Source organism: Rhizomicrobium sp. (assembly GCA_037200985.1).
GTDB lineage: Bacteria > Pseudomonadota > Alphaproteobacteria > Micropepsales > Micropepsaceae > Rhizomicrobium.
On sequence record JBBCGJ010000001.1, the window covers coordinates 4,094,545 to 4,325,230 of the forward strand.

194 protein-coding genes, 3 tRNA genes, 3 rRNA genes and 1 pseudogene (2 of these 201 running past the window's edge) are annotated in these 230,686 nt (G+C 65.2%); 120 read left to right on the forward strand and 81 right to left on the reverse strand.

What is annotated here, in order from left to right:
• From WDN01_20320 to WDN01_20340, 5 genes are all read left to right on the forward strand, one after another.
• On the forward strand, positions 1 to 5,584 hold the 3' portion of the coding sequence (locus WDN01_20320) for a hypothetical protein (GenBank protein MEJ0028379.1). 3,065 nt of this gene lie to the left of the window's left edge; the window shows 5,584 of its 8,649 coding nt (coding positions 3,066-8,649); the start codon falls outside the window, past its left edge; the stop codon is at positions 5,582 to 5,584.
• Positions 5,585 to 6,091: 507 nt separating this feature from the next.
• Positions 6,092 to 6,604 (forward strand): spore coat protein U domain-containing protein, encoded by a 513-nt coding sequence (locus WDN01_20325; GenBank protein ID MEJ0028380.1) that lies wholly within the window; start codon positions 6,092 to 6,094, stop codon positions 6,602 to 6,604.
• A gap of 3 nt (positions 6,605 to 6,607) precedes the next feature.
• Positions 6,608 to 7,426 carry a fimbria/pilus periplasmic chaperone gene (locus WDN01_20330; protein MEJ0028381.1) on the forward strand — a complete coding sequence of 273 codons (819 nt, stop codon included), beginning with the start codon at positions 6,608 to 6,610 and terminating at the stop codon, positions 7,424 to 7,426.
• Between the two features lie 72 nt (positions 7,427 to 7,498).
• On the forward strand, positions 7,499 to 10,003 hold the full coding sequence (locus WDN01_20335) for a hypothetical protein (protein MEJ0028382.1): 2,505 nt from the start codon (positions 7,499 to 7,501) through the stop codon (positions 10,001 to 10,003).
• Positions 10,004 to 10,113: 110 nt separating this feature from the next.
• On the forward strand, positions 10,114 to 10,992 hold the full coding sequence (locus WDN01_20340; protein MEJ0028383.1) for a spore coat protein U domain-containing protein: 879 nt from the start codon (positions 10,114 to 10,116) through the stop codon (positions 10,990 to 10,992).
• Between the two features lie 15 nt (positions 10,993 to 11,007).
• Here the strand turns inward: WDN01_20340 and WDN01_20345 are convergent, their stop codons facing one another.
• The 11 genes from WDN01_20345 to WDN01_20395 form a co-directional block, all read right to left on the reverse strand.
• Positions 11,008 to 11,727, reverse strand: coding sequence for a dienelactone hydrolase family protein (locus WDN01_20345; protein MEJ0028384.1), 720 nt, complete (start codon positions 11,725 to 11,727; stop codon positions 11,008 to 11,010).
• A gap of 21 nt (positions 11,728 to 11,748) precedes the next feature.
• The gene (locus WDN01_20350; protein MEJ0028385.1) at positions 11,749 to 13,173 is read right to left on the reverse strand and encodes a DUF6130 family protein; all 1,425 of its coding nucleotides are present in this window, start codon (positions 13,171 to 13,173) and stop codon (positions 11,749 to 11,751) included.
• Positions 13,174 to 13,186: 13 nt separating this feature from the next.
• Complete coding sequence (locus WDN01_20355; protein ID MEJ0028386.1) at positions 13,187 to 14,008, reverse strand: alpha/beta hydrolase; 822 nt, start codon at positions 14,006 to 14,008, stop codon at positions 13,187 to 13,189.
• 24 nt (positions 14,009 to 14,032) lie between these two features.
• Entirely contained in the window at positions 14,033 to 15,013 is a 981-nt protein-coding gene (locus tag WDN01_20360; protein MEJ0028387.1) for an alpha/beta hydrolase, read from the reverse strand.
• Positions 15,014 to 15,108: 95 nt separating this feature from the next.
• Positions 15,109 to 15,531, reverse strand: coding sequence for an AraC family transcriptional regulator (locus tag WDN01_20365; protein MEJ0028388.1), 423 nt, complete (start codon positions 15,529 to 15,531; stop codon positions 15,109 to 15,111).
• A gap of 98 nt (positions 15,532 to 15,629) precedes the next feature.
• Entirely contained in the window at positions 15,630 to 16,544 is a 915-nt protein-coding gene (locus WDN01_20370) for a LysR family transcriptional regulator (GenBank protein ID MEJ0028389.1), read from the reverse strand.
• 35 nt (positions 16,545 to 16,579) lie between these two features.
• The gene (locus tag WDN01_20375; GenBank protein ID MEJ0028390.1) at positions 16,580 to 17,215 is read right to left on the reverse strand and encodes an AraC family transcriptional regulator; all 636 of its coding nucleotides are present in this window, start codon (positions 17,213 to 17,215) and stop codon (positions 16,580 to 16,582) included.
• A 61-nt stretch (positions 17,216 to 17,276) separates the two neighbouring features.
• A complete protein-coding gene (locus WDN01_20380) occupies positions 17,277 to 17,489 on the reverse strand; it encodes a DUF1427 family protein (GenBank protein ID MEJ0028391.1) in 213 nt (70 codons plus the stop codon).
• Positions 17,486 to 17,677 (reverse strand): XapX domain-containing protein, encoded by a 192-nt coding sequence (locus WDN01_20385; GenBank protein ID MEJ0028392.1) that lies wholly within the window; start codon positions 17,675 to 17,677, stop codon positions 17,486 to 17,488. The genes WDN01_20380 and WDN01_20385 overlap by 4 nt, the downstream gene beginning before the upstream one ends.
• A gap of 25 nt (positions 17,678 to 17,702) precedes the next feature.
• The gene (locus tag WDN01_20390) at positions 17,703 to 18,611 is read right to left on the reverse strand and encodes an alpha/beta hydrolase (protein ID MEJ0028393.1); all 909 of its coding nucleotides are present in this window, start codon (positions 18,609 to 18,611) and stop codon (positions 17,703 to 17,705) included.
• Between the two features lie 134 nt (positions 18,612 to 18,745).
• Positions 18,746 to 19,393 (reverse strand): histidine kinase dimerization/phosphoacceptor domain -containing protein, encoded by a 648-nt coding sequence (locus WDN01_20395; protein MEJ0028394.1) that lies wholly within the window; start codon positions 19,391 to 19,393, stop codon positions 18,746 to 18,748.
• Between the two features lie 445 nt (positions 19,394 to 19,838).
• On the opposite strand from WDN01_20395, the gene WDN01_20400 reads away from it, so the two are divergent.
• From WDN01_20400 to oxc, 12 genes are all read left to right on the forward strand, one after another.
• Positions 19,839 to 22,688, forward strand: a complete 2,850-nt coding sequence (locus WDN01_20400; GenBank protein ID MEJ0028395.1) for a winged helix-turn-helix domain-containing protein — start codon at positions 19,839 to 19,841, stop codon at positions 22,686 to 22,688.
• Between the two features lie 68 nt (positions 22,689 to 22,756).
• Complete coding sequence (locus tag WDN01_20405; protein ID MEJ0028396.1) at positions 22,757 to 25,021, forward strand: TonB-dependent receptor; 2,265 nt, start codon at positions 22,757 to 22,759, stop codon at positions 25,019 to 25,021.
• Between the two features lie 155 nt (positions 25,022 to 25,176).
• On the forward strand, positions 25,177 to 25,830 hold the full coding sequence (locus tag WDN01_20410) for an AraC family transcriptional regulator (protein MEJ0028397.1): 654 nt from the start codon (positions 25,177 to 25,179) through the stop codon (positions 25,828 to 25,830).
• A 109-nt stretch (positions 25,831 to 25,939) separates the two neighbouring features.
• Positions 25,940 to 28,240, forward strand: coding sequence for an FdhF/YdeP family oxidoreductase (locus WDN01_20415; GenBank protein ID MEJ0028398.1), 2,301 nt, complete (start codon positions 25,940 to 25,942; stop codon positions 28,238 to 28,240).
• A 152-nt stretch (positions 28,241 to 28,392) separates the two neighbouring features.
• The gene (locus tag WDN01_20420) at positions 28,393 to 29,151 is read left to right on the forward strand and encodes an AraC family transcriptional regulator (protein MEJ0028399.1); all 759 of its coding nucleotides are present in this window, start codon (positions 28,393 to 28,395) and stop codon (positions 29,149 to 29,151) included.
• Between the two features lie 4 nt (positions 29,152 to 29,155).
• Positions 29,156 to 30,022 (forward strand): ubiquinol oxidase subunit II, encoded by an 867-nt coding sequence (gene cyoA / locus WDN01_20425; GenBank protein MEJ0028400.1) that lies wholly within the window; start codon positions 29,156 to 29,158, stop codon positions 30,020 to 30,022.
• Between the two features lies 1 nt (position 30,023).
• Entirely contained in the window at positions 30,024 to 31,991 is a 1,968-nt protein-coding gene (cyoB, locus tag WDN01_20430; protein ID MEJ0028401.1) for a cytochrome o ubiquinol oxidase subunit I, read from the forward strand.
• Positions 31,988 to 32,602, forward strand: a complete 615-nt coding sequence (locus tag WDN01_20435; GenBank protein MEJ0028402.1) for a cytochrome (ubi)quinol oxidase subunit III — start codon at positions 31,988 to 31,990, stop codon at positions 32,600 to 32,602. Before cyoB ends, WDN01_20435 begins: the two co-directional genes overlap by 4 nt.
• Positions 32,599 to 32,982 (forward strand): cytochrome o ubiquinol oxidase subunit IV, encoded by a 384-nt coding sequence (gene cyoD, locus WDN01_20440; GenBank protein MEJ0028403.1) that lies wholly within the window; start codon positions 32,599 to 32,601, stop codon positions 32,980 to 32,982. The genes WDN01_20435 and cyoD overlap by 4 nt, the downstream gene beginning before the upstream one ends.
• A gap of 77 nt (positions 32,983 to 33,059) precedes the next feature.
• Positions 33,060 to 34,202 (forward strand): CoA:oxalate CoA-transferase, encoded by a 1,143-nt coding sequence (gene yfdE, locus WDN01_20445; GenBank protein MEJ0028404.1) that lies wholly within the window; start codon positions 33,060 to 33,062, stop codon positions 34,200 to 34,202.
• Positions 34,203 to 34,439: 237 nt separating this feature from the next.
• Complete coding sequence (frc, locus tag WDN01_20450; protein ID MEJ0028405.1) at positions 34,440 to 35,690, forward strand: formyl-CoA transferase; 1,251 nt, start codon at positions 34,440 to 34,442, stop codon at positions 35,688 to 35,690.
• A 38-nt stretch (positions 35,691 to 35,728) separates the two neighbouring features.
• The gene (oxc, locus tag WDN01_20455; protein ID MEJ0028406.1) at positions 35,729 to 37,447 is read left to right on the forward strand and encodes an oxalyl-CoA decarboxylase; all 1,719 of its coding nucleotides are present in this window, start codon (positions 35,729 to 35,731) and stop codon (positions 37,445 to 37,447) included.
• Between the two features lie 198 nt (positions 37,448 to 37,645).
• On the opposite strand, the gene WDN01_20460 is transcribed toward oxc, so the two are convergent.
• The 6 genes from WDN01_20460 to WDN01_20485 form a co-directional block, all read right to left on the reverse strand.
• Positions 37,646 to 38,533, reverse strand: a complete 888-nt coding sequence (locus tag WDN01_20460; protein ID MEJ0028407.1) for an AraC family transcriptional regulator — start codon at positions 38,531 to 38,533, stop codon at positions 37,646 to 37,648.
• A 217-nt stretch (positions 38,534 to 38,750) separates the two neighbouring features.
• Positions 38,751 to 39,419 (reverse strand): YoaK family protein, encoded by a 669-nt coding sequence (locus WDN01_20465; GenBank protein ID MEJ0028408.1) that lies wholly within the window; start codon positions 39,417 to 39,419, stop codon positions 38,751 to 38,753.
• 88 nt (positions 39,420 to 39,507) lie between these two features.
• Entirely contained in the window at positions 39,508 to 40,665 is a 1,158-nt protein-coding gene (pseC, locus tag WDN01_20470; GenBank protein MEJ0028409.1) for a UDP-4-amino-4,6-dideoxy-N-acetyl-beta-L-altrosamine transaminase, read from the reverse strand.
• A gap of 73 nt (positions 40,666 to 40,738) precedes the next feature.
• On the reverse strand, positions 40,739 to 49,270 hold the full coding sequence (locus tag WDN01_20475) for a glucoamylase family protein (GenBank protein MEJ0028410.1): 8,532 nt from the start codon (positions 49,268 to 49,270) through the stop codon (positions 40,739 to 40,741).
• A gap of 148 nt (positions 49,271 to 49,418) precedes the next feature.
• Complete coding sequence (locus WDN01_20480) at positions 49,419 to 50,390, reverse strand: NAD-dependent epimerase/dehydratase family protein (GenBank protein MEJ0028411.1); 972 nt, start codon at positions 50,388 to 50,390, stop codon at positions 49,419 to 49,421.
• A 33-nt stretch (positions 50,391 to 50,423) separates the two neighbouring features.
• On the reverse strand, positions 50,424 to 51,920 hold the full coding sequence (locus WDN01_20485; protein MEJ0028412.1) for an NAD(P)/FAD-dependent oxidoreductase: 1,497 nt from the start codon (positions 51,918 to 51,920) through the stop codon (positions 50,424 to 50,426).
• A gap of 174 nt (positions 51,921 to 52,094) precedes the next feature.
• On the opposite strand from WDN01_20485, the gene WDN01_20490 reads away from it, so the two are divergent.
• The 3 genes from WDN01_20490 (at position 52,095) to WDN01_20500 (ending at position 54,705) form a co-directional block, all read left to right on the forward strand.
• The gene (locus WDN01_20490; protein MEJ0028413.1) at positions 52,095 to 53,330 is read left to right on the forward strand and encodes an acyl-CoA dehydrogenase family protein; all 1,236 of its coding nucleotides are present in this window, start codon (positions 52,095 to 52,097) and stop codon (positions 53,328 to 53,330) included.
• 70 nt (positions 53,331 to 53,400) lie between these two features.
• Complete coding sequence (locus tag WDN01_20495; GenBank protein MEJ0028414.1) at positions 53,401 to 54,153, forward strand: YdcF family protein; 753 nt, start codon at positions 53,401 to 53,403, stop codon at positions 54,151 to 54,153.
• A 60-nt stretch (positions 54,154 to 54,213) separates the two neighbouring features.
• Complete coding sequence (locus WDN01_20500; GenBank protein ID MEJ0028415.1) at positions 54,214 to 54,705, forward strand: FKBP-type peptidyl-prolyl cis-trans isomerase; 492 nt, start codon at positions 54,214 to 54,216, stop codon at positions 54,703 to 54,705.
• 51 nt (positions 54,706 to 54,756) lie between these two features.
• On the opposite strand, the gene WDN01_20505 is transcribed toward WDN01_20500, so the two are convergent.
• Both WDN01_20505 and WDN01_20510 read right to left on the reverse strand, forming a co-directional pair.
• The gene (locus WDN01_20505) at positions 54,757 to 55,287 is read right to left on the reverse strand and encodes a DUF4199 domain-containing protein (protein ID MEJ0028416.1); all 531 of its coding nucleotides are present in this window, start codon (positions 55,285 to 55,287) and stop codon (positions 54,757 to 54,759) included.
• 163 nt (positions 55,288 to 55,450) lie between these two features.
• Complete coding sequence (locus WDN01_20510) at positions 55,451 to 55,864, reverse strand: response regulator transcription factor (protein ID MEJ0028417.1); 414 nt, start codon at positions 55,862 to 55,864, stop codon at positions 55,451 to 55,453.
• 64 nt (positions 55,865 to 55,928) lie between these two features.
• Between WDN01_20510 and dusB the strand changes: the two genes are divergently transcribed.
• On the forward strand, positions 55,929 to 56,936 hold the full coding sequence (gene dusB / locus WDN01_20515; protein ID MEJ0028418.1) for a tRNA dihydrouridine synthase DusB: 1,008 nt from the start codon (positions 55,929 to 55,931) through the stop codon (positions 56,934 to 56,936).
• A 119-nt stretch (positions 56,937 to 57,055) separates the two neighbouring features.
• Positions 57,056 to 57,298 carry a GIY-YIG nuclease family protein gene (locus tag WDN01_20520; protein ID MEJ0028419.1) on the forward strand — a complete coding sequence of 81 codons (243 nt, stop codon included), beginning with the start codon at positions 57,056 to 57,058 and terminating at the stop codon, positions 57,296 to 57,298.
• A 32-nt stretch (positions 57,299 to 57,330) separates the two neighbouring features.
• Here the strand turns inward: WDN01_20520 and WDN01_20525 are convergent, their stop codons facing one another.
• Entirely contained in the window at positions 57,331 to 58,074 is a 744-nt protein-coding gene (locus WDN01_20525) for an SDR family oxidoreductase (protein ID MEJ0028420.1), read from the reverse strand.
• A gap of 82 nt (positions 58,075 to 58,156) precedes the next feature.
• Here WDN01_20525 and WDN01_20530 point away from each other — a divergent pair, with 82 nt between their 5' ends.
• A complete protein-coding gene (locus tag WDN01_20530) occupies positions 58,157 to 58,828 on the forward strand; it encodes a hypothetical protein (GenBank protein MEJ0028421.1) in 672 nt (223 codons plus the stop codon).
• A gap of 142 nt (positions 58,829 to 58,970) precedes the next feature.
• Here the strand turns inward: WDN01_20530 and WDN01_20535 are convergent, their stop codons facing one another.
• Together WDN01_20535 and WDN01_20540 are read right to left on the reverse strand one after the other, a co-directional pair.
• Positions 58,971 to 60,389 (reverse strand): MFS transporter, encoded by a 1,419-nt coding sequence (locus tag WDN01_20535; GenBank protein ID MEJ0028422.1) that lies wholly within the window; start codon positions 60,387 to 60,389, stop codon positions 58,971 to 58,973.
• Positions 60,386 to 61,795, reverse strand: a complete 1,410-nt coding sequence (locus WDN01_20540) for a Mur ligase family protein (protein ID MEJ0028423.1) — start codon at positions 61,793 to 61,795, stop codon at positions 60,386 to 60,388. The genes WDN01_20535 and WDN01_20540 overlap by 4 nt, the downstream gene beginning before the upstream one ends.
• Positions 61,796 to 61,843: 48 nt before the next feature.
• Between WDN01_20540 and WDN01_20545 the strand changes: the two genes are divergently transcribed.
• Positions 61,844 to 62,659 carry an LD-carboxypeptidase gene (locus tag WDN01_20545; protein ID MEJ0028424.1) on the forward strand — a complete coding sequence of 272 codons (816 nt, stop codon included), beginning with the start codon at positions 61,844 to 61,846 and terminating at the stop codon, positions 62,657 to 62,659.
• 117 nt (positions 62,660 to 62,776) lie between these two features.
• On the opposite strand, the gene WDN01_20550 is transcribed toward WDN01_20545, so the two are convergent.
• Entirely contained in the window at positions 62,777 to 63,814 is a 1,038-nt protein-coding gene (locus tag WDN01_20550) for a zinc-dependent alcohol dehydrogenase family protein (GenBank protein MEJ0028425.1), read from the reverse strand.
• Between the two features lie 17 nt (positions 63,815 to 63,831).
• Positions 63,832 to 64,695, reverse strand: a complete 864-nt coding sequence (locus WDN01_20555; protein ID MEJ0028426.1) for a universal stress protein — start codon at positions 64,693 to 64,695, stop codon at positions 63,832 to 63,834.
• A 499-nt stretch (positions 64,696 to 65,194) separates the two neighbouring features.
• Between WDN01_20555 and WDN01_20560 the strand changes: the two genes are divergently transcribed.
• Positions 65,195 to 65,626 (forward strand): CBS domain-containing protein, encoded by a 432-nt coding sequence (locus WDN01_20560; GenBank protein MEJ0028427.1) that lies wholly within the window; start codon positions 65,195 to 65,197, stop codon positions 65,624 to 65,626.
• Here WDN01_20560 and WDN01_20565 read toward each other — a convergent pair.
• Positions 65,613 to 66,356: a helix-turn-helix transcriptional regulator gene (locus WDN01_20565; GenBank protein ID MEJ0028428.1), complete on the reverse strand. Its 744-nt coding sequence runs from the start codon at positions 66,354 to 66,356 to the stop codon at positions 65,613 to 65,615. The genes WDN01_20560 and WDN01_20565 overlap by 14 nt on opposite strands.
• 225 nt (positions 66,357 to 66,581) lie before the next feature.
• On the opposite strand from WDN01_20565, the gene WDN01_20570 reads away from it, so the two are divergent.
• From WDN01_20570 to WDN01_20590, 5 genes are all read left to right on the forward strand, one after another.
• Positions 66,582 to 66,968, forward strand: coding sequence for a VOC family protein (locus tag WDN01_20570; GenBank protein MEJ0028429.1), 387 nt, complete (start codon positions 66,582 to 66,584; stop codon positions 66,966 to 66,968).
• Positions 66,965 to 67,666, forward strand: coding sequence for a class I SAM-dependent methyltransferase (locus WDN01_20575; protein MEJ0028430.1), 702 nt, complete (start codon positions 66,965 to 66,967; stop codon positions 67,664 to 67,666). Before WDN01_20570 ends, WDN01_20575 begins: the two co-directional genes overlap by 4 nt.
• A 99-nt stretch (positions 67,667 to 67,765) precedes the next feature.
• A complete protein-coding gene (locus WDN01_20580; protein MEJ0028431.1) occupies positions 67,766 to 68,080 on the forward strand; it encodes a hypothetical protein in 315 nt (104 codons plus the stop codon).
• A gap of 78 nt (positions 68,081 to 68,158) precedes the next feature.
• Positions 68,159 to 68,866, forward strand: coding sequence for a PRC-barrel domain-containing protein (locus WDN01_20585; GenBank protein MEJ0028432.1), 708 nt, complete (start codon positions 68,159 to 68,161; stop codon positions 68,864 to 68,866).
• A gap of 125 nt (positions 68,867 to 68,991) precedes the next feature.
• On the forward strand, positions 68,992 to 69,375 hold the full coding sequence (locus WDN01_20590) for a hypothetical protein (protein ID MEJ0028433.1): 384 nt from the start codon (positions 68,992 to 68,994) through the stop codon (positions 69,373 to 69,375).
• Between the two features lie 25 nt (positions 69,376 to 69,400).
• Here the strand turns inward: WDN01_20590 and WDN01_20595 are convergent, their stop codons facing one another.
• Entirely contained in the window at positions 69,401 to 70,594 is a 1,194-nt protein-coding gene (locus WDN01_20595) for a serine hydrolase domain-containing protein (GenBank protein MEJ0028434.1), read from the reverse strand.
• A 180-nt stretch (positions 70,595 to 70,774) separates the two neighbouring features.
• Here WDN01_20595 and WDN01_20600 point away from each other — a divergent pair, with 180 nt between their 5' ends.
• On the forward strand, positions 70,775 to 71,869 hold the full coding sequence (locus tag WDN01_20600) for an ISAs1 family transposase (GenBank protein MEJ0028435.1): 1,095 nt from the start codon (positions 70,775 to 70,777) through the stop codon (positions 71,867 to 71,869).
• Between the two features lie 179 nt (positions 71,870 to 72,048).
• Here WDN01_20600 and WDN01_20605 read toward each other — a convergent pair whose 3' ends face one another.
• A complete protein-coding gene (locus WDN01_20605) occupies positions 72,049 to 72,327 on the reverse strand; it encodes a hypothetical protein (protein ID MEJ0028436.1) in 279 nt (92 codons plus the stop codon).
• 581 nt (positions 72,328 to 72,908) lie between these two features.
• On the opposite strand from WDN01_20605, the gene WDN01_20610 reads away from it, so the two are divergent.
• From WDN01_20610 to rrf, 5 genes are all read left to right on the forward strand, one after another.
• Positions 72,909 to 74,392 (forward strand): 16S ribosomal RNA (locus WDN01_20610).
• A 196-nt stretch (positions 74,393 to 74,588) separates the two neighbouring features.
• Positions 74,589 to 74,665 (forward strand) — tRNA-Ile (locus WDN01_20615).
• Between the two features lie 73 nt (positions 74,666 to 74,738).
• A tRNA-Ala gene (locus tag WDN01_20620) sits at positions 74,739 to 74,814 on the forward strand.
• Between the two features lie 266 nt (positions 74,815 to 75,080).
• A 23S ribosomal RNA gene (locus WDN01_20625) occupies positions 75,081 to 78,441 on the forward strand.
• Positions 78,442 to 78,658: 217 nt separating this feature from the next.
• Positions 78,659 to 78,773 (forward strand): 5S ribosomal RNA (gene rrf / locus WDN01_20630).
• The 16S, 23S and 5S rRNA genes sit together here with 2 tRNA genes alongside, the layout of an rRNA operon.
• A gap of 415 nt (positions 78,774 to 79,188) precedes the next feature.
• On the opposite strand, the gene WDN01_20635 is transcribed toward rrf, so the two are convergent.
• From WDN01_20635 to WDN01_20645, 3 genes are all read right to left on the reverse strand, one after another.
• Entirely contained in the window at positions 79,189 to 80,739 is a 1,551-nt protein-coding gene (locus tag WDN01_20635) for an IS66 family transposase (GenBank protein MEJ0028437.1), read from the reverse strand.
• Between the two features lie 87 nt (positions 80,740 to 80,826).
• Positions 80,827 to 81,174 carry an IS66 family insertion sequence element accessory protein TnpB gene (tnpB, locus tag WDN01_20640; GenBank protein MEJ0028438.1) on the reverse strand — a complete coding sequence of 116 codons (348 nt, stop codon included), beginning with the start codon at positions 81,172 to 81,174 and terminating at the stop codon, positions 80,827 to 80,829.
• Positions 81,171 to 81,527 carry a transposase gene (locus WDN01_20645; protein MEJ0028439.1) on the reverse strand — a complete coding sequence of 119 codons (357 nt, stop codon included), beginning with the start codon at positions 81,525 to 81,527 and terminating at the stop codon, positions 81,171 to 81,173. Before WDN01_20645 ends, tnpB begins: the two co-directional genes overlap by 4 nt.
• Positions 81,528 to 81,745: 218 nt before the next feature.
• Here WDN01_20645 and WDN01_20650 point away from each other — a divergent pair, with 218 nt between their 5' ends.
• The 4 genes from WDN01_20650 (at position 81,746) to WDN01_20665 (ending at position 84,155) form a co-directional block, all read left to right on the forward strand.
• Complete coding sequence (locus WDN01_20650) at positions 81,746 to 82,069, forward strand: HigA family addiction module antitoxin (protein ID MEJ0028440.1); 324 nt, start codon at positions 81,746 to 81,748, stop codon at positions 82,067 to 82,069.
• An 87-nt stretch (positions 82,070 to 82,156) separates the two neighbouring features.
• A complete protein-coding gene (locus WDN01_20655; protein MEJ0028441.1) occupies positions 82,157 to 82,954 on the forward strand; it encodes an arginine deiminase family protein in 798 nt (265 codons plus the stop codon).
• The gene (locus WDN01_20660; GenBank protein MEJ0028442.1) at positions 82,951 to 83,634 is read left to right on the forward strand and encodes a UPF0149 family protein; all 684 of its coding nucleotides are present in this window, start codon (positions 82,951 to 82,953) and stop codon (positions 83,632 to 83,634) included. The genes WDN01_20655 and WDN01_20660 overlap by 4 nt, the downstream gene beginning before the upstream one ends.
• 137 nt (positions 83,635 to 83,771) lie before the next feature.
• Positions 83,772 to 84,155 (forward strand): response regulator, encoded by a 384-nt coding sequence (locus tag WDN01_20665; protein ID MEJ0028443.1) that lies wholly within the window; start codon positions 83,772 to 83,774, stop codon positions 84,153 to 84,155.
• Between the two features lie 24 nt (positions 84,156 to 84,179).
• Here WDN01_20665 and WDN01_20670 read toward each other — a convergent pair whose 3' ends face one another.
• Entirely contained in the window at positions 84,180 to 84,404 is a 225-nt protein-coding gene (locus WDN01_20670) for a dodecin family protein (protein MEJ0028444.1), read from the reverse strand.
• Positions 84,405 to 84,582: 178 nt separating this feature from the next.
• Between WDN01_20670 and WDN01_20675 the strand changes: the two genes are divergently transcribed.
• The 3 genes from WDN01_20675 (at position 84,583) to WDN01_20685 (ending at position 87,982) form a co-directional block, all read left to right on the forward strand.
• Positions 84,583 to 86,763 carry a prolyl oligopeptidase family serine peptidase gene (locus WDN01_20675; protein ID MEJ0028445.1) on the forward strand — a complete coding sequence of 727 codons (2,181 nt, stop codon included), beginning with the start codon at positions 84,583 to 84,585 and terminating at the stop codon, positions 86,761 to 86,763.
• Between the two features lie 63 nt (positions 86,764 to 86,826).
• The gene (locus tag WDN01_20680; protein ID MEJ0028446.1) at positions 86,827 to 86,979 is read left to right on the forward strand and encodes a hypothetical protein; all 153 of its coding nucleotides are present in this window, start codon (positions 86,827 to 86,829) and stop codon (positions 86,977 to 86,979) included.
• A 172-nt stretch (positions 86,980 to 87,151) separates the two neighbouring features.
• Entirely contained in the window at positions 87,152 to 87,982 is an 831-nt protein-coding gene (locus WDN01_20685; GenBank protein ID MEJ0028447.1) for a CmcJ/NvfI family oxidoreductase, read from the forward strand.
• Positions 87,983 to 88,039: 57 nt separating this feature from the next.
• On the opposite strand, the gene WDN01_20690 is transcribed toward WDN01_20685, so the two are convergent.
• Together WDN01_20690 and WDN01_20695 are read right to left on the reverse strand one after the other, a co-directional pair.
• Positions 88,040 to 88,576, reverse strand: coding sequence for a tetratricopeptide repeat protein (locus WDN01_20690; GenBank protein MEJ0028448.1), 537 nt, complete (start codon positions 88,574 to 88,576; stop codon positions 88,040 to 88,042).
• Between the two features lie 6 nt (positions 88,577 to 88,582).
• On the reverse strand, positions 88,583 to 89,119 hold the full coding sequence (locus tag WDN01_20695; GenBank protein MEJ0028449.1) for a peroxiredoxin: 537 nt from the start codon (positions 89,117 to 89,119) through the stop codon (positions 88,583 to 88,585).
• Between the two features lie 163 nt (positions 89,120 to 89,282).
• On the opposite strand from WDN01_20695, the gene WDN01_20700 reads away from it, so the two are divergent.
• A complete protein-coding gene (locus tag WDN01_20700) occupies positions 89,283 to 89,660 on the forward strand; it encodes a hypothetical protein (GenBank protein MEJ0028450.1) in 378 nt (125 codons plus the stop codon).
• Between the two features lie 128 nt (positions 89,661 to 89,788).
• Here the strand turns inward: WDN01_20700 and WDN01_20705 are convergent, their stop codons facing one another.
• Positions 89,789 to 90,223: a hypothetical protein gene (locus tag WDN01_20705; protein MEJ0028451.1), complete on the reverse strand. Its 435-nt coding sequence runs from the start codon at positions 90,221 to 90,223 to the stop codon at positions 89,789 to 89,791.
• Positions 90,224 to 90,550: 327 nt separating this feature from the next.
• Here WDN01_20705 and WDN01_20710 point away from each other — a divergent pair, with 327 nt between their 5' ends.
• Positions 90,551 to 91,978: an aldehyde dehydrogenase family protein gene (locus WDN01_20710; protein MEJ0028452.1), complete on the forward strand. Its 1,428-nt coding sequence runs from the start codon at positions 90,551 to 90,553 to the stop codon at positions 91,976 to 91,978.
• A 131-nt stretch (positions 91,979 to 92,109) separates the two neighbouring features.
• On the opposite strand, the gene efp is transcribed toward WDN01_20710, so the two are convergent.
• Together efp and WDN01_20720 are read right to left on the reverse strand one after the other, a co-directional pair.
• The gene (efp, locus tag WDN01_20715; GenBank protein ID MEJ0028453.1) at positions 92,110 to 92,679 is read right to left on the reverse strand and encodes an elongation factor P; all 570 of its coding nucleotides are present in this window, start codon (positions 92,677 to 92,679) and stop codon (positions 92,110 to 92,112) included.
• Positions 92,680 to 92,743: 64 nt separating this feature from the next.
• A complete protein-coding gene (locus WDN01_20720) occupies positions 92,744 to 93,457 on the reverse strand; it encodes an alpha/beta fold hydrolase (GenBank protein MEJ0028454.1) in 714 nt (237 codons plus the stop codon).
• A 46-nt stretch (positions 93,458 to 93,503) separates the two neighbouring features.
• Between WDN01_20720 and epmA the strand changes: the two genes are divergently transcribed.
• Entirely contained in the window at positions 93,504 to 94,541 is a 1,038-nt protein-coding gene (gene epmA / locus WDN01_20725; protein MEJ0028455.1) for an EF-P lysine aminoacylase EpmA, read from the forward strand.
• A 79-nt stretch (positions 94,542 to 94,620) separates the two neighbouring features.
• Here the strand turns inward: epmA and WDN01_20730 are convergent, their stop codons facing one another.
• The 5 genes from WDN01_20730 to WDN01_20750 are packed head-to-tail and all read right to left on the reverse strand — an operon-like array spanning position 94,621 to position 100,598.
• On the reverse strand, positions 94,621 to 95,331 hold the full coding sequence (locus tag WDN01_20730) for a 2OG-Fe(II) oxygenase (GenBank protein ID MEJ0028456.1): 711 nt from the start codon (positions 95,329 to 95,331) through the stop codon (positions 94,621 to 94,623).
• Positions 95,328 to 95,861 (reverse strand): hypothetical protein, encoded by a 534-nt coding sequence (locus WDN01_20735; GenBank protein MEJ0028457.1) that lies wholly within the window; start codon positions 95,859 to 95,861, stop codon positions 95,328 to 95,330. Before WDN01_20735 ends, WDN01_20730 begins: the two co-directional genes overlap by 4 nt.
• Before the next feature lie 5 nt (positions 95,862 to 95,866).
• Entirely contained in the window at positions 95,867 to 96,919 is a 1,053-nt protein-coding gene (locus WDN01_20740) for a 2-oxoacid:ferredoxin oxidoreductase subunit beta (GenBank protein MEJ0028458.1), read from the reverse strand.
• Entirely contained in the window at positions 96,916 to 98,748 is a 1,833-nt protein-coding gene (locus WDN01_20745; GenBank protein MEJ0028459.1) for a 2-oxoacid:acceptor oxidoreductase subunit alpha, read from the reverse strand. Before WDN01_20745 ends, WDN01_20740 begins: the two co-directional genes overlap by 4 nt.
• 14 nt (positions 98,749 to 98,762) lie before the next feature.
• The gene (locus WDN01_20750) at positions 98,763 to 100,598 is read right to left on the reverse strand and encodes an FAD-dependent oxidoreductase (protein MEJ0028460.1); all 1,836 of its coding nucleotides are present in this window, start codon (positions 100,596 to 100,598) and stop codon (positions 98,763 to 98,765) included.
• 237 nt (positions 100,599 to 100,835) lie between these two features.
• On the opposite strand from WDN01_20750, the gene WDN01_20755 reads away from it, so the two are divergent.
• The 7 genes from WDN01_20755 (at position 100,836) to WDN01_20785 (ending at position 105,589) form a co-directional block, all read left to right on the forward strand.
• Positions 100,836 to 102,002 (forward strand): acyl-CoA dehydrogenase family protein, encoded by a 1,167-nt coding sequence (locus WDN01_20755; GenBank protein MEJ0028461.1) that lies wholly within the window; start codon positions 100,836 to 100,838, stop codon positions 102,000 to 102,002.
• Positions 102,003 to 102,309: 307 nt separating this feature from the next.
• Positions 102,310 to 102,993 (forward strand): carbonic anhydrase, encoded by a 684-nt coding sequence (locus WDN01_20760; protein MEJ0028462.1) that lies wholly within the window; start codon positions 102,310 to 102,312, stop codon positions 102,991 to 102,993.
• 30 nt (positions 102,994 to 103,023) lie between these two features.
• A complete protein-coding gene (locus tag WDN01_20765) occupies positions 103,024 to 103,638 on the forward strand; it encodes a carbonic anhydrase (protein ID MEJ0028463.1) in 615 nt (204 codons plus the stop codon).
• A 17-nt stretch (positions 103,639 to 103,655) separates the two neighbouring features.
• Positions 103,656 to 104,108, forward strand: coding sequence for a MaoC family dehydratase (locus tag WDN01_20770; GenBank protein ID MEJ0028464.1), 453 nt, complete (start codon positions 103,656 to 103,658; stop codon positions 104,106 to 104,108).
• A 54-nt stretch (positions 104,109 to 104,162) separates the two neighbouring features.
• Entirely contained in the window at positions 104,163 to 104,360 is a 198-nt protein-coding gene (locus tag WDN01_20775; protein MEJ0028465.1) for a type II toxin-antitoxin system VapB family antitoxin, read from the forward strand.
• Complete coding sequence (locus WDN01_20780; protein MEJ0028466.1) at positions 104,357 to 104,725, forward strand: PIN domain-containing protein; 369 nt, start codon at positions 104,357 to 104,359, stop codon at positions 104,723 to 104,725. The genes WDN01_20775 and WDN01_20780 overlap by 4 nt, the downstream gene beginning before the upstream one ends.
• Complete coding sequence (locus tag WDN01_20785) at positions 104,726 to 105,589, forward strand: CoA ester lyase (GenBank protein ID MEJ0028467.1); 864 nt, start codon at positions 104,726 to 104,728, stop codon at positions 105,587 to 105,589.
• A gap of 107 nt (positions 105,590 to 105,696) precedes the next feature.
• Here the strand turns inward: WDN01_20785 and WDN01_20790 are convergent, their stop codons facing one another.
• Genes WDN01_20790 through hfaA form a run of 3 tightly spaced genes read right to left on the reverse strand, consistent with a single transcriptional unit; the run spans position 105,697 to position 107,811 of the window.
• Positions 105,697 to 106,341 carry a hypothetical protein gene (locus WDN01_20790; protein ID MEJ0028468.1) on the reverse strand — a complete coding sequence of 215 codons (645 nt, stop codon included), beginning with the start codon at positions 106,339 to 106,341 and terminating at the stop codon, positions 105,697 to 105,699.
• Positions 106,319 to 107,347: a holdfast anchoring protein HfaB gene (gene hfaB, locus WDN01_20795; GenBank protein ID MEJ0028469.1), complete on the reverse strand. Its 1,029-nt coding sequence runs from the start codon at positions 107,345 to 107,347 to the stop codon at positions 106,319 to 106,321. Before hfaB ends, WDN01_20790 begins: the two co-directional genes overlap by 23 nt.
• Before the next feature lie 29 nt (positions 107,348 to 107,376).
• A complete protein-coding gene (hfaA, locus tag WDN01_20800) occupies positions 107,377 to 107,811 on the reverse strand; it encodes a holdfast anchoring protein HfaA (GenBank protein MEJ0028470.1) in 435 nt (144 codons plus the stop codon).
• Between the two features lie 249 nt (positions 107,812 to 108,060).
• Between hfaA and WDN01_20805 the strand changes: the two genes are divergently transcribed.
• The 5 genes from WDN01_20805 (at position 108,061) to WDN01_20825 (ending at position 114,498) form a co-directional block, all read left to right on the forward strand.
• Positions 108,061 to 108,663, forward strand: a complete 603-nt coding sequence (locus tag WDN01_20805) for a 2-hydroxychromene-2-carboxylate isomerase (GenBank protein MEJ0028471.1) — start codon at positions 108,061 to 108,063, stop codon at positions 108,661 to 108,663.
• A 13-nt stretch (positions 108,664 to 108,676) separates the two neighbouring features.
• Positions 108,677 to 109,408: a rhomboid family intramembrane serine protease gene (locus WDN01_20810; protein MEJ0028472.1), complete on the forward strand. Its 732-nt coding sequence runs from the start codon at positions 108,677 to 108,679 to the stop codon at positions 109,406 to 109,408.
• Positions 109,409 to 109,489: 81 nt separating this feature from the next.
• A complete protein-coding gene (locus tag WDN01_20815) occupies positions 109,490 to 109,804 on the forward strand; it encodes a DUF4389 domain-containing protein (protein MEJ0028473.1) in 315 nt (104 codons plus the stop codon).
• 354 nt (positions 109,805 to 110,158) lie between these two features.
• On the forward strand, positions 110,159 to 113,401 hold the full coding sequence (locus WDN01_20820; GenBank protein MEJ0028474.1) for a TonB-dependent receptor: 3,243 nt from the start codon (positions 110,159 to 110,161) through the stop codon (positions 113,399 to 113,401).
• Between the two features lie 155 nt (positions 113,402 to 113,556).
• Positions 113,557 to 114,498 (forward strand): aldo/keto reductase, encoded by a 942-nt coding sequence (locus tag WDN01_20825; protein ID MEJ0028475.1) that lies wholly within the window; start codon positions 113,557 to 113,559, stop codon positions 114,496 to 114,498.
• A 3-nt stretch (positions 114,499 to 114,501) separates the two neighbouring features.
• On the opposite strand, the gene WDN01_20830 is transcribed toward WDN01_20825, so the two are convergent.
• Both WDN01_20830 and WDN01_20835 read right to left on the reverse strand, forming a co-directional pair.
• Positions 114,502 to 117,657, reverse strand: coding sequence for an efflux RND transporter permease subunit (locus WDN01_20830; protein ID MEJ0028476.1), 3,156 nt, complete (start codon positions 117,655 to 117,657; stop codon positions 114,502 to 114,504).
• 7 nt (positions 117,658 to 117,664) lie between these two features.
• A complete protein-coding gene (locus WDN01_20835) occupies positions 117,665 to 118,870 on the reverse strand; it encodes an efflux RND transporter periplasmic adaptor subunit (GenBank protein ID MEJ0028477.1) in 1,206 nt (401 codons plus the stop codon).
• Positions 118,871 to 119,171: 301 nt separating this feature from the next.
• Between WDN01_20835 and typA the strand changes: the two genes are divergently transcribed.
• A complete protein-coding gene (gene typA, locus WDN01_20840) occupies positions 119,172 to 120,998 on the forward strand; it encodes a translational GTPase TypA (protein MEJ0028478.1) in 1,827 nt (608 codons plus the stop codon).
• On the opposite strand, the gene WDN01_20845 is transcribed toward typA, so the two are convergent.
• From WDN01_20845 to WDN01_20855, 3 genes are all read right to left on the reverse strand, one after another.
• The gene (locus WDN01_20845) at positions 120,995 to 121,240 is read right to left on the reverse strand and encodes a BrnA antitoxin family protein (GenBank protein ID MEJ0028479.1); all 246 of its coding nucleotides are present in this window, start codon (positions 121,238 to 121,240) and stop codon (positions 120,995 to 120,997) included. The genes typA and WDN01_20845 overlap by 4 nt on opposite strands.
• A 31-nt stretch (positions 121,241 to 121,271) precedes the next feature.
• Positions 121,272 to 121,574: a BrnT family toxin gene (locus tag WDN01_20850; protein MEJ0028480.1), complete on the reverse strand. Its 303-nt coding sequence runs from the start codon at positions 121,572 to 121,574 to the stop codon at positions 121,272 to 121,274.
• Between the two features lie 103 nt (positions 121,575 to 121,677).
• Complete coding sequence (locus WDN01_20855; protein MEJ0028481.1) at positions 121,678 to 122,529, reverse strand: SDR family oxidoreductase; 852 nt, start codon at positions 122,527 to 122,529, stop codon at positions 121,678 to 121,680.
• A 53-nt stretch (positions 122,530 to 122,582) separates the two neighbouring features.
• Here WDN01_20855 and hisN point away from each other — a divergent pair, with 53 nt between their 5' ends.
• Positions 122,583 to 123,383: a histidinol-phosphatase gene (gene hisN, locus WDN01_20860; GenBank protein ID MEJ0028482.1), complete on the forward strand. Its 801-nt coding sequence runs from the start codon at positions 122,583 to 122,585 to the stop codon at positions 123,381 to 123,383.
• Between the two features lie 30 nt (positions 123,384 to 123,413).
• Here the strand turns inward: hisN and WDN01_20865 are convergent, their stop codons facing one another.
• Complete coding sequence (locus WDN01_20865) at positions 123,414 to 124,337, reverse strand: alpha/beta hydrolase (GenBank protein ID MEJ0028483.1); 924 nt, start codon at positions 124,335 to 124,337, stop codon at positions 123,414 to 123,416.
• Between the two features lie 41 nt (positions 124,338 to 124,378).
• Positions 124,379 to 124,702 carry an SCP2 sterol-binding domain-containing protein gene (locus tag WDN01_20870; GenBank protein MEJ0028484.1) on the reverse strand — a complete coding sequence of 108 codons (324 nt, stop codon included), beginning with the start codon at positions 124,700 to 124,702 and terminating at the stop codon, positions 124,379 to 124,381.
• A 245-nt stretch (positions 124,703 to 124,947) separates the two neighbouring features.
• On the opposite strand from WDN01_20870, the gene WDN01_20875 reads away from it, so the two are divergent.
• The 3 genes from WDN01_20875 (at position 124,948) to WDN01_20885 (ending at position 126,569) form a co-directional block, all read left to right on the forward strand.
• Positions 124,948 to 125,376: a hypothetical protein gene (locus tag WDN01_20875; protein MEJ0028485.1), complete on the forward strand. Its 429-nt coding sequence runs from the start codon at positions 124,948 to 124,950 to the stop codon at positions 125,374 to 125,376.
• A 72-nt stretch (positions 125,377 to 125,448) separates the two neighbouring features.
• Entirely contained in the window at positions 125,449 to 126,000 is a 552-nt protein-coding gene (locus WDN01_20880) for a hypothetical protein (GenBank protein ID MEJ0028486.1), read from the forward strand.
• 125 nt (positions 126,001 to 126,125) lie between these two features.
• The gene (locus WDN01_20885; protein MEJ0028487.1) at positions 126,126 to 126,569 is read left to right on the forward strand and encodes an Hsp20 family protein; all 444 of its coding nucleotides are present in this window, start codon (positions 126,126 to 126,128) and stop codon (positions 126,567 to 126,569) included.
• A gap of 69 nt (positions 126,570 to 126,638) precedes the next feature.
• Here WDN01_20885 and WDN01_20890 read toward each other — a convergent pair whose 3' ends face one another.
• On the reverse strand, positions 126,639 to 126,863 hold the full coding sequence (locus WDN01_20890; GenBank protein ID MEJ0028488.1) for a helix-turn-helix domain-containing protein: 225 nt from the start codon (positions 126,861 to 126,863) through the stop codon (positions 126,639 to 126,641).
• The gene (locus WDN01_20895) at positions 126,853 to 127,566 is read right to left on the reverse strand and encodes a hypothetical protein (protein MEJ0028489.1); all 714 of its coding nucleotides are present in this window, start codon (positions 127,564 to 127,566) and stop codon (positions 126,853 to 126,855) included. The genes WDN01_20890 and WDN01_20895 overlap by 11 nt, the downstream gene beginning before the upstream one ends.
• A gap of 156 nt (positions 127,567 to 127,722) precedes the next feature.
• Between WDN01_20895 and WDN01_20900 the strand changes: the two genes are divergently transcribed.
• On the forward strand, positions 127,723 to 128,643 hold the full coding sequence (locus WDN01_20900) for an alpha/beta hydrolase (GenBank protein MEJ0028490.1): 921 nt from the start codon (positions 127,723 to 127,725) through the stop codon (positions 128,641 to 128,643).
• Positions 128,644 to 128,783: 140 nt separating this feature from the next.
• On the opposite strand, the gene WDN01_20905 is transcribed toward WDN01_20900, so the two are convergent.
• Entirely contained in the window at positions 128,784 to 130,070 is a 1,287-nt protein-coding gene (locus tag WDN01_20905; GenBank protein ID MEJ0028491.1) for a pentapeptide repeat-containing protein, read from the reverse strand.
• A gap of 259 nt (positions 130,071 to 130,329) precedes the next feature.
• On the opposite strand from WDN01_20905, the gene WDN01_20910 reads away from it, so the two are divergent.
• A complete protein-coding gene (locus tag WDN01_20910; protein MEJ0028492.1) occupies positions 130,330 to 133,818 on the forward strand; it encodes an autotransporter domain-containing protein in 3,489 nt (1,162 codons plus the stop codon).
• A gap of 14 nt (positions 133,819 to 133,832) precedes the next feature.
• Here WDN01_20910 and WDN01_20915 read toward each other — a convergent pair whose 3' ends face one another.
• Positions 133,833 to 134,873 (reverse strand): low specificity L-threonine aldolase, encoded by a 1,041-nt coding sequence (locus tag WDN01_20915; protein MEJ0028493.1) that lies wholly within the window; start codon positions 134,871 to 134,873, stop codon positions 133,833 to 133,835.
• 3 nt (positions 134,874 to 134,876) lie between these two features.
• A complete protein-coding gene (locus WDN01_20920) occupies positions 134,877 to 135,317 on the reverse strand; it encodes a VOC family protein (protein ID MEJ0028494.1) in 441 nt (146 codons plus the stop codon).
• Between the two features lie 571 nt (positions 135,318 to 135,888).
• Here WDN01_20920 and WDN01_20925 point away from each other — a divergent pair.
• From WDN01_20925 to WDN01_20945, 5 genes are all read left to right on the forward strand, one after another.
• Positions 135,889 to 136,533, forward strand: coding sequence for an energy transducer TonB (locus tag WDN01_20925; protein MEJ0028495.1), 645 nt, complete (start codon positions 135,889 to 135,891; stop codon positions 136,531 to 136,533).
• A gap of 43 nt (positions 136,534 to 136,576) precedes the next feature.
• Positions 136,577 to 137,401, forward strand: a complete 825-nt coding sequence (locus WDN01_20930; GenBank protein ID MEJ0028496.1) for a MotA/TolQ/ExbB proton channel family protein — start codon at positions 136,577 to 136,579, stop codon at positions 137,399 to 137,401.
• A 35-nt stretch (positions 137,402 to 137,436) separates the two neighbouring features.
• Positions 137,437 to 137,883 carry a biopolymer transporter ExbD gene (locus tag WDN01_20935; GenBank protein MEJ0028497.1) on the forward strand — a complete coding sequence of 149 codons (447 nt, stop codon included), beginning with the start codon at positions 137,437 to 137,439 and terminating at the stop codon, positions 137,881 to 137,883.
• 46 nt (positions 137,884 to 137,929) lie between these two features.
• Positions 137,930 to 138,349: a biopolymer transporter ExbD gene (locus WDN01_20940; protein MEJ0028498.1), complete on the forward strand. Its 420-nt coding sequence runs from the start codon at positions 137,930 to 137,932 to the stop codon at positions 138,347 to 138,349.
• A 77-nt stretch (positions 138,350 to 138,426) separates the two neighbouring features.
• Positions 138,427 to 139,527: a hypothetical protein gene (locus WDN01_20945; protein MEJ0028499.1), complete on the forward strand. Its 1,101-nt coding sequence runs from the start codon at positions 138,427 to 138,429 to the stop codon at positions 139,525 to 139,527.
• 33 nt (positions 139,528 to 139,560) lie between these two features.
• On the opposite strand, the gene WDN01_20950 is transcribed toward WDN01_20945, so the two are convergent.
• The gene (locus tag WDN01_20950; GenBank protein MEJ0028500.1) at positions 139,561 to 141,234 is read right to left on the reverse strand and encodes a hypothetical protein; all 1,674 of its coding nucleotides are present in this window, start codon (positions 141,232 to 141,234) and stop codon (positions 139,561 to 139,563) included.
• A 107-nt stretch (positions 141,235 to 141,341) separates the two neighbouring features.
• Here WDN01_20950 and modB point away from each other — a divergent pair, with 107 nt between their 5' ends.
• Positions 141,342 to 142,034 carry a molybdate ABC transporter permease subunit gene (gene modB, locus WDN01_20955; protein ID MEJ0028501.1) on the forward strand — a complete coding sequence of 231 codons (693 nt, stop codon included), beginning with the start codon at positions 141,342 to 141,344 and terminating at the stop codon, positions 142,032 to 142,034.
• Positions 142,031 to 143,134 (forward strand): molybdenum ABC transporter ATP-binding protein, encoded by a 1,104-nt coding sequence (modC, locus tag WDN01_20960; protein ID MEJ0028502.1) that lies wholly within the window; start codon positions 142,031 to 142,033, stop codon positions 143,132 to 143,134. The genes modB and modC overlap by 4 nt, the downstream gene beginning before the upstream one ends.
• A gap of 123 nt (positions 143,135 to 143,257) precedes the next feature.
• Here the strand turns inward: modC and WDN01_20965 are convergent, their stop codons facing one another.
• The 6 genes from WDN01_20965 to WDN01_20990 all read right to left on the reverse strand — a co-directional run bounded on the left by WDN01_20965 (position 143,258) and on the right by WDN01_20990 (position 149,599).
• Positions 143,258 to 143,689: a GtrA family protein gene (locus WDN01_20965; protein ID MEJ0028503.1), complete on the reverse strand. Its 432-nt coding sequence runs from the start codon at positions 143,687 to 143,689 to the stop codon at positions 143,258 to 143,260.
• On the reverse strand, positions 143,686 to 144,639 hold the full coding sequence (locus WDN01_20970) for a glycosyltransferase family 2 protein (GenBank protein ID MEJ0028504.1): 954 nt from the start codon (positions 144,637 to 144,639) through the stop codon (positions 143,686 to 143,688). The genes WDN01_20965 and WDN01_20970 overlap by 4 nt, the downstream gene beginning before the upstream one ends.
• Entirely contained in the window at positions 144,636 to 146,240 is a 1,605-nt protein-coding gene (locus WDN01_20975) for a hypothetical protein (protein ID MEJ0028505.1), read from the reverse strand. The genes WDN01_20970 and WDN01_20975 overlap by 4 nt, the downstream gene beginning before the upstream one ends.
• Before the next feature lie 70 nt (positions 146,241 to 146,310).
• Positions 146,311 to 147,375 (reverse strand): glycosyltransferase family 1 protein, encoded by a 1,065-nt coding sequence (locus WDN01_20980; GenBank protein ID MEJ0028506.1) that lies wholly within the window; start codon positions 147,373 to 147,375, stop codon positions 146,311 to 146,313.
• Positions 147,376 to 147,400: 25 nt separating this feature from the next.
• The gene (locus tag WDN01_20985) at positions 147,401 to 148,273 is read right to left on the reverse strand and encodes a UDP-2,3-diacylglucosamine diphosphatase (GenBank protein ID MEJ0028507.1); all 873 of its coding nucleotides are present in this window, start codon (positions 148,271 to 148,273) and stop codon (positions 147,401 to 147,403) included.
• A gap of 417 nt (positions 148,274 to 148,690) precedes the next feature.
• On the reverse strand, positions 148,691 to 149,599 hold the full coding sequence (locus tag WDN01_20990) for an N-formylglutamate amidohydrolase (protein MEJ0028508.1): 909 nt from the start codon (positions 149,597 to 149,599) through the stop codon (positions 148,691 to 148,693).
• Between the two features lie 144 nt (positions 149,600 to 149,743).
• Between WDN01_20990 and WDN01_20995 the strand changes: the two genes are divergently transcribed.
• The 3 genes from WDN01_20995 (at position 149,744) to WDN01_21005 (ending at position 151,307) form a co-directional block, all read left to right on the forward strand.
• Positions 149,744 to 150,103, forward strand: coding sequence for a response regulator (locus WDN01_20995; GenBank protein ID MEJ0028509.1), 360 nt, complete (start codon positions 149,744 to 149,746; stop codon positions 150,101 to 150,103).
• Positions 150,104 to 150,288: 185 nt separating this feature from the next.
• The gene (locus WDN01_21000) at positions 150,289 to 150,927 is read left to right on the forward strand and encodes a TonB family protein (protein MEJ0028510.1); all 639 of its coding nucleotides are present in this window, start codon (positions 150,289 to 150,291) and stop codon (positions 150,925 to 150,927) included.
• Positions 150,928 to 151,232: 305 nt separating this feature from the next.
• Positions 151,233 to 151,307 (forward strand) — tRNA-Val (locus WDN01_21005).
• A gap of 378 nt (positions 151,308 to 151,685) precedes the next feature.
• Here WDN01_21005 and WDN01_21010 read toward each other — a convergent pair.
• The gene (locus tag WDN01_21010) at positions 151,686 to 152,567 is read right to left on the reverse strand and encodes a MaoC/PaaZ C-terminal domain-containing protein (GenBank protein ID MEJ0028511.1); all 882 of its coding nucleotides are present in this window, start codon (positions 152,565 to 152,567) and stop codon (positions 151,686 to 151,688) included.
• A gap of 124 nt (positions 152,568 to 152,691) precedes the next feature.
• Between WDN01_21010 and WDN01_21015 the strand changes: the two genes are divergently transcribed.
• A complete protein-coding gene (locus WDN01_21015) occupies positions 152,692 to 153,822 on the forward strand; it encodes a P1 family peptidase (protein ID MEJ0028512.1) in 1,131 nt (376 codons plus the stop codon).
• Positions 153,823 to 153,874: 52 nt separating this feature from the next.
• Here WDN01_21015 and WDN01_21020 read toward each other — a convergent pair whose 3' ends face one another.
• Positions 153,875 to 155,314 carry a serine hydrolase domain-containing protein gene (locus tag WDN01_21020; protein ID MEJ0028513.1) on the reverse strand — a complete coding sequence of 480 codons (1,440 nt, stop codon included), beginning with the start codon at positions 155,312 to 155,314 and terminating at the stop codon, positions 153,875 to 153,877.
• Between the two features lie 190 nt (positions 155,315 to 155,504).
• Between WDN01_21020 and WDN01_21025 the strand changes: the two genes are divergently transcribed.
• From WDN01_21025 to WDN01_21055, 7 genes are all read left to right on the forward strand, one after another.
• A complete protein-coding gene (locus tag WDN01_21025; GenBank protein ID MEJ0028514.1) occupies positions 155,505 to 157,088 on the forward strand; it encodes an AMP-binding protein in 1,584 nt (527 codons plus the stop codon).
• Positions 157,089 to 157,103: 15 nt separating this feature from the next.
• On the forward strand, positions 157,104 to 158,465 hold the full coding sequence (locus tag WDN01_21030; protein ID MEJ0028515.1) for an aspartate aminotransferase family protein: 1,362 nt from the start codon (positions 157,104 to 157,106) through the stop codon (positions 158,463 to 158,465).
• Between the two features lie 395 nt (positions 158,466 to 158,860).
• Positions 158,861 to 161,470 (forward strand): aminopeptidase N, encoded by a 2,610-nt coding sequence (gene pepN, locus WDN01_21035; GenBank protein MEJ0028516.1) that lies wholly within the window; start codon positions 158,861 to 158,863, stop codon positions 161,468 to 161,470.
• A gap of 11 nt (positions 161,471 to 161,481) precedes the next feature.
• Complete coding sequence (locus WDN01_21040; GenBank protein MEJ0028517.1) at positions 161,482 to 162,873, forward strand: amidase; 1,392 nt, start codon at positions 161,482 to 161,484, stop codon at positions 162,871 to 162,873.
• A complete protein-coding gene (locus WDN01_21045; protein MEJ0028518.1) occupies positions 162,761 to 164,251 on the forward strand; it encodes an aspartate aminotransferase family protein in 1,491 nt (496 codons plus the stop codon). The genes WDN01_21040 and WDN01_21045 overlap by 113 nt, the downstream gene beginning before the upstream one ends.
• Before the next feature lie 47 nt (positions 164,252 to 164,298).
• Entirely contained in the window at positions 164,299 to 164,727 is a 429-nt protein-coding gene (locus WDN01_21050; GenBank protein MEJ0028519.1) for a VOC family protein, read from the forward strand.
• Positions 164,728 to 164,883: 156 nt separating this feature from the next.
• Positions 164,884 to 165,552 carry a TetR/AcrR family transcriptional regulator gene (locus tag WDN01_21055; protein MEJ0028520.1) on the forward strand — a complete coding sequence of 223 codons (669 nt, stop codon included), beginning with the start codon at positions 164,884 to 164,886 and terminating at the stop codon, positions 165,550 to 165,552.
• Between the two features lie 77 nt (positions 165,553 to 165,629).
• Here the strand turns inward: WDN01_21055 and WDN01_21060 are convergent, their stop codons facing one another.
• Entirely contained in the window at positions 165,630 to 167,771 is a 2,142-nt protein-coding gene (locus WDN01_21060; GenBank protein ID MEJ0028521.1) for a TonB-dependent siderophore receptor, read from the reverse strand.
• Positions 167,772 to 168,239: 468 nt separating this feature from the next.
• Between WDN01_21060 and WDN01_21065 the strand changes: the two genes are divergently transcribed.
• Positions 168,240 to 169,013 carry an SDR family oxidoreductase gene (locus WDN01_21065; GenBank protein MEJ0028522.1) on the forward strand — a complete coding sequence of 258 codons (774 nt, stop codon included), beginning with the start codon at positions 168,240 to 168,242 and terminating at the stop codon, positions 169,011 to 169,013.
• A gap of 66 nt (positions 169,014 to 169,079) precedes the next feature.
• On the opposite strand, the gene WDN01_21070 is transcribed toward WDN01_21065, so the two are convergent.
• Positions 169,080 to 170,357 (reverse strand): hypothetical protein, encoded by a 1,278-nt coding sequence (locus WDN01_21070; protein MEJ0028523.1) that lies wholly within the window; start codon positions 170,355 to 170,357, stop codon positions 169,080 to 169,082.
• Between the two features lie 636 nt (positions 170,358 to 170,993).
• Here WDN01_21070 and WDN01_21075 point away from each other — a divergent pair.
• The 6 genes from WDN01_21075 (at position 170,994) to ald (ending at position 177,941) form a co-directional block, all read left to right on the forward strand.
• Positions 170,994 to 171,695, forward strand: a complete 702-nt coding sequence (locus tag WDN01_21075) for a glutamine amidotransferase (GenBank protein ID MEJ0028524.1) — start codon at positions 170,994 to 170,996, stop codon at positions 171,693 to 171,695.
• 34 nt (positions 171,696 to 171,729) lie between these two features.
• A complete protein-coding gene (locus tag WDN01_21080) occupies positions 171,730 to 173,556 on the forward strand; it encodes a S9 family peptidase (protein MEJ0028525.1) in 1,827 nt (608 codons plus the stop codon).
• Between the two features lie 134 nt (positions 173,557 to 173,690).
• Entirely contained in the window at positions 173,691 to 174,275 is a 585-nt protein-coding gene (locus WDN01_21085) for a DUF3892 domain-containing protein (protein ID MEJ0028526.1), read from the forward strand.
• 75 nt (positions 174,276 to 174,350) lie between these two features.
• Complete coding sequence (gene dgcA, locus WDN01_21090; protein MEJ0028527.1) at positions 174,351 to 175,331, forward strand: N-acetyl-D-Glu racemase DgcA; 981 nt, start codon at positions 174,351 to 174,353, stop codon at positions 175,329 to 175,331.
• Positions 175,322 to 176,779 carry a serine hydrolase gene (locus tag WDN01_21095; GenBank protein ID MEJ0028528.1) on the forward strand — a complete coding sequence of 486 codons (1,458 nt, stop codon included), beginning with the start codon at positions 175,322 to 175,324 and terminating at the stop codon, positions 176,777 to 176,779. The genes dgcA and WDN01_21095 overlap by 10 nt, the downstream gene beginning before the upstream one ends.
• Positions 176,780 to 176,846: 67 nt before the next feature.
• A complete protein-coding gene (gene ald, locus WDN01_21100; protein ID MEJ0028529.1) occupies positions 176,847 to 177,941 on the forward strand; it encodes an alanine dehydrogenase in 1,095 nt (364 codons plus the stop codon).
• 565 nt (positions 177,942 to 178,506) lie between these two features.
• Here the strand turns inward: ald and WDN01_21105 are convergent.
• Positions 178,507 to 179,481, reverse strand: a complete 975-nt coding sequence (locus WDN01_21105) for a helix-turn-helix domain-containing protein (protein MEJ0028530.1) — start codon at positions 179,479 to 179,481, stop codon at positions 178,507 to 178,509.
• 175 nt (positions 179,482 to 179,656) lie between these two features.
• Between WDN01_21105 and WDN01_21110 the strand changes: the two genes are divergently transcribed.
• Positions 179,657 to 180,415 (forward strand): FadR/GntR family transcriptional regulator, encoded by a 759-nt coding sequence (locus WDN01_21110; GenBank protein ID MEJ0028531.1) that lies wholly within the window; start codon positions 179,657 to 179,659, stop codon positions 180,413 to 180,415.
• Positions 180,416 to 180,442: 27 nt separating this feature from the next.
• Here the strand turns inward: WDN01_21110 and WDN01_21115 are convergent, their stop codons facing one another.
• The 3 genes from WDN01_21115 to WDN01_21125 form a co-directional block, all read right to left on the reverse strand.
• Positions 180,443 to 181,432 (reverse strand): MDR family oxidoreductase, encoded by a 990-nt coding sequence (locus tag WDN01_21115; protein MEJ0028532.1) that lies wholly within the window; start codon positions 181,430 to 181,432, stop codon positions 180,443 to 180,445.
• Between the two features lie 48 nt (positions 181,433 to 181,480).
• Positions 181,481 to 183,334 (reverse strand): acetate--CoA ligase, encoded by a 1,854-nt coding sequence (locus tag WDN01_21120; protein MEJ0028533.1) that lies wholly within the window; start codon positions 183,332 to 183,334, stop codon positions 181,481 to 181,483.
• Between the two features lie 167 nt (positions 183,335 to 183,501).
• Positions 183,502 to 183,891 (reverse strand): DUF6165 family protein, encoded by a 390-nt coding sequence (locus WDN01_21125; GenBank protein MEJ0028534.1) that lies wholly within the window; start codon positions 183,889 to 183,891, stop codon positions 183,502 to 183,504.
• Positions 183,892 to 184,316: 425 nt separating this feature from the next.
• Here WDN01_21125 and trxB point away from each other — a divergent pair, with 425 nt between their 5' ends.
• The gene (trxB, locus tag WDN01_21130) at positions 184,317 to 185,252 is read left to right on the forward strand and encodes a thioredoxin-disulfide reductase (GenBank protein MEJ0028535.1); all 936 of its coding nucleotides are present in this window, start codon (positions 184,317 to 184,319) and stop codon (positions 185,250 to 185,252) included.
• Positions 185,253 to 185,260: 8 nt separating this feature from the next.
• Here trxB and WDN01_21135 read toward each other — a convergent pair whose 3' ends face one another.
• Entirely contained in the window at positions 185,261 to 186,547 is a 1,287-nt protein-coding gene (locus WDN01_21135) for an MFS transporter (GenBank protein ID MEJ0028536.1), read from the reverse strand.
• 370 nt (positions 186,548 to 186,917) lie between these two features.
• Between WDN01_21135 and WDN01_21140 the strand changes: the two genes are divergently transcribed.
• From WDN01_21140 to WDN01_21150, 3 genes are read left to right on the forward strand one after another with little or no spacing between them, the layout of a single operon-like run.
• Positions 186,918 to 187,673, forward strand: coding sequence for a gluconate 2-dehydrogenase subunit 3 family protein (locus WDN01_21140; protein MEJ0028537.1), 756 nt, complete (start codon positions 186,918 to 186,920; stop codon positions 187,671 to 187,673).
• A 54-nt stretch (positions 187,674 to 187,727) separates the two neighbouring features.
• Positions 187,728 to 189,494 carry a GMC family oxidoreductase gene (locus WDN01_21145; protein ID MEJ0028538.1) on the forward strand — a complete coding sequence of 589 codons (1,767 nt, stop codon included), beginning with the start codon at positions 187,728 to 187,730 and terminating at the stop codon, positions 189,492 to 189,494.
• Between the two features lie 14 nt (positions 189,495 to 189,508).
• The gene (locus WDN01_21150) at positions 189,509 to 190,501 is read left to right on the forward strand and encodes an amidohydrolase family protein (GenBank protein MEJ0028539.1); all 993 of its coding nucleotides are present in this window, start codon (positions 189,509 to 189,511) and stop codon (positions 190,499 to 190,501) included.
• Between the two features lie 29 nt (positions 190,502 to 190,530).
• Here WDN01_21150 and WDN01_21155 read toward each other — a convergent pair whose 3' ends face one another.
• Complete coding sequence (locus WDN01_21155; protein MEJ0028540.1) at positions 190,531 to 192,114, reverse strand: tetratricopeptide repeat-containing glycosyltransferase family protein; 1,584 nt, start codon at positions 192,112 to 192,114, stop codon at positions 190,531 to 190,533.
• Positions 192,115 to 192,332: 218 nt separating this feature from the next.
• On the reverse strand, positions 192,333 to 193,352 hold the full coding sequence (locus tag WDN01_21160; GenBank protein MEJ0028541.1) for a hypothetical protein: 1,020 nt from the start codon (positions 193,350 to 193,352) through the stop codon (positions 192,333 to 192,335).
• A gap of 361 nt (positions 193,353 to 193,713) precedes the next feature.
• Between WDN01_21160 and WDN01_21165 the strand changes: the two genes are divergently transcribed.
• From WDN01_21165 to WDN01_21245, 17 genes are all read left to right on the forward strand, one after another.
• Positions 193,714 to 194,355: a gluconate 2-dehydrogenase subunit 3 family protein gene (locus WDN01_21165; protein ID MEJ0028542.1), complete on the forward strand. Its 642-nt coding sequence runs from the start codon at positions 193,714 to 193,716 to the stop codon at positions 194,353 to 194,355.
• Entirely contained in the window at positions 194,355 to 196,049 is a 1,695-nt protein-coding gene (locus tag WDN01_21170; protein MEJ0028543.1) for a GMC family oxidoreductase, read from the forward strand. Before WDN01_21165 ends, WDN01_21170 begins: the two co-directional genes overlap by 1 nt.
• 12 nt (positions 196,050 to 196,061) lie before the next feature.
• Positions 196,062 to 196,457 (forward strand): cytochrome c, encoded by a 396-nt coding sequence (locus tag WDN01_21175; protein ID MEJ0028544.1) that lies wholly within the window; start codon positions 196,062 to 196,064, stop codon positions 196,455 to 196,457.
• 391 nt (positions 196,458 to 196,848) lie between these two features.
• Positions 196,849 to 199,791, forward strand: coding sequence for a TonB-dependent receptor (locus tag WDN01_21180; GenBank protein MEJ0028545.1), 2,943 nt, complete (start codon positions 196,849 to 196,851; stop codon positions 199,789 to 199,791).
• A 97-nt stretch (positions 199,792 to 199,888) separates the two neighbouring features.
• Positions 199,889 to 200,515, forward strand: a complete 627-nt coding sequence (locus tag WDN01_21185; GenBank protein MEJ0028546.1) for a redoxin domain-containing protein — start codon at positions 199,889 to 199,891, stop codon at positions 200,513 to 200,515.
• 81 nt (positions 200,516 to 200,596) lie between these two features.
• Complete coding sequence (locus tag WDN01_21190; GenBank protein ID MEJ0028547.1) at positions 200,597 to 201,613, forward strand: nuclear transport factor 2 family protein; 1,017 nt, start codon at positions 200,597 to 200,599, stop codon at positions 201,611 to 201,613.
• A gap of 25 nt (positions 201,614 to 201,638) precedes the next feature.
• Complete coding sequence (locus WDN01_21195; GenBank protein MEJ0028548.1) at positions 201,639 to 203,798, forward strand: thioredoxin family protein; 2,160 nt, start codon at positions 201,639 to 201,641, stop codon at positions 203,796 to 203,798.
• Between the two features lie 162 nt (positions 203,799 to 203,960).
• A complete protein-coding gene (locus WDN01_21200; protein ID MEJ0028549.1) occupies positions 203,961 to 204,545 on the forward strand; it encodes a sigma-70 family RNA polymerase sigma factor in 585 nt (194 codons plus the stop codon).
• The gene (locus WDN01_21205; GenBank protein MEJ0028550.1) at positions 204,511 to 205,476 is read left to right on the forward strand and encodes a FecR domain-containing protein; all 966 of its coding nucleotides are present in this window, start codon (positions 204,511 to 204,513) and stop codon (positions 205,474 to 205,476) included. The genes WDN01_21200 and WDN01_21205 overlap by 35 nt, the downstream gene beginning before the upstream one ends.
• A gap of 558 nt (positions 205,477 to 206,034) precedes the next feature.
• The gene (locus tag WDN01_21210; protein ID MEJ0028551.1) at positions 206,035 to 208,914 is read left to right on the forward strand and encodes a TonB-dependent receptor; all 2,880 of its coding nucleotides are present in this window, start codon (positions 206,035 to 206,037) and stop codon (positions 208,912 to 208,914) included.
• Positions 208,915 to 209,017: 103 nt separating this feature from the next.
• Entirely contained in the window at positions 209,018 to 209,548 is a 531-nt protein-coding gene (locus WDN01_21215) for a heme-binding protein (protein MEJ0028552.1), read from the forward strand.
• A 212-nt stretch (positions 209,549 to 209,760) separates the two neighbouring features.
• Positions 209,761 to 210,192 (forward strand): heme-binding protein, encoded by a 432-nt coding sequence (locus WDN01_21220; GenBank protein ID MEJ0028553.1) that lies wholly within the window; start codon positions 209,761 to 209,763, stop codon positions 210,190 to 210,192.
• A gap of 45 nt (positions 210,193 to 210,237) precedes the next feature.
• Positions 210,238 to 211,200, forward strand: coding sequence for a D-2-hydroxyacid dehydrogenase family protein (locus tag WDN01_21225; GenBank protein MEJ0028554.1), 963 nt, complete (start codon positions 210,238 to 210,240; stop codon positions 211,198 to 211,200).
• Positions 211,201 to 211,350: 150 nt separating this feature from the next.
• Positions 211,351 to 212,325, forward strand: a complete 975-nt coding sequence (locus WDN01_21230) for a D-2-hydroxyacid dehydrogenase family protein (protein ID MEJ0028555.1) — start codon at positions 211,351 to 211,353, stop codon at positions 212,323 to 212,325.
• A gap of 243 nt (positions 212,326 to 212,568) precedes the next feature.
• Positions 212,569 to 212,805 (forward strand): hypothetical protein, encoded by a 237-nt coding sequence (locus WDN01_21235; GenBank protein MEJ0028556.1) that lies wholly within the window; start codon positions 212,569 to 212,571, stop codon positions 212,803 to 212,805.
• A gap of 28 nt (positions 212,806 to 212,833) precedes the next feature.
• Entirely contained in the window at positions 212,834 to 215,083 is a 2,250-nt protein-coding gene (locus WDN01_21240) for a TonB-dependent receptor (protein MEJ0028557.1), read from the forward strand.
• 7 nt (positions 215,084 to 215,090) lie between these two features.
• The gene (locus WDN01_21245; GenBank protein ID MEJ0028558.1) at positions 215,091 to 216,053 is read left to right on the forward strand and encodes an alpha/beta hydrolase; all 963 of its coding nucleotides are present in this window, start codon (positions 215,091 to 215,093) and stop codon (positions 216,051 to 216,053) included.
• Here WDN01_21245 and WDN01_21250 read toward each other — a convergent pair whose 3' ends face one another.
• A complete protein-coding gene (locus WDN01_21250) occupies positions 216,054 to 216,410 on the reverse strand; it encodes an SDR family oxidoreductase (protein MEJ0028559.1) in 357 nt (118 codons plus the stop codon).
• A gap of 68 nt (positions 216,411 to 216,478) precedes the next feature.
• Positions 216,479 to 216,781 (reverse strand): annotated as a pseudogene (locus WDN01_21255) (SDR family NAD(P)-dependent oxidoreductase).
• Between the two features lie 194 nt (positions 216,782 to 216,975).
• On the opposite strand from WDN01_21255, the gene WDN01_21260 reads away from it, so the two are divergent.
• Genes WDN01_21260 through WDN01_21280 form a run of 5 tightly spaced genes read left to right on the forward strand, consistent with a single transcriptional unit; the run spans position 216,976 to position 221,309 of the window.
• Positions 216,976 to 217,671 (forward strand): peroxiredoxin-like family protein, encoded by a 696-nt coding sequence (locus WDN01_21260; GenBank protein MEJ0028560.1) that lies wholly within the window; start codon positions 216,976 to 216,978, stop codon positions 217,669 to 217,671.
• Positions 217,672 to 217,683: 12 nt separating this feature from the next.
• Positions 217,684 to 219,264, forward strand: coding sequence for an FAD-binding protein (locus WDN01_21265; protein MEJ0028561.1), 1,581 nt, complete (start codon positions 217,684 to 217,686; stop codon positions 219,262 to 219,264).
• Between the two features lies 1 nt (position 219,265).
• Entirely contained in the window at positions 219,266 to 219,628 is a 363-nt protein-coding gene (locus WDN01_21270) for a ferredoxin family protein (GenBank protein ID MEJ0028562.1), read from the forward strand.
• Positions 219,629 to 219,681: 53 nt separating this feature from the next.
• A complete protein-coding gene (locus tag WDN01_21275; GenBank protein MEJ0028563.1) occupies positions 219,682 to 220,488 on the forward strand; it encodes an ABC transporter permease subunit in 807 nt (268 codons plus the stop codon).
• Between the two features lie 2 nt (positions 220,489 to 220,490).
• Positions 220,491 to 221,309 carry an ABC transporter ATP-binding protein gene (locus WDN01_21280; protein ID MEJ0028564.1) on the forward strand — a complete coding sequence of 273 codons (819 nt, stop codon included), beginning with the start codon at positions 220,491 to 220,493 and terminating at the stop codon, positions 221,307 to 221,309.
• A 10-nt stretch (positions 221,310 to 221,319) separates the two neighbouring features.
• Here the strand turns inward: WDN01_21280 and WDN01_21285 are convergent, their stop codons facing one another.
• Positions 221,320 to 222,270 carry an ABC transporter substrate-binding protein gene (locus WDN01_21285; protein MEJ0028565.1) on the reverse strand — a complete coding sequence of 317 codons (951 nt, stop codon included), beginning with the start codon at positions 222,268 to 222,270 and terminating at the stop codon, positions 221,320 to 221,322.
• Positions 222,271 to 222,343: 73 nt separating this feature from the next.
• On the opposite strand from WDN01_21285, the gene WDN01_21290 reads away from it, so the two are divergent.
• A complete protein-coding gene (locus WDN01_21290; GenBank protein ID MEJ0028566.1) occupies positions 222,344 to 223,192 on the forward strand; it encodes a LysR substrate-binding domain-containing protein in 849 nt (282 codons plus the stop codon).
• Here WDN01_21290 and WDN01_21295 read toward each other — a convergent pair.
• The 4 genes from WDN01_21295 to WDN01_21310 form a co-directional block, all read right to left on the reverse strand.
• A complete protein-coding gene (locus WDN01_21295) occupies positions 223,189 to 224,277 on the reverse strand; it encodes an LLM class flavin-dependent oxidoreductase (protein ID MEJ0028567.1) in 1,089 nt (362 codons plus the stop codon). The genes WDN01_21290 and WDN01_21295 overlap by 4 nt on opposite strands.
• Before the next feature lie 90 nt (positions 224,278 to 224,367).
• Positions 224,368 to 225,939 (reverse strand): rhodanese-like domain-containing protein, encoded by a 1,572-nt coding sequence (locus WDN01_21300; GenBank protein ID MEJ0028568.1) that lies wholly within the window; start codon positions 225,937 to 225,939, stop codon positions 224,368 to 224,370.
• The gene (locus WDN01_21305) at positions 225,936 to 226,562 is read right to left on the reverse strand and encodes a hypothetical protein (protein ID MEJ0028569.1); all 627 of its coding nucleotides are present in this window, start codon (positions 226,560 to 226,562) and stop codon (positions 225,936 to 225,938) included. Before WDN01_21305 ends, WDN01_21300 begins: the two co-directional genes overlap by 4 nt.
• Positions 226,562 to 229,096, reverse strand: a complete 2,535-nt coding sequence (locus tag WDN01_21310) for a TonB-dependent receptor (GenBank protein ID MEJ0028570.1) — start codon at positions 229,094 to 229,096, stop codon at positions 226,562 to 226,564. The genes WDN01_21305 and WDN01_21310 overlap by 1 nt, the downstream gene beginning before the upstream one ends.
• Positions 229,097 to 229,350: 254 nt before the next feature.
• Between WDN01_21310 and WDN01_21315 the strand changes: the two genes are divergently transcribed.
• Both WDN01_21315 and WDN01_21320 read left to right on the forward strand, forming a co-directional pair.
• Positions 229,351 to 230,202, forward strand: a complete 852-nt coding sequence (locus WDN01_21315) for a TauD/TfdA family dioxygenase (protein ID MEJ0028571.1) — start codon at positions 229,351 to 229,353, stop codon at positions 230,200 to 230,202.
• Between the two features lie 260 nt (positions 230,203 to 230,462).
• Positions 230,463 to 230,686, forward strand: partial view of an FAD/NAD(P)-binding protein gene (locus WDN01_21320; protein MEJ0028572.1) — the 5' portion only. It continues 1,204 nt past the right edge of the window; 224 of the gene's 1,428 nt are visible here — the first part of the coding sequence; the start codon lies at positions 230,463 to 230,465; its stop codon lies beyond the right edge, outside the window.

The window sequence follows — 230,686 nt, forward strand, 5'->3', positions numbered from 1 at the left end:
TGCCACCGGCACCTCCGCGAGCGCCTTTGGTGCTTCGGCCACGGCCAGCGGTGATTACAGCTCCGCCTTCGGCCTCGGTGCCACGGCCTCGAGCGATCGTACCGTCGCCCTCGGCAGCAGCGCGACGGCCAGCGGCAGCCACAGCTTCGCCGGCGCCTACGATTCCACCGCCTCCGGGATCAGCAGCATCGCGCTGGGCGACAATGCGGCGACGTACGGCGACTACAGCATCGCCGGCGGCTATTTCGCCGACGCCCATGGCAGCAACAGCGTGGCGTTGGGCCCGAACACGTCGGCCGCCGGCGGCAGCGCCGTGGCGCTCGGCTCGGACGCCAATGCGGCCAATCTGGATTCCGTGGCGCTCGGCGCGGAATCGCATGTCACCGCGGACAATGCCGTGGCGCTCGGCGCCGGCTCGCTGGCCGATCAGGTGAACACGGTGTCGGTCGGCACCAGCGGCAATGAGCGCAAGATCGTCAATCTGGCGGCCGGCGACGTCGCGTCGGGCAGCACCGATGCGGTGAACGGCGGTCAGCTCTACACGCTGCAGCAGGACGTCTCGTCCCTGAGCTCGAGCTCGGCGGTGACCTATTTCACCACGGCGTCCACCGGTGCGTCCCCCACCGCGACCGGCACCGACGCCATGGCGTTGGGCTCCGGCGCAAGCGCGAGCGGGACGAACGCCATCGCCATCGGCGCCAATACCGTTTCCGCCGCCGACTCCATCGTCACCGGCAACAGCGCCACCGACAACGGCGCCACCGGCGTGTCGATCTACGGCACCGGCGCGAACACCGCCAGCGGCGCCAACAACGCGACGGTGATCGGCTACAACGCCAACGCCGCCGGCCTCGGCGACATCGCCATCGGCGGCGACGCCAGCTCGGCCTTCGCCGCGTCCACCTCCGGCACCTATTCCATCGCCATCGGCAACCGCTCGGCCGCGACCGCCAGCGAAGCCACCGCGCTCGGCTACAACGCGGCGGCGTCGGGCGAGAACAGCTTCGCCGGCGGCTCCTATTCCGTTGCGGAGGGCGATTCGGCCGTCGCCATCGGCGGCAATTCGGACTTCTCCTCCGTTGCCCATGAGGACAATTCCGTCGCCATCGGCCCGGGCGCCACGGCGGGCGCGAGCGGCGGCACCGACGGCAACCAGATCGCGCTGGGCAACCAGAGCGCGGCGACCGGCGCCTCGGCCATCGCCCTCGGCGATACCGCGATCGGCGACGGGACCAACGCGATGGCGTTCGGCACGGCGGCCAGCGCCAGCGGCGACAACGCGATAGCGTTCGGCGCCAACGCGGTCTCGGCGGCCAACTCGCTCGTCTTCGGCGCCAATGCCACAGACAACAACGCGACCGGCGTTTCGCTCTTCGGCACCGGCGCGAGCGCGGATGCGACGGCGATCGACTCCGTCGTGGTCGGCCAGAACGGCTCGACCTTCGGCGCCAACGGCATCGCCATCGGCGGCGGCGACGCGGTCGGCACCGGCGCGGGCACCGATGCCGCGGTCTCCTACGGCCCCGGCGACATCGCCATCGGCACGAACAGCACCGCCGGCGTCACCGGCGAGAGCACGCTCGATCCCGACACCGCACTCGGCTATGACAGCCACGCGACCGGCGGGCGCAGCTCGGCCTTCGGCGTCGGCGCCACCGCCGACGATTTCGGCGCCACCGCCGTGGGCGTCGGAAGCTGGGCCCACAATCTCGGCGCGTCGGCCTTCGGACCGGGGGCCTTCGCGCTCGGCGAAAGCAGCGTCGCCCTCGGCGACACGGCGGCGGCCGCTGGGGCATCCAGCTTCGCTGGGGGCTTCCAATCGGTTGCCATCGGCGACAGCAGCGTGGCGATCGGCGATCATGCCGCGTCACTGGCCGACGACGCGACCTCCGTCGGCGCGCTGGCCACGGCCAGCGGCACCGGCAGCACCGCGCTCGGCTCGACCGATGACAGCTTTACGACCGCCGCCGGTCTCGACAGCCTCGCGATCCAGGGCGGCGACGCCGAAGGCGATTACAGCATTGCCACCGGCGACGCCTCGCGCGCAAACGGCACGGGATCGGTGGCGATCGGCGGCGGCGACGTGAACAATGGCGGATCGACCGCCGGCGCCACGACCTATAATGACGGCGACGTCGCGCTGGGTGCCGGCAGCGTCGCGGGCGTCAGCGCCGGCAGCGGCGCCTTCGATACCGCGCTCGGCTATGGCAGCTCCGCCTTGGGCGGGCAGAGCTTCGCCGGCGGCTATCAATCGGCTGCCAACGGCGTCGGCGATGTGGCTATCGGAACGCAGAGCATTGCCGGCAGCGGCGCCGCCGGCGACGACGGCAATGTCGCGCTGGGCCCGAACGCCTCCGCCCAGGGCGGCGGCGCCTTCGCCGCCGGGACGGACGCCAGCGCCAGCGGCAGCGGGGCCATCGCCCTCGGTGCCCATACGATCTCGGCGGCGAACTCGACCGTGATCGGCAGCGGCGCGACGGACAATGCATTCATCGATGCCTCCGTATTTGGCGCCAATGCCCAGGTGGGCGCGGACGGCAACACCGCGATCGGGTTCAATTCCAGCGCATCCGCCGCCAACGCGACCGCGATCGGCAATGGCGCGAGCGCCACCGGCGCGAACGCCGTCGCCGTCGGCCATGGCTCGACGGCGACCGCCGCGAACACCTTCTCGGTCGGCGCGCCGGGCGCCGAACGCACCGTCGTCAATGTCGCCCCGGGGCTTCTGTCCGCGACCAGCACCGAGGCGGTGAACGGCAGCCAGCTCTACGCGACCAACCAGCAGGTATCGACCAACACGACCAACATCGCGACCAACACGTCGAACATCTCGACGTTGCAGACCAACGTGGCGACGAACACCTCGAACATCGCCGCGAACACGTCCAACATCACGACGCTTCAGACCAGCGTCGCGACGAATACGATCGATATCGCCACCAACACGTCGAACATCTCGACGCTGCAGACCAACGTGGCGACGAACACCTCGAACATCGCCGCGAACACGTCCAACATCACGACGCTTCAGACCAGCGTCGCGACGAATACGATCGATATCGCCGCCAACACGTCGAACATCTCGACGCTGCACACCAACGTGGCGACGAACACGACGGATATCGGCAACCTTCAGACATCGCTCACCGACATCGACAACACCGGCACCAAATACTTCAAGGCCAACTCCGCCGGTCCCGCCGCGTCCGCGGCTGGAACGGACAGCCTCGCCGTCGGTCCGGCTTCGCAGGCCTTGGGAAGCGACTCGATGGCGTTCGGAACGTCGAGCTCCGCCAGCGGCAGCGGCGCCATCGCCATCGGTTGGAACGCCGTATCGGCGGCCGATTCCGCGGTGGTCGGCACGAATGCGACCGACAACGGGTTCGTCGACGCTTCGGTCTTCGGTGCGAACGCCCAGGTGGGCGCCGACGGCAACACCGCGATCGGCTATGGGGCCGTCGCAAACGGTGCGAACGCGACGGCGCTGGGCAACGGCGCGACGGCTTCGGCCGGCAATTCGGTGGCGGTCGGCTACGGCTCGATTGCGGCGACCGCGAATACGTTCTCGGTCGGCGCGCCCGGCCTCGAACGCACCGTCGTCAATGTCGCGCCGGGCCTGCTCTCCGCCACCAGCACGGACGCCGTCAACGGCAGCCAGCTCTACGCCACCAATCAGCAGGTCGCGACGAACACGACCGACATCGCCGATTTGCAGACCAATTATTCGAGCGTGGCCGGCAATTCGAAATACTTCAGGGCGAATTCGACCGGACCGGCGGCATCCGCGGGAGGCACGGACGCCATCGCCATCGGCTCGAGCGCCTCGGCCGCCGGCACCGACTCGGTGGCGATGGGCCTTGCCAGCGTCGCCGGCGGCACCGGCTCCATCGCGATCGGCGAGAACGCGCTGGCGGGCGCCGACGGCGACATCGCGATCGGCCATGGCGCCAATGCGAGCGGCTCGAACGCGACCGTACTCGGCAACGGCGCCTCCGCCTCCGGCGCCAATTCGGTCGCCGTCGGCTACGGCTCGGTCGCCGCGACCGCGAACACCTTCTCGGTCGGCGCGCCGGGCCTCGAGCGCACCGTCGTCAACGTCGCGCCGGCTCTCCTGTCCGCCGCCAGCACCGAGGCGGTGAACGGCAGCCAGCTCTACGCCACGAACCAGCAGGTTGCGACGAACACCGCCAGCATCGCGAGCAACACATCGAACATCGCGACGCTCCAGACCGACGTCGCCACCAGCACGACCGACATTGCGACGAATACGTCGAACATCGCGACGAATACCTCCAATATCACGACGCTGCAGACTGACGTGGCGACGAATACGACCGACATTGCGACCAACACCACGAACATCGCCACCAACACGAGCAACATCGCCACGCTCGCCTCGAACGTGAATACGATCGACACCGTCGGGACGAAGTATTTCCGCGCCAATTCGACCGGAGCGGACGCCGACGCCTCCGGCGCCGACGCCATTTCGGCCGGCGTCTCGAGCACATCCGCCGGAACGGACGGCGTGGCGATGGGCGCCTTCGCGTCGGCCCTGGGAGACCGGTCGATCGCCATCGGCGGCGGCGATGGTGCGGGGTTGGGCGCGCGTGCCGAGGGCCTGTACGACATCGCGATCGGGTCTTCGAGCCTGGTGATGGCCGATTCCAGCGTCGCGCTCGGCGCCAACGCCACGGTGCTTTCGGGGGCGGCGAACAGCGTCGCGCTTGGCGCCAATTCCATCGCCGGCGTTTCGAACACGGTGTCGGTCGGTTCCGTGGGCAATGAGCGCCGCATCGTCAACGTCGCCCCCGGCCTCGTCAGCGCCACCAGCACCGATGCGGTGAACGGCAGCCAGCTCTCGGCGGTGAGCGATCAGGTCAACGTCAATACCGTCAATATCGCGCTCAACAGCGCACGGATCGACGATATCCAGCTCGACGTCAACACCATCAAAACCAAGGTCAACTCGACCTACGACCTGTCCAAATACTTCAGCACCAACTCGACGGAAGCGGCCTCTTCGGCCAGCGGCGCGAACGCGACGGCCGCCGGCGCGCGCAGCCAGGCGTCCGGCGACGAATCGGTCGCCATCGGCGATCGCGCCGCGGCCACGGCGAACAACAGCGCCGCCGTCGGCGCCGGCTCTGTCGCGGACCAGGCCAACACGCTTTCCGTCGGTTCGAAGGGCCATGAGCGCCGCGTGACGAATGTCGCGTCGGGCACGCAAGGCACCGACGCCGTCAATGTCGACCAGCTCAACGCCTCGGCCGCCGCGACGCTGTCGAGCGCCAACGCCTACACCGACAACCAGATCGCCGATGTACGCAAGGACCTCGGCAAGCTCAGCAGCCGCGCCGACAGCGGCGTCGCCGCGGCGCTCGCCGTCAACGGCATTCCCCAGGCGGTGACGCCGGGCAAGACGCTCGTGGGCCTCGGCGTGGGAAGCTGGAACGGCGCGTCGGGCGTTGCCTTCGGCGCGTCACGCGTCTCCGGCGACGGGACCTTCGTGTTCAAGGGCGGCGTGACCGTCAACAGCCAGGGTTCCGGCGGCTTCAACGCCGGTGTCGGCGTGCAGTTCTAGAGCCGCACCGCCGTCGTGTTGTTCACGATCCCGATGGCCGGCGCGAACGCCTGGACCTTTGGGATCTCAATCGACTGACTGCATAGCTCAGCGGCAAGAACCGCGGCTTCTCAAGCCATAAGGGGCAGGAGCGGACGCCGAGTTCGTTTCAGTTTCCTCTCCACCGCGATTTGCGATCCGATGCGATCGCGCTCCGACCGGTCTCATCGCATCGAGGATGTCGTTGTCGGTTTTTCTTTCCGACTGAGTCGTGCGAGCGCACAATTCCGGTTGCAGAGCGTGCATATATTATACAACCTTAAGTAAAAACGGGAACTTTATTGGTTGGTGGGCGACGAAAACAATAATTGATAGCGGGAACTCCGGGCAAACGGCATTTCTATATTATGATGTTAGCCGCAAATATTGTAGTTCTTCGGGTACCGTTCGAATTGTCGGAAGTTTTCTTCCACGCCATTAATGCGCCACGCCCTAACTGCGCCGGTGAACAATTCAGGAGCAAATTTCATGAACAATAAAAACCTCGGTCTTCTCGGCGCCGTTTCCGTGTCCGCTCTTCTTCTCGTGGGCGGCGCGGCGAATGCCGCCAATACCATCACCCTCACGGGCACGGTTCCTCAGATGTGCAGCCTTGCCGTCAATGCCGTGGCCGGCGGGACGGGCATAGCGCTGGAAACGAGCGCGACGGCCCTCGCCGTTGGTTCGGTCGACGAGACCTGCAACGACGACGCGGGATACACCGTCGCCATGGTGACGACGAACGGAACGACGTCCGGCCTGCTTAAGTCCACCGCCGGTACCGACGATGCTGCGCACGCGCTCAGCTACACCGTGAAATACGACGGCGTCGCCGCAATTCCGGTCGCCGGGACCGTGGACGTCACCGACGTTTCCGCTCCCGTGTCGGGCTCGGGCACGGTCACCAAGCCGATCACGATCGGCTATACCGGCGCCACTGCGGCGAATTCCGCGGCCGGCGACTATACCGACACGCTGACCTTCGCGATGACGGCGAAGTAGGACGTGACGGCCCGGATTCGCATCGTCTCCGGACAATGGAGATCACGCCGGTGGACCGGAATCGCCCGATGGGCGATCCCGCGTCTGATCGGCGTGATCGTCGTTGGCGCGCTCCTCGGCGCGCCGGCCTCGGCCTTCAAGATTTCTCCCTTCACCGCGGAAATGGCGCCCGCCGGCGCGCGCGCGACGCTCGACTACGTCGTCGAAAACGATTCCTCGGATTCCACCGCCGTCCAGATCGGCGTCGTCAAGCGCGAACAGGCGGAAGACGGTACCGAAACCCTTTCGCCGGCCGAAGACCAGTTCCTGGTCTTTCCCGCCCAGCTCGTCCTTTTGCCGCGCGAGAAGAGAACCGTGCGCGTGCAATGGCTCGGCCCGGTGAAGCCGGACAAGGAGCTGGCCTATCGCCTCATCGCCGAACAATTGCCGGTCGATCTCGGGCGCCCGGGCACGGCCCGGAACAGTCTCAAGCTTCTGGTCAAGTATCAGACCGCGGTCTACATCCTGCCGCCAGACGTCCATGCCGATCCGGCGCACGATCTCGTGGTCCAGCGCGCCGAGCCCGGCCGCGATACGCGCGGCCGGCCGACGCTCGATCTCTCCGTCGCCAATCGCGGGCTCGCGCATATCAATCTTCGCGGCGTCCGCGTGACGGCCAGGTCGGGCGACGGCAAGAGCGTGATCCTGTCGCCCGCGCAGGTCGGGACGATGATGGGCGAAAACGTCCTGTCCGGCTCGGTTCGCCGCTTCGCCGTCGCATGGCCGCCCGAACTGGCGGTCGGCCCGGTGAGCGCGACGCTCGAGGTACAAGGTGCGCCCTGAGAGCGTGCTTCGCGGCGCCGTCGCGTCGCCCGATTGACGGCGCGCCCCGCCTGCCTTCGTCTGTCCGTCCTGATGTTCGCCGCATGGTTCGCGGCCGGACCGGCGCGAGCGGCGGACCCTGCGCCGGCGAATCCGCCGTCCTCCGAAGACGAGCGGCTCAAGCTCTTTCAGTCGGTCTTCGGCGGCAAGCCGCCGGACGCCGCGCCGCGCCGGACCCTGTCCGTGCCGCTGTTCCTCGACGGGGTGGCGATCGCGCAGATCCAGGCCAAGGGCCTCTCGGACGGATCGGCATTCCGGATCGAAAGCCATAGTCTGGTCGCCGCTCTGACGCCGCTGCTCGAAGCGGACCAGCTGGCGCGGCTGGCGGCGCACGCCGATACGGACGGCTTTCTCGGCCTGGACGATCTCAAGACCGAAGGCCTTGCCGCGCGCTTCGATCCCGGCGATCTCGTCCTCATCCTCGACCTGCCCGTCAAATTGCGCCGGGTGCAGGCCGTCAATATCGGGCCGGGACCGCCCGTGATCGGCAGCAACGGCCTCGCTCCGGCGGCGGATGTCAGCTCCTATCTGAACATGCGCGGCAGCCTCGACTACGTGTCCGCGGACAGCCATGCGACGTCGGGGCTGCAGGCGACGGTCGCGCTCGACGGCGCGGTGAATGTCCTGGGATCGGTCCTGGAGGGTTCGCTTCTCTATTCCGGCTCCGCGCCGCAGCCCTTTCAGCGCGGCGATCTGCGCCTGGTGCACGACGACCCGGATCGCGCGCTGCGCTATTCGGCCGGCGATCTCACCTATGGCGTCGCCGGCTTCCAGTCCTTCGTGCCGATGGCCGGTTTCTCGCTGGCGCGGAATTTCTCGTTGCAACCCTATTTCATCACCCAACCGACCGGGTCGCAGGACTTCGTCCTCGACCAGGCCTCCCAGGTCCAGGTCTTCATCAACGGCATCCAGAGCCGCGTCCTCACGCTGCCGGCCGGCCGCTACAATCTCAACAATTTCGCCTTCGCGGAGGGTCCGAACGACGTCGTGCTGCGCGCCACCGACGGCGTCGGCCGCGTGAGCACGTTCAGCTCGCCCTTCTTCTTCAGCAGCAACCTCCTGGGCGCGGGCGTGCAGGAATTCTCCTACAATGTCGGCCTGCCGTCGGCGATCGGCACCGCCGGATACATCTATGACGCGGGGCTGCCTTCGGTCTCGGGATTCCACCGCATCGGCCTCAGCGACACGCTGACGGTGGGCGGCAATTTCCAGGGCTCCGTCCTGCAGCAACAGCTCGGCGGCGAGATCGGCTATGCCTCGGACTACGGCACCGTCCATATGGATGCGGCCGCGAGCCATCTGCGCGGCGCCGGCTTCGACGGCGCGCTGCGTCTCTCCTACAGCCTGCTGGACTCGCGGCCGGAAGGCTTCGGCGGCAGCCTGTTGGCGCAGGCGACCTATACCGGGGCCAATTTCTCGCGGCTCGGCACCGTCACGCCCTTCAATCTCGCGGCGCTCGATCTCGGGCTGCGCTACACCCAGCCGATCCTGGGCGACGTCTATGCCTCCTTCGGCGCGTCCTATCGCGTCGGGCGGAACGGCGCGGGCAACGGACACGACCTCAGCCTGTCGTTCCAGCATTCGTTTCTGCGCGGCCTGATCGCCAATCTGCGCCTCGAGCAATCGGTCGATCGCGGCAGCCGCTCAAGCTCCGGTGCGCTGCTCGCCGTGACCTGGCAGATCGGCGACGGGCACAGCACCCTGCAATCGACCTACGACACGGCGCGCGACACGCTGCAGGCCTCGTATCAGTATTCGCCGAGCAATTTCGTCGGCGAGCCCGGCGGCGCGCTCAACGTCGTCAAGGCCGGCAACCAGGAGCAGGTCACCGGTTCGGTGTACTACAACGCCAACCGCTTCGAGACGAGCCTGTCCCACGACGTGCTCTTCCCCTCGCCGGATTCGGATCAGGGCACGGTGCAGCGGACCAGCTTTCGCTTCGGAAGTTCGCTCGTCTTTGCCGATGGACATTTCGGTGTCGGCCGGCCGGTCGACGACAGTTTCGCCATCGTCGCGCCGACCCCGAGCTATGCCGACCAGAAGATCATCCTGGATTCGTCCGGAATCAACGGCCGCTACGACGCGCGGACCGATTGGCTCGGCCCGGCCGTGCTGCCCAATTTGACCGCGTATCAGATCCGTCCGCTGGCCGTGACCGTCCCCGATCTGCCCGTCGGATACCAGCTCGGCCAGGACACATATCAGCTCAATCCCAATTATCGCAGCGGCACCGTCGTCGTCGTCGGCAACGACGCCACCGTCGTGCTGGACGGCGTTTTGACGGATGCGTCCGGCGCGCCGCTCGCGCTGCTGGCCGGCGAGATCGTGCCGCTCGACAAGACGGGCGCCGCCGCCGGCGAATTCTTCACCAACCGGCAGGGGCGGTTCCGCATCGAGGGGATCGGGCCGGGCTCGTTCGAATTGCGCCTGGTGCGAAGTCCGCACGTCGTCGCGCGCATCACCATACCGCCCGGAACCACGGGCGTTTACGTCGTGGGCGATGTCACGCTCGCGGTGCAAATCGAGGCTGCAAGATGAGACTCCCGTTCCGCCTCCCGGCCCCGCTTCGCTACGCCACGATGGCGGCAGGTCTTTTTTGTCTCTCCGCGATGCCGGCGCGCGCCGATGCCTGCGGGGCGGGCGTTTCGATGTCCGCGACGGCCGTCACCTTTCGGCCGGACTACGATTTCACCGACGGCGCCCAGCACACCACCGTCGTCACCAGCCTCAGGGTCGCGGGCGTCGTCGCCGGCTGCACCTATCTTGTCGGCGCCGAAGGCGGCAATGGCGTGCGAAAGATGTCGGACGGCGCCGCCCATACGGCGAACTATCAGCTCTACACCAACAGCCAGCTCACGAACGTCTTTCTCGATCCCCTGAACGGCGCCAGCGGCACGGACGTGAATATGCTTAGTTTCATCGGCGGCAGCGCGCCGACGGTCACGCTGATGTATTATTTCACGATGCCGCCGGGCCAATATGTGCCGTCGGGCCTTTATCAGGACGACGTGCTGCTCTCCTTATACAGCGGCACGTTCCTGGAGCCTTCGCCGCCCATCGATTCGGTGTCGGCGATCCACGAGACCGCCGTGACCGGCATATTCCTGCTGTCGCTGGTCCCGACCGGAAACGCGTTCGACATCAATCAGACCTCGATCGTCACGGATTTCGGCACCCTGTCGCCCGGCCAGTCGCGCAGCGTCCAGGCGCTGTTCAAGAGCAACGACAGCACCGGCTACAAGGTCTATATGCGATCCGACAATGGAAGCCGGCTGAAGCCCGCCGCCGGCACGGCGTCGATTCCCTACAGCGTGACGCTGTCGCCCAGCAACTCGCCGAATCTCGCCGCCGTGTCGGGCAGTCCGGCACTGACGCCGACGGATGTGCAGGTCGCTTCCGGCGCCGGCGCGGCGCCGTCGACGGCGGACCGCCTGAACGTCACCGCGACCATCGGCAGCTTCAGCGTTCCAGCCCTGGCGCCCGGCGCCTATTCGGACGTCATCACCGTCACGATCGTGGGAAATTAGGGCGGCGACCTTCGCTCAGGCGAAGGCCTCGGCGAACAGGTCCTGCATCGCTTTCCAGGACCGCCGGTCGGTGTCGGCGTTGTAGCGCACCGCATCGGGCCGTTTGGCGTTCGCGGCCGTCGGGTTGGTGAAACTGTGCACGGTGTTGCCGTACACGTTCATCTGCCAGTCGACCCCGCCGTCGCGCATTTCCGATTCGAACGTCGCGCGCTGCTCGGGCGGGATGAACGGATCGTCGCCGCCGATGCAGACCAGGATGCGCGCCTTGATCGCCTTGGCGTCGGTCTTCGGCGCCACGGTGGCGAGGCCGCTGTGGAATCCCACCACCGCCTTGATGGCGGCGCCCGACCGGGCTAGCTCCAGCCCCATCGTTCCGCCGAAGCAGAAGCCGATCGCGCCGATCCGCGCCGCGTCGACCTCCGGGCGCGCCGCCAGCGCGCGAAGCCCGCCGCCCGCCCGCGCGCGGGTCTTGGACGGATCGGCGTACAGCGCGTCGAGCATGCCGATGGATACGCCGAGATCCTCGACCACCAGCGCGTCGCCGTGCAGGTCGCAGGCGAGCGCCGCATAGCCGAGCGTCGCCAGGCGCTCGGCGCGTTCGAGGGCGTGTCTGTTGAGGCCATAGGCTTCGGGAAATACGAGCACGCCGGGGCGCGGCGCGCCGCCCGGCTCGAAGAACAGCTCGCTTCGCATCGTCAGCCCGTCGGCTTGGTAGGTAAGCGTTTCGCGCGTCATGTCTTTGTCTCCTGGCCGCGTTCAGTAGGTGGGTTTGGCCCCTTGTGGGATCACGAAGCTGACGACCTGCTTGTCGAGCACCTGATGGTTTGCCGTGACGAGCTCGATGAGGACCTTGTGCGGGCCAGGGGCAAGACCGGTGATCGTCACCGGCTCGCCGCTACCGTCCAGCCAGTGCCAGGGCGCGTCGTCGACCGTCACATGGATATGTCCGATGCGCGGCGTGACGTCCAGCGCGTTGGGCCCGAACACCTGCACGATGTGCAGGTTCTCGGCGCGGTACTGGATGATGACGCGGTCCTGGGCGAGCGAGTCGGGAAGCGGCGGATCGACGAAGAGCTTCGCCGGCGGCTCGCTGGCGAGCGGCACGACGGGCGCGGCGCCGCGAATGTCCCGCGCGCTCGGCGCGGTGGCTGCGCAAGGCACGGACGGTGTTGCGGTCGAGGGTTCGTTGGAGGCGTGTCTCACGATGGTTCTCCTTAAGGATTTGGGCGGCAGGCCGCGATAGACGAGCCGCGCGAAGAAATCAGGGTCGATGACGAACTGGCCCCATTTCGCATCGAACGCCGCCGTCGGCTTCGCCGCGATCACCTGATCGCGGGTCAGGCCGCGCCTCTTCAGCGCCGCGACCTTGCCGCGGATGGCGACGAGCATGTCGCGGAAGGCGACGAGATCGGCCCTGGTGCCGACCGGGCCGTGTCCGGGCACGACGATGGTGTGCTCGCCCGCCATCGCGATATTGGCGTCGGCCGCGCGGATCATGCCGTCGATGCCGCCGCCGGTCGAATAGTCGATGAAGGGATAGACCCCGTTCCAGAACGTGTCGCCGGTCGCCAGCACGTCCGCCTTTTTGAAATAGACCGACAGGTCGCCGTCCGTGTGCGAGATGACATAGGGCTTGATCGCGATAGTCTCGCCGTCGAACCGCATCGTCTTTGTGGATTTGACGAAGACGGTCGGAAGGCCGTCCGCCGGCACGGGCGGGAAGGTGTAGTCCCAGTCGTCGACCCGGGTGGTCGCCGCGATCCGCCGGCGCGTCGCCGGCAGCGCGATGATCGTCGCGCCGTCCTCATGCGCCCAGGCATTGCCGTCGGTGTGGTCCCAGTGCCAGTGCGTGTTGACGAGATATTTGAGGGGCGCCGAACTGATTTCGGTCAATTGGGCCTCGATCTTCTGGCGCGAAACCGCGATGCCGGCGTCCACCATGAACTTGCCGTCGGCGCCGGTGAGCACCGTGATGTTTCCGCCGGAGCCCATGAGGACGCTGATATTGCCGCGCAGCGATTGCCGCGTGACCGGCGAGGCGGCGGCCGCGGCGTTGATCTTGATCACCGGGCTTTCGGCGCGCGCCGGCGCCGCGGCGAAGCCGCAGAGCACCGCCGAAAGACAGGCGGCGATCCATGGCCGCGAACGCCCATTGAGGAACGGCAAGGTCGTTGTCATCATGATCGTCCTCCCGTCAGGCCGCGATGAAGGCGAGAAGCTCCGCGTTCACGCGGTCCTTCAGCGTCGTGCACATGCCGTGCGGCGCGCCCGGATAGATCACCAGCTTGGCGTCCTTGACGATCTTGGAGGAGAGCAGGGCGGAATCCGCGTAAGGCACGATCTGGTCGTCGTCGCCATGAAGCACCAGCGTCGGCACGTCGATGCGCTTGAGGTCCTTCGTGAGATCGGTCTCGGAAAACGCCTTGATGCAGAAATAGGACGCGGGAAAGCCCGCCATCATGCTCTGCCACCAGAACGAGTCGCGCACGCCTTCGGACACTTTGGCGCCCGGCCGGTTATAGCCATAGAAGGGCAGGCTGAGATCCTTCCAGAACTGGGACCGGTCGGCGGCCACGCTGGCGCGGAGCTGGTCGAACACCTCGATCGGCAATCCGCCTGGATTGCTGGCCGATTTGAGCATGACCGGCGGGATCGCGCCGATCAGCGCGGCCTTGGCGACGCGCGCCGTGCCGTGGCGGCCGATATAGCGGGTGACCTCGCCGCCGCCGGTCGAGTGCCCGACATGGATCGCGTGTTTCAAATCCAGATGCGCCACGAGCTCGGCGAGATCGTCGGCATAATGGTCCAGGTCGTTGCCGTCCCAGGGCTGGCTCGATCTTCCATGGCCGCGGCGGTCGGCGGCGATGCAGCGATAGCCGCGCTGCGCGAGGAAGAACATCTGGTCCTCAAACGCATCGGCGCTCAGCGGCCAGCCATGGCTGAACACGATCGGCTGACCCGTGCCCCAGTCCTTGTAGTAGATCTCGGTGCCGTCTTTGGTCTTGAACGTCGCCATGGGCATGTCTCCTGGTTGGATGGATTACGACTGGATGAAGCCGAGCAGTTCGGCGTTCACGCGATCCTTCAGTGTGGTGCACAGCCCGTGGGGCGCGCCGTCATAGACCACCAGCTTCGCGTTCTTGATGATCTTCGAGGACAGCAGCGAGGACGCCGCGATGGGAACGTTCTGATCGTCGCTGCCGTGCAGGACCAGGGTCGGCACGTCGAAGCGCTTGAGGTCGTCGGTGAAGTCGGTTTCCGAAAACGCCTTGACGGAGAAGTAGGAGGCGGGAAAACCGCACATCACGCTCTGCCACCAGAACGAGTCGCGCACGCCCTGCGATATTTTCGCGCCCGGCCGGTTGTAGCCGTAGAAGGGCAGGCTGAGATCCATCCAGAACTGCGACCGGTCGGCCAGCACGTTGGCGCGGATCTGGTCGAACACCGTCGGTGGCGTGCCGGCCGGATTGGCGTCGGACTTGATCATGACCGGCGGGATCGAGCTGATCAGAACCGCCTTGGCGACGCGCCCCGTGCCATGGCGCCCGACATAGCGCGTGACTTCGCCGCCGCCGGTCGAATGCCCGACATGGATCGCGCCCCGCAGATCGAGCAGCGCGGTCAGCTCCGCAAGGTCGTCGGCATAGGTGTCGAAATCGTTGCCGTTCCAGGGCTGGCTCGAACGGCCGTGGCCGCGGCGGTCGGCGGCGATGCAGCGATAGCCGCGCTCAGCCAGGAAGAACATCTGGTCCTCGAACGCGTCGGCGCTCAGCGGCCAGCCATGGCTGAACACGATCGGCTGGCCCGCGCCCCAGTCCTTGAAATAAATCTCCGTTCCGTCCTTGGTCTTGAACGACGACATATGCCGGGCTCCTTGGCTGGCGTGATGCCGGCCGGGACCGGCCGGCGTCTTCTTCTTCTTGCCCGCGGCCATGGCCGCGGCGGGCAGCCCCGCCATCGCGGCGAGCGCGCCGCCCTCGATCAGGACGCTGCGGCGCGATGTGAAAAACCTGTCCGTCATTTGCGTTCCCCTCGGCATTCGCGCCGGCCCCGTTATCGCGTCCGCGCGGCCTTATCGTCTTTCGGGATCGCCGCACCGGTGCCGCAAACGCACGTTCAGAGTCCCTCGCGCTCGCTGCCGGGATCGTGTCGCCGGCGGCGTCGCCACGCGCCGGGACTGACCTTGACGTGCCGCGTGAACACGCGCGTCAGATGGCTCTGGTCCGCGAAGCCGACATCGATCGCGATCTCGCGCAGCGTGCGGCCGGAGGTCAGGAGCAGATGCTTGGCGCGCTCGACTCTCTGCAGCAGGAGCCAGCGGTGCGGCGGACAGCCGAAGGTCTCGCGAAACGCGGCGCTGAAATGGCTTCGGGACAGGCCGCAGGCCTCCGCGAGCTCCGCCAGCGCGAGCGGCCGCGAAAGATTCTCCGCGATGAACCGCCTGGCGCGCCGCGCCTGCCATGGCGGGAGGCCTCCGCGCCGGCTTGGCGGCGGCTGCACGCGCGCCGTCTGTGTCGGAAACGATTGCGGCGCGCTCACTTTGCCCCCGTCGGTCGGACGACGGGCTCGTCATAGGCCAAGGCGCGCGGCGCAACATCCGCCGGCGGCGGGAAGGACCTCCTCGCGCGATGGAAAGGTCAGCCCAGGCGGGACGCGACGTCCGACAGCCGCGCTTTCAGCCGCGGCGTGGCGAAGTCGAGGAAGGCGCGCAGTTTCAGCGGCAGGGCGCCTTGCCCGGGATAGACCAGATTGACCGGCCACGGTTCGGGCTCGAATTTTTCCAGGAGCAGTTCGAGCGTGCCGGCCTGCTTCGCCTCGACGACTTTATAGGAGTGCATGCGCAGAAGGCCGATCCCGGCGACCGCCGCGCCGATCGCCGCCTCGGCGCTGTCGGCCGTCAGGCGCGAGCGCACCGGCACGAGCGTCTCGCCCTCGGCGTTGACGAACTTCCACGCCGACGGCGACGCCAGGCTGTCGAACGTCACGCAGTCATGTTCGCTGAGATCCTCCGGCCGGCTCGGCCGGCCGCGCGCCGCGAGATAGCGCGGGCTGCCGCAGATCACGATGCGGATCGCGCCGATCCTGGTGGCGATCAGGCTGCTGTCGCTCAGATGTCCGATGCGGATGGCGAGGTCGACATTCTCCGCGAGGAGGTCGACCTTGCGGTCGCTCAGGATGAAACGCAGGTTGATGTCGGGATAGGCCGCCATGAATTCGAGCGCGACCGGCAGCAGGTGCAGGCGGCCGAACACTTCCGGCGAGGTGACGGCGAGGTCGCCCTTGGGTTCGGCATATTCTCCGGCCGCGGCGCGTTCGGCTTCCTCGACCTTCTCCAGGATCAGCTTGCAGGCTTCCACATAGGAGCGGCCGGCATCCGTCAGGCTCATCTGGCGGCTGGAGCGGATGAGAACCCGGGTCTTCAGGTGTTCCTCGAGCTCGGAGATGTTGCGGCTGACCGTTGCGACCGGAACGCCGAGCTTGCGCGACGCGGCGGAAAAGCTGCCGGTCTTCACCACGGTCAGGAGCACCGACATGGCGTCGAGGCGATCCAAGGATGACAACTCTCCGAACTGCCGGTCGATCAGTATCAAAGACTTGGCCGATCAGATAGCCGACACGGCCCGGGCGGGCTGCCCATTTCGGGGGTGTCCGGCGACAGCGCCGCGAGCGCGCGCCACCGGTTCGGCGTCAGGCCCTTGGCCCGCTTGAAGACCGTCGTGAAATGGGATTGCGTCTGGAATCCGACGCTTAGCGCGATCTCGGCGATGCCAAGGCCGGTCTCTGCCAGCATCTTCTCCGCCGCGGCAAGCCGGCGCTGCACGACATAGTTGTGCGGGCTCGTATTCGTCGCCGCGCGGAACTGCGCCGCGAAATACATCCGGCTGACCCCGGCGGCCTCGGCCAGCATCTTCAGCGAGATCCGGTTCTCCAGGTTTGCGTCGACGAATTCGCACACCCGCTTCAGGCGCCATCTGGGCAGCGGCTTCACCTTGCCCCGCTCGGTCGGGGCGCCGCGCAGCGCCGCCAGCCGCGCGAGCAGGGTGCGGTGCAGCGCGTCCGTATAGAAGCCCTGCAGCACCTGCTGCGCATCGTCCTCCGACAGGGAGGCGCGGACGAAGAGTTCCAGCGCGCGGTCGTGGGCCGGGACGGAGAATGGACCGACAACGGTCCGGCAATTCAAGTGCAGACGCTCGCTGCCGAACGCAACCGATTGCAACGTCATCGTCGATCTCCCCAAGGCTGTCAGGTCCGACGCGGCGGAAGCCAGCGTCGCAAGCCTGCGCTCAGGAGGGGGTGCGGTCTTTCTCAACCATCCGCTTTTTGTCTATTCGTCCGGGCGTCCGCGCGATCCAGGCGTCGGCGCCGCGATATCCGCAGGTCATGGCCACGGCGAGAAACGCGCCCAGGATGAGGGTCGGCGCCGGCGACGGAATCGCGAACCGCCGGCAGGCGAAGCCGATCGCGAAGGCGAGCACCAGGCCGATCGCCGCCTTCACCGGCCGTCGAGATGCGCCGGCGTCTCTCCCTTCGCAAACATACGATCCGCCGCGACGAAGCCAAGCGTCATCGCGAGCAGGACGAGCGCGCCGATAAGCCGCTCGGGCGCGGGCAGCGGGACGCCGAACAGGCGACACCCCGCGCCGATCGCGAGACCGAGAACAAGGCCGATGGCGGCGGCAATCATCGCCGGTCCTTGAAAAGCCGCGCCATCAGCCGAGCGTGCGCTCGAGAAAGTCGCGGATCAGCGGCACCATCTCGTCCGCCTTGTCCTCCAGGGCGAAATGGCCGGTGTCGATAAGGTGGAACTCCACGTCCGGCAGGTCGCGCTTATAGGGATGGGCGCCGTCGGCCGGGAAGATGTAGTCGTTCTTGCCCCACACGATCAGCGTCGGCGGCTGCTGCGCGCGCAGCCATTCCTGCACGGCGGGATAGAGCGGCAGGTTCGTGCGGTAGTCGTAGAACAGGTCGAGCTGGATGTCCTCGTTGCCCGGCCGGTCGAGCAGCGCCTGGTCGTAGACCCAGTTGTCCGGCGCGATCCGGCTCACATCGGCGACGCCGTCCGTGTACTGAAACTTCGTGGTTTCGAGGGTCATCAGCTTCTTGAGCGCGGCGCGGCTGGCGTCCGATCCGTCCGCCCAATAGGTCTTGATCGGGTCCCAGAATTCCTTCAGGCCCTCGTCATAGGCGTTGCCGTTCTGCACGATGAGGCCGCTGACGCGCTCGGGATGCTTGAGGGCCAGTCGCCAGCCGACCGGCGCGCCATAGTCCATCACATACATCGCGAAACGCGTCACGCCGAGCTGGTCCAGGAGTGCGTCGATCAGTTCGGCGAAACGATCGAAGGTGTATGCGAACCCTGGCCGGTCGGGCGCGTCGCTCTGGCCATAGCCCGGATAGTCCGGCGCAATCACATGATAGCGGTCGGCCAGCGCCGGGATGAGGTTGCGGAACATGTGCGACGACGTCGGAAAGCCGTGCAGCAGCAGGACGACAGGCGCCTCCGCCGGGCCCGCCTCCCGATAGAAGATGTTCACGCCCTGCACCTTGGCGGTGCGGTGATGGGTGACCGGCGGCGCGCCGGGCACGCTTGTCTGATGTTCGGTTGCCGAAATCCGCATGGCTCTCTCCACGATCTGGGAACGGGTTGGATGCCGGCATCTCTCGCATCCTGGCCGCCGCCGGTCTTCCCGAAGCGCGCGCGCGCTGTCCGGATGGCACGCAATGGCGATGCGGCCGTTCTCGCGCGCTCTCGCTATTGGGGAAAGGTTACCGCGACCACGGTGCCCGCCGCGCCGGTGCGGATTTCGACCCGGCCGTTCAGGGCGCGGACGAGCATGTCGAGAATCCGCGATCCGGCCCCGGCCGCGCCGCCGCGAATGCCGCCGCCGTCGTCCGACACGACGCAATTCCACACGTCCATGCGCTCGAAGAGATCGACGCGCACATTGCCGGCGGCGCCGGCGGGGAAGGCGTGCTTCGCGGCGTTGGTGACCAGCTCGGCGATGATCAGGCCGACCGACTCGCATTTGTCGCCGGGCAGGGTGCCTTCGCCGACGAAGGCTTCGCAGCGGATGCCGAGCGGCGCGAGGATGGCGCCGACCAGCCGCTCGCAGAGCGGGCGGACATACTCCTCGACCGCGACCGGCCCGCGGACCGGGCCGCGCGAGAAATGCCGGTGCAGGTCGCCGAAATCGACGATGCGCCGCTCATGGCCGTGAAGGATCGCCCGCACGCTCGGGTCGGCGATGCCCGACAGGTCGCGCCGCAGCGCGCCCGCGAGAAGCGTGAGCGTATTGGCCATCCGGTGATGGGCCTCGCGCAGTGCGAACGACGAATCGGAATCGTCGTTGGCGGCGTGGAACGCCGCATTTACCGCATTGTCCGAAACGACTTCCGCCACAGCATCGGCCTCCGACGCGACATGCGCGGACCCGTTCGCGAGGGGGAGATCGAACGAGTCCGCGCTTTCAGGGCAAGTCCCGCTGCCCGATCGTGACATTAGCGCCGGGGCGGCGGTCGTTCTTGGACGTTCGTCTCGCAATTGGATCAATCCCGTGATTGCGCGCCGACGCTCGGCACGCGCGCGGGAATCCGCATGCGAAGCGCGCAAGATGTCCGGTCACGACTGCGTCGTCCGCCGGCCCGTCGCGCCGCCCGCTTTGTATGATGTTCGTGCTATCGCCGTCGCCGGCAAAGCCCGATGCTCGCATCGATTTCTCGGCCGGAATGTGCGCCGAAATCAGGGCAATCTTTAGCAGAATCAATGCGATCTGCGCATGGGAGATCGGATTGAAAACGTCTGAAAATTCCTGAAGATGAACGCAGCTTTGGTATATAAATTTTCGATGGAGCGTGGGGCGTCACCGACTTTCGAGTTCGGCCGGTTCAAGGTCTTGCCGCATCGCCGCGAACTCCTCGCCGATGGCAAACCGATCGAGCTCGGCGGGCGCGCCTTCGATGTCCTGATGGTGCTCCTCGAGGCGTCGGGCGCCGTGGTCGGCAAGGACGCGATCATGGACCGCGTCTGGCCGAACCGTGTCGTGGAAGAGAACAGCCTGCAGGCGCAGGTATCGCTGCTGCGAAAAGCGCTCGCGGCGGACCAGGGCCTGATCCGCACGGTCGCCGGACGCGGCTACCAGTTCACCGGCGTGCTGCGCAGCTCCGACACGCCGCCGGTCGTTCCGTTCCCCGCGCCGTCGCGCGGCCCGTCCAACCTGCCCTTGCCGGTCTCCGAACTGATCGGCCGCGACGCCGAGCTGGACGAGATCGCCGATCTGGCCGCCGCCCATCGCCTCGTCACGCTGTGCGGCACCGGCGGCATCGGCAAGACCCGACTCGCCATCGAGGCCGCGCGGCGCCTGCTGCCGGGATTTTCCGACGGCGTCTGGCTGGTCGAGCTGGCGCCGCTGACCGATCCCGCGCTGGTCCCCGTCGCGGTCGCGGTGGCGCTCGGCATCGAGGTCGCGGGGCGCAACATGTCGACGGAGCATTTCGCCGCCATGCTGGGCCGAAAGCAGCTCCTGCTCGTGCTCGACAATTGCGAGCAGGTGGTCGATGCCGCTGCGAAGATGGCGGAGACGCTGCTGCGCGTGAACCCGGCGGTGCGGATCATCGCCACCAGCCGCGATCCCCTGCGCGCGGAAGGGGAGCGGATTTTCCTGGTGCCGCCGCTGGAGGCGCCGTCGGAAGGCGGCTATGGCGGCGAGGATCCGCTGCAATACGGCGCGGTCCGGCTGTTCGTCGAGCGCGCCGGGAGTGCGGAGGTGCGCCTGCCGCTGGAAAAGCGCGCCATGGCCACGGTGGCCACCATCTGCCGGCGTCTCGACGGCATTCCGCTGGCGATCGAGCTCGCGGCGGCGCGCGCCAACGCGCTCGGCATCGAGGGATTGGCGTCCCGGCTCGACGACCGCTTCGACCTGTTGACCGGCGGAAGGCGCACGGCCCTCCCGCGCCAGCAGACATTGCGGGCGACGCTCGACTGGAGCTACGACCTGCTTACCGAGGTCGAGCGCGTGGTCTTTCGCCGGCTGTCGGTTTTCGCCGGAAGCTTCACGGCGGAGGCGGCCGGCGTGGTGGCGCTGTCGCCGGACCTGACGCAATCGCTCGTCATCGGCTGCGTCGCGAACCTGGTCGAGAAATCGCTCGTCGTCGCGGATGTCGGTGGCCCGCAGGCGCGCCACCGGCTGCTCGAAACGACGCGGGCCTATGCGCTGGAGAAATTTTCCGAATGCGGCGAGCGCGGCGACATCGCGCGCCGGCATGCCGTGTACTATCGCGACCTGTTCCAGCGGGCCGCGGCCGAGTCCGAAACGCGGACGACCACCGAATGGCTGGCGGCCTATGAACCCGAGATCGACAATGTGCGGGCGGCGCTGGACTGGGCCTTTTCGCCCGGCGGCGATCTTCCGCTCGGCGTCGCGCTCACCGTCGTCTCGATACCGCACTGGTCGCAGTTCACCCCGATGGAGGAGCACCGCAGGCGCACGGAACGGGCGCTTGACGGCATGCGGCGCGGACCGGAGCGGGACGCCCGTCTCGAAATGCAGCTCCTTGCGGCCCATGCCAGGTCGCTGCGCTATCTGAAGGACCAGCCGCGCCAGGCCACCGGAGAATGGGAGACCGTGCTCGGTCTCGCGGAGGGTCTCGGCGACACGGACTATCAACTGCGCGCCCTCTGGGGCCTGTGGGCGCTCGCCCTGCGCGACAACGACGTCACGACGTCTTATGCGCGCGCGGAGCAGTTTCTCGGCGTGGCGCAGAACGCCGCCAACCCGGCGGACCGGCTGGTGGGCGAGGAGATCATGGGCGTGTCGCAGCACTATCTCGGCGACCAGGCCGCGGCGCGCCGCCATTTCGAGCGCGTGCTCGAGGGCTATCCCAACCCGGCTCCGGCGTCGCACACGATCCGCTTCTTCTATGCGCAGCGGCAGATCGCGCAGGCCTTTCTGGCGCGTGTCATGTGGGTCCAGGGATTCTCGGACCAGGCCATGCAGATGGCGCGCGCCGCCGCCCAGAGCGCCCTGTCGCTCAACCACACGCCCACGACGTGCCAGGTTCTGACCGCGTCCGCCTGTCCGATCGCGCTGCTGGCCGGCGATCTGGCCGCGGCGGACTACTTTCTGGCGACGCTGTACGACAGTTCGGCGCGGCATGCGCTCGAATTCTGGCCGGCCTGGGCCTGGTGCTTCGAAGGCATGCTGGCGATGGTGCAGAACGACTTCGCCAACGGATTGGAGAAACTGCAGAGGGGAGTCGACGCCTTGTGCGAGGCCGAATTGTCGCCGCAATTCTCCATCGTCTTCGGCGGGCTGGCATATGCCTTGGCGCTCGCCGGCCGGACCGACGAGGCGCTCGAGATCCTCGACGGCCAGATCGCGCAAGCCATGCGCACCGAAGAGCGCTGGGGCCTCGCCGAACTCCTGCGCCTCAAGGGCGGCGTGATCTTCCGCGTCCAGGCGCCGGGCGCCGCGGCGCAGGCCGAGGATTGTTTTCGCCAGGGTCTCGACATGGCGCGGGGGCAGGGCGCGCTGTCCTGGGAATTGCGCTGCGCCACCAGCCTGGCCCGGCTCTGGCGCGGGCGGGACCGCAGCGCCGAGGCGCGCGCCCTTCTGGCGCCGGTATACGATCGCTTTACCGAGGGTTTCATGACCGCCGATCTCAGGGCGGCAAAGCAATTGATCGACGAATTGTCGTAAGTCCCGTCGATCCGACGACAGCACGGCATGGGAGCAGGCGAGCCAACGAATTTTGCGAGCAGGCTGCAATGTGTAAGGCGTTCCCAACGGCTCGACTCGCGTCCCTCCTCCTTCTGACCGCGGGCGCCTTTGGGGCCGAGCCCCAGGGTCCGTCCGCGGCGGCGCTCGCGGCCTCGTCCGACCGGATCGAGGAGGTCGTCGTCACCGTCGAGAAGCGCGCCGCGAATCTGCAGGCGGTCCCGATCTCCGTCGCCGCGATCACGCCCAAGATGGCCGCCGATTTCGGCGCCCTGCAGTCCGACCAGCTCACGGCGCTCGTGCCCGGGATGCAGATCCAGCACATGATCAACGCGACCACGGCCTTCATCCGCGGCATCGGCCCGAACTCCAACAGCATCGGCGGCGAAAGCTCGGTCGCGGTCTATCTCGACGATCTCTATATCCCGCAGGGAAACGCCTCGATCTTCAGCCTGAACGCCATTTCCGGCATCCAGGTGCTCAAAGGTCCCCAGGGTACGCTGTTCGGCCGCAACGCGACCGGCGGCGTCATCCAGGTGGCGACGCTCGATCCCGCCTTCGCGCCGTCGCTGGACGCGCATCTCGGCTACGGCAATTACGACACCGTATCGGGCGACGTCTACGCGACGGGCACGCTCGTCCCGGACGTCCTGGCCGCCAATGTCGCGTTCTCGGTGAACGACGAGTCGGCGGGCTGGGGCCGCGACGTCGTCACCGGCGAGCGCGCCTTCACCGCCGCCGCCTGGGCGGCCCGGGTGAAATTCCTCTTCCGGCCGGACGACGCGACCCGCGTGCTGCTGTCGCTCGACCACTTCTATACGCGCAGCGAAGTGGGCATGGGGTTCAACCAGGTGCCAGAATATATCGCGGCGGGCGCGCCGCTCTTGACGACGGGCGCCGCCTTCGTCGGCTGGTACAACACGCAGGATTTCGTCAACGATGTCGGCGTCATCAAGCACGACCTCGTCGAATTGCGGCTGGACCGCGAGACCGGCTTCGCCGACATCGTGGACATCGTCGGCTGGCAGCGGATGAACGGCTTCGCGCAATTCGCCCAGGACGCCTCGCCCCAGGCCCTGGTCGGGACGCGGCTCAACCAGGGCGGCGCGGATTGGAGCAACGAGTTCGAGATTCTCAGTCCCGCCGCCGCGCCCTATGCCGCGTGGCTGACCTGGATCGCCGGCACCTATTATCTGCACGACAGATCGGGCTATCCGGGCGCGGAACTGCGCGGCGCCGCCCTCGGTTTTCCGATATCGGCGCCGGGCAAGGACGGTCTCGTCCTCGACGATGCGGTGAGCACCGATTCGATCGCCGGCTTCGCGCAGGCGACGATCCGCTTCGCGCCCCGGCTCGAGCTCACCTTAGGCGTGCGCTACACGCACGACGAGCGCCGTTTCGCCGGCGGGGTCTATTTCTCGCCCAGCCTCGGCGGATTGCCGGCCTGCACCGCCGCGCCGATTCCCTGCCCGGTGACGGCGCACAGCCCCGGCGCCACGCGAAGCTGGGACATGACGACCTGGCGCGCGGCGCTCGATCACAATTTCACCGACGACCTCATGGCCTATGTTTCGGTCAACCGGGGCGCCAAGAGCGGCCAGTTCGACGCCTTCGGCGCCGCGTTCTCCGGCCTTGCCGCCAATCCGCCGGTCGCGCCGGAATTCCTGCAGGCCTATGAGATCGGCCTGAAGAGCGAATGGGACGATCGCAGGATCCGTCTCAACCTCGCGGCGTTTCACTACGACGCATCGAACCTGCAATTCATCGCCATCGTCGCCGGCGGCACAAAGCTTCTCAACGCGGCGGGCGCCGAGGTCTATGGCGCGGAACTTGACGCGATCGTCATGGTCCTGCCGAGCTTGACGGCCTCGCTGGGCCTGTCGCTCCAGCATGGCCGCTATACCAGCTTTCCCAACGCGCCGGCCGATTTCAGCCCGCCGGATTTCGTGACCGACGCCGCGGGCAATCCGACCGTTCACACGCCTTCATTCACCGGCTCGCTGAATCTGGACTACGGCATTGCCGGTTCGCTCGGCAGCTTCGACGTCAACGTCAACTACATCCGCACGGCGAGCTTCGAATGGGCCCCCGACAGGAGCCTGCGCCAGCCCGCGACCGACATCTTCAACGCCTCGCTGCTCTGGACCGATCCGTCCGGGCGGCACGATGTGCGCCTGTGGGCCGCGAATATCACGGGCGAGCGATACTATTCTTACGGCTCCGAGACATTGGGCTTCGGCAAGCAATTCTCGCCGGCGGCGCCGGCGACCTTCGGCATCACCCTCGGGATGCATGTCGGACAGTCCGCGGATTAGCCGCGCTCACACGCCTTTTCACAGGCCCGTTATCTCTTTTCAGATGTATTCACGCACCGCTCAGGACTTATCAGTCGCCCCTTCCTACCTTCACAACGCGCGAGACGCTTTGCGCAGAAACCGCCGAGCGGCAAGAAAAGAATAAGGAGCAGACCATGTTGAATGCAGTGTCATCGCCATCCGAAGCCCAGGCTTCTTCCATACCTTTCGGGGATTTGGCGCAGGGGCTGGCCATCCTGCTGAAGACCGCGGCGACCGAATTGGAGGGCGACCGCGCGGTCGCGAAAGCCTCCCTGGCGCGGGCCAGGTCGCTGGTCCAGATCGCCATCGACCGGCATGGCGACGGCTCTCACAGGGGCACCTGCGCCGGCGGGCTGACCGGCTGGCAAGCGGCGCGGTTGCGGGCCTTTATCGAAGAGCGTCTCGACCGCACCATTACCATCAAGGATTTGAGCGGCGTCGTGCGGCGCAGCCCGGCGCATTTCTCCCGCTCGTTCCGGCGGAGCTTCGGCCAGTCGCCGCACGCCTATCTGGTGGAGCGCCGGGTGCGGCGCGCCGGCGATCTCATGATCGCGGGCGACGCGCCCTTGCGCGAGATCGCGCTGAGCTGCGGCTTCACCGACCAGGCGCATCTGTGCCGGCTGTTCCGCCAGATCGTGGGACAGAGCCCGGCCGCCTGGCGGCGCGAACGCCGCGAAAGCGCGGCCGGCCGCGGCCGGACGGCCGAGCCGCACGGAAAGCCCGCCGTCGAAGATGGCCCGATCGGCCCGCGGGCACCGCAACCCGAACCCCTTCGGTCGGTTCAGTGAGTGCAAACCGGGCTAGTCGCGTACAAGCCCGGCGCCATCGCTTGGGGTAGACGGCAAGGGCCATGGCGGCCGAGGCGGGAACGGCGCAGGGTCTGAAGGAGCAGGGTGAATGGCCGACCGGCCCAAGGTCCCGGGAATCCGCAAATACGACCACCCGGCCGGCGGATGGGATGCGCTGATCGCCGTCGGCCTCGCCCTGAAAGGCCAGAACGTCGTCGTCAGCGGCGCGACCACCCTGCTGAGCAGCAACCAGCCGCATGGCTTCGATTGCCCCGGCTGCGCCTGGCCCGATCCCAAGCACACCTCCTCCTTCGAGTATTGCGAGAACGGCGCCAAGGCCGTCGCCTGGGAATCGACCGCCAAGCGCACCACCGTGGAATTCTTCGCGTCGCACAAGGTCTCAGACCTCTGGAATTGGTCGGACTACGATCTGGAGAACGAGGGGCGGCTGACCCACCCCATGGTCTACGATTCCGCGACCGACACCTTCATGCCGATCGAATGGGACCACGCCTTCGCCCGCATCGGCGCGGCGCTGCGCGCGCTGCCCGATCCGAACATGGCGGAGTTCTACACTTCGGGCCGTGCCTCGAACGAGGCGGCCTTCATGTTCCAGCTCTGCGCCCGCGCCTATGGCACCAACAATTTCCCCGACTGCTCGAACATGTGCCATGAGGCGACCAGCGTCGGCCTCCCCGAATCGATCGGCGTCGGCAAGGGCACGGTCACGCTCGAGGATTTCGATTCCTGCGACGCGATCTTCAGCTTCGGCCACAATCCCGGCACCAACCATCCGCGCATGATGACGACGCTGCGCAACGCCTCGCGGCGCGGCGTGCCGATCGTCGTCTTCAATCCCATGAAGGAACGGGCGCTGGAGCGTTTCATGGCGCCGCAAAGCCCGGTCGAGATGCTGACCTTCGGCTCCACGCCCATCGCCTCGGCGCTGCACCAGGTGCGCGCCGGCGGCGACGTCGCGGTGCTGAAGGGCATGATGAAGCGCATCCTGGAGCGCGACGCGAACGATCTCGCCGCCGGCGGGCCCGGCGCGCTCGATCGCGATTTCATCGCCGAGCACACCGTCGGCTTCGAGGCGCTGAAGGCCGATCTCGATGCGACCGAGTGGCCCGACATCGAGGCCAAGGCGGGGCTGACGCGCGCGGCGATCGAAGGCGCGGCCGACGTCTATGTCGCGTCGGAGCGCGTCATCCTGTGCTACGGCATGGGCATCACCCAGCACAGCAACGGCACGGCCAATGTGCAGCAGATGGCCAATTTCCTCATGCTGCGCGGCAATCTGGGGCGCGAGGGCGCCGGGATCGCGCCCTTGCGCGGCCATTCCAACGTGCAGGGCGACCGCACCGTCGGCATCACCGAGATTCCGAACAAGGCTCTGCTCGACGGCATGGAGAAGGCGTTCGGCTTCCGCCCGCCCTCGGCCTTCGGCCACAACGCGGTCGAGGCGGCCGAGGCGATGCTTGCCGGCCGCTCCAAGGCATTCATCGCGCTCGGCGGCAATTTCGCCGTCGCGATGTCGGATCCGCAAGGCATGCAGGCCGGCATGCGCCAGCTCGACCTCGCCGTCCACATGGCGACCAAGCTCAACCGCACCCATCTGATGACGGCGAAACAGACCTTCCTGCTGCCGGTGCTCGGGCGCACCGAGCGCGATATGCAGGCAGACGGCCCGCAATCGGTGACCGTCGAGGATTCGATGTCCATGGTGCACGCCTCGCACGGACGCCTGCACCCGGTGTCGGAGCATGTGCGGTCGGAGCCTTGGATCATCGCGGGCATCGGCAAGGCCACGCTGGGCGACCGCCACCGGATCGATTGGGACGGCCTCGTCGCCAACTACGACGCCATCCGCGACAAGATCGAGATCGTCTTCCCCGACTTCAAGGATTTCAACACACGCGTCCGCGTACCCGGCGGCTTCCGCCTGACGGTGGCGGCGGCGCAGCGCGTGTGGAACACGGCGACGAAGAAAGCGAATTTTCTCCTGGCGGCCGGGCTGGACGAGGATCCGCGCCTCAACGAGCCCGACGTCATCACGCTGACCACGGTGCGCAGCCACGACCAGTACAACACCACGATCTACGGCTTCAACGACCGTTATCGCGGCGTGTTCGGCCGCCGCGACGTGCTGTTCATGAACAAGGACGATCTGGCGGCGCGCGGCCTGGTGCACGGCGATCTGGTGGAGCTGGAGGCGGTGCCCTATCCCAACGACGCGCCCGAGGCCCGGCGCACGCTGCGCCTCACCGCGGTCGAGTACAGCATCCCGCGCAGCAGCGCCGCCGCCTATTATCCCGAGGCGAATATCCTGGTGCCGCTGGCCCATCACGACCGCAAATCCGGCACCCCGTCCTACAAATCCATCCCGATCCGTGTCCGCCGCGCCGCGTAAGACCTGTCGCGCCCGCGGCCGGCACCGCCGTTCCATACCTACGAAGGTCTGACGGTACCTACCAAGGTCTGATGGCGGGTCCGGAGGTTCCGCCCCACACTGCCGGCATGGGCTCGCGAAGAGAGGACATCGGACTCGATCGGGGAGCGGCCATGGCGTCGGATTTCGGGCCGGTCGGCGGCGGCGGTGTTCTCGCGATTCCGGCGATCGGCGATCTTTCCAGCAGCCTTTTCGACCTGCTGCGTCAGGCGCGCGAGCATGTCGAGACCGACGCCAAGCGCGCCGGCGTGCTGATCGCGCGGGCCTCGGCGCTCCTGCAGGTCGAGATGGACCGGCGCAAATCGGTTTCGGCGCGCGAGCCCCATGCGGGCAAGGTCTCCACCTGGCAGCGCAATCGCATCGCGTCCTATCTGGAGCGCCACCTGCAGGACACCGTCCATGTCGAGGATCTCGGCAATGCCGTGAACCTCAGCAGCGCCTATTTCGCCCGCGCCTTCAAGCGCACCTTCGGCGTGTCGCCGCACGCCTATATCGTCCGCTGCCGGCTGGAGCGCGCCTGCCGCCTCATGCTCACGACCGACGATCCCTTGAGCGACGTCGCGCTGGCCTGCGGCTTCACCGACCAGGCGCATCTGAGCAAGCTGTTCCGCCAGAGCACGGGTGAAAGCCCCGCGGCCTGGCGGCGCGAACGGCGCGAGCCTCTCCGGAGCGGCGGCGCCGGAAGACCTTCCGCGAACCGGACTGGCTCGATTCCTCCAAGCCGTCGGACGAACCTACAAGACCGCGCCGAAGAAACGCCCGAGGCTCCTGCCGCGGCCGCCTCTTTCGGGGGGCATTGCGCCGGCGGAAAGAAGGGGGCGCTTGCCACGGATCTCGCACGGTTCGAATCCTCCCTCACCCGTCTGAGGTAGAGCGATGGTCGGCGCCGCAGTCCTGCTCATGCCCTGGCAGTCGGGGGTGCTCGATCCGAAAGGCCCGGTCGGGGCCGCGGAGCGGCTGATCCTGTTCAACGCCACGGGCATCATGCTCGCCGTCATCGTACCGGTCATCGTGATGACCCTGATCTTCGCCTGGTGGTTCCGGGCCGGCAATCCGCGCGCCCAACGCCTGCCGAACTGGTCCTATTCCGGCCGCCTGGAGTTCATCGTCTGGTCGATCCCGGCCATGGTCGTCCTCTTCCTGGGCGGCATCGGCTGGATCGGCGCCCACGAATTGGATCCGCCGCGCCCGCTCGCTTCCACCGCCAAGCCCGTCGAAGTCGACGTCGTCTCGCTCGATTGGAAATGGCTGTTCATCTATCCCGAGCAGGGCGTCGCGAGCGTCAACCGCCTGGTCGTGCCGGTGGGCCGGCCCATCGCCTTCCGCCTGACCTCGGCCACGGTGATGAATTCGTTCTTCGTGCCCGAGCTCGGCAGCCAGATCTATCTGATGTCGGGCATGACCACGCGCCTGCACCTGCAGGCGGACAGGCCGGGCGTCTATCCCGGCCTGTCGGCGCAGTTCAGCGGCGACGGCTTCTCCGACATGCGGTTCGACGTGCTTGCCGAGAGCGAAGACGGTTTCGCCGCCTTCGTCGCCCGCGCCAAGGCGCAGGGCGGCCTGCTGGACGCCGCCGGCTATGCGCGCCTCGCTCTGCCGAGCCAGGCGGTCGCGCCCGCGACCTATGGCGCCGTCGCGCCCGGCCTGTTCGACGTCATCGCCGCCGGTCCGATGTCCGCCCCAACGCCGGCAATGGCGATGCCGGCGTCCTACCCCGACACCGCAACCGATCCGGGGAAGTAGCATGCTCGGAAAATTGTCATGGGCGGCGCTTCCGCTGGATCAGCCCATCCCGCTGATCACCTCGATCGTGGTCATCGTCGTCATCGCCGGCGTCCTGGCACTCGTCGCCCTCAAGGGCTGGCTGCCCTATCTGTGGAAGGAATGGATCACCAGCGTCGATCACAAGCGCATCGGCGTGATGTATGTCGTTCTGGCCCTCGTCATGCTGCTGCGCGGCTTTTCCGACGCGATCCTGATGCGCTCGCAGCTCGCGCTCGCCGCCGGCGCGGATCGCGGCTACCTGCCGCCGGATCATTACGACCAGATCTTCTCGGCCCACGGCACCATCATGATCTTCTTCGTCGCGATGACCTTCGTCATCGGGCTGATGAACTTCGTCCTGCCGCTGCAGCTCGGCGTGCGCGACGTCGCTTTCCCGGTGCTCAATTCGGTCGCCTTCTGGCTGACCGCCAGCGGCGTGCTTCTGGTCAACGTGTCGCTGTTCGTCGGCGTCTTCGCCCGCACCGGCTGGCTCGCCTATCCGCCGCTGTCGGAGCTGCAATTCTCTCCCGATGTCGGGGTCGATTATTACCTGTGGTCGCTGCAGATTTCCGGCGTCGGCACGCTGCTCGCCGGCATCAATCTGTGCACCACCATCCTGAAACTGCGCGCGCCGGGCATGACCTATATGCGCATGCCGGTTTTCGCCTGGACGGCGCTGGCGTCCAACCTGCTGATCGTCGCCGCCTTCCCGATCCTTACCGCGACTTTCGCCATGCTGCTGCTGGATCGCTATCTGGGCTTCCACTTCTTCACCAACGACCTCGGCGGCAACGCCATGATGTACGTCAACCTGATCTGGGCCTGGGGCCATCCGGAGGTCTACATCCTCATCCTGCCGGCCTTCGGCATCTTCTCCGAGGTGATCGCGACCTTCTCGGGCAAGCCCCTGTTCGGCTACCGCTCCATGGTGCTGGCGACCATGGCGATCTGCATCCTGTCCTTCCTGGTCTGGCTGCATCATTTCTTCACCATGGGCGCGGGCGCCGACGTCAACGCCTTCTTCGGGGTGATGACCATGATCATCGCCGTGCCGACCGGGGTGAAGGTCTTCAACTGGCTGTTCACCCTCTATGGCGGCCGCGTGCGGTTCAACGCGCCGATCTTCTGGTCGCTCGGCTTCATGGTGACTTTCGTGATCGGCGGCATGACCGGCGTGCTGATGGCGATACCGCCGGTCGACTTCGTGCTGCACAACAGCCTCTTCCTGGTGGCGCATTTCCACAACGTGATCATCGGCGGCGTCCTGTTCGGCGTGATGGCCGGCTACACCTACTGGTTCCCCAAGGCCTTCGGCTTCACGCTGCATGAGGGGCTGGGCAAGGCCAGCTTCTGGTGCTGGTTCATCGGCTTCTATCTCGCCTTCATGCCGCTCTATGCGGTCGGCTTCATGGGCATGACGCGGCGCATGAGCCACTACGACAATCCCGCCTGGCAGCCCTGGCTGGTCGTCGCCGAGATCGGCGCCTTCGTGATCCTGCTCGGCATCCTCTTCACCGTCGCGCAGCTCGTGGTCAGCATCCGCACCCGCGCGCAGCGCCGCGACCTCACCGGCGATCCCTGGGGCGGGCGGACGCTGGAATGGTCCACGACCTCGCCGCCGCCCGTCTACAATTTCGCCGTCCTGCCCGTCGTCACCGGCCTCGACGCCTTCTGGACCGCCAAGACCCGGGGCCCGCGCGCCGCCGCCGCGCCGGCCTATGAGGCGATCGAAATCCCGCGCAACACGCCGATCGGATTCTTCATCGCCTTCTTCGCCGTCGTGATGGGCTTCGCGCTCATCTGGCACATCTGGTGGATGGCGGTGCTGGGCCTCGTGGGCGTCTTCGCCGTCGTGCTCGCCCACGCCTGGACGCTCCGCACCGAAGACGAATTGTCGCCGCGCGACATCGCCCGGATCGAAGGCGCCCCGGCGGGAGAGATGGCATGAGCCTCGCCGAAGCCTCCGCCTCGATCCCGCTGTCGGCCCGGGGCCCCGCGAGCAAACGGGTCACGGTCGGCTTCGGCTTCTGGCTGTTCCTGCTCAGCGACATCATCATGTTCTCCGCCTTCTTCGCGACCCATGCCGTGCTCGGCCGCGCGACGGCGGGCGGGCCGACGGGACCGCAGCTGTTCGATCGCGGCCATGCCTTCCTCGAAACCGCCTGCCTGCTGGCGTCGAGCTTCACCTGCGGGCTGGGCGCGATCTCGACCGAAGGGCGGCGGCTCGGCGGCCTCTATCTGTGGGGCGCCGTCACCTTCGTGCTGGGCGCGGCGTTTCTCTATCTCGAAGTGACGGAATTCGCCGCCATGGTCGCGCGCGGCGCCGGCCCCGACCGCAGCGCCTTCCTCTCGGCTTTCTTCGCCCTGGTCGGCGCCCACGGCCTGCACGTCACCCTCGGCCTTGTCTGGCTGGTGGTCATGCTCGTCCAGGCGGGGACCATCGGCTTCCGTCCCTTCGTGGTGCGGCGGCTGCTGTGCTTCAGCCTGTTCTGGCATGCGCTGGACATCGTGTGGATCGCGCTCTTCACCACCGTCTATCTGATCGGAGGCCTGTCGTGACCGACGCATCGTTCGAACGCCCCGACCGCGCGCCCGGCGCGACGGAAGGCGAGGAGCCGCGCGCCGCCCTGAGCGGCTATGTGACGGGCCTCGCCTTCGCGCTGCTGCTCACCCTCGCCTCGTTCTGGGCGGCGGGAACGCATCTGATCTACGGCCCGGGCGTGCCCGTTCTGCTCGCCGTACTCGCCATCGCGCAGATGGGCGTGCATCTGGTCTTCTTCCTGCACATCTCCAGCGCGCCGGACCACACCAACAACATCCTGGCGCTGGCCTTCGGCATCCTGATCGTGGCGCTGGTGGTGATCGGCTCCCTGTGGATCATGGCGAACCTGAACGCGAACATGCTCCCGATGGATAAGCTGATGCAGATGCAGCGCTAGCGCCGTTCGCGCAATTTCGAACGAAGCGCGCCGCAAAGCGTCTATCGTACCCGGCGTCTCCTCCGCACGGTGCCGCGATGGCTGGTCCCTTCTCCGGAATTCTCGTCGTCGATCTCACGCATGTGCTGAACGGGCCGTTCGGCACGTCGATGCTGTGCGATCTGGGCGCGCGCGTCATCAAGATCGAGCCGCCGGAGCATGGCGACGACACCCGCGCCTACGGCCCGTTCGTCGACGGCAAGTCGCTCTACTTCAATTTCGTGAACCGCGGCAAGGAAAGCATCGTCCTGAACCTGAAGCACGACGCCGACAAGGCGGTGCTGCTTCGCATGGTGCGCAAGGCCGACGTGCTGGCCGAGAATTTCCGCCCCGGCACGATGCAGCGCCTCGGCCTCTCCTATGAGACGCTCAAGGCGATCAATCCGCGCCTGATCTATGCCTCGTCCTCCGGCTTCGGCCAGACCGGGCCTTACGCCGCCTATCCGGCCTATGACACGATCGTGCAGGCGATGAGCGGTCTGATGAGCATGACCGGCTTTCCCGACGGCCCGCCCACCCGCGTCGGCACCTCGATCTCCGATATCGCTGGCGGCGTCTTCCTGTTCGCAGGCATCGCCAGCGCGCTCTACGCCCGCGAGAAGACCGGCCGGGGCGCGCATGTCGATGTCGCGATGTTCGACAGCACGCTCGCCTTTCTCGAACACGGCCTGATGGAATATTCGGCGACCGGCAAGCCGCTCGGCCGCATCGGCAATCGCCATCCCTTCATCGCGCCGTTCGACACCTTTGCCGCGCAGGACACGCAATTCGTGATCTGCTGCGGCAACGACCTCCTGTTCGAGCGGCTGTGCGCCGCGCTCGGCCATCCCGAACTGTCGAGCGACAGCCGGTTCGGATCGAACGCTGATCGCATCGCCAACAACGACGCGCTCAAGGCCGCGCTGGAAGCGGCGCTGGCGCGCCGGCCCGCCGCCTATTGGCTGAAGCTGCTCCACGAAGCGGGCATTCCGGTCGCGCCGATCCTGAACGTGACGGAGGCCGCCGAGCACCCGCAGACCAAGGCGCGCAACATGCTGATCGAGGCGGGCGGGATGCGCATGACCGGCAATCCGCTGAAGATCGGCGGCTACGACGATCCGTCCCTACGCGACGGTGCGCCGTCGCTGGACCAGAACGGCGCTGCGCTGCGCCGCGAATTCGCGCCGCCGTCGAACGACTAGAGCCGCCTCAATCTCTCGAAGACCGTCATTGCCCGGCTCGTCTGGGCAATCCGTTTGGTCGCCGGAAACGTCTGCGAAAACCGCTATTTCATTGATCCAAATCAACCGCGCGCGAAAAGGGTTTCCGCGCGCCGCCCGGTTGGCAGCACGCGCGTATCAATCGCCGCAAATCGGTGCAAGCGCCTTCGCCCTCGCCCCCGCATGATCCGCGCACAACGGCACTCGGAGACCCCGCCCATGAGCCTGCCCCTCGAAGGAATCAAGATCATCGACTTCACCGGCGTCCAGGCCGGTCCCGCCTGCACGCAATTGCTCGCCTGGTTCGGCGCCGACGTGCTGAAGGTCGAGCGGCCCGGCACCGGCGACGTCACGCGTCGCCAGCTGCGCGACCTTCCCGGTCTCGATGCGCTCTACTTCACCATGCTCAACAGCAACAAGCGCTCGCTGGAGCTCGACACCAAGACGCCGGAAGGCAAGAAGATCATGGAGGAGCTGATCCGCGGCGCCGACGTGCTGGTGGAGAATTTCGCGCCCGGCGCGCTCGACCGCATGGGTTTCACCTGGGAGCACATCCAGGAGCTCAATCCGAAGATCATCTTCGGCTCGGTCAAGGGCTTCAACGAGGAATCGCCCTACAAGGACATCAAGGTCTACGAGAACGTCGCGCAATGCGCCGGCGGCGCGGCTTCGACGACGGGATTCTGGGACGGCCCGCCCACCATCAGCGCCGCGGCGCTCGGCGATTCCAACACCGGCATGCATCTGGCCATCGGCATCCTCACCGCCCTGATCGGCCGCGAGAAGGCCGGCAGGGGCCAGAAGGTTTCGGTGTCGATGCAGGACGCAGTGCTCAATCTCTGCCGCGTCAAGCTGCGCGACCAGGAGCGTCTCGAGCATGTCGGCTATCTCGAGGAATATCCGCAATACCCGAACGGCAAGTTCGGCGACGCGGTGCCGCGCGGCGGCAATGCGGGCGGCGGCGGCCAGCCGGGCTGGGTGCTCAAATGCAAGGGCTGGCAGACCGATCCCAACGCCTACATCTATTTCACCATCCAGGAGCAGAACTGGCCGAAGACCTGCGAAGCCATCGGCAAGCCGCAATGGACCGACGATCCCGCCTATGCGACGGCCAAGGCCCGCCAGCCGCACATCTTCGACATCTTCGCCGAGATCGAGAAATTCCTCGCCGACAAGACCAAGTTCGAAGCCGTGGAGTATTTGAGCAAGTTCGAAATCCCCTGCGCGCCCGTCCTGTCGATGAAGGAGATCGCCTACGATCCGGCGCTGCGCGCCAGCGGCACGATCGTCGAGGTCGAGCAGGAAAAGCGCGGCAAGTACCTAACCGTCGGCAGCCCGATCAAATTCTCCGACTTCGCGCCCAAGATCACCGGCGCTCCGCTGCTCGGCGAGCACACCGATGCGGTGCTGCAGAGTCTCGGCTACGACGCCGCCAAGATCGCCAAGCTGCGCGCCGACAAGGTCGTCTGACCGGGCTTCGCACATTTCAAGATGAAGGGATTTGCGCCATGACCGAGACGGCGGACGTTCAAACGCTGACCGACGGCTTCCACCTCATCGTGGATGCCCTCAAGCTCAACGGCCTCGACACGATCTACGGGGTCCCCGGCATCCCGGTGACCGACCTCGCGCGCCTGGCGCAGGCGGAAGGGATCCGCGTCATCAGCTTCCGGCACGAGCAATCGGCCGGCAACGCCGCCGCGATCGCCGGCTATCTCACGCAGAAGCCGGGCATCTGCCTCACCGTCTCCGCGCCGGGCTTCCTCAACGGCCTGGTCTCGCTCGCCGCCGCGACGACCAACGGCTTTCCGATGATCCAGATCAGCGGCTCCAGCGACCGCGCGATCATCGACCTGCAGCAGGGCGATTACGAAGAGCTCGACCAGATGAACGCCGCCAAGCCCTTCGCCAAGGCGTCGTACCGGATCAACCGCCCGGAGGATATCGGCATCGGCCTGGCGCGCGCGATCCGCGCCGCGGTGTCGGGCCGGCCGGGCGGCGTCTATCTCGATCTTCCGGCCAATGTGCTCGCCGCCACGATGGACGCCGAAGCGGGCGCGAAGTCGTTGGTGAAGGTCGTCGACGCCGCGCCGCGCCAGATCCCCGATACGGAATCGGTTACACGCGCCCTGAGCCTGCTCGCCGGCGCGCAGCGCCCGCTCACCATCCTGGGCAAGGGCGCCGCCTATTCGCGCGCGGAAGACGACATCCGCGCCTTCATCGAAAAGACCGGCATCCCGTTCCTGCCCATGTCGATGGCAAAGGGCCTTCTGCCCGACGATCATCCGCTCTGCGCCGCCGCCGCCCGCTCCCTCGCGCTCAAGGAGGCCGATGTGGTGATGCTGGTCGGCGCGCGGCTCAACTGGCTGCTCGGCCACGGCAAGAGCCCGCAATGGTCGCCGGCCGCGCAATTCGTGCAGCTCGATATCCTGCCGACCGAGATCGACAGCAACCGCGCCGTCGCGGCGCCGGTGGTCGGCGACATCGGCTCGTCGATCGCGGCGCTGCTGGCGGGCCTCGCGCAGACGCCGATGCCGCGCCGCCCCGCCTGGCTCGACGCGCTCGGCGGCCAGAAGGACAAGAACGCCAAGCACATGGCGGCGCGCTTGGCCGCGAAGCCGAGCCCGATGGATTTCTACAGCGCGCTCGGCGCCGTCCGCGGCGTGCTCGCGGCGCGGACCGACGTCTATCTCGTCAACGAAGGCGCCAACACGCTCGACATCACCCGCAACGTCATCGACATGTCGGTGCCGCGCATGCGGCTGGACACCGGCACCTGGGGCGTCATGGGCGTCGGCATGGGCTACGCCGTCGGCGCAGCCGTCACCGGCGGCCGCCAAGTCGTCGCCATCGAGGGCGACAGCGCCTTCGGCTTCAGCGGCATGGAGATCGAAACCATCTGCCGCTACAAGCTTCCGGTCGTCGTCGTGATCTTCAACAATGGCGGCATCTATCGCGGCGACGGCGTCAACCCGACCGGCGGCAGCGATCCGTCCCCGACCGTGCTGATGCGCAAGGCGCGCTACGAGCTGCTCTGCGAGGCCTTCGGCGGCGCCGGCTATCACGCCGCCGATCCCGAAAGCCTGATCAAGGCGCTGACCGAGGCGCTGGCCTCGAACGCGCCGGCGCTGATCAATGTCGAGATCGACCCCAAGGCCGGGACCGAGAGCGGCCATATCGGCAACCTCAACCCCCACAGCGCCGTCTCGCCCAAGCCGGCCGAGTGACGGCGGGCGGAAGAGGGCATCTGACTGCGGTTGGGTCGCCCGGATCTGAGTATAAGAAAAGGTCGTCATTGCCCGGCTTGTCCGGGCAACCCATTTTTCTTGCGGCCAAATTGGGTCGCCCGCATGAAGCGGGCGATGACGACGTCTTTTCTTGATCCGGCAAAATTTCGAGATCGACAAGATCGACGGGACAGCCCGTCAAGCCGCGTTCCGGAATTGCCGTGGCGTCGTTCCGACGATGCGGCGGAAATGCTTGGTCAGATGGCTCTGGTCGCCGAAGCCGACGCTCGGCGCGATCTCCGCGATCGGAAGCTTGCTTTTGGCCAGCAGCTCCTTGGCCATGTCGACGCGCCGCCGCACGATGTACTGGTGCGAGGCCATGCCCACCGAGGTGTGGAACGCCCGGCAGAAATGCGCGTAGCTGACGCCGGCGACCGCCGCCAGGTCGGAGAGCGTGATCTCGTTCACCAGGTTCGACTCGATATAGTCCTTGACCATGCGCAGCCGCTTGGGCGTCAGCCCGCCGCGCCGCACCGCCGAAGGCGCGCTCGCCTGCGCCCGCGCCGCGCGGATCGCGATCTCGCAGCACAGGCTCTCGACATAGAGCTTTCCCATGAGGCCCGGATTGTCGAGCTCGTTCTGCAGCTCGCGCATGCGCCCGGCGATCGCGCCGTCGCCGATGTCGTGGCGGTAGGAGAATTCGAGCGTCCCCGGCAATTTCTCGTCGTCGATCATCTCGTCGATCATGCCGGTGTCGAGCAGCACAACCACATGGCGGAAATTCTGCGGGAAGTCCGACCAGCCTTCGATGCTGTGATGGGCGGGCACCAGCATCACCTGGCCGAGCGAGCCGCCGCTCATCTGCTGCGTCCCGCCATTGCGCCGGACCGACATTCTGGTGTTGGCCCCGGCCGCGTGCAGCGCGATGGCATGGCGGTTCAGCCGATGGCGGAAATCCGTCTGCTCGCCGCGTCCGCGCCGGTCGAACACCATCGCCTCGCCGCTGGTCCAGCCGACGGATTGCTGCTTGAGCAATTCCGCGTCGAACGAATAGGCTTCGCCGGTATCGACAGCGCCATCGAACATCGTCGTTTCTCCTATCAATCGGGTGCCGCGCGCCGTGCAACCGTCGCCCGTCCGGCACCGACCGGAGGCGTCAAACACGCGGGCTCGCGGCTAAATCGTCCTGTATCGGGTTCGTCGGTCCCGTCGTATGTCTCGGGACTGAAAATATGTGAAACGGCTTGGGCTGTCCCTCATGCTTAGGTATACGCATGCGAGACGTTCGTCCGCCGGCGGGCCTTCAGTCCAGCGCGGAAAGGACCAGAAGCGCGCCGATCGGCACCAGCAGGGCCCAGGGGCCGGCGTGCGCCGTCACGGCGCCGGACAGCGCCGCGCCCAGGAAGAATCCCGCCCAGATCCCGGCCAGCCAGAGCGCCCGCCGCAGATGGGTGTCCCACGCCCCCTCACTGTCGGAGAGCGGCGCCCGCCGCGCCGCCTGGGCCAGATGCGTCCCGAGCCGGTTCAGCGTGCCCGTCACGAAGGTGAGATTGACCTGCTGCTTGCCGACGCTCGGCAGCGACGTATTCATTGCGCCCATCGCGACGCTGAGCAGCGCCACCGCCAGGATCGTCGGCGAGAGGCCGGCGAGCGCGAGGCCGAAGACGAAGGCGAGCGCGGCCGCGATCGCGACGAGCGTCACCCGCCGCGTGAGCGGGCCGAACGGCGGACGATAGAAATTGCCGATGAAGGAGCCGAACAGGAACCCCGCGATGCCGGTCAGCAGCAGCGGCACGACGGCGAAATCGCCGAGGCCGGAGTGATAGCCGGCCTGCGTCGTGTTTCCGCTCATGAACGAAAGATAGGTGCCGTAGCGCACGATGCCGTAGGCGTCGACGAAGCCGGCGATGGCGGCCAGCGCGACGGCGATGTGTTCCTGGCGGCCCGCGGCCTGCTGTGCCCGATTGTCCATGCTTCCGTCTTCGCAGAAGCCGCGTCCGGCGCCTTGTGCGCCCTTGCGAGGACCGTCCGCTTTTTTGCACGAAGGCGCGGCGGGACGTTCAGCCCAGAAAGTCGCGGATCGTTCCGGCGACGATGTCGAACTGCGCCTCGGTCAGTCCGGCATGGATCGGCAGCGAGACCGCGCGCTCGTAATAGCGCTCGGCGGCGGGAAACTGGCCGCGCGCGAAGCCCAGGCGCTGGAAATCCGGCTGCCACGGAATCGGGATGTAGTGGACGTTGACGCCGATGCCCTTGGCCCGCATCGCGTCGAAGAATTCGCGCCGCGTCGGCTTCGCGCCCGCGGCGAGCTGCACGACATAGAGATGCCAGGCGGACATCCGCGCCGGCGCGACCCTCGGCAGGATCAGCGGCAGCCCCGCCAGGGCCCCGTCATAGGCGCGCGCGATGGCGTTGCGCCGCGCGATCCATTCGCCCAGATGGGAAAGCTGCGACAGGCCGAGCGCCGCCTGCATCTCGGTCATGCGATAGTTGAAGCCGAGCCCCTGCTGCTCGTAATACCAGGCGCCTTCGCCGGCATCGGCCAGCCGCGCCGGATCGCGCGTGATGCCGTGGCTGCGCAGGTCGGCCATGCGCTCCGCCAGCGCGCCGTCGTTCGTCATCGCCATGCCGCCTTCGCCGGTGGTGATGATCTTGACGGGATGAAAGCTGAAGACCGCGATGTCGGCATATTCGCAGCCGCCGACGCGCCCGTTGCGATAGCTGCCGCCCACCGCATGCGACGCGTCCTCGATCACCTTGGCGCCGTATTCGTGCGCGATGGCGCGGATCTCCGCCATGTCGCAGCTCTGCCCGGCGAAATGCACAGGGATGACCACCTTGGGCAGCCGGCCGGTCTTCTTCGCGGCGGCGAATTTCTCCGCCAGCAGCGTCACGCTCATGTTGAAGCTGACCGGATCGATGTCGACGAAATCGACCTCGGCGCCGCAATAGCGCGCGCAATTGGCCGAGGCGACGAAGGAATTGGGGCTGGTCCACACCAGATCGCCGGGGCCGACGCCCAGCGCCAGGCAGGCGATATGCAGCGCGCAGGTCGCGTTCTGCACCGCCACGCCGTGACGCGCGCCGACGGCTTCGGCCAGCGCCCGCTCGAAGGCGGGAACGACGGCGCCTTGCGTCAGGAAATCGGATTTGAGGACGCGCACGACCGCTGCGATATCGGCCTCGTCGATCGACTGGCGTCCATAGGGAATGTGCATGCGCGGCGCTCGGTGCGACGCCTTATGCTCTCAGGCCGGCGTTAAGGAGTCGTAAAGCATAAAGCTCGCGCCGCTATCCCAATACGAGCTGCACTGCATGCGCCTTGCCGTCGTCGGCCAGCGGAATGCGGTTGCCGGTGACGGTCTCCCCGTCGACCTTCAGCGAAAGCATGCCGCGGCAGACGCCCAGCGGGTTCTCCACCGAGATCGTGTAGGTCGCCGTGCCGTGGCGGTAGACGATTTCGAAGCTCGGCCAGCCGCGCGGGATGCACGGATCGAGCACCAGGCTCGCCCCCTCCTTGCGGAAACCAAGCAGCCGCTCGAGCGCGGTGCGGTAGAACCACGCCGCCGAGCCGGTGTACCAGGTCCACCCGCCGCGCCCGACATGCGGCGGCATCGAATAGACGTCGGCCGCCACGACATAGGGCTCGACCTGATAGCGGTGCATCGCCGCCGGATTGTCCGAATGGTTGATCGGGTTGAGCATGGCGAGAAGCTCATGCGCCCGGTCGCCATTGCCCAGCATCGCATAGGCCTGCGCCGCCCACACCGCGCCATGGGTGTACTGCCCGCCATTCTCGCGGATGCCCGGCGGATAGCCCTTGATGTAGCCCGGATCGTGCGCCGGCTTGTCGAAGGGCGGCGTGAACAGCAGCGACAGCTTCTGGTCGCGCTGCACGAGATATTTGTCGACCGCCGCCATCGCCCGCGCCGCGCGCGTCGGCTCGGCGGCGCCGCAGATCACCGCCCAGGACTGTGCGATGGTGTCGATCCGGCAATCGGCGCTCGCCACCGAGCCCAAAGGTGTGCCGTCGTCGAAATAGGCGCGGCGGTACCAGTCGCCGTCCCAGGCCTGCGCCTCCAGCGCGTCCTTGAGCTGCGCGGCATGCGCGCGCCAGCGCCGCGCCGCTTCCGCGGCTTCCGCCGAATCGCGCCGCTCCGCGAGCGCCGCGAAGTCGTTCAGCGTGGCGTAGAGGAACCAGCCGAGCCACACGCTCTCGCCCTTGCCGCCCGCGCCGACATTGTCCATGCCGTCGTTCCAGTCGCCGGTGCCCATCAGCGGCAGGCCGTGCACGCCGGTCGCCAGCGCGCCGTCGAGCGCCAGCACGACATGCTCGAACAGGCTGGCGGTGCGCTCGCTGACGGTGGGCTGCGAGAAGCTGTCGTGATCCTGCGGCCGCAGTAGCGGCGCCTCCAGGAACGGCACGAGCTCGTCGAGCACGCTCATATCGCCGGTCGTGGTGACGTAATGCGCCGCGACATGGGCGAGCCAGACGCGGTCGTCGGAGATGCGCGTGCGGATGCCGCGGCCGGTCTCGGCCAGCCACCAATGCTGCACGTCGCCCTCGGGGAATTGCCGCGCCGCGGCGCGCAGCAGATGCTCGCGCGCGATGTCGGGCCGCGTCACGCACAGCGCCATCGAATCCTGCAGCTGGTCGCGGAAGCCATAGGCGCCGCTCGCCTGGTAGAATCCGGTGCGCGCCCACATGCGGCAGCCCAGCGTCTGATAGAGCAGCCAGCGATTCATCAGGATGTCGAGCGAGCGGTCCGGCGTCTTGACCTGGACGGTGCCGAGGATGGCGTCCCATTGCCCGGTCGCGGCGCCGAACGCCGCGTCGAGGTCGGCGGTGCGGTATTTGTCGATCAGGGCCTGCGCCTCGGCGCGCGTCGCCGTCTCGCCCAGGAACACCACGACCTCGGTCGTGCCGATGGGACTGAGCTTCACGCGCGTCTGCATCGCGCCGCAGGGATCGAAGCCCGCGCCGCAGCGGTTGGACAGCTTGGTGCCGTGCACCAGGCCGAGCGGCCGGTCGCGCCCGCCGTCGCGCCCGATGAATTCGGTGCGGTCGCCGGTCCAGGCGCTCTGCCTGCCGGCGAGGTCGAGGAAGGCGACGCGCTCGCCCAGGTCGTTGTTCCAGCGGTTCTGCGCCAGCATCGCCCCGGTCGCGGGGTCGATCTCGGTGACGATGAGGGTGCGGCCCTGGCGCTGCGCCGAGCCCAGCACCCATTCGACGAAGGCGGTGACCGACAGCCGGCGCTCGCGCCCCGAAAGATTGGTCAGCTTCAGCCGCGCGATCTTGATCGGATCGTCCGGCGGAACGAACAAGGTCAGCTCCGCGCCGATGCCGTGCATGTTGTGCTCGAAGCGGCTGTAGCCCTGGCCGTGGCGCGCCGTATAGCGGCCGCTGCGCTCGCGGATCGGGGTGGAGACCGGCGTCCAGAGCTGTCCGGTGTCGTCGTCGCGGATGTACAGGATCTCGCCCGGCGCGTCGCCGACCGGATCGTTCGACCACGGCGTGATCTGGTTCTGCTGGCTGTTGACGCTCCAGGTGAAGCCGCCGCCGCTGGCCGAGGCGAGGAAGCCGAAATCGCGGTTGGCGACGACGTTGCTCCACGGCATCGGCGTGCGCTCGCCGCCCTCCATGATGGTGACGAAGTCGCGGCCGCGCTCGGCGAAGCCGCCCAGCCCGTTGAAGAACTCCATCGGCGGCGGCGGCAGAGGCGCCTCCGGCGTGCCGGCGGGCAGGAGCCGGCGCGGCGGCGGGCCGCCGACCGAGCGGCGCTCGCGCGCGGCGTTGACCTGGTCGGCGAGCGAGCCGTGCTGTCCGCGCAAGACCGCGCGCGCCGCCGCCTGGAGCAGTTCCGCCGTCTCGCCGGAGATCAGGTCGGTGCGCAGCGTGATCACGCTGCCCTTCACGTCGGGGCGCGAGATGTGCGGCATGGTCTTGTTCATGCGCACCAGGGCGTCGATCGCGCCCTGGAAGTCCTGGACATAGGACGAGGCGCGCTCGTTCAGGATCACGAGGTCGACGGCGAGCTGCTTGGCGCGCCAATATTCGTGCGCCCGCAGGAGCTGGCGCACCAGGTTGAGGTCGTCGTCCTCCGACACCCGTGCCAGCACGATCGGCAGGTCGCCGGACACGCCGGCGGCCCACAGCGTCGAGGCCTTGCGCACCGCGCGCTTGATGAACTCCGGCGGCGGCTTGAGCGTCGAATCGGCGTAGAGCACGTGGTTGGCGAGCCGCTGATAGATGTGGGCCTCGGCGGCGCGGATGCCCAGGTGCTGCACCTGCACCTGCGCCTGGGTCCAGGCCAGGGTGCGGGCGCGGTCGAAGGCGCCCTCGTCGGCGTATTTCTCGGCGAGCTCCAGCACCTCCTCGCGGGTCGGCGCGACCATGGTCCAGAACGCGACGCGCACCGTGCCGCCGCGCGGCACGGTCACCCGCCGGCGCAGCGAGAAGATCGGATCGAGCACCGGCCCCGCGGTGTTCGACAGCGGCCAGCCCTCGGCGATGGCGACCGGATTGCGGATCGTCTGGCCGCGGCCGAGGAAGCGGACGCGGTCGGTCTCGAACTGCACCTCGCCCGAATGGGCGCCTTCGACGACGGCCAGATGCGCCGCCCAGATTTGCGGATCGGCGTCGGAGCGGCGGCGCCGCGTCGCCAGGATCGCGCCCGGATGGGCCACGAACTCGGTCTGCACGAACAGCTTGGCGAAGGCGGGATGGGCCATGTCGTCGGCGGGCCGCGCCAGCGCCAGCTCGAGATAGGAGGTCAGCTCGATCTCGCGGGCATGCGGTCCCTGGTTGGTGATGCCGATGCGGCGCACCTCGGCGTCGTCCTCGGGCGAGACGATCAGCTCGAGCTGGGTGGTGATCGTGCCGTCGCGCCGCACGATCTCGGCGCGGTCCTCGGTGAAGGTCGCGGTGTATTGCGCCGGATCGGCGACCGTCGGCTGATAGGCGGCCGACCACACCTCGCCGCTCTCGATGTCGCGCAGGAAGCAATAGCTGCCCCAGTCGTCGCAGGTGGGGTCCTCGCGCCAGCGCGTCACCGCCACGTCGCGCCAGCGCGTATAGCCGGAGCCGGCGACCGACAGCATGGTGGTGAAATCGCCGTTGGACAGAAGATGCGTGCGCGGCAGCCGGCTGTAGGGCGAGGTGTAGCGGCGGCGCACGTCGGGCACGACGGTGCCGATCTGGATCGTCTCGGCGACCTGGGCCGGCGGCGGCCGCGCCACCACGACGTCGCGCGGCATGCGCTCCTGCAGCAGAAGCTCGGCCGCCTGCACGATGGGCTCGGCGTGGAAGCGCCCGCGCATCCGCCCGTCATGCAGCGCGTTGGCGATGGCGATCAGGCTCATGGCCTGGTGATGCGCCATGTAGCAGCGCACGATCGCGACCTTGGCGCCCTCGGGCAGGCGCGACGGCGTATAGTCCAGCGCCTCGTACCAGCCATGGATGCCGCGCCCGCCCTCGTCGGCCAGCCGCTCCAGGTTGCGCGCCGCATGGCCGGGATCGACCATCGCCGCCAGCGCCGTGGCATAGGGCGCGATGACGATGTTCTCCGCCAGGCCGCGCTTGTAGCCGAGGTCGGGCACGCCGAAGCTCGAATACTGATAGGTGCGCTCGATGTCGCGCGCGCTGAACGCCGATTCCGAGATGCCCCAGGGCACGCCCAGCCCGTCGCCATAGGCGCGCTGGCGGCGCACGACCAAGCGGTTGGTCTCCGCCAGCAGGCTCCCCGCCGGCGCCCGCATCACGAGCGCGGGCATCAGATATTCGAACATCGATCCCGACCAGGAGATCAGCGCCGAGCCGCCGGGGAGCGGCGTCAGCGTGCGCCCCATGCGGAACCAGTGCCGCGCCGGGATGTCGCCCTTGGCGATGGCGATGAAGCTGGCGAGACGCGCCTCCGATGCCAGAAGATCGTAATAGTTCGGGTCGAGCGCAGCGTCGCTCACGCGATAGCCGATCGACAGCAAAAGCCGGTTGGGATCGAGCAGGAAGCCGAATTCCATCGCCTCGAACATCGCCATCGCCCGCTCGGCCAGCCGCTCCAGGCGGTGGCCCAGCCGCGCCGCGGCCATCGCGGCCGGATCGTCCTCGTCCGCATCGACCAGGAGCTGCGCGTCGCGCTTGTGCGAATGGACGGTCGCGAGCAGGGCGCCGGCCCAATAGGCCACCTCGGTGCCGCAGTCGGCGCCGAGCGCGCCGATCCTTTCCGCCTTGATTTCCAGCGTGGTGAGCAGGCCCGCGGCGTCGCCGGGCGGGCCCTTCAGCGCCGCGGCGAAATCGTCGAGCAGGGCGGTCAGTTGCGCCGGCGCCGGCGTGCGGCCGTCGCCGCCGGCGATCTCGCGCACCAGTCCGGCGGCGTCCGCGATGCCGTCGCGCCAGGCGGGCGCGAGCGGCGCGGCGGCGAATTCGCGCAAGGCATGGGCGAGCGCGATCAGATGGCCCGCGAGATTGCCGCTGTCGACCGACGAGATATAGCGCGGCTCGAGCGGCCGCAGATCCTGCGTGTCGTACCAGTTGAAGAAATGTCCGCGCTGGCGCTCCATCCGGTCGAGCGTCGCGAAGCTCGCCTCCAGCCGCTCCACCGCGTCGCTGGTGCCGATCCATCCGAAGTCGCGCGCCGCGATCGTCGAAAGAAGATAGAGCCCGATATTGGTCGGCGAGGTGCGGTGGGCGACCACCGGCTCGGGATCTTCCTGGAAATTGTCGGGCGGCAGGAAATTGTCCGCCTGGGTCACATAGGTCTCGAAGAAGCGCCAGGTGCGCCGCCCGGCGCGGCGCAGGCTGTGCCGGTCCTCTTCGGTGACTTTGAGGTCGCTGTCGGCCGGCGGCGGGCTGCTGGCCCAGCGCGCGATCAGCGGCGAGAACAGCCAGAGCGCACCGAACGGCGCCGCGATCGGCCAGGTGTCGTCGCCGGCGAACACGATCGCCGCGCCCGCGATCGCGAGGGAGACGGCGCTCGCGCCCATCTGGATCGCCAGCGTGCGGCTGTCGAAGCCGTTCTCGCCGTTGGCCTGCGCCGTCGTCACCCATTCGAGCAGCCGCTTGCGCCGCACGAAGAGCCGCCACACCGTGCGGCCGATGGCGTCGACCATCAGCCAGGCCTGATGCGCCAGGAAGGTGAGCAGGAACGCGCTCTGGATGATTCCCATTTCGACGTCGCGCCCCACGCCGCGCCAATGGCTGCGCAGCGAGACGCCGACGCGGCGCGGCAAAAGCCCCGACAGCGCCGGGATGAAGGTCGGCAGCGCGATCAGCGCCAGCACGAAGACGGTCCAGGCGAGCGCCACCGGCGCGGTCAGCATCCAGCCGATCAAAAGGGTCAGCAGCGTCGCCGGCGCCGAGAGCGAGCGGCGCAGATTGTCGATCAGCTTCCAGCGCCCGGTCGCCGGAATCGCCGTGCGGCGCTTGGAGCGGCGCGGCCCGCGGCCGAAGATCCACGGCAGAAGCTGCCAGTCGCCGCGCACCCAGCGGTGCTGGCGCGACGCGGCGACGTCGTAGCGGGAGGGGAATTCCTCGACCACCTCGATATCGCTCGCGAGACCGGCGCGCGCGAAAATGCCTTCGAGCAGGTCGTGGCTGAGCACCGCCGAGACCGGGAAGCGCTGCTCCAGCGCCGCCTCGAACGCGTCGACGTCATAGATGCCCTTGCCGAAATAGGAGCCCTCTTCATAGAGGTCCTGGTACACGTCGGACACGACGATGGCGTAAGGGTCGAGGCCGTTGGGGCCCGAGAACACCCGCTGGAACAGCGAACCGCCGTCGCTCAGCGGCAGCGACGGCGTCACCCGCGGCTGCAGGATGCCGTGGCCGCGCACCACGCGCCCGGCCTGCGGATCGAAGCGCGGGCGGATCAGGGGATGGGCGATCTTGCCGACGAGGCGGCGCGCCGCGCCGATCGGAAGCCGCGTGTCGGCGTCGAGCGTGATGACATAGCGGATGCCGGCGGGAACGGAAGGTGGCCGGCCTTCGACCGCGACGAAGGTCGTGTCGTTCGCGTCGCGCAGCAACCGGTTCAATTCGTGCAGCTTGCCGCGCTTGCGCTCCCAGCCGAGCCATTTGCCCTCGCCCTCGGTCCATACCCGCCGGCGGTGCAGGAGCAGGAAGCGCGCCCCGTCCGCGGCGCGCGGATGGCGCGCGTTCAGCGCCGCGATGGCTGCGGCGCCCTTGGCGAGCAATGCTTCGTCGCCGTCCATGTGCTCGCCCGGCGCGTCCCGGAAGTCCGACAGGAGCGCGAAGGTGAAATTCGCATCGGGGTTGGACAGGTAATGCACTTCCAGCCGGTCGACCTGCTCGGCGATGTCGGCCTCCGAGGTCAGGAGCGTCGGCACCGCGATCAGGGTCTTCATGTCGTCGGGCACGCCGTCGCGCAACTCGAGGCCCGGAAGCCGCATCGCGCCGATCTGGTGGGTGATGACGCGGTTGACGATGGCGATGGCGAGGTCGGAAGCCGGCACCAGCGCGGTGAACGCCAGCGCCGCGATCGCCAGCGGGTCCAGGCCGAAATCGATCGCCGCGACCAGGCCGACGGCCACGATCAGCAGGGTGAACACGCCGATCGCCGCGACATAGCTGGCGACGCCGATCTCCGAGACGCGGCGGTACAGGCCGGTCCTGGGATGGACGCGGCAGCCCAGTTCGCGCTCGAAGGCGCGGCGGCCCTCGGCGATCAGGTAGAATCCGGCGTCGCATTCGCGCCGCGTCGCCCGCTCGGCCGCCGTCAGTCCCTTGCCCGCGCGCGCCGCCGCGTCGGCGGCGCGCTCCGCCACCTCCGCCTCGTCGCGCCCCGATTCATGGGCCAGCGTCTCGATGGCGCGGCGGTAGAGGTCGCGGGTGGGAAAATCCATCGCCGCGAAATTCGTCTTCTCGCGCAGCGCCGCGTCGACCAGGCTGACGCTCTCGAAGAACTCCGGCCAGTTGACCGCCGAGACCAGCCGCATCGAGGTGATGACGTTGCGCACCGTGACGTTCATCGCGCTCTGGCGCTGCACCTCCTGCCGCACGATGTCGTCGGCATTGGTGCCGTCCTGCGCCAGCCGCTCGTTCAGCCAGCGCAGCGCCGGCGTCACGTCGGGATCGCGGTCGCGCAGGCGCTGCGCCAGTTCGACCGCGAAGGGGATCGACCACTTCTTGCGCGCCAGCTCGGCGAGGAGATCGCCGATCGGCTCGCTCGCCTCCTCGCCCAGGATGCGCTCGGCCAGGGCGTCGGCCTCGGCGCTGGCGTTCAGGCGGATGATGATGCCTTCCGCGATGCGGCGCAGATTCTCCACCAGCGTGATGCGCAGCGTGATCGCGATGGCCCACAGCTCGCCGATGGTGAGCGGCTGCACCCGCTGATAGGACTCGACGAAGCGCGTCAGCTTGGCGACGTCGACCGCGCTGTCGGTGTGCGCGATCACCGCCCAGGCGATGCCGAAGACGCGCGGATAGCCCTGCAGATGGCCTTCGATCAGCTTGGGCAGCTTGCGGTAATAGCCCGGCGGCAGGTCGTCCTTGATCTCGCGGATCTGCTCGTCGACGATGTGGTAATTGTCGAGCAGCCATTCGGCGGCCGGCGGCACCGAGCGGTGCGCCCGCGTCGCGACGACGATGGCGCGATAGGCATCCGCGATCAGCCGCGCATTCTCCTCGAGCCTGGCGGCGAGGGGGCGGCCGCGCTCGATATCCGGCGAGACGCGCTGCGCGATGGCGAGGCTGGTGGCGTGCTGCTCCAGCCGCTCGATGCTAAAGAGCTCGGCTCGGATCGGACCTTCGGTCGGCTCCAGCGCCTGGCGCCAGGACGCGCGGCTGCCGATCTCCGAATAGTTCATGGCGTGTCGCCCTTACCCACGCACAGCGATGCCCGCCGGCGGCAAAGGCCCAACGTACGGTCGAATGCGGTGCTGTCGGGGAAGAAACGCGCCACGCGCGCGGAAGTTCCCGGAACGCAACGCTACTGCCGGTTACATGCTGAACGCATCAGACTCGGTAATAGTCGCGATACCATTGTACGAATTTCGGGATGCCGACGCTGATCGGCGTCGTCGGTTCATAGCCCAGGTCGCGCCGCGTCGCGTCGATATCGGCATAGGTTCTGGCAACGTCGCCGGCCTGCATCGGCTCCAGCCGCTTGTCCGCCTTGCGCCCGATCGCGTCTTCCAGCGTCGCGATGTAGTCGAGCAGCTTCTCCGAGCGGTGATTGCCGAGATTGTAGACCGCGTGCGGCGGCTCGCCCGCCGCCGGGCGGTCGAGCGCCCGCAGCACGCCGTCCACGATGTCGTCGATATAGGTGAAGTCGCGCCACATCTCGCCCTCGTTGAAGACGCGGATCTTCTCGCCCGCCAGGATGGCGCGCGCGAACAGCATGGGCGACATGTCCGGCCGGCCCCAGGGCCCGTATACGGTGAAGAAGCGCAGGCCCGTCGAAGGCAGGCGGTAGAGATGGGCATAGGTGTGCGCGATCAGCTCGTCGGCGCGCTTGGTCGCGGCATAGAGCGAGTTGGGCCGGTCGACGCGCTGCGCCACCGAGAACGGCATGTCGGTGTTGGCGCCATAGACCGAGGACGAACTGGCATAGACGAAGTGGCACAGCGATGGCAGGCGCCGCGCCATCTCCAGCATCACGACCTGGCCCATGACGTTGGACTGGATGTAGGTGTAGGGGTCGACCAGCGAATAGCGCACGCCGGCCTGGGCCGCGAGATGGACGATGCGGTCGATCTCGCCATGGCGCTCGCCGAGCGCGAGGATGGCGTCGCGGTCGGAGATGTCGAGCTTCTCGAAGCTGAACCCGGCGTGGGGGCTCAGCCGCGCCAGCCGCGCCTCCTTCAGCGACACCTCGTAATAGTCGTTGAGATTGTCGATGCCGACAACGCGCTCGCCCCGCGCCAAGAGGGCGGTCGCGACATGATAGCCGATGAACCCGGCGGCGCCGGTGACGAGGACGGTCATGCGTCCTTCCTAGCGCGCTTCGGCCGCGTTCCGCTACTCCGCCGCCATCCGCTCCGGCGCGGGCCGCGCCACCGGATGCGCCTTTTCGAACCGCATCGTGCCGTCGTCCACCTTGCCGAAGCGCAGCGTCAGCATATCGAGCGCATAGTTCTGGTACAGCCGCCACGGCTTCGTGGCGCCTTGGCTGGGCAGCACGTCGCGCGCCCGCTGCACATAGCCCGACGAGAAATCGAGCCACGGCATCTCCGCGACCGTCGGATCGCTCTTGGGCGTCGCGATCTCGAAGCCCTTGCGGTCCATGTAGTTGATCATGCGGCAGACATATTCGCAGGTCAGGTCGCATTTCAGCGTCCAGGACGCATTGGTGTAGCCGAAGGACGAGGCGAGATTGGGCACGTCGGAATACATCATGCCCTTGTAGCTCATCGTCTTGGACATGGCCTTCGCCACGCCGTCGATCGTCACCTGAAGCCCGCTCAGGAGCTGCATCTTCAATCCGGTCGCGGTGACGATGACGTCGGCTTCGATCTCCTTGCCGGACTTGAGAAGAATTCCGCGCTGCGTGAAGCGCTCGATATGGTCGGTGACGACCTCGGCCTTGCCGCTCCTGATCGAACGGAACAGGTCGCTGTCGGGCACCAGGCACAGCCGCTGGTCCCACGGATTGTAGCTGGGCGTGAAATGCGTGCCGACGTCGTAGTCCGGGCCGAGCTCCTTCTTCACCATCTCGATCAGCCCGGCCTTGGTCTTCTCCGGCTTCTTGCGCGCCAGGTTGAAGAAGAACATGCCGAACAGCACGTTGCGCCAGCGCGTGATATTGTAGGCGAGCATCGGCGGCAGCTTGGCGCGCAGCCAGTTCGCGGTCGCGTCCTCCGCCGGGCGCGAGACCACATAGGTCGGCGAGCGCTGCAGCATGACGACATGCGCGGCCTCCTTCGCCATCTCCGGCACCAGCGTGACCGCGGTGGCGCCGCTGCCGATCACCACGACCTTCTTGCCGCGATAGTCGAGGTCTTGCGGCCAGAACTGCGGATGCACGATCCTGCCGGCGAAGTCGGCGCGGCCGGCGAAGTCCGGATCGTGGCCGGAGGCGTAGTCGTAATAGCCGCTGCACATGAAGAGGAAATTGCAGGTGAAGCGCACGATCTGCTTCTGCGCGCCCGTCTCGGCCTCGACCGTCCAGCGCGCCTCGGCGCTCGACCAGTCGGCGCGCTTCACCTGTGTGTTGAAGCGGATGTGCTTGTCGATGCCGTTCTCGGCCGCCGTCTCGCGCACATAGGTGCGGATCGCGGGCCCGTCGGCGATCGCCTTGGCCTGCGTCCAGGGTTTGAAGGCATAGCCCAGCGTGTACATGTCGGAATCCGAGCGGATGCCCGGGTAGCGGAACAGGTCCCAGGTGCCGCCGATGGCGTCGCGGCCTTCCAGGATGGCGTAGCTCTTGCCCGGGCAATTCGTCTGGAGGTGATAGCCGGCGCCGATGCCGGAAAGCCCCGCCCCCACGATGATGACGTCGAAATGCTCGAGAGCCATGCGCTTTTCCACCCTGCTTTGGCCTCTCATGACACACAGACTAAGAAATGACAAGTTGTCAGTTGTGCGACCCGCCGCGGAAAACCGCCCGAAGCTCCCTCAGGGTCACGATGGCCGGTGGGGCGGACTTCGCCGTACAGTCCGCCCATCCGACATCCCAGGAGAGGAACAGACATGGCCATCGACTTCGAGATTCCCGCGGAAGCCAAGGCGATCCGCGAAAAGGTCCGCCAATGGGTGCATGACGAATGCATCCCGGCGCAGGAAAAGCTGCTCGCCGGCGCCGACTACAAGACCACGCTCGGCGCCCTGCGCAAGAAGGCGCGCGAGCAGGGCCTGTGGTGCCCCTTCATCCCCAAGGAATATGGCGGCATGGGCCTCGGCCCGCTCGCCAATGCGCTGGTGCAGATGGAATTGGGCGAGAGCTATCTCGGCGCCCTGTCGATGAACACGCAAGGTCCCGACGACGCGACCATGCTGACGCTCCTGCAGAACGGCACCGAATTCCAGAAGGAGAAATTCCTTAAACCCCTGCTCAACGGCGAAAAGCGCATCTGCTATTCGATGACCGAGAAGGCGGCCGGCGCCGACGCCACCGGCATGCAGACCAAGGCGGAGAAGAAGGGCAATTCCGCCTATGTGCTGAACGGCGAGAAATGGTTTTCCTCCGCCGCCTCCGTCGCCGACATCGCGCTGGTGATGGCCAAGACCAATCCCGACGCGCCGCGCCACCAGCAATTCTCGACCTTCCTCGTCGAGCTCCCCAACCCCGGCTACAGGATCAAGCGCGACATCAAGACGATGGCGGCGGAGGGCCCGCTCTCCCACATCCTCGGCGGCGGCCATTCGGAGATCGAGATCAAGGATCTCGAAGTGCCGGCGGAAAATCTGCTCGGCGGCGAAGGCAACGGCTTCAACATGGGCCAGCATCGCCTGGCTTACGGCCGGCTGCGGCACGGCATGCACAATGTCTCGATGGCGCAGCGCGCCCTCGACCTCGCGGTCAAGCACGTCACCAGCCGCACGACCTTCGGCAAGAAGCTCGACGAGCGCCAGGCGGTGCAGTTCATGCTGGCCGAGTGCGCCAGCCAGATCTACATCGCGCGGCTGATGATCCTGCACATCGCCTACAAGGCCGAGAAGGGTCTCGACCTCAGGAACGAGAACGGCATCGCCAAGGTCTATCTCGCCAACATGGTGCACAAGGTGGTGGACACCGCGATCCAGCTCCACGGCGCGCTGGGCTATTCGATGGATACGCCCCTGGCCGGCTGGTACACCCATATCCGCTCGCAGCGCCTGGTCGACGGCCCGGACGAGGTCCACAAATGGACCACGGGCCGCAACGTCATCAAGGCCTATAAGCAGTTCGGCACCACCGCCTCGGCGACCGGCGGCGACCTGCTCTGATCCGCCGCGCGAGCGGAACGGCAAACGGCGCGCTATGCTCGGCGCGCCGTTTTCGTTCCGGGGGACCGTCATGCTGCATTCCTTGACGTTTTATCTCTTCGATCCCGTGGTCCTGATATTCCTGCTGCTCGCGGCGGCCCTGGTCGCCGGCCGCTTTGGCCGCGTCTGGCAGCAGCGCCTGCTGGCCGCCGCGGTCGCGCTTCTGTTCTGCCTCGCCTTCCTCCCGGTCGACCGCTGGCTGGCGCGGCCGCTGGAAAACCAATATCCCCGCCCGCCGCTGCCGGCGCGGGTCGACGGCATCCTCGTCCTCGACGGCGGGTCGGAATGGCGCGTGTTCGCCAGCCGCGGCGTGCAGGGTCACAATGCCAGCGTCTTCCGGATTCTCGCCGGCGCGGAGCTCGCCAAGCGGTTTCCCGCCGCGACGCTCGTCTATACCGGTGCCTCCAGCGACAACCCGCGGATCGAAGCGGCGGAGCGTGCCACGGTCGGCGACGTCGCCGCGACGGCGGGCGTCGCGCCGGGACGCCTGCGCTTCGAGCAGGCCTCGCGCGACACCGGCCAGAACGTCGTCGATTCGATGAAGCTGGTGCACCCCAGGCCGGGCGAGACCTGGATGCTGGTGACCTCCGCCATCCACATGCCCCGCGCGATGGCGATCGCGAAGCGGCTCGGCTGGAAGATGGTGCCCTGGCCGTCCGACTACATCTCGGGGGACAATGCCGGCCTTCGCTTCCGTCTTCCGTCGCGGGAGATGGTGAATATCGGCACGGCGCTCCACGAATGGATCGGCCTGGCGGTCTACGGCCTGACCGGCCGCGCCTAGGGGCTGGCGCGCCCGGGATTTCTGATATGGTCCCGCCGCTTCACGAAGGACCGCTCTGCCATGCGTCTTGCCACGATCTGCGCGCCGTTCGTGCTCGGCTTCATCCTGCTCGCCGGCTGCGGCGACAAGGCGGGGGCGCCGCAATACGATCTGACGCCGGAATCGAACGCCAAATTCCTCGCCGACAACGGTGCGCGCAAGGACGTCAAGACTCTGCCCGACGGGCTGCAATACCGCGTCATCACCGCCGGCCACGGCAAACAGGTGACGAGCCCGACCGATGTCGTGACCGTGACCTATAAGGGCTGGACGATCGACGGCCATGTCTTCGACCGCACCCAGCACGGCCAGACCGCCAGCTTCCCGGCGGGCCAGCTCATCCCCGGCTGGGTGGAGGCGCTCAAGCTGATGCATGTCGGCGACGAATGGCAGATCGTGATCCCCGCCGATCTCGGCTATGGCGCGGAGGGCGCCGGCGCCGACATCGGACCGAACCAGACCCTTGTCTTCAACATGCAGCTCATCGCCGTGCAGCCCGCCCCGCGGGAATAACCCGCCTCGCCGGCTTTCGTTTTCGTCATGCCGTCCCGCGACCGCCCGGCCTCACGCCCGGGCCGGCAGCACCCGCGGATTGCGCAGCACGACGGCGGAGATCAGCGCGATGATCAGCCCGACCGGGAAGATCTCCAGGAAGGTCATCGGCAGGCGGTACAGCGGATTGGCGTATTGCGCCTTCATCGCGTCCAGCTCGGCGACCTGCGCCGCCAGGGCCGCGCCGCTCACGCCATGGGCCTTCTTGGAGGCGATGATGCCGGCGACATAGGCATCCATGAAATGATAGCCGGTGGCGGCGAGATAGACCTCCCACGCCGCGACATAGACGACGCCCGCGACCACCGCGATCCCCAGTCCGAGGGCGAAGGCCGGCAGGAATTTGATGACCCCGCCCAGCGCCTCGTCGCGATGCCGCTTGATGCCTAGGAAGATCATCGACAGCGCGACGATCATGGTGAGATAGCCGAACCATTCCGTGGTCAGGAAATGTTGACCGCGCAGGACGGTCAGTCCGGCGATCAGGACGCCGATGACGATGAAGCCGGCAATCGCGCCGAAAATAAGCGAAATCCTGAGCATGACGATCCCCTATGTGCCCGAACGACGATCCGACCCTAGCCGCGCCCCGCGCCCTCCCGGTATCGCCTAAAAGGGTGAAATGGCGGAAATCGGCCGATTTTATACAAGCTGTCATCCCGGCCAAGCGAGCGGAGCGAGCGCGAGCCGGGATGAAGATGGGAAGCTACCGCACCAGCCGCAGCTCCCGCGCCTTGCGCACCGCCTGGGTCCGGCGCTGGACCTCCAGCTTCTCGAACAGGTGCAGGATGTGCGACTTCACCGTATTGGGCGACACGCCCAGGCTGCGCGCGATCTCCTTGTTCGACTGCCCGGCGGCCAGCAGGTCGAGCACCGCGACCTCGCGTTCCGTGACCCCGAGCGACCGGAGCGCCGCCGCGTTGCGCTCGAACGCCTCCGCCGCCCCGCGCGGCGTCAGCCGGTATCCGGCCCACACGCCCAGCCCCGCGAAGCCGAGCGCGATCAGCCCGATATAGATCTCGGTGGCGAACATCCGCGTCACATATTCGTATTGCAGCCATTGCAGCGCGAACGCGCCGCCGGCCAGGAGGCCTGCATAGAGAAGAACGCCCTTCCACATGGCCGAAGCTTGCCAACAACGCCCGGCCTTCGCCAGACCGCCCGCGCTCTGTTAGAACCGCGTCATGACCGGCTTCACCATCGGCGGCATCCCCATCGGCGGCCGCGTCCTGACCGCGCCGATGACCGGGGTGTCGGACCTGCCGTTCCGCCGCGCCGCCTCGGCGCTGGGTGCCGCTTACGTCGCGACCGAGATGGTGGCCTGCGAGCTGTTCGCCGCCGGCCGCCCCGACGTGGTGCGCCGCGCCGCGGTCGGCGACGGCTTGCCGCTGACCGTGATCCAGCTCGTCGGCCGCCGCGCCGAATGGATGGCGCGGGGCGCCCGGATGGCCGAGGCCGCCGGCGCCGACCTCATCGACATCAACATGGGCTGCCCGGCCAAGGAAGTGACCGGCGGCCTCTCCGGCTCGGCGCTGATGCGCGATCTGGGTCTCGCCGAGCGCCTGATCGCCGCGACGGTGGACGCGACGTCGCGCCCCGTGACGCTGAAGATGCGGCTCGGCTGGGACGACGCCTCGAAGAACGCGCCCGAGCTTGCCGCCCGGGCGCAGGCGCTCGGCATCCGCGCCGTCACCGTGCACGGCCGCACGCGGCAGCAATTCTACGGCGGCACGGCCGACTGGCGTGCGGTCGCCGCGGTGAAGGCGGCCGTGAACATCCCCGTCATCGTCAATGGCGACATCGTCGATGCACCGAGCGCCCGCGAAGCCCTGGCGCAATCGGGTGCCGATGCGGTGATGATCGGCCGCGGCGCCTATGGCCGCCCGTGGATCGCGTCCGCGATCGACCGCGCCCTGCGGAACGGCGGCGACGCGATCGAGCCGGCGCAGGACGAACGCCTCGCCATCGTGCTCGGGCACTTCCGTGAATCGCTGCGCTTCTACGGCGACCGGCTGGGCCTGAAGATCTTCCGCAAGCATCTCGCCTGGTACATCGAAACCGCCGGCGTGCCCGCATCGCCCGAGTCCCGCCGCGAAACCAAATCGCGCCTCTGCCGCCTGACCGATCCGCGCGCGGTGGAAGAAGCGCTGGCCGCACTCTGGCATCCGGCCCGCTTGGCGCTCGCCGCTTGACAAAGTTGTCATGCCCGCGCAGGCGGGCATCCAGCGCCGCAAGTGCGCCGCCGCCTGCTCTGGATTCCCGCCTGCGCGGGAATGACACTCTGGAAGCGATTCCCGCGAAGCAGCCCCGCATGCCCGCCTTCGTCTACGTCCTCATCAGCCGCTCGCGCCCCAGGCGGACCTATGTCGGCTGGACGCTCGACCTCGACCGGCGTCTGGAGCAGCACAATGGCGGCAGCGGCGCGAAATTCACGCGCGGCGGCAAATGGACGCTGATTTATGCCGAGCGCCACCGCACGCGGAACGGCGCCATGCGCCGCGAAGTCTTCCTGAAACGCGACCGCCAATTCCGCGCGCTGCTGCGCCAGCGATAGCTACCCTCCCTCAAGGGGAGGGTAGGGCATCGCTACCCCCGTCCCACGAACGGCATCTTCGTCGCCATCACGGTCATGCTCAGCACATTGGCGTCCAGCGGCAGGCTCGCCATGTAGAGCACCGCCTTCGCCACCGCCTCGACGTCCATCGTCGCCTCGGCCTTCACCGTTCCATCCGGCTGCACCACACCTTTGCGCATCCGCGCCGTCATCGGCGTCTCGGCATTGCCGATATCGATCTGGCCGCAGGCGATGTCGAACGCCCGCCCGTCCAGCGCCACAGCCTTGGTCAATCCCGTGATCGCGTGCTTGGTCGCGGTATAGGGCGCCGAGTTCGGCCTGGGCGCGTGCGCCGAGATCGAGCCGTTGTTGATGATCCGCCCGCCGCGCGGCACCTGTTCCTTCATCAGCCGCATCGCGGCCTGGGTGCACAGGAACGGCCCGGTCAGATTGACGTCCACGACCGCCTGCCACTCAGCCAGCGTCAGGTCCTCCATCGGCACGGGCGGCGCGCCGGTGCCGGCATTGTTGAACAGAAGGTCGAGCCGCCCGAAACGGCCCTTCACCAGCGCGAACAGCGCCGCCACCTCGCCCGGCTTCGCGACATCGGTCGGCACCGGCACCATCGTCGTGCCGGAACCCAGCGCGGCGGTTCCGGCCAAAGCCTCCTCCCGCCGCCCCGCCAGCACCACGGCATAGCCGTCTTTGGCGAGCGCGACCGCCACGGCGCGGCCGATGCCGCTCCCCGCGCCGGTAACCAAGGCGATCTTCTCCATGGAACTCCCCTGTGCCGAACCGGGATTTTGACACAAACTTCGCTAGAGTGGGGCGTCGCTTCGTGGGAGAGCAGCCTTGGGAATGTTGTGGTGGTTGGCGCCGGTGGCCGTGGCCGCGTTCGGCGTGCTCTTCGTGGTCAGCGGCATCGGGAACATCTTCCAGGGCGAGCACGGCCGCGCCGGGCGGCGCATGGTCGGCGGCACGACCGCGGCGGCCATCGGCCTGGCGCTCAGCCTGGTCGGCCTCAACATGCAGCTCTTCACGCGTCTGACGCATGAGGGGCCGGTGGCCGAGGTGCGCGTCAAGGCGCTCGATCCGTCGCACGATCTCTACCTTGTCACGGTGCACCGTCTCGACGGCGCGATCCCCGACCAGCCCTGCAAGCTGCAGGGCGACGAATGGCTGATCGGCGGGCGGGTGCAGAAATGGAAGGCGTGGGCGAACGTGCTCGGCCTCGACGCGACCTATACGCTCGACCAGGTCTCGAACAAGTATTTCACGGCGGAGCGCGGCAACGGCAAGCCGATCACCTCCTGCGACCTGCGCGGCAAGCCGGTGGTGAATTCCTACGTGCCGGACGCGTGGCGCAACTGGCTGCTGACGCAGTTCTATACGGAGGACCGCAAATTCGGCGACGCGAACTACATGCCGCTGGCCGACGGCGCGGTGTACAGGATCGTGATCACGCAATCGGGCTTCAACGCCGAGCCGGAGAACGACGCCGCGAAAGCGGCGAACGACGCGCGGCCTTAGAAGTAGAAAAGCATTGTCATGCCCGCGGTCCGTAGCGACAGCGTACGGACGGGCATCCAGGAGACTGGGCAATCCGCCAAGACTGGATTCCCGCCTGCGCGGGAATGAAAGACTGGAATTATCGCAAGGGTCGCGTCGTTTCTCAGTTCGCCTGTTCTGTCTCCGCCACCAGCACCAGAGGCGGCGGTGCCGCGCTCGCCTGCGCCGCTTCCGCCAGCAGCGCCGCGTCCCGCGCATCGAGCTGCGCCCGGATATCCGCGTGCTTCGCCGCATCCAGCCGCCAGCCCCACACGCACACCCCGCCCAGCATCACGAACAGGATCGGCCCCGTGATGAACAGCCATTGCAGCGCCAGGATCGACGACGGCGTGTTGTGCGCGCCCTCCCTGGCGACATAGCCGAAATATTCCAGAAGCGGCAGGCTGAGCCCGATGGCGAAGGCGGCGGTGAGCTTGCCGGCGATGCTGAGCACCGAATAGAGCAGGCCCATGCGCTCGCGGCCTTGGCTCAGCCTGATCTCGTCGCCGACATCGGCCATCATCGCGTTGATGGTGAGGCCGAATCCCGCCGCCATGAAGCCGCACCACGCCATCACCGGCACGCCGCCCAGCACGCTGCCATAGGGCACCAGGGGAACGGTCAGCAGCGCGAGCGAGAACGCCGCCGTGGTCGCGATCAGGGTGCGATGCTTGCCGATCCGCGCCGAGAGCCGCGCGGTCAGGGGCGCGCCGACGATGCCGATCAGGATGTAGACGAGCAGCAGGATCGTCGCCTGCTGCTGGCTGAAGCCCTTCACGTCGTGGAAATAGAACAGATACATCGCGCTCATCCAGCCGGGCCCGAGCGTCAGCGCGACCTGGGAGAAGAAGAGGCGGATCACTTCCGGCTTGGAGACGATCTCCCAATAGTCCCGGGCCGCGAAGTGCTCCGCCGCGCTTTTGTTGATGCGCTCCGGCGTGCGCCATACCGCCAGGCCGACGCCGACCGGCGTCATGACGACGATCGCCCAGCCCATCGCCTGCACGCCCTCGACGCTCGACATCCCGGCGAGCGGCGCGAACACCGGGATGAGCAGGGAGGCGACGACCGCCACCACGCCGACCGCCGCGCCGACGCCGAACACGCGCGAGCGCTCGTCATACTGCGTGGCCAGGGTTGCGCTCCACGCCCATAGGGCGAGGTAGAGGACCGAATTGGCGAAATAGAACGCGAACAGCCAGAAGAAGAGGTACGTGCCGCCGATGCCGGGCGGCGCCAGGAACAGCTTGTAGGTCGCCAGCATGAACAGCGGCACGCCGGCGGCCATCCACACCCGGTAGCGGCCCAAGCGCGTGACGGTGCGGTCCATGAAATAGGCGAGCACCGGATCGATGAAGAGATCGACGGCGCGCACCGTGAACCACACGCCGCCGATCAGGGCGAGCGAAAGGCCGAGATGGCCCGACAGATAAGGCGGCAGATAGACGAACGGCACCACGCCCATGGCGGCGATCGGCAGGTTGGACAGCGAAAAGACGATGATGCGCCGGAGCGAAAGCCTTTGATCCGACGCTCCGCTCATGATCCCGCCCGCCTCGCCTCGATCAGTGTGGCCGCGAATTGCGACAGCGTGTCGTCGCGCGCCCCCATCACCACGATGCGGTCGCCTTCGCGCGCCAGCTCCAGGAGCTTGGCGCCGCACGCCTCGCGGTCGGGGAAGACATAGGCGGCGCGCCCGCCCGCTTCAACGCCGCGCACGATGTCGACGGACGACACGCTGCGGTCGACCGTGCCGCCGAAATAGACCGGCTCGGGCATGACGAGCGCGTCCGCTGCCGCCAGATTGCGCGCGAAACAATCGATGAACTGGTCCTTCATCAGCTTCAAGGGCCCGAAGCCATGCGGCTGGAACAGCACCAGCAGGCGTCCCGGGAAGTCGTGCAGCGTCGCCAGCGTCGCGGCGATCTTGTCCGGGTTGTGCGCGAAATCGTCGTACACGGTGACGCCGCCGGCCTCGCCCACGATCTCCAGCCGCCGCCGGATGCCCCTGAAGCGCTCCAGCGCCTTGGCCGCCTCTTCCAGCGCCACGCCCGCCGCCCGCGCCGCGCCGATCGCCGCCAGGGCGTTCGACACATTGTGCCGCCCCGGCACGGCAAGGCGCAGCGTCACCGGCGCGTCGCCGTTGCGCTCGCTCACCCGGAAGGCGATCCCGTCCCGCAAGGGCTCGATGTCCTCGGCCAAAAGATCGGCCTTGGGATTGGAGAGGCTGTAGGTCAGCCGCTTGCCCTTCGGCACCTCGTAAGCCAGCGTCGCGGTCTCGTCATTGTCCAGGTTCATCACCGCGAGGTCGGCCTTGGCGACGAAGGCGCGGAACAGGGCGCGCAATTCGTCCATCGATTTGTGGTCGAGCGCGACATTGTTCAGCACCGCGACGCGCGGACTGTAGCGCGCGATGGAGCCGTCGCTTTCGTCGACCTCGCTGACGAAGAGATCGCTGTTGCCGACCAGCGCGCTCGCGAAGGGCGCGTCCTCGCTGGCGAAATTGAGCATCACCGCGCCGTTCATCACCGTCGGATCGAGGCCGCAAGCGGACAGGATCCAGCCGATCATCCCCGTGGTGGTCGATTTGCCGCTGGTGCCCGCGACGCCGATGGCGTTGGGCGCTTCGTTGAAAAGCTGCGACAGAAGCTCGGCCCGCAGCATCAGCGTCGCGCCGATGCGCCGCGCCGCCTGCACGTCCGGAATATTGCCTTCGACTGCCGCCGAGGTCACGACGATGGCCTCCGGGCTCGTCACGCCGCTGCCGTCCTGCGGGAAAAGTTCGATGCCGGCGCGGCGCAGATAGTCGAACTTTTCCGCCAGCCGTCCCTGGTCGAGGGCGCGGTCCGAGCCCGCGACGGCGTGGCCATGCGCTTTCACGATCAGCGCCAGCGGAAGCATCCCGCTGCCGCCGATGCCGCAGAAGAAGTAAGGTCTGGAGGGTGCCATCGCCGGACGCTATAAGCCGGACACCGGCGTGACAAGCGAGGGACAAGGATGAAGATCGGCATCGTCGCGCCGGCGTCGCGGCTGCATCCCGAGACCGCCGAGCGCGTGACGGCGTTGGCCGCCGCGACCTTTGGCCCGCGCGTCGAACTCGCCTTCCATCCGCAGTGTTTCTTGACGGAGGGTCACTTCGCCGGCAGCGACGCGGCGCGCGCCCGGGCCTTCCTCGATGTCGCGAACGACGAAAGCGTCGCCGCCGTCTGGTTCGCGCGCGGCGGCTACGGCTCGGGCCGCATCGCCGATGCGGTGCTGGAAGGCCTGAGGCCCGCGGCCCGCGACAAGACCTATCTCGGCTATAGCGACGGCGGCTTCCTGCTGGGCGGGCTTTACCGCGCCGGCTACCGCGTGGCGCACGGCCCGATCCCGCACGACATCCGCCGCGCCGGCGGCGAGGCGGCGGTTCTGCGCGCGCTCGGCTATCTCGCGGACGGCGACAAAGCGGGACTCGAACCCAGCCTCGACGGCAAGGCACCGGCGGTTGCGTTCAACCTCACCATCCTCGCCATGCTGATCGGCACGCCCCTGATACCGGACCTGACGGGCCATGTCGTGATGCTGGAGGAGGTGTCGGAGCACCTCTATGCCATCGACCGCCTGATGTTCCATGTGACGGCGAACGACGGTATCCGCAAATGCGCCGGCATCAGGCTTGGCCGCGTCAGCGATATTCCCGACAACGACCCGCCCTTCGGCCGGACGCCGGACGAGATCGCGCGCCACTGGTGCGCGATTTCGGGCATTCCCTATCTCGGAGAAGCCGACATCGGCCACGACGCCGCGAACAAGGTCGTCCCGTTCGGGGTGTGAGGGAGCGCAAACGAAAACTGTCATGCCCGCGAAGGCGGGCATCCAGCGACGGGGCGGCAAGCCTGGATTCCCGCCTTCGCGGGAATGACAACGCGGATTGATTCCGCGAGATGCTGCTTACGTCGCGATCACGACCTTCAGCGCCTGGGTCTCCGCCGCGCGGCTGAACGTGTCATAGGCTTTCAGGATATCCGCGAACGCGAAGCGGTGCGTGATGAGCTTGGTCGCGTCGATCTTGCCGCCCTGCACCGTCTTCAGCAGCATCGGCGTCGACACCGTGTCGACCAGCCGCGTGGTGATCGCGATGTTCTGCGACCACAGCGTCTCCAGGTGCAGGTCCACCTTCTTTCCATGCACGCCGATATTGGCGATGGTGCCGCCCGGCCCGACGATCTGGGCGCACAGCTCGAACGTCGCCGGCACGCCGACCGCCTCGATGGCGACGTCGACGCCGCGTCCGTCGGTCAGCTTCATCACCGCCGCCGTCGCCTCCTCCGCCGCCGCCTTGACCGTCCTGGTCGCGCCGAAGCGCCTGGCGACCGCCAGCCGGTTCTCGTCCAGGTCGATCAGGATGATCTCGGCCGGCGAATAGAACTGCGCCGTCAGAAGCGTCGCGAGCCCGATCGGGCCGGCGCCCACGATGGCGACGGTGTCGCCCGGCTTGACCTTGCCGTTCAAGACGCCGCATTCGAACCCGGTCGGCAGGATGTCGCTCAGCATGACGAGGGCCTCCTCGTCGGCGCCCGGCGGGATGCGGTAGAGGCTGGTGTCGGCATGCGGCGTGCGGACATATTCCGCCTGCGTTCCGTCGATCGTGTTGCCCAGGATCCAGCCGCCGGTCGTGCAATGCGAATACATGCCGCGCCGGCAATACTCGCACTTGCCGCAGGCCGAGATGCAGGAGATCAGCACATGATCGCCCTTCTTGAACGCGGTGACGGCGCCGCCCACGCTCTCGACGATCCCGACGCCCTCATGGCCCAGGATGCGTCCCGGCGCGCAGGTCGCGACGTCGCCTTTAAGGATATGCAGGTCGGTGCCGCAGATCGTGGTTTTCGTGACCTTCACGATGGCGTCGCTCGGCGCCGCGATGCGCGGCGTGGGCCGCTCCTCCACCGACTTTTGTCCGGGACCGCCATAGACCAAGGCTTTCATCGTTCGACTCCGCGTGTTCAGTGGCTCAGGAATATCGGCAGCGGCGCGTCGTGCAGCACCCGGCGCGTGACGCCGCCGAAAACGAATTCGCGCGCCCGGCTATGTCCATAGCCGCCCATCACCAGAACGCCGGCCTTCAGCGTCCGATCCGCCGTGTCGAGCAGGACCTCCGCGGCATTTCGGTCGCCGGCGCGGACATGACCGGCCTCGGACCTGATCCCATGCCTGCGCAGATGCGCCGCCAGCTTCTCGACCGAGGCAAGCACGTCCTCCTCATCCGGACGGTCCTCGACGATGCCGAGGATATGGACCTTCTCCGCCTTTGCGAGCAGCGGCATCGCCGCGGCCACCGCCCGCGCCGACGGCGCGCTTGGCTTCCACGCGATCGCCACCGTCGTGAGCGGATTTGCGCAAGGCGCGGACGGCGCCAGCAGCAGCGGCCGTCCGCTATCGAGCAGCACGTCCGACGTGCCGTCCGTCGTCAGGTCGTCGGGCCCGGCCGGGCGTCCCATCACGACCAGGTCGTGATAGCGCGCCTCGTCGACCGTGACGTCGCGATTGTTGCCGTCGCGTTCGAGGAACACGGCCGAGGCGGTGCCGAGCTGTCCGCCGGCGCAGAACGCATCGAAGATGCGGCGCGAGCGCGCGGCGCAGCTCTTGTCGCCCTGGGTCATCGCCTCCCAGATCTGGTTGCTGAACATCGCGGATTCGAGATCGAGCGAAGACGTATAGCGCGCCAGTTCCCGCGCATCGGGATGGACATGGAGGAACGCGACCTGTCCCGGCCCCGCCACCCGGCAGGCCAGTTCCATCGCCGCTTCGTTGCAAACCGAGGTCAGGCTCGGCGCCAGCACGCTCGCGAACATCGTCGATGCTCCCATGAGTTCGAACGATCTTCGCGCACCGCGCCGACCGACATCTTGATCGGTATCAGCAACATCCCTCTCCCCCGCAGGGGAAGAGGCAGGGTGAGGGTGATGCTGCGCCGCCGTCATCGCGTTTTCTCTGCCGCCCGTCGCAGGTCTGTCATGCCCGCGCAGGCGGGCATCCAGCGAAGGCTGCCTTCGCAGCGTTCTCCAACGACTCCGGTGCACAGAAAACTCGCTCGGAGATAGGGGGAGGACTCCGCGGTCTCCGCGGCTCCGCGTGAAATTCCGTCTTTGCTGCAACCGCTCGGTTCGAATCTTGCGAATTTACCGTGAACGGATTGTTTCCCTTGTAAGGCGAAGTAATCGGGCGCAGCATTCATCCACAGCGGGGGCTGATCCATCGGGCTGCAAGCCCGCCGGACGTCCGTCCAAGGAGCCTCGCGGCTCCGCGGATAAAAGAGATGAGGCGGATCCTCGATCGGTCGGCAACACCGCAAGGAGGAGCACGCGAATGCTGGTCAAACACATCCTCGGCGACAAGGGCCGCGAGGTCGTCGCCATTTCCGCCGATGCCACATTGTCCGAAGCCGCGCGGCTTCTGGCGCGCAAGCGCATCGGCGCGGTCGTCGTGCGCGATGGGAGCGGCTCGCTCGCCGGCATCCTGTCGGAGCGCGACGTGGTGCGCGCCGTCGCCGACGGCAGCGTCGCCGCGCTCGCCCGCCCCGTCAGCATGTACATGACGCGCGCCGTGGCCACCTGCACCGAGACCGACACGGTCCAGGACATCATGGAGATGATGACGATCGGCCGTTTCCGCCACGTGCCCGTGCTGGACAACGGCATGGTCGCCGGCATCGTCTCGATCGGCGACGTGGTGAAGACCCGGATCGAGGAAACGGTCCAGGAAGCGACCTCGCTGCGCGAATACATCACCGCGGCCTGAGGCGCGCATAGCGCGACGGCGTCTCGCCCATCTGCTGGCGGAAGGCGGCGATGAAGGCGCTGGTGCTGGCATAGCCCGCCGCCGCGCCGGCCTCCGTCACGTTGGCCCCGCCCGACAGCGCTGTGATCGCGTGGATCAGGCGCAGCCGCTGGCGCCATTCGACGAAGCGCATCGCCGTCTCGTCCTGGAAGATCCGCTGCACCGTGCGGGCGCTGAGGCGCACCCGCCGCGCCAGCGCGGGCAGCGTGCGCCCGTCCGCCGGATCGGCCCACAGCGCCTCGGCGAGAGACCGCGCGCGGGCGTCGCGCGGCATCGGCAGATGCAGCACCAGGCTCTGCGCCTGCTTGAGCCGGTCGAGGAACACGCCGGCCAGCCGCTCGTCCGCATCCGCGCCTTCGATCAGCATGCCGTTCCCCACGATGTGCAGGATCAGCGCGCGCAGCAGCGCGTCGATCTCCAGCGCCGCGCATTGCGGCGGCAGCGCCCCGGCGCGCTCCGGCGGCACATAGATCGTGCGCATCGCCACCGTGCCGCGCATTTCGATCGCATGCACCACGTCGGGCGGCGCCCACAGCGCGCGGCCCGGCGGCACCAGCCACAGCGCGGCGTCGGCATCGACCCGCATCGTGCCGCTGCTGGCGAAGATCACCTGGCCCCAGCCATGGGAATGCGGCTCGAGCACATGCCCGTCGCCATAGGTCAGCCCGACGCTGCGCAGCGCGTATCGCATGCCGCCAATGTCGCATTTCCGACACTTCCTGTCAGGAGTGCTGTAGCGCGCCTCTGCGAATTTGGGGAAAGGTCTGCACAGTCGCTTTCCTCCCCCGCGTTTGCGAGGTGCTGAGTGAGCGCAGCGAACGAAGCGGAGGGGGCCCGCCCCGTCCTGCCCCCTCCGCCTCGCTTCGCTCGGCACCTCCCCCGCAACAGCGGGGGAGGAAGGAAAAGGAGGTCTCCGATGCCCAACCACGTGAAATTCTTCTCCATCATGGTCGACGACGACGTCCGCGCCCGCGCCTTCTACGAAGCCGTGTTCGGCTGGACGTTCGAGGATTGGGGCCCGCCCGGCTTCTTCCTGATCCGCGGCGCCGGCCTCGAAGGTTCGCTGCACACGCGGCAGGAGAAGCTCACCGGCACCGGCTACCGCGCCTTCGAGATCACGGTCGGCGTCGACGACGTCGACGACATCGCCCGCAAGGTGACCGCCGCCGGCGGCACGATCACCATGCCCAGGATGCGCATCGAGACGGTGGGCGAGCTGATCTATTTCGACGACACCGAAGGCAACCGCGTGGGCGCGATGAAATACGACGCCGCCTATGAGGCGCGGCGGAGCCCGGCATGAGCGTGCTGAACGATCCCGGGCTGGAGGCACTGCTCGCCGCCCTGCACGAAGAGAGCGACGGCCAGTCCGGCGCCATGCGCGCCTATTTCGAGCGCCGCGCCAAGGACGGCACGCTGAGCTGGGACCGCTTCGACGCCGAGACCGACCGCTTCTTCGCCGACAAGATGGTGGCGCTGGAGAAGGACAAGGCCGAGTTCTGCTACGCGCTGTGCCGCGCGCTGCGCGCCCGCCGCGTGGTGGAGGCGGGCACCTCCTACGGCGTCTCGACGCTCTATCTCGCCGCGGCCGTTCGGGACACCGCCGGCCTCATGCCGCGAAGCGATGGGCCATCGAATAACGCCGGCGGCACGGTGATCGCCACCGAATACGAACCGGCGAAAGCCAAGGCCGCGCGCGCCAATTTCGCCGCCGCGGGCCTCTCGGCATTCGTCGACCTGCGCGAAGGCGATTTGCGCGAGACGCTGAAAGACCTCGAAGGTCCGATCGATTTCCTGCTCTGCGACATCTGGACGGAACTGGCCGCGCCCGCGCTCGCCTTGATCGCGCCGCATATGCGGCCCGGCGCCATCGCGGTCGCCGACAACACCGATACCTATCGCCGCCAATATGCCGATTATTTCGCAGGTCTCGCGGCCAACGGCTTCACCACGCTCACGCTTCCCTTCGACGGCGGCCTCGAAATGAGCGTGAAGGGATAACCGGCGCGCGGCGACGCTTTGCGACATCGCGGGCGCGCCGGCATCGGAACACCCGCTCGCCCAAGGGCGTTCTGTCTCCACGGGGGCTGGAGACGAACCATGAAGATCATCCTCGCCGCTGCCATGTTCGCCTTCGCGGTGTCCGCCGCCTCGCCCCAGACGATGCCGAACGCCAACCGGACGCCGGAACAGTCGAATCAGGGCACGATTCCCAACGCCAACCGTACGCCCGAAGGCTCGAACACGCTGCCGAACGCCGCCGGCGCGGTCGCGCCGTCCGCCGCTGTCCCGCCCGCCGGTACGGCGGCGCCGGGTCCGCAGCCGCAGCCTTCCGCCTGTCCGCAGCAGCCCCTGCCGCCGCCGGCCGGCTCGCCGCAGACCCTCCCGTCGCCGCAATGTCCTCCGGTTCCTTGACCGGCGGCGGCATGTTCCCGGAACGGGGTGCTCTACGGGGACGTTGTATCCTCGATTGAACGAAATCGAGGAGCGCCCATGACTCGCCTGCTAGGAACTGCCGCCGTTGCCGCCCTGCTGTTTGCCGCCGCGCCCGCCGTCGCGCAGCAAAGCACCGACAATCCGAATGCGACGCCGCAAGGGCGGACGCACGTCAACCGCTCCAACAGCGATCCCGCCGCGGCGGGACCGACGACGCAGCCGGGGCCGACCGACGCCGCGGGACGCAGCATCTACAACACCAATCCGACGCCGCAGGAGCGGGAGCAGACCAACCAGCTCAACACCGATGCCGCGGCGGACGCACGGACGCCGCCGACGCCGCCCGCGGCCGACGCCGCGGACTACGCGAACAAGAAGGCCGAATACGACCGTCAGATGCGCAATTACGACGCCCAGCGCGCCGCCTATGACCGCGACCGCGCCCGCTATCGTGCCGACCGCGGCGATTTCGGCCATCGCTGGGACGCGTTCTACGGCTTCCGTGGCTTCCGCAATGTCGACCGCATGCGCGCCGGCGAGCTCCGGGGCGTGCGGGTCAGCGCCCGCGGCGGCGACCGTATCGGCCGCGTCCGCGACGTCGACGCCGACCGCTTCGGCCGCATCGAGCGCGTCGCGGTCTCGACGGGCAGGGGCGCCGTCTGGATCGATGCCGACGACCTGCGCTTCGATCCGGTGGCCCGCGTGGTCTACACCGATCTGAGCCGTCGCGAGGTCGACCGCATGGGTCATGTGCCGCGCTTCTAGGCAGCGCGCCGTTGCGCAAACGCCACAAAGGGCCCGATTTCTGCCGGCGCCGTTAATGCCGCGCAACGATCGGGCCTTCGTGGACGTTCTGTCTACGTAGGTCTTTCTTGCTCAGGGCGCGTGTCATGGCCGTTTCGAAATTCGCCGTCGCCTGCATCGCCGCCGTCCTCGCGGGCGGCGCCACCGCCGGTCTTGCGAGCAACGACGCGCACTCGATCCCGGCCCAGGTCGCCGAGGAAACTCCGGTCACGCCGATTTCCGCGATCGGCGATCCGGCGCGCCTGCTCAACGGCGTATCGGCCCGCTTCGTTTCGGGACAGTCCTTCGGCCGCGTCGTCGCGGTGTCGACCGATGCGGCCGGCCACGCCACCCGCGTCCGCGTCGCGCTGGACGGCATGCCGTCGACGCATCTTTGGATCGACCAGAGTGACCTGGTCTACAGCCGGGCCCGCGACTCCATCGTCGCGCACGACGTCCACGCCCCCGCCATGACCGTCGCTTCGCGCTGATGTCCTCTCCCGCGGGCGGGGGCTCTCACATCCCCACCGCTTCCCGGAGCGCCGCCGTCCACGGCACCCAGCGGTCGTCCGGCCCGCGCAATCCGTCCCACAGCATGTTGTTGCAGACATAGCCCACCGCGATGCCCGACTCGGGATGCGCGAAGCCGATCCGCCCGCCGGCGCCGTCATGGCCGAACGAGCCCTCGCCCAGCATCGGCGCCGCCGAGCGCGTCAGCTGATAGCCCAGGCCGTAGCGCAGCGGAGAAGGGTTCGGCAGCTTCGCGAAATCGCCCGGCGCCGTCAGGCCCTCGGTCTGCGGCGCCATCGCGCGCGCCACCGTCTGCGGCTGCAGCAGCCGCACGCCGTCGACTTCGCCGATCGTTGCCGCATACATCCGCGCCAGCGAGGCAGCATTGCCGATCATGTTCGCCGCCGGGATCTCCGCCGCATGGCCCTCGCGCGAATTGATCAGCGCGATGGCTTCGCCGGTGCCGATCACCGCATGCAGCATGGCTTGCGCCAGGCGGCTTTGCGCATCGATGCCGAAGCCCTGGAGCAGCATCGTCCACTGCTCCAGCGTCAGCCCCGGCCGGCGCGAGAAATAGGGCGCCACGCGGTTTTCCTCGCGCTCCGGCAGCCCGATCCACAGATCCAGTCCGAGCGGCGCCGCGATCTCCTCCGCCAGGAAGCGTCCCGGCGTCTTGCCCGACACGCGCCGGATCACCTCGCCGACCAGATAGCCATAGGTCACCGCGTGGTACATATAGGCCGTGCCCGGCGGCCACAGCGGCGCCATCGCCGCCAGCGCCGCGGTGCACTTCTCCCAATCGGGCAATTCGCGCGGCCCCACGCCGCTCGCCGGCTCGAAGCTCGTCAGCCCGACGCGATGGGTGAGGAGGTCCGCCACCGTCGCGGCCTCCTTGCCGTTCTGCCCGAATTCCGGCCAATAGCGCGTCACCGGCGCGTCCGGATCGAGCAGCCCGCGCTCGCTCAGCATATGCGCCATGGTCGCCACCGCGCCCTTGCTCACCGACATCGTCACGGCGACGGTCCGATCCGTATACGGACGGTCCTTGACCGTATCGCGTCCGGTCCACAGGTCGACGACCTTCCGGCCGTGGCGATAGACGCAGAGCTGCGCCCCGCCTTCATCCGCCGCCTGGCCTTCCGCGAAGGCCTCGCGGATTTTCTCGAAGCCTTTTTCGACCGTTCCGCCGATGCCCGACATGCGATTCCCTTCGTTGTTCCTTGAAAAAGTGTGGGGAGAATCGCCGAACGAATCCAGTCACGCACCGCCTCTTTCCTCCCCCGCCGTCGCGGGCAGGGGAATCGCATATGGGATTTTGGCGGTTGCGGGCTTGGTCTTTGTGGCTTCTGAAGGTGTCTTCTGATTCTTCAGGAGACGGGAATGGACAGCTTCCACGAGGTATTTGGGGACTTGCCCGATCCGCGCGCGGACAATGCGCGCCACGATCTTGTGGAAGTCCTTTTCATCGCCCTGGTTGGGACGCTGTGCGGGGCCACGTCGTGCAGCGACATGGAAGAGTTCGGACTGTCGAAGGAACCGCTTCTTCGGCAAATCCTGGTGCTGGAGCATGGCATTCCGAGCCACGACACCTTCAGCCGGGTGTTCCGGATGCTCGATCCGCAGGCGTTCGAGGCGGCCTTCCGGACGTTCATGGCGGCCTTTGGGGCGGCGGCGAAGCTGGGCAAGACCAAGGGCGTCGTGGCGGTGGACGGCAAGTCGCTGCGCCGCGCCTACGAGGCGGGCCAAAGCCACATGCCGCGGCTGATGGTGACGGCATGGGGCGCCCAGACCCGCATGGCCCTGGCCAACATGCTGGCGCCGGACAACGACGAGGCCGGCACGGCGCTGAAGCTGCTCGAACTGGTGGCGCTGAAGGGCTGCATCGTCACCGCCGACGCGCTGCACTGCCATCGCAAGATGGCCCGGACGATCGTGAACCGCGGCGGCGACTATGTGCTGGCGGTCAAGGACAACCAGCCGGGATTGTTGGCCGATGCCAAGGCAGCCCTGGCGGTGCTGCCCAAGGACACCGAACCGGCCAGGAGCCGGGACGGCCATCACGGCCGCACCGAAAGCCGCGCCGCCCTGGTCACCTCGGCCCCAGGCATGGCCGACAAGCACGCCTTCCCGGGCTTGAAGGCGGTGGCCAGGATCGTCTGCCGCCGCGGCACGGACAAGCCCGTCGAGCGCTACTTCCTGCTGTCGCGCTCCTGCACCGGTGCCGAACTGCTGCGCATCGTGCGGGCCCATTGGGGTATCGAAAACCAGCTCCACTGGGCCCTCGACGTCGTCCTCGACGAGGATCTGGCGCGCAGCCGAAAAGACAACGCGCCGCAAAACCTCGCCGTCCTCAGACGAACCGCACTCAACATCGCAAGAGCACATCCCAATACAAAGACTTCCCTGCGCCGCAAAATCCTCCGCGCAGGATGGGACGACAACTTCCTCTTCGACCTCATCAGACATATGCGATAGCCCTGCCGTCGCGGGGGAGGTGGCACGCCGCAGCGCAGCGAAGGCGTGACGGAGGGGGGCCGCCCCGCGCAGGCCCCCTCGCGCGCACGCTGTCGCTACGCGCCGCTGCGCTCGGCACCTGCCCCGCAACAGCGGGGGAGGAAACGATCGGATAACTCCGTATGCGGATTGGCGGCCGCTCACGCCCGTGCCAGCACGATCCCGCGCGCGCCCTTGGGCAGCGGCAGGCTCTTGAATTTGGTACGCGGCATCGCCCTGGCCACCGCCATCAGCACCGCGCGCCGGATCTGCAGTTCCATCGCGTCGGCGATCTCGTCGGTCAGCGAAACGCCGCCGAGATCGACGATCACCCGCGTGCCGCCCGCCGCCGCGTTCGCCGCCGATGCGCCGCCGGCCAGGCCCGCCGCCAGCGCCATCAGCGCGCGCCGGTCCACGGATTCGCCCCTTCTCCCAGCCATGTCCTCGTCCTTCGCCGGAACCGCGGCGCAGATATAGCACCCGGCCTCGCGCCGGACCGCGTGGTAAATTTCGACATAAAGTTACGCCGAACCCTGCGACCCCTATATGATGTGGCGGCGCGCGCGCCGCCGCTCGCACGATTCCGCGCTGCACAAAAGCGCCGGCGGAGCTATCCACAGGCGCCCAAAAAAATCGTTTCTTTTCGGCGTTTTACTGTTTGACAGGGCAAAGCCCCCCGCCTATACACCGCGCCCACGCCGAACGCAGGCGATGAGCTCTGCGGTCGGCGGACTTCTGCCGGAAGACACTGATTTGTCGAAAGACAGTCAAATGCCGTTCGGCGGCGCTGTTTGACATTGTGATTTAAGGAAGGGGAACGTGGGCGGCGGCTCGGCCAGCCACGCTTCGAGATCTTGTATCTCGAAGCTAACTAATCGAGCTCTCGATGCTCGCGTTCTTCAGCAAGACAAAGTTGAATATGTTCGGTTGTCTCGGACCTGTGACGGGACCGAGGCGACCAAACCCTAGTCAATCAGTTTTGCGAATGACGCAACAATGAGTCAGCGAGAGTTCAGGATCATAACTTGAGAGTTTGATCCTGGCTCAGAACGAACGCTGGCGGCAGGCCTCAAACATGCAAGTCTAGGGGTGTAGCAATACACACCGGCGGACGGGTGCGTAACACGTGGGAATATACCTTTCGGTACGGAACAACTGCGGGAAACTGCAGCTAATACCGTATACGTCCTTGCGGAGAAAGATTTATCGCCGAAGGATTAGCCCGCGTTCGATTAGCTAGTTGGTGGGGTAACGGCTCACCAAGGCGACGATCGATAGCTGTTCTGAGAGGAAGATCAGCCACACTGGGACTGAGACACGGCCCAGACTCCTACGGGAGGCAGCAGTTGGGAATCTTGGACAATGGGGGAAACCCTGATCCAGCCATGCCGCGTGAGTGATGAAGGCCTTCGGGTTGTAAAGCTCTTTTACCCGGGAAGATAATGACTGTACCGGGAGAATAAGCTCCGGCTAACTTCGTGCCAGCAGCCGCGGTAATACGAAGGGGGCTAGCGTTGTTCGGAATTACTGGGCGTAAAGCGTGCGCAGGCGGTTTCTCAAGTCAGTGGTGAAAGCCCGGAGCTCAACTCCGGAACTGCCATTGAAACTGTGAAGCTCGAGGACGAGAGAGGTGAGTGGAATTCCCAGTGTAGAGGTGAAATTCGTAGATATTGGGAAGAACACCGGTGGCGAAGGCGGCTCACTGGCTCGTTTCTGACGCTCATGCACGACAGCGTGGGGATCAAACAGGATTAGATACCCTGGTAGTCCACGCCGTAAACGATGATTGCTAGCCGTTGGGCAGCTTGCTGTTCAGTGGCGCAGCTAACGCATTAAGCAATCCGCCTGGGGAGTACGGCCGCAAGGTTGAAACTCAAAGGAATTGACGGGGGCCCGCACAAGCGGTGGAGCATGTGGTTTAATTCGACGCAACGCGCAGAACCTTACCAGGGTTTGACATCCTGAGACCGCCTCTTAACAGGGGTTTTCCCGCAAGGGACTCAGAGACAGGTGCTGCATGGCTGTCGTCAGCTCGTGTCGTGAGATGTTGGGTTAAGTCCCGCAACGAGCGCAACCCTCGCCTTTAGTTGCCATCATTAAGTTGGGCACTCTAGAGGGACCGCCGGCGACAAGCCGGAGGAAGGTGGGGATGACGTCAAGTCCTCATGGCCCTTACACCCTGGGCTACACACGTGCTACAATGGCGGTGACAGTGGGCAGCTACTTCGCGAGGAGCGGCTAATCCCAAAAAACCGTCCCAGTTCAGATTGTACTCTGCAACTCGAGTACATGAAGGTGGAATCGCTAGTAATCGCAGAACAGCAGGCTGCGGTGAATACGTTCCCGGGCCTTGTACACACCGCCCGTCACGGCATGGGAGTTGGTTTTACCCGAAGACGGTGCGCTAACCCGCAAGGGAGGCAGCCGGCCACGGTAGGATCAGCGACTGGGCCGAAGTCGTAACAAGGTAGCCGTAGGGGAACCTGCGGCTGGATCACCTCCTTTCTAAGGATCGAAGTCTTCGGATGAATGAGCCTCAGGCTCGACTCTCACGAGGAATCCCAGACATCGGTACTAAGACAACAATGGCGTGCCTTGCCGCCGCCTTCGTTTCCCTTCCTTTCCGTCGCGCGTGCGAGTTGGACCTCGCGCGCGAACAGATGTCCGCGCGATCGCGCGCGGATATTGCTGACCCTCTATCGGGCTCGTAGCTCAGGTGGTTAGAGCGCACGCCTGATAAGCGTGAGGTCGGACGTTCAACTCGTCCCGGGCCCACCATTCTGAGAACGGAGAACGGAATGCGGGCATCGGAGTTTTCCGATCCCTGCTCTCCGTCTTCCGCCTTCTGCCAGGGGCCATAGCTCAGTTGGGAGAGCGCGTGCTTTGCAAGCATGAGGTCGTCGGTTCGATCCCGTCTGGCTCCACCACGCCTGAGGCTCGACCGCAGCATCCGAACGACGGAAAAGACAATCAGCTTCGAGAGAGTGAGGCGCGCAAGCGCCACGCAAGCTCGCGAGAAGCTCCGAGAGGAGCGTTGACATTGTGAAGGCGGGATTGAGCCGGTTTGCACAACCGGTAAGATCTTAATACGACACTTAAAACTGATCGCATGAAAACCATTTCCAGGTTGAACGCGGTGCATGGAGTCGTCCATGCGCTGGCTTTCTTTCTGGGCATGGAACGAATGCTGAGCGATCAAGCGTTAAAGCAAGGGCGTCTGGGGGATGCCTTGGCACACACAGGCGATGAAGGACGTAGCACGCTGCGATAAGCTGCGGTGAGGGGCGAGCACCCTTTGACCCGCAGATCTCCGAATCGGGAAACCGAGACCGCAAGGTCTATCTGTCCCTGAATACATAGGGGAGAGAGGCAAACGCGGGGAACTGAAACATCTCAGTACCCGTAGGAAAGGACATCAATTGAGACTCCGTTAGTAGTGGCGAGCGAACGCGGACCAGGCCAGTACGTCTTCTCTAAAAACCGGAACGACTTGGAAAAGTCGGCCATAGCGGGTGATAGCCCCGTACGGGTAAAAAGGAGAAGGCGTCTCGAGTAAGGCGGGACACGTGAAATCCTGTCTGAAGATGGGGGGACCACCCTCCAAGCCTAAGTACTCGTGTGTGACCGATAGCGAACTAGTACCGTGAGGGAAAGGTGAAAAGCACCCCGGCGAGGGGAGTGAAAGAGACCTGAAACCGGACGCCTACAAACAGAAGGAGCAGGCTCACCAAAGGTGAGCGGTTCTCTTCAACCTTGCTTCAAACGCAGATGTCGAAAACACGAAAGCCCGCAAGGCGATCGTGCGATTTCCCATGCCTCGTGCAAGCGACAGCATGGGGGTCCGCATCTGAACGAAGTGAGGAATAAGCTGAAGAAGAAACGGTTCGCTTTTGGCGAGCCTGTGACTTCGTACCTTTTGTATAATGGGTCAGCGAGTTCGTCTGTCTAGCAAGCCTAAGCCGTCAGGTGGAGGCGCAGCGAAAGCGAGTCTGAATAGGGCGACTGAGTTAGACGGATGAGACCCGAAAGCAAGTGATCTAGCCATGACCAGGTTGAAGGTGCGGTAACACGCACTGGAGGACCGAACCCACGCCTGTTGAAAAAGTCGGGGATGAGTTGTGGCTAGGGGTGAAAGGCCAATCAAACTTGCAGATAGCTGGTTCTCTGCGAAAGCTATTTAGGTAGCGCGTCACATATCACCACCGGGGGTAGAGCACTGGATGGGCTAGGGGGCTTCACCGCTTACCAAACCTAACCAAACTCCGAATACCGGTGAGTGCTGAGTGTGGCAGACACACGGCGGGTGCTAACGTCCGTCGTGAAGAGGGATGAAAACCCTGACCTACAGCTAAGGTCCCCAAGTCATGGCTAAGTGGTTAAGGATGTGAGGTTCCCAAAACAATCAGGATGTTGGCTTAGAAGCAGCCATCATTTAAAGAAAGCGTAACAGCTCACTGATCTAAACAAGGAACTTTGCGCCGAAAATGTATCGGGGCTAAAGCCATGCACCGAAGCTTAGGATTCGGAATTCAGAATACAGAGATCAGGGATCAGAATGAGGATGTCGGGCGGTCCGGTTCAATCGTTTGAAGATTTGGAAGTCTTCAAGCGGGCGTATCGGATATCGCTCGAAGTGCACAAAGCGTCGCTGACGTTTCCCGCAGTTGAACAGCGGGCACTCGGCGACCAGATGCGGCGAGCATCGAAATCGATCTGCGCTAATCTGGCGGAAGGTTTCGGCAAGCAGCGCAATTCGAAAGTTGAGTTCAGACGGTTTCTGCGGATCTCGATTGGATCGGCGGATGAGATGCGTGTTTGGTCACGCTACTGTCTGGACCTTGGCTATATCGACGAAGCGTGCTGGTCGCGTTGGCGGGACGAATATCAAACCGTCGCGCGAATGCTGCAAAGCCTGCACAGCAAGTCAGGCACATCCTCGGACTGATCTGATCCCCGATCCCTGTATTCTGTTTTCTGAATGGTAGCAGAGTGTTCCGTATGCCTGCGAAGGGAAAGCGTGAGCGATCCTGGAGGTATCGGAAGTAAGAATGCTGACATGAGTAGCGATAAAGAGGGTGAGAGACCCTCTCGCCGGAAGTCCAAGGGTTCCTGCGTCAAGTTAATCTGCGCAGGGTTAGCCGGACCCTAAGGCCAGGCCGAAAGGCGTAGCCGATGGGAACCACGTAAATATTCGTGGGCCTGTGGGAAGTGACGGATCTCGTATGTTGTTCGCCCTTACTGGATTGGGCGGGCCGCGAAGAGGTCCCAGGAAATAGCTCCCACGTTCAGTCCGTACCCCAAACCGACACAGGTGGACTGGCAGAGTATGCTAAGGCGCTTGAGAGAACTGTGTTGAAGGAACTAGGCAAATTGCCCTCGTAACTTCGGAAGAAGAGGGCCCGGTTGCCACGCAAGTGGTGGCCGGGGGCACATAGCAGGGGGTGGCGACTGTTTACTAAAAACACAGGGCGCTGCGAAATCCAAAGATGACGTATAGCGTCTGACGCCTGCCCGGTGCCGGAAGGTTAAGAGGAGATGTGAAAGCGTTGAATCGAAGCCCCGGTAAACGGCGGCCGTAACTATAACGGTCCTAAGGTAGCGAAATTCCTTGTCGGGTAAGTTCCGACCTGCACGAAAGGCGTAACGACTTCCCCACTGTCTCCAACACAGGCTCAGCGAAATTGAATTCCCCGTGAAGATGCGGGGTTCCCGCGGTCAGACGGAAAGACCCCGTGCACCTTTACTGCAACTTTACGCTGGCATTAGGACTGCGATGTGTAGAATAGGTGGTAGGCTTTGAAGCTTGGGCGCCAGCCCGAGTGGAGCCGAAATGTGAAATACCACCCTTTGTGATCCTGATGTCTAACCGCGACCCCGAAACGGGGTCCGAGACCGCGTATGGTGGGCAGTTTGACTGGGGCGGTCGCCTCCCAAAGAGTAACGGAGGCGCGCGATGGTAGGCTCAGACCGGTCGGAAATCGGTTGTTGAGTGCAATGGCAAAAGCCTGCCTGACTGCAAGAGCGACGGCTCAAGCAGAGACGAAAGTCGGTCATAGTGATCCGGTGATCCCGTGTGGAAGGGTCATCGCTCAACGGATAAAAGGTACGCCGGGGATAACAGGCTGATCGCACCCAAGCGTCCATAGCGACGGTGCGGTTTGGCACCTCGATGTCGGCTCATCACATCCTGGGGCTGTAGCCGGTCCCAAGGGTATGGCTGTTCGCCATTTAAAGTGGTACGTGAGCTGGGTTTAGAACGTCGTGAGACAGTTCGGTCCCTATCTGCCGTGGGTGTTCGAAACTTGAGAAGACTTCTTCCTAGTACGAGAGGACCGGAAGGAACGTACCTCTGGTGGACCGGTTGTGGCGCCAGCCGCATTGCCGGGTAGCTATGTACGGACGAGATAAACGCTGAAAGCATCTAAGCGTGAAACTCACTTCAAAACTAGGTTTCGCTTGAGAGCCGGGGAAGACTACCCCGTCGATAGGCCAGGTGTGTAAGCGCGGCGACGCGTTGAGCTTACTGGTCCTAATCGCTCGATTGGCTTGATCGCAAGCAGCACCGTTCCATGTCTGGAAACAAAGCCAGGCATCACGCACTTCGCAAAATCCGTTTTCATCGAGCGGATTTTCGAAGGTCGTGCGACGCGCGCAAGCGCGAAGCATGAAAACAATTGTCGTCGACCCGACGACAGCTCAGCTAACTTCGTTTGCGCGAGAGCGCGCGAAGGTTAAGTGTCGTATTCAATCCCAATCGCTGTTCTTTGCCGGACTGGTGGTCCTTGCGGGGGAATTCCACCCGATCCCATTCCGAACTCGGCCGTTAAAGCCCCCAGCGCCCATGGTACTGCGGCTCAAGCCGCGGGAGAGTAGGTCGCTGCCAGTCCTGCCAAGAACAGCTAGGGCGTACGCGAAAGCGTGAGCCCGAAAAATTGCGATCCGCCTTCACACATCCGAAAAGCCCCCGCCGTCGCAAGACGGCGGGGCTTTTTGTTTGTTTGCCGCCTTGTAGCGCATTGCGCTACGGAGGCTTGCGATTTGTAGCCTGATGCGCTACAAGGCGCCGGGGGCGCGATGATCCGAAGCTGGAAAGGCAAGCTTGCCGAAGCGGTGTTCCAGGGGCGGACGCCGAAAGGGTTCCCGGCGGATCTCTATGGCGCGACAAGGCGCAAGCTCGCTCGGATCGATGCGGCGGCGGTGCTCGAGGATTTGCGGTCGCCGCCCGGCAACCGCCTGCATGCCCTGACGGACGATCGGAAAGGACAATGGTCCATCGGCGTCAACGGTAAGCGTCCGGTGATCTACGCGGCTTTGGCGAGCGGAATGGCGGCCCAGTTCCAGGGGAGGATTTCGGTGATGCGGTTGATGGGATGGTCGGCGATTCGGGCGGTCACGTCGCGCAGCCAGGCTTCGGGATCGAGGCCGTTGAGCTTGGCGGTCTCGATGAGGGAGTAGATGGCGGCGGCACGTTCGCCGCCAGCGTCGGAACCGGCGAAGAGGTAGTTCTTGCGGCCGAGGGCGAGCGGGCGGATGGATCGCTCGGCGGCATTGTTGTCGATCTCCAGCCGGCCGTCGTCGAGGTATCGCGCGAGCGCCGTCCATCGCCCGAGCGCATAGCGGATTGCCGCGGCAAGATCGGTCTTTGGCGACAGCTTTTGCTTCGTCGCGGCAAGCCAGGCATGGAGCGCGTCGAGCAACGGCTTGGCCTTTTCCCGCCGCACTCTTTGCCGTTCGTCGGGCGGTCTGCCGCGGGCTTCTTCTTCGACGCGATAGAGCGCGCCGATGCGGCCAAGCGCTTCCTTGGCGATGGGCGAGCCATTCGCGGCATGCACGTCGAAGAACTTGCGCCGGACATGCGCCCAGCAGGCGGCTTCGGCGATTTGGCCCTTCTCGAAGATGGCATTGAAGCCGGCATAGCCGTCGGCATGCAGCACCCCCTTAAAAGCCTTTAGATGCAAGGCCGGATGCTCACCCTTGCGGTCGGGCGAGTAGAAGTAGACGGCTGCCGGTGCGAGCTTGCCGTTATGAGGCCGCTCATCACGCACATAGGTCCACAGCCGCCCGGTTTTGGCCTTTCCGGTTCCCGGCGCCAGCACCGGCACCGGCGTGTCGTCACCGAAGAGAACATCGGATGCCATCACGTCTTTGCGCAGGGCATCGACCAAAGGCGCAAGCAGCGCGCTCGCACGTCCCACCCAGTCCGCCAAGGTCGAGCGTTCCAGATCGATGCCGCGGCGTTCGTAAATCCCGCTCTGGCGATAGAGCGGCAAGTGATCGGCGTATTTGGCAACCAGCACATGGGCGAGCAGGCCAGGCCCTGGGCGGCCGCGTTCGATCGGCAGCGACGGCAACGGCGCCTGGGTGATCGCCTCGCACCTGCGGCACGAGAACTTCGGCCGCACATGCCGGATGACCTTGAACGACGACGGCACATACTCCAGCAGCTCGGTGACGTCTTCGCCCAGACGGCGCAAGTCGCCGCCGCAACGGGGACAGGCGCATTGCGTAGCATGCAGGATCGTCTCGCGGGGCAGATGATCCGGCAACGGCCGCCGCACGGGCTTTTGCAGCGTGTCCGGCGAGGCTGGCGAAGGCGCGGCCGGGGCGGCGGCACTGCTTTCCTGCAGATCGTCCAGCAGCAACTCGAGCTGCTCGATCTGCTGGTCGAGCTTTTCCGACGAACGGCCGAACTGCATGCGCTTGAGCCGATGCAGTTGCGCCAAAACCTGTTCGATGCGCAAATCCTTCGCGCGCAACTCGGCGTCCTTGGCTTCGATCAGCGCCGCCTGCTCGCGCACCAGCGCCTTCAGGGCCTGGGGATCGTCGGGCAGCGAATCGGGAGCAACCGTCATGGCGCAATGCCACCACAGCAAGCTTCCCAAGGCGATTGCTGCGCACTTCCCACGAGTCAGCGTGCCGCACGGGAGCCGTGGATATCTCTATCCGGCAAGTTCCGGACGATACGTCCGCTGCGGCGCACGCCAGTCGATGCCTTCGAGCAGATAGCCAAGTTGTGCCGACGAGATGGTTACCGCCTCGCCGGCCGTTGCCGGCCAAATGAAGCGACCGCGCTCCAGCCGTTTGGCGAACAGGCACAGGCCCTGGCCGTCATGCCACAGCAGCTTGATGAGGTCGCCCCGCTTGCCGCGGAACACGAACAGGTGCCCGCCATGCGGATCGTGCTTGAGGACTTCCTGCACCCGCAGCGCCAGACCGTTGAAGCCCTTGCGCATGTCGGTGTGGCCCGCGCAAAGCCATACCTGCGTGCCGGCCGGAACCGGGATCAAGACTCAAGCGCCTCGATCACCCGCCGCAGCGCGACCGCATCGACATCTCCGTTCACCACCACGCGGCGGCCCGAGCCCAGCACGATCTCGATGCTGCCAGGGCTGGATTTTACCGGCGCCACAGCGGGCGCCGCCAGCCCAACGCGGACAAAGCCCTCACCGCTCGGCGGTTGCACAGGCGGGCGTCCGGACCAGATACCTTGCTGCTTGCGCCAGCGGAACAGCAGGCTCGTCGCCACCCCGTGCTTCTTCGCCACCCGCGCCACCGGGCTCGTCTTGCTCTCCTCGATAATCGCCTGCTTCTCTTCATCGCCCCAACGCCGACGCGCATCCGCAACGAACACCCTGGTCATCTGTCCAGACATAGGGACGGTCCCGGTGACTTGAGCCGCTCAATCAGCGACGCTCCAATGACCTATCCTCAAGTCACCGCAACAACGCGCAAGGCGTGCCAGGCCGGACGCTTACCGTCAACGATCAGTTCCGCATTTGCTTCGTCTGGGGACCGAACGGTCCGGAAAATGTCGAGTTCGTCGATTATCACTGATCGCCGTCGTCCAAGGAGGGACACATGGCCGCTCGCAACTATTCCGACTTCAAGTCGCCGCTGCCCCATCCGGGCGAACATCTGCGCGAGGAGTATCTCCCGGGTTACGGCCTTTCGGCCGGCGCCTTGGCGAAGGCGATGGGCCTGAAGGATCGCACGCGAATCGAGCGGCTGGTCCGCGAGACGCAGCCCGTGACGCCCGACACGGCGCTGCGCCTCGCCAAGGTCTTCGGTACGACGGCCGATTTCTGGATGAATCTCCAGGCCCAGCACGACCTGTCGGCCGCCGCCATTGCGGCGCGCGACTCGTTGAAGGGCATTCGCCCGCTGAAGCCCGCGGCGGCGTAGGCGGCTCACGCCGCAGGCGCGTGCCGCCGCACGATTGCTATTCTCCGCCGCGCCGTCAACTCGCGGCTGCTCGTTCGAAGGCTCCCCATGCGCATTTTCGATTTCGACTCCGCCATCGTCCGCACGCCGGGCCGCAGCGTCGTGGACGGCATCCGCAGCGATCCCCGCGCTGTGCCCGATTACGACGCGATCCTCAAGGAACACCCCGCCTATGTCGCCGCGCTCGCCGCCGCCGGCGTGGCGGTCGACACACTCCCGCCGCTCGAGGCCTTTCCCGACTCCGTTTTCGTCGAGGACCCCGCTTTGGTGTTCGGCGCCGGCGCGATCCTGCTGCGGCCCGGCGCGCCCTCCCGCCGCGGCGAGCGCGACGCGATACGCGCGGCGCTCACCCGCCATTTCCCGCGCGTGCTCGAACTCGAAGAGGGCGCCCATGCCGACGGCGGCGACGTCCTCGTCACGCCCGATGTCGTGTTCGTCGGCCTGTCGCAGCGCACCGATGCCGCCGGCGCCGCGGCGCTTCTCCGCCATCTCGAAACCCTCGGCCGCAAGGGCCGCATCGTCCCGACGCCGCGCGGCGTCCTGCATTTCAAGTCGGCCGTATCGCTCCTGGCCGAGGGCACGCTGCTCGCGACGCCGGCGATGGCGTCCGGCGGACCGTTCGCCGGCTTCGAGGTCCTCCTGACGCCCGACGGCGAGGAGGACGCTGCCAACGCGCTGCGCGTCAACGACACGGTCTTCGTCGGCGCCCATTTCCCGCGCACCCGCGATCTGCTGGCGAAGGCGGGCTATGCCGTCACGCCCTTGCCGGTGCGCGAGATCGGCAAGCTCGACGCCGGCTTGTCCTGCATGTCCCTGCGCTGGCATACCCTGTCCCAAAGCCCATGACCGACACCGACCCCACCCCGCGCGACGCCGACCTCGATCTGCTGTCGGCCTATCTGCAATCGCCCGCTCTGCCCGACACGGTCATGACCATGGCCGAGCTCGACGGTTTCCTCGCCGCCGTCGCCATCGGTCCCGAGCCGATCGATCCGGCAGAATGGATGCCGGTCGTCTGGAGCGGCGCCGAGCCGCGCTTCGAAAACAGCGCCCAGGCGCTGGGCGTTCGTCGCGCCATTTATGCCCGCTATGACGCCGTCGTCGACGAGGTCGAGGCCGGCACCTATGCACCCATTCTCGATGTCGACGACGACGACGAACCCTTGCCGCAAAGCTGGGCCGTCGGTTTCATGACCGGCGCCGCCCTGCGTCTCGAGGCCTGGTCGGTGCTGTTCCAGTCCGAACAGGACGACACCATCGCCTATCCGATCCTCGCCCTGTGCGAGGACGAGGCCGGCCAGCCCCTGCTCGAGCTTTCGAAGAAGGACCGCGCCTTCCTCCTCGCCCAATCGCCCGACCTGATCGCCCAGGCCGTGATCGACATCGCGGATTACTGGCAGCAGAAGAACCGGCCGCCGCCGGCCGGCGCGATCCCCGTCCGCACCGCGCCCAAGATCGGCCGCAACGATCCGTGTCCCTGCGGTTCGGGCCGCAAATACAAGAAGTGCTGCGGCCAGGCGGCCTGAGCGGGGGGGTCCACGCCGGCGCGATTTGGTCCTTGCCGTCGGGCCGAACCCCACAGGTAGAACTCCTTAACGCGCCGGCTTGGAACAATCCGGATCGTTCGGGCGCCGCAGGGCGTTCTCTCCTTGCTATGACAACATTGCTGCAAACAGACCCCATCCGCCACATCCTCGTCGTCGAGGACGAGCCGCTGATCCGCCTGTGCGCCGCCGAGATCATCGAGGACGCGGGCTATGCCACCGTCGAGGCGGAGAACGCCGATGCCGCATTGCGCATCCTGGAACAGCGCAGCGACATCGACTGTATCTTCACCGACGTCGACATGCCCGGCTCGATGGACGGCTTGGCCCTGGCGTGCGCCGCGCATGACCGCTGGGCGTCCATCGGCATCATCGTGACCTCGGGCAAGCGCCTGCCTTCGCGCGAACAGCTGCCGCGCGGCGGCCGCTTTCTCGCCAAGCCCTATCTCACCTCGGACGTCGTCGACATGCTCGCCACGCTGGTGCCTTGCGGCACGGCGTGATGCGCTCCGAAGACGGCGGCGCGGCTATCCCTCGTATTTGAACGACAGCGAGACCCGCGCGCGATAGCTCGCGACCTTGCCGTTCTCCACCGTCATGTCGAGCTTCTGGACCTCCGCGACCCGAAGGTCGCGCAGCGTCTTGGCGGCGGTCTCCACGGCGCGCTTGGCCGCGTCTTCCCACGATGTCGGACTGGTGCCGATGATCTCGGTCACGCGATACACGCCGCTGCTGGATGCTGTCTTGGCCATGGCGTTTTCTCCTGATTGCGGGCGGCATTCCGCGCTGTCCGCTGGGCGCATCCTACGCCCGCCGGTCGCGCCGTGCCATGTTGACACCCCTCCGCGGTCCACGATCACGTCGCCGTGCGGCCCTTCGCGTGACGCATCTTCTCGGCTTAAACTCACGCCGCCAACCGGGGTCCCCACCATGAAGCTCTCGTCCGTCTGCGCCGCCGCCGCGCTTGTGCTCGCCACCGCGACCGCTGCCCTGGCCCTCGATCCGCTCGCGCCCGCGGGCGCGCCGCCGCAGCCGGCCGACATCGCGCCCTCCCCGGTCACCGAGACCCTTTGGGGCAAGTCGGTCACCGACGAATGGCGCGGCATGGAGAAGCTCGATCCCGCCACCATCGACTGGATGAAGGCCCAGGGCGCCTACACCGCCGCGCTGATGGACGCGATCCCCGGCCGCGCCGATCTGGGCAAGCGGGTCAGCGCCTTCACCGGCAGCTTCGGCTTCATCGCGAGCTACGCGACCTATGGCGGCCGCGAATTCTACCAGGAGCGCGCGCCCGGCGCCGACAATTACGACCTCGTGGTGCGCGACGCCAAGGGCACGCGCAAGATCGTCGACATCTCCAAGGTGATGGCCGCTCATGGCGGCAAGCCCTATGCGATCAACTATATCCTGCCCTCGCCGGACGGCACCAAGGTCGCGGCCGGCATCTCCGAAGGCGGCTCGGAAGACGCGGCGCTGAGCGTTTACGACGCCGCAACCGGCCAGCCGATCGCCGGCCCGATCGACCGCGCGGAATACGGCACCACCTCGTGGAGCGCCGATTCCAAGACGCTTTATTTCATCCGCATGAAAGAGCTCAAGCCCACCGATCCGGGCACCGAGAAATACCGCGACGCAACGCTCGAATCCTGGAACCTCAAGTCGGACCCCGTGCCGCTCTACGGCTCGCTCACCGGCCACGGCCCCGCCATCACGGCCGACGAGACACCGGCTCTGGCCTTTTCGCCCGCTTCGCCGGTCGCCGTGCTCCTCTCCATCAACGGCGTGCAGCCCGAATACAAGGCGTGGACCGCGCCGGCCGCGAAGGCGGCCGATCCCGCCGCCTGGACCATGCTGACCGACCGCGCGGACGGCGTCACCTCGCTCGACGTCCACGGCTCGACCGTCTTCCTGCTCAGCCACAAGGACGCGCCGACCTTCCAGGTGCTCAGCGTCCAGGCCGGCAAGCCGCTGGCGCATGCCAAGGTGCTGGTGCCCGCCACGCCGGACCGGGTGATCGAAAGCATCCACGCCGCCGCCGACGGCCTCTATGTGCTCACCACGCGCGGCGTCTATTCCGAACTCCTGCGCGTCGACTACAAGACCGGCAAGGCCGAGCCGATCGCGCTCCCCATGAAGGGCCATATCGGCGAAACGTTCACCGACCAGCGCCGTCCCGGCATCGTCTTCGACTTCTCATCCTGGGTCCTTCCGCCCACGGAATACCGCTACGATCCCAAGACCGGGAAATTCGCCGATCTCAAGATCGGCACGCAGGGCGACATCGATCCCGCCGACTATGTCGTCAGCGACCTGAAGGCGCCGGCGCGGGACGGCGTCGAGGTGCCGCTCTCGCTGGTGCGGCCGAAGACCGCGACCGGCCCCGGCATCGTGGTGGTGGAGGCCTATGGCTCCTACGGCATCTCCAACCTGGCCAATTTCTCCCCGCGCCGCGCCGTGTTCCTGAAGGAAGGCATCTCCTATGCCGTGTGCCATGTGCGCGGCGGCGGCGAGCTGGGCGATGCCTGGCGCCTCGCCGGCAAGGACGCCAACAAGCACAACACCTGGCAGGACGAGATCGCCTGCGGCCAGTATCTCGTGGACCAGGGCATCACGACCAAGGCCCAGCTCGCCATCATGGGCGGCTCGGCCGGCGGCATCACCATGGGCCGCGCCATGGAGGAGCGTCCCGATCTCTTCGCCGCGGTGCTCGACGCGGTGCCGTCCGCCAACCCGCTCCGCATGGAGTTCACGCCCAACGGCCCGGACAACATCCCCGAATTCGGCACCGTCACCAAGGAAGACGGCTTCAAGAACCTGTGGGAGATGGACAGCGTCCAGCATGTCGAGAAGGGCGTCGCCTATCCGGCGGTGATGATCTCGACCGGCCTGAACGATCCGCGCGTCGCGCCCTGGGTGCCGGCCAAGTTCGAGGCCGCGCTGCTCAGCGTGAGCCCGCCCAATCCGGTGCTCCTGCGCATCGACGCCCAGGCCGGCCACGGCATCGGCTCGACCCGCAGCCAGACCGACACGTTGGCGGCCGACTGGATCGCCTTCGTGAAATGGCGCGCCGGCGACCCCGCCTGGAAGCCGGTGTTTCCCGCGAAGCCCTGAGGCTTTTCGTTCGCGCGGCCAGGCCTTATTTTGCGTGACCGATTCGTAGCGAAGGAGTCTCCCATGGCCAATCGCGAACAGCGCGGCAACAAGGAAAAGAAGAAGCCCAAGGCCGACAAGAAGGCGGCCGCCGTTCCGGCGACGGGCGGCAAGCCGCCCGCCTATGTCGAGCCCCAGCTCGTCCGCAAACCCCACAAGGGCAAGGACTGGACCTAGTTGCGCCACAGGCGCGGTGAATTGGGCTCCCGCGGAGAACGCGGAGGAATTCCGCGGCCCCGCGCCTCCGCGTGAAACTTTCTGCCCCGCCATGCCCTCTCTGCATCCCCCGTCCCCTCTGGTGTAGGCTCCGTTCCGTCCTACCTTCGGACGGCCGCACCGGAGCCTCGCCATGAGCCAGCCAGCCCTCAAACCCGACGATGGCATCGTCCACGCCGCCTTCAACTACGCCGTCGACACCGGGGTGAAGCCGGTCGCGCAGACCGGCGGCAAGGACGGCCTGGAGCGCAACTCGACCACCGTGATCGCCCGGCACGTCGTGCCCGTGGCCGACGCGCGGCCGCTGCGCGCGAGCCTTTCGCTCGACACCTCCGGCTTCGAGCTCGCCGACCAGCCGACGCGGGTGAAGGACTTCCTCGATCCCGACGAACTCACTGCGGTCTACTATCCCGAGATGGAGGCGCTGATCGCCGCCCGTTCCGGCGCCGCCCGCGTCCACATCTTCGACCACACGGTGCGCCATGGCGACGCCGACACCCGTGCGACGAAGAAACTCCGCGAGCCGGTCAAAGCGGTGCACAACGACTACACCGACTGGTCGGGACCGCAGCGCGTGCGCGATTTCTTTCCCGGCAAGGCGGCCGATCTTCTCTCCCGCCGCGTCGCCATCGTCCAGGTGTGGCGCGCGATCGCCGCGCCGATCGACCGCGACCCGCTCGGCATCGCCGATGCGCGCTCGATTGCGCCGCGGGATCTTATCCCGACAGAAAGGCGCTTCCCCGACCGCGTCGGCGAGATCTATCAGTTCACCTACAATCCGGCGCATCGCTGGTTCTGGTTCCCGCGCATGCATCGCGACGAGGCGCTGGTGTTCAAGGTCTATGACTCGATGACCGACGGCCGCGCCCGCTGGGGCGCGCATGCCGCCTTCGACAACCCGCTCGCCCCACCCGACGCGCCCCCGCGCGAAAGCATCGAGATCAGGGCGTTCGCGTTTTATTGAGCCGCCGCTCGCGCGTTGCGTTTCCTTCCCCGCAACAGCGGGGGAGGAATTCATGGCCTACAGCCGCGCCAACGCCTCCAGAGCCTGTTCCGTCGATCGAATGAACCGCGCATTGCCGATAGCCCGGCGCAACACCAGCGCCTTCTCGAACGCCGCGCGCGCCTCGCCGATCCGCCCCAGTTCCACCAGGCAGCGCCCCAGGTGATGCAGCAGGAAATTCTCCTGCCCGTCGATCCCGGTCTCGGCGCAGAGCCTGAGGCCCTCGTCGAACAGCGCCACCGCCGCCTCGCGCTCACCCAGATATTGCCGCGCCGTCCCCAGTCCGAGCAGCCCGTCGATTTCCGTCGCGCGGTCGCCCCGCGCGCGCGACAGCGCCAGCGCTTCTTCCAGGAGGACCGCCGCTTCCGCCTCGCTGCCCTCCTGCATGAAGAGGGCCGAGCCCAGCGAACCCGCCGTCTCGATCAGCGCCGCGTCATCGGAGCCGGCGCGCGCCGCCGCCAGCGCGGCGCGTTGCGTCTCGATGTACCCAAGAAAAGCTTCGCGGTCGGGCGGCACGGCCCGTCTGAAAAACGGGCCGTCGGGATTGTCCGCCATGGCCCCTCAGTGCTGTCCGGCTTTCCAGCTCTGCAGCGCCGCCAGCATCGTGTCGACATGCTTGGAATAGTCGAGGTCGGCATGCACCGCGAGGACATGCCCGTCCGGCGCGATCAGATAGGAGATGCGGTCCGCCAGGTCGGGCGCCTTGGCGAACACCGAGTCATATGCCTTCATGATGTGCTGGTCGCCGTCCGACGCCACCGGGAATTTGCTCGCGCAATCCTGCGTCGAGAATTTCTCCAGCGTCCCGATGTCGTCATGGCTGACGCCGATCACGCTGGCGCCCAGCGCGGCGAATTGCGGCATCGCCTCGGCGAAGGCATGCGCCTCCAGCGAACAGCCCGTGGTGAACGCCTTGGGATAGAAATAGACCACCACCGGTCCCTTCTTCAGCGCGTCGGCGAGGGCGAAGCTGAATTCCTTGCCGGCCAGCGCCGCCGGCGCCGTGAAGTCCGGCGCGGCGTCGCCGGGCTTGAGCGCGCCGAGCGCGGGGACGGCCAGCAGGGCGGAGACCAGAAGAGCGGCGGCAAGTCGTTTCATGTCGGGCGTCCCGGAAATGGCCGTGGATAATGTGCCCGCAACGGGCCGCCAAGTCACGCGCAAGTCCTTCCAAAACCTGGCTGCCGAAGATTTACAGCGCATAGTTGTCCAACACCCCCGGCGCCGGGCGGATACTGCACCGCGACACGGCAAGGAGTGAACCATGCAAGAAGATTGGCGTGAAAAGGCCGAGCGCGAAGAAGCCGAATATCGGGCCAACCGGGCCGCCTATCGCAAACGGCGCGCGGAGCTTCAGGAGAAATTGTTCGGATCGCCGGAGCTCTATGACTGGCAGGTGCCGGCCCCGGTGGAGGATTTCGATGCCCTTCTCGCCGAGCACGCCGCGCAATTGCGCAACGCCGTGCGCCAGGCGATGGGCTTCGTCGTATCGGACGACCTCGGCGCAAAGGCCAGTGCCGTGGCGGCGGCGGCCGTCGCGCGGCTGATCCAGACCAACATCGCCATCGCCAAAGTGCTGGGATCGCGCACGCGCTCGAAAACAGTACATAGCGGCGCCCAGCCGACGGAGCCACAAGATTGAGTGGCCGCGGCGCTCCCCTCGGCAATCGGCGCGCCTTCAAGCACGGCGCCCACACCGCCGGGATGCGCGCCTTCCGCCGCCATGTGCACGAACTTGTCAGCGCGGCCCGCGCCACGCTCCGGGCCCGGTCAAACGCCGTAGTTCTGGTACGGGTAGCAGCGCTCGCGCGTCAGCGAGAGGCCGAAATGCCGGCCCAGGGCGGCGATCGCCTCCGCCTGGCCGGCGAAGGGATCGGTATTGGCGGGGCCCACGAGGATCACGCGGAAGCTGTCGTCGTCTTTTCCGCCCGGCGGCAGCATCGCGGTGGCGAGCGGCGTGCCGTCATGCTCGCGCAGCGTGAGGAACAAGGGCATGGTGCGCTGGATATGGGCGGCAAGCCCGATGTCGCGCTCGATATAGCTCATCGACGGCGAAGGCCGGTATTTGCGCACCGCCGCGTCGCGTTCGCGGCGGAAATATTTCTCGACGGCATGGCGCATCGCTTCGGATTCGGCCGTGGCTTCCGCTTCCGACTCGATGCGGAACCATGCCTTGCGCTCGGGCGCGTCGCAGATGAACTGCATGGGCCAAGACTCAAAGTCTCGAACGATGCTAGCGCGATTTTGCGGCGGCCATCACCACAACTTGGTCGTGGAATACCGGTTTCGAGGCGCTGTCGCTTTCGCGCCGCGTCGGCTTGCACCGCCCACAGCCTTTGCCGGAAAGGGCGCGGTTGCCGGGCCGCCGTCCCACGATGGGCCGCGCCGGATTTCCTTCCGGATTTCGCGGGTTTTCGTGCCGTAACGGGCGCTTTGCCGCCGGCCCGGGGATGTGATTTTATGCCCCCCGCTATTCGCGGAAAACCCGAAACGGGTTCCGCCGTCCGCTCAACAACCACGGGAGTAACGGGAATGCAGGATCATCTTCAGTTCTATATCGACGGCAAATGGGTCGACCCGGTCGTGCCGAAGACGATCGAGGTCGAAAATCCCGCGACGGAAGAGCCCTTCGCGCGCATTTCCCTGGGCTCCAAGGCCGATGTCGACAAGGCGGTCGCCGCCGCCAAGAAGGCCTTCGTGTCGTTCTCGCAGACCACCAAGGCGCAGCGCATCGAGCTGCTGCAGGCCATCATCGCCGCCTACCAGAAGCATATCGGGGAGGTCGCCGAGGCGATCCATGCCGAGATGGGCGCGCCGATGTGGCTCGCCAAGGCGGCGCAGGCCCCTGCCGCGCTCGGCCATATCGGCACCACGCTGAAGGCGCTCACCGAGTTCGAATTCGAAGTGCCGCGCGGCAAGAACCGCATCCGCTACGAGCCGGTCGGGGTGTGCGGGCTGATCACGCCGTGGAACTGGCCGATCAACCAGATCGCCGCCAAGGTCGCCCCCGCCATCGCCGCGGGCTGCACCATGGTGCTCAAGCCGTCGGAGATCGCGCCGCTCGACGCCATCCTGTTCGCCAAGGTCATGCATGAGGCGGGCGTGCCCGCCGGCGTGTTCAACCTCGTCAACGGCGACGGGCCGGGCGTCGGCGAGGCGCTGTCGCATCATCCCGACATCGACATGATGTCCTTCACCGGCTCGACGCGCGCCGGCATCCAGGTCTCCAAGGCGGCGGCCGAGACGGTCAAGCGCGTGGCGCTGGAGCTGGGCGGCAAGTCGGCCAACATCGTCCTGGAGGATGCCGATTTCGGCAAGGCGGTGCAGGCGCAGATGGGCGGCCTGATGGTCAATTCGGGCCAGTCCTGCAACGCGCCGACGCGCATGTTCGTGCCGCGCAGGAAGCAGGACGAGATCGCCGGCCTGGTGAAGACCGCGATGGAGAACGTCAAGATCGGCGACGGCACGCCGGGCTCGATCGGCCCCGTCGTGAGCGAGGCGCAGTACAACAAGATCCAGGGCCTGATCCAGAAGGGCATCGAGGAAGGCGCCAAGCTGGTCACCGGCGGCCTCGGCCGTCCCGAAGGCGTCAACCGCGGCTATTATGTGCGCCCGACGCTGTTCTCCGACGTCAGCAACGACATGACCATCGCGCGCGAGGAGATCTTCGGACCCGTGCTGGCCATGATCCCCTACGACTCCGAAGCGCAGGCGGTCGAGATGGCCAATGACTCGCTTTACGGCCTGTCCGGCTATGTGCAGTCGGGCAGCATCGACCACGCCCGCAAGGTCGCGGCGCAGCTGCGCACCGGCAATGTGCATCTGAACGGCGCACCGGTCGACGTGACCGCGCCGTTCGGCGGCTACAAGCAGTCGGGCAACGGCCGCGAATGGGGCGGCGAGTTCGGCATCGAGGAATTCCTCGAGACCAAGGCCGTCATCGGCTACGAAGCGGCGTAGGCATCGCCTCACGAAATGCGAAAGGCCGCCATGGCGACATGGCGGCCTTTTCGTTTTGGCGATAGGGCGGTTGCCGATGCGCACGGCGAACGCAACCTGCGTCCGGACATTTTCGACCGGTTTGGACGGCCCTAATCCTTGGCCCGCTCGACATAGGACCCGTCCTCGGTCATCACCACGACGCGCGTGCCCACGGTGATATGCGTCGGCACCATCGTCTTGACGCCGTTCGACAGCAGCGCCGGCTTGAACGAGCCCGACGCCGTCTGGCCCTTCACCACCGGCTCGGTCTCCACGATCTCGAAGGTCGCGCGCTGCGGGATTTCCAGGCTGATCGGATTGCCCTCGAAGCTCTGCAGCGTGACTTCCATGTTCTCCATCAGATAGGGCGCCATGTCGCCGACCACGTCCTTGCCGACATGGACCTGGTCGAAGGTCTCCGGCTGCATGAAGACGTAGTGGTCGCCGTCCTGGTAGAGATAATTGTACTTGGCCTGGTCGATGAAGGCCTTCTCGATGGAATCGGTGGTGCGCAGGCGCTCCACGGTCTTCACCCCGTCGGAGATGCGGCGCATCTCCAGATGCGTCACCGGCGTGCCCTTGCCGGGATGGATGTTCTCCGCGGTTATCACGACATAGAGCTTGCCCTCCTTCTCGATGACGTTGCCTTTGCGGATGGAGCTTGCGATGACCGAAACCACGGACGACCTCTGGTGGGGGACCGGGGCTCATAGCAGGGCAGGACGCCCCGGCCAAGAGGCGCCCCTAATGGCGGCCCAGCGCCTCGGCCAGGGCGTCGGGCGCGGAGAAAAAGGGCGAATGGTCGGTATCCAGGCGGAACACCCGCTGGCAGGGCAGCGCCGCGTGCAGCCGCCGCTGCATGGCGATGGATATCGCCTTGTCCTTCAGGCATTCGATATAGGTCCGCGGCAGCCGCCCGAAACGGGCCGGCGTCGTGCGGATCGGCGTGCGCAGCCCCGCCACCGCCTCCGGCCGGAGCCGCGCCGCCGCGAACGCCGCGTCGTCGTCGGAACAATCGCCATAGAAGCCGCCGCGGACCGCCTCGGGCCTGACATGCGCCGTCACCTCGTCCGCCGACAGATAGATGCCGCCGTTCAGCCGGCTGTCGCCGTCCGCCCGCGCCAGTTCCTCGACGGTCTGCCCGTTGTCCGGCAGGAAGGCGGTCAGGTAGACGAGGCTCTTGATCTTGTCGGCGTGCCGCTCGGCCGTCTGGGTGATCATCGCCCCGCCATAGGAATGGCCGACCAGGACGACCTTCTCGTCCTGCGCGTCGATGGTCTCGCCGATCCGGTCGACGATATCGTCCAGCGTCACGTCCTCGATCGGAGTGGCGTCGTCGCCATGGCCGGGCATGTCGGGCGCCACCGCGCGGTGGCCCATCGCCTGGAGCCGGTCCACGATCCTGTGCCAGCACCAGCCGCCATGCCACGCGCCATGCACCAGGACGAAGCTGCTCATCTATACTCTCCCGCTCAGTTGTAATGGAAAGGCCGCGACGACCGACATGACAGGCTCACCGTGGTGGTCCCCGAACAGGCACGCCGACCGCCGGCCGCTCCTAGGCCAGCGCAATCGCATCAAGAAAGCAATCCGTACCCATTTCGAGGGCGAGGATTTCACGGAGGTCGAATGCGGCGCGCTCGTGATGTCCCCGGGCAATGAGGCGCATCTTCACGCTTTTGCGACAACCGCTCTGACGACGGCGGGGGAGGGCCGCACGCTCTACCTCCATACCTCGCCCGAATTCGCGGCCAAGAAGCTGCTCGCCGCGGGGGAGACCCGCATCTTCGATTTCGCCCGCGTTTTCCGCAACCGCGAACGCGGCGCCCTGCACGCCCCGGAATTCACCATGCTCGAATGGTACCGCGCCGGCGAGCCCTATGCCGCCGTGCAGCAGGACTGTCTCGACCTCCTGCGCCTCGCCGCCGACACGACCGGCGTCGCGGAATTCCGTTTCCGCGACCGCGCCTGCGATCCGCGGGCGGAGCCGCAGCGCCTGACCGTGGCCGACGCCTTCACCTTTCACGCCGGCCTCGACCTGCTCTCGACCCTGTCGCCGTCGGGCGAGGGCGACCGCGATGCGCTCGCCACCAAGGCCCGCCGCGCCGGTTTCGCCGTCACCGAAGCCGACAACTGGTCCGACATCTTCAGCAAGGTCCTGGTCGCTGCGGTCGAGCCGAGGCTCGGCAACGGCGTCCCGACGCTGCTCTACGAATATCCGCGCTGCGAAGCCGCGCTGGCCCGCGCCGCGCCGCGCGACGCCCGCGTCGCCGAGCGCTTCGAGCTCTATGCCTGCGGCGTCGAGCTTGCCAACGGTTTCGGCGAGCTCACCGATCCGGTGGAGCAGCGCCGGCGCTTCGAGGCCGAGATGGCGGAGAAGCAGCGCATCTACGGCGAGCGCTATCCGATCGACGAGGATTTCCTGGCCGCGCTGGAGCATATGCCGCCCGCGAGCGGCGTGGCGATGGGCTTCGACCGTCTCGTCCTCCTGGCCACCGGCGCCCCGCGCATCGACGACGTGTTGTGGACGCCCGCGCCTTAGCTGACCTCTCCCGCTTGCGGGAGAGGACGCGAAAACTTGCACTTGGCGGAGCGAAGCGCAGCCAAGTGCTTAGTTTTCGCTAGGTGAGGGGAAGCGGCACGCGAGATGTTCCCTCACCCGGCTCGCTGCGCTCGCCGACCTCTCCCGCGAGCGGGAGAGGTGACCGCCCCAGCCCCTTCACGAACGCGCTCACCTTGTGGCGCGTCTGCTCCCACCATACCACGCGCCCGTTCGTCACCCAGTTGAGCTGGATCACCCGGCGCGGGCCGGCAAAGGCCTCGAAGCCGTGCCAGGCGTTCGGCCTGTTCTCGAACACCAGGAGCGTGCCTTCGTCCGGCGGCACTTCGGCGATCACGTCGTTGAGGTCGTCGGCCGAACGCAGCAGGCGCAGGCGCCCGCCCGGCGCCTCCCATTTGCCGTTCATGTAGATCAGCACGGTGACGAGCTTGGTCGTGCTGTCGGTGTGGATCTGACCGTCGCGCTCCGCCGAGATGCCGCGCACCGTCACCATGGTCGGGCGCCGCGCCAGGTCGATCCCGAGCTTGGCGGCCACCGCGCGCGCGAAATCCGGCCCGCGGATCGCGTCCATGAAACGCTCGAAGGCCGGGCCATAGGTCAGGGTCGGGAGCGGAAAGCTTCCCGCATGCGCCACGGCCGGGAAATCCGCGTTGATCGCGTCCAGCGCCTCGGCCTTCACGAAGCCCGGCACCATGAACCAGGGGAACGGCTCGCGCGCCACCGGCGCCGCCGCGATGGCATCGAGGTCGATCGGAGCGGAAACCATGGTCATGCGGAACTCGCCAAATCGCAGAAGCCGTCACCATACTTCGGCTGGATGCGCTTGAGGATGGTAATGTAAGCGGAAAATTCCGGGTGGGGATTTTCCAGCCGGACGATCGGCACAGCGACATCGTAATAGATGTTGAGGCCGGGAAAGGTGATCAGGATCTTCGCGGTCCGCCGCGAGATCAGGCCCGCGATCAGGAGCCGCGCGACGCTGTTGAAATGCGTCACCAGCATCCGGCACTGCCGTCGCACCGCCGCCGCGCCCTCGGGATTGTGCTCCCGGAACGCGACGAACGCCTCGCCTGCGGAAGGATAGTCCTGATTCCGGTCGCCCCAGAACTTCGCCAGCGCATCGAGCGCGGCGTCCATCTCGGGCGAGCGGTACTCGCGGAACAGTTCGAGATAGATCGTCGAATCGCTGGCGCGCGCCACGCGCCTGGTCTCGACCAGGCTGGCCACCGCCGCGATGGCCGAAAAGAACGCACTCACCGCCGCGAACGCCACGCTCGCAAGCGAAATATCGTCTGCCGTCATCGCCGTCAGCGGTACTCGTCGTTGAGGGCGGCGAGCTTCGCGGAACCGGGGCAGAGCTCGCGCTCGGTCAGCTTGTTCAGCGGCGTCGCCGTCGTGTTGAGCCCCGCATGAAGATCGTCCGCCTGCTCCTCGAGATAGAGCAGCCCCGTGACCACTTCTCCCGCCGCATGGCGCGCCTGCAGATAGGCCATCGCCCCCGCGCGGTCGGTCGGATCGTAATCGGCGTGCAGCTTGGACAGTTTCAGGAACGAGCCGTCATGCTGCTGCACCACCTGCACCGTGCCCGGTTCGTAGTCCGCCGTGATGGGGCTGCGGCCCTCGATGAAGTCGAGCCGGTTCACCGCCTCATTGTGCTCGCGCACGAAATCGTAGGATTTGGTCGATTGCGGATTGTTGTTGAACTGCACGCAGGGGCTGATCACGTCGAGCACCGCCGAGCCCTGATGCGCGATCGCCGCCTTCAGCAGCGGCACGAGCTGCTTCTTGTCGCCGGAGAACGAGCGCGCCACGAAGGTCGCGCCCAGCACCAGCGCCAGGCTCACCAGGTCGATCGGATTGTCGCTGTTGACCGCCGTCTTGCTGCGCGAGCCCTTGTCGGCGGTGGCCGAGAACTGGCCCTTGGTCAGGCCATAGACGCCGTTGTTCTCGCAGATATAGACCATGTTCACGCCGCGCCGCACGCAATGGGCGAACTGGCCGAGCCCGATGGAGGCGGAATCGCCGTCGCCCGATACGCCGAGATAGATCAGGTCGCGATTGGCGAGATTGGCGCCCGTCAGCACGCTCGGCATGCGGCCGTGCACGCTGTTGAAGCCATGCGCATTGCCAAGGAAATAATCCGGCGTCTTGGACGAGCAGCCGATGCCCGACATCTTGGCCACGCGATAGGGTTCGAGGTCCAGCTCATAGGCCGCCTGGATCAGCGCCGCCGAGATCGAATCGTGGCCGCAGCCGGCGCACAGCGTCGAGATCGAGCCTTCATAGTCGCGATGGGTGAATCCCAGCTTGTTGGGCTTCAGTCCCGGATGATGCAGCTTCGGCTTGGCGATATAGGTCATTCCGCCGCTTCCTTATGTGTCACCTTCATCCGCTCGGCGATCGCCTGGGTGATGAACCGTGCCGTGATCGGCGTGCCGTCATAGTGCAGGATGGAGATGAACCGCGCCGGGTCGAGGGCGCATTCGTTGACCATCAGCTTCTGCATTTGCGCGTCGCGGTTCTGCTCGACCACGAACACTTGGTCATGCGCCTGCACGAAATCAACCACCTCCTCGCCGAATGGGAAGGCGCGCAGGCGCAGCGTGTTCAGGTGGATGCCATGCTTTTCCAGCACGGCCAGGGCTTCGTCCATCGCCGGCGTGGTCGAGCCGAAATAGATCGCGCCATAGCGGGTCTTTTCCTTGGCGTCGCGGCGCACCGGCGCCGGCACCAGCCCCTTGGCGGTCTCGAGTTTCCGCAAGAGCCGCTGCATGTTGTAGACGTAGTCGGCGCCTTCCTCGGAATATTTCGCCATCGCGTTGCGCGAGGAGCCGCGGGTGAAATAGGCGCCCTTGCTCGGATGCGTCGCCGGAAGCGTGCGATAGGGAATCGCGTCGCCGTCGACATCGGTGTAGCGGCCGAAGAATTTGCCGGCCTCCAGTTCCTCCGCCGTGACGATCTTGCCGCGGTCGTATTTGCGGCTGTCGTCCCAGGTCAGCGGCTTGCACAGCCAGTCGTTCATCCCGATGTCGAGGTCCATCATCACGAAGACCGGCGTCTGCAGCCGCTCGGCGAGGTCGAACGCCTCGGCGGCGAATTCGAACGCCTCGCGCGGATCTTCCGGGAACAGCAGCACATGCTTGGTGTCGCCATGGCTCGCATAGGCCGCGAGCAGGATGTCCGATTGCTGGGTGCGCGTCGGCATGCCGGTGGAAGGCCCGCCGCGCTGGATGTCGAACACCACCGCCGGCACTTCGGCGAAATAGGCGAGCCCGAAGAATTCCTGCATCAGGCTGATGCCGGGGCCGGAGGTCGCGGTGAAGCCCCGCGCGCCGTTCCAGTTCGCGCCGATCACCATGCCGATGGCGGCGATCTCGTCCTCCGCCTGGACGATGGCGAAATTGTTCTTCTTGGTCACCGGATCGACGCGGAAGGTCTTGCAATGCGCCGTGAACGCTTCCGCCAGCGAGGTCGAGGGCGTGATCGGATACCAGGCGCACACCGTCGCCCCGCCATAGACCGCGCCCAGCCCCGCCGCGTCATTGCCCTGGATGAAGATGCGGTCGCCGACCTTGTCGGCCTTCTCGACCTTCAGCCTGCACTTGCCCGCCAGATTCGCCGCCGCATAGTCGTAGCCGAGCTGCATCGCGCGATAGTTCAGCTTGATGAGCTTGTCCTTGCCCTTGAACTGGTCGGCGATCAGCGCCTCGATGATTTCCAGATGCATCGACAGCAACTGCGCCGCTGCACCCAGAGTGATCACGTTCTTGAGCAGCTGCCGCTCGCGCGGGATCGTGCCCTCGATCTGGTTCGACAGGCTGGTCAGCGGCACGCCGAGCAAATTCACGTCGGGGCGCAGCTTCTGCGTCGTCAGCGGCTTGGTCGAATCGTAAAGCAGGTAGCCGCCGGCTTCGATGCTGTCGACATCCTTGTTCCAGGTCTGCGGATTCATCGCGACCACCAAGTCGGCGGTCTCGCCGCGCCGCCCCAGCCAGCCCTCGCCCGAGACGCGCACTTCGTACCAGGTCGGCAGGCCCTGGATGTTGGAGGGAAAGATGTTGCGCGAGCATACCGGCACGCCCATGCGCAGGATCGCGCGCGCGAACAACTCGTTGGCCGACGCCGAGCCCGAGCCGTTGACGTTGGCGAACTTGACGACGAAATCGTTGACGGCGGAAATTGGCTGCACGACAGGCTGCTTCATCACTTGTGACATGCGCCGGCCTTTGCGGTTTCCAGATAGAATTTCTTCATGTCCCAGGCGCCGGTGGGGCAGCGCTCGGCGCACAGTCCGCAATGCAGGCAGACATCCTCGTCCTTCGCCATGATGCGCCCGGTCTTCAGCACGTCCGAGATATAGAGCTCCTGGGTCAGATTCAGCGCCGGCGCCGTCAGTTCATGGCGCAGCACCGGTTCCGGATCGTTGAGCGTGAAGGTGATGCAGTCCACCGGGCAGATGTCGACGCAGGCATCGCACTCGATGCACAGGCTCTCGGCGAACACCGTCTCGACGTCGCAATTGAGGCAGCGCTGCGCCTCCTTGAAGCCGAGATCGCGGGTGAAGCCCAGCTCCACCTCCATGTTCACGTCGCGAAGGGTCTTCTCCTTCGGCGCATGCGGCACCTTGAACCGCAGATCCATCGATACGTCGTTGTCATAGGCCCATTCGTGGATGCCCATCTTCTGGCTGACAAGGTTCACCAGCGGCGACGGCCGCACCTTCACGTCCTCGCCGTTGCAGAACAGATCGATGGAGACCGCGGCCTCATGGCCATGCGCCACCGCCCAGATGATGTTCTTGGGCCCGAAGGCCGCGTCGCCGCCGAAGAACACTTTCGGATTGGTCGACTGGTAGGTCACGGCGTCGACCACCGGCATGTCCCATGTGTCGAAGTCGAGGCCGAGGTCGCGCTCGATCCAGGGGAAGGCGTTCTCCTGGCCGACGGCCACCAGCACGTCGTCGCATTCCATCAGCACGTCGGGCTCGCCGGTCGGCACGAGATTGCGCCGCCCCTTGGCGTCGCGCTCGGCCTTCACCTTCTCGAACACCACGCCGGTCAGCTTGCCGCCCGCGTGCTGGAATTCCTTCGGCACCATGAAATTGTGGATCGGGATGTCCTCGTGAATCGCGTCTTCCTTCTCCCAGGGAGACGCCTTCATCTCGTCGAAGCCGGAACGCACCACGACAGCCACCTTCTCGCCGCCGAGCCTCCGCGAGGTGCGGCAGCAATCCATCGCCGTGTTGCCGCCGCCCAGAACGATGACGCGCTTGCCGATGCTGGTCGTGTGTCCGAACGACACGGAGGACAGCCAGTCGATGCCGATATGGATATTCGCCGCCGCGTCCATGCGGCCCGGCAATTCGAGATCGCGCCCGCGCGGCGCGCCGCAGCCGACGAACACCGCGTCGTAATCCTCGGCCAGCACGCTCTTCAAACTGTCGATCCGCTGGCCGAACTTCGTCTCCGGCTGAAGATCGAGGATGTAATTGCACTCCTCGTCCAGCACATGCTCCGGCAGGCGGAATTTCGGAATCTGCGTCCGCATCATGCCGCCGGCATTGGCGTCGGCATCGTAGATCGTCACATGATAGCCGAGCGGCAGAAGATCGCGCGCCACGGTCAGCGAGGCCGGCCCCGCGCCGATCAGCGCGATGCGCTTGCCGTTCCGGGTCGAGGCCGGCTTGGGCATCCGCCCCTTCACATCGTCCTTGTTGTCGGCGGCGACGCGCTTGAGGCGGCAGATCGCCACCGGGTCTTCCTCGACGCGCCCGCGCCGGCAGGCCGGCTCGCAGGGGCGGTCGCAGGTGCGGCCGAGCACGCCCGGAAACACGTTCGACTGCCAGTTGATCATATAGGCGTTGGAGTATTTCCCCTCCGCGATCAGCCTGATGTATTCGGGCACCGGCGTGTGCGCCGGACAAGCCCACTGACAGTCCACCACTTTGTGGAAGTAGTTTGGATCGGAGACATTGGTCGGCGCCATCCCGGGGCGGCGCGCAGGCGCGGGCGCTGGACGCCCATCGGCGGTGACACTCATCTTATGACTTTGAACTCCGTGATCGTGCCCGCGGATGAGTTCGTGCCCCTTCAGGCGGCGCACTTATAGACTCGTCAGCCCGGTATTTCCCCTGAATTTTGAGTTTAGTCCGGGAGATAGCGGGCGCAACCGTCTTCGCATCCGAATTGCGACCTGTGTTAATACACCCAAAGGGTTGATCCGCCTTGCAAATCCCACCTGTTCCCACCGGCTTTAACCCCTGACAGGATAGGGGACATGGACATCACGCTCTCCGCCGACCACCGCGCCATCGCCGAAAACGCCGGCCGCGTCGTCGCCCGCTTCGGCGACGACTACTGGACCGAGATCGATTCGACGCCGCGCTTCCCGGTCGAATTTCACAAGGCGATGGCCGACGCCGGCTGGCTCGGCATCGCCATGCCGGTGGAATATGGCGGCGCCGGCCTCGGCGTGACGGAGGCGGCGATCCTGATGCACACGGTGGCGAAGGGCGGCGGCGGTTACGCGGCGGCCTCGTCGATCCATCTCAACATCTTCGGTCCCCACGCCATCGTCGTGCACGGCAGCGACGAACAGAAGCGCCGCATCCTGCCGCCGCTGATCAAGGGCGGGAAGAAGGCCTGCTTCGCCGTCACCGAACCCAATGCCGGCCTCGACACCACCAGCATCGAGACCTTCGCGCGGCGCACCAAGGGCGGCTACATCCTGAAGGGCCGCAAGATCTGGACGACCACGGCGCAGGAAGCCGACAAGATGCTGATCCTCGCCCGCACCGCGAAGAAGGAAGACGGCAGGAAGCCGACCGACGGCATGACGCTGTTCTACACCGATCTCGACCGCACCAAGGTCGAGGTGCGCCGCATCCCGAAAATGGGCCGTGCCGGCGTGGATTCGAACACCGTCTTCATCGACGATCTTTTCGTGGCCGAGGACGACCGCATCGGCGAGGAGGGCAAGGGCTTCCGCTATCTGCTCGACAGCCTCAATCCCGAACGCATCCTGATCGCCGCCGAGGCCATCGGCCTCGGCCGCGATGCCTTGGACCGCGCCGCGCGCTATGCCCGCGACCGCGTCGTGTTCGGCCGTCCCATCGGCCAGAACCAGGGCATCCAGCATCCGCTCGCCGAATGCTGGACCTATCTCGAAAGCGCCTGGTGGCTCACCCTGCGCGCCGCCGCGCTCTACGATTCCGGCGCGCCCTGCGGCGCCGAAGCCAATGCCGCGAAATTCTTAGGCGCCCGCGCCGCCTTCGACACCTGCACCAAGGCGATGATGACCCATGGCGGCATGGGCTATGCGAAGGAATACCAGATCGAGAGATTGCTTCGCGAAAGCATGATCCCGCGCCTCGCACCGGTGAGCGAACAGCTCATCTTGAGCTTCATCGGCGAGAACGTGCTGGGCCTGCCGAAGTCGTATTGAGGCGCGCTCGTACCCTCCCGTTCACGGGAGGGTCGAAATTTGCTCCGCGCAGCGGAGCGAATTTCGGGGAGGGGACACCCTCTCCGATTGAGCGCAAGTGCTCCTGGGTGGGACGTGATTGCCCATTGGGCCATGCTGTCAGTGGCCGGATGACCGCAATCAAATCGTCATGCACATTTTTTACGCCAAATCTTCACCAAATAAATCCGCGGCGGGCCTTGTCAAAATCCGAAGTTCCGTAGCATCGTGAACGCTTCGAAAGCGAGCCCGTGAAACGGGCCATGACACGAAGTTTGTGGGGTGTGCCATGGATCGTCTCATTCGCGGCTATCGCGAATTCCGCAAGACCCGTTGGCCGGAAGAACGCACCAACTACGCGCGCATGGCCAAGCGCGGCCAGCGGCCCGAATATCTGCTGATCGCCTGTTCCGACTCCCGCTCCGATCCCGCGACGGTGTTCAGCGCCAATCCGGGCGAGCTCTTCGTGGTGCGCAACGTCGCCGCTGTGGTGCCGCCCTATGGCGACGACACCGGCTTTTTCGGCACGCGCGCCGCGATCGCCTATGCCGTGCTGGCGCTCAATGTGCGCAACGTCGTGGTGATGGGCCATGCCAAATGCGGCGGCGTCGCCGCGGCGATGGACCCGAGCTCGGCCGACAAGATCCCGTTCCTCAAGCAATGGGTCCAGCTCCTCAAGCCCGCGGTCGAGAGCAAGATCCCCAAGGGCCACAACCACGGCAACACCGAGGCCGAGCGTGCCGCGATCAAGCTCTCGATCGAGCGCCTGCGCGGCTATCCCTTCATCGCCGAGCGCGAGAAGACCGGCGCGATCCATGTCGACGGCCTGCGCTTCGACATCGCCAACGGCATTCTCGAAGTGCTCGATCACGACACCGGCGAGTTCGAGCCGGTTGAGCGCCCCGGCCTGTTCTCCCGCTGGTTCGGTTCCGGCCGCAGCGCCGCAACGCCCGCCAACATCCCGGCGGGGTGATTTTGCGCGCGGCCGCGCTATAACCGGCGCATGGACCGTCTGATCGAAGGATACCGCGCCTTCAAGGCCCGCCGCTGGCCGGAAGAACGCGCGCAATACGCGGAGCTGGCCGCCAAGGGCCAGAAGCCGGACTATCTCGTCATCGCCTGCTCCGACAGCCGCGCCGACCCGGCCACCATCTTCGACGCCGCGCCGGGCGAGCTTTTCGTCGTGCGGAACGTCGCCGGCATCGTGCCGCCCTACGAGACCGACAGCGGCTATCACGGCACCAGCGCCGCGCTCGCCTTCGCGGTGGTGACGCTCGGCGTGAAACACATCCTGGTCCTCGGCCACGCCCAGTGCGGCGGCATCGCGGCGGCGCTCGACGGCAGCCTGGCGGACGGCGTCCCCTTCCTCGGCAACTGGATCGCGCTGCTCGATCCCGTGCGCGTGCATTCCGCCCATATCCGCGACGCCGCGGCGCGCCATGTCGCGATGGAGCGCGATTGCGTCGCCCTCTCGCTCGCCAATCTCCTGACCTTCCCCTTCGTGGCGGAACGGGCGAAGGACGGCCGCCTCGCGCTCCACGGCGCGCGCTTCGGCATCGCCGACGGGCGTCTGGAAATCCTGGACCGCGCCACCGGCGCCTTCGTCGCGGTGGAATGAGATAGAGGAGATCCCGCATGCCCGGCCTTTATTTCGAGCAGTTCTCGGTCGGCCAGACCTTCGATCACGCCATCCGCCGCACGGTGACGGAGGCCGACAACGTCCTTTTCACCGCGATGACGCACAATCCCGCCGCGCTGCATCTGGACGAGGAATACGGCAAGGCCACCGAATTCGGCGCCCGCATCGTCAATTCGCTGTTCACGCTGGGTCTCATGATCGGCATCTCGGTGCACGAGACCACGCTCGGCACCACGGTCGCCAATCTCGGCATGACCGACGTGATCTTCCCCAAGCCCGTCTTCCACGGCGACACGCTGCATGTCGCGACCGAGGTGCTGGAGCTGCGCGACAGCAAGTCCCGCCCGACGCAGGGCATCGTGGTGTTCCAGCACAAGGCGATCAACCAGCGCGGCGAAACCGTCGCTCAATGCAAACGCAGCGCCCTGATGCACAGGAAGCCGGTTTGAGCCTGCATTGAATTTGGCGCGAATTGATGCTATTTTTGGTGCTTGGAGATTGTCATGCGCACGACCGTAACGCTCGACGACGAATTGCTCGCGGATGCGGAGAAATATACCGGAATCACGGAGAGAACCGCGCTCCTGAACGCCGGACTCAAAGCCCTTATCGAGCGGGCCGCTGCGAGGCGGCTTGCCGCTCTTGGCGGATCGCAGCCCAGGCTGAAGGCGCCCCCTCGCCGCCGTTTCGGCAAGTCGTGATTCTCGCGGATACGTCCGTCTGGATCGATCATTTGCGCGCGCGCGATCCTTCGATGGATCGACTGTTGCTTGCAGATGAAGTGGCAATGCATCCCTTTGTGTTGGGCGAGCTTGCGTTGGGCCATCTCCGTCCCCGCAAGGGGATTCTGGATACGCTGCGCCATCTGCCGCCTGCCGAACGGGCAGAGGATGAAGAAGTGGTCGAATTCGTCGACCGTTATCAGCTCTTTGGTACCGGCCTTGGTTACGTCGACGTCCATCTATTGACCGGCGCCGCATTGTCGTTTTGTGGTATCTGGACCCGCGATAAGCGTCTTCGTGCCTTTGCCGAGAAGCTCGGCATCGCGGCCAAGGGCTTGAACTGAATGATCCTCCGCTCCCTCCTCTTCGTCCCCGCCGATTCCGAGAAGAAGCTCGCCAGGGCGGCATCCTCGCCGGCCGATGCGCTGATCCTCGACCTCGAGGATTCCGTCGCGCCCGGCAACCGCGCCAAAGCCCGCGGCCTCGCCCGCGAATTCCTGAAGGGGGGCCACCGCCCCGCGATCTGGGTGCGCATCAATCCGGTCGGCTCGCCCGATTTCGTCGCCGACATGGCGGCCGTCGTGGCGTCCGCGCCCACCGGCCTCGTGGTCCCGAAGCCCGACGGGCCGCAGGACCTGCTCATCCTCGACGCGCATCTGATCACGCTGGAGACCGAGGCCGGCCTCGCCCAGCGCTCGATCAAGCTGCTCCCCGTCGCCACCGAAACCCCGACCGCCGTGCTGTCGCTCGGGGACTATCGCTCGCCGCCGCCGCGCCTCGCCGCGATGAGCTGGGGCGCCGAGGATCTCGCCGCCGCGCTCGGCGCCGCGATCAACCGCGACGACGACGGCGAATTCCTCTTCGTGCACCAGATGGTGCGCGCGATGGTCCTGATCGCCGCCAAGGCCGCTCGCGTCGACGCCATCGAGACCCTGCACGCCGATTTCCGCGACGGCGCCGGCCTGGACCGCGCCGCCCGCCGTGCCCAGCGCGAGGGCTTCTCCGGCATGCTCGCGATCCATCCCGACCAGGTCGGGCCGATCAACGCCGCCTTCACGCCGTCGCCCGCCGATGTCGCGCACGCGACCAAGGTCGTCGCCGCCTTCGCCTCGGGCGCCGGCGTCGCGTCGCTCGACGGCAAGATGCTCGACCAGCCGCATCTCAAACAGGCGCGCCATGTGCTGGCGCTCGCCGCCGCGCTCCAATAGCGACGCGGCAGGGCGCACTTTCCCGACAAAAAAAGAAGGAGGGCTTTCGCCCTCCTTCTCTCCGGACGCCGCCGTTTGCCCCCGGCGGCGTCCACGCGGACCGTCGATCAGGGCGTAGTCGAATAGTGCACGACCTGCACGTTGTTGCCGACCGCCGAGGATGTGACGCCGACGCTGCCGCCGACATTATGGACCGCCACATTCGCCGTCGAGAACACGTTGGAGGTGTTGGTCTGCGCCAGGTTGGTTGGGGCGCTCAGCGCGTTGGTGTCTTCGGTGTAGGTGTTGCCGTAGGCCGTCGACTGGACCGCGACATCGCCCGCCACATTGTTGATCTTGCCGTTGATCTCCGAGCCCGGGTCCTGCGCGCCGCAATATTGCTTGCTGGTCACGGCGGTGACGTTCGGATCGGTCGAGACGTCGGTCGAGTTGCAGACCGCCAGGCCCGAGATGCTCACGCTGCCGCCCACGCCGTTGACATTGGCGTTGATGGTCGAGCCGATATTGGTGCTCTCGTCGTCCTGGCTCGAATTGACATGGGTGTCGTCGAAGGTGACGGCTTCGAACACATTGCCGGCCGCCTGGCCCTGGATCACCACGTCGCCGCCGACATTCTTGGCGGTCGTGTCGATCGTCGACCACTGCGCGCCGAAGCTCACCTGGCCGTTCAGGATCGTGCTGCCCGACGTCGAAATCGCCGGCGGGGACGGAAGATGGCCGCCTTCGCCGTTACTCTGACCCGCGCAGGCCATTCCCGGCAGGATCGCTAGAACCGTAGAAGCGATAAGGATCTTGGCGAGACGCGTCATTGGTGTGTTCCTCGTTGCGGGCGGTGACGGGGTTGTTGTTGGCGTGATAGGGCAGCGGCGCGGGATGGTCGTTGCCGTCGGCGAGCGGGTCGGTCGAGGCGGCGCAGGAGCCGTTGGTGCGGTAGAGCCGCGCCGTCATCTCCAGCACGGCGCGCTCGATCACCGAGCGGACCGCGAGCTGGATCGGCTCCAGGGCGCTTTCGCCGACCGAGGCGTCGAAGAAGTTCGCGCCCAGGAAGTCGAACACGCCGGCCGAGATCTGATGGCCGATGATCTGCTTCTGGTAGGAGATCACGTCGACCACCTGCAGCGTCTTGGTGTCGACCAGGCGAAGGTCGAGGCCGACATTCATGACGTACATGTTGCCGCCGACCGTGCCCTTGAGCCCGTTGGTGGCCGTGCCGCCGCCGTCACCGCTGGCGCCTTCCGAGCGGATGTTGAAGTTGAGCTCGGTGATGCCGCCGACCAGGTAGTAGTCGGAGCCCGGGATCGAGCCGGCGATGATCTGGCGGTAGTCGGGGCCGCCGGCCTGGCCGCCGGCCGGATCCGCGCCGATCAGCTTGTTGTTGGCGTATTTCAGCTCCATCTCGGCGACCGAGGTGTCGAAGCGCTCGACGAGGTGCACGCCGGCCTTCGAGAGCGCGCTCATCGCCATCAGGGCGGCGCCCTGGGTGATCTTGCGTCCCGAATTGTCGCTTTCGCTCTTTCCGGTGTAGTCGGCGATCTGGCCGACCGCGATCTTCAGCGGACGCTGGCCGGTGTATCCGGACATGCAGCGCAGCGCGGCGGAATAGGGCGTCTCGTTGGAGATCACCGGCGAGCCGCCGATCGGCGCCGTGTAGCGGCCGGTGATGCTGTCGGCCTGCGGGCTGATGCAGCCGGCGAGCGACAGGCCGGCGATCACGAGGACCAGCGGCTGTAGGAGATATTTTTTTCCGCGAAGAGTCATGGGAGGGGCTTCCCTTTGTCTTTCTGCTGTTAGTGGCCGTTGACGGTATTGGTGGCTGTCTGATTTCCGTTGTTGGTCTGCACCGCGTTGACGACGACGGTGTTGTTGTTTCCGAGAGTCACGACGTTGAGCTGGTTTCCGATGGCCGTTGCCGCGCCCACGGTGCTCGATGCACCGCTCATGCCAGCGCCGGCGTAGGAGCTTCCGGCGCCCGAGCCCGACGCGCTGGCGCCGGCCGAGGTGCCGAAATTGGCGCTGGTGAACTGTCCGTTCACCACGGTGAGATTGCCGTTGGCGTCGCGCAGCGAAGCGTTGGGCGGCGCGTTCTCCTGGCCGGCCTGCATGCCGAACGGCGCGTTGTAGGCGCTGGCATTGCTGTAGTCGCCGGCGTGTGCGGCCGTGGCGACGGCGCCGGCGGCGATCAGCGCGGCGGCGGCAATGCGAAACGGGAGGAGCTTGGCCATGTCTGTTCTCTGCTGTGATCCTGCGACCCAGGTGAGCAACCCCCGTGCCAGCCATATTCCCGTCATGGCCGGGCTTGACCCGGCCACCCATCGCGCCCGCGTCTGCGGGCGCAAAAGAAGGCTTTTTCCGGCGCGCCGGCGCGCGCCGGATGGATGGGCGGCTCAAGGCCGCCCATGACGAGGATCGTTCGTGTTTCAAAGCGGCACGCGCCTGCGCTAGTTTGGGGCACACGCCGCACGGAGGCCCGGTTGGCCACGCTGGAATTCTTCTTCGACTGTTCCTCGCCCTGGACCTATCTCGCCTTCACGCGGGTCCAGCCGATCGCGGCGCGCACCGGTGCCGACATCGTGTGGAAGCCGATCCTGGTCGGCGGAGTGTTCAACGCGGTCAACCGCGAGGTCTATGAGCGCAGAGCCAGCCCCGATCCGCGCAAGGCGGCGTATGGCGCCAAGGACCTGCAGGACTGGGCGCGGCTTCTGGGCCTGAAGATCGTCATGCCGCCGCCGGTCTTTCCGGTGAAGGCGACGGCCGCCATGCGCTGCGCCCTCGCCGCGCAGGACGAGGGCAAGCTGGTGCCGTTCGCCGGCGCCTGCTTCGAGGCCTATTGGTCGCACGGCCGGGACATCAGCCTGCCGCATGTCCTGGTCGCGGTCTGCGAGGCGGCGGACCTGAACGGCGACCATATCCTGGCGCGCAGCCAGGAGGCCGACATCAAGGACCGCCTCCGGGCCAACACCGACGAGCTGATCGCCCGTGGCGGCTTCGGCTCGCCCACCATATATGTCGAGCGGACCGACATGTATTTCGGCAACGACCGGATGGAACTGGTGGAAGCGGCGCTCCGCCGCTGAAGGATTTGGCAGTATGGCGTTCTTCCAGGAAACCAGGCCCACGCGCGAGCCTTTCCTCCGCGTGCCGGCCTCCGTCGTGGTGCTGATCGGCGTGCTCGTCGTCGCGCATGTGGCGCGCGTGCTCGTGCCGGCCGCCGCCTCGGATGCCGTGCTGAACCTGTTCGCGCTCGATCCGGTGATCTATTCGGCGGCGGCGCTGAAGGCGCTCGGCGCCGGCATGCCGAGCCTGCTGGAACTCGTCGTCCCGCCTCTCGGCCACGTCTTCCTGCATGCGAACTACACCCATCTCGCCTTCAATTGCCTGTGGCTCCTGGTGTTCGGGCCGGTGGTCGCGCGGCGCTACGGCACGGCGCTGTTCTACGTCTTCTTCCTGCTCTGCGGCCTCGCGGGCGCCGCCGCCTTCGTCGGGCTGGAATGGGGCCGGAATGTCGGCGACATCGGCGCCTCGGGCGCCATCTCGGGGCTGATGGGGGCGAGCATCCGCATGCTCAGGGTGCGCGAGCCCTGGCTGCTGGGCGCCACCCTGCCGCTGATGCCGCTCCGGTCGAGCCAGGTCCTGGTGTTCAGCGCGGTGTGGCTCGTGGTCAATCTCGTCACCGGGATCGCCGGAATAACCCCCACCGGAACCCTCCAGGCGATCGCCTGGCAGGATCATCTCGGCGGCTATCTGGCCGGGCTGCTGCTGGCCGGCCCGTTCGATCTTTATTTCGGACCGATGCGGCGTCTTCGCGCCCGCGGTGCTTGAAGCTGGCGCGCGCCGCCATAGATAAAGCAAGGAGAGGTTCGACCGCGCTGGTCAGGCAAGGCGGGCCTTCAGGAGGCCGCCATGTCCGATGCACCGAACAGCACTGGCAATCCGTCGCCCGGGTCGGCGCCGCTGGCGCCGCCGCACCCGCCGTTTCCCGTCGTGCGGTTGCTCTACGCGTTCGGCTATGGGCTGATCGCGTGGTTCGTGCTGCACGTCATCTTCCTCCTCGCCGTCATTCAGTTCGTGATGATCGCGATCAACGGCCGCGTCCACGACGAGATCAAATCCTTCTGCGCGACGCTCATTCAATATGAGTGGGAGCTGCTCGCCTTCATCACCTTCGTCCGCGATGAGCAGCCCTTTCCGATCGGTCCGTTTCCGAAGCACGTTTGAAATTCATTTCGCATCGCAGCATTTAACTCATCGATGAATGAGTGAATATGTGCTTATGCGAACGCGCCGATCATTCGCTGCGACGCCTAAATCCTGTGACATTATGAGCACGAAGCACGTGTGATTTCGTGCGCGTATTCTTGCCTTGTCGATAATGTTCTTGCTCGCCGCTTGAGCTTGCTCATATCGTTCCAATGCCAATTTGCGTCGGTCTGGGTCCACTTGGAGAGCGAGTGGGGCGCAATGGGCAACAAGGCGACGAGTCATGCGTCGCCACAACGGGGAGCTCATAACATGCCTGCAATGCGTTCGGTCGCGACCGTGCGGTCCGCCACCCTTATCAGTGCCTTGTTGATGTCGACCGCCATTACGGCGCCGGCTTTCGCGCAGATCGAAACCGTGGTCGTCACCGCCGAGCGTAAGGCGGAAGACATCCAGACCGTTCCGATCGCCGTCACCGCGCTCACCAGCGCCGATCTGAAGTCGAAGCAGGTCAACAGCTTCCGCGATCTTCAGTTCCATGTGCCGAGCGTGACCTTCACGAAGTCCAACTTCGGCGGTGCGCAGTTCCAGATTCGCGGCATCACCACCCAGTTCGGCCTCGGCGCCGCCATCGCGCAGAACATCAACGACGTCTATCAAGAGGCGCCCGCGCTGGTGAACGGCCAGTATTTCGACGTGGATCGCGTCGAAGTCGCGCGCGGCCCGCAGTCGACCTCCTACGGCCGTGCGGCGACCGGCGGCGCGGTGAACATCATCACCTCCAAGCCGAACCTGACCGAGTTTCAGGCACGTGCCTCGTTCGACTACGGCACCTACAACACGATGAAGCCGGAGTTCATGGTCAACGTGCCGTTGATCGACAACGAGCTCGGCGTGCGCATCGCCGGCCTCGGCGTCTTCCATGACGGCTATGAGAAGAACAACTATACCGGCCCGCAGATCTATCCCGGCGGCCCGGTCGACAAGCGGATCAACGGCCAGGGCACCGCGTCGGGCCGCGTCTCGATCCGCTGGGAGCCGAGCGACGATACGACGATCGACCTGGTCGGCGAGGTCGGTTACGAGAACGACAACCGCGTCCGCGGCGACAAGCAGCTTTGCCATCGCGATCCGTCGGGCGTGATCGGCTGTCTGCCCGATCGCCTCGGCTTCGAGCCGATCAATGTGCTTTCGACCCTCGGCGCCACGCTCGGTTCCAAGCAGGGCATCACGGCGCTGTTGAACGGCACGTTCGGCGTGCCCTTCGCGACGGCGCAGGCGCTCGGCAACACGCTGGGTCTGTTCCAGCTCGCGGGCAATGGCGGCCCGGGCGATCCGGCCGGTCCGGTGGTCGGCCGCGCATTCCTCGGCACCGCCCTGTTCCCCAATCCCTATTCGTCGGCCGCGCCGCTGCCCTCGCCCCCGTTCCCGCCGGGCACCTTCACGATGAACCCGCAGGTCGTGAACGGCATCGGCTCCGGCGCCGGCGGCACGGTCACGCCCGACATCCTGACCTCCAACACCGCCTTCAACCCGAAATTCAAGGGCTCGGGCAACGATTTCCAGCTCAACTGGTCGCAGACCATCACGAACTGGCTGAAGGCGACGGTCGATGCCGGCTATTCGTCCGGCTATCAGTTCTCGCAGCAGAACTACAACGACGCGACGCCCGAGAACATCAGCAGCCTGATCGGCCCGGCCGTCACCGGCTTCAAGGTCCTGTTCGGCGACAACGTTCCGGTGCCCCATGCCGGCGCCGTCAGCGGCACCAACCAGACGGGCGCCTACGACCCCTATTTCTCGGTGCCCGGTGCGCTGCCGATCTCGAACACCTTCTACAACGGCAAGTTCGGCTCCTATGCCGGCAGCATCGACCAGGCGCACGGCATCCTGACCCGCTCGCCCTATTTCTCGGCCTATGACGAGGACTCCTTCTCGTCGCGCGAGTGGACCGGCGAGCTTCGCCTGCAGACCGCGTTCGAAGGACCGCTGAACTTCACGGCCGGCGTGTTCTTCATGTCGTTCGACAGCCGCAACCAGTATTGGGTCGCCTCGAACGGCCTCGACTGGGAATCGATGGTCGTCGGCGCCTTCGCCGGCGGCAGCGCCGGCAATCTGCCGCTGATGCTGGCCTCGACCGACTATGACGGCGAGTATCGCCGCGGCGCGGTGCAGTCGCGCTCGGCCTTCCTCGAAGCGACCTACGACTTCACCGACGAGCTCAAGGTCATCGCCGGCGCGCGCTACAATGACGACCGGTCCAGCGCCATCGTCACCACCCCGGCGGTCGGCGGCCTCCTCCTGGCCAACGGCCCGGCCCAGATCTCGCCGCTCCTGCCCGCCTTCGTGCCGGTCGGAACGCCGAGCTGCCCCAATAGCGGCCTGGCGCTCGGCGCCTGCGTCGGCTTTCCCGGCACGTTCCGCCTGCCGACGAGCATCACCGGCAAGCAGAACAACACCACCGACAAATGGACCGGCCGCGCGACCATCCAGTGGTCGCCGCATACCTCATGGACCGACCAGACCCAGGTCTATTTGAACCTGTCGCGCGGCGAGCTCGCCGGCGGCGTCAACAAGGCCCAGGGCACCGCGGCTCTCGTGGTTCCCACGACCTACCAGCCGGCCACGGTCGATGCCATCGAACTCGGCACCAAGAACACCCTGCTCGACGGTACGCTGCAGGCCAATCTCGATGTCTGGTACTACAACTACGAGAACTACCAGGTCGGCATCATCTCCAACCGCGCCGCCCTCACCTTCAACATTCCGGCCCATCTCTACGGCATGGAAGGCGAACTCGTGTGGCAGCCCGAGGAAGACCTCGCCTTCAACCTCTCGCTCAGCCTGACGCGTTCGGCCGCCGGCAACGCCTTCGTCACCGACCAGCGCAACCCGACGAACAACACGCCGAACTCCATCCTGGTCAAGGACATGACCAACGGTTCGCTGTGCGTCGTCGTCCCGACCTCGCCGGCCACCATGGGTCATACGCCCGGCGATTCGAGCCTGCTGCCGGCCAACACGATCGGCGCGCATGTCGACAATTTCTACCTGCCCAATGGCGGCAACGCCGCCATCGACGCGCCCTTCGGCGTTCCGCTGGTCAATTACGGCATCTGCTCGGCGGCGATCCAGCCGGCGTTGCAGGCGGCGGGCTACTCGCTGGCCCCGGCCATCAACGGCGCGGGCCAGCCGGTGTTCGATCCCGTCACGCACGCCCAGATATTCGACGGCACGGGCATCCCGCGCAACGTCAAGGGCAACCGCTTGCCGGACGTCCCGAACGGTCAGGTCGGCATCGGCGGTCAGTACACCTTCCACCTCGACGACTACACGCTCGTTCCGCGCCTCGACTACTACTGGCAGTCCAGCATGCAGTCGCGCGTGATGAACGATCCGAACTCGGACTACATCAACGCCTGGGACACGATGAACGCCCAGATCCAGTTGAACGCGCCCGACAGCGCCTGGTACGCGCGCGTCTTCGCGACCAACATCTTCGACAAGCACAACCCGACCGGCGTCTATCTGACGGACCCGACATCGGCCCTGTTCACCAACGTCTTCGCCGAGGACCCGCGTGTCGTGGGCGTCTCGGTCGGCGCAAGCTGGTAAGAAACCGGCCCGGGAAGGGACAAGGGGCGCCGGCATCCGGCGCCCCTTTTTCTTTGCGCCATCCGTCGGGTTTGTCGCTGGCGGGCGGCGGCCATTCCGTCGGCCGGTCCGCTGCGGTAGCGTCCGCGGCCTGAAACGCCGGAGACCGAATTTCCATGGAAACCCGCAAGCTCGGACAGTCCGGCATCGCCGTCTCGACCGTCGGCCTGGGCTGCAACAATTTCGGCGTGCTGCCGCTCGACGCCTCGCGCCGCGTCGTCGACCGCGCCCTGGACCTCGGGATCACCCTGCTCGACACCGCCGACGTCTACGGCAATCGCGGCGGCTCGGAAGAACAATTGGGCGAGATCCTCGGGTCCCGGCGCAAGGACATCGTGCTCGCGACCAAGTTCGGCATGCCGATGGACGACGAAGGCGCCAAGTCCGGCTCCTCCGCCGCCTATATCCGCGCCGCCTGCGAGGCCAGCCTCAAGCGCCTGAAGACCGATTGGATCGACCTCTATCAGCAGCACCGCCCCGATCCGAACACCCCCATCGAGGAGACGCTGCGGGTGCTGGACGATCTGGTGAAGGCGGGCAAGGTGCGCGCCATCGGCTCCTCCAACATGCCGGCCGACCAGCTTGGCCTGGCGCACGGGACCTCGGCGAAGAACGGCCTTGCCGCCTTCGTCACCGCCCAGGACGAGTACAGCCTGTTGGTGCGCGACGTGGAGCGCGCCCTGGTGCCCACGCTGACGAAGGAAGGCATGGGCCTCCTGCCCTATTTCCCGCTCGCCAGCGGCCTGCTCAGCGGCAAATACAGGAAGGACGCCGAAATCCCCGCCGACACGCGCTACGCCCGCATGGGCCGTTTCGGCGACCGCTACATGACGGAGGAGAACTGGCGCATCGTCGGCGACCTCGCCGCCTTCGCCGAGGCGCGCGGCCGCACCATCCTGGACCTCGCCTTCGCCTGGCTGCTCGCCCATCCCTGGCTCCCCAGCGTGATCGCCGGCGCCACGCGTCCCGAACAGGTCGAGCAGAACGTCAAGGCCGCGTCCTGGAAACTGACCGCGGACGAGGTCGCGGCGGTGAACCGGATTTCGGCGAAGGGCTGACGGCTATTCCGCCGGCTGCGCGCTGCGGCGGTCGCCGCCGCCGAACAGGTCGCGCCAGCGGAAATGGCCGGCGCGCTCGCCCAACCGGTCGAGATAGGTGTAGATCACCGGCGTGATGTAAAGCGTCAGGAGCTGCGAGACGAGCAGCCCGCCGACCACCGCGAGGCCGAGCGGGCGGCGCGCTTCCGATCCGGCGCCGAAGCCGATCGCCACCGGCAAAGTGCCCATCAGCGCCGCCATGGTCGTCATCATGATCGGGCGGAAACGCACGATGGCGGCTTCCACGATCGCCTTTTCCGGCGCGACATGCTCGGTCCTTTGCCGGTGCAGCGCGAAGTCGATCATCATGATGGCGTTCTTCTTCACGATGCCGATCAGCATGATCATGCCGACGAAGGCGTAGATGCTGAGCGGCGTGTCCGATCCCGTCCAGCCCAGAAGGAAGATCTGGTGGAACAGCCACAGCGTGATCAGCGCGCCCACCGCCGCCGAGGGCAGGCCCGACAGGATGGTCAGCGGGTGGATGAAGCTCTCATAGAGAATCCCTAAGATGATGTAGACGGTGATGAGCGCGATCGCGAGCAGAAGGCCCATATTGCTCAGCGAGCTCTGGAAGGCCTGCGCCGTGCCCTGGGCCGAGCCGGTGATCGTGTCGGGAATGTCCAGCTTCTTCTGCACGCGCTCGATGTCGGTCAGCGCGTCGCCCAGCGAGTAGCCCTTGCCCAGGTTGAACGAGATCGTCACCGCCGGAAGCTGGCCCTGATGGTTGACGGTCAGCGGCATCGTGCCGGGCGTCAGCTTGACCACCGAGCTCAGTGGCACCAGCGTCGTGCCGTCCGGTCCGGTGAGATAGAGCCGCCGCAGATCGGCCAGCGCGTACTGGTATTGCGGCATCAGCTCCATGATCACGAAATACTGGTCGGCCGAGCCGTAGATCGTCGAGACCTGTTCGGTGCCGAAGGCGGCGCCCAGCGCGGTCTCGATCTTGGCCGGCGTGATGCCCAGCGACGCCGCCTTGTCGCGGTCGATCGTGACGTTCACCGACGGCGCCGAAAGGTCGAGATCGGTGGTCACGTCCTGGAAGCCCGGCGTCGCGGCCAGCGCGTTCATCAGCTTCAGCGACGCCTGCTGCAGCGCGTCCTGGTCCAGCCCCTGCAGCGTGTACTGGTAGAGCGATTTGGACTGGCGGCCGCCGATCTGGATCGCCGGCGGGTTCTGCATATAGGTGTTGATGCCGGGCACGGCGGCGAGCTTGGGCCTGAGCTCGCGGATGATCTCGTCCGCCGGCGGCCGGTCGCCCGGGCTCAGCGTCAAAAGGACCGTGCCGGTGTTGGTGCCGCTGCGCGATCCGCCGCCGCCCACGAACGACATCACGGACTTCACGCCCTTCTGCTTCGCCGCGATCGCCGCGACCTTCTGCTGGTAGATCGACATCGCCGCGAAGGAGGTGCGGTCGGAGCCCTCGGTCTGCGCCCGGATCATCCCCTGGTCCTCGGTCGGGATGAAATCCAGCGGCACCGCGTAGAACAGGCCCACGGTCGCGAACAGGCTCACGAAGAACAGGATCAGGATGAAGCCGCGATGCGCCATGCTCCAGCCCAGGCTGCTTTCATAGCCGCCCTGGACGCGGTTGAAGAACCGCTCGCTGCGCTCGTAAAAGCCGCCGGGCTTGTGCGCCTTGGCGGGTTTGAGGAAGCGGCTGGCCAGCATCGGCGTCAGCGTCACCGACACGATGCCCGACACCACGATGGCGAGCACGATGGTCACCGCGAATTCGTGCAGCAGGCGCCCGACGATCCCGCCCATGAAGACGAGCGGGATGAACACCGCCGCCAGCGACACCGTCATCGACAGGATGGTGAAGCCGATTTCCTTGGAGCCCTTGATCGCGGCGTCGAGCGGCTTCTCGCCCTCCTCGATGTGGCGCACGATGTTCTCGAGCATCACGATGGCGTCGTCGACGACGAATCCCACCGACAGCGTCAGCGCCATCAGCGACAGGTTGTCGAGGTTGTAGCCGAACAGCGACATGCCGGCGAAGGTGCCGATCACCGCGATGGGCAGCGCCAGCGACGGGATCACCGTCGCCGACAGGTTGCGCAGGAAGATGAAGATCACCAGCACGACCAGCACCGCGGCGATCAGGAGCGTGCTCTGCACGTCGGCGACGGAGCTGCGGATGAGCTGGCTGCGGTCGTAGATGATGTCGAGCGTGAGCGACGCCGGAAGCTGCTTGGAGAAGGTCGGCAGGATCGCCTTGATCTCGTCCACCACCTCGATGGTGTTGGAGCCGGGCTGGCGCTGCACCGCGAGCACCACGGCGCGCTGGCCGTTGAACCAGCTCGCGACCAGGTTGTTCTGCACGCTGTCGATGGCGCGCCCGACGTCCTTGACCCTGACCGGCGCGCCGTTCTGATAGGCGATCACCTGGTTGTTGAAGGCGGCGCCGGTCATCAACTGGCCGTTGGCGTGGATCAGCGTCGACTGGGTGGGCCCGTTGAGCTGGCCCGTCGCCTGGTTGACGTTGGCGTTGGCGAGCGCGCCGGCCACCGCGTCGATGCCGATGCCGCGCGCCGCGAGCTGCGCCGGATCGATCTGCACCCGCACCGCGTATTTCTGCGAGCCGTAGACGTTGACCTGGGCCACGCCGTTCAGGGTCGAGACCTGCCGCGCCAAAAGCGTCTCGGCGTATTTGTCGACCTCCGACATCGGCAGGGCCGGCGAATGCAGCGCGATGAAGATCACCGGCTGGTCCGACGGATTGACCTTCCGCAGCGTCGGCGGCGTCGGCATGTTGGTCGGAAGCTGCCGGCTGGCGGCGGAGATCGCCGACTGCACGTCCTGCGCCGCCGCGTCGATGTTGCGGTCGAGGTCGAATTGCAGCGTGATCGAGGTCGAGCCCGCCGCGCTCGACGAGGTCATCGAGGAGATGCCGGCGATGGTGGAGAACTGGTTCTCCAGCGGCGTGGCGACGGCGGACGCCATCGTGTCCGGATCGGCGCCGGGCAGGCTCGCCGACACCGTGATGGTCGGGAAATCGACGTTCGGCAATTCGCTGACCGGCAGGCTCGAATAGCCGAACAGGCCGAAGATCACGAGCGCCGCCATGAGCAGCGTCGTCATCACCGGCTTTTCGATGAACTGCGCCGAGATGTTCATGGCCGGGCTACTTCTTCTGCGGCGCGGCCCGCGCGATCGTCACGGGCTTGCCGGGAACGACCTTCAATTGCCCGTCGCTGATGACGGTGTCGCCGGGCTTGACGGCGCCCTCGATCGCCGCGGTCGTGCCGTTGTCGCTCACCACCTTCACGGTCACCATCTGCGCGACGCCGGCCTTCACGACATAGACGAAGCTGGTGGCCGGTCCGAGGTTGATCGCGTCGTGCGGCACCGTGATGGCGCCCTTGATCGTGTCCAGCACGACGCCGACATCGACGAGCTGGCCCGGCACCAGCGTGCCGTTCTCGTTGCCGAAGGTGGCGCGCAATTCGATCGTGCCGGTCTGGTCGTTCACCTGGTTGCCGACGAAGTCGACCGTCGCGGTCAGCGGCGCGCCGCCGCCCTGTTCGGTCAGCGTCACCGCCATGCCCTGCTGGGCCATGCGCTTCTGGATCCGCGGCAGGTCGGCCTGCGGCAGGGCGAAGGAGATCTTGATCGGCTGGATCTGCGTGATCACGACCAGCGTCGAGGCCGAAGGGCTCGTCACGCCGACCTGGGTCATGCCGCTGCCGCTGGGCGTGATCTGGTTGCCCGGCTGGATCATGATCGGGCCAGTCTTGCCGTCGATCGGCGAGCGGATCCGGGTGTATTCCAGGTTCAGCCGCGCCGCGTCGACATTGGCCTTGGCCACCAGATAGGCGGCCTTGGCGTCGTCGGCATCCTGCGGCGCGACCGCCTTCTGGTCCATCAGCCGTCCATAGCGCGCCGCCTTGGCCTGCGCGGTGCCCAGCGTCGCCAGGGCGTTGTCCAGCGCCGCCTGGAAGGGGCGCGGATCGATCTGGAAGAGCAGGTCGCCGCGATGGACGAGCTGGCCCTCGACGAAGAACGCCTTTTGGAGTTCGCCCTGCACGCGGGAGGTCAGTTGCACCATGGCCGGCGACACGACGGTTCCGATCGTGTGCTCGACCACCGTCAGGTCCTGGCGGGCGGCGTGCTGCACGACGACCGCCGGCGGCGGCGGCGTGCGGGTCTTGCCGCCGCCCAGCACGGACACCAGCACGACGGCCAGGGCGATCAGCAAGGCCAGGCCCAGAAGGCCGAGGATCAGCTTCAGGCGGGAACCGGTCTGCGCATAGGTCCGCCGGACCCTGTCCGGGATCCCCTGCGTGGCGTCGGGCATCGATTCAAAGGAACTGGGAATGCGGATGTTCATTCGTCCGTCGGTCCGTCGGCCTCAAATCGTGACATGGGCTTGGGCCAATTACCCACCTCCCCGGCAAAAGGTTGCCGGGTCACATTCCCCGCGCTGTCCTAGCACGGCCTTGGCCAATTTCCAGACTGGCAATGTCGTAAACTGTCGTCCGGGCCGAATAGACCCTTAAGTCCGTCACGCAATTGTCTTTTTTCGTAAAATTAACCGCTCAAACCGGCGTGAGGGCCTTTGCCGGCCGCAAGCTCGGTTGCTCCGGCGAAGGGGCACCTATATAAGCCCGCCCTTCTCGAACGAGCGCCCCATGGACATCCGCAACATCGCCATCATCGCCCATGTCGACCATGGCAAGACCACGCTCGTCGACCAGCTCCTCAAGCAATCCGGCTCGGTGCGCGAAAACCAGCACATGGACGAACGCGCCATGGACTCCAACGACCTGGAGCGCGAGCGCGGCATCACCATCCTGGCCAAATGCACCTCGGTGGAGTGGCACACCACGCGGATCAACATCGTCGACACCCCCGGCCACGCCGATTTCGGCGGCGAGGTGGAGCGCATCCTCTCCATGGTCGACGGCGTGGTGCTCCTGGTGGACGCCGCCGAATCCGTCATGCCGCAGACCAAATTCGTGCTCTCCAAGGCCCTGAAACTGGGCCTGAAACCCATCGTGGTGATCAACAAGATCGACCGCTCCGACGCCCAGCCCAAGGAGACGCTGGAATCGATCTTCGACCTGTTCCTCGCGCTGGAAGCCAATGACGACCAGCTCAACTTCCACTATCTCTACGCCTCGGGCCGCAATGGCTGGGCGGTGAACGAGCTCACCGACGAGCGGCGCAATCTCGATCCCCTGTTCAAGCGCATCGTCGAAGACGTGCCGCTGCCCAAGCCGCTGGCGCTGGCCGGCGACGATCACCCGTTCAAGATGCTGGTGACGACGCTGGAGGCCGACAATTTCCTCGGCCGCATCCTCACCGGCCGCATCGAATCGGGCGCCATCACCGTCAACCGCCAGATCAAGGCGCTGAACCGCGAGGGCGGCGTGGTCGAGCGCGCCCGCGCCACAAAGCTCCTGGCCTTCCGCGGCCTCGCCCGCGTGCCGGTGGAACGGGCCGAGGCGGGCGATCTGATCGCCATCGCCGGCCTGCAAAACGCCACCGTCGCCGATACGCTTTGCGACATCTCGGTCGAGGAACCCATCCAGGCCCAGCCGATCGATCCGCCGACTTTGGCGATGACGGTCTCGGTCAACGATTCCCCGCTGGCCGGCCGCGAAGGCGACAAGGTGCAGTCCCGCGTCATCCGCGACCGCCTCCTGCGCGAGGCCGAGGGCAATGTCGCGATCAAGGTCAAGGAGACCGGCGAAGGTTCCTTCGAAGTCGCCGGCCGCGGCGAGCTCCAGCTCGGCGTCCTGATCGAAACCATGCGCCGCGAGGGCTTCGAGGTTTCCATCAGCCGGCCGCGCGTCCTGTTCCAGCAGGGCGAGAAGGGCGAGCGCCTCGAGCCGATCGAGGAAGTCACCGTCGACGTCGACGATCCCTATACCGGCGTGGTGATCGACAAGATTTCCCAGCGCAAGGGCGAGATGCAGGACATGCGCCCGACCGGCGCCGGCAAGACCCGCATCGTCTTCAACGCGCCGTCGCGCGGCCTGATCGGCTATCACGGCGAGTTCCTCACCGACACGCGCGGCACCGGCGTGATGAACCGCATGTTCAAGGAATACGCGCCGCACAAGGGCCCGGTGCAGGGCCGCATCAACGGCGTCCTGATCTCGACCGGCGACGGCGAGGCGGTGGCCTATGCGCTCTGGTACCTGGAGGAGCGCGGCAAGCTCTTCGTGGTGCCGGGCACCAAGGTCTATCAGGGCATGATCATCGGCCAGAACGCCAAGGACAACGATCTGGAAGTGAACCCGCTGAAGGCCAAGCAGCTCACCAACATCCGCACGACCTCGAAGGACGAGGCGGTGCGCCTGACCCCCATCGTGCCGATGACGCTGGAGCAGGCGATCGCCTATATCGAGGACGACGAGCTGGTCGAGGTGACGCCGCAGTCGATCCGCATCCGCAAGAAGCAGCTCTCCCCCCACGACCGCAAACGCGCCTCGCGGACGGAGCCGGTCTAGGGCCGCCCGACCTTCACGCCGGTCTTGCGGTGGCTGGCGTAATAGAGGCGCAGTACCCAGTTCATCCTGGTCTGCCAGCCCTTGCCCTGGCCCTTGAACCATTTCACCATGTCCTCATCGAGGCGGATAGTGACGCTCTTTTTGCCGGGTCGATAGAAAAGACCTACATAAGTAGGCCCCGGCCGCGACTGTTCATCAGTCAATTTTGGGATATCACTAAAATCGATTTCCGAGTCCGGCATCTTTTCCAGCGCATCCAACTCGGCCTGAAGCTTAGCGCTTAGCTTTTTTGTCTTCGAACTTCCGGCGTTCCCTCGGTTCCGCTTTGCGAACCGAGATGATCCGGATGATTTCAACGTCGTCTTCTTCCCGCGACGTGTGGATGACGATGAGGATCGTACTGCCAACGGCTCCGACAGTTCTCCAGCGCTCTTCTCCATGTTCGTGGCCTTCCAACTCGGTCTGCGCAAAAGGGTCGTCAAATGCCAGCTCGCCAAGATCGAAGCTGACCTTATGCTTCTTGATGTTTGCTTCCGCTTTCGGTCGATGCCACTCAAAACGGCGCTTCTTGCTCATGCCAGATTGCTCCTGTCCGAGGCTAAATTGTTTTCTTCTTTCCTTTCAGCCAGCGGACAGGCGCCAACCCGGCATCTGTACATACACTCTGTACGTACACTTCTCAAGACGCCCGCTTCAGCCCCAGCCGTCCCGCCACCAGATTGTCGAGCAGGCGCTTGGGCAGCACGTTCACCAGGAAATTCTGGACAGGCTCGGGCGTCACCGTATAGCGCACTTTCGGCTTGGGCGTGGTCAGCGCGATCCACACCGCTTCGCCCAGCTGCTCCGGCGGCAGGCCCTGCTTGCCCAGCTTGAGCATGTAGTCCTTCACCGCCGTCAGCGACGCCAGATAGGGCGTGTTGGCGTAGATGCCCGGATCGATCTGGTCGGCCTTGTCCCAGATCGGCGTCGCCACCGCGCCCGGCGCCACCACGATCACGTCGATGCCGAAGATCATCAGCTCGCGGCGCAGCGCCTCGCTCAGGCCTTCGAGGCCGAATTTCGATGCGCTATAGGGCCCCATGAACGGGTTGGCGTTCTTGCCGCCGACGGATGAGATCATCACGATCCGCCCCGGCGCGCCCTTGTAGCTGCGGTCGGCGCCCAGCAGCGGCGCGAAGGCCTGGGTCACGGTCAGCTGCCCCGTCAGGTTGACCGCGATCTGGTGCTTGAACTCGTCGAGCTTGAGATAGAGCAGGGGGCCCGCCACCGCGATGCCCGCATTGTTCACGAGTCCCGCCAGGGTCTCGCCGCCCAGCGCGGCGGCGACCTGCTCGGCGCCCCTGGCCACCGCCGCCTCGTCGGTGACGTCGAAAATGACGGGCACGAAATTCGCCCCGAACTCGGCCTTCAGCCGCGCGCCGTCGGCCTCCTTGCGCACGCTGCCGAACACGCGGAAGCCCTTGGCGATCAGCACCTTTGCGATGCCCCATCCGATGCCGGTGGATGACCCGGTAACGACGATGCTTTTCATGGCGGTGCCCTCTTTTGCCTGACATGCAATATAGTGCGGTTCTGGAGATTCCGATGACCGTTCCCGCGCAAACCATCGCCTTCGCTCACCGCCTTGCCGACGCCGCAGGCGAGGTGATCCGCCCCTATTTCCGCCAGCGCCTGGACATCGCCGACAAGCGCCCGGTGATCCAGGGCCAGGAGGTGTTCGATCCCGTCACCGAGGCCGACAAGAACGCCGAAAAGGCCATCCGCGCCATCATCGACCGGGAGCGGCCCGAGGACGGCATCCTGGGCGAGGAATTCGGCGAGAAGCCCGGCACCACCGGCCTGCGCTGGGTGCTCGATCCGGTGGACGGGACACGCGCCTTCATCAACGGCCGCCACGAATGGGGCTCGCTGATCGCGCTGGAAGACGATCTGAAGCCCGTCCTCGGCGTGCTCGACCAGCCCTGGATCGGCGAGCGCTTCGTCGGCGCCAACGGTCAGGCCGAGCTGCATTTCAGGGGCGCGATCACCCCGCTCCAGACCCGCAAGGGCGTCGCGCTCAAGGATGCCATCCTCTGCGCCACCCATCCCGACGCCTTCTACCAGGAAGGCGAATGGGCCGCGTTCCGCCGCGTGCAGAAGAAGGCCCGCCTCACCCGCTGGGGCGGCGACTGCTACATCTTCGGCACCATGGCGCTCGGCTTCTGCGACGTGATCGTGGAATCGACCTTCCGCCGCTGGGACGTTGCTGCCCTGATCCCGCTGATCGAAGGCGCCGGCGGCGTCATCACCAACTGGCAGGGCGGAAGCTGCGCCGAAGGCGGCCAGGTGCTGGCGGCGGGCGATGCGCGGCTGCATGACGAGGTGATGGGTCTGTTGAACGAATAATTTCCTCCCCCGCTGTTGCGGGGAGGAAACTTAAATATTATTCGCCGCGGCGAAATCGTCGAAGCATTTCCAGAACCGCGCCCGGATGGAATCGTTTTCCATCAGGATCTCGTGCTCGGAATCCTCGAACTCGACATAGGTGCCGCGCGGCAGGCGGTGCGCGAAATCGCGGATCGCCGGCGTCAGGACGATGCGGTCCTTGCCCGCGCCGCACACCAGCACCGGCACGTCGATCGCCTCGGCATAGCCCGGCGCCATCTCCTTCGCCATCGAAGCGGCCGCTGCTTTCAGCCAGCCCCAGGTCGGTCCCGCCAGCCGCAGCTCGGGATTCTTGAGGATCACGCTCTGCGCCCGCGCCCAGCGGATGCGGTCCGAGGTCACCAGATTGTCCTCGAAGGTCAGCTTGGCCGGATCGCGCCCTTCCATGCCGAGCACCCAGTCCTGCGCGCGGCCGAACCGGTTCATCGCCCCGGTCAAGAGGTTCGCCGCCCAGACCGGCGTGCCGCGGGTCGAGACCCCCTGCATCGGTGCGCTGAGCACGGCGCCCGAAAAGGCGCGCGGCCGGTCGTGCAGCGTGCGCAAAAGGATATGCGCCCCCATCGAGTGGGCGAGCGCGAAGGGCGCGCCGGCATCGAGCGGGCGCACCACCTGGTCGAGGAAGGTCGCGAGATCCTCGTCGAACTCCGCGAAGTCGCGCACATGCGCCTTGCGCGCATCGGTAACCGCGCGGCTCGATCCGCCCTGGCCGCGCCAGTCGAACGTCGCCACGATGAAGCCGCGCGCCTGGAGCTCGCCGATCACCTCGCCGTATTTCTCGATGAACTCGGTCTGGCCGTGCAGCAGCACCAGCACGCCGCGTTCGGCCGCGCCCGGCGTCGGCGGGAACAGCGCGGTGCGCAGCCGCGCCGCCGATCGCGTGACGATGAAATGGGGCGAGAAGACCGGTGGGCTCATGCTGGACGGCGAATGGCCCCCCTATTCGCCGTTCGCATCGCTCAGCCGCCGGCCTTCTGCAAAACGGGCCCGAGCTTCATGGCAAGGCCCATGTCGCCGGCGACGCGCAGCTTTCCCTGCATGAAGGCCGAGGTCGGGTCGAGCTCGCGGCGGACCATCTTGCCGAAATCGTCGAGCGACAGGGTCAGCGTCGTGTCGGCCGATTTGCCGGCGCCGTCGCTCACCGAATTGGGCGTCGACTTGCCGTCGATCAGCACGCTGCCGTCGGTGCCGAAATCGAATTTCAGCGTGCCGCCGAGTCCGGAATTGGCGCCGATCGCGCCGGCCATCTGCTCGATGATCTGCTGGACCGCTGGCGAGCTCATGACGAAATCCTTTTCGAAAGCGCGCCTGCCGGATAGGCAGGAATGGCCGGGATTATTAGCACTTGCGCCCCCTGAGACAACTGGGCGCCGCCCAGATTGCATTGCATGCGCAAAGGGCAGAACCTGCCGGAGGGAAGGATGGGGCGCGACATGTCCGCGATGGATCGCCCGATGACGGCAATACGATTCGCCCAGGAAGGCACGCCAGGCGATCGCGGTTGGCCGGCGCGCCGCGCGCGCATCCCATGAGCGCCGCGGACAAGGACGACGATGAGGGCCCCGCCGCCGCCGGCGCATTGCCCTCTCGCGCCGCCGAAGCGCGCGACGGCCTCGGCAATTTCTGCTTCTATCTGCACTTCGCCGTGATGATCTATATCGTGCTGGGCTGGGCCGTGCCGCTGCACGCCGCGCTCGTGTTCTATGTCTTTTTCCTGCCGCTCGTCGCCATCCAGTGGCAGTTCAACAAGAACTCCTGCGTGCTGAACAACATCGAATCGCTGATCCGCTCGGGCCGGTGGCGCGACCCGCACAACGCCGAAGAAGGCGCCTGGCTGCTGACGCTGGCGACCGACCTGTTCGGCTATCCCTTCAAGGCCTGGCACATCGACGTCCTGACCTATCTCATCCTGGTCGTGCTCTGGAGCGCGGGCTTGAGTCACCTCATCTGGCGGTGAATTTCGCACTATTCGTTTTCCGCGCCGTTTCGCCTTTGATAGTCTCGCAAATGCTCCGTGGAGGGATGGACGTTGCGTTTCGACAAGGCTGCGGTCGCACGGGCGCTTGGCGAATATTCCTTCTCGCCGGACAGTCAGCGGTTCCTGCGCTGGTGGCTGTCGCTCTGGACGGATGACGGTGTCGCCCTCGCCGCCGTCCCCGAGGACGCCGAAGCCGCGCGCAACTGCGTCACCCTCACCGTCGAAGCCGGTGGCGGCGTCCGCGTCTTGCGCGTGGGCGAGGCGATCGCCTTCGCCCTGGGGGGCGCCTCCCTGGACGTGGACTTTCTGGGCATGGCACGGCCGGATCACCGCGAGGTGCGCCTGGACCGGTTCAGGCGGACGGCGGCCGGAACGCTCTTCCGCTACCGGCGGCGCGCCGTCCGCCCCGATGGACGGGCCGTGCTCCTCGAAGAGATCGCGGCCCCGCTGGGAAGCCCGGCCGCGGACGGCACGCGCCGGACCGTGACCCATATCGATGTCTCGCCGCTGCGCCCCTCCGGGCGGGTCCGGGTCACGCCGGAACTGTTCGACACGGTGGAACTCGCCGAACCGCTCCTGGACCTGCGCGAATTCCCCTCTTGAACGTTCTGGCACGCCTCCCCACCTAGTGCTTGTCGGACGGCCCCGTTGGGCGTCCGAGGCTTGAAAACGGCTCCGGTCCATGGTGGACGGGGCCAAAACCGCAACGCTTTCAGGAGGTTGTACCCATGCGCGATTTTACCCCCTATTTCCGTTCGACCGTCGGCTTCGACCATCTGTTCAACATGCTTGACCAGGCCGTCGACGCGGGCAACGGCTACCCGCCCTACAACATCGAGCGCACGGACGAGACGCACTATCGCATCTCGGTCGCCGTCGCCGGCTTCGCCGAGAAGGACCTGGCCGTGGAGGTGCGCGATGGCGTGCTGACGCTGGTCGGCAAGCGCGAAGAGGGCGCCAAGTCCAGCTATCTGCATCAGGGCATCGCCGGCCGCGCCTTCGAGCGCCGCTTCCAGCTTGCCGAGCATGTGGAAGTCCGCGCCGCGAAGCTCGAGAACGGCCTGCTCCATATCGACCTGGAGCGCGTCGTCCCCGAAGAGAAGAAGCCGCGCAAGATCGCGATCAACGCGCCGGAGCTGAAGGCCATCGAGGGCCAGGCCAAGGCCGCCTGATCGCGGCGGACATACGCCAAATGGGAAAGGCCGGGCGGCATCGCCCGGCCTTTTCGTTTGGCGCGCCGCTCATGTCCTCTCCTCGTCGATAAGGAAGAACAATTGCTCGACCGTGGCGTCCAGCGTCCTGGCGAGCGTCAGGGCCAGCAGCGTCGACGGCACGAAGATCGAATTCTCGACCGTGTTGATCGTCTTGCGCGAAACGCCGGCGAGGGCTGCCAGATCGGTCTGGGTCAGTCCTCGTGCCGTGCGGAATTCCTTGAGGCGGTTGCCGAGGTGCCGCTCAGCCGTCATAGCGGCTCGCCCGCCAATCGGCGACGACATAATAGAGCGCGGGGATGGCGAAGCCGGCATTGAGCGCCAAAGTCAGACTCGGCAGCGCGAAATCGGGGCGCCAGAGCGTGGCGATCAGCGCGGCCGCCACGGCCGCGATCGCGGCGCGGTAGCCGAGCCGCATCGCGCGCCCGCGCAGGGCGCGCATATATTCGTCGTCGAGGATGTCGCGCAGCCCGCGATTGAACCAGCCGGGACCGATCATCAGCGGCGCCAGGAACAAGGCGGTGGTGAGGATCATCATCCCTCCGGCGCCGAGCGCCAGGAAGCGGGCGACGTGTTCGAGCCGATTGAAGCTGACGCCATAGCTCAAGGCGTTCGAAAAGGATGCAAGGATGCCGATCCATAAAAACAGCCGCAAAGCGCGGTGATGGGTGTCGATCCGCCTGCGGACGATGCGCGGGTCGGAAATATCGACATAGACGCCGGGGCGAAACTGCCGTCTTTTAAGTAGCGCGAAGAGTATGATACAACCTACGAACAGGATGCCGATCTGTACGCCTTGGCTCTGCAACACTTCGGTTCGACCCGTCGCGAACAGCACGGCGAAGGCTGCGACCAGCAACACGGTCGGCGCGATCAGGACCCAAAACATGCGCCGCGTCGCGCGATCCCTGGCTTCGATTCTGGCGACGATGTCGCCGTCGAGAGGTTTTTCGAACATTGTCAGCTTCCGATGTAACCCATGGGTTACTGTAACCTAAGGGTTACGCGGCGGTCAATCGGTTTGGCGAATGGCGGCCGTTTGGCCGTGATTTTCTAATCGGATGACAGGAAGCGGTATCGGCGATAGTGATAGCCGACCTATTTTGAGTGGCCCATGCCCTCCTGGCAGAGTTCGTTCGTCGACCGTTTCCGCCGCATGGGACGCCCCAAGGGCGCCAGCGCCGAAACCGACATCGCCGAGCTCCGCCGCCAATACACCTACATTTCCGACCATTTCGGCGCCCCGCCGCGCGAGGCGGTGTTCGAGCCGGCTCAGGTCGGCCCCCTCAAGGGCGAGTGGGTGCGCATGCCCAATTCCTCGCCGGACCGGCTGATCCTCTATTTCCATGGCGGTGGCTATATCGCCGGCTCGCCCGAGACCCACCGCGCCCTGATCGCCCGGCTGGCCCAGGCCGGGGAGGCGACGGCCTTCGCGCTCGCCTATCGCCTGGCGCCGGAATTCGCCTTCCCCGCCGCGGTGCGCGACGGGATCGACGCCTACCGCCATCTGATCGCCAAGAACGTCTCGCCGAGCCAGGTGATCCTGGCGGGAGACGGCTCGGGCGGCGGCCTCGCCTTCGCGGTGCTGCACGCCGCGCGCAACGCCAACCTGCCGATGCCGGCCGGCTGCGTGGCGATGTCGCCCTGGGCCGATCTTTCGCTCTCCGGCTGGTCGGTGCTGCAGAACGCCAAGTCCGACAACGTGCTGAACTGGGAGCTGCTGTTCGTCAGCGCCCGCCATTATCTGAAGAAGACCAATCCGTCCGATCCCTACGCCTCGCCGGCTTTCGCGAACTTCAAGGATTTCCCGCCGGTGATGGTCCATTCCGGCAGCCTGGAGATGCTGCGCGACGACGCCTCGCGCATCGGTGACCGCGCCGCCGATGCCGGCGTGCCGGTGAGCGTGGAGATCTATGACGGGATGCAGCACTTGTTCCAGGCGAGCCGCCATGTGCCGGAAGCGAAGGTGAGCCTGCAGCGCCTCGGCCAGTTCATCCGCAGCCGCACATCCGTCCAGGCGAACGCCGCGCAGTAGTCGCGCAGCAGCAAAGCGTCGCTTCTGTTGGATACTTCCAGACTGTCATGCCCGCGCAGGCGGGCATCCAGAGTCGCTTGCGGCCAAGCCGGATTCCCGCCTGCGCGGAAATGGCAATCGCGATATCGCGATTTGCGCGCCTACTGCGCCGCCGTCAGCTTGTCGCTTTCCGCGAACACCATCGGCATCTTCGTTCCCTGCGTGTCGGCGTCGGTCAGGTCGGCGTCGCGCAGGTCGGCGTCCGTCATGTTCGCATAGGCGAGGTCGGCGGCCGTGAAGCGCACGCGCCTCAAATCCGCGCCGCGGAAATCGGCATAGCGCGCCACCGCGCGGTCCATGCGCGCCGGCAGCAGCCGCGCATCGGAGATCATCAAAGGCCCGATCCGCGCGTCGCGGAAATCGGCATGGGCGAGCCGGGCGCCGACGAAATTCACCCCGCGCAGATCGGCGCCGCCGAACTTGCAGGAGCGCAGATCGGCGCCGGCGAGATTGCTGCCCTGCAGCGAGGCGCCTTCGAGGTTGATCCCGTAGAGCAGGGCGCCCGGCGCGATCAGCGCGGTCAGCGGCCGTTGCCCCAGCGAGGTCACCGCGCGCAGATCCATGTTGGAAAGATCCGCCGGCTTGCCTTCGCGGCCGTCGCTCTCGACCCAGCGCGCATGGCTGTCCAGCAGGTCCTCGATCGGTACCGTCAGCTCGTCGGGCAGCTTTCCCATCGCCTGCTCGGTCAGCGTCTCGCTGAAATCGGCGCCCTGCGTCACCGCGAAGTCGAGGCGGCAGCCGACCAGGATCGCGCCGTTCAGGTCCGCGCCCGTCAGGTTGCAGCCCGACAGGTCGGCGTTCTCGAGATTGGCGCCGGTCAGCCGCGCCTGGCGCAGATTGGCGCGCACCAGCCGGCAGCCCTTCATGATCGCGTCGGTGAAGTCCGCCTGCACCGCGATGGCGCCCGACATCTTGGCGCGCTCCAGATTGGCCGAATGCATCAGCGCGGTCGGCATCTCCGACGGCCCGATGTCGTGCTGCAGCACGCGCAGGTTTCCGTACTTGTCCTTCTCCGCGATGGTGCCCTCGCGCAGATCGGCCTCGAACAGATCGGCGCTGATCATGTTGGCGCCGCGCAGGCAGGCGCCGCGCAGGTCGGCGCGCCGGACGCTGGCATGGGAGAGATTGGCGCGGCGCAGATCGGCGCCGAAGAAGCTCGACGAATCGAGCCGCGCGCCGGTGAAATTCGTCTCCTCCAGGATCGCGCCGGTGAAATCGGCGTCCGCGAGATTGCGGCCGGACAGATCCAGACCCGACAGATCGGTGAAGGCGAAGACGGCGCGCGCCCCGCCCATCCGCCCCGAATACAGCATCTCGTGACGCGCGGCGGCCGCCGACGCCTCTTTCTGGCTGAGCTTGGCGAAGCTGGTGCGGCTGCGGGTTGTCATCGGGTTCGCGCTTCTGCGGCATTAACTGTGGGACAGGTCCAGTGTGGCGTCTTGCGGGCTAATACCTGATTAAGAAGCGGAAATTTGCCTTCTGGGCGGCCAGCGGCTAGGTGACTTTCCGGAAAATCGGTTATGGTGCGCCCGCTGCGGCCTATCCCGGGGGCGATGCCGGCGGCGCTGAGCGAGGGCGAGACGAAGCGCGGGGTCCGGGCTAACCCCCTTCGGTTTCCAATTTGGCCACGGTTACAAGAGGTTCGACTTGAACAAGCGTGCTCTTATGCTTTCGGCCGCCGCGGCCGCGCTGCTGTCCACCCCGGCCCTGGCCGTCGGCCCGACGGAACTCAAGACCGTGGTCACCACCGCGCAGAAGACCAGCGCGACGGGCGATCTCACGATCGATTCGGGCGCCGGCATCAATTTCAAGTCGGCCACCGCGGCGCTCCTGACCATCGATTCGAGCAATACGGTCAACAATGGCGGCGCGCTGACCGGGGCCGACCAGGATTCGCAGACCGCCGTCGCGATCAATGCGAGCGGCCTGACCGGCTCCTTCCTCAGCAACGGAACGATCGCGCTGGGCGGCAGCGGCACCACCAAGAAGGCCGTCTATCTGACCGGCACCAGCTTCTTCAACGGCAACATCACGCTCGATACCGGCTCCGCGGTCACCATCGTCGGCGATTCGTCGATCGGCGTGGCCAGCGACTCCACCGCCACCCTCAACGGCGACTGGACCCTCGGCGGCACGATGAGCATGGCGCCATCGACCGCGAATTCCAGCACCGTGTCGGGAACCATGCTCGCCAGCCTGCTCGGCACGACCAACGGCAACGTCATCATTTCCAGCGGCGCGTCCTGGAGCGCCACCGGAAACGGCGCGCAGGGCATCGTCATCGGCGGCGCGATCAACGCCTGCAACAAGGCCGTGACGCCGAATTGCACCGAGATCGGCACGTTCGCCAATTCCGGCACGCTGGCCGTCGCCGGCGTCGGCATCCGCAATCCGAACAAGCCCAATGTCGAAGGCGGCAGCGTCCTGATCATCCAGAACAGCATTGCCGGCGGCATCCTGAACAATGGCCCGGCCAGCAGCTCCGACGGCACCGTCTCGGCGACGATCTCCGGCAATGGCACGCAGCAGGCGCCGACCATCGTGATCACGCCCAGCCCGCTCATCGCCGCCGGCCAGACCATGACCATCGGCGTGGACAGCGCCGACACCGCGAACCCGACCTACAGCTTCATCAATCGCGGCAGCATCCTCGCCTCGCCCGAGGATCCCAATGTCAGCGCCGAAGCCATCCAGATCAGCGGCACAATGTCCGTCCCGATCGTGTTCGGCGGCAACGGCTTGCTGACGTCCGGTACCATCACCGCCGGCGCCACGAGTTCGACGCCGGGCAATGTCGTCAGCGCGACGGCGCTGGAGATCGGAAGCAACGTCACGCTGCCCTCGATCCGCGTCTCGTCGCAGACCTCGACGGACGGCTCGAGCGGTGGCTCGATTTCGGCGATCGTCAGCGGGCCGCAGGGCGGCGTCGCGACCGCGATCTCCATCGACGGCACGCCGAGCACCACGGCGATCGTCACCAGCGTGCCCAGGATCGACGTCGAGCGCGGCGCGAGCATCATCGCGAGCGCGTCGGCCAGCGTCCCGACCGGAACGACGATCGGCACGCTGTCGGCGATCGGCATCCGCGACATTTCCAACTCGCTGACGACGATCAACAACGCCGGATCGATCCGGGCCGTAGCGACGCTGAGCGATGCGACCACCGGCGCGTCGCTGACGCTCACCGGCGGCGTCGTGCCCGTAACCCATGCGGTCGACGCGTCGCTGAACACGGTGGGCTTGAACTTCACCAACAGCGGCCTCGTGCAGGGCGACGTGCTGTTCGGTTCGGGCAGCGACACCTATTTCGTCCAGGGCAACGGCCCCTCCGGCGTCGCGGTCCAGAGCGGCGCGGTCAATTTCGGCTTTTCGAGTTCGGGCGAGAGCACGAATGTGGCCTTGGGAGCCGTTGGAAGCCGGGGCGCGGGCGACTTCCTCCATGTCGGCCAGTTCGCCAATGTCGCCGGCGCGATCACCGCGCAGGGCACGCTCGACGTGCAGATCGACGGGACCGGCACGCTGTCGGTCCAGAATGTCGGCACCACGCTCGCGACCCGCAATTTCACCGTCGCCGGCGGCTCGACCTCGAACGGCATCACCAATGCCGGCACGCTGAACATCTCCGTGACCCAGGGCGTCACGACGGCGCCCGTCATCTCGGCGTCCAACATGGTCACGATCGGCGGCGGCGCCCAGCTCAACGTGACCTATGGCAGCTTCATCACCGAGACCGGCTCCTTCGTCCTGATCCAGACGCCGACCGGCATGCTCAATGTCAGCGACGCCGATGTGCAGCGCTACAGCTCCCAGGTCGACGGCAGCAATGGCGGCACGCTGCCCTTCCTGTTCAGCAGCGCGTCGATCAGCAAGGCCAACGACACCGCGGGCCATACCAATCTTTTGCTGCAGATCACCGCCAAGTCGGTCGATCAGCTCGGTCTGACCGGCTATGCACGCGCCATCCAGCCGCTCGCCAACATCGCCATCGCCAAGGACACCGCGCTCGGCGCCGCGATGATCGCCGGCATCAACTCCAAGGCCGACGCCCAAGCCGCCTATGACGCCTTTGCGCCCGACGTCTCGGGCGGCATCCGCGCCGTCGCGATCTCGCTCACCGACCAGGCGACCGGCCAGGTCGGCGCGCGCCTGCGCGACCTGCGCCTCTTCGCCAAGGAAGAGGGCGAGCTCACCCTCTGGGGCAACCAGTTCGGCGAGTACATGGCGACGCACGGCCAGAACGTGAAGGGCGTGCCGGGCGTCAACGAGCCCGCCACCTGCACCGCCGCGACCTGCGGCGAGGTGAACCTCAGCGGCTTCAAGGACCACGGCTTCGGCTTCTCGATGGGCCTCGACGAGGGCTCGCCGTCCACCGGCTGGTACGGCGCCGCCTTCACCTTCTACACCGGCGACGTGGCCGAGACCGGCGACCGCAACTCCAAGACCCAGACGCTCTGGTACATGCTGACCGGCTACAGCACCTGGCGCGGCCGCGGCCTCTTCGTCGACAGCCAGGTCAATGTCGGCTACGGCGATTTCAAGGGCAAGCGCATGCTGATCCTCGACATCCCGGCCTCGCCGACGGTGCCGGCCGACACCACCTTCACCCGCGAAGCCGACAGCAAGCGCGCCGGCCTCCTGGCCTCGCTCGGCCTGACCATCGGCGCCCAGATGAAATATGGCGGCCTGATCAACATCCCGCAGATCTCCCTCGACGGCATGACGCTGCGCGAGGAGGGCTTCACCGAGGCCAATGGCGGCGTCGGCATGGACCTGACCGTCAAGCCCTATTACGCCAATTCGCTGCGCGTGTTCCTGGGCGACGAGATTCGCACCAGCATCAGCCTTGGCGACTTCTTCCTGCAGCCTTCGGCGCGGCTCGGCTACCGCTTCGACTTCCTGGACGATCCGGTGAAGCTGCGCGCCCAGTTCGCCGACAATCCGGGCACGCTGGCCAAGGACCCCGGCGCGCTGTTCACGATCCAAGGCCCCGATCCGTCGCGCGGCAATGTCGTCGCGGGCGCGGCGCTCAACGCCACGACCGAGAACTGGACCATCGGCCTGAACTACGACTTCGTGCGCGGCTCCAACAGCGCCACCGAGCAGGTCGGCACGCTCTCGCTGCTGGGCCGCATCTAAGAATCGACCCTCCCTCAAGGAGAGGGTGACATCGCCGCCTCGATCAGCTTCGCCACGTCCGCGTCGGGCGTGGCGAAGGAGAGCATCAGCCGCGCCAGCACGAGCCCGTCTTGCGGCACGCCCCAGTCGTAGAACACCGCCCCCGCCGCGCGCAGCCTCTTGGCGAGCGCCACGGGCATGCGCGCGAACACCGCATTGGCCTCGACCGGATGGGCGACCGTGACGTCCTCCGCCCGCGCCAGGCCCTGGGCGAGGCGCTGCGCCAGCCCGTTGGCGTGCCTGGCATTGGCCAGCCAGTGATCGCCGTCGAGATAGGCTTCCAGTTGCGCCGAGACGAACCGCATCTTCGACAGCAGGTGGCCGGATTTCTTGCGCCGGTATTCGAAATCGGCCGCGTCCTTGGGATCGAAGAAGATCACCGCCTCCGCGGCCAGCGCGCCGTTCTTCGTCGCGCCGAAGGAGAGCACGTCCACCCCGCTCTGCCACGACAGCGCCGCCGCCGTGCAGCCGAGCCCGACTAGCGCATTGGCGAACCGCGCCCCGTCGACATGCAGCTTCAGCCGATGATCGCGCGCCACCGCCGAGATCGCCTTCAATTCGTCCGGCGTATAGACCGTGCCGAGTTCGGTCGCTTGCGTCAGGCTGATCGCCGCCGGCTGGGCGTGATGCACGAAGCCCTTCTGGAAATGCTTGAGTGCCCGTTCGATCGCATCCGGCGTCAGCTTGGCGTCGCCGCCCTCGATCGGCACGAGCTTGGCGCCATGGGTGAAGAATTCCGGCGCGCCGCATTCGTCGACCGCGATATGCGCCTCGGCGTGGCACAGGATCGCGCCATGCGGCGGCACCAGCGTCGCGAGCGACAGCGCATTGGCGGTCGTGCCGTTGATCACCGGATAGGCCGCGACCTCGCGCGCGAAAATCTCGTCCAGGCGCGCGGTCACGCGCTGGGTGACGGGATCGCCGCCATAGGCCGGCGCTGGCGCCTGCCCGATGGCCGCCACCGCCGCGAGGATCTTCGCCGAGGCGCCGTAATGGTTGTCGCTCGCGAAATTCATGCCCTACCAGCTTCCGACATTGGGCATCGAGGCCCAGGGCTCCTGCGGCGGCAGCGGGCCGCCGTCCTGCAACAGCTCGATGGAGATGCCGTCGGGCGAGCGCACGAAGGCCATGTTGCCGTCGCGCGGCGGACGGTTGATCGTGACGCCGCCGTCCATCAATCGTCGGCATACTGCGTAAATGTCGCCGACCCGGTAGGCGAGATGGCCGAAATTCCGTCCGCCGGAATAATCTTTCTCGTCCCAATTGTATGTGAGCTCAACCATCGGGATACCGTCGCCGCTGCCGGTCGCGGCATCCTCGGGCGTGGCCAGGAAGACCAGCGTGAAGCGGCCCATCTTGTTCTCGATGCGGCGAAGTTCCGTCAGCCCGAGCTTCGCGCAATAAAAATCCAACGCGGCATCGAGATCGCCGACGCGGACCATGGTGTGGAGATAGCGCATTCCGTCATTCCTTCGAAGGCGCGGGTTTCGCGCGCATGTTAGCAACGAATTCGGCGGCGAGGAGTGTTGTCCTTGCGCGGCCGCGGTCGACTCGCCGCGCATCCGCGATCCATGTTGCAGCGCGAGAGGCGTAATTTCGCCACCATGCGATGCGAATTTTCCAGGCGTGGACGTTCGGTGGAACGATTAGCCGCATCCGGGAATGCTCTCCAAACGGGCCTGGGAGAAACATTCCGACGCTAAGATCGCCTCTCGAAAGCGTCCGCGGAATTCGGCCGGTTTTGCGGCGTCATGCGGCTGTCGTGTGAATTGATCATGACGGCAGGCGTGCCTTCCTAGCGGGCATCTGCCGCGCCGCCGTGCATGCCGGATTAACTAGCCTGTTCACGAAGTTGCGTTTACCAAATCGAAAGACTAGACCCCCCTTGCGAACCGTGATTACGTTGGCTTTAAGAAAAAGGGAGCATCGGACGCTAACCGGTGCCGGGAGGGGGACGCGTACTTTGGCCCAAATCCGCCAATCCCGGTGCCATCGCGCCGGGATTAGTTTTGTGTAGGCGACGAAAGACCCATGGAACAACCAACACACGATCTGAGAGCTCACATCCCCAGCACCGTTGAAGGAACGAGCACGCGCTCGGTGAGCCTTCTGGTGGTCGTCGGGATTCATATCGGTCTTGCCTTCGCATTGATCGCCGGCCTCAAGGCGGGCCTGATCGAAAAGCTGCCCGAGGAATTGAAAGCCGAAGTCGTGCAGCCGAAGGACGATGTGAAGCCGCCGCCGCCGCCGCCGCCGGATCTGGCGAAGCCGCCGCCGCCCTTCGTGCCGCCGCCGGAAATCAACATCGCGACGGACGCGCCGGTGACCAATGCGATCACCGCGGTGCAGGCCGTCGCGCCGACGCCGCCGGCGCCGGTGCAGGCCCCGGTCGTCACGCCGTCCAAGGCGGTCGGCCGTACGCATGACTGCCAGTCCTACTATCCCCCGCTCGCCGCCAAGCTGAACGAGACCGGCAATGTGCTCATTCACTACGACGTCGGGGCCGACGGTTCGATCTCCAATGTCGGTATCGTCAAATCGAGCGGTTCCGACCGTTTGGATCAAGCGGCCGTGAACTGCGTTTCCTCCAAGTGGCGCAATACCCCTGCGATGCAGGGGGATACGCCGGTTGCGACGCCCGGTCACCAGGCCATCATTCAGTTCAAACTCAACTAGCACCCCAGCTTTGTCTCTTCTGGACTCACGGAGTAGTAGGAAAATGACCTTGAAGACCCTGACGATCGCAGCCGCCTTCGTCCTGATTTCGGGCCTCGGCGCCAGCCAGGCTCTCGCCCAGACCACCCCTCCGCCGGAGCCCACCATGGCCGCTCCGACCGCTGCACCGGCGCCCGCGCCGTCCACGCCTGCGATCACCGCACCGGCGCCGACCCCGGCCTCGACGGACAATCCCTACGGTCTGGAAGACATCGTGAAGAAGGGCAATCCGGTCTCGCTGACCGTTCTGGCCCTGCTCGCCGTCATGTCGGCCGGCACCTGGTACATCTTCTTCATGAAGTTCTTCGAGCAGTCGCGGATTCTGACCCAGGCCCGCACGGTCGAGAAGCGCTTCTGGACCTCCGGCACGCTGGCCGAAGGCGTCGACAAGCTGCCCAAGAACTCCATGTTCCGCAGCGTCGCCGATGCCGGCATCCGCGCCAGCCAGGGCGGCACCAGCCTCGTCGGCCTCAACGACTGGATCGCGATGTCGCTGACCCGCCAGCTCGAGGACGCCAATTCGCGCCTTCAGGGCTCGATCGCCTTCCTCGCGTCGGTCGGCTCGACCGCGCCCTTCGTCGGTCTGTTCGGCACGGTGTGGGGCATTCTGCAGGCGCTCATCGCGATCGGCGTCGCCGGTCAGGCCTCGATCGACAAGGTCGCGGGTCCCGTCGGTGAGGCGCTGATCATGACCGCCATCGGTCTGATGGTCGCGGTGCCCGCGGTGTTGATCTACAACTACCTCGTTCGCCGCAACAAGGTCATCCAGGAAAAGCTGCGCGGCTTCGCGGGCGACCTGCAGACCTACCTGATCACCAAGAGCAAGTAGCCAGGGAACGCGGCAAGCGCGCGGAGTAATCATCCATGGCTATGAATGTTCAGTCCGCCGATCACGGCGACGATCCGGATCTGAACACGACCATCAACACCACCCCGCTGGTGGACGTGATGCTCGTGCTTCTCATCATCTTCCTGGTCACCATTCCGGTGATCGTGAAGACGGTGCAGGTCCAGCTTCCGAATTATCGCAACATCGCGACGATCACGAAGCCCGAAAATATCGTCATCGCCGTCGATAAGGACGAAAACATCTACTACAACAACGCCCCCATCGACTCGAGCGAACTCAAGGACAGGCTGGAGGATGCGCTTCGCCGCGCCGTCGCCGCCGGCAAGCCGCTTCCCGAAGTGCACATCCGTGCCGATCGGGGCGTTCGTTTCCAGGCGGTGGGCCGCGTCGTGTTCGCCTGTCAGATCGCCGGCATCCAGAAGGTCGGCTTCCTGACAGAGCCGCGCAACGACGCACCCTGATGACCGGCGGATATGTGATCGACGGACGGAACAAAGGTAACGCCCCATGGCAATGAATATCGGCAACGAGTCCGGCGAAGGCGAGGTGATGGTGGAGATGAACACCACCCCGCTGATCGACGTCATGCTCGTGCTGCTTACGCTTCTCATCATCACCCTGCCGATCCAGACCCACGCGGTGAAGCTCGACATGCCGCGTCCCAACACCAAGCCGCCGCCGACGCCGCCGGTGGTGGTGACGCTGGTGGTGGATTTCGACGGCCAGATCTACTGGAACAACGCGCCGATCGATCGCGCGACGCTGGACAGCTACCTGTCCTCCGCGGCGAGCGACGATCCGCAGCCTGAAATCCATCTCCAGCCGAACCGGCTGGCGAAGTACGACTCCGTGGCGATGGTGCTGGCCGATGCGCAGCGTATCGGCGTGACCCATATCGGGTTCACCGGCATCGAAACCATGCAGTAAAGTGAGGGGCGACCGCCGAAGACGGCATGCGGTCGCATGCGTCCGAGGCCGCGCTTTGAAGGTTAGAGGTCTCCAGAATGTTGTCCAAGTCCCTGCGTACCGCTGTAGCGGCTCTCCTGCTTTCCACCGCGACGGTGGGCGTGACCACCCTGGCGTTGACGGTTCCGGCCGAGGCCGCGGCGCGCGCCTCCGTCGCCAAATTCCTCAATGAGGCCATCCGCCAGGCCGGTGCCGGCAATCTCAGCGCGGCGCGCGCCAGCGTCGGCCAGGCGGAAGGCGTCGGCGGCCTGACCGCCGGCGACCGCGACGCGATCGACAAGGTCAAAACCTACATCGCGCAGAAGTCCAATGCGACGACCGGCGTCGCCGGCCTCTACACCGCGGGCAAGTACAGCGAAGTCATCGCCGCCGGCCGCGGCAAGGGCGACGCGCAGACCATGCAGCTCGTGGCCCAGTCCTACTATCTGACGCGCCAGTTCGCGGAGTGCTCGCGCTACATCCGCAACAATTTCGGCAACGGCGCCGGCGAGCAGATCCTGACCCTCCAGATGCGCTGCGCCTACGAGACCCAGGACAATGAATCGATGCGCATGGCGCTCGAACAGCTCGTCCAGCGCACCAACAAGCCGGAATACTGGTCCCAGCTCCTGTCGACGGCGGAGGGCACCAAGGGGCTCACGGACCATCAGACGCTCGACATCTACCGTCTCAAGCTGATGACTGGCTCGCTGAAGACCGCCGACCAGTACATGCTGCTGGCCCAGCTCGCGCTCCAGCTCGGCTTCGCGTCCGAATCGCAGAGCGTGATCCAGAAGGGCATCCAGGCGAAGCTGCTCGCCGGCGACCGCGTCAACCGCCTGCTCGCCATGGCCGGCGGCCAGGCCGGTCAGAACGCCGCCAAGGCCGGCGGTGTCGCCGCCACCGGAAACGGCGACGCACTGGTCAAGCTCGGTGAGGACCTTTGGGGCCAGGGCAAGTTCCCCGATGCGCTGAAGTTCATCCAGCAAGGCATCGCCAAGGGCGTGACCGACAAGTCCAACGCCCAGATCCGTCTCGGCATGGCCTATCTCGGCGTCGGCCAGAAGGGCGCTGCGATCAGCGCCTTCTCGAGCGCCGACGGCGACGCCAAGGCCAAGATCGACGGCCATCTCTGGGAAATCTACGCCCGCACGCATTGAGGCATTCGACCCTCCCTTTGCGGGAGGGTCGCTTCATCTGACCCTCGGCTTGCCGCGCACCGTATTGCGCATCAGCCACAGATAGGTCCGCACATCCGTGTCGGGCGGCGCCGCGACGCCGGAGCCGGGCACATGGGCCTGCAGCTCGGCCAGCGAGAAGCCCATCGCCACGTCATAGGTGCGCTCGATCTGGTTGCGCAGATTCTGCTCGGCCGCGTACCAGGCGCTCTTGTCCGCCCCGTCGCGGCAGGTGCCGAGCTCGCGCGGATCGCTGGCGCCCCAGCGCCGCTCGACGCAGTGATAGGGATCGAAGGACATCGCGAACAGCCGCTTGCGCGCGTCCTCATAGCCGAACGAAGCCGGCGAGCCGTCGCTCCGCGCGTAGCTAACCTTGCACGCCGCCGCCTCGCGGTCATAGGCCGTCAGCATGTCGACGGCGAGATTCTGGCCGGCATATTTCAGCCGCGGATCGCTGGCCTGGTACATCGACATGAACCGCGCCGCCTGGTCGCGCAATTCCTTGAACGCGGTTTTCAGCCGCGCGTCGCGCGACGGCGTCGAATAGACCTCCCAGTCGCCTTCGGTCCCGTAGATGTTCTGCGGCAGGCGGCGGGGCTGGGGCTCCCGCATCACGCCGGCGCTGATCGCGACCGCCACCGCGTCGGCGCGGTAATGCAGGTCGGCGCAGTTGGAATCCACCATGTCGTGGACTTCCTTGATCGGATCGAAGGACAGGCTGCCGCCCGCCAGCCGCGCGCGGACATAGTCGTAATAGTCCATCGCCTGCTGGCTGAGCGTGAAGCTGCCGTCGCGCCAGTCGCGGTCGTCTTCCGGTCGCGGGCCGTTGCCGAAGAATTGCTCGAGCGAGAAATCCGCGATGTCCTTGTTCGGCGGCAACACGACATGGCCGCCGGCATAGGTGCCGTCCGGCCGCCGCACCGCGCCCGCCAGCGTGGCCGGCCGCCAGTTCTTGAACCCGGCGCCCATGCCGGGCGAGGCCCGCACGAAGCGCAGATCGTAGAAGCCGCGCGTCATCGCATTGTCGGGATGGGCGTCGAGATAGTGGATGCGCCCGTCGGGATCGACCCGGTAGACCGTCGCCAGATGCCCGTTGGGATCGTAGATCACCGTGCCCGGCCGGATCGAGCCGGGCAGAACCGCCGGCGAATAGAAATCCTGCTCCAGCGGCTCTTCGAGCTCGGGATGGATGCGGAACGTCGCCGAGGAGATCGCCTCGCGCAGCGTCTCGATCACCGCATAGCCGCTTTCGACGCCGCCCGCGACCGTGACGCGCTCCGCCGCCGCATTGCCGCGCGCGGTGTAGCGGATATCGCGCGTATGCCCGCGCGGCTCGACCTGCGACACATAGGCGAAAGGCAGTCCGTGTTTCCAGGCATAGTAGAACCGCAGCACATAGGGCAGGTCGGCGCAGTCGGCGCGGAAATAGATGCCGTCGGGATCGGATGCCCGGAACGGATTGCCCGGCCCGTGCAGGCAGGAATCGACGGTGCGGCACGCCGTATCCCCGATGGAGGTCAGGAACTCGCCGAAGCCGCGCTCGTCGGCCGGCGTCCAATGGTCGAAGCGCACGACATAGATCGACTGCGGCGGCACCACGGCAACGGCGGCCGGCACCGGCGCCTCGTCGGCCGCGCCGCATAGCAGCAGGGCCGCAAGCACTACGATGGCTCGGATAGGTCTGGTCACGTCTCCCCCTTGAAGGGCGACGGTACTGGACGACCCCCGTCGGTCAAGCTTGGTCAGCCGGCGGTACTGCCGATATAAAGGTTAAGTAACTTTCCGGTCATAGCCGCATGGATGGGTTCCTCACGCCGCCCGAGAGCGAGGCGCTGCTCCTGTCCTTGCGCATATCCGCGGTTGCGGTGTTCTCGGCGCTGCCTTTCGCCTTCGCCGCCGCGCTCCTGCTGGCGCGCACGCAGTTCCCCGGCAAGACGCTGGTCGACGGGCTGATCCACGTCCCCCTGGTCCTGCCGCCCGTGGCGATCGGCTTCCTGCTCCTGATCGCGTTCGGCACGCGCGGCCCCCTCGGCGGCTGGCTGCTCGACACGCTGGGCATCCGCTTCGTGTTCAGCTGGACCGGCGCCGCGCTCGCCTCCGCCATCATCACCTTCCCCTTCCAGGTCCGCGCCATCCGTCTCTCGCTGGAGGCCATCGATCCCGGCCTCACCGCCGCCGCCGAGACGCTGGGCGCAATGTGGTGGGACCGGCTCCTCAACGTCACGCTGCCGCTGGCGCTTCCCGGCATCGCAGCCGGCATCGTCACCGCCTTCGCCGCCAGCCTCGGCGAGTTCGGCGCCATCATCACCTTCGTCTCCAACATCCCGGGCGAGACGCGCACCCTGCCGCTCGCGATCTACACCGCGCTCCAGTCGCCGGGCGGCGAGGCCGAGGCGATGCGCCTGTCGTTGCTCTCCATCGGCCTCGCACTGATCTTCATGACGCTCGCCGAATTCGCCCAGCGCCGCGCCCGCGGCCTGAACGCATGAGCGTCGAGGTCTCGCTGCGCCACGCCTTTCCCGGCTTCGCGCTCGCCGTCGATTTCGCCCTGCCGCGCCCCGGCGTGACCGCGCTGTTCGGCGCATCCGGCGCCGGCAAGTCGACCGTCGTCGCGGCGATAGCCGGCACCTTCCGCCCGCGCGAAGGCCGTATCGTCATCGACGGCCGCGCCGTGCTCGACACGGCCAAGGGCATCTTCGTGCCCCCGCAGCAGCGCCGCGCCGGCATGGTGTTCCAGGACGCCCGCCTCTTTCCCCATATGAGCGTGCGCGACAACCTCCTGTTCGGCTGGCGCCGCGCCGCCGTGAAGGCCGATGCCGGCGACATCGACCGCGTGGTCGCGCTGCTCGGCCTCGAAGCCCTGCTGGCGCGTCGTCCCCGGATGCTCTCCGGCGGCGAGAAAAGCCGCGTCGCGCTCGGCCGCGCTCTGCTCTCCTCTCCCGAAATCCTTCTTCTCGACGAGCCTCTGGCGGCGCTCGACGCCCAGCGCCGCGGCGAAATCCTGCCCTATCTCGAACGCCTGCGCGACGAGGCGAAACTGCCGATGCTCTATGTCAGCCATTCGCTGGACGAGGTGGCGCGGCTGGCCGACGACATCGTGGTGGTGAAGGGGGGGCGCAGCGTCCTGCACGGCTCGGTGTTCGACGTCCTGACCGGCCTCGAATTGCCGGCCCTGGCCGGCTCGCCGCCGGTGGGCGCGGTGATCGCGGCCACCGTGGCGGCCCATCGCGACGACGGCCTGACCGCGCTCGATTTCGACGGCGGCACGCTGTTCGTCTCGCGCCTGTCCGATCCGGTCGGCACCCGCCTGCGCCTGCGCGTCCGCGCCGAGGAGATCATGCTGGCGCTGGAGGAGCCGCGCGGCATCAGCGCCAACAACGTCCTTTCGGCTCGGGTCGCGGCGGTGGCGGAGAACGGCCTCCAGGCCGACGTCCAGCTCCTGTGCGGCGCCACCCGCCTCATCGCCCGCATCACAAGCGCCTCGGCAGCGCGCCTGGCGCTGGCGCCGGGAAAGCCGGTCTACGCCATCGTCAAATCCGTGACGGTCGATGCGCCCGCCGCGCACCAGGCCGTGCTCCCGTCCTTGTGATTGGCTTCTCCCCGGCCGGAAGGCGTAAGACCGCGCCGACGGGAAGGGACGTGTCGTGAGCAGGATCGGTGCGATAGTCGTGGGCCTGATGATCGCTCTGGCGATCTGCGCCGGCGCGGAGCGTCACTCGGCGCGGAACACGAACCGTTTCGACAGCGTGAAGTTGAAGATCAGGCCGACGAATACGCTCGCCGCGGTGGCGATCACCGGATAGCACAGCGGCGCCGGGGCGAACGCCACCAGCAGCGTATAGGTCGCGTAGTTTACGACCGCGCCGACGCCGTTCGCCAGCATGAACTTGAACCACTCGCGCGCCAGTGCGACGAAGCCGCCGGTTGCGGCATGCTCGGCGAAGGTCAGGTTGCGGTTGCCCCACCAGGTGAAGCTCGCGGCGCAGAAGATCGAGACGACGCGGGCGCTGTAGGGGTCCAGGCCGAACAGGTGGTGGAAGATCCACAGCACGCTCTCGTCGACCACGAAGCCTGCGGCGCCGACCGCGCCGAAGCGCAGGAGGCGCGAGCGCAGCAGCGCGCGCAGTCTCTGCTCCAGGTTCACGCGTTGCGCCGTTCTTGCGGCCCGCGCAGCGCCAGATAGGCCATGCGCTTGGCCTCCCAGCGCCCGCGCGTCACGGTGTCCAGGATCAGTCCGCTCATCAGCGACAGGAAGGCGATCACCATCAGCCCGGTCGCGAGCAGCGCGGTCGGAAGGCGCGGCACTTTCGAGGTCGCGATGAATTCGAGCAGCAGCGACCAGCCGAATATGCCGGATACCACGGCGAGGATCGCCGCGATGGCGCCGAAGAAGAACAGCGGACGCTCCTCGCGCACCAGATGGGCGATGGTGAAGAGGATCCGGAAGCCGTCGCGATAGGTGTTGAGCTTGCTCGCCGAGCCCGCCGGCCGCTCCTTGTAGGGCGTGTCGACCTCGGCCATCGGCATCAGGAGGCGCACCGCGTGCACCGTCAGCTCCGTCTCGATGGCGAAGCCGGCGGCGGTGAACGGAAACGATTTCACGAAGCGCCGCGACATGACCCGATAGCCGCTCAGCATGTCCTTGAGCTCGATGCCGAACATCAGCGAGGTCAGCCCGGTCAGCATCCGGTTGCCCCACAGATGGCCGGCGCGATAGGCGGCGGCCTCGGTATGGACGCGGCGTCCGGTGACCAGGTCGAGCTCCTCGGTGATGAGCTTGGCGATCATCTCCGGCGCCTGCGAGGCGTCATAGGTATCGTCGCCGTCGGCGAGCACATAGACCTCGGCCTCGACGTCGGCGAACATCCGGCGCATGACGTTGCCCTTGCCCTGGCGGTGCTCGTTGCGCACGACGGCGCCGGCCTCGCGCGCCACCTCCGCGGTCCGGTCCTTGGAATTGTTGTCGTAGACATAGACCTGCGCCAGCGGCAGCGCGGCGCGGAAGGCGCGCACCGTCGAGGCGATCGCCGCTTCCTCGTTGTAGCAGGGCAGGATGACGGCGATGCGGCTGGCCGTTTTTTCCGGGTCGGTCATTGGCGGGGCCATTTGAACAGCGGACAGAATTCATAGTCGCCGATGATGTTCGTGTCGAACACCGTGCATTTCAGCCAGTCGATGCGCAGATGGTACTCGGCCAGCGCGTCGCGCGCCCGCCCCATGTCGTAGGCATCGGACAGGACGTAGAGATCGCGCTTCTTGTCGATCCATTCATAGACCCGGCCCTTCATCATCCTGGTCAGCCTGGTGCCGTCCTGCGGCTGTACCATCCAGCCGTCGATGCGCAGCAGGGGGATCTCGCGCGGAAAGGAGGGCGCAAGGAAGCCGAGCGGGCCGTTGCCGGTCAGCAGCACCATGGCCTTCTCCGGGTGCTCGATCCTGGGCAGGTCGGCCTGCACGAAGGGATCGCTGATCGGGGAGCGCTCGATATAGTCGACGCGGGTGGTGGCCGCCACGGCGAACAGCAAGACGACCAGGGTGATGAGCTGGGTGCGGCGCGGGATCGGCAGCAGGCCCACCCCGATCGCGATCAGGAGCGGCCCCAGCATCTCCAGCCCGACGATGTAGCGGTAGATCGCGAACATCTTGAGCCAGACCAGATAGGACACGCCGGCGAAAGCAAGGATGGGAAGCGCGGCCCCCGGAACGACCAGCGGGTCCTTCGACCGGCGCCCTGCGATCCACACGACGATGGCCGCGATGCAGGCGACATAGGCGAGCCCGACGCGGATGTCGCGGAACGGGATGTCGTCGGCCACAGCCCAGTCGAGCGTGAACAGGATCGGAAACAGCGCCGCCTTCCAGAAATGCGTCGGCAGGAAGCGCATGTCGCGATAGGGCGCCGGCAGCGCGTAGGGCGACTTGAACGCATCGTTGAAATAGGGAAACAGCGGATTGCCCGTCGTCGCCAGCAGGTGCTCGGTCCAATAGCCCATCATCAGGGCGACGCCGATCAGGCCGGCCGCGCCGCCGGCGGCCAGCCGCACGAGCTGGTGCTTCCAGCTTCCGCCCAGCGCGACCAGCGTCGCGGCGAATCCGACCGCGAAGGGAAATTCGGGAAGCTTCAGGCCGACCGTCAGGCCGACCGCCAGCCCGGCGCCGGCCGAGAGCGCCGCGCCGAGCCAGAGCGGCCCCTCGCGCAGGTTTTTTCGGTTCACGACAAGAAGCGCGATCGCCGACAGGATGAAGATGCTCATCGTGTTGTCGTGATAGGTCGTGCCGAACATGTTGAGGCCGAGCCCGCCGGTCTGGCCGAGCAGCGCCAGCGCCGCGGCGCCGAGCTTGTACTCCTCGATGCGTAGCGTCTGGCGTCCCAGGATGTAGAGCGGCACGACATTGGCGCCCTGCACCGCGCCCAGCACGAACAGCGCGACCCAGGCCGGCGTGTGCGTCGCCAGGACGTAGAACGGGATGTCCTGGAACGGATTGTAGTAGGTCGCCTGGTGCGCCACGAGCATGTCGATGTGCTCGCGCCCGTTCAGGAAGGCGTAGGGGATGTACCAGTGGTAGTTGCGGAAATCCCAGGACGTGTCCTTGCCCAGCCACAGGACATAAAGGCCCCAGAAGGCCATGGTTCCTGCGAGGAACAGCCATTCCCTGCCGGTCAGCCGGAGCACACGGGATTCGGCAGTGGACATGGGATGGATGATACGCGCGCTCGAGAGACCCGGCAGGTTCTACCAGACCTTGGGGATCAGCCAACCCTCCCTACGGGAGGCTCGCGTCCACCGGCTGTTCGATCTGCAGGTTGGCCAGGAATTGGCGGGTCGAGGCGCCGGCCGAATGGCCGAGCACGAAGGGACGTGCCTGGTCGCGCGGTAGGGTGAGGGCGCGGCGGCAGGCCGCCCCGAGGTCCTCGTCCAGCGCGGCGGCCGGGCAATTGCCCACCACGTCCTGCATGACCTCGCGGGGGAAGGTCGCGACCGGCGTGCCGCAGGCGAGCGCCTCGAGCATGACGAGGCCGAACGTGTCCGTCAGGCTGGGAAAGACGTTGACGTCGCTGGCCGCGAAGGCCCGTACCAGGTCTTCGCCGGATTTCGGACCGAGGAATTTCACGTCCGGATATTTCCGCGCCAGCGCCTCGCGGGCCGGGCCCGGGCCGACCACGACCTTGGTGCCGGGCAGGTCGAGCTTGAGGAAGGCCTCGATGTTCTTCTCGATCGACACGCGGCCGACATAGAGGAAGATCGGCTTGGGGAAGGGCAGGCTGGCGTCCGGGATCGGCCGGAAGCGCTCGATATCGACGCCGCCTTCCCACAGCCGGACATTCTTGAAGCCGTGCGCTTCCAGCTCGCGCTTCATCGCCGGCGTGCGCGCCATCGTGGCGACGCCCCTGGCGTGGAACCATTTCTCCCACCGCCACACCCACTCTTCGGAAATGAAGGGAAAGCGCGCATGGACGTATTCGGGATAGCGGGTGTGGAACGCGGTGGTGAATTCGATGCCGTGCTCGATGCAGATGGCGCGCGCGCTCAGCCCCATCGTGCCTTCGGTCGCGATGTGCACCGCGTCGGGCGCGAATTCGCGGATGATCTTCTCAAGGCCCTTGCGCGGAAAGATCGCCAGCCGGATTTCCGGATAGGTCGGCAGCGGCACGCTGAACCGCCCTTGCGGCGTCGCATAGCGCACGTCGTGACCCATCAGCGAAAGCTCGCGGCCGAGCATTTCGAGCGTGGTCACGACGCCGTTCACCTGGGGTTTCCAGGCATCGGTCACGATGAGGATCTTGAGATGTTCCTTGCCGGGCACGGGAAAGCGGCCGAGCGGCCTCACGGCGCCCGGCCACGGCCGGCGTACCCTACGCGGGTACAGGCGCGGCTTCGCCGGTGGCCGTGGCGCGAGAGGCCTGGGCTGAAACAGGAGCGGCCCAACGAACGATCTCCAGATGTCCGTTGGCATCTTCGACAAGGGCTGTGCAGCTTTCAACCCAGTCTCCATCGTTGAGGTAGAGGACGTCGCCGATCCGGCGCATGGCGGCCTGGTGGATATGGCCGCAGACCACGCCGTCCAGTTCGCGGCTGGCGGCGGCCCGGGCGACGACTTCCTCGAAGCGGCAGACATATTCGACCGCGTCCTTGACGGCGTGTTTCAGCCAGTTCGACAGCGACCAATAGGGCAGGCCGAGCGCGCGGCGGATGCTGTGGAGCACCTCATTGACCCGGAGCGCCTGGTCGTAGGCCCAGGACCCCAGATGGGCGAGCCATTTGGCGAATTCGATGACGCCGTCGAACTGGTCGCCATGCAGCACCAGGAGGCGCTTGCCGTCGCCGGTCTCGTGGATCGTCTCGCGCACCACCTCGATGCCGGCATAGTTGCGGCCGCAGAAGCCGCGCAGGAATTCGTCGTGATTGCCCGGCACGAAGATCACGCGGGTGCCCTCGTCGACCTTGCGCAGGATCTCGTGCACGACTTCGCTGTGGCTTTCCGGCCAGAACCAGCGCCGCTTGAGCTGCCAGCCGTCGACGATGTCGCCGATCAGATAGAGCGTCTCGCTGCTGTTCTTCTGCAGGAAGTCCAGCAGCATCTCCGCCTTGCAGCCCCGGGTGCCCAGATGGACGTCGGAGATGAAGACGGTGCGGTGATGGCGGGTCGGGCGGGCAGGGGCGCTGCTGCGGGGGCGTGGCGGCCTCAGGGCCACCGGCGGCGGTACCAGCCAGGAGATACGGGCCATGCATCGCGCTCCGGTCGTCGGGCGCGAATCGGCGCCCTTTCCACAGGCACCTGACTACCGGCCACGCACGAATCTTTTGCGGAAACGCTGCGAATCTTTTGTTGCGATGCAGCGACAGCCCTGTGACTTGGTAAGGATTTGTTAGGAATTTCCGTATGCCTCAGCCTGTGATTTTGCGCCGCACCATAACGCCTTCGCAGCTGCAATTGCCTGGAAATCAGGCTAAATGACCTGGAAATGCTGGGTTTTTTCTGGAAATGCCGAATCTTTGGACTTGCGTTGACCCTGGTAGGAGTCCATATTGTTGCAGCGCGGCATGACTGACCTCCCGTTTGTTATGCCGCCTGCCCTTCCTGGGCGTTTCCTCCCTGAACTTGGCCGCTCCTCTGGAGCGGCCTTTTTTTTGGCTTGGCCCGATTATTCGGCAGCGAGGCGGCGGATGGGTGCCAGCACAGCCGGCTCGATCGCGACCAGCCGGATGAGCGCCTCGGTCAGCCGCGCATGGACCTGCTCGAACTGCGGTCCCTTGGCGATGCGCTCCTCGTCGAGATAGAGCGCCCGGTTGACCTCCACCTGCAGCGCATGGACGTCGCGATCGCGCCGACCGTGCAGATGGGTGGTGTAGCCGCCGGCATAGGGGGCATTGCGGGCATGGCTGAAGCCCTGCGCCTCGAAGGCCCGCTCGGCGGCGCGCGTGACGGTCGGCGCCGCCGCCATGCCATAGCGGTCTCCGAATACGACGTCCGGAATGGCCGCGGCCGACGGCATGGAATGACAGTCGATCACCACCGCGACGCCGAATCGGGCCCGCGTCTCTTCGACAAGTTCGGCCAGCGCGGCGTGATAAGGCCGATAGAGCCGTGCCAGCCGCTCCTCCGCATCGCGCGGCGCAAGCTTGGCGCGATAGATCTCCGCCCCGTCGCGCACGATGCGGGGGATGACGCCCAGGCCCGCCGCGACACGCGGGCTCGGGGCGTCGACCGCGACCGGCAGGGCACCTTCGAACATCGCGCTGTCGATCTCGGCCGGCGCCCGGTTGGCGTCCAGGAAGGCGCGGGGGAAACGTGCCGCGATCATCGGCGCCCCCAGCGCCACCGCGCCGCAGAACAGTTCGTCGACGAAAGCATCCTCCGAACGGCGCAGATTGATCGGGTTCAGCCGGCTCATGGCGATGAAGCTGGCCGGATAGGTCCGGCCCGAATGGGGCGAGGCGAAGACGAAGGGAACGGTCTGGCGGAAGGGCCGGTGCACGCGGAAGGGCTCGGCATAGAGCGCGGCCAGATCGCCGCCGCCTTCGCCTGCCGGTCCGGTCTGAGGGCCTGTCATCGATTCATCTTCCCGAATGCCAGTGGACCATTAACGCGTCGCCCCGATCAAGCGGCTGCGGCCGCTGCGCCGCAGGCGCCCACCGTTAACCCTCGTTTACGGTTTGCATATTATACGCTCTTATGGGGGGGCGAGGGCGACCCGATGGCGCACATATTGTTGGCGGAAGACGACGAGAGTCTGCGCAAGTTCCTGGCGCAGGCGCTGGTCAAGGCCGGCCACGACGTCACCGATTTCGGCGACGGCAGCGACGCTTTCGAATGCCTCAAGGGCTTCCGCTTCGACCTTCTCGTCACCGACATCGTGATGCCGGGGATGGACGGGATCGAGCTCGCCAAGCGCGCCGCCGAGATGGACCGCGCGCTCAAGATCATGTTCATCACCGGCTTCGCGGCGGTGGCGCTCCACCCGGCCGCGAACGCGCCGAAGCAGGCCAAGGTACTGTCCAAGCCGTTCCATCTGCGCGAGATCGTCGCCGAAGTCGATCGCATGATCGCCGCCTGACGGCCGCGTGTCCGGAACCTGTCCGGCGTTCCCTTTTTCGCGGAACGATTTTTTCGCAATAGGGCAGCCTCGCCACATTGACGCCCGGCGCCTGCCGGATTTGGGCGTTTCCATCGACATACCGGCGCTGTCGAAGCGCGGGCGCCGCTCGCAAGAGGCGGCGGCGAACATGGGAGGCAACGAACATGCACGCACTGACACACGACATTATAAGCGGCGACCCTTCGGGCCCGTCGTCCCGACGCACCATGATCATCGGCAGCGTGGCCATGCTGCACGTCGTCATCGTCTATGCGCTCGTCAGCGGAATGGCCGGACAGACCGTGAAATACATCTCGCATGAAATCACGGCGCGGGTCGTCGACGACAAGACCAAGACCGCCGACGCACCGCCGCCGCCCAAGCCTGTGCTGGTGCAGCCGCACGAGACCGTCGACACGATCCCGCCGCCCGTGATCGCCGTAGCGAACGACCAGCCGCCGCCGATCACCTTGCCGCAGACGCCGGCGAACAACGCGCCGCCGGCGCAGCCCGACACCGGCGCGTCCGGCGTGAGCAGCACGCACTCGACGCCGCCCTATCCCGCCGTGGCGCGGCTGGCCGCGCACCAGGGCACGGTAACGCTGCAGCTCGTGATCTCGGCCCAGGGCGACGTCGCGTCGGCAAGCGTGATCCGGTCGAGCGGCTTCCCCGAACTCGACCAGGCGGCGGTGGCCTGGGTGCAGGCGCATTGGAAATACAAGCCGGCCATGCAGAACGGCGCGCCCGTTCCGAGCCAGGCCCAGGCAGCCGTCAAGTTCGACCTGAAGCAGGCAAGGCTCTAAGCGCCCGGCCTGAAAGAAACCCGCCACGGCTCAAGCCGTGGCGGGGTAATTTTTCGGGCCTTGATGGATTTCGGCACCGCCGAAAACCCAGCTTGCCCCGCCCGGCCCCCGAGGCTATAGCTGCCGCCCGTCGCACGGATTAGGGCAATTAGCTCAGCGGGAGAGCGTCCCCTTGACATCGACTACATCGAGGTAATGATTTCAAGCGATTGGGTGTAGGGCCGGTACGCTTGTGTAACGCAGTGGGTTTTTGAGGTTTGGCCTCTTCTGGGCTGGTTTATTGGTCCGGTTAAGGCTCGATAGTTGGGCGGTTAGTTCAGCGGGAGAATGTCCCCTTGACATGGGGAAGGTCACAGGTTCGATCCCTGTACCGCCCACCATTTCAATAGCTTAGCGCAAGAATCGTCTATCCGCTGTCGTTCAAAATGGATCAGAGACGGACGATGCCGCGGGATGCGTGGGCCTTACTCTGTGCGGGAAAGGGCCGCTGTTAGTTGAACTGGAATTCGCACCACTGCGAGCACGCGCGAATCCGGCAAGCACCAAGGTCTCGTGGTTCCGGTTCAGCGATCACGCCGAGGCTGCAAATTGCGTCACGGCTTCTTTGAGATGCATTTCGGTCTCAGCAAACCCTTCCAGGGGTAGCCCCAGTAACGGCCAAAACTTCGAGCACAGCTTTTCTATCGCGGCTGTGATCTCGCCGGGCATCACATGGGGCACAGCGCAAAGGATCATTGCAGGTCGCTTCCGTCTTCGGACTAGGTATCTCGCTTAATCATGCGGCGAGCGATCTCGGCCTTACCGCAGGTCAGAGCGTGTGCGCCGCTTTCGGTTTCGACAGTGAAGGCGATCTCGCCTTTCTTCTCCAGTTCGCCGTGTCGGAGAACTATCTGCGTCGCTGGGCGCACCATTGCGGAGAAGCGCGCCGATAGCGACAACAGAGACTGGGGCGAACCCGGAACGTAACGCGATACAAGTTCACGGCCGGCCAGTGCCCATAGCGCAGTGCCGTGCACGATAGGTGCTTGGAGACCGGCAGACAGCGCTGCCTTGCGCTCGGTGTGGATTGGATTCCAGATATCCGCACATTCGGTGTACCGCTGCGCAAAGCCGCGATCCAATTGCAATGTCACCGCCTCCCATTTCGCGGCGCCGACCCATTCCGGCGGACGGTCCACTTCGTCCGCAGCGCAGTCGGCGCCCTCGACGGCGACATTGCGATAAAGGCTGCTCGAAATCGTGGACGACAGGGCTTCTCCCGTATCGGCGTCGAAAATCTCAAATTTCGTGCGCGCCAAGGCACCGGCCCGGGCGCTGCGCACTTCAATGACCTTACCCGTGATCCGGGCGGTCACACCCGGATGTATGGGAGACAAGAACTGGCTGTCCTGTCCAACATGGACACCGCGCAGCGTTTCCTCCTGCGTCAGACCCATATCTTGCGTTCGAGCAATGACCGCGATCTGCCATTCCAAAGAGACGCAGAAATAGGGAGGGGCCATGAAACCTGCCGTGAGATCGTCGATGCACACCGCGTTGTCGTCATGAATACCGGCAGCAAAGGCCAGCGCCATGCGCGGCGTGACGAGGCGAATTTGCTCGGGTAACGGTTGTCCCACGATGTCGGCATGCAGTGGCATTCAAAATCCATCCCCCCGTTATTTTGGGACCTCAAACGCTTGTGCCCGGCGGCAGGAGCAGATATAACTAGTGTATATATATGGTGTGCCTGCCCGTGTTCCAGCCATTTCGGTACCCAGTCCCATGAAATCATCTTATAAGCACACACCATCGGGAAACCTGCGGGCCCGAGGCGCAGGAATTCCTTTTCTCGGCCAGCCGGGCGCAAACAACACGATCACCGACGTGACGGGAGTCGAAGTCGGGTATTGCACGCTCATACGCGGAGATGGACCGCTCGTTGCCGGCAAAGGACCGGTCAGAACGGGGGTGACCGCGATTTTTCCCCGCGGTCGCAAACGAGCCGTGGCCGCCGCATATGCCGGTTATTTCAACATGAGCGGCAATGGCGAAATGACGGGCGCGGCGTTCATCGAGGAGCGGGGTCGGTTCGATGGTCCCATCACCCTCACCAACACACATTCCTGCGGACTGGCGCGAGACGTGACGGCGCGCTGGATGTTCGAGAAAATGTTGCCGGGAGAGAAGCTGGATCAACAGCTCTTTTTGCCGGTTGCCGCAGAAACCGCCGATTCGATGCTGAATGATATGGACGGTCACCACGTCATGCCGAAACATGTGCTCGCTGCTTTCGCAGACGCGCATGACGGCCCGATCGAAGAGGGAAGCGTCGGCGGCGGAACCGGAATGCGCAGCTACGAGTTCAAGGCCGGCTCCGGCACCTCCTCCCGCGAAATCGTGTTTGACGGCAAGACTTATGTCGTGGGTGCATTCGTCCAGTCCAATTTCGGCAAGCGGCATCTTCTTCATATCGCGGGCATTCCGGTCGGTCTCGAGCTGCCGCGCGAACGCGATTTCGGCGCCGAAAACGGCTCCATTATCGGAATCGTCGCGACGGATGCGCCGATGATGCCGCATCAGCTGAAGCGAATCGCGCGCCGCGCGGCCTTCGGCATCGCGCGGTCCGGCGGTATCGCTTCGAATGAATCGGGAGATCTGTTCCTGGCGTTTTCAACCGCAAACGACGCGGCGGTGCACAAGCACGATGGCGTCGTCACGGCCGACTATGTCGGAGAAGGTGCGATGAGCGCCTTTTACGAAGCCACGATCCAGGCTGTTGATGAGGCCATTCTCAACAGCATGTTTGCCGCCAAGACCATGGTTGGTCGGGATGGCTATGTTGCTCCGGGTATACCGTTGGAAAAAGTACAAGCCATTTTGCGCCGCCATGGACGGTTGGTCGACGTGACGTAAACGGCAAGCGACAGAGGGCGTCGGTCGGCCGCGAAACCGATCGCGTGAACGTCTAAGCGCGACGCCTGACGCGCATCACTTCGGTCTCTCCATCTCTCAGGACGCGCAGCTCTTGCGCCTTGCCGTCCGGTCCCCAGACCGGCACGGTGTCATAAGGCCCGAACATGTGGAAGAACCGGCCGTCCTGGTCCATGCGCATCTGGCGCGCCCCGCCCCGCATGCCCGGCATGTTGCTTTTCAGGATCCCGTCTTCGACGAATACCTGCATGAGCGGAAAGCCCGGGCCCGATATTACATCGTAGTCGCCGACATAACGCTCGAATTCCTCAGGCTGGATTTTCCGTTCGCGCTTGGGCGGACGCATGAAGTCCCCCCAGCCGTGGACATCGGCGATGGCGTTGAACACTTCCCAGTAGAATATCAACCCCGATGTGGCGTTGGTCAGCACCACCGCGCCGTCACCGCGCTCGAGATAGCAGGTCGCTTCGGCCTGATAGCCGTCATTGGCGCCGCCATGGCCGAAACGCATCCTCGATCCGGAATGCAGAAGCATCCAGCCAAGTCCATAGGCCTGGTCGGATTCACGCCGCATCATTTCCTGTGCGATCGCCTGTCCTAACAACGCATTCGGTTTGCCGAGCCAGGCATCGCGGCAGGCAAGCATGAAGGCGGCGTAATCGCGCGCCGTCGTGTAAACGCCCCCTGCGGCCAGTTGCGGCGTCAGAAGCCACTTTTCCGGAATAGGCACGCCCCCGTCGCCGTGGCCGATGGCGGCATTGGCGGTAAAGTCGGCCGGCAAGGGATGGAAAAAGGTGGACTGCGTCATGCCAAGCGGATCGAAAATCCTCCGCTTGGCCAGCGTAGCAAAATCAAATCCGGTGATCTCCTCAAGCAGCAGCTGGACGATCGTCATTCCGCCCCCGGAATAGCGAGCCGTTCCACCGGGCGTTTTGTCCACTCTCACCGGTGGCGTCCAGGCGGGCGGGCGTCCTTCGAGCACATCCAGAGCCGATGGCGGCCGGGCACCCGGCGGACCGGCACCGAACCCGTGCACAGTGGTGCCGGCGCGATGCGACAGAAGCCAACGCAGGGTCACAGGCGCTTGCCGTGTGAATTCGTTTTCTGGAACTTTCCACGAAGACAGAAAGCCGTTGATCGGTGCATCAAGAGAAACCAAACCCTGTTCGACGAGTTGAAGCGCCAGCGTCGCCGTCAGCGGTTTGCTCAATGAAGCGCCCGCAAATGCCGTTTGCGCATCGACCGGACGGCCGCCCGATTCCGTGCGGCCGAACCCCGTTGCCCATGCGATCTCGCCTTGCTCCATCACGGCCACGCTCAGGCCGGGGCAGCCGTAGAACGCACAGCGCTCCTCGACGGTCCAACGCGTATCGTCGCCCTCGAGCAGCGTGATCGGCAGCAGGCCGTCCGCGACGCGGGCGACGCGCGGATCGGTCGGAAGGCCGACATCGTCCGGACGGCATCGGCTATTCATCGGACATTCCATATGTTATCAACGTTCATATTTTGCCGCTCGCCGTCATGCTGTCAAGCACGCCGGCGCGGCACGAAAACGATCGGTGTCGCGGCGAATGTCGATCAACGCGCGTCTTTGCGGCATCCACGCTTGACGCGGCGCTCGGCATTCGAATATATACAGTGATCATATTGTGCCTGTCAGGTCGATGGCTTTATCCGGTACTTCAAACTCGGCCGCGTTGCATCCCTTTACCGGGCGCGATGTTCCATGGCTGTTGAAGGCGCGCGCGGATGCCGCGCCGGAAAAGACATTCTTCGTGTTCGCGCCGTTTGATCGGCCGGCCGTGCGCTGGAGTTATGGAGAATTTCATCTTGCGGTGGGCCGGCTCGCATATGCCCTTGCGGGGCGGGGCATCGAGAAGGGCGCGTTCGTTCTTCTTCACATGGACAACTGCCCGGAATTCTTGCTCACTTGGCACGCCTGCGCCCGCCTCGGTGCCGTCGTCGTCACGACCAACACGCGCTCTTCGGCGGAAGAGCTTTCCTACTTTGCCGCGCACAGCGGGGCGAAGTGGGCCGTTACCCAGCCGCGATACGAAGCGCTGGTCCGCGCTTGCGGGCATGGTCCTTCCGAGATCATCGTGACGGCGGAAGACGTTGGCGAGGCGAAAGCGGTACAGCGAAGTGGGCTAGCCGTGCCGTTCGAAGATCTCCTCGATGCAACTGTTCCCGAATTGCCGGAGCGCCAGCCCGACCCGATGCTGCCGAATTCGGTACAGTACACGTCGGGCACGACTTCGCGGCCGAAGGGGGTCGTTTGGACGCACGCCAATGCGCTATGGGGTGCGCGCACCAACAGCGAAGCGTGCGGCATTGTCGCCTCGGATATCGGCCATACCTGCCTGCCGCTCTTTCATACGAATGCGCTCTGCTACACGCATCTCGCCAGCCTGTGGGCCGGAGCGTCGTTCGTGTTTCAGCCGCGGTTTTCGGCCGGCCGCTACTGGAGATGCCTCGAAGAACATGGCTGTACGTGGGGCGTCCAGATCCCGTTCATGCTGAGGGCCCTGGCGGACCGCGAGAAGCCTTCCGGTCTCGCGCTGCAGCGATGGGGACTGGGATCCATTGACCCGCCGCTCGCGAAGAGATTCGGGATTCCGACGATCGGCTGGTTCGGCATGACCGAGACGATCGGATTGCCCATCGTCGCGATGCGCAATCTTCCCGGGCGGCCGGGAACAATGGGTGTTCCTTCACCCTACTACGATGTGGAAGTTCGGCGTGACGACGGCGGGCCTGTCGCGTTCGGCGAATCCGGATTTCTCTGGGTCAAGGGCAAGCCCGGATTGTCGCTTTTTCTCGAATATCTCAATGCGCCGGAGGCCACTGCGGCCGCCTTCGACTCGCGGGGCTGGTTTGCCACCGGCGATCGTGTGACGCCGTTTGAAGACGGTCATATCCGGTTCGATGGTCGCAAGGCCGACATGCTGCGGATCGGCGCGGAGAACGTCGCGGAATCTGAGATCGAACGCGTCATCCTGACGACGCCCGGCGTCGCGGAGGTCGCGGTCGTCGGAAAGCCGCACCCCATGCTGGACGAAACGGCCGTGGCGTTTGTCGTTCCCACCGCTGCTGCGACGCGGGACCTTGCGGCACAAATCGAATCGGTTTGCAGGGCTGCGCTCGCCGACTTCAAACGGCCGACGGAAATACATCTTGTGGAAGACTTGCCGCGAGTCACGCTTGGAAAAATCGACAAGAAGACGCTACGCGCCAATCTTGTCGCATAGGGAAAGCAGGAAGAAATGTTAGGGCAAAAAGCCGCACTGCCGCGTCCATCCGTCAGGTCTCGATTTCCCGATGCAAAATCACGCTCTTCGAATCTTTATGAGCGTGCTCTGAAAAGCTTACCTGGCGGAAATTCGCGCCACACGGTGTTTTTTCCGCCGTATCCAATCTACGCGGTGCGCGGCTCTGGCAGCCGGATATGGGATGCCGACGGGTCCGAACGCATCGATTTCATCAATAACTATTCGGCGCTGATTCACGGCCACAACCACCCCAGGATCGTGGAAGCCATAATCCGGCAGGCGGAAACGCTGTTGGCCGTCTCCCTTCCCACAGAGAAGGAAATCGCGCTGGCCGAGCTGATCGCCGGTCGTCTGCCGACGGTGGAGCAGGTGCGCTTCTGCAATTCCGGCACGGAGGCCGTGCTCTATGCCATAAAAGCGGCGCGTGCCTTCACCGGCCGGGCGAAGATCGCGAAAGTGGAAGGCGCCTACCATGGCAGTGCCGAAACGGCGAGCGTGGGTGTCACGCCGCCGCCCAGCCTTTTCGGCCCAGCGGATACGCCATCCAGTGTGCCGGGTTCGGGCAACACCATGGGCATCGCCGGCGATGTCGTCGTTTTGCCGATGAACGACGTCGAAAACGGGCGCCGCATCTTGCGGGCCCACGCGGCGGACCTTGCTGGAATCATCGTGGACCCTTTGGTGAAGAATCTCGGATTCCTGCCGGCGTCGCGGGCGTTCCTGCAGATGCTCCGCGAGGAGGCGGACGCCAACGGCGCTCTGTTGATCTACGATGAGGTGTACAGCATGCGCCTTGGGTTTCACGGTGCGCAGGGCGCTGTGGGTGTGCTTCCGGATTTGACCGCGATGGGCAAGATCATCGGCGGTGGTCTGCCTGTGGGCGCCGTGGGTGGACCCGAACGCATCATGGCGGCTTTGTTTGATCCTCGCCAAGGGGCGCGGCTCGCCCATGGCGGAACGTTCAATGCCAATCCCATGACGATGGCGGCCGGGCTCGCTGCGCTGGAGATGTTGGATCAGGCCGCATTCGACCGCCTTTCCCGCCTCGGTGATCGGCTTCGTGCCGGTCTCCGTGAAGCGCTTCGTATCGCCAACGTGCCGGGCGCGGTGCGGGGGGCCGCGTCCATGGTCCAATTGTGGCACACCGATCGGGACATCGAGACCTACCGCGATCTTGTCGCGGCACGGGGCGAGAATGTCGATGTGCAAAAAAGGGCCGAAACCGTGTTTCGCTATTTTCTGAACAACGGCATGCTGATCGGTGCCCCGGGATTTTTCGTGTTGTCCACCGCGATCACCGAAGACGAGGTCGATTTTGCGATCGAGACGGCGCTACAGGCCTTGCGGACGCTCTGATCGCGGCAGGCGGTGTCCGCACATAATGATCGGCCACCGCCGGGCTGCGCAGCTTCTACAGTATCTAAGAGAGTATCAAACCCGATGAAGGCGTTGATATTTCTGAGATGGAGGGCGGGGCTGGCGCGACCGGAGTCCAAGGCGCGGTGGCTGAACCATCGCAGGCAGCGGGCGGAGAAGCGTCCAGGTCATTCATACCGTTCGATTCACACACTGCCGCCAGATGCTCTCCGCGATGCGCTGGTGGGACAGGGCTTCGAGACGCCCGAGGCAATGAGCCTCTGTCACGGCACGGATGCTGGCCGGGTGGTGACCTCCGATTCTACAACTCACCCGTCCTACCGGCTCCGGATGGCGGTCGAGTCCCAGCGCTTCGAGATCGCGGCAGGCCGAAAATGAAAGCGCGACAGACCGGCTTGATGAGACTCGCTGACTATCGGTCACCCGACTTCGCCGTCGACACCATTAGTCTCCATTTCGATCTGGATGCGTCCCGCACCGTCATCCGGAACCGGATGTCGCTACGTCGTCTAAATCCGTCCGATGTGCCGTTGCGGCTGGACGGCAAGGCGTTGGAGCTGATTTCGCTTTCGCTGAACGGCGAGCTCTGCGGCTCCGACGGCTATGCACTCGATGACGAAGGCTTGCTGCTCCGCGTGCCGCTCCAGGAATTCTCGCTGGAGATCGTCACGGCCGTGAAGCCGGCCGAAAACAAATCCGCGCTCGGATTGTTCGAACTGATGGGCAAACTGGCCACCCAATGCGAGGCCGACGGCTTCCGGCGCATCACTTACTTTCCCGACCGGCCGGACGTGCTGGCGCGATACGAGGTGACGCTTGTCGCCGACAAATCCCGCTATCCCGTTCTGCTCTCGAATGGGAATCCGGTGGCGCGTGGCGATATCGAGCACGGCCGGCACTTTGTGACATGGAGCGACCCTTTTCCCAAGCCCTGCTACATCTTTGCGGTGATCGCGGGCGATTTTGGGGCGCTCACGGACAGCTTCAGGACCAGGAGCGGAAGAGAAATCGCGCTTTCGATCTATGCGGATCGCGACCTCGTCGAGGGCTGCCGTTTCGCGATGGAGGCAGTCAAACATTCCCTGTCGTGGGACGAAGAAGTGTTCGGCCTCGAATACGATCTGGATCAGTATGGCATCGTCGCGCTGACCGGCTGGCCGGGCGCAACCGAAAACAAAGGCCTCAATCTCTTCGGCGCCAACGGCATCGTCACAAATCCGGAAACGTCGACGGACGACGATTACATCATTGTCGAGCGCATTGTCGGCCATGAGCAGTTCCACAATTGGACGGGCAACCGGGTCACCTGCCGCGACTGGTTTCAGCTGAGCCTCAAGGAAGGATTGACGCGGTTCCGCGATCAGCTGTTCGCCGCCTCGAGATTCGGTGCCGACGCTTGCCGCATCGACAACGTGAAGACTCTGCGGCGCAACCAATTCCCGGAAGACGACGGTCCCGCCGCTCACCCGATCCAGCCCGTCGAAGGCGCCTCCGTCAGCAGCTTCTACACCGCAACGGTATACGATAAGGGCGCCGAAGTGGTTCGTATGCTGATCCCGATTCTCGGATGGCAGAAATTCCGCGCGGGAATCGACCTTTATATCGCGCGTCACGATGGACAGGCGGTTACGACGGAAGATTTCCTGCGCAGCATGGAAGATGCCTCCGGCTGCGACTTGGCGCAGTTTCGCCGGTGGTATGACCAGGCCGGCCGTCCCCGTATCGCCGCAAATGGAAGTTACGATGGCGCCTCCGGAACGTATCGCCTGACGCTGCAGCAATCGTGCCGCGCGGTCGGTACCGGCGTCGTTCCGCGGCCCTTCCATATCCCGGTCGTGACGTCTCTGATCGGCCGCGATGGCTCTGAATTGGCACCGCCGCGCACGCTGAACCTGACCGAACCGCGGCAGACATTCGTGTTCGAGAACGTGCCGGCCGAGCCATTGCCTTCGCTCCTGCGCGGGTTCTCGGCACCCGTCACCGTCGAAGCCGACCTGACGGATGGCGGCCTTGCAAGCCTGATGGCTCGCGATAGCGATCCGTTCGTGCGCTGGGATTCGGCGCAGCGGCTGGGCATCGCGCTGATTCGCTCTCTGGCAGAGGCCCATCGCGCGAATCTGCCGATGTCGGTGCCGGCGACCTTCAGCAGGGCTTTCGGTGCGATATTGGAAGATCGGGAAACAAGCGATTTTCTCAAGGCGGAAATCATTACTGTGCCGGACGAACCGGCCCTGAGCGAGGGACTTCAGAGCATCGATCTGGATGCGCTCATGGCGGCACGGGCGTTTCTGCGCCACGCTCTCGCCGTCGAATTCGAAGATATTCTCCTGGCGTTGTACCATTCCAGGGAGTCCAACCAACCGTACAGCGCAGACGCGGAGCAGATTGCCAAAAGGCAGCTGAGGAACGTCTGCCTCGATCTGCTGTGCGCACGCGGGACGCGGCAAGCGGCCCGGCTTTGCATGGCTCAAATGCAGAGCGCGGCGAACATGACGGATCAGTTCGCCGCCCTGTGCTGCCTGAGCCATATGGATCTGCCCGAACGCCAAGAAGCGTTCGCCTGGTTCTACGATCGTTGGTCACACAGCAAGCAGGCGATCGACAAATGGTTCAATGCGCAGGCGCTGTCGCGCGCGCCTGGCGCTGCGGATCGGATTCGCGCTCTTGCCGATCATCCGAAGTTGGACTCCAACGACCTGGCGCGGGGCTCACTCTTCTTTGGAGCGTTCTTCAGGCAGAATCGCGTTGCGTTTCACGACCCAAACGGCATCGGTTATCGGTTCCTTGCCGACCGTCTGCTGGAATTGGACAGGCTCGGGCGGAAGAACAGCCACTATCTGATGCCGCAGATCAACCGCTGGCGCATTTACGACGCGCATCGCAGGTCGCTCATGAAGGCCGAACTTGAGCGTGTGGCATCCGTCGAGGGAATTTCTTTGGGTTTGCGCGAGAATGTGATGCGCGCCCTGGGTTCAGATCATTGAAAGGAACCAACATGCGGTCCGCGGTCGAGATTGCCGACAAGGTACGAAGGGGCGAGTGCAAGGCACGCGACGTCGTGCGCGCGTCGTTGGACACGATAGAAGCGCGCAATCCTGCGCTCAACGCTTTCATCGTGCTGGACGCGGATGCCGCCTTTGCGGCCGCCGACGCAATCGACGCGAAGGTCGCCCGCGGCGAGGATCCGGGCCTTCTGGCTGGCGTTCCTTTTGGCGTGAAGGATCTCGAAGATGCCAAGGGCTTTCGGACCACGCAGGGAAGCTGGTTCCTGAGAGATTCTCCCATCCAGACGACCGACACACCCTATATCGCGCGATTGCGCGCGGCCGGCGCCATTGTGCTGGGCAAAACCGCCGCGTCCGAATGGGGGATGGATTCGGCGACGCACACCACCTTGTGGGGCGTGACGCGCAATCCCTGGAATCCCGCCACGACGCCGGGCGGCAGCAGTGGCGGATCGGCTGCGGCTGTCGCGGCGGGATTGGTTCCTTTCGCGACCGCGACCGATGGCGGCGGCTCCATTCGCGAGCCGGCCGCTTTCACCAACCTGATCGGTCTGAAGCCCAGTCACGGCCGCATCGCCAAGACGAACGGATTCTCGAACTTCGCCGTTCACGGAGCCCTCACGCGCACTGTCGCCGATACGGCGCGCTTCCTCGATGTCGCTGCCGGACCCGATGATCGCGATCGCCAATCGCTGCCGCCTGCCGGGTACGCTTATGAAGCGATCATCGAGACGCTCGACGTGCGGGGCCTTTCGTTTTTGTGGTCTCCGGATCACGGCTACGCGGTTGTCGAACCGGAAGTGATCGCACTGGCGCGGAAGGCAGCCGAGAATTTGGCGCGCGCGGCGGGACTTGCCGAAGCCTCCTTTGATTTCAAGCCGACGAACATCAAACAATGCTGGGTGGATATCATGGTGGGGGGATTGGAACAGGACATGATCCGGGACGGCATTCTTCCCGGCGGTTACGACAAGCTGTCGCCCCAGACGCGCGTCATTGTCGACCGGGTGCGCGCGCGCGCGACGCCGATCGATACCAATGCCGCCTGGGCGGGGATCAGGAAACTCGAGCAGGAGGTGGCTGCGCTGTTTCGCAGCACGGATCTTTTGATCTCGCCGGCGACCGCCTGCCGCCCTTATGCGGCGGAAAGCACGATTCCGCAATTCATCGATGGGCGCGACGCCAGCGCCTCCAGTGTCGAACCTTTCGGGATGCTGGCGAATGCCTGCTGGAATCCGTCGATTTCGCTGCCAGCCGGGTTCACGTCGGATGGCCTGCCGGTCGGCCTGCAGATTACCGCCCGACGTCATCGCGACGACATCCTTCTGCGTCTGGCGCGGATTTGGGAGGAAGCATCCCCCTGGACCTATCCTTGGGACTGAACAAGCCGCTCCCGTCGTTCGGTGCTCTCGAATGCCTTTCCGACCCGCGAGGTCCTACGTGACGGTCCCGTCTACCAATCAGCTCAACGCTTTCTGGCTTCCGTTCACGCCAAACAGCGAGTTCAAACGCCGTCCGCGAATCGTCACGGGCGCCGACGGCATGCATTACACGGACCAGACCGGTCGCAGGATTCTGGACTCCGCGGCGGGGCTATGGTGTTCGAACGCCGGGCATTGCCGGCCACCGATCGTGAAGGCAATACAGCAGGCCGCCGCGACGCTCGATTTCGCGCCCAGTTTCCAATTCGCCCACCCGAAGGCGTTCGAGGCCGCGGCGAAGATTGCGGCACTCGCGCCCGGCAGCTTGAATCACGTCTTCTTCGCCAATTCGGGATCCGAAGCGGCCGATACGGCGATAAAGATCGCCGTCGCTTGGCACCGCGCGCGCGGTGAGGGCTCGCGCACCCGGATCATCGGACGCGAACGGGCCTATCACGGCGTGGGCATGGCGGGGATTTCCGCCGGTGGTATCGGCAACAATCGAAAGTGGTTCAACAGTCTGGCGTTTCCGGCCGATCATCTTCCCGCGACTTACGATCGCGAAAGGCAGGCATTCACAAACGGTCAGCCGCAATGGGGTGCTCACTTTGCCGACGAGCTGGAAAAACTCGTTGCACTGCACGATGCTTCCACGATCGCTGCCGTGATCGTCGAACCCATGGCCGGATCGACCGGCGTCCTGCCGCCGCCCGTGGGCTATCTCGAAAAACTCCGGGCGATCACGGCGCGTCACGGCATTCTCCTGATCTTTGACGAGGTGATCACCGGCTTTGGTCGCCTTGGCGCGGCCTTTGCCGCCGAGCGGCTCCGCGTCGTTCCCGACATCATCACCTTCGCCAAAGGCGTCACCTCCGGAACGGTTCCGATGGGCGGCGTGATCGTGGATCAGCGGATCTACGATCAATTCATGGTTGCGCCCGATCACGCGATAGATTTGTTTCACGGCTATACATATTCGGGACATCCCCTGGCGGCGGCGGCGGCGTGTGCCACGATCGATCTTTATCGCGACGAGGGACTGTTTCAGCGCGCGGCCGAGCTCGAAGAATATTTCGCCGCCGCGGCCCACAGCCTCAAGGGTGTGGCGCATGTGATCGACATCCGGAACATGGGTCTTGCGGCCGCCATAGAGCTGGCGCCGATCGAAGGCGCGCCCGGCAAGCGGGGCTTTGAAGCGATGAGGACCATGTTTTTCGAAGAGAGCGTGATGATCCGCATCGCCGGCGATTGCGTCGCCTTCTCGCCGCCCCTCATCGCCGAAAAATCGCATATCGACGAGATGTTCGGAAAGCTGGCCGCGGTCCTGAAGCGGGGATGAGCGGCGGCGGCTTGACGGATATGTAAACGCGAGTCATATCTAGCTTCATGTCCTTCAGCGAACTCACGCCGTTTCATCTCGCCTTCCCAGTGCACGACCTGGACAGGGCGCGCCAATTTTATGGCGGCATGTTGGGTCTCCCGGAGGGGCGCAGTTCGGATCACTGGATCGACTTCGATCTGTTCGGTCATCAGATTGTCGCCCACCTCGGTCCCACTAGCGGCGGGAGCCCCGGCCATAGCCCGGTCGACGGTCACGACGTTCCTGTGCCCCATTTCGGGGTCGTGCTCGACTGGCACCAGTTCGATGTCTTCGCCGAAAGGCTGAAGGCCGCCGGCATCCGGTTTGTCATCGCGCCATGCATCAGGTTTCCCGGTCAAATCGGCGAGCAGGCGACGATGTTCTTCCTCGATCCCTCCGGAAATGCCCTGGAGTTCAAGGCGTTTCGCGATCGCAGCCGGCTTTTTGCAAAATAGCGCGAATATTCTCAACGGCTGCGTTGAAAACGTCCGGTGCCGTCCGGTACGGCGCCGCGGCGATGATTGACTGGTCAAAGCCGTAATTCAATGTAAACAGGTGGCGAGTCGGCCGCTGTGGCGGAGGATTCGAAGGGGCGCTTGGAGGAGGGCGGGTTGTCCACCAGGAAAAAGGCAGCGGGAGGGAAGCGGCCGTATCATCGCGGCAACGTCGCGGAGGATCTAACCGCCGCGGCACTTCGTCTGTTGAAGACGGAGCCTTATGAAAATCTCTCAGTCCGCAGGTTGACGCGAGAGATCGGCGTCACGCCGGCCAATTTTTACAACCATTTCGAGAATCTGGACGATCTGCTGCTGAACATCGCGGCGGACGCGCATCTTCGGCGGGCGTTTTTCCTGCGGAAAACCGCAGAGAGCAGCGAGAACCGGATTGAGGCCGCGAAACTGGCGGCACTCGATTTTGTGGAGTTTGCGGTCAACAATCCGCAGATTTTCCGCATCATGTTCACGCTGCCGTCTCGCATAAAGCATGCGAAATGGGTGGAGGCCGCCGACACGGCGTTCGCCGCCTTTGTGTATCTCGTCTACGGTCAGGACCTGTTCGATCCGACGAATCTTGCCCGCTCGCGTCAGCAGTGCAAGGCCGGCTACGGTTATTTCGCACTGCTCTATGGTCTCGCCAGAATTGTCCTGGAATTGAATTTCCCCATGAAGAGCAAGATCGACATGAAGGCGTTCGTCGAAGACATCGTCCGGCACTATGTCGACGGGTCCGCCAGCGAGGTATTCAAACGCAAGGTCGGCGGCAAATCGGACCGGGCTTGAAGGAACACGCCTGCCCAGATGTAAAAAGCCGCTGCTCACCGGATGGCGGCAGCGGCTTTTCTTCTGCTTTCTTGATTCTAGAACTGCCTCGTCAGCGAAACCATGACGTTGGCCGGCGCGCCCGCCGCGTTTCCGTATGTGATTCTCGCCGAATTATTGACGTAGTACAGCTCATTGAGAATGTTATGGGCGTTGAGTTGAAGCAGCCATTTCTCATAGGTGTATGCGACCGTCGCATCGACCACCGTATAGCTCGGAAGTGGAAAAGTGGGGATCACGGCAGTTGCGTATGACGTGCGCCGATCACCCACATAACGCACACCACCCCCGAATGAGAGCCCCGCCAGCGATCCCTCCTCGATCGTATAGGTCGTGAACAGACTTGCCGTGTTTGTCGGAATATACAGTTCCTCCTGGCCGTTGGCGGCCGGTCTGGTCGGATTGTTAATCCGTGTATGAAGATAGGAATAGCCGAGATTGATCTGCCATGCGGACGTAATTCTTCCGATCGCTTGGAGTTCGACTCCTTTGTGGGTCACCCCGGTGCCGATGTAATAGTCGATGTTGTGGACCGTCTGATCGTACTGGGCGACGTTGTTCTCGCCGATTCTGTAAACCGCACCGGTCAACAGAAGGCGTCCATCGTCCGTGCGATACTTGACCCCGGCCTCGTACTGGGCACCGGACAGTGGCGGCAGGATACCGTTCAGCAACGAGGGGATGGCCTGTGGGTTGAACGATTCGCTGTACGAAACGTAAGCATTGGCGCCGGGAACCACTTCATAGGTGACGGCCCACCGGAAGCTCGTTTGGCCGTCGGTGACGGAGGCCTGATGAACGCCGTTGACCACTTCGTTTCCGTCCGGCTTTGAATAGGACACGCCCAACAGCACGGACAAGGGATCGAAGATCTGTATGACCGATTGAGCGGAGAGGGTCAGGGTGGCGATATTGATGTCCCGCCGGTAGTCGTACTGCGGATTGGTTGCGAGCGTGTTTATGACTTGGGTGATCGCCGCTTCGCCCGAGAAAAGGTTGGCTGTCAGGTTGTCGGGATAGGTCTCGTAGATCGGCTGATCGTTGTTCTGATACAGCGCCGCCACCGACAGGAAGCTGTTCTTGAGACCCAGGTCGTCGAGATGGTAGATGGCTGAGGCGCCAATACCGAAGTTCTTGTTCCAGACGGCAACGTCGCGGACAAAGCCGACGGTCATCGTCCCGTCGGGCTGAAGGCCGTAGGCATAGTTGGTCGGACCGGTGAGATTGCTCGCCTGATAGTTTCCTTTCAGGCTCAGCTCCCACATGTCCGTCGGATGCCAGTCGAGCGAACCTTCCAGGTGGAAGAGAGAAGTGTAATCCAGTTGGTCCTGCGAACCGATGAAGAAGGAGCGGGGAACCGGCGCCGGCTTGCCGTTCGGATAGCCGGGGATGCCTTCAAACGACGTCCGCTCGAACCGTTCGAAACCGCCGTGAATGTATCCCGAGAGCGTGTCGCTCAAATCGGCGTCGACGCCGCCGTAGAGCGTCGTCTTCGAATGGCGCACCAGGTCGATGAAGCTGTTGCCCGCGTCCTGAACCGCGACACCGATCGCGCGGACGCTGCCATCTGCGTTCAAGGCGCCGGCTGCCTGTCCTTCGAGACGATAGCTGTCCCAACTTCCTGTTTGGGCGGTGACGTAGCTTGGCGTGTCGGGATGCGCGCTTTTGGTGACCATGTTCACCAGGCCGCCGGGACTGGAGATGCCATACACGACGGAGGAGGGCCCTTTCACGACTTCCAGGCGCTCGATGATCGCGTAGTCAGGGTCGTTGTCGAAGAGGCTTTGTGGAAGGTTGATACCGTCCAGCGCCAAACCCGGCCTGAAGCCGCGGAGCGTAAAGGTCGAGGCGCCGGTCGAAGACTCGCCCGTGTTCAGTGCGCCCGGCGTGAATTCCGCGACATCGCTGATCGACTTCAGATCGGCGGCCTTTATGAAATCGGCGCTGACCAGGCTTATCGATTGCGGCACCTTCTCGATTGGCAGCGGAAGATTTGTAACGCCGCGCGTGTCAGCGTTCAGGAACTGGTACGGCGCGCTGACCACCACCGTTTCGATGTTGCCCGTATCTTGAGCATGACTGCCTGTGTCTTGTGCTGGTTCGGCGGCAGCACTGGATAGTGCCAATGCCGACACGGCCGCGGATGAAAGCAAGATGCGCGTAAAGCTGATGTGCCGCATGATAAACCCCCTCTTGATCTACAATCCGGCCCTCGACCCGGCGAGGACGCGTCGGAAGTACGTCAATGTGACGACTGTTCATATGAAGGCGTAGCTTCACCATTATGTCAACGTTGTTTATTTATTCGGTCTCCAACTCCGAACGCCGTGTGGCGCGAACGACACTGTGGCGGCGGCGCTGGTGCGGCTGAACTGGCGCCTTGCGACAGCAGGGCGTGCTCAAAGATTGCCATGGCTGCGTTGTCCCGCATGTTGACACCGAGGCTTCGATGTCTCTAAATAAACGATGTTTATTTAAAGCCGGGCGCGTCGCATCCGCGACGCTGGCGGCATGACCGGCACACCCGGCTCGATCGGTGCGCTGAAAAGCGCGTTGGCGGATTGAGTGTCGGTGACCCGCAGGCCCGTTTTTGGTCAGGGCGCCGTTGCGAGGACCGAACAGGCGGCTCATGAAGTTTGAGGAAGAATATGGATCTGCGCCTTAGAGGAAAAAAAGTCGTCGTTCTGGGCGCCACACGGGGAATTGGCCGCGGCATCGCCGAGGCGTTTGCCGAGGAGGGCGCGGACGTGGCGATATGCGCGCGCAACGCGGCGCAGATCGACGAGACGGTTTCGGCGCTCGAGGCAAAGGGCGTTCATGCCGCGGGAGGTGCGCTCGACCTCACGGATACAGCGGCCATACGCAAGTGGATCGCGGACATCGCCGGCCGGATGGGCGGCATCGACATCCTCGTTTCGAATGCCAGTGCCATGGTCTATACGAACGACGAGGCGGACTGGATCGCGAACTTCAAATTGGATTTACTGGGCGGAGGCGTCGCCGCGCTGGATGCGGCGAGGCCGTTCCTGATCGAGGGCGCCGCGGCAAAGGGCGATGCGGCCTTTATCGCGATCTCTTCGATCTCGGCCTCGCAGGTGTACGGGGTGGAGTCCTACGGTGCGATCAAAGCGGCTCTTATTCACTACGCGAAGGGTTTATCGCGCGAACTCGCTCCGAGCCATGTGCGGGTCAACGTGGTGTCGCCCGGCGGGGTCTATTTCGAAGGCGGGAATTGGCACAAGATCGAGGTGGAATCCCCCGAACGGTTCAAGCAGATCATCGCGCGCAATCCTTCCGGCCGTATGGCAAGTGTCGAAGATGTTGCAAACGCGGTCCTGTTTCTCGCCAGCCCGGTCTCCGGATTCACCACGGGACTCAATATGGTGGTCGATGGCGGTATGACCGTGCGCGTCAGCCTTTGAGCATTGCGCATTTGTGCAACAGATCAAAGGTCTGCCAAACCGCCGGCTTGCATCCGTTGGTTCGCCTCAGGCCGGAGTGCCCACAGTATCGGCCTGCTGGAGAATATCCAGCTGCCGGGCGGTGTGCCGGATCAACAGCTGGGTGAGGATGACGCTTGGAATGCCAACGAGCGAGGCGACGATGAAGAACCAGTAGAAACCGCCGACCGCCTCGACGACGTATCCGGAAAAGCCTGCGAGCAGTTGCCCTGGCAGTGCGATGAATGAGGACAGCAGCGCATATTGCGTGGCGGTGAAGGGCTTGGCCGTAAGCCTCGACATATAGGCGACCAATGCAATGCCGCCAAAGCCGCCGGCGAAGTTTTCGAGGCTCACCGTGATGGTTATGGCCGGCAAGCTGTGCCCCATCGTCGCCAGCCATGCGTAAGCGAAGTGAACCGTGCTCATCAGCACCGTCCCCAGCAGCATCATGCGCAGCACCGTCATGCGCACGGCGACGATCCCGCCGACGAACGTGCCGACAATCATGGCGGAAATGCCGACGATTTGGGAAACAAGGGCGAGTTCGCCTTTGGTAAATCCGAGGCTGAGATAAAAAGGATTGGCCATGACCGCAAGCAGGATGTCGGTCAAGCGATTGAACCCGATCGTTGCCAGGATGAGTATCGTGCTCCAGCGATAGCGGATGACGAAGTCGACAAACGGCCTGACGACTGCAAAATACACGTCGTGCACCAGACCGCCTTCAGCGCGCCCACCGTCTTGGGTGCTCGCCGCGGGGCTATCGGTCAAGCGTGCCGCGGACAACGCTCCCATCATTCCGACGATCATCAGCGTGGCGGCAATCTCATATGCCGCCTGCCACGAAATGGCAGCGGCGATGTACAATACGCCGGCGCCGGAAAGCAGCAACGCGACGCGCGCGCCCAGCAGCATCGGTGCCGCCAGCACCGTCTGGCGGTCGTCGCTGCCAGCTGCTCTGATCCGCCAAGCGTCGATCGCGACGCCTTGCGTCGCCAGGGCCACCGAAACGACGGTCGCCGCGACCATCATCGCCGCCAGGTTGGTGGCGGGATTGATATTCGCCATGGCAACTATTCCGCCGATCAGGAAAAACTGCGATAGAAGAATCCACGCAGGTTGTCGTCCAAAGCGCCGTTCGAGAAACGGCACGGGCACATGATCGACGAGCGGTGCCCAGGCGAAGTTGAGCGCGCTGGGCAGCCCGATGAAGGATGCGAGTCCGATGTGGGTGAGCGGTACGCCGGCCTCGGTCAGCCAGATGGAAAGCGTCGAGAACAGGAGCACAAAGGGCAGTCCGGCGGCGAAGCCGAGCGCCAGCATCGTTGCCGTGTGTTGGTTGCTGTAGGTCGCAACAATGGCCCGGAGATGGAGTCTTGCGCGATAGCCCCAATATCTCAACACGGCTCGCTCATGGCGTTTCCGCGGTTGCGGACATGTTTGCCGGCACCGCATCCTGGAAGCGAGGCGCCTCGGCATGATCGAGCGATGTCATCGGCATCGCGACAAAGGTTCATTGCAACACCCCATGACCCCATAAAAATGTGCTTGAAGAAAGTGTCATCTGCGCCGCCGCGCAAGGTCAAGACGGATCGGCAAAATAAACGCTGTTGACATCATCCGCCGGGTCGATTGCAATACGCACGACGCTGCGTTCGCGTAGGGCGCTGGGTTGTGCGCTTTGAAGTAGCCGATGGACCTCGTTCGCTTCGTTCGATGGACTTGTGCATGATCACTGCACCGATCGTGTGCAACACCGCCTGCAAAGCTCAACGATTGGGCACAATCGCTCTTGCGTGGCTGACTGCTTCGGCTCTCCAAGGGAGCGCTTCGCCTGGCGGCGATCTCATGCGGGGCACGAAGCCGCGAATTTCAGGTGTCGGAATTGCAGGTCAATATATAAACATCATATATATCTATTCACATGCATTTGCCGTTTAGATGGACCATGGGTGAGCGATGCGCCATGCGATAGCGGTCAGGAACGTTCATTTCGAGGATTTGGGGGTGTTTTCAGCCGTCCTCGGCGATGCCGGATATCGGGTCCGGCTTATCGACGTGGGCATCGATGATCTGGGCGGCATTGATCCGAGCGCTCCGGATCTACTGATTCTTCTTGGTGGTCCTCTCAGCGTTTACAACACGGCGGCGTATCCCTTTCTGAAACGCATCGACGCCATCCTGAAAGCCAGGTTACCGAAGGAACGTCCGACGTTTGGGATATGTCTGGGATCACAGCAGATCGCCGCCGCGCTTGGCGCCCCAGTTCGGTCCATGGGGTATAAGGAAATAGGTTTCGAGCCGCTGTCCTTGACGACCGAAGGTTCGGCCGGTCCACTGGCTGCGCTGTCCGGCGTGCCGGTCACGCATTGGCATGGCGACACATTCGACATTCCGGCAGGGGCCGAACGCCTCGCCTATACATCGGCCTGTCGCAATCAGGCTTTCACGTTGGGTCCCAATATCATGGGAATCCAGTTTCACGCCGAGATCGATCCGACGGAAAATTTCGAGCGTCGCCTCGTCGGGCACGCCATCGAGCTTTCCACCGCGGGCGCCGATGTCTGCGCCCTGCGAAATCAGGCCGCAACGATCACAAGTGCAAATGTGCAGGCCTATCGAAGCATGTTTCGAGCCTGGTTGGAGGGATTGCAGCTATGACCGCAACTGCGGATGACAAGCGCTCGTGCCGAACATGCCGCCGATAATGGGCCTTAGGGCCGAAGTGGAGGCGCTCGCCGGCATCAAGTCCGTTGATGCGTTTTCACAATCCCCGGATGGGAAACGTGTCGCGTTCGTCTGGAACGTAAGCGGGCGCCCGCAAGTGTGGATCGCGGATCTGGACAACCGTCTTCCACCTCGTCAGCTGACCGATCTTCCGGATCCTGTGCACCACGTGGCTTGGTCGCCGAGGGGCGACTGGCTGGCATATGATGTCGCGCCCGGTGGCGGGCAGAACATCCAAATCTACATTGTAAGCCCCGACGGCGAGAATGCCCGGCGGCTTACGCCCGGTGGCATGACAAACAACTGGCTCTATTGTTGGACAAAGGACGGTTCGCGGTTGGCTATCGGATCGAACCGCAACGATCCGGCGCGGATGGATGCCTATCTCGTCGATCCCGCGACTGGCGGTTGGGTTTTGCTCACCAAACCCGAGGGATTGAATTTCGTTCTCGATAGCAGTCCGGACGGCAATCTTGTTCTGATCAGCAGAATGATGAGCCGCGGCAGCAATGCACTCTATCTTGCCGATGTCGGAGCGCGATCGGAGACGCGCCTTACCCCTCCCACGCCGCCGTCCAGCTTCAAATGGGCCCGCTTTTCGGCCGACGGGGACCGGATCTATTTGTTCGATGATCAGCTGACGGACCGCGCTTCGGTGGGCGTTCTGCGAATATCGCACGCCGGCGCGCCCGGCGCGATCGAGATCGTGGCATCCCGCGACGATGCGGAAGCCGATGAAGGCGCCCTGTCGCGCGATGGCAAAAGTCTGGCGCTGGTGTGGAACGCCAGCGGGATCAGCGAATTGGAAGTCAGGTCTCTTGATTCCCAAGGGGGTTCTTACAAAGTCCCACTGCCGGCCGAGCAGATAGATGCGCCGTCGTTCACCCGCGACGACAAAAAGCTCATCTTCATCGCGCGGGGATCGCGGACCCCGCAGGATCTCTATTCGCTCGATCTGCCATCGGGCGAATGTCGGCAACTGACTCATAGTCCGCACGAAGGCGTCGACCTCCTTGGACTGGTGAAGCCCGAGCCGATCCAATATAATGCGCGGGACGGCGTTCGACTGTCGGGCTGGCTCTATCGGGCATCGCCGGCTGACGGCTGCAGGCCCATGGTCTTTCATTACCATGGTGGTCCCGAACTCCAGGCAAGACCGTACCTCGCGGCGGATATTCAGGCGCTTGCGGTGCTCGGAATCAGCGTTTTCGTTCCCAATGTGAGGGGATCGGCTGGATTCGGCAGGCGATTCGCAAATTTGGACAATGGCCCGTTGCGGGCGAACAGCATAAGAGACATCGCCGATACCACGAATGCTTTGGTTTCCATGCGGCTGGCCGATCCAACCCGGCTCGGAATTATGGGTGGTTCGTACGGCGGCTATATGGCCATGTGCGGAATAACCTATTTTCCCGACATGTTTGCCGCTGCCGTGAATTTGTTCGGGATCGTCAACTTCGAGACCTTTTTCGCGCATACCGAGCCGTGGATGGCGTCGTCGTCCAAAGTGAAATACGGCGACCCGGAAACGCAGCGGGACATGCTCAGAGAACTGTCTCCGATCCACAAGATCGATCGCATTAAAACGCCCCTGCTGGTTTTGCACGGCGCGAACGATCGCAACGTGCCGGTCATCGAGGCCGAGCAGGTGGTGGATGGCCTGTCGAAGCGCGGCGTGCCCGTCGAGTACGTTAAATTCGCCGACGAAGGCCATGTCTGGCGGCACGTCGCCAACCGGATCGAGTCGACGGTTAGGATAGCGGCTTTTTTCAAGCGACACTTGATCGACGGTTAATTCATGGCTGCAGAAGACGCGACGCGCGTTTCGCACCGTCGTTGACTTTCCGGATATATACAGTGATTATATACGGCGCGTCGCAGAAAGCCGCGCCCTGCAGTGCTTTCGATCTTTGAAGGGGAGTTACGCCGTTGGCCGAGTACAAGATTACCTTCATCCGCCTCTCGAATCCCAAGGGCGGGCATTCGTCCATCACGCATTTCTATGGGCCGAAGCTCGAAGACGCCGAGCGCATGTATGTCGATAACGTGCCGAGGATTTGCGAGTACATCGAAGCGGGAAGGCATCGGTTCTATATGGAGGACCGGGGGCTCAGAATCTACGTGAAGGTCCGGGCCGGGGCCGACGGCGTCAAGTATCTCCAGGCTTGTGCAGACGGCGAATGGACGAACGATCTCCTCGATCTGCCTGAAAGGGGAATGGACAAGTACCAAATCCATACGACACGCAGGTCGCAATCCAACGGTTCGCATGAAAGCATCACCCACCTCGCCGGGCCGGACGTGGTCAAGGGCAAGGTCGACTACTACTATCCGATCGAAACCATCATCAGTTTCATCGAAACGGAAAAATATGTCTACTACATGGAAAAGAGCGGCGAACGGCTCTATGTCGACGTGCGCGCCGGAGCGAACGGCCGCAAAATCATCCAGACCCGCGTAAACGGCGACTGGACGGACGATCTTCTTTCTCTGCCGCCTTGTCCCGGCGGTTGATCGCAGCAATGACGCGACACGAAGCGCATCGGAAGATATGCGGCCTTCTCGACAACCATAGGTGTGACCGCGGCCATGGACGTTGAATTCGAAAGGGTCGACTGGCGGTACGTTTCTCCGCACCGGATTGCTTACAAAAGCCAAACCCTGTCCCAGACCGTGGTCGTCAAGCTTGCCGACGGCAGTTTCGTCGGTCGTGGCGAGGCGTTGGGCGTGTCCTACCACGGTGAAACGGCCACGACGATATGGGATCAACTGGAGGCGGTGAAGAAGGATTTGCGCGGCAACCTCTCGCGCCGCGATCTTGCGGGTTTGCTGCCCGCTGGAGGGGCTCGCAATGCGGTCGATTGCGCGCTGTGGGATCTGGAGGCCAAACGCAGCGGACAGCGTGCCTGGCGCCTGGCGGGGCTGCATGACGTCCATCCGCTTCTCACGGCCTACACATTGGGTATCGACACGCCGGAGGCGATGGGCGCCGCTGCCGGCGGCCTCCGCCAATACTCGCTGCTGAAAGTCAAGCTTGCGGGTGATGACGATGACGTCGCGCGCGTTGCCACGATCCGTAAGCTCCGGCCCGACGCGGATATTATCGTGGACGCGAACCAGTCGTGGAGCGAGGAGCAATTGTGGAAGCTGACGCCGCGCATGGCCGAGCTCGGCGTGAAGCTCATCGAGCAGCCCTTGCCCGTGGGAAAGGACGAAGCATTGGCCGGCTTTCGGAGCCCTGTTCCTCTGTGTGCCGACGAATCCTGCCAAGTCGCCGATTCTTTGCCGGCGCTTGTGGGAAAGTATCAATTCGTGAACATCAAACTCGACAAGACCGGTGGAATGACGGAAGCCTTTAATCTCGTATCGGCAGCACAGAAGGCGGGTTTCAAATTGATGATCGGCTGTATGGGCGGGTCGTCGCTGTCGATGGCGCCGGGATTTTTGGTCGGACAGTTCTGCGATGTCGTCGATCTTGACGGACCGCCCCTGTTAACGTCCGACGTCCCCCATGGCATCCGCTATGATGGCAGCGTTATGATGCCGCCGGAAATGGAACTATGGGGCTGAAGGATACAGGAGGAAATGCAGGCAAGATCGACGCGCTGGTCGCCGAAATCCTGCACGCGGCACGCATTCCTGGCGGTGCGGTCGCCGTTGTCGCCGATGGCGCGACGGTTTTCGCCAAAGGCTATGGCTATCGTGATCTTGCTGAAAAATTGCCGCTGACGGAAAAGACGGCGTATCCAATTGCCTCGACGACAAAGGCGTTCAACGCGACGCTTATCGGCATGCTGGTCGATGACGGGTTGCTCGGCTGGGATGTTCCGGTACAGAGTTATCTCTCCGATTTTCGCCTTTGGGATGCGGCCGTGAGTTCGCAGGTCACGTTGCGCGATCTCATCGTGATGCGCACCGGCCTGCCGCGTCACGACTGGGTTTGGGATGGCCGCTCGCTCGATCGGGCCGGACTGGTCGAACGCATGCGTTTCCTCGAACCGTCGGTCGGGTTCCGCGAACGGTATCAATACAACAACCTCTCGGTCGTCGCCTCGGGCCATGTGGCCGAAAAAGTGGCAGGGATCTGCTGGGAGGAACTGGTCCGCCGTCGGATACTGACGCCGTTGGGCATGCACGACACGGCGTTCGGCGTGCCGGGCGGCGCGGAGGTCACGCTTTCCTATCGCGAGAACAACCGGCGCGAGCTGATTGCTGGCAGCAGGCGGTCTGCCGAAGCGACGGCGCCGTCGGGTGGATCGCTTTACTCCACCGTCCTCGATATGGCGCGCTGGGTGAAATTCAATCTGGACGACGGAAGGGCGGGAGAGCGCAGCTTAGTCAAGTCTGCGACGCTCGCAGAAATCCACGCACCCCAGATAACGGGCGGTTCGGAGCTGGTGGGTCTGCTGTCTCCCATAAGCTACGCGATGGGCTGGGTCGTGGGCGCTTACCATGGCCGGCCACGTCTGACGCATGGTGGCCATCTCCATGACGTGAACAGCGTGGTGAGCCTGTTTCCGAAAGATGGCATTGGAATCGTGTCGGTCACCAATTTTGGCGGGCCGGTTCTTGCACCGTTCATCGCGCAGCGGACTTTCGACGTGCTGATGGGGTTCGAGCCGCTGCAGCATCTCGATGAGCTGCTGGCCCAGTATGAAAAGAACATAACGGACACGCGCGAGCGCAATCGGGCCGCGCCCCATGTCGAGAATACGCGGCCATCGCACGCTCTGGACGCCTATGCGGGTGTCTACGCGCATCCCGCTTATGGCGAGATCAGAGTCGAACGGGAAGGCGGCATCCTGATCCTGAATCGGGATGGCTTGCGCTTGTCGCTAAGGCATTGGCACTACGATGTGTGGGTCGCCGCGGAGAGCGAGATGTTCGTCATATATATGAACAATCCGTTCGATCCGTCGAACTGCGTACAGTTTCACTCGGGCGTCGGCGGCAATATCGAAAGCATGGCGATCCGCTTTGAACCGGCTTTAGCCTCCATTGTTCTTCGCAAGGCGTGAATTTCTATCCGCCGACGCACCGTGTCTGCGATCTTGGAGTGCGATGGATTTGGTTTAGGAGTTTGGCGTGCGGATTGGTGTACCGAAGGAGATCAAGACTTTCGAAGGCCGGGTCGGCCTGACGCCCGACGTGGTGGGGCTTCTTGCGAGTCGCGGCCATGACATATTTGTCGAGACGTGCGCCGGGCGGGGCATCGGGGTGGGCGACGAAATCTACCAAAAGGCCGGTGCTTCCATCATGCCGGACGCTGAACGCCTGTTCGAAGCTGCCGAGTTGATCGTCAAAGTAAAGGAACCGCAGCCCGAAGAGATCGTCCGGCTGCGCCCGCATCATGTGCTCTTCACATATCTTCATCTTGCGGCCGACCCCAACCAGGCAAGGGGCCTGATGCGTTCGGGTTGCACGGCCATCGCATACGAAACCGTGACCGGCACGGATGGCGGATTGCCGTTGCTTGCGCCGATGAGCCGGGTTGCTGGCCGAATGGCGACGCAGATCGGCGCCGTTCAACTCCTGAAGCCGGCGGGTGGCCGGGGCATTCTGGTCGGCGGTGTGCCCGGCGTGGCGCCCGCGCGGGTGACGGTTCTTGGCGGAGGCGTGTCGGGCACGCATGCCGCCGAGATGGCATTGGGCCTGCATGCCGATGTGTGCGTGTTCGACATCTCGGCGCGCCGGCTCGATCTGCTCGACCGGCACTTCGGCGGTCGCGTGCGTACGATTTTTTCGACGCCGGACGCGATCGCGGCGGAGTTGATCCAGGCCGATCTCGTCATCGGCTGCGTGCTGCTGCCCGGAGCGTCGGCGCCCAAGCTGGTGCGGCGATCCGATCTCGCACGGATGAAGTCGGGCGCCGTACTTGTCGATGTCGCGATCGATCAGGGCGGGTGTTTCGAGACTTCGTTCCCGACGACGCATGCCGAACCGACCTACGTCGTGGATGGCATCATCCACTATTGCGTGGCCAACATGCCGGGCGCGGCGCCGCTCACGTCGACCTACGCGCTCAACGGTGTGACGGCGCCTTTCGTGGTTGCGCTCGCCGACAAGGGTGTGGATCGCGCATTGGCCGACGACCCGCACTTGGCCGCGGGACTGAACGTGATGGCGGGAGAAATCCGGCATCCCGTCATACGTGCTTCCCTTGATCGGAGGCCGGACTGAACTCTGCCGAGGCAGCGCAATCGGGCGGCTGAAAATGACTGCCCGACGTCGATCAGTGCCTACGACTTCCTTCCACCGTAAAAACCGTTCGAGCGCGTGGGGAGGAGCGCAAATCGGTTTGGACGCGCCAACGAGGGATCAGATCACAAATGTCGGCTCAGAACAGGCGTTCTGGTGGCACGCAGGTGTAACGCAACGGGGGCAAAAATCCGCCTTTTCCTGCTTAGTTCTGCGTATGCCCGCTAGCATAAGCTATTGAAATCGTTGAATGGCCCCTCCATTGACATGGGGAAGGTCACAGGTTCAATCCCTGTATTGCCCACCATTTTCAAGCGCTTAGAAAAATCTCGTCCGTCTGCTGCCTTCCAAAATGGATCGGAGACAAACGCGGCGGCTTGCTTGGGCACCACTCTGCGCAGGAATGGATCACCGGACCGGGCTGACGACTACGTGCTCACAGTGGCGCTGAGCCCTGTGGCGCGCCTATCAACGGCCGTGCCGATCACGATGCCTCGGTCACTGGCTTTGCTGTTTTTTGGGATCGCCTATCGGCTATGAGCGACTGCTAGCAGGCGCCGTTTTGTCGTTCGAAAGACAGATGCATTTTGCGATAGGTGCGCGGACTGACGCCGTAGTGATTTCGAAACACGCGCGCGAAATGCGTCATGTTGTTGAACCCCCAGCTGAAAGCGATCTCGGTGATCGTCCGGCGCTGCCACAATACGTCCGTCAACTGTTTGCAGCATTCCTCGATCCTGCGACGCCGGATAAAACTTAAAAGCGTCTCTTTCTCGCTGGTGAACACGAGATGAAGGTAGCGTCGCGAGAGGCCAAACGCCGCGGCGACCGAGCGCAGGTCGAGTTCTGGGTCGCGCAAATTAGCCTCGATATAGCGCTTGATTTTGATACGGTGCGTTCCGACGCTGGCGGTTTCCGGAACCACGCTGCCTTTCGTCGCCATCCACGCCGTGGCGAAGACATCGAGCAGGCTGTCGGCCATACGCGAGCCCAGGTCGTGTGGGAAACCCAGGTCGGCCTGCTCCCAGACACTCTTGAGCATCAGCGACGTCGTTCGCGACAGGCCCGTCGCGCCGGATAGCTTGACACCTACGACTTCTTCCGGCGACGGCAGATGCTTGCGCAGATCGTCCTCGGTGACGATGAGCAAAAGCGTGCTGCACGGTTTCTCATAGGTGAGGGTGTAGGGCAGCGTCGCGTCGCTCAGCACAAGGTCGCCTTCATCGAGGCGGATATCGCGGTCGTCACGGCGGATAACAAGTTGTCCCTGCAACAGCACGCGCAGGAAAAAAAGATGTTCACCGTGATCGGACGCTCGCAATTCCGGGCGCGACACCGTCGCGGGTTGGGAGACGGCGTTGGCCATGCGCAGACGGCCGTATCGCAAACAGCGCATCTCGGCGTCGAACTGGCTCGGATTGGAAGGGCGGGTCTTGACCGGCGTCAACACGCTGCTGTTCACGTCGTTCCAATAGGCTACCTTCGCCGACGACTCCAATCCGCGCGTCGAATAGGTGAGCATGTCTATTTCCTCCGGTGCTTTTTCTCATCACGATATCAAAATTTGTGCCACCGACAATCGTCAAATGGCGTCCGATTTCCGCGTCGCGTCGCGTTGACGATCAAAACGCGACTTGAAACGCATATCCGCAAGGCGATATGGGAAGCGGGCTCGTTGCGGACGATTGGGCGGGAATATGGCGTTGAAGTACGATTCGGTCGTCACGGCTGGGGCTGCCAAACAGATCGCCAAGGATATTCGCGAAGCCATCCTTCACGGCAGGATCAAGGTGGGGGAACGGCTCCCGACGGAAGACGAGCTCGCGGCCAGCTACGGCGTATCGCGCCCGACGATCCGTGAAGCGCTGAAGCTGCTCGCCGCGCAGAACTTGGTGCGGGCACGGCGCGGCCCCTCGGGTGGAAGCTTCGTGACGAAGCCTGAGCCGGGCGAGATGGGACAGACCCTCGCCGGCGCGGTCACCCTCATGGTCACGATAGGCGGCTTCCAGTTCGACGAGATCGCGCTGGCCAGGCTTGAGCTTGATACGATCTGCTGCCGCCAGGCTGCCACCACCCGGGATCAGGCGGACATCGCAAAGCTCAAAACCGCTCTTGCCGAGCTTCGCGACGAGAAAGTGTCCGACGAAGAATTCTGTGCGGCCGACGTTCGCTTTCACCGGGCCCTGGTCGATGCGACCCACAACGGGCCCTTGCGATTCCTCATGTACGGAATTGTCGAGGCCATGTTGCCGATCATGAACATGGTCGTTTACCGCGAACGTGAGCGGGCGGTGGTCGTCAAGTATCATGAGGCGGTTCTCGCGGCGATCGTGAAGAAACGGCCGGCGGAAGCCGTCACCGCCGTGCGCGGACTGATGGAATACCTGACCGGTAAATATCGGTCAGCCGCCGCGCACACAGTCAAGCGGCCGCGCGCGCGGAAAACGACGCGGTAGCGCCCGCCGGCCGCGAGACGCTGGGTCCTACGCGTTGACGTCGACGACCGTACGGCCGCGAATCTCCCCCTTCAATATCTGTGCGCCGAGTGCCGGAGCGGCGGCGAGAGGCTCCGTCACGATCATTTCTTCGAGCAGGTTCATCGGCAGATCGCGGGCGAGCCTTTCCCAGGCGCGTTGGCGAATGTCCGTCGGACACATGACGGAGTCTATTCCGAGCAAGCGCACGCCCCGAAGAATGAACGGCGCGACAGAAGCGGGCAGGTCCGCCCCCTGGGCCAAACCGCAGGCCGCAACGCTGCCGCGATATTTGATTTGCGCCAGCAGATTGGCGAGCGTATTGCTGCCCACCGTATCGATGCCTCCCGCGAAGCGCTCCGAAAGCAGGGGCCGGGTCGGCTTCTCCGCCAGCGTCGAACGGTCGATGATCTCGGACGCGCCAAGCTTACGCAGATAGTCGTGCGTCGCGGCACGTCCTGTCGATGCCGCAACTTGGTATCCCAGCGCCGCCAGCAGAGCGACCGCGATGCTGCCGACACCGCCGGCCGCGCCCGTCACGGCAACAGTCCCGCTGTCCGGCCTGACGCCATGTTCCTGCAGTTCCATGACGGAGAGCATGGCCGTGAAGCCGGCCGTGCCGATGCCCATGGCTTGGCGAGTCGTCATGCCCTTCGGCAGATGTACCAGCCAGTCCGCTTTCACCCGCGCCGATTGCGAGAGTCCGCCCCACCAAATCTCTCCCACGCGCCAGCCTGTCAGCACGACCTTGTCGCCCACCGCGAACCGATCGCTGGCGGAAGCCGTCACGCTGCCCGCGAAATCGATGCCTGGAATATGTGGATATTTCTTCACCAACCGTCCCTGTCCCGCGAGGACCAGACCGTCCTTGTAGTTGATGGTCGAGTATTCCACGGCGACCGTCACGTCGCCGTCCGGAAGCTCGGCCTCATCGACCATCTCGACGCTCGAAGTGACCTTGCCTTCGGCTTCTCTCAACACTATTGCGCGGAATGCCACGGTCAGATCCTTCGCTGTTAGCAAGCCGCCTAGCGGCTCGTCGATTGTTCAATCTTCAAGGGTCGAAATGTCCCCGACGTCCTGGCCGAGCTCGCGCGCCCGCAAGACCCGCCGCATCACCTTTCCGGAACGCGTTTTCGGAAGGCTTGAAGCAAAGTCGAGTTGCGCCGGCTGTGCGATCGGTCCGAGCTGGCGGCGGACATGGTCCGATAGTTCGCGGCGCAGCACGTCGCTGCCGTCGAAACCCTGCCGAAGGACGACAAAGGCCTTGATGACCTCGCCCTTGAGCGCGTCGGGCAGGCCAATGACCGCGCATTCCGCGACCGCCTGATGCGTGACGAGCGACGATTCCACCTCGGCAGTCGCAATCCGATGGCCGGCGCTGTTGATCACATCGTCCGACCGCCCGAGAAGCGAGATATACCCATCGGCATCCTCGATGGCCACGTCGCCGGTGACGTACCCGCCCAGAACCTTGGACCACAACGATTCATAGCGCAGCGGATCGCGCCAGATCGTCCGCAGCATGTAAGGCAGAGGCTGCTCTATGACGAGGAGGCCGGTTTCTCCGACCGCAACAGGCGCTCCTTCGGGACCGGCAATGCGCGTGCGCACGGTCGGCATCGGACGTCCGGCGAAGCCGGGCTTGGCGACCATCGCCGGAAACGTGCCGATCAGCGGACTGGCGATTTCGGTCTGCCAGAAATTGTCCACTACCTGGCCCCAAGCGCCTTCGTCGTCGCTAAGGATGCGGTTCTTCGCAAACGCCATCGCTTCCGGATTGAGAGGCTCGCCGGCGCAGGCGATCAGCCGCAATGACCGGCGGCTGGATCCCTCAAGGCACGCCTCGCCGGCGCGGATGAACATCCGCAGCAGGGTCGGCGCGACGAACATCGCGGTGATTTTATAACGATCGACCAGGCGCCACAGTGTATCGGCGGCGGGCCAGTCGGCGGCGCCTTCGCGCACGAACTGGTGCGCGCCCGCCAGAAACGGCCCATATACGATATAGGAGTGGCCGACGATCCAGCCCACATCCGAGGTGGACCACCATACGCCGCGATCGGGACCCAGCTCGAAGAAGTTTCGCGCGAACCAGTCGACCCCGACAATATACCCCCCATGCACATGGACGACCCCCTTGGGGCGGCCGGTCGTTCCCGAGGTATAGAGGATGAACAACGGATCTTCGGAGTCCATAGGTTCGGCGTCGCGCCAGGCCGGCGCCTGGGATACGATCTCGCGAAAATCGAGATGGCCGTCCGGCAGCCTAGCGTCGCTTCGACGAAGACCGATCACATTGGGTTGGTCCCGGTCGCTCAGGGCCTGGCAGACGATCCCGGTCAGTGGAATGGGCATTCCACGCCGATACGAGCGGTCGGCATAGATCACGGCCGTCGGCTCGCAGTCCGCGATGCGATCCCGCAAGGCCGTCTCGCCGATGCCCGCATATACCGCGGCATGCACGGCGCCGAGACGGGCGCAGGCCAGCATCGTGAAAATCGCCTCGGGAATGAGCGGCATGTAGAGGACGACGCGGTCGCCCTTGCCGACGCCAAGCCATGCCAGTGCATTTGCGATCTGGCAGACTTCGGTTCGTACTTCGGAATAGGTGAAGTTTCGGACGTCCTGGCCGTCCTCGGATGCCCAGGTCAGGGCAGGCGACGTTCCCCGCCCGTCCTCGATATGGCGGTCCAACGCGTTGAGCGTTGCATTCGTGGTTCCTCCGACGAACCAGGCGTGCGCGGATCCCTCGATGTGGGCGGCCTCGGTCCAAGGCGAAAGCCATCTCAGGGTGCAGGCATGCCGTTCCCAAAATCCGACAGGATCGGCGAGGGCGGCTTCGATCAGCCGATCGGGATCGGCAACAACGGGATTGTCAAGATGGCTTGCTGTGTGCACCAACGTACTGTTTGTGCGACGCAGAGCTTATACAAAAGCGCTATCGGTCGCCCTCCCGGACAGTTCGCGACATTCATACCGCGGAGGCGGTTTCTGTCAATCTGATATTTGTAAGGCAAATACTCGGCGGCGGCGCGATGGCGCAAACGATACGGCCCGACGAACGTTCAATTGACCGAAAACCACTTCTCCTCCCGCAGCGTGCTTCCGGCGAGCAGGTCGATTTCCTGCTTCAACCGTGCGCGCTTGTCGTTCGTCAGATACACGCGTCTCGCCGCCGCGACAAAGCTTCTTCCAAAGCTCTTCTTCGCTTCGAGGCGCCGCAGACGGTCTTCCAGGTCCCAGAGGCGCTGGTTCTGCGCCTGCAGGAGCTGCTCCTTCTGCCGTATTTTGCGCGTGGCCAGCGCCGGCTTCGCGTTGCGGATGTGAACGAGTCTGGCCAGTTCCCGGCCGATTCTCGCTCGCGTCGGACGATCCGGTATGCGTTTCTTCTTGATACGGAGAATGGATATCCGGTCGATCAAATCACCGGCCGGCACTGGAATGCTTACCAACATGGTATTAGGCCTCGTGAGCCGGTGCGTAAATCGCATGCTGCCCTAGTGTGCGTTTTTCGCCCATTGCATCGCCATTTGACAATTGATTGCCTCAATAGCGCAATCGTGAGCTTCCGTCGCCGCCACGTTTTTCCGATCCAGCAGATGCGAATGCGATAGAGCCGATTTTTTTGGTGCGTGGCGATTTCGCTTTAGCGGAAAAACTTGTCGAAAAACTGCCGACTGCTCGCGTCATCCGCGCGTGGCGGAGAAGGACATTTCGAAGCGTCTAGCGCTATTTCTTTCGTCGGATTGGGCTGATAAAGGCTTGCCACGATGCAATGCCAGAGGAAAGCAGCGTCCCTCTCTGTCCAACACACGACCGCCTTATTTTCGGCGCCGTCGATCGTGAGGACAATCCAACATTCCGGGTAGGAGTCGATCGAATGAAACGCGCGAAAGTCGTTGTTCTGGGCAGCGGACCGGCCGGCTGCACCGCTGCCATTTACGCCGCGCGCGCCATGCTGGAGCCGTTATTGATCGCCGGCATTCAGCCGGGCGGTCAGCTGACCATCACGACAGAGGTCGAGAACTATCCGGGTTTTGCCGATGCGATCCAAGGCCCCTGGCTGATGGAGCAGATGCAGCGTCAGGCGGAGCATCTAGGCACCGAGTTTGTGCAGGACACCATCGCTGCCGTCGATCTCACGCGCCGTCCCTTTACGCTGACGGCCGATTCCGGCGCCGTTTACGCCGCCGATTCGCTCATCATCGCGACCGGCGCGAGCGCCAACTGGCTTGGCCTGCCGAGCGAAAGCAAATTCCAGGGTTTCGGTGTTTCGGCCTGCGCCACCTGTGACGGCTTCTTCTTCCGCGGCAAGCGCGTCGCGGTGGTGGGCGGCGGCAATACGGCGGTGGAGGAAGCCCTTTTTCTTACCAATTTTGCCGAGCGCGTCACTCTCATCCATCGCCGCGACACGTTGCGCGCGGACAAGACCAACCAGACGCGCGTGACGGCCAACGAGAAGATCGACATTCTCTACGACACGGAAGTGGTCGAAGTCGTCGGCGGCGAGGACCCGAGAGGCGTCACCGGCCTGAACCTGCGCAATACGGTGACCGGCAGCATGAGCGCACTCGCCGTGCATGGGCTTTTCGTCGCCATCGGGCATTCGCCCGCCACCGAGCTGTTCAAGGGCAAGCTTGAAATGGACGAAACGGGGTACATCAAGACGGCTCCGGACTCCACCCATACCAGCGTCGCCGGCGTTTTTGCGGCGGGAGACGTAAAGGACAAGATATTCCGCCAGGCGGTGACGGCTGCCGGAATGGGCTGTATGGCGGCTCTGGAGGCCGAACGCTTCCTCGCCAGCGGGCACTGACGAGAGCTTCAACTCTCGTCGGCTGGAAGGTTTCGCGTTTCCGGTCCAAACCAGATCGCCACCAGTCCGACGACATAGAAGATCGAGACCGCCGCGGCAGCGTATGGGAGAGAGCCGAATGTCCCGACGAGCGCGCCGGCGACGAGCGGGCCGATGCCCGTGATGCTGCGGGCCAGGTTCCAGCAGAAGCCCTGGCCGGTGGCTCGCACGCGCGTGGGAAACAGCTCGGGCAGATAGACCGCGAACGTGCCGAATCCGCCGATCGCGAAATAGCCATAGACCGGAATGAACCACAGCAGATGGCCGAGCGTCTTGACATGCAGGAAGAGATACAGCGACGCGGCGAACGCACCTGCCGCGAAGAGGAAGTACGAATTGCGCCGTCCGATCGCATCGGTCAGCCACATCAAGGTGAGATACCCGGCAAGCGCACCCGCCATCATTAGCATGAAGGCGTAGCTCACTACCTTCACGCCGTCGGCATGCGCCGGACCGAGCAGCTGCTGGATCCAGCTCGGCAACAGCGTTAGCCCTGCCCAGGAGGTGATCATCATCGCGGAAGCGACGAGCAGACCGACGATTGTCTTTCGGCGCAGATCGGGCCTGAAGATCGCGGCGAACGTGCCGAAGGACGACGTCCGTGTGCCGTCCTGAATCTCTCTCTCGCGCACCCGCATCCAGAGTTCCGGCTCGGGAACGTGGCGACGCATGAAAAGCGTTAGCAGGGCCGGCAGTGCGCCCGCGGCAAGCACCCACCGCCATCCGCCGATCGGTCCTAGAATCAGATTATCCAGCGCGGCGACGAAGAAGCCGACGGAAAAGGCGAGCTGCACGAACTGCATGGCCCGGCTGCGATACCGCTCGGGCCAGGTCTCGGCGATCAGGGCGGCACCCGCCGACCATTCTCCGCCGATGCCGAACCCGGCCAAGGCCTGGAGAATGGCGAGTTCCCACCAGGTTTGCGCGAGGCCGCTCAGCCCGGTGAAGCCCGCATAAATCAGCACCGTGATGATCAAGGTGCGTGATCGCCCGATGCTGTCGGCGATGACGCCGAAGACGACACCGCCTATTCCCCAGGCGAACAGCTTGATCGCCATGATGAGCCCGCCTGTCCGGGCGATGTCGCCGGCATTGGTGCTATGCAGCAGCTCCGCCACGCTCGGGAAAAGCACGAGCGTGAAGAGGTTGAGATCCATCGAATCGAACAGCCACGCCAGGAAGGCCGAGCCCAGCGCGAGCCAATGGCGCGAGGTCAGTGCCGCATCTTGCGCTGGCGTCGCGCTATGTATCGTCACGGCCCCTCCCGCGTCGGCATCGCCGATCTTATTTGCGGCGAAGGTGGCAGTTTTTTTGCGGAGGGAGAAGCGTTGTGCGAACGACGATCGACAATATCGCCGATTCCGCACTGCGGATTTTCCGTGAAGCGTCCAAGCCGCGCATGAGATCAAATCACAGACCTGCTGTTAAGCCGCTTGGAATCGACCTTTTCGGCACTGTTTGAGATTCCGTGAAACGGACGTGGTGCTGCTTAAAGCCGCAGCCCGCATGTGGTTCGGTCGTTCTGTATACGGACACAACGGGGTAATTTGCGCTCATGGCCGACAGCGAACCATTTCGCGAGCTGTCCCTCGCGCATGATCGCGCGACATTTCCTGGAGAAGGCGCATGACGCAGCAGGCTGTCTCCTTCGATCGACGCAGGATGATCGCACTCATGGCAGGGGCCACCGCGGCGACGCTCGCTCCCAGAATCGCCGCCGCCAAGACGATGCGCCACATGACCCCGCCGCCGGCCGTGCACGAACCGCAACCTTTGGAAGGCTATGTCTTCCTGCGGCCGGATGAGGTGCGGTTGCTCGGTGCGGCCGTCGACCGGATCATCCCAACCGACGAACTCGGTCCCGGCGCCCGTGAGGCGGGTGTGGTCGTGTTCCTCGACCGGCAGTTGGCGGGCGGCTACGGCGCGAACGCGCGCATGTACTTGCAAGGCCCCTTCGGTCCGGCGACCCCATATCAGGGCTATCAGCTCGCGATCACCGTCGCCGACATCTATCGCATCTGCTTGGAGGCTATCGACCGGTATTGCACCGACACATACAAATCCGCGTTTGCCGATTTGCCGGCGGAACACCAGGACCAGATCCTCGCGGGCTTGGACAGCCTGTCGAAGGACCTGGACTCCGACGATGTCCCGGCCAAGCGCTTTCTTTCGATGTTGGTGCACGACACCAAGAGGGGATATTTCGCGGATTCGATCTATGGCGGCAATCGCGGCATGGCGGGCTGGAAACTGGTCGGCTATCCGGGCAATGCCGTCGACTACAGCGAAGAAATTCTCAAGGCGAACCAGCTTTACAAGCCGGCGTCGCCCCCGACCGGCATCATCGACATCGAGCGGGACATGGGAATGACGAACGGCTAGCGCCGCATCGGAACGAACGCACAAACAAGAACATACAGGGCAGGGCTTGCGGGAATGACCACACGATTGAAATCCGTAGACGTCGTGGTGATCGGCGTCGGTTGGGCCGGCGCGATCATGGCGACGGAATTGACTAGGGCCGGCCTGTCGGTCGTTGGCCTGGAAAGCGGTGGGCCGCGCAACGTCGCCGATTTCATGGGCCCGTCGATGCATGACGAGCTCGGCAATCAGGAACAGGCGTCGCCTTTTGCCGATCTCAGCAAGCGGACCGTGACATTCCGCAACAGCCTGGACGAGACGGCGCGTCCGGTTCGCCGCCACGGCGCCATGCCCTGGGTCGACAATGTCGGGGGCGGCGGCGTCTATTGGGCCGCGAACTGCTATCGCCTGACGCCCTGGGACTTCAAGGTCCGGACCAACACGATAGAGCGCTATGGCGCCAAGGCGCTGCCGGAGGACTGCACCAGCCAGGACTGGCCGATGTCCTACGAGGACATGGAGCCTTACTACGACAAGTTCGAGCGGATGATTGGCGCCGCAGGCAAGGCAGGAAATCTCAACGGCACGATCGTCGCTGGCGGTAACCCGTTCGAGGGTCCGCGCGCGCACGAATATCCCAACCCGGCCGCGCCCTATTCCTACGAGCAGTCCATGTTCGTCAAGGCGACGGAGGAATTGGGATACCATCCGTTTCCCATTCCCCGCGCGACGATGACGCGCGCCTACACCAATCCCGACGGGCTGATGCTGAATGCCTGCACCTATTGCGGCCATTGCGGAAGCTATGCCTGCGAGATGAACGCAAAGGCGAGTCCTCAGCTCACGCTTTTGCCGACCGCGCTGGCGAGCGGGCGGTTCGAGTTGCGGCCGCGCTCGGTGGTGACGCGGATCAATCTCGATTCGACGGGAAAGCAGGCCAGGAGCGTCACCTATGTCGATCCCGCGGGGCAGGAGATCGAGCAGCCGGCCGATATTGTCATCCTGAGCGCCTTCACCTTTGCGAATGTCCGTTTGCTTCTCGTGTCGCAAATCGGCGTCCCTTACGATCCGCAAACCGGCAAGGGCGTCATCGGCCGCAATTTCACCTGGCACAATCACATCACGCCCGCCGCGACTTTGTTCTTCGACCAGGGGCACGTGTTCAATTACTTCATGGGGTCCGGTGGCTACGGCGCGCGGATATTCGATTTCCAAGGCGACAATTTCGACCATACGGGACTGGGGTTCATCGGCGGTGCGGCGATCGGCGTGGTGAACGAAGGCCGCGGCATCCTGGACGGCGCGCCCGTGCCGCCCGGCACGCCCGCCTTCGGATCGGCGTGGAAAAAGGCCGTGGCGCACTATGCCAGCCGATCGGTCGAGATGACGGGGCAGCACGACAACCAGGCCCATCGCGGAAACTTCCTGGATCTCGATCCGACCTATCGCGACGGCTTCGGCATACCGATGCTGCGCGTTACTTACGACAACAAGGAGAACGAGAAGAAGGCCGACATCTATCTCCACACCAAGATGGCGGAGATCGCCAGAGCCATGGGCGCAAGCAGCGTCGAACCCAGGGGACTGCCGGAGCACATGGACTTCGCCTACCGCGGCTCGATCCACCAGTCTGGGGGTGCGATCTGCGGCTCTTCGCCGGAGAACAGCGCGGTCAACGGCTATCTGCAATGCTGGCAGACGCCCAACCTGTTCGTGGTCGGCGCCACGGCGCTTCCGCAGCTTCCCTCGCTCAATCCGACCCTGCCGGTGGGTGCGCTCGCCTATCGCGCGGCCGAGGCGATCGCGCAGCGATATGTGAAATCTCCCCAGCTGCTCGTCTGACGGGAAGGCGGGACGTGAACCGACGGGACATGGTGACAGGCGCGAGCGCGGCGCTGGCGGTGCTTGCGAGCGACGTCGGGACAGCCGCGAAGCCCCTTTCTGGCATACCCATCATCGACCCGCACATGCATCTGTTCGATGCGACGCGCCCCCAAGGCGCACCCTACGCCCTCATCGACTCGCCCTATTACAAAGGCGGCGTCTCGTTACCGCGGATGTACGACAATCGGGCTCGAGCGGCTGGCATCGTCGGCGCCATGGTCATGGAGGTCAGCAACTGGGTTGAAGACAATCTGTGGGTCCTGGAACAGGCTCAGAGCGACACGATGTTCGTCGGGGTCGTCGGTAATCTGGATCCGAACAGGCCGGAATTTGCGGAGTATCTCGACCGCTTTCGCAAGAACCCTTTGTTTCGCGGTATCCGCTACAGCAGCTTGTGGGGCTACGATCTGCGCAAGCAGGTCGACAATCCGATTTTCCTCGACGGGCTGAGGCGCCTGGCGGCGGCCGACCTGACCTTGGACACGGTCAATCGCGGCGTCGATCTGCTGCAGGCGGTGGTCAGGATCGGCGACAAAGTGCCGGACCTGCGAATCGTCATCGACTCGCTGCCGGCGTTCGAGCCCAAGCCTGAGGAATGGTCGGAGTACGAAGCCGTCCTGAAAGAGATGGCCGCCCGTCCGAACATCTTCGCCAAGATGTCCTGGTCCAACGCCGTCACGCTTGCCGACACCGATCACACCGCGGACGGACAATGGATGGCGGGTAAATACCGCGACCGACTCGACCTGCTGATCCAGACATTCGGCGAAGACCGCGCGATGTTCGCCTCCAACTATCCGCCTGTCATCGGACCGGTGCTGAAGACGATCCCGCAGGTCGTCGCGCTGACCAGGGCGTACTATGCCAACAAGCCCCGTGCGATGGCCGAGAAATTCTTCTGGAAGAATTCCCTGCTTGTCTACAAATGGGTCAGGCGCGCGTCGGATCAGCCCGGCATCGGGTGAAATTCGCTACGAAACGCCGCGCAACCGCGTCAGCGCGGCCGTGACGTCTCCTGGCGAAGCCGCGCCTCCATCGCCGAGAAGACGCCGGACCAGTCGCCATAGGACGATTGCCGAAACAGCGTCATGGTCGGATACCAGGGGCTGTCGGAGCGATCGAGAAACCACCGCCAATCGGGCATATATTTAAGCGCCACCCAGACTGGGCGACCCAATGCGCCGGCCAGGTGCGCGACGGCCGTATCCGAGGTGACGACGAGGTCCAGGCTTTGCATTGCCGCGGCGGTGTCGATGAAGGCGTCGGGGTCGGCGTCGAAATCGCTTCCCAGAGTCTCCACGCGAAGGCCGGTAGAAAGATCGTTCAGCTGTTCGCCGCCGTCGTTCTTCTGCAGGCTGATGAGGCGCACATCCGGAATCTTCGAGAGCGGCTCCAATTGCTTGAGCGCGAATGACCGGCCGATATCGACTTGCGTGTGCTTGCTGCCCTGCCAGCTGATGCCGACCTTGAAGCCTTCCCGCCCTATGGAATTCGCCCATTTCTCCAGCCTTTCCGGTTCAGGCATTAGATATGGCACCGGTGCGGGATTCGTGTCCGCTCGGGTCCGGAACGCAAACGGCAGGCTGAGCAACGCGACGTGATAATCGGTGGCCGATGGCGCCGACTCCAAACTCGCGACTTCGATAGTTGGACTGAGGGATTTCATCAGGCGCGTCAGCCCGTCCTGCACCGCCAGGATCACCTTTGCCCCCTCTGCCTCGGCGAGTAGCGCATAGCGGCAGAATTGGATCGTATCGCCTAGCCCTTGCTCGGCATGGATCAGCAAGGTCTTGCCGCGCAGCGGCTCCTCCCCCATCCATTCGGGCTGGGAATATTTCGGATAGACGGTTTGGCCGCGGCGCTTTTTTCGCCACTCATAAAGCGGCCAGCCGTCCGTGAAATTTTGCGTCAACAGAGCGCAAAGCCCCTTGTTCCAATGGGCTTCCGCGCCCTGCGGATCGATCGCGATGGCGCTGTCGAAGCATCGCAGCGCGTCGTCCAGCCGCCCCATGTCCTGAAGCGTCAGGCCCTTGTTGCCATAAGCATCCGCGGCACGCGGGTTGAGCGCGATCGCGCGGTCGAAACTTTGAATGGCTTCCTGCGGGCGCTGGAGATACTGCAGCGCGTTTCCTCTGTTGTTGTACGCCTCCGCATAATCCGGTTTGAGCGCTATGGCGCGGTCGTAGCTCCGCAGGGCGTCCTCTTGGCGCCACAGGTCCTGCAGCACGACGCCTAGATTGTTATAGGCCTCGGCATAGTCCGGCTTGACCGTGACGGCACGCTCGAAGTTCCGCAGAGCTTCGTTCAGCCGTTGCGCGGCGCGCAAGGCGATGCCTCGGTTGTTGTACGCTTCCGCGTAATCCGGCTTCAGTTTGATGGCGCGGTCGTAGCTCTGGATCGCCTCATCGGCCCTGCCGAGCGCCGCCAAGGCGAGGCCGCGATTGGAATAGGCGGGCGCGGCTTTCGGGTTCAACCGGATGACGGAATCGTACAACGCCACGGCCTCGGTGAAGCGTCCAAGACCATGTTGCTCGATCGCCTTGCGGAATTGGGCCGAGGCAATATCGAACCCGCTCATGCGAAGTCCTCAAAAAGCGCCATCATACGGCGGTGCGCCAGGTTGACGGCACCTCAAACGCCGGCGACCTTAGTGACGCATGGGCGGGACGGGCAAGCCCGCCGCGGCCATCGCACTGCGCGGCATCCCGGAGGCCGCTTCCTCGCGCAAAAAAAAACGGGAGTCGTGTTGGGGACACGACTCCCGTCACTACTGACCAAATACCAAATACGCAGGCTTCAGTCAGGCTTGGTCGCGGTCGGGTAATACTGACCGCCGGCCCAAAGCGTCATTCTCCAGTCGTCGGATGTGGGGTCCTTGCGTTCCCACACGGTCCATTCGTTCATCCAGTTGCGCCATTGGGGCACATAGTCGATGCTCCAGCCGCTGCTGCCGCCCGTAGCGTCGGCCCGGATGTCGTTGAGCACGACCACGTCGCGGCTTTTGCCGAGCACGAGCGCCACGGGATTCGCCTTGCCGACGACTTCCGGCGCGCCCGAGGGGTCCGCGATTTTCCCGGCGACATAGTCCTGCCCGGTCTCCAGGACGCCCTCGCTCTTGCGCTCCTTGGTGTAGCCGAGGTCGCCGCGATCGAAGAGCGACCGGTCGCTGAAGATCGTCGGGAAGTTCTTCTGCACGCGGCGGGCCAGGGAATCGTGCCAGACCACGAGCTTCGCGGCCACCTCTTTGCCTTCGGGCGGAAGCGCGTCGAGCGAGGGGTTCATCGGGCCGGGCGGCGGCACCGTCGCCCCGACGAAAGGCGCGCCCTTGCCGTTCACGGTCATGATGTAGCGCAGCAGCTGCCACTCGGTATTCTTCTTGTAGTAGAGCGCGACGTAGGTCTCGCCATTGTCCTTCGGGTGCGTGGTGTCCTGCAGAACGCCCGTGACGATGGCCACGCTCTTGTCGGCGCCGATGATCCAGGCCGAGTGATTGTTCAGGCGGTCCGGATCGATCTCGGGAAATTTCTTGAACACCAGGGTCTTCGGAAAATCCTGGCGGGCGGCCCATTCGAAAAACGCCGCCTTGCCGGTCGCGTCGTGGGGAAGCGTCGTCACGCTGAACGCATAGACGTCATCCGAGATCATGGGCTTCATCCGCGCCCAGTCCTTCTTTTGCCAGGCCTCGACGCGGCGCGTGTCGAGGGCCAGCACTTTGGCCGCGATCTGATCGATCGTTTCGGCGGCCGCGGATGAGGCAAGCATGATGGTGCCGGCGGCAACGCCGATGACGAGCGCCAATCCGGATTTGAAACGCATTATTTTCCTCCCCGATGTGTAGCTAGCCGATGTCGGCGACATCCGCTGCGCGGCGGCGGCGAAAGCGCTGCGATTTGCGCGCATGCTCCCCCCTCCCTCGATTGCGGTTCTTCATTCGAACCCTTTGGAGGAAGGAGGGGCGGGATCGGGATTTCCGTGAAGCACCGGCGAGGAATTTATTTCTTCGCTTCGCGGCTGCGGACGCGCGATTCACGTTTGCCGCCGGCGGTCTTTTCACTAGCGTCTCGTGTCACGCGACCGATCCGTCCGGGCCGCCAACACGCTTGAAGGACGGAAGGTCGCGGCTCGCCGGGTTGCGCAAGAAAAAAGGCGGCACGATACGCCCGCAGGAGGACGCATTATGACCCTGATCGAGAGGATGGCGCCCGCAAGGCGCGGGTTCCTCGGAGGCGTCGGCGCGTTGACCGGCATCTTGATGCTCCGCAGCGCGAGAGCCGGCACGGATTTGGCCGGCGAACAGCCGGCGGCGCTCCTCACGGAGGAAATGGATACGCTTGTGGCCGCGCTGGGCCGGTTGCTTCCGGGGGATGCGTCTAGCGGTGGTGCCGTCGAGGCGCGCGCACAGGTTTACATCGATCGCGCGCTTGCCGGCGCCTATGCCAAAGACCTGCCCGTCTATCGCGCGGGTCTGGCTGCCATCGCCGTTTTGGCGAAGCGTGCCGGGGCGGACAAGCCTGGCGCCTTGCCTCCAGCGGCACTCGACGCAATTCTCACACGCCTCGACGAAGGCGCCGTCTTGGAACTCCTCGGCGTCGTGACATTGGCCGACGGCGGAAAGCATTTCTTCAGGCTGCTGCACCGGCACATGCTCGAAGGCACGTTCGGCGATCCCGTTCATGGCGGGAACTACGAATTCATCGGTTGGAATCTGATCGGCTATCGCGGGCTGCAGTTCAACTATTCCGAGGCCGAGCAGGAGATCGACGGCGCGAAGCCGGCGGGAAACCGCACGATCGGCAGCTTCGGCCGGAGCCCGGTCTGATGCGGATATTGCCGTCGACCGATGTCGTTATCGTCGGCATGGGCGCCGGCGGGGCCACCGCCGCCGAAATTCTCACCAAGCAGGGCTTGAAGGTCGTCGGGCTGGAGGCTGGTCCCTATCTGACGCCGCAGGACTTCGCGACCGGCCTCGATGAGATCGGCGGCTGCCATGTCCGTAACGATCTCGGCGAGGTCAAATACAACAAGGAAATGCCGACCTGGCGCTATAACGAGTCCGTCGCCGCGACCGACGCGCCTGCCTTCCACAACACAAGGATGATGAACGGCGTGGGCGGCAGCACGGTCCACTACGGCGCCTTAAGCTGGCGCTTCACGCCTGGTGATTTCCGCGTGCGAAGCGACACGGTCAAGCGCTATGGCGAGAGCGCCCTTCCGCCCGGCTCGAGCATTGCCGATTGGCCGGTCAGCTACGACGATCTCGAACCCTATTACGACCATGTCGAATATGCCGTCGGCGTGTCGGGGAAGGGTGGCGTCAATCCGTTCGAGGGACCGCGGTCGCGCGACTATCCGATGCCGCCGATGCGGGCCGCCGGCTTCACCAAGCTCGCGGAAAAGACGATGCGCGCGCTCGGCTACCATCCGTTTCCGCGGCCGGCGGCGGTCAACAGCGTCAATTACGACGGACGCGCGGCCTGCTCTTATTGCGGATTCTGCAGCGGCTTTGCCTGCTGGAACGATTCGAAGTCGAGCATGCTGGTCACGGCGATCCGGCGGGCCGAAAGGACCGGCCTGCTGGAGATTCGCCCCGACAGCGTCGTGACGCGGATTTCCGTGGATCGCGCGAACCGGGCCAGCGGCGTGCAGTACCGTACGCTATCGGGCGAGATGGTCGAACAGCCGGCGAGGTTCGTCGTCCTGTCGACTTATGTGTACGAAAACGTCCGCCGCCTCCTGCTGTCCAAGTCCGAGGCGTTTCCGAACGGATTGTCCAACAATCACGGCCAGGTCGGGAAGAACTACATCACGCATACCTATCTTTCGCTGCACGGGCTGTTCCCGGGGCGCGATCTCAACCTGTTCAGCGGCATGTTCGGCCAGGAGATGGGTTTCGACGATCTCTACGGCGACAATTTCGATCACACGGGTCTGGGGTTCATCCGCGGCGTGACGGTTTTTTCCGATTTCCAGAATCTGCCCATCGCGTCGGCAGGGGAAGTCCCGCCCGACGTGCCGAAGTGGGGCCAAGCCTACAAGGACTGGCTGAAGACAAACATCAATTCGGTCGGCACGCTGAGCGCGACGGTGGAGACGTTGCCTTACGAGAGCAACTATCTCGATCTCGATCCCGGACCAAAGACCGACCCGTTTGGAGATCCCGTCATTCGGGTGACCTATGACGTTCATGACAACGAAAAGCGCATGGGTGCGTTCGCGGTCGGTCACCTGGATAAAATTCTGCGCGCCATGGGCGCGACCAAGACTTGGCCGGGCAACCGGCCCGTCGCGATCCCGCTCAGCGGACATGCCTTCGGCGGTACCCGCATGGGAACCGATCCGGCGCATTCGGTGGTCGACGGCTACAGCATCAGCCACGAAGTCCGCAATCTGGCGATCTTCGGCGGCTCAACCTTTCCGACCGTGTCGAGCTACAACCCGACGCAGACGATTCAGGCGCTGAGCTGGCGCTCGTCGGAATATATCGCGGCGAATTTCGGCCGCCTCACAAGCTAGCGCGAGAACAAGATGACGGGCATTTTGGGTCGCGGCGCCTTATCGCTGCTTTTGTGGAGCGCCGTCGCAGCGCCTGGCCAGGCGGCCGATGCGGATGGGATCGCGCCCGATCCGGATCTGGCGGTCTACACCAATTGCGCCGTGTGCCACGGAGCCTCCGGCGAGGGCCGCTTCGGACCGGCGTTCAAGGGCAATGCGGACTTGGCCGAAGCCGGCTTTGTCGTCGGGATGATCTTGCGCGGCACGGAGCACATGCCGTCGTTCCGTTCGCAACTCAGCGACGAGGACATTGCGAGCGTCGCCACCTATATCCGCTCGCACTGGGGCAACAATTGGAGCGCTGTGACGCCTGCGGACGTCAAGCGCCAACGAGCGGAGGACGCAGCCTCCGAGGGGAGCGGCCACTGAGGCCGTCGCCTCGCGGCCGCGAAACAGAGCGCCAGAGAATTTTCTCGCGAGCGCTTCACGGAAAGGGTGGCTTCAACCCTCTCTAATCAAGACCGGTTCTGAAGCCGGGCTCAAGAAATTGGGAGGCGTGGGGCGCGCGCAAGCGATTTCGCTTGGAAGTGCCGCGAACGACGGATGTTGCGCCAAGCGATGGATGCTGGCGCCCGGATCGGCGGCGAAACAGGGAACTCAGGGCAGAGAAACAGACGTCTGCATCGATGCAAGTGCAGGCCGGGGGAGGAATTATTATATGTACCGGACAAATCAATCAGCCGGATTGCGTTGTAATGCCAGCAATGGCGCATTGGCGGGGATTCGCAGGCGTGCACTGACCGGCGTGAGTGCCGGCGCCGTGGGCCTGGCGCTTCAGCTTGCTGTCGGCGGCGCCTATGCGCAGACCGAGCCCGGAGCCCAGCCGCCAGGCGGCATCGAGCAGGTGACGGTCACGGGCAGTCGCATTCAGAACTCGAACTATGCGGCGCCGACACCGCTGGCCGTGGTCAGCAGCGACGTGATCCAGCAGAACGCCATCACGTCGACGGTGGGCGTGCTGGCCCTGCTGCCGCAGCAATTGAACTCCATCAACGCCACCAATGCCGGCAACAACATCCAGGGTTCCGGTCTGGCGGGTGCCAATCTTCGGGCGCTGGGCGGCAGCCGGACGCTGGTGCTGGTGAACGGCCAGCGCTTCATGCCGACCTCGATCGGCACGAACGTGGCGGCGCCGGCCGGCACGGTCGACCTGAACGAGATCCCGGCCTCGCTGATCAAGCGGGTGGAGGTGATCACCGGCGGCGCCTCGGCCAGCTGGGGCTCCGATGCCGTGGCCGGCGTGGTCAACATCATCCTGGACAACGAGTTCACCGGCACCAAGGCGCAGGCGCAGTACTCGGTCACGCAATATGGCGATGGCGGCGAGCAGCAGCTCTCCTTCACCCATGGCGAGGACTTCGCCGACGGCCGCGGCCATTTCACCATCGCCGCCGAGTTCCTCAACAACCAGGGCGCCGGCTCCTGCTTCAGCAATTTCTCCCGCGACTGGTGCAGCGCCGCGTCGGGCTACAATCTCATCTCCAATCCCACGCCCGGGGTGAACGGCTATCCCGCCCGCCTCTACGTGCCGCGCGGCGTCGACTACCGCTCCATCATCCCCAACTCGCCCTATCCCACGCTGGTGATCGGCGGCATCGTGCCCTCCGGTCCGCTGACCGGCTATTCCTTCGACGCCAACTCCAATCCCTACAAGTTCACCGCCGGCACCATCCAGGTGCCGCCCGAGCCCGGCTTCCCGAAGCTCGAGAACCCGGAGATGCACTACACGCTCTACGGGCACGCCACCTACAACGTGTTCGACGACCTGCAGGCCAGCCTCGACGTGACCTATGCCGACGTCCGCACCAAGGCCATCCCCGCGGCCGCGGGCTGGAGCGGCGCCACGGTGAGCGGCCCGCTCGCCACCCAGATGCACATCTGCGACAACCCCGGTCCGGCCACGGCCGACGGCTATTGCGCGGCGGGCGAGGTCAATCCCTATCTGACCCCCGCCACCCTCGCGCTGATGGCGACCAACCACCTGACCAGCCTGCCGCTCGACTTCAACGGCCCGCAGTTCGGCTATTCGAACTACGTCACCGACCGCGACCTGATCCGCGTCGTTCCGGGCATCAGCGGCAGCTACAGGCTGTTCGGCCAGGACTGGACGTGGAACGCCTATGACGAGTACGCCCATTCCTTCTACACGGTGCGCGGCTACAACTCCTACAACACCGCCAACTTCAACCTGGCCTCCCATGCGGTGACCGTCACCCCCGCCAATGTCGGAAGCTCGGGCCTGGCCATCGGCTCCGTCGCCTGCCTGTCGACCCTGACCAACCCGTCCAATGGCTGCCAGCCCGTCAACTACATGGGCAACGTCACCCCCTCGCAGGCGGCGCATGACTACATCACCGGCACGCTGACCGCCGACATCACCACCACCCAGAACCTCGCCTCGGTCAGCACCTCAGGCACCTTGTTCGACCTGCCGGCCGGCCCGGTGTCGATGGCCATCGGCGGCGAGTATCGCCTCGACCAGGTCCGCACCGTCGAAGACCCGATCACCTTCGCCTCCGGCTTCGCCTCCGTCGCCCAGACCGCCGCCACCGGCGGGGTCAACGTGAAGGAAGGCTTCCTGGAGACCGAGATCCCCATCGTCAAGGACCTGCCCTTCACCAAGCTCTTGACCGCCCAGCTCGCCGGCCGCGTCACCGACTACTCGACCAGCGGAACCGTCGAGACCTGGAAGCTCGGCGCCGTCGACGACATCAACGATTGGCTGCGCCTGCGCGGCACCTTCTCCAGCGACATCCGCGCCCCCAGCCTGTGGGAGCTCTTCTCCACCGAGGGCACCTTCAACACCACCGTCTCCGATCCCGTCACCCACAACTCCAGCGCCTATGTCATCCAGTACATCGGCGGCAATCCCCACCTGAAGCCCGAAGTCGCCAGCACCATCACCGCAGGCTTCGTCGTCACCGCCCCAGAAGACTCCATCTTCGCAGGCCTCACAACGTCCCTCGACTACTACAAAATCGATATCAAAAACGCCATTACCGCGGGCCTCGGGTCCCAGGTCACGGTCAATCAGTGCTATGCCGGCTTTGCGCTGGCCTGCAGCCTGGTCGTGCGCAACCCCGACAACACCATCGCCTACATCTACAACAACTACGTCAATGCCTTTAACCAGGTGACTGCCGGCTACGATCTCTCCGTCAACTACTCCCGTCCGCTGTTCGACGGCGTCGCCGACGTCTCCATCGCGGTCAATCACGTGACCGAGGACTATTACACCTCCAATCTGAGCGGCCAAACGATCAAGACGCTGGGCTTCGTCGGCAGCGCCTCCACCGTCGGCGGCCAGCGCGAGTGGAACCTGTCGGGCAGCCTCACCTATGCGCTGGAACACTCCAGCGTGACGCTGCGCGGGGTCTACATCTCCTCCGGCATCCTCAACAACGCGCTGATCGGGCCCGGCCAGGTCGGCTACAGCCCCTATCTGCCCAACAGCACCCAGTTCAATCTCGCGCCCGACGCCTACTACCTCTATCTGAGCGGCACGAGGGATATCTGGACCCGCGGCGACGACCAGGTGCTGCAGCTCTACGGCTCGATCGACAACCTGCTCAACAAGCATCCGCCGCTCGATACCGTGGCCCAGACCGGCACCAATGGCGGGCCGCCCAACAACTACACCAACTACGCTGTCTACGATCAGCTCGGGCGGACGTTCAGGATCGGATTGCGGCTGAAAATGTAAGAGGCGCCGGCGCAATCGCGCCGTCATTTGGGATTATGCTTGAAGGTGCCGCTGGAGCTTCGTTCCAGCGGCACAGGAGTTAGCTAGGAGGTACTCAATGAGCCTGCGCAAAGCACTATACGCCGTCGGCGTCGTCGCCATGATCGTGGCCGGCGCGGTCCACGCCCAACCGCTCGGCATCGGCAAACCGGCGCCGGATTTCACCGTTACCGATGTCAACGGCAAGACCGTGTCGCTGAAGGATCTTCGCGGAAAGATCGTCGTCATGGATTGGGTGAACCCGGAATGCGACTACGACGACGGCAAGCACTACCTGTCGGGCAATATTCCAACGATGCAAAGAGACTTCCACAAGGAAGGCATCGTATGGCTTTCTTTCAATTCGGCGGCGCCGGGAAAGCAGGGCGAATACAGCGGAGCCAAGCTCGATGCCTGGCTCAAGAAGGTGAAATGGAATGGCGACCATTACACCCGCGATCTCGACGGACATGTCGGTCACATGTATCACGCCACCGCGACGCCCGACTTCTACATCATCGATAAGGACGGCAATCTCGTCTACGCGGGCGCCATCGATAACATTCCATCGACCGACGTCGCCGACATCCCGCACGCGACAAATTATGTGCGAAAGGCGCTCGCCGAAGTGATGGCAGGCAAGCCCGTCACGACGCCCGTGACGCGCCCCTATGGCTGCACCGTGAAATACGGCGACGAGAGCTGATCGATCGCGGCCGAAGCCGGGCGCCGCGCCCGGCCCTGGCCGGGTTCGCGCATTCGCTTGGAATCTTAAAGGGACACACACATGAAAATCTCGACGCGCTTTGCCGTGGCGGCGCTGGCGACTCTTCTGTCGGTCGCAGCCACGCCTATCGCCGTTGCGAAGAGCACTGCGACCGGCGTCGATATTCCCGATCCAGCGCACGTGCAGAAGAACATGGAAGACATTCTGGCGCTGGATAAGGCGCGTTTCGAGGCCTGGAAAGCCGGCGACTTCGACAAGTTCGCGGAGGCCGTCGGCCCCGATTTCATCGGCATCGACGGCAACGGCGCGCCCGGCGCGCAGCGGCTGGAGCACGATGCGTTCCTGGCCTATGCCAAGGCGGCCCGCCCGGCCTCCACCGTGACCTTGGAGCAGACCGCGCGTGTGATGGGTTTCGAGCAGGACGTCGCCATCGTCCAAGGCACCCTGAAAGATAGCGCCGGCGGCAAGGGCAAAGGCGCCGGCAGCGGTACCGGTGCGATCTATTCCGCCGTCTATGCGCGGGTGCTCGATGACTGGCAGCTCGTTCGCTTCATCATCTCGCCGCTGACGCCGTCCGATCCGCCGCCGGCGCCGCCGCCGGGTCCGGCATGGTCGATCAACGACTTCTCACCCACCCAGGCGCATCAGATCGAGGTGATGCGCGACTCGTTTCAGGAACTCGCCGTCCACGACACGGCCGGCATGGAGAACACGCTCGACGACACCTATGTCGACATTCACGGCAACGGGCTGAAGGATTACGGCAAGGCGGCCTACATCCAGGCTCGGATTCCGGTGCCGAAGCAGACGCCGGGGCTTATCGGCCTGGAAAAGCCGAACGTCGAATCCTTCGGCAATTACGGCGACGTCGTGGTGATCGACGGCATTCGGCGTGACGCAACGGCGGGCGTGATCTATGGCGCCGATTTCACGCCGCCCTGGCGCAATGTCGTCTACTACATCGCGGTCGTCCGGCGGCTGGGCCACCACATCAACGACTGGCGTTTGACGCTCTACCACGCCACCTACGTCCATACGCCGGACGAAGCCAAGGCTTCCGGCGCGGCACCGCACTGACGCGCGGCATTCTAGAGGATCTGTCATGCAGTATTGGAAGCCGGTGATCAGTCGCCTGTTCGGTCGGATCTGTTTGGGCATCGCCGCCGCCGGCTTCGCCCTCGCGGCCCAGGCCGCTCCGCTCACGATAGGGCACGTCAAGATCGAGCTCGTCACGGAGAGCTCTTCCGTCCAGCCCGGCACGGCTTTCACTGTCGGTACGCATTTCCTGGTCGATCCGCATTGGCATATCTATTGGATCAATCCCGGAGACGCCGGTGCGCCCACGACGATCGGCTGGACCTTGCCCCAGGGCTTCCAGGCAGGCCCGATCCAGTGGCCGCATCCCGTGCGCCTGCCGGTGCCGGGCGCGCTGAACTTCGGCTACGAAGACGAGGTGACGTTCCTGAACACCTTGACGCCGCCGGCGGATTTGAAGGCGGGAACGAACGTTCCGATCAAGGAGCACGTCACCTGGCTCGTCTGCAACCTGTCGAACTGCATTCCCGGCAAGATCGATCTTACGGCCAACCCGACCGTTACCACCACTGCGCCGACTCCGGATCCGCAGGTGGCCGCGATCTTCAAGGCCGCGCGCAGCGACCTGCCGCAGGCAATCGCCGACTGGAAATTCAGCGCTGAAGCGACCAGCGACGGCGGCTACCGCCTGATCGCGGAACCGACACGCACGGGCGTGACGCTGCCGTCCGGCGATAAGCCGTTCTACTTCAACATCGCCGACAGCACGGTTGAGAACTCGGCGCCTCAGCCGATCAAGATGGAAGGCGACAAGGTCGTCGCCACGCTGACCAGGGCGACATTCGCGTCCGACTTGGCGAAGCGCCTCACCGGCGTGTGGGTTTCCCCCTTGGGTTGGGGTGCCGGCGGTCCGACCGCGGCGGAGATCGACGTCCCGGTGGGTCCCGTCGTGGCGGCCGGGGGGGCCGCGGCGACGCAAAGGGCGGTTGCCGGAGCCGATGCCACGTCGTCGGCCTCCCTTCTCGGATTGTTGGGCGCAGTGGCCTTGGGGCTGCTGGGGGGCCTCATCCTCAACCTGATGCCCTGCGTGTTCCCGGTGCTGGGCCTGAAGGTCATGGGCTTCGTTGAGCAGGCGGGCGCGGACCACAAAAAAGTCGTGATGCATGGCCTCGTGTTCACGGCCGGCGTGCTCATCTCCTTTTGGGCATTGGCGGGACTTCTTGCGGTCCTGCGCGCCGGTGGCGAGCAGCTCGGCTGGGGGTTCCAATTGCAGTCGCCCGCCTTCGTGTTCGCGCTGGCGGCCGTGATGCTGGTCTTCGCCATAAATCTGAGCGGCGTCTTTGAAATCGGAATATCGGCGACCGCCACCGGGTCCGATCTTCAGAGCAAGTCCGGCCTTATCGGCACGTTCTTCACCGGTTTTCTGGCCACCGTCGTCGCCACGCCGTGCAGCGCGCCGTTCCTCGCCCCTGCGTTAAGCGCGACCCTGACGCTGCCCGGCATCCAGTCCTTCATCGTCTTCACGGCCATCGGCCTCGGCCTGTCGTTGCCTTATCTGCTGTTATCCCTGTTCCCTTCGGCCGTGCGGATCCTTCCGCGTCCGGGCCGCTGGATGGAGACCTTCAAGCAGATCATGGCGTTTCCGCTCTACGCGACGGTTGCGTGGCTGCTATGGGTTCTCGCCGGCCAATTGTCGCCCGACGGGCTTTTGAACGCGACCTGGGCTCTTGTCGCATTGGCCATGGGTCTGTGGGCGTATGGCCGGTGGGCGGGACCGGGCGCCAAGCGGTCGAGTGTTCGGCTGGCGGTCGCCTCCCTGGTGATCATGGTTGGCCTCGGTTTCTGGCTGGGATGGCCGCGCGGCGACAACCTGGCGTCGAGCACCACGCAGGTGGCGTGGGAGGCATGGTCGCCCGAGACGGTGCAAAGGATGCGCGCCGAAAATCGCACCATCTATGTCGACTTCACGGCACGCTGGTGCGCAACCTGTCAGGCCAACAAGAAAATCGTCTTCAGCTCGCAGGACGTCCTGAAGACCTTCGCGGACAAGCGCGTCGCGATGCTGGAGGCGGATTGGACCAATCAGGATCCCAGGATCACCAACGAATTGGCCAAATACCATCGCAACGCGATTCCCTTCGTCATTGTCTATAAGCCTGGGCAGGAAGAGCCGACCATCCTGCCGCAGCTCCTGACGCCCGATATCGTCCTGAACGCCGTTAACTGAACCGGTCCGATGCCATAACGGATCGGCCGAGACCGCGGTCCGGCACGGCCAATACCGGTATAGGTGCTGGATTTTACGACCTCGGGAAATGTCTTCGATCGGTGGTTCACGGAAAGTGTCCGGTCGTGTATCATTATCCCATTAGAGGCAGTGGGAATTGTGGTGTCTCAGGACCAAGACGAACTCGTGGAATGGCTCGGACGGTGCGTGCTGCCGTGTGAAGCCTATGTGCGCGGTTGGCTAAGACGGGCATCCGTTCAACCGGTCGAGATCGATGACATAATCCAGGAGGCTTACAGCCGCATCTCCGAAGTCCGGTTGTTTCGCCGCATCGCCAATCCGCGGGCGTACTTTTTGGAGGTGGCGCGGAACATTCTCTACGAGCAGCTGAGGCGGGCGCGAATAGTGCGCATCGATACGGTTGCCGAACTGGAATCCTTGAACATCGTGGACGACAGGCCGTCTCAGGAGCAGGCGGCGATCACCAGGGAGGATATCGCGCGGCTTAAGCGTCTCATCGATCAACTACCCGATCGATGCCGGAAGATGTTCGTGATGCGGAAAATTCAGGGACTGTCACAAAAACAAATCGCCGAAGCGTTAGGCGTTACCGAGAACACGGTTGAAACCCAGGTAGGACGAGGCTTCAGACTCATTTTGAATGCGTGGGCGGGAGACACGCAGGAAAATTCGGAACGTCGCAATGTGGACCATGAGCGAACAAGACTCCGTCGCAAATCCGATTGATGCTCGGGCGATCGAGTGGGTGACCCAGATCGACAAGGGCGAGATGCCCGCGTCGAGGCGTGCCGAGTTGGATGCTTGGCTCGAAGCGGACTCACGACATAGAGGCGCATTTCTGCGCGCTCAGGCGGCGTGGAAGGTTCTCGACAGGTTGAATATCCTGCCCCACGAGGATTTGGATGTGCCGCCATCGCGGCAAGTCCGGCTTTCGCGGCGTGGAGCGCTGATCGGCGGCGGGGCGGCGATCGTCGGCGCGGCGGCGGCAGTTGGGATCTTCCGGAACGGCCAGGATCAGATCCGTACGGCGATCGGAGAAATCCGCCGCGTGCCCTTGGACGACGGTTCGGTCGCCGCCATCAATACCGATTCGGAACTCAACGTCGCTTTCAAGCCGGATCTGCGGGAAATCACCCTTGCCAAGGGCGAGGCGTGGTTCGACGTCGCCAAGGATCGCCGCCGTCCCTTCGTCGTGGCGGCCGGCGACGTGCGGGTACGCGCGGTCGGTACGGCCTTTTCGGTGCGCCGGCGCGACAGCGGCGCCGATGTCCTGGTCACCGAGGGGGTGGTCGAGACCTGGATGGTTGGCGCCGAGGGGCGCGGGAAGCGCATTGCGGCAGGCGCCAAGATTTTCGTTTCGGATCTGGCCGGTCCCTCGAAGTTGGTTGTCGGACATTCGGGGATCGACCGCACCTTGGCGTGGCGAAGCGGGGAAATCGCGCTGAACGGCGAAACCCTGGGCGACGCGGCGACGGAGTTCAATCGCTACAACACGCGCCGCGTGACCGTGGACCCCTCGTTCTTGGAAAGGCGGCTTGTCGGCTGGTTTCATACCAACGATCCGGAGACCTTTGCGCGTGCCGCTGCGGCAACCCTGGGTGCGAACGTCGTGGCCGGCAATGATGAAATCCATATTGCGCCGAAATCACAACGATAAAAGTTTTCTTCGGCTTCACGGAAATTGGCCTTCCGTTCCTCTCTCCAGTTAGGGCTAGTGTAAGCCCCAAAAAAAGGGCCCCGAAAGGCGGGCCCGAGGGGAGAGGCTATGCGTGCGGGGGGTTTCGCTTGGCTTCGAGCGAAACAGGGAGTTCTGTTGGGAACTTCCGCACTCGTATTGGCGCAGCCGGCGCTTGCCCAAGACGCGATAAGATCCTTCAACGTCGGATCGCAATCGGCCGTGACCGGCATCCCGGAATTTGCCCGCCAAGCCGATGTTCAGATACTCGTTTCGGAGGATTCGGTTCGCGGAAAGCGGATCAATCCGGTGCAGGGCGACTTTGCGGTGCGCGTTGCCCTTGTGCGGCTGCTTGCTGGAACCGGGATTGCGGTCGATTCGGACGACGGCAAGACGATCATACTGACGGTCCGTCCCAAAGATGTCCCGGCCGGGCAGAATATCGGCACGCAAGGCGCCCAAATTGATCGAGCCGCGGCAAGAGGCGACAGCGCGTTAAGCGGCCTTCCAAATCGTTCTGTCCATCCCGATACGAGTGCCTTGGCCAGCGGTCTTGAGCAGGTGACGGTCACCGGGACGCGGATTCAAAACTCGAACTACGCGGCGCCGACACCGGTTGCGGTTGTCGATGGGGAGACGATCGAGCAGAACGCCATCACGTCGACAGCGGGGGTTCTGGCCCTGCTGCCGCAGCAATTGAGCTCCATCAACGCCACCAACACCGGCAACAACATCCAGGGTTCCGGTCTGGCGGGTGCCAATCTTCGGGCGCTGGGCGGCAGCCGGACGCTGGTGCTGGTGAACGGCCAGCGCTTCATGCCGACCTCGATCGGCACGAACGTGGCGGCGCCGGCCGGCACGGTCGACCTGAACGAGATCCCGGCCTCGCTGATCAAGCGGGTGGAGGTGATCACCGGCGGCGCCTCGGCCAGCTGGGGCTCCGATGCCGTGGCCGGCGTGGTCAACATCATCCTGGACAACGAGTTCACCGGCACCAAGGCGCAGGCGCAGTACTCGGTCACGCAATATGGCGATGGCGGCGAGCAGCAGCTCTCCTTCACCCATGGCGAGGACTTCGCCGACGGCCGCGGCCATTTCACCATCGCCGCCGAGTTCCTCAACAACCAGGGCGCCGGCTCCTGCTTCAGCAATTTCTCCCGCGACTGGTGCAGCGCCGCGTCGGGCTACAATCTCATCTCCAATCCCACGCCCGGGGTGAACGGCTATCCCGCCCGCCTCTACGTGCCGCGCGGCGTCGACTACCGCTCCATCATCCCCAACTCGCCCTATCCCACGCTGGTGATCGGCGGCATCGTGCCCTCCGGTCCGCTGACCGGCTATTCCTTCGACGCCAACTCCAATCCCTACAAGTTCACCGCCGGCACCATCCAGGTGCCGCCCGAGCCCGGCTTCCCGAAGCTCGAGAACCCGGAGATGCACTACACGCTCTACGGGCACGCCACCTACAACGTGTTCGACGACCTGCAGGCCAGCCTCGACGTGACCTATGCCGACGTCCGCACCAAGGCCATCCCCGCGGCCGCGGGCTGGAGCGGCGCCACGGTGAGCGGCCCGCTCGCCACCCAGATGCACATCTGCGACAACCCCGGTCCGGCCACGGCCGACGGCTATTGCGCGGCGGGCGAGGTCAATCCCTATCTGACCCCCGCCACCCTCGCGCTGATGGCGACCAACCACCTGACCAGCCTGCCGCTCGACTTCAACGGCCCGCAGTTCGGCTATTCGAACTACGTCACCGACCGCGACCTGATCCGCGTCGTTCCGGGCATCAGCGGCAGCTACAGGCTGTTCGGCCAGGACTGGACGTGGAACGCCTATGACGAGTACGCCCATTCCTTCTACACGGTGCGCGGCTACAACTCCTACAACACCGCCAACTTCAACCTGGCCTCCCATGCGGTGACCGTCACCCCCGCCAATGTCGGAAGCTCGGGCCTGGCCATCGGCTCCGTCGCCTGCCTGTCGACCCTGACCAACCCGTCCAATGGCTGCCAGCCCGTCAACTACATGGGCAACGTCACCCCCTCGCAGGCGGCGCATGACTACATCACCGGCACGCTGACCGCCGACATCACCACCACCCAGAACCTCGCCTCGGTCAGCACCTCGGGTACCTTGTTCGACCTGCCGGCCGGCCCGGTGTCGATGGCCATCGGCGGCGAGTATCGCCTCGACCAGGTCCGCACCGTCGAAGACCCGATCACCTTCGCCTCCGGCTTCGCCTCCGTCGCCCAGACCGCCGCCACCGGCGGGGTCAACGTGAAGGAAGGCTTCCTGGAGACCGAGATCCCCATCGTCAAGGACCTGCCCTTCACCAAGCTCTTGACCGCCCAGCTCGCCGGCCGCGTCACCGACTACTCGACCAGCGGAACCGTCGAGACCTGGAAGCTCGGCGCCGTCGACGACATCAACGATTGGCTGCGCCTGCGCGGCACCTTCTCCAGCGACATCCGCGCCCCCAGCCTGTGGGAGCTCTTCTCCACCGAGGGCACCTTCAACACCACCGTCTCCGATCCCGTCACCCACAACTCCAGCGCCTATGTCATCCAGTACATCGGCGGCAATCCCCACCTGAAGCCCGAAGTCGCCAGCACCATCACCGCAGGCTTCGTCGTCACCGCCCCAGAAGACTCCATCTTCGCAGGCCTCACAACGTCCCTCGACTACTACAAAATCGATATCAAAAATGCCATTACCGCGGGAATTGGATCGCAGGTTCTCGTCAACGAATGTTATGCCGGCTTCCCGTTGGCCTGCAGTCGGATCGTGCGCAACCCCGACAACACCATCGCCTACATCTACAACAATTATCTCAACGCCTTTAACCAGGTGACTGCCGGCTACGATCTCTCCGTCAACTACTCCCGTCCGCTGTTCGACGGCGTCGCCGACGTCTCCATCGCGGTCAATCACGTGACCGAGGATTACTACACCTCCAATCTGAGCGGCGTGACGGTCAAGACGCTGGGCTTCGTCGGCAGCGCCTCCACCGTCGGCGGCCAGCGCGAGTGGAACCTGTCGGGCAGTCTCACCTATGCGCTGGAACACTCCAGCGTGACGCTGCGCGGGGTCTACATCTCCTCCGGCATCCTCAACAACGCGCTGATCGGGCCCGGCCAGGTCGGCTACAGCCCCTATCTGCCCAACAGCACCCAGTTCAATCTCGCGCCCGACGCCTACTATCTCTATCTGAGCGGCACGAGGGACATCTGGACCCGCGGCGACGACCAGGTGCTGCAGCTCTACGGCTCGATCGACAACCTGCTCAACAAGCACCCGCCGCTCGATACCGTCTCCCAGACCGGCACCAATGGCGGGCCGCCCAACAACTACACCAACTACGCCGTCTACGATCAGCTCGGGCGGACGTTCAGGATCGGATTGCGGCTGAAAATGTAAGAGGCGCGATGAGATATGCGTCGCGGTCGAAGCCCGCGGTTCGCGGCGTTCCTCGGCGATATTCGAGAGTGCGTTGACAACGAGTTCACACAGGAGAAAGTCCATGAAATTGAGAATTCCCGCGATTGCCGTGATCGGTGTCGTATTGCTCGCCGTTTCCGGATCCGCGCAGACTCCCGCGGCGCCGCCGCCGAACCCGCTGGACGTCGTTCCGGACAAGATGCCGTTCGACATTCCTTACGGCGCGCCCATCTCGCTCGCCAAGGCGAAGAAGCTCATCGAAGCCGTCGAGGCGGAGACGCGAAAGCGCGGCTGGGCGATGAACGTCGCCGTCGTCGATGCCGGCGGCAACCTCGTCGCCTTCGATCGGATGGATGGCGCCCAGCTCGCCTCCATCACGATCGCGCAGCACAAGGCGCGCGTCGCGGCGAGATTCCGCCGGGAGACCAAGGTGTTCGAAGACGCCGTCCAGAAGGGCACGATCTACATGCTGACGCTCGACGACGTCATTGCCTCGCGTGGCGGGTTTCCCTTGATCGAGAACGGAACGGTCATCGGCGCCATCGGCTGTTCCGGCGGTGCCGCGTCGCAAGACGCCGTGGCATGTGCGGTCGGTGCCGCACTGGTGAAGTGAAATTCGTGCTCCGGCGCAGCCGCGGCCATATCGCCGCAATTCGAATGGGAGAGTAGCTCATGAATCGCATATTCGCTTCGGCCGTTTTCTTCTGCGCCATCGCCACGGCTGCGTGGGCGCAGGCAAATGGACCGGAGGCGCCGACGCCGGCGGAGGCAGCGCCTGCCGCCGGTCCTCCTGCGGCCGCGGCGCCGCCGGCCAGGCTGCCGCCATTGCCGCCCGAGGAAACCATTCCGCTGCCGATGGCGATGAAGGCGGCCCAGGCGGTGCTCGATGCCTGCGCGCCATACGGCGAGCCGGCCGTCGCGGAGATCATGGATATGTACGGAAATCCGAAGGTCGTACTGGCGGCGGACGCGTCACTGGGCAACTCGCCCGAGGCAGCGCGCAAAAAGGCCTACACTGCCATGAAGAAAGGTATGTCGACCGCGGACTTTGCGAAAACGCTCGACCACAAGCCGGTGCGGGGCGAGGTAATCCAGGGCGATCCCAATCTCAATGCCAATGACGGCGGGTTTCCCATCAGACGGGATGGCAAGGTCATCGGCGCGCTGGGCGCATCGAGCCCGGCGGGGAAGCACAGCTCGGGCGCGACCTATGACGAATATTGCGGCGAGGCCGGTCTTGCCGAGATACATTTTTGATTTCGCATCGCCCGAGATCCACCGCACGAACGCAGTGAGATACATATGCCTCCGTCCGACAATTCCATCAACGTCGCTATTCTGGACGACTACCAGAACGTCGCACTGCAGTCGGCGGACTGGTCCCGTCTGGATGGGCGTGCGGCCATCACGGTCTTCAACGATCATCTCGCCGACCCTGCCGACGTGGTCGAACGACTGCGGACCTTCGATGTGATATGTGTGATGCGCGAGCGCACACCATTGCCGCGCGCAATTCTGGAACAGCTTCCCCGACTGCGATTGATTGCCTCCACCGGGGCTCGGAACGCTTCCATCGATGTTGCGGCGGCGGCCGAGCTTGGCATCGAAATCGTGCACACCGGTTACGAATCGAGTCCGACCGTCGAACTGACATGGGCTTTGATCCTGGCGAGCGCGCGAAACATCCTCACCGAAAGCAACTCGCTTCGTTCGGGCGGCTGGCAGCGGACGGTCGGTAGCGGTCTTCGCGGCAAAACCCTGGGCGTCCTCGGTCTCGGCAACATCGGATCGCAGATCGCGCGAATAGGCAGTGCTTTCGGAATGGAGATCATCGCCTGGAGCCAGAACCTCACGGCCGAAAGAGCGCAAGCATGCGGCGCGCGCCTGGTTTCCAAGATTGAACTGCTCCAACAGGCGGACATCGTGACGATCCACCTCATACTCAGCCGCCGGACGCGGCAGCTGATCGTCGGAGCGGAACTCGCGGTCATGAAGTCCACGGCATGGCTCGTGAACACCTCGCGCGGCCCGATCGTGGAGGAGGGTGCGCTTATCGAAGCCCTGCAAAAGCGTGCGATCGCCGGTGCCGCGCTGGACGTCTTCGACACCGAGCCTTTGACGTCAGATCATCCCTTTCGGTCGTTGGACAATGTGCTCGCCACGCCGCACATCGGCTATGTATCTCGGGAGCTTTATGCGACGTTCTACGGCGATGCGGTGACGAATATTGCCGCGTTTCTCGACCGGCGGATTGGGGTTGCTTAACCTCACGGACTGCAAAAGATATTCCGCCCTCATCGGTTCGGCCGCTTCCCGCCGGACACGGCCAGGGCCGGAATAAGCTTTTGGTATGGATTGCGGCCGCGTCACCAACGAGTGAAAGTTGCAAGCCTGAGAACCCCAGGGTCCCTTGTTATGGTGAATGTCGCGATACTCGATGACTATGCCGATGCCGCGTTGAGATTGGCCGACTGGTCGCCTGTCGAACGGCTGGCCTCCGTCCGCGTGTTCAACAGGCATTTGTCCGATGACGAGATCGTGGACGCCCTCCAGCCCTTCGATGTCCTATGCACGGTGCGGGAGCGCGCGCGTCTTTCGAAATCGATTCTCGATCGGCTTCCGAACCTCAAGGCGATCGTCGTGACGGACGCCCATGTGCGGACCATCGATGAAGCCGCCGCGGCGGATCGGGGCGTCGTGGTGATCGATGGGGCCGCGCCCGACGATCTGCCCTCGGCGCCCACATCGACCGCGGAATTTGCCTGGGGCCTGCTTTTGGCCACCGTCCGCAATATTCCGGCGGAGGCGGAGCGCCTGCGGCGCGGAGATTGGCAGCACAGTCTTGGCGTGGCGGTTGCCGGACGAACGCTGGGTCTCGTCGGCCTCGGAAAGATCGGAACCCATATCGCGCGCTATGCGCGGGCTTTCGACCTAAAGGTGCTGGCCTGGAGTTCGAATCTGACCGACGAAGCCGCGCAGGCGGCAGGGGCGGTGCGGGTCGACAAGGATACGCTGTTCAGAACCAGCGACATCGTCAGCATCCATTATGTGCTGAGTGATCGGAGCAGGGGGCTGGTCGGCCGGGCGGAGCTGTCTGCAATGAAGCTGACTGCTTACCTCATCAACACCTCGCGAGGCCCTATCGTCGACGAGGCCGCCTTGGTGGAGGCCTTGCGGGAGAGGCGTATCGCAGGGGCGGGGCTGGACGTGTTCGACGAGGAACCGCTTCCGAAGGACCATCCGCTCCAAGCGCTGGAAAACGTCACCATGACGCCGCATCTGGGCTTCGTGACCGAGCCGACGATGCGCCGCTTCCATGTTGGAGCGGCCCTTGCCGTTGCCGCATATCTGCGCGGCGAGCCGGTCCGCGTGTTGCACCGCCCAGTTTGAAGCATTGGCATCGTCCCATAGGCTTGGCCTGTTGCGACCGATATCCTTGTTGCTTGGCTTCAGGCCGACGGCGGCGGCCTGCTGGTCGGACGATCGCGCGCGGGCCTTCGGTGAGCCTTTACTCTAGTAAAACGATATAGTATTGATTCGATGCTGCTTTCTTGGCGGCGTTTCCTCCCTGGACTTGGCGGGCCTCCGGGCCCGCTTTCGGGGCGGCGTGCGGGTTTGACGGGGGACTACGGGGTGGCCGGCATCGACAGCATCGCGCGCTTGTGGAAGCGCGAATTCGGCGGCTCTGCCGAGTGGCATCTGCGCCGCAAGATTGCGCAATTGCGCGAATGGGGCGATGACGCGGGGGCCGACCTTCATCAGAAAGTGCTTGCGCATTGCGAAGGCCGGACGGCGGCTGCGCCGGTTCGCACCGTGCGCCGCTTCAAATGGCCGGTCGTCGGCTTTCGCCGCGGCAGTCTGCGCGTGTAAGAAGAGTCATTGTTGTTCGAGGGGTATGATGAAAACCAAGCTTGTTGTTGCGTCGCTGACGGTGCTGCTGACATCGAATCTGGCGTTTGCCGATACGCTGCCGACGGCGATCGAGACCGTGACGGTCACGGCCGAAAGGCGGTCGGAATCAGCGCAGAACGTCGGCATCGCCCTGACGGTGCTGTCGGCCGACGACCTCGTGAAGCATAACGTCACGCAGATCAACAACCTGCAATACGCCACGCCCAGTCTTGAAATCGTGCCGGCTTTCGGCAGCGGCCAGCCGCAATTCCGCCTGCGCGGCGTCGGCTTCGATGATTATGGCTCGAACAACAGCTCGACCGTCGGCGTCTATGTCGACGAGGTGGCCTATCCCGTGCCGGCTCAGACCCAGGGCCTGCTGTTCGACATCGGCCGGGTGGAGGTGTTGCGCGGGCCGCAAGGCACGCTCTACGGCCAGAACACCACCGGCGGCGCGGTCAACTTCATCACCAACAAGCCGACGGAGGATTTCACCGCCGGTCTGACGGCAGAGTTCGACAGCCATGACGAATTCCATGCCGAGGGCTATGTCTCGGGCCCGATCTCCGACGATCTGCTCGGGCGCCTCGCCATCGTCACTGACCAGGGCGGCGCCTGGCAGAAGAACCGCGAAACCGGGGAGTCGCTCGGCGACAAGGACACCACCGCGCTGCGCGGCCAGCTGCAGTGGAACGCCTCCAGCACGGTCAATTTCCTGCTCGAAGGCCATTGGGGCTATGACGATTCCGAGCCGACCGGCCTCTACCTTTTCAATCCCATTCCCAACATCTATCTCAGCGGTCAGGTGGTGCCGGCCTTCACCAACAACGCGCAGACCGGCTGGGGCGGATCGCAGACCTTCGCCGATCTGATCGGCAAGCCGGTCGATACCAAGCCGTTCCACGATACGACCAGCGGCGGCGTCAGCCTGCGCGCGAATGCCGATTTCGGATTCGCCACGCTGACCTCGATCTCGTCCTACGAGAATCTCGACCGCAAGGAATACAACGACTGGGACGCGTCTTCGCTGGCCTATGCCGGCACCTATTTCAATACCAACGCGAACGTCTATTCGCAGGAACTGCGTCTGGCCTCGAACGACGCAACCGCGCCGCTCACCTGGCTCGTCGGGTTCTATTTCTCGCACGAGGATCTGAACGAGTTCTTCGATTCCGATTTCTGGCAGTCGCTCGGCTTCATCACCCAGACGACCTACAACCAGCATGTCGAGAGCGAGGCGCTGTTCGGTCAGGTCCAATATCATTTCAACGAGCAATGGTCGCTGATCGGCGGGCTGCGCGGCGAAAGCGAACACCGCGAACAGAAGGATTACGTGACCGCCGGCATCTTCGCGCCGGGCACGCCGCCGACGGCGTTCAGCCCGACCGCGGACAAGACGCTCAACAACACCAACCTCTCCGGCAAGGCGGAGCTGGAATACAAGCCGCTGGAAAACACGCTGCTCTATGTCAGCGTCAGCGAAGGCGTGAAGTCGGGCGGCTTCACCTCCTACAACGTGCCCAGCGCCAGCGCGGTCGGCGCCTTCAAGCCGGAAACGCTCTGGGCGTATGAAGGCGGCTTCAAGACAACGCTCGCCGACGGCACGCTGCAGCTCAACGGTGCCGGCTTCTATTACGACTACCACAATCAGCAGGTGCAATCGGCGATCTGGTCCGACTTCGGGGCCATCGGCGCGATCGTCAACGCCCGCAAATCGCACATCTACGGCTTCGAGTTCGAAGGCAAGTGGCAGCCGATCCCCGAGCTGGAGCTGTCGCAATCGGTCGGCTGGAAGGACGGCCAGTTCGACGAATACGCCAACGATCTCGACATCGCCGCGACCACGGCGCTTTGCGTGCCGGCATCGATCTGCGTGCCTCCGGGCAATGCGCTCAATCCGGTCTTCGTCAACCGGAAGGGCGCGCGTGTCGGCTTCGCGCCGTGGAGCTATGGCGGATCGGCCGCCTATACGTTCCTGCTGCCGGGCTATTCGCTCGAGGCGGAGGCCGACTATGCCTTCCACGACCATTTCGACCCGCTGCTGCTGGGCCCGGTCTATAATGTCCACGCCTATTGGCTCGCCAATGCGAACCTCACGCTCACGCCCGAGGGCCAGCCTTGGTCGGTAGCTTTGTTCGGCCACAATATCTTCAATGCGAATTACGACACCACGCGCAATTTCTTCCTGACGGACATCAACATCGCCCAGCGCGGCGAGCCGGCCACGGTCGGCGTCCGCCTCAGCCTGAAATATTGAGCGCGCCATGCGGTCCGCATTGAAGCTGGTTGGCTGGCTCCTGGTCGCCCTGATCGTCGTGGCGGTCGGCTATTGGTGGTTCGTTCTGCGCGGGCCGGACATCCCCTACGCGGCGCTGGAGGCGAAATATGCCAACGCGCAGTCGCATTTCGCCGATCTGCCGGGCGGCGTGCGGCTGCACTATAGGGACGAGGGGGATCGCAAGGCGCCGGTCCTCCTGCTCGTCCATGGCTTCGGCGATTCCTTCACCAGTTGGGATGGCTGGACGGCCCGGCTGCAAGATCGCTTCCGCATCATCCGCATCGATCTGCCGGGTCACGGGCTGACGCGCGCGCCTTCGGACTATGTTCTGAACGACGATGAGAGCACGGCTCTGATCGATGCGCTGGCGGCGAAATTGAACCTGCCCAAATTCGCCATCGCCGGAAACTCGCTGGGTGGCGGCATCGCCTGGCAGTTCGCGCTGCGTTATCCGGCGCGGTTGCGTGCGCTCATCCTGGTGGACGCCGCCGGCTGGCCGAGCGAGACGCTGAAATCGCCCCCGCTCGCCTTCCGCCTCCTCCAATATAGCTGGGGCCGCGCCTTCCTGAAGAGCATTGACAACACCCCGCTCATCCGCAGCGGCCTGCGTGGCGAGGTCGGCAATCCCGCCGTCATCACCGATGCCTTCATTGCGCGCTGGGCGGAATTCCAGCGTGCACCCGGCCATCGCGACATCCTGATGTCGCTGGCGCCCGGCAAGCTCGGCATCGCGACCAAGGAAGCGCTGTCGCATGTCGCGATCCCCACGCTCGTGCTGTGGGGTGCGGTCGATCCGCTGATCGGCGTGGCAAGCGCGCACAAATTCGCCGATGCCATTCCCGGCGCGAAGCTGGTCGTCTATCCGGGCGTCGGCCATCTGCCGCAGGTCGAAATTCCGGCGCGCTCCGCGGACGATGCCGCGGCGTTTCTTTCGAGCCTTCCGAACTGATCAATAGTCGATCACGCCCGGCGTGCCGCCACCGGCCGCGATCGTCTCGCCGTTGATGGCGACGCTCTTCGGTGACGCCAGGAAGGCCACCAGCCAGGCAATCTCGGTCGCGTCCACGATCCGGCCGATGGTCGCGTTGGCCGCGAATTTGGCCGCCGCTTCGGCGTCGGTCCGTTCGGTTCGCGTCGCGCCCGGATGGATCGCGTTGACATTGATACCTCTCCTGCCGAACTCGTCGGCGAGGTTCTTGGTGATCGCGCTGACCGCCGAATTGCGCACCGAAGCGACGTAATGGCCGGAACGGCGCGCCGCCAGCCCGCCGATATTGATGATGCGCCCCCAGCCGCCTTCCAGCATATGGGGAACGGCGCCGCGCGCCGTCCGCAGATAGCCGCGACCTTGACGTTCACATCTTCCAGCAGGGCCTCCGCCGTGACCTGCTCGAGCCGCGCCGCCGGTGCGGCGCCGCCGGGCTGGGCGGCGTTGTTCACGAGGATGTCGATGCCGCCCAGAGCCTTGGCCGCCGCCGCGATGAAGGCCGCGACCGATGCGTCGTCCGATGTGTCGACCGCAAGCGCGACGATGCGGGCATCGCCGGCCTCGTTCAGTTCGCGCGCAGCGGCGGCGAGCTGCTCCTGGTTTCGCGCGCCGATGGCGACATCGACGCCCTCCGCGGCCAATTCGCGCGCGATGACTTTTCCGATCCCACGGCTTCCGCCGGTGACCACGGCACGCTTGCCCTTCAGTTGCAGACCCAATTCGCACTCCTCTTGCGTTCGCCGGGGCGCCTCGTCTGTAATGTCGCTTCCGTGGGCCGGCGGGCCAATTGAGATAAACTCGATGCCAGGTTGAGAAAAGCTGTCTGGCGGAGCCCGCGCCCATCCCGCACCGTTGCCTTCGGCAATGAATGTGGAGGCCGGTGATGGCGCTGGAAAAGACGGAATCGGTGCGGGATCTGCTCGCGCAACTGCACGCGGAACGCGTCGCGACCTGGAAGCCGGAAGATCTCCAGGTTAACATCGACCAACGGACGCTGCTGGAGCGGACCGCGGACCGGGACGGTTTCGTCAAGCCCGGCGATTTGGTGGCGCCGTTCACCCTGCGCGAAGTCGAAGGCGCCGATCTTTCGCTCGAAGATTTGCTGGCCCGGGGGCCGGCCGTCCTCATCTTCTTCCGCTTCGCCGGATGTCCAGCCTGCAACATCGCGCTCCCTTATTATCAGCGCAATCTCCATCCCGCCCTCGAGCGCCTGGGCGCGACGCTGATCGCGGTCAGCCCGCAGCGCGGCGACAGATTGGTCGAAATCAAGACGCGCCACAATTTTCCGTTCCCCGTCGTCACCGATACCGACAACGCGCTGGGGCGCCGCTTCGGCATTCTCTACAGCTTCGACGAGCCCTCGCGCCGCGCCGCGGTGAAGAAGGGCACGTCGATCGGCGAGGTCACCGGAACCGGAACCTGGGAATTGCCTATGCCGGCCGTGATCGTGATCGGACAGGACCGCGTCGTCGCCTTCGCCGATGTGAGCCCGGACTGGCTGGCGCGGACCGAAGCCGAACCCGTCGTCTCCGCGGTCGAAAAGCTCGTCCACCCGTCACGCTCGATTGCCGCCGAGTAACCGGCGTCAGCGATGGAGCGCGACACCCTGGCATATGAGGCCGATGTCCTGGTGATCGGCGGCGGCCTTGCGGGGACTTGGGCTGCCATTGCGGCCGCGCGCGCCGGCGCGAGCGTGATCCTTGCCGAAAAGGGCTATTGCGGGACGAGCGGCGTCACCGCTTCCGCCGGCCCCGGCCATTGGTGGGTCGCGCCCGGCAAGCGGAGCGAAGCGGTCGCGGCGCGCAACGCCCGTGCCTTCGGTCTCGCCGACGCCGGCTGGATGTCCCGTATCATCGAGAGGACATGGGAAAGCATTCCGCTTCTCGCGGGCTATTACCGCTTTTCGCTGGGTGAGGGTGGGGCGCCGCGCTTTCGCGCCCTGCGCGGGCCCGAATATATGCGTGCCATGCGCCGCTATGCCGAGGACAGCGGCGTCGCCATCCTGGATCAGTCGCCGGCCCTCGAGCTTCTCCTCCATGCCGATGGCTCGGTGGCTGGGGCCGCCGGCTATGCGCGCCAGCAGCAGCGCGCCTGGCAGGTCCGCGCCGGCGCGGTGGTCGTCGCAAGCGGCGGCTGCGCCTTTGCCTCGCATCTCTTAGGGTCGCGCACCAACACCGGCGACGGCCTCTTGATGGCGGCGGAGGCGGGCGCGCGCCTCTCCGGTATGGAATTCACTAGCTATTACACAGTGGCGCCGGCCTGGTCGTCGATGACGCGCTCGATGTCCTTTGCCTTCGCCCGTTATTTCGATGCCGCGGGCCGCGAGTTGGCCATCCCGCTGGGACAGGACGTGGCCCGCACGCTGGCGCCCGCCTTGCTGGACGGCCCGGTGTTCGCGACGCTGGCGCGCATGCCGGCGGAGATCCGTGCGATCCTGCCGAACATATCGCCGAATTTCCTGCTGGTGTTCGACCGCGCCGGCGTCGATCCGTTCACGCAGCGTTTCGAGATCGCGCTCCGCGGCGAAGGCACGGTGCGCGGCATCGGCGGCCTTAGGATCGCCGACCGGTCGTGCCAGACCGATGTGCCCGGCCTCTATGCGGCCGGCGATGCGGCGACCCGGGAATTGATCGCCGGCGCGACCTCCGGCGGCGGCGCGCAGAATTCGTCCTGGGCGCTTTCGTCCGGGCAATGGGCCGGGGAGGGCGCCGCGCAAAGGGCGCGTGCGCTCGGCCGCCGCGCGAACCGGCGGGTCGAACGCACCGGCGGCGCCGGTCTGCGCTCTGGCTCGGCGCCCACCGTCACCGCGCAGGAGACGGCCTCGCTCATTGATCTGATCCGCGACGAGACCCTGGCTTACGATAAGAACCTGTTCCGCAGCGAAAAAAAGCTCACGCGGTCGCTGGCAAAGCTCGATGGCGCCTGGAGCGAGATCCGCGTGCGGAATGCAGAACCGGGCCCGGCATCCCTTCGCTTGCGGGAGGCTGCGGCCATGCTCGCCGCGTCGCGCTGGAGTTCCCGCGCGGCGCTGGCACGCGGAGAAAGCCGCGGCATGCATCAGCGAACGGACCGGCCGGCCACGGATGGCGCCCTGGCGCATCGGCTGCTGGCGTCGGGGCTCGATCGCATCGACGTCGCGGCGGACCTCGCACCCGAGATCAAGGTGGCCTGAGATGATCGAGCTGATCGTGGCCTCGCGCTGCACCGGCTGCAATGCCTGCGTCCGGGTCTGCCCGACCGACGTCTTCGACCTGTCCGGCGATGGGCCGCCGCGGATCGCACGTCCCTCTGCCTGCCAGACCTGCTTCATGTGCGAGCTCTATTGCGACGCCGACGCGGTATATGTCGGCCCCGATTGCGAATCGCGGGGCGCCGTCGGGGAGCACGCCATCCTGGGCGCGCTCGGCCGCTACCGGCGCGATTCCGGCTGGGCGGAATGGTCCTCCGATCCCGGCTACAGCAACGAGCATTGGCGCATGGAAACGGTCTTCGCGCTGGCGCGGACGCTGGAGAGCACGGATACCCCATCGCGCTGAGGGACTTGTTGCGCAGGAGTATCTATAGTAATTCTATAGATATTGGAGGGCATATGGCCACACTCGTCATCCCGCGTCCCGTGTCCGCAAAAGCGGGGCAGATCGCCCAATCGGCGGCGCGCGCCATAAGCCCGCTGCTCATTCTCGTCGCCTGGCAGGCGGCCTCGTCGGCCGGGCTGATCCCCGAGCGCACGCTGGCGTCGCCATTGCACGTGCTCGACACGCTCTGGACGCTCATCGCCGACGGCGAACTGGCCGACAACCTTCTGGTGTCGCTCGGCCGCGCGATGGAGGGTCTGGCGATCGGCGTGAGCCTCGGGACTGTCTTCGCGCTGATCTCCGGCCTGTCGCGCCGCGGCGAGACCGCGATCGACGCGCCGCTCCAGATCCTCCGCGCGATCCCGTTTCTCGCGCTCGTTCCGCTGTTCATTCTCTGGTTCGGCATCGGCGAGACGCCGAAGATCGCGCTGGTCGCGCTCGGCACCGTCTATCCCATCTATCTCAACCTCTATTCGGGCATCCGCGGCATCGACAAGAAGCTGTTGGAAGCCGGCCGCACCTTCGGCCTCAACCAGTGGCAGCTCCTGCGCCATGTCGTTCTGCCGGGGGCCTTGCCGTCCTTTCTCGTCGGCCTTCGCTACGCGATGGGCATTTCGTGGCTGAGCCTCGTCGTCGCCGAGCAGATCAACGCGTCGAGCGGCATCGGCTATCTCATCATGTCGGCGCGCGATTTCATGCGCACGGACATCATCGTGGTCGGCCTGATGGTGTATGGGCTTCTGGGGCTTCTGACCGACGTCATCATCCGCACCCTCGAGCATCGGGCGCTTGCCTGGCGCCCCTCGATCCTGAAAGGCTGACCATGTCGATCCACCAAACGCCTCTGGCGGCCACAGAGGCGGGCGTGGCCGTCCGCGGCCTCAGCCGCCGCTTCGGCGCCGTCACCGTGCTCGACGGCCTCGATTTCGATATCGCGCCCGGCGAGTTCGTGGCGCTGCTCGGCCGCAGCGGCTCGGGCAAGACGACGTTCCTGCGCACGCTGGCCGGCCTCGATCCTGTCACCGAAGGGCAGGTCTCCGTTCCCGCGACGCGCGCGGTGGTGTTTCAGGAGCCGCGGTTGATGCCGTGGAAGAAGGTCTGGCAGAACGTCACCCTCGGACTCAGCGGCCCCGATGTGCGGGCGCGGGCCGTGCAGGCGCTGACCGAGGTCGGGCTGGCGCATCGGCTTGATGCCTGGCCCGCGACATTGTCCGGCGGCGAAGCGCAGCGCGCGGCGCTGGCCCGCGCGCTTGTGCGCGAGCCGAAGCTCCTCTTGCTGGACGAGCCCTTCGCGGCGCTGGACGCGCTCACCCGCATCAAGATGCACCAATTGGTCTCCGCGCTGTGGACCGTGCACAAGCCGAGCGTTCTTCTGGTCACGCACGATGTCGACGAGGCGCTGCTCTTGGCCGATCGCGTCCTGGTGCTCGGCGACGGGCGCATCCAGAAGGAGATTTCGATCTCCGAGCCGCATCCGCGCGATCGCGCGATGGTCGGCTTTTCGCTGATGCGGGCGGAGCTTCTCGCCGCGCTCGGCGTCGAGGTGCATCCGCATGCGCCTCAGGGCGAACAGGCGGTTCAGCCGAAGGCGCCGCCGCCGCGGCGCGGCGGCACGCCCGTCCTCGTGTCCGCGACCGGCTGACGTTTCCCGCTCAGGGGACCAGGATTGCGTTGAACGATTTGTCGAAAGCCGTCGCCACATCCGGCGCGCCGCTGATCGCGCCCGCGGCGCGATAGATGGCGATGCCGTTGGCGAGCGAGCCGATCACCTTCTGGTCGATCGGCACGGTCACATAATTCTGCCGGGCGATCACGGCCTGTGCGACGGCAAGCGGCAGGCCCGTCTCCTTCGACCAGGCGAGGGCGAATTCGCCCTTGTGCGCCACGATCCATTGCCGCGCCTTCGCCAGCCGCTTGAGGAAATCCGCGAGCGCGGCGCGCTTCGTGTTGATAGCGTTCTGGCTCGCCGCCTGGAAGCCATAGCCCGGCAGCAACCCGTTCCCGTTCGCCACCACGCGCGCCTTGTCCTGCGTGACCGCGAGCGCGACATAGGGATCCCAGGTCGCCCAGGCTTCGATCGAACCGCTTTCCAGCGCGGCCTTCGCGCTGCCGGGGTCGAGAAACACGAGCGTCACGTCCTGCGGCGTCAGTCTGGCCTGCGCCAGCGCTTTCAGCAGCAGATAATGCCCGATCGAGCCGCGCGTGGTTCCGACGATATGGCCCTTCAGATCGGCGGCGCGGCGGATCGGCGAGCTCGGCAGCGCCACGATCGCCACGCTGTCATGCACGTCGCCGTGATAGACCGAGACGACCTTGATCGGCGCGCCGGCCGCGAAGGCGAACAGGAACGGCCCGTCCCCGACGCCGCCGGTGTCGATGGCGCCCGCGTTCAGGGCTTCCAGCAGCGGCTGGGCCGCCGCGAACACGTCCCATTCGATGCGATAGGGCAGGTCCTTCAGGACCCCGGCCGCCGCCATCACCGCCTGCGTGCTGCCTTTTTGGTCGCCAACCTTGAGGACGATGCCGCTTTCGGCATGCGCCAGCGCCGGAAGGGCGGCCAGGAAAGCCCATGCCAGGAGAGAAGCGCGGAAGAGCTTTGCCATATCGATCACCATACACTATTAAACCACTAGAGATTAAGATATAAGTCCCCCTCTCGCAAGCGAAGTAAGCCTCATGGTCACCAATCTGCCGACAGAACTTTTGCGGAGCTTCGCCGCCATCGTCGACACCGGCTCGATGGCGAAGGCGACGGAGCGCGTCTTCGTCACGCAGTCGGCGCTCAGCCTGCAGATCAAGCGTCTCGAGGAACTCCTGCAGCGGCCGCTGTTCCTGCGCGAGGGCGCCCGCAAGCTCGTCCTGACGCCGGCGGGCACCGAGTTGCTCGCCTATGCGCGGCAGATCCTCGACATCAACGATCAGGCGGTGGTGTCGCTGCGGGGCGAAGCCGTGCACGGTCCGGTCCGCGTCGGCATGGTGCAGGATTTCGCGGAAGTGCTTCTCTCCGGCGTCCTCCGGCAATTCACCCTGCTTCATCCCGAGGCGCAGCTCGAAGTTCGCGCCGCCGGCACGGCCGAGCTGCAGGAGCATTTGCGGGAGGGCAGGCTCGACGTCGCGTTGTGCGTTTCGCCGATCGAGGAGCGCGAAGTCATCCGGCGTGCCCGGACGCTGTGGATCGGCGATCCCGAGCTCTCCAAGCAGGACGTCCTACCGCTCGCCGTCCTCACCGAACCTTGCGCCTTCCGCAACATCGCATTGAAGACGCTCGAGAAGGCGGACATCCCCTATCGAATCGTGGTGCAGACGCCGCATCTGACCGGCTTGCGCGCGGCCGTCGCGGGCGGTCTCGGCATAACCTGCCGGACCTCGCTCTTCACCGGCGGCGCCGGCCTGGGCGAGATCGAATCCAACCGGCTGCCGTCTCTTCCCGAAATCGCCTATGCCCTCTACGCCCGCAATGCGGAGAGCCCCTCGATCGCACGTCTGGGGGCCTTGGTGCGCAAGGCGGTCGAAGACCTGCCTTAGCCGGCCTTTTTCAGCGCCTCGCGCTCGCGCACCAGCTTGCGCACGACCGGAATGAGGTTCGTGCCGTAATCGACCGCATCGTCATAAGGATCGAAGCCGCGGATGAGGAAGGTGGTGACGCCGAGATCGTAATATTCGAGCAGCGCCTCGGCCACCTGTTCCGGCGTGCCGACCAGCGACGTCGAATTGCCTTGTGCGCCGGTCAGCGCCGCAACGCCCGTCCACAGCCGCTTGTCGAGACGGCTGCCCTGCGAGGCGGCGGCCAAAAGCCGCTTGGAGCCTTCGTTCGCCGGACGGTGGCCCGAGATCGGCAGGCCGCGCGCGGCGCGGATGTCCCTCACCTGTTCGAGGATGCGGTCCGCGCGCGCCCAGGCCGCTTCTTCCGTGGCGGCGAGGATCGGACGCAGCGACAGGCTGAACCGCGGATTGCGGCCATGCGGCGCCGCCGCCGCGCGCACCCGCGCGATGGTCTCGCGCACCTGGGCCTGGGTCTCGCCCCACAGCGCATAGACGTCGGCATGCTTGCCGGCGACCGGGATCGCGGCCTCCGACGAGCCGCCGAAATAGACCGGGATGTGCGGTGTCTGCACATTCTTGACGGACGAGAAGGCGCCTTCGACCTGATAGAACTTGCCGCGATAGTCGAACGGCTTGTCGCTCGTCCATTCCAGCCGCACGATGTCGAGATATTCCGAGGTGCGGGCATAGCGCTCGTCCTTGGTCGTGTGGTCGCCGTCGCGCGCCATCTCCGCATCGTCGCCGCCGGTGATGATGTGCACGGCTGCGCGTCCCTTGCTGAGCTGGTCCAGCGTCGCGAATTGCCGCGCCGCGATGGTCGGCGCGGTGAAGCCGGGGCGGTGTGCGATCATCAGGCCCAGGCGCGAGGTGACCGAGGCGGCGTGGGCGCCGACCAGGATGCTTTCCGGCGACGAGGATCCGAACGCGACCAGGACGCGGTCGAAGCCGCCTTCCTCATGCGCCCGCGCGACCTTCTCGATGTAATCGAGCTGGATTGTCGGGCCGCTCGCCGGCCGTGTTTCGGAGACTTCCTGCGTATTCACGAAGCCGATGAATTCGACGCTCACGGGGCACCTATCTCTAGTGGACAGGTAGAGATTAGCCGTTTGGTCCGCCCCTGGGAACCGAGTTCGGGAAATGTCGCCGATGAGAAAAAGTCAAAGGACGCGGAAACCGTGGGTTCCGTCGCGCCCAAGCTGCTCGACAAGGCCGAATTCCCAGTCGAGATAAGCCTGCATGGCCGCCACCGGGTTGTCCGTTCCCTCATAAGGGCGGCGATAGCGGTCGGTCGGCGCCGACGCCGCCCGCGCGATGCCGCTTTCGACGGCGAGGCCGGCCGCGATCCAGGCGGCGTTGCCGCCATCGAGGACCTGGAATGCGAGCCCTTCCTCCGCCAGATCGCCGGCGGCATAGCGGGTAAGGGCGCCGTCGGCCGAGGTGAGCACCGCGATGGCGCCGCGCGGCGCGGCTTCGAGCGCGTCGCGCAACTGGGCGCGGATCGCGAACCAGGCGCCGGGAATATGCGCCTTGGCGAAGGCGGCGCTGGGCGAAAGGTCGAACAGCGTCGCATGTCCGCCGCGCAGAAGCCCGTCCAGCTCGGCCGGCGTCAGCGTCTTGACCTGCGGCAGCGGCGGACGTCGCGGCTTCCAGGATCCGGTCTCCGTTGCCGACGCGGCGACATCGTCGTCCAGCACGAAGACCTCCCAGTTCATCTGGGCCAGCCACGATGCCGTCATATCGGCGCGCACGCCGGTGTCGTCGCTGAGCACGACGCGCGCCCCGCGCACCGGCGCGAAGGCGTCGGTCTCCTGGACCAATTGCCCGCCGGGCGCGCTGCGAAATCCCGCCAGATGGCCGGCGGCGTATTCCTCCGGCGTGCGCACGTCGAAGCGATAGGTCGTCCGCGCCTGATCGTAGAGCAGGGTGGGCAGTTCGTTCAGCGCAATGCGCTTCACGCCGGCCCGATCGGCCAGCGCGCGCGCCCGGCTCGCGGTGGCGGGATCCCGCGGCGGCTCGGATGCACGGCGGTTGGCGCCATGTTCGAGGTCCTGCCCCGCCAGCGTCCACCCGATCGTGCCGTTGCGCAGGGCAAAGACCCTGTTCGCGACGCCCGCGTTCACCAGCGACTGCGTCCCGATCAGGCTCCGCGTGCGGCCCGCGCAATTGACGATCACCGTCGTGGTGGCGCGCGGCGCCAGCGCGCCGACGCGATAGACGAGCTCGCCGCCCGGCACGCTGACGCTGCCGGGGATGTTCATCGTCTGGTATTCGTCGTACCGGCGCGCATCCAGAATGACGACATCGGCCTGCGCATTGATCAGCGCCTTCACCTCCTGGGCGGACAGGAACGGCGTATGCCGCACGGATTCGACCAGCTCGCCGAAGGCCTTGCTCGGCGTGTTCACGTCGCGGAAGATCTCCCCGCCGGCGGCGCGCCAGCCGTCCAGGCCGCCATCCAAGGCCGACACATCGGTATAGCCGAGCGCGCCCAGCATCGTCGCCGCACGCGCGACGAGGCCCTCGCCGTCATCATACAGAACGACCGGCACATCCTTGCGCGGGATGCGGTCGAGGATCTCGAGTTCGAGCGTGCTCAGCGGCAGCGAGGCGGCGAACAGCGGATGCGCCTCGGCGAAGACGCCCTCCTCGCGCAGATCGACCAGCGTGATTTCGCGGTTCGCCTTCAGGTGCTCGCGGACCCATTCGGTGGTCCGGACGGGGAGTTTCAACGCAGCTGTCCTTCCTTCGATCGGTCCCAGATGTTCGGAAGAGATGCATTGGAATATCCGGAAATGAAAGGCTTTTCCGCGCCGTCCGGCTGGAATGTGGCGCGGCGGACCGCGCCGATATTGGCGCCATAGACATGGATGCTGATCGAGACGCGATCGTCATAGGCGTTTCGCACCCGGTGGATGTCGCCGGTCTGCGGCGAAACGGCATCGATGGCACCGGTTCTCAGCACCGCTTCGTCGCCATCGATATGCAGACCGCCGCCATCGCGCACATAGCGCTGCGCCAATTCGGCACCGCGCAGCACGCCGACCAGGCCCCAGACCGTGTGATTGTGGATGGGCGTGGCTTGCCCGGGTCCCCACACGAAGCTCACCAGCGAGAACCGCTCCTCGGAATCGCAGTGCAGAAGATATTGCCGGTAACGTTCCGGATCGGGCTGCGCGAACGCATCGGGCAGCCAGTCGTCCTTCGCCACCAGATGGGCCAGGATCGCCGATCCTTCGGCGAGGGTCTCCTGCACCGATTTGGACAAGCGGGAGAGACGCGAGAACGCACCCACCACTTGGCGCAGGCGCGCGGTGCCCGACTGTGCTTCGATGGATGAAAGATGCGCTGTCACTAGATTGCTCCGAGCTTGATGCCCACTCTCGTATAATAGAATCCGCCGCTGATGCCGAAGGGCGAGAAATTGCCGTATTCGCCCATGCCCGAATTGGCATCGATCGGTCCGATCTTGTCGGGATAAACGTCGAACAGATCGTCGGCGCCCACGGTGAGCGAGAAGGTATCGGTCAGGTCGTAGGTCAGCGCGAGGTTCGTGATCCATTTGGCACTGTAAGTCCGGTCGCTCGACAGCGCCGGATTGACAGCCGGATCGACCGTGCCGCGCTCGGTGTAGGACCCGTAGCGCGTGACCTGCAGATGGACGTCGAACGGCTCGAGCGACCAGTCGCCCGTCAGGATCACCTTGCTCTTCGGCGTAGCCACGGTCAGGTCGCCTTCGCGCTGATATCCGACCAGCGCGATGCCGTGGCCCTGCAGCACGGACGGCGTGGGGTTGACGCGCGTGATCTCCGTCTCGACCCAGGAATAGGCCGCGCTCAGATTGAGCGCGCCGGCCGCGTCCAGGTCCCATCCGTAATCGCCCACGAAGTCGATGCCGTGCGTGCGGGTCGACACCGCATTGGTGAAATATTGCACGATCGTGTTCGCCGGATAGCCCAGCGGGGTCAGGATCGAATTGACGAAGGCCTCCTGCGCGCTGCCGGGCAGGCCGCCGATATTGCCGCTCAGCAGGATGCGGTTGTGGACGTTGATCTGATAAGCGTCGACCGACAAATTGAGGTTGTCGATCGGCTGCGCGGTGAAGCCGACGCTGTAATCCTGCGAGGTCTCGGGCGTCAGCGGCTGGGCCCCCAAGGCAAGGGCGCCGGCCTTGAACACCGGCAGAACCTGCACGCGATAGATGTCGTTGATGTGCGTGATCGGATTGAACTGGCCGCTGAAGGTCGGCGTGGAGAAGATCTCCTGCGCCAGCGAGGGCGCGCGGAAGCCGTTGCTGATCGTACCGCGGAAGGCATAGCCCGGAAGGAACTCGTATCGTGTGGTGATCTTTCCGCTGGTCGAATCCCCGACTGTGCCGGTGAAGTGCTCGAAGCGGCCCGCCAGGCCGACATACCAATTGTCGGTGATGCTGGTATCGAGATCGACATAGGCGGCATAATTATCGCGGCTGATCGAGCCAGCATCCGCCGGCGTCGCGGCGGCGTAGGACGACAGGCCGGGGATCGGGTTCAATCCCGCATTCGGCTGGCCGGCCGGAATGATGTAATTCCCGATGGCATAGGACAGCGGATCGCCGGCGCCGATCGAGAACCATTCGAAGCGATGTTCGAGACCGAACGAGACATCGAGCGGCTTGGCGAGCCCGATCTCGAACGGACGCGTGACGTCGACCGTGTTGGTCCATTGCTCGAAATCGTGCTTGCTCAGATGGAACGACGTCGGACTCGCCGGTCCGAGCGTCGCGTTGATGGTGTGCCGGGCGTCCAAGTTCGCATAGTCCTGCGCGAAGCTCGAACTCAGATCCCACACCCAGCCGTCGAGATCGCCTTTCGCGCCCCAGGTCGTCTGGTAGTCCCATTCGTTGATGATGCGGTAGGCCTGGAACCCGTTCGGAAAGATCTCCGGCAACGAATTCAGATTGGACGGCAGGAAGCTGCCGGTGTTCTTCTGCGTGTAGCGATGGCTCACCGTCGTATCGGAGTACAGAGTCACGTCGGAGCCAAGCGGCACGCCGGCGTTGTAAGAGAGGCTGTAGAGCTTGTCGTTCGCGCCGCCATAGGGATGTCCGAAAGCCTTGCGATCGATCGTCGCCTCGCGCGGATCGGGAACGCCGCCGGCCAGCAGGTTATAGAGATAGGGGGTTGTCGCCGCCTCGTTGCGGTACCATGGCGCCGAACTGCGGGCATCGGCGGCGAAATGGATGTAGCCTTCGCCGAACAGCGGCAGGCCGTAATCGGCCGCCTCGTGCAGGCTCAGTCCGTCGCCCCCGAAATTGAGACCGGCGGTGGTGTCGGAGACGCCGCCGTCGGTTCCGTCCTTCAGGATGATGTTGATCACGCCGGCGATGGCATCCGAGCCGTATTGCGCCGCGGCGCCGTCGCGCAGCACTTCGACATGGTCGATGGCCGCGACCGGGATGAGGTCCAGGTCCACCGGCACGCCGCCATTGCCGACGCGGGCGAGGTTGTTGATGAGCGCCGTGGTATGGCGCCGCTTGCCGTTGATCAGGTAGAGCACCTGGTCGCCGTTGAGGCCGCGTAAGGTCGTCGCGCGGACGGCCCAGGACGTGCCGCCGCCATTGACGCCCGGCAGGTTGAAGGACGGGATCAGGGTCTGGAACACCTCCTTGAGCGCGCCGCGACCGTTTTCCTGCAATTGCTTGCCGCCGATGACGTCGATCGGAACCGGGCTATCCGCCACCGTGCGGTGCTGCGTACCGCGCACGCCGGTCACCACCACTGTCTCCACGGACGACACATTGTCCGCGGCCGCGTTGCTTGCGAGGACCTGCGCCTGGGCCTGCGCCAGCCCGGCGAGCGATCCGCCGAGAAGCAACACCGTTCGAAACGCTACGCACCTGGCCGACATGAAGAACCCCGCTCTCACCCCAGGGACGCCGCGTCCGCGACGATCCTGAAACTCTATCAAATTAGTATAGTTTGATACCGGCGGGTTCCGAAGCCGTAAATCGAGAGTTTCTCATATCCAGATTGAGCCGGCCGAAACGGCGCGACACTCGACACTTGGGCGAAACTCACGCCCGCGATGAGAACTTCTGATTGGCGCCGGTTTGGGGCCGCACGCTTAATCGGGCGGTATTGCCGTTCCGAAAAGGAGAACCCATGAGTTCGGCCGCCCGCAAAATCGAAACGGCGCACAGTTCGCTCGCCGTCACCAAGCTCAGTCCCGTGATCGGCGCGGAGGTCGGCGGCATCGACCTGCGCGATCCGCTGTCGCCGGAATTGCGCGATGAATTGCGTCGCCTGCTTCTCGAACACAAGGTCCTGTTCTTCCGCGACCAGGACATCGACAACGAACAGCATCTCGCCTTCGCGCGGAACTTCGGCAAGCTCTACGACCATCCGTCGGGCGGGCTCGAAAAGCACCGCACCATCCAGCCGATCGACTCCCGCGAATTCGCCAAGCGCGGCTACAGCGTCCGCGAGACGCATTGGCACACCGATACGAGCTGGCGGATCGATCCGTCCTTCGGCGCCGTCCTGCGCGCGGTGAACATCCCCGATGTCGGCGGCGACACGATCTGGGCGAATGGCGGCGCGATCCTGCGCGGCCTTCCCGACGATCTGCGCGAGAAGATCGATAGCCTCTATGTCATCCACGACTTCCAGTCGGCGCTCAAGGCGGCCGGCGAGCGCTATCCCCTCGTCGCGCATCCGATCATCCGCACCCATCCCGAAACGGGCGAGGATATCTTCTGGGTGAATTGGAGCCTCAAGCCCCGCATCGTCGATCTCGACCGTGCCGAGAGCGATGCGCTGCTGGCGCGTCTCTATGACGAGGTGAAGCGCCCCGAATATCAGGTCCGGTTCCGCTGGCGCAAAGGCTCGGTCGCATTCTGGGATAATCGCGCCGTGCTCCACTACGCGGTGCGCGACTATGGCGATTTCCCGCGCGTGATGGAGCGTGTGCTAATCGCCAGCGACGACATCCCCTATCGCGTCCGCAAGGAATGACCGACAGGAACGGGCAGCCGGGGGTGCCCGTTCCGCCGCCGGCTTGGGATGTGCGCGGCCGCGATGCGTTTGCCAGGCGCGACGGTCCCGGCGCCTATCGGCGATCCATCGTTGTTCCCAGCCCCCAATTCATCAGCCGCGCTATGGCGGCGGGACGTGGCAATGCTCTAATGATAGACGTTAGCATAACGTCGTCCGCGATCGTCGCTTGCCATATATCTATGGCGACCGGCGGCGGATGGATACCGATGTGATTGTACATGACGTCCGCATCCGATCTTAAGATCGTCATTGTCGGTGGCGGGTTCAGCGGCACGCTCTTCGCCCTCAAAGCGCACGCGGCGTTGCCGCGGGCCCGCATCGCGATCGTGGAGAAGTCCGACAGGATTGGAAAAGGGCTCGCCTATGGCCTATGTGCGCCGTCGCATCTGCTGAACGTCCCGGTGAGTCGGATGGAAGTCGGCCTCGAACCGGGATTCCAGGC

Excerpts from the sequence above, each read along its gene's own strand:
- WDN01_20325 (MEJ0028380.1), top strand. The coding sequence starts at position 6,092 with ATGAACAATAAAAACCTCGGTCTTCTCGGCGCCGTTTCCGTGTCCGCT.
- WDN01_20335 (MEJ0028382.1), top strand. The coding sequence starts at position 7,499 with ATGTTCGCCGCATGGTTCGCGGCCGGACCGGCGCGAGCGGCGGACCCT.
- WDN01_20340 (MEJ0028383.1), top strand. The coding sequence starts at position 10,114 with ATGTCCGCGACGGCCGTCACCTTTCGGCCGGACTACGATTTCACCGAC.
- WDN01_20345 (MEJ0028384.1), bottom strand. The coding sequence starts at position 11,727 with ATGACGCGCGAAACGCTTACCTACCAAGCCGACGGGCTGACGATGCGA.
- WDN01_20350 (MEJ0028385.1), bottom strand. The coding sequence starts at position 13,173 with ATGATGACAACGACCTTGCCGTTCCTCAATGGGCGTTCGCGGCCATGG.
- WDN01_20355 (MEJ0028386.1), bottom strand. The coding sequence starts at position 14,008 with ATGGCGACGTTCAAGACCAAAGACGGCACCGAGATCTACTACAAGGAC.
- WDN01_20360 (MEJ0028387.1), bottom strand. The coding sequence starts at position 15,013 with ATGACGGACAGGTTTTTCACATCGCGCCGCAGCGTCCTGATCGAGGGC.
- WDN01_20375 (MEJ0028390.1), bottom strand. The coding sequence starts at position 17,215 with ATGACGTTGCAATCGGTTGCGTTCGGCAGCGAGCGTCTGCACTTGAAT.
- WDN01_20385 (MEJ0028392.1), bottom strand. The coding sequence starts at position 17,677 with ATGATTGCCGCCGCCATCGGCCTTGTTCTCGGTCTCGCGATCGGCGCG.
- WDN01_20390 (MEJ0028393.1), bottom strand. The coding sequence starts at position 18,611 with ATGCGGATTTCGGCAACCGAACATCAGACAAGCGTGCCCGGCGCGCCG.
- WDN01_20400 (MEJ0028395.1), top strand. The coding sequence starts at position 19,839 with ATGGAGCGTGGGGCGTCACCGACTTTCGAGTTCGGCCGGTTCAAGGTC.
- WDN01_20405 (MEJ0028396.1), top strand. The coding sequence starts at position 22,757 with ATGTGTAAGGCGTTCCCAACGGCTCGACTCGCGTCCCTCCTCCTTCTG.
- WDN01_20410 (MEJ0028397.1), top strand. The coding sequence starts at position 25,177 with ATGTTGAATGCAGTGTCATCGCCATCCGAAGCCCAGGCTTCTTCCATA.
- WDN01_20415 (MEJ0028398.1), top strand. The coding sequence starts at position 25,940 with ATGGCCGACCGGCCCAAGGTCCCGGGAATCCGCAAATACGACCACCCG.
- WDN01_20420 (MEJ0028399.1), top strand. The coding sequence starts at position 28,393 with ATGGCGTCGGATTTCGGGCCGGTCGGCGGCGGCGGTGTTCTCGCGATT.
- cyoA (MEJ0028400.1), top strand. The coding sequence starts at position 29,156 with ATGGTCGGCGCCGCAGTCCTGCTCATGCCCTGGCAGTCGGGGGTGCTC.
- cyoB (MEJ0028401.1), top strand. The coding sequence starts at position 30,024 with ATGCTCGGAAAATTGTCATGGGCGGCGCTTCCGCTGGATCAGCCCATC.
- WDN01_20435 (MEJ0028402.1), top strand. The coding sequence starts at position 31,988 with ATGAGCCTCGCCGAAGCCTCCGCCTCGATCCCGCTGTCGGCCCGGGGC.
- yfdE (MEJ0028404.1), top strand. The coding sequence starts at position 33,060 with ATGGCTGGTCCCTTCTCCGGAATTCTCGTCGTCGATCTCACGCATGTG.
- frc (MEJ0028405.1), top strand. The coding sequence starts at position 34,440 with ATGAGCCTGCCCCTCGAAGGAATCAAGATCATCGACTTCACCGGCGTC.
- oxc (MEJ0028406.1), top strand. The coding sequence starts at position 35,729 with ATGACCGAGACGGCGGACGTTCAAACGCTGACCGACGGCTTCCACCTC.
- WDN01_20460 (MEJ0028407.1), bottom strand. The coding sequence starts at position 38,533 with ATGTTCGATGGCGCTGTCGATACCGGCGAAGCCTATTCGTTCGACGCG.
- WDN01_20465 (MEJ0028408.1), bottom strand. The coding sequence starts at position 39,419 with ATGGACAATCGGGCACAGCAGGCCGCGGGCCGCCAGGAACACATCGCC.
- pseC (MEJ0028409.1), bottom strand. The coding sequence starts at position 40,665 with ATGCACATTCCCTATGGACGCCAGTCGATCGACGAGGCCGATATCGCA.
- WDN01_20475 (MEJ0028410.1), bottom strand. The coding sequence starts at position 49,270 with ATGAACTATTCGGAGATCGGCAGCCGCGCGTCCTGGCGCCAGGCGCTG.
- WDN01_20480 (MEJ0028411.1), bottom strand. The coding sequence starts at position 50,390 with ATGACCGTCCTCGTCACCGGCGCCGCCGGGTTCATCGGCTATCATGTC.
- WDN01_20485 (MEJ0028412.1), bottom strand. The coding sequence starts at position 51,920 with ATGGCTCTCGAGCATTTCGACGTCATCATCGTGGGGGCGGGGCTTTCC.
- WDN01_20490 (MEJ0028413.1), top strand. The coding sequence starts at position 52,095 with ATGGCCATCGACTTCGAGATTCCCGCGGAAGCCAAGGCGATCCGCGAA.
- WDN01_20495 (MEJ0028414.1), top strand. The coding sequence starts at position 53,401 with ATGCTGCATTCCTTGACGTTTTATCTCTTCGATCCCGTGGTCCTGATA.
- WDN01_20500 (MEJ0028415.1), top strand. The coding sequence starts at position 54,214 with ATGCGTCTTGCCACGATCTGCGCGCCGTTCGTGCTCGGCTTCATCCTG.
- WDN01_20505 (MEJ0028416.1), bottom strand. The coding sequence starts at position 55,287 with ATGCTCAGGATTTCGCTTATTTTCGGCGCGATTGCCGGCTTCATCGTC.
- WDN01_20510 (MEJ0028417.1), bottom strand. The coding sequence starts at position 55,864 with ATGTGGAAGGGCGTTCTTCTCTATGCAGGCCTCCTGGCCGGCGGCGCG.
- dusB (MEJ0028418.1), top strand. The coding sequence starts at position 55,929 with ATGACCGGCTTCACCATCGGCGGCATCCCCATCGGCGGCCGCGTCCTG.
- WDN01_20520 (MEJ0028419.1), top strand. The coding sequence starts at position 57,056 with ATGCCCGCCTTCGTCTACGTCCTCATCAGCCGCTCGCGCCCCAGGCGG.
- WDN01_20525 (MEJ0028420.1), bottom strand. The coding sequence starts at position 58,074 with ATGGAGAAGATCGCCTTGGTTACCGGCGCGGGGAGCGGCATCGGCCGC.
- WDN01_20530 (MEJ0028421.1), top strand. The coding sequence starts at position 58,157 with ATGTTGTGGTGGTTGGCGCCGGTGGCCGTGGCCGCGTTCGGCGTGCTC.
- WDN01_20535 (MEJ0028422.1), bottom strand. The coding sequence starts at position 60,389 with ATGAGCGGAGCGTCGGATCAAAGGCTTTCGCTCCGGCGCATCATCGTC.
- WDN01_20540 (MEJ0028423.1), bottom strand. The coding sequence starts at position 61,795 with ATGGCACCCTCCAGACCTTACTTCTTCTGCGGCATCGGCGGCAGCGGG.
- WDN01_20545 (MEJ0028424.1), top strand. The coding sequence starts at position 61,844 with ATGAAGATCGGCATCGTCGCGCCGGCGTCGCGGCTGCATCCCGAGACC.
- WDN01_20550 (MEJ0028425.1), bottom strand. The coding sequence starts at position 63,814 with ATGAAAGCCTTGGTCTATGGCGGTCCCGGACAAAAGTCGGTGGAGGAG.
- WDN01_20555 (MEJ0028426.1), bottom strand. The coding sequence starts at position 64,695 with ATGGGAGCATCGACGATGTTCGCGAGCGTGCTGGCGCCGAGCCTGACC.
- WDN01_20560 (MEJ0028427.1), top strand. The coding sequence starts at position 65,195 with ATGCTGGTCAAACACATCCTCGGCGACAAGGGCCGCGAGGTCGTCGCC.
- WDN01_20565 (MEJ0028428.1), bottom strand. The coding sequence starts at position 66,356 with ATGCGATACGCGCTGCGCAGCGTCGGGCTGACCTATGGCGACGGGCAT.
- WDN01_20570 (MEJ0028429.1), top strand. The coding sequence starts at position 66,582 with ATGCCCAACCACGTGAAATTCTTCTCCATCATGGTCGACGACGACGTC.
- WDN01_20575 (MEJ0028430.1), top strand. The coding sequence starts at position 66,965 with ATGAGCGTGCTGAACGATCCCGGGCTGGAGGCACTGCTCGCCGCCCTG.
- WDN01_20580 (MEJ0028431.1), top strand. The coding sequence starts at position 67,766 with ATGAAGATCATCCTCGCCGCTGCCATGTTCGCCTTCGCGGTGTCCGCC.
- WDN01_20585 (MEJ0028432.1), top strand. The coding sequence starts at position 68,159 with ATGACTCGCCTGCTAGGAACTGCCGCCGTTGCCGCCCTGCTGTTTGCC.
- WDN01_20590 (MEJ0028433.1), top strand. The coding sequence starts at position 68,992 with ATGGCCGTTTCGAAATTCGCCGTCGCCTGCATCGCCGCCGTCCTCGCG.
- WDN01_20595 (MEJ0028434.1), bottom strand. The coding sequence starts at position 70,594 with ATGTCGGGCATCGGCGGAACGGTCGAAAAAGGCTTCGAGAAAATCCGC.
- WDN01_20600 (MEJ0028435.1), top strand. The coding sequence starts at position 70,775 with ATGGACAGCTTCCACGAGGTATTTGGGGACTTGCCCGATCCGCGCGCG.
- WDN01_20605 (MEJ0028436.1), bottom strand. The coding sequence starts at position 72,327 with ATGGCTGGGAGAAGGGGCGAATCCGTGGACCGGCGCGCGCTGATGGCG.
- WDN01_20635 (MEJ0028437.1), bottom strand. The coding sequence starts at position 80,739 with ATGACGGTTGCTCCCGATTCGCTGCCCGACGATCCCCAGGCCCTGAAG.
- WDN01_20645 (MEJ0028439.1), bottom strand. The coding sequence starts at position 81,527 with ATGACCAGGGTGTTCGTTGCGGATGCGCGTCGGCGTTGGGGCGATGAA.
- WDN01_20650 (MEJ0028440.1), top strand. The coding sequence starts at position 81,746 with ATGGCCGCTCGCAACTATTCCGACTTCAAGTCGCCGCTGCCCCATCCG.
- WDN01_20655 (MEJ0028441.1), top strand. The coding sequence starts at position 82,157 with ATGCGCATTTTCGATTTCGACTCCGCCATCGTCCGCACGCCGGGCCGC.
- WDN01_20660 (MEJ0028442.1), top strand. The coding sequence starts at position 82,951 with ATGACCGACACCGACCCCACCCCGCGCGACGCCGACCTCGATCTGCTG.
- WDN01_20670 (MEJ0028444.1), bottom strand. The coding sequence starts at position 84,404 with ATGGCCAAGACAGCATCCAGCAGCGGCGTGTATCGCGTGACCGAGATC.
- WDN01_20675 (MEJ0028445.1), top strand. The coding sequence starts at position 84,583 with ATGAAGCTCTCGTCCGTCTGCGCCGCCGCCGCGCTTGTGCTCGCCACC.
- WDN01_20680 (MEJ0028446.1), top strand. The coding sequence starts at position 86,827 with ATGGCCAATCGCGAACAGCGCGGCAACAAGGAAAAGAAGAAGCCCAAG.
- WDN01_20685 (MEJ0028447.1), top strand. The coding sequence starts at position 87,152 with ATGAGCCAGCCAGCCCTCAAACCCGACGATGGCATCGTCCACGCCGCC.
- WDN01_20690 (MEJ0028448.1), bottom strand. The coding sequence starts at position 88,576 with ATGGCGGACAATCCCGACGGCCCGTTTTTCAGACGGGCCGTGCCGCCC.
- WDN01_20695 (MEJ0028449.1), bottom strand. The coding sequence starts at position 89,119 with ATGAAACGACTTGCCGCCGCTCTTCTGGTCTCCGCCCTGCTGGCCGTC.
- WDN01_20700 (MEJ0028450.1), top strand. The coding sequence starts at position 89,283 with ATGCAAGAAGATTGGCGTGAAAAGGCCGAGCGCGAAGAAGCCGAATAT.
- WDN01_20705 (MEJ0028451.1), bottom strand. The coding sequence starts at position 90,223 with ATGCAGTTCATCTGCGACGCGCCCGAGCGCAAGGCATGGTTCCGCATC.
- WDN01_20710 (MEJ0028452.1), top strand. The coding sequence starts at position 90,551 with ATGCAGGATCATCTTCAGTTCTATATCGACGGCAAATGGGTCGACCCG.
- WDN01_20720 (MEJ0028454.1), bottom strand. The coding sequence starts at position 93,457 with ATGAGCAGCTTCGTCCTGGTGCATGGCGCGTGGCATGGCGGCTGGTGC.
- epmA (MEJ0028455.1), top strand. The coding sequence starts at position 93,504 with ATGACAGGCTCACCGTGGTGGTCCCCGAACAGGCACGCCGACCGCCGG.
- WDN01_20730 (MEJ0028456.1), bottom strand. The coding sequence starts at position 95,331 with ATGACCATGGTTTCCGCTCCGATCGACCTCGATGCCATCGCGGCGGCG.
- WDN01_20735 (MEJ0028457.1), bottom strand. The coding sequence starts at position 95,861 with ATGACGGCAGACGATATTTCGCTTGCGAGCGTGGCGTTCGCGGCGGTG.
- WDN01_20740 (MEJ0028458.1), bottom strand. The coding sequence starts at position 96,919 with ATGACCTATATCGCCAAGCCGAAGCTGCATCATCCGGGACTGAAGCCC.
- WDN01_20750 (MEJ0028460.1), bottom strand. The coding sequence starts at position 100,598 with ATGAGTGTCACCGCCGATGGGCGTCCAGCGCCCGCGCCTGCGCGCCGC.
- WDN01_20755 (MEJ0028461.1), top strand. The coding sequence starts at position 100,836 with ATGGACATCACGCTCTCCGCCGACCACCGCGCCATCGCCGAAAACGCC.
- WDN01_20760 (MEJ0028462.1), top strand. The coding sequence starts at position 102,310 with ATGGATCGTCTCATTCGCGGCTATCGCGAATTCCGCAAGACCCGTTGG.
- WDN01_20765 (MEJ0028463.1), top strand. The coding sequence starts at position 103,024 with ATGGACCGTCTGATCGAAGGATACCGCGCCTTCAAGGCCCGCCGCTGG.
- WDN01_20770 (MEJ0028464.1), top strand. The coding sequence starts at position 103,656 with ATGCCCGGCCTTTATTTCGAGCAGTTCTCGGTCGGCCAGACCTTCGAT.
- WDN01_20775 (MEJ0028465.1), top strand. The coding sequence starts at position 104,163 with ATGCGCACGACCGTAACGCTCGACGACGAATTGCTCGCGGATGCGGAG.
- WDN01_20785 (MEJ0028467.1), top strand. The coding sequence starts at position 104,726 with ATGATCCTCCGCTCCCTCCTCTTCGTCCCCGCCGATTCCGAGAAGAAG.
- WDN01_20790 (MEJ0028468.1), bottom strand. The coding sequence starts at position 106,341 with ATGGCCTGCGCGGGTCAGAGTAACGGCGAAGGCGGCCATCTTCCGTCC.
- hfaB (MEJ0028469.1), bottom strand. The coding sequence starts at position 107,347 with ATGACTCTTCGCGGAAAAAAATATCTCCTACAGCCGCTGGTCCTCGTG.
- hfaA (MEJ0028470.1), bottom strand. The coding sequence starts at position 107,811 with ATGGCCAAGCTCCTCCCGTTTCGCATTGCCGCCGCCGCGCTGATCGCC.
- WDN01_20810 (MEJ0028472.1), top strand. The coding sequence starts at position 108,677 with ATGGCGTTCTTCCAGGAAACCAGGCCCACGCGCGAGCCTTTCCTCCGC.
- WDN01_20815 (MEJ0028473.1), top strand. The coding sequence starts at position 109,490 with ATGTCCGATGCACCGAACAGCACTGGCAATCCGTCGCCCGGGTCGGCG.
- WDN01_20820 (MEJ0028474.1), top strand. The coding sequence starts at position 110,159 with ATGTCGACCGCCATTACGGCGCCGGCTTTCGCGCAGATCGAAACCGTG.
- WDN01_20825 (MEJ0028475.1), top strand. The coding sequence starts at position 113,557 with ATGGAAACCCGCAAGCTCGGACAGTCCGGCATCGCCGTCTCGACCGTC.
- WDN01_20830 (MEJ0028476.1), bottom strand. The coding sequence starts at position 117,657 with ATGAACATCTCGGCGCAGTTCATCGAAAAGCCGGTGATGACGACGCTG.
- WDN01_20835 (MEJ0028477.1), bottom strand. The coding sequence starts at position 118,870 with ATGAACATCCGCATTCCCAGTTCCTTTGAATCGATGCCCGACGCCACG.
- typA (MEJ0028478.1), top strand. The coding sequence starts at position 119,172 with ATGGACATCCGCAACATCGCCATCATCGCCCATGTCGACCATGGCAAG.
- WDN01_20845 (MEJ0028479.1), bottom strand. The coding sequence starts at position 121,240 with ATGCCGGACTCGGAAATCGATTTTAGTGATATCCCAAAATTGACTGAT.
- WDN01_20850 (MEJ0028480.1), bottom strand. The coding sequence starts at position 121,574 with ATGAGCAAGAAGCGCCGTTTTGAGTGGCATCGACCGAAAGCGGAAGCA.
- WDN01_20855 (MEJ0028481.1), bottom strand. The coding sequence starts at position 122,529 with ATGAAAAGCATCGTCGTTACCGGGTCATCCACCGGCATCGGATGGGGC.
- hisN (MEJ0028482.1), top strand. The coding sequence starts at position 122,583 with ATGACCGTTCCCGCGCAAACCATCGCCTTCGCTCACCGCCTTGCCGAC.
- WDN01_20865 (MEJ0028483.1), bottom strand. The coding sequence starts at position 124,337 with ATGAGCCCACCGGTCTTCTCGCCCCATTTCATCGTCACGCGATCGGCG.
- WDN01_20870 (MEJ0028484.1), bottom strand. The coding sequence starts at position 124,702 with ATGAGCTCGCCAGCGGTCCAGCAGATCATCGAGCAGATGGCCGGCGCG.
- WDN01_20875 (MEJ0028485.1), top strand. The coding sequence starts at position 124,948 with ATGAGCGCCGCGGACAAGGACGACGATGAGGGCCCCGCCGCCGCCGGC.
- WDN01_20885 (MEJ0028487.1), top strand. The coding sequence starts at position 126,126 with ATGCGCGATTTTACCCCCTATTTCCGTTCGACCGTCGGCTTCGACCAT.
- WDN01_20890 (MEJ0028488.1), bottom strand. The coding sequence starts at position 126,863 with ATGACGGCTGAGCGGCACCTCGGCAACCGCCTCAAGGAATTCCGCACG.
- WDN01_20895 (MEJ0028489.1), bottom strand. The coding sequence starts at position 127,566 with ATGTTCGAAAAACCTCTCGACGGCGACATCGTCGCCAGAATCGAAGCC.
- WDN01_20900 (MEJ0028490.1), top strand. The coding sequence starts at position 127,723 with ATGCCCTCCTGGCAGAGTTCGTTCGTCGACCGTTTCCGCCGCATGGGA.
- WDN01_20905 (MEJ0028491.1), bottom strand. The coding sequence starts at position 130,070 with ATGACAACCCGCAGCCGCACCAGCTTCGCCAAGCTCAGCCAGAAAGAG.
- WDN01_20915 (MEJ0028493.1), bottom strand. The coding sequence starts at position 134,873 with ATGAATTTCGCGAGCGACAACCATTACGGCGCCTCGGCGAAGATCCTC.
- WDN01_20920 (MEJ0028494.1), bottom strand. The coding sequence starts at position 135,317 with ATGCGCTATCTCCACACCATGGTCCGCGTCGGCGATCTCGATGCCGCG.
- WDN01_20925 (MEJ0028495.1), top strand. The coding sequence starts at position 135,889 with ATGGAACAACCAACACACGATCTGAGAGCTCACATCCCCAGCACCGTT.
- WDN01_20930 (MEJ0028496.1), top strand. The coding sequence starts at position 136,577 with ATGACCTTGAAGACCCTGACGATCGCAGCCGCCTTCGTCCTGATTTCG.
- WDN01_20935 (MEJ0028497.1), top strand. The coding sequence starts at position 137,437 with ATGGCTATGAATGTTCAGTCCGCCGATCACGGCGACGATCCGGATCTG.
- WDN01_20940 (MEJ0028498.1), top strand. The coding sequence starts at position 137,930 with ATGGCAATGAATATCGGCAACGAGTCCGGCGAAGGCGAGGTGATGGTG.
- WDN01_20945 (MEJ0028499.1), top strand. The coding sequence starts at position 138,427 with ATGTTGTCCAAGTCCCTGCGTACCGCTGTAGCGGCTCTCCTGCTTTCC.
- modB (MEJ0028501.1), top strand. The coding sequence starts at position 141,342 with ATGGATGGGTTCCTCACGCCGCCCGAGAGCGAGGCGCTGCTCCTGTCC.
- modC (MEJ0028502.1), top strand. The coding sequence starts at position 142,031 with ATGAGCGTCGAGGTCTCGCTGCGCCACGCCTTTCCCGGCTTCGCGCTC.
- WDN01_20970 (MEJ0028504.1), bottom strand. The coding sequence starts at position 144,639 with ATGACCGACCCGGAAAAAACGGCCAGCCGCATCGCCGTCATCCTGCCC.
- WDN01_20975 (MEJ0028505.1), bottom strand. The coding sequence starts at position 146,240 with ATGTCCACTGCCGAATCCCGTGTGCTCCGGCTGACCGGCAGGGAATGG.
- WDN01_20985 (MEJ0028507.1), bottom strand. The coding sequence starts at position 148,273 with ATGGCCCGTATCTCCTGGCTGGTACCGCCGCCGGTGGCCCTGAGGCCG.
- WDN01_20990 (MEJ0028508.1), bottom strand. The coding sequence starts at position 149,599 with ATGACAGGCCCTCAGACCGGACCGGCAGGCGAAGGCGGCGGCGATCTG.
- WDN01_20995 (MEJ0028509.1), top strand. The coding sequence starts at position 149,744 with ATGGCGCACATATTGTTGGCGGAAGACGACGAGAGTCTGCGCAAGTTC.
- WDN01_21000 (MEJ0028510.1), top strand. The coding sequence starts at position 150,289 with ATGCACGCACTGACACACGACATTATAAGCGGCGACCCTTCGGGCCCG.
- WDN01_21010 (MEJ0028511.1), bottom strand. The coding sequence starts at position 152,567 with ATGCCACTGCATGCCGACATCGTGGGACAACCGTTACCCGAGCAAATT.
- WDN01_21015 (MEJ0028512.1), top strand. The coding sequence starts at position 152,692 with ATGAAATCATCTTATAAGCACACACCATCGGGAAACCTGCGGGCCCGA.
- WDN01_21020 (MEJ0028513.1), bottom strand. The coding sequence starts at position 155,314 with ATGAATAGCCGATGCCGTCCGGACGATGTCGGCCTTCCGACCGATCCG.
- WDN01_21025 (MEJ0028514.1), top strand. The coding sequence starts at position 155,505 with ATGGCTTTATCCGGTACTTCAAACTCGGCCGCGTTGCATCCCTTTACC.
- WDN01_21030 (MEJ0028515.1), top strand. The coding sequence starts at position 157,104 with ATGTTAGGGCAAAAAGCCGCACTGCCGCGTCCATCCGTCAGGTCTCGA.
- pepN (MEJ0028516.1), top strand. The coding sequence starts at position 158,861 with ATGAAAGCGCGACAGACCGGCTTGATGAGACTCGCTGACTATCGGTCA.
- WDN01_21040 (MEJ0028517.1), top strand. The coding sequence starts at position 161,482 with ATGCGGTCCGCGGTCGAGATTGCCGACAAGGTACGAAGGGGCGAGTGC.
- WDN01_21045 (MEJ0028518.1), top strand. The coding sequence starts at position 162,761 with ATGGCCTGCCGGTCGGCCTGCAGATTACCGCCCGACGTCATCGCGACG.
- WDN01_21050 (MEJ0028519.1), top strand. The coding sequence starts at position 164,299 with ATGTCCTTCAGCGAACTCACGCCGTTTCATCTCGCCTTCCCAGTGCAC.
- WDN01_21060 (MEJ0028521.1), bottom strand. The coding sequence starts at position 167,771 with ATGCGGCACATCAGCTTTACGCGCATCTTGCTTTCATCCGCGGCCGTG.
- WDN01_21065 (MEJ0028522.1), top strand. The coding sequence starts at position 168,240 with ATGGATCTGCGCCTTAGAGGAAAAAAAGTCGTCGTTCTGGGCGCCACA.
- WDN01_21070 (MEJ0028523.1), bottom strand. The coding sequence starts at position 170,357 with ATGCTGGCGCTCGGCTTCGCCGCCGGACTGCCCTTTGTGCTCCTGTTC.
- WDN01_21075 (MEJ0028524.1), top strand. The coding sequence starts at position 170,994 with ATGCGCCATGCGATAGCGGTCAGGAACGTTCATTTCGAGGATTTGGGG.
- WDN01_21080 (MEJ0028525.1), top strand. The coding sequence starts at position 171,730 with ATGCCGCCGATAATGGGCCTTAGGGCCGAAGTGGAGGCGCTCGCCGGC.
- dgcA (MEJ0028527.1), top strand. The coding sequence starts at position 174,351 with ATGGACGTTGAATTCGAAAGGGTCGACTGGCGGTACGTTTCTCCGCAC.
- WDN01_21095 (MEJ0028528.1), top strand. The coding sequence starts at position 175,322 with ATGGGGCTGAAGGATACAGGAGGAAATGCAGGCAAGATCGACGCGCTG.
- WDN01_21105 (MEJ0028530.1), bottom strand. The coding sequence starts at position 179,481 with ATGCTCACCTATTCGACGCGCGGATTGGAGTCGTCGGCGAAGGTAGCC.
- WDN01_21110 (MEJ0028531.1), top strand. The coding sequence starts at position 179,657 with ATGGCGTTGAAGTACGATTCGGTCGTCACGGCTGGGGCTGCCAAACAG.
- WDN01_21125 (MEJ0028534.1), bottom strand. The coding sequence starts at position 183,891 with ATGTTGGTAAGCATTCCAGTGCCGGCCGGTGATTTGATCGACCGGATA.
- trxB (MEJ0028535.1), top strand. The coding sequence starts at position 184,317 with ATGAAACGCGCGAAAGTCGTTGTTCTGGGCAGCGGACCGGCCGGCTGC.
- WDN01_21140 (MEJ0028537.1), top strand. The coding sequence starts at position 186,918 with ATGACGCAGCAGGCTGTCTCCTTCGATCGACGCAGGATGATCGCACTC.
- WDN01_21145 (MEJ0028538.1), top strand. The coding sequence starts at position 187,728 with ATGACCACACGATTGAAATCCGTAGACGTCGTGGTGATCGGCGTCGGT.
- WDN01_21155 (MEJ0028540.1), bottom strand. The coding sequence starts at position 192,114 with ATGAGCGGGTTCGATATTGCCTCGGCCCAATTCCGCAAGGCGATCGAG.
- WDN01_21160 (MEJ0028541.1), bottom strand. The coding sequence starts at position 193,352 with ATGCGTTTCAAATCCGGATTGGCGCTCGTCATCGGCGTTGCCGCCGGC.
- WDN01_21165 (MEJ0028542.1), top strand. The coding sequence starts at position 193,714 with ATGACCCTGATCGAGAGGATGGCGCCCGCAAGGCGCGGGTTCCTCGGA.
- WDN01_21170 (MEJ0028543.1), top strand. The coding sequence starts at position 194,355 with ATGCGGATATTGCCGTCGACCGATGTCGTTATCGTCGGCATGGGCGCC.
- WDN01_21175 (MEJ0028544.1), top strand. The coding sequence starts at position 196,062 with ATGACGGGCATTTTGGGTCGCGGCGCCTTATCGCTGCTTTTGTGGAGC.
- WDN01_21185 (MEJ0028546.1), top strand. The coding sequence starts at position 199,889 with ATGAGCCTGCGCAAAGCACTATACGCCGTCGGCGTCGTCGCCATGATC.
- WDN01_21190 (MEJ0028547.1), top strand. The coding sequence starts at position 200,597 with ATGAAAATCTCGACGCGCTTTGCCGTGGCGGCGCTGGCGACTCTTCTG.
- WDN01_21195 (MEJ0028548.1), top strand. The coding sequence starts at position 201,639 with ATGCAGTATTGGAAGCCGGTGATCAGTCGCCTGTTCGGTCGGATCTGT.
- WDN01_21205 (MEJ0028550.1), top strand. The coding sequence starts at position 204,511 with ATGAGCGAACAAGACTCCGTCGCAAATCCGATTGATGCTCGGGCGATC.
- WDN01_21215 (MEJ0028552.1), top strand. The coding sequence starts at position 209,018 with ATGAAATTGAGAATTCCCGCGATTGCCGTGATCGGTGTCGTATTGCTC.
- WDN01_21225 (MEJ0028554.1), top strand. The coding sequence starts at position 210,238 with ATGCCTCCGTCCGACAATTCCATCAACGTCGCTATTCTGGACGACTAC.
- WDN01_21230 (MEJ0028555.1), top strand. The coding sequence starts at position 211,351 with ATGGTGAATGTCGCGATACTCGATGACTATGCCGATGCCGCGTTGAGA.
- WDN01_21240 (MEJ0028557.1), top strand. The coding sequence starts at position 212,834 with ATGAAAACCAAGCTTGTTGTTGCGTCGCTGACGGTGCTGCTGACATCG.
- WDN01_21245 (MEJ0028558.1), top strand. The coding sequence starts at position 215,091 with ATGCGGTCCGCATTGAAGCTGGTTGGCTGGCTCCTGGTCGCCCTGATC.
- WDN01_21250 (MEJ0028559.1), bottom strand. The coding sequence starts at position 216,410 with ATGCTGGAAGGCGGCTGGGGGCGCATCATCAATATCGGCGGGCTGGCG.
- WDN01_21260 (MEJ0028560.1), top strand. The coding sequence starts at position 216,976 with ATGGCGCTGGAAAAGACGGAATCGGTGCGGGATCTGCTCGCGCAACTG.
- WDN01_21265 (MEJ0028561.1), top strand. The coding sequence starts at position 217,684 with ATGGAGCGCGACACCCTGGCATATGAGGCCGATGTCCTGGTGATCGGC.
- WDN01_21270 (MEJ0028562.1), top strand. The coding sequence starts at position 219,266 with ATGATCGAGCTGATCGTGGCCTCGCGCTGCACCGGCTGCAATGCCTGC.
- WDN01_21275 (MEJ0028563.1), top strand. The coding sequence starts at position 219,682 with ATGGCCACACTCGTCATCCCGCGTCCCGTGTCCGCAAAAGCGGGGCAG.
- WDN01_21280 (MEJ0028564.1), top strand. The coding sequence starts at position 220,491 with ATGTCGATCCACCAAACGCCTCTGGCGGCCACAGAGGCGGGCGTGGCC.
- WDN01_21285 (MEJ0028565.1), bottom strand. The coding sequence starts at position 222,270 with ATGGCAAAGCTCTTCCGCGCTTCTCTCCTGGCATGGGCTTTCCTGGCC.
- WDN01_21290 (MEJ0028566.1), top strand. The coding sequence starts at position 222,344 with ATGGTCACCAATCTGCCGACAGAACTTTTGCGGAGCTTCGCCGCCATC.
- WDN01_21310 (MEJ0028570.1), bottom strand. The coding sequence starts at position 229,096 with ATGTCGGCCAGGTGCGTAGCGTTTCGAACGGTGTTGCTTCTCGGCGGA.
- WDN01_21315 (MEJ0028571.1), top strand. The coding sequence starts at position 229,351 with ATGAGTTCGGCCGCCCGCAAAATCGAAACGGCGCACAGTTCGCTCGCC.